This is a genomic window from Bradyrhizobium sp. 14AA, assembly GCF_054185205.1.
This window is the reverse complement of sequence record NZ_JAVAYM010000005.1, coordinates 110447-340693: the sequence shown is the minus strand read 5'-3', so window position 1 is coordinate 340693 and position 230247 is coordinate 110447. Positions and strand designations below refer to the sequence as shown.

Here is a 230247-nt window from a genome sequence, read left to right as displayed (position 1 = left end):
TAGGCTTCACCTGTATGCCGCTGTGCAAATTCTTGTTGCCACCTTTCGCACAGTGGACCGTGGGTGCCCGGCCGGCACTCGGTCTTCCCTGCGCCCTCTTTCAATGGGCGTGATGCGACGAAGCACAACTCGGGCGAAATGAGCCGCGAGGATGCGATCCCATGTCAGTCATGCAACAAGGGTCTCGTGCCCCGGACGCGGCGCAGCGCTTCTTCAGCGGTGCGCTGCAGAGCCGGGGCCCATGCTGCAGCGATTGCCGTGGCTTGCTGGGTCCCGGCTCTGCGCAGCAGCGTAAGAACGCTGCAGCGCGTCCGGGACACGAGAGTGGGGGCTTACAGATACCGGGTCAGTTCGGTCTTGAACTGCCCGTAGACCGCATCCTCGATCTGGCTGCGGCTGATCCCGATGTCGCGCAGGGCGCGGTCGTCGAGCTCGTTCAGCGTCTTGACGGCGGAGCGGCGCTCCAGGCGGTCGAACAGGGCATGGGCGGCGCTGGCGAGCGTGCTGAAAAATCCGCCCGTCGAGGATGGGCGTAAACTCCGCCCGGCAGTTTGCGATATCGTGGTCATTTTTCTTCTCCGGCCTATGTCCCGCGCGGCGAAGCAGGTGCCGTTGGCGCAACACTCGAAGCGTTGCACCTCATTTGCCGTCGGACTGCTCTCGCTCACCTCGGCTCAATCGCGGAACTTGATGGAACTTAAATGCTCCAGTACATTGCTCGGAGCAAGGAAAACATTGCTCTCGGTGCAATAATGTCCAAGTTCGAGTACGTGAAGCTTGCCGATGCCATTGCCTCGGATATCTCTAACGGCACGTTAAGGCCCGGCGACCGGCTGCCGCCGCAGCGCAATTTTGCCTATGACCGCGGCATCGCGGTCTCGACCGCGAGCCGGGTTTATACGGAGTTGCTCCGCCGCGGCCTCGTGGTCGGCGAGGTCGGTCGCGGCACTTTCATCTCCGGCGACATCAGGCGCGAAGTCGAGGCATTGAGCGAGCCGCGCGATGCGCGGATCGACTTCGAGGTCAATTATCCGCTGCTGCCGCAGCAATGGGCGATGATCGCCAAGAGCCTCGCGGGGCTCGAGCGCGTCGACGCGCTCGAAGCCGCGCTGCGCGTCTCCACCAGCACCGGCACCAAGAGCGCGCGCAATGCCGCCGCCGCTTATCTCGCGCGCAAGGATTTTGCGCCGCAGCCCGAGCAGATCGTCTTCACCGCAAACGGCAAGCAATCGCTCGCGGCCGCGCTCACGGCGCTCGTGCCCACCGGCGGCCGCTGCGGCGTCGAGGCGCTGACCTATCCTTACGTCAAGAGCATCGCCGCGCGGCTCGGTGTGACGCTGGTCCCGATTCCCATGGACGAGCACGGCGCGCGGCCCGACGCGATTCAGAAAGCGCATCGCGAGGCCCACCTGTCGGCGCTGTATTTCCAGCCCATCATCCAGAACCCGCTCGGCGTCACCATGAACGCGACGCGGCGCGCCGACATCATGCGCGTCGCCGAAAAGCTCGATCTCACCATCATCGAGGACACCGTCTATGGCTTCCTCGCCGACGACACGCCGCTCGCCGCGCTCGGGCCGGACCGCTGCATCGTGCTCGACAGCCTGTCCAAGAAGGTCGCGCCGGGCCTCGCGCTCGGCATCCTCGTCGCGCCGCCGCACTTGCGCGAGAGCATGATGAGCGCGGTCCGGACCGGCGGCTGGATTGCCTCCGGCCACGCGCTGGCAGCCGGGCAGCGGCTGATGGCCGACGGCACCGTCGCCGAGCTGACGCGGCTGAAGCGCATCGACGCCACGCGCCGGCAGCAGACCGCGGCAAGGCTGCTGGCCGGATACCAGATCTCCGCCGACATGCGCTCCTATCATCTCTGGCTCACGCTGCCGCCACACTGGCGCTCGCAGACCTTCGTCGCCGCGGCAGCCCGGCGCGGCATCGCGCTGACGCCGTCCTCCACCTTCGCGGTCGCCCATGGCCATGCGCCGAACGCGGTGCGCCTCGCGCTCGCCCCGCCCACCTTCGAGCAGCTCGATTCCGGCCTGCGCACGATCGTCTCGCTGCTCGGCACCAAGGAAGAAGATTTCGACTCGACGGAGTAGCCCGGCGCCTATGGCAGCAGCGACCGAGGAACGCGATCGAAGCTGTAGCTCTGCGGCTGGTTGCGACGCACGAAGCCGCCGACCTGCCAGGTGAACAGTGCGGCAAAGCCGAGGATGAACAGCGCGCCGGCGAATTCGCCGATCATCAGCGCGCGGATCAACAGCCCCGTCATCGCCACCGTCAGCACCGCCAGGAAGGCCAGCACCGCCGCATAGGTCTTGCGGCCGAGGCCCGCGGTCAATTCGGCGCGGCTGCCGGCCTGCGCCATCCGTGCATGCAGCGCGACGATGAAATCGCGAAAGCCGTTGTCCTGTGGCGCCATCAGCGCCGCGGTCTGCCAACTCGTCGACAGGATCGCGATACGGCCGCCCTTGGTGTGGCTGACATCGGCGCGAAAGCGGTGCTGCTGCATCGACACCGGACGGAACGACAAGCGGATTGCACCGATCTCGTCATAGCGCCACAGGCCGGAGCGGCCGGCGATGTGCCAGGACAGCCCCTCCTCCGTCAGCTCGAAACGATGCGCCGAGCCGATCAGCGACGCCTTGTAGGCGTAGCTCGTGGCCGCCTCGGCTCCGGAAACCTGCATCTCGAAATCAATCCCGTCCGCGATCCGCTTGCGCGATCGCCCTCGCCCATCCTACAAGCGAGGCATGGCTGAGACGACCTTTTTTCCGCGCCGCCTGATTCTCGGCGCCGCCGTGATCTCCGGCGTGCTGCTCGCGCTCGCGGTGCACATGCTGGGCGCGCGCTACGGGCTCGACCTCGGCGGCCTCTGGCGTTCCGACACGCACGAGTTCATTCCGGCGGGCGCGGCGATCGCCTGGTGGCTGATCGCGACCGTCGGTTTTTCCGGCGGCTATTTCACGGCGACATTGATGCAGAGCGCCGTCTCCGGCCAGATCCCGCAACGGATGCGGCAATTCCTGATCGCGGTCGGCGTGCTGCTGCTTGCGGGTGCGGGCCAGGTGGCCTCGGCGCCGAGCCCGGTCCCGACGGTCTCGGGCGTGCTCGCCGGGCTTGCCGCGCTGTGCCTCGGTGCCATGATGGCGTTCTGCGGCGCGCATTTCGCACTGCGCCGCGGCTAGCCCCTACGCCGAAGCGCGCAGCCGCGGCCGTTCCAGCATCATCGCCACGTCCGAAGCGGGCCGCGGCTTGCTGAACAGATAGCCCTGCGCCTGGGTGCAGCCCTCGCGCCGGAGCAGCTCGAGCTGCGCGTCGTTCTCGACGCCTTCCGCGGTGGTGACGATGCCGAGGCTGCGGCCAAGGCCGGTCACGGCGCGGATGATCGCCATGGAATCCTCGCGCGTCGCCAGCTCCGAGACGAAGGAGCGGTCGATCTTGATCTTGTCGAACGGGAAGCTGCGCAGATAGCTCAGCGACGAATAGCCGGTGCCGAAATCGTCGAGCGAGATGCGCACGCCCATGGCGCGCAGCTCATGCAGGGTGGTCAGCGTCGTCTCGCTGTTCTGGAGCAGCACGGATTCGGTGATCTCGAGCTCGAGCCGGCGCGCGTCGAGTCCCGAGGCGGCGAGCGCCCCGATCACGGATGCGATCAGGTTCGGGCTCCTGAATTGCACCGGCGACAGGTTGACGGCGACGTCGACATCATCCGGCCAGGTGGCCGCATCGGTGCAGGCGGAGCGCAGCACGAACTCGCCAAGCTGGACGATGAGTCCGGTCTCCTCGGCGAGCGGAATGAAGTTGATGGGCGCGATCAGGCCGCGCTGCGGATGGTTCCAGCGCAGCAGCGCCTCGAACGCGACGACGCGACTGCTGGCGACGTCGCGGATCGGCTGATAGTACGCCTCGAACTCGTCGCGTTGCAGCGCCGCGCGCAGGTCCATTTCCAGCAGGCGCCGCGCCTGCGCGCGCGCATCCATGCCGGTCTCGAAGAAGCGATAGGTGCCGCGGCCATCGGCCTTGGCGCGGTACAGCGCGAGGTCGGCGTTCTTCAACAGCTCGTCGGGATTGTCGCCGTCCTGCGGCGACAGCGAGATGCCGATCGAGACGCCGATCACGATCTGATGGTCGTCGATCTCGTAAGGCGCCGAGATCACCTCGACCAGGCGGCCGGCAAGAGACCGCGCGGCGGTTTCCTCGGAACGTCCGATCTGGACCACGGCGAACTCGTCGCCACCGAGCCGTGCTACCGTGTCGCTCTCGCCGACGGTCGCCTTCAGCCTGCGGCCGACCTCCTTGAGCAGCGCATCGCCGATGGGATGGCCGAGCGAGTCGTTGATGTCCTTGAAGTGATCGAGATCGAGACAAAGCACCGCGAGCTGGTCGCCCGAATTCGTCCGGCGCAGTCCCTGCTCGAGCTGCTCGTGGAACAGGACGCGGTTGGGCAGGCTCGTCAGCGCGTCATGGCGCGCCATGTGCGAGATCTTGGCCTGTGCATCCAGCCATTCGGTGATGTCCTCGAAGGTCGCGACCCAGCCGCCGCCCTGCATCGGCTGGTTGACGACCCGGATGGAGCGGCCGAACCTGCTCACGAGATCGGTCGTGGTGCGGCCCTCGCGCGCGTCGGCGACGAGGCGCGCGAAGAATTCGCCCGCATCGCCCTGCCACTGGCCCTTCGCCTGCTCCTCCCGCAGCACGTCGACGAGCGCGCGGCCGGTGAGCGGAATGCCGGTACGGCCTAGCATCGCGGCGTAGCGCTCGTTGAACAGAAGGATCTTGCCGTCCGCGTCGAACATGCACAGCCCCTGCGACATGTTCTCGAGCGCGGTGTCCAGCACGATCTGCTGGCGCCCCAATTCACCCTTGGCGCGGCGGTCGAGCAGCGCGGCAACAAGCGCGATCGCGATGATCGCGACCGCGGCGCTGGCGGTGAGGAAGGACATCGAGGCCGGCGCGATCGACAGGCCGCTGATCGCAAGCGTCGGATCCGGCGTCAGCAGCACCGCGCCCATTGCGGTGAAATGATGTGCGACAATGGCGACAGTCAACAGCGTCGTCGCCGCCAGCGCATGACGAATATCGTCGCGCCGCGCGGCAACGAACAGTGCCAGCGCGGCAAAGACGATACCGAACAGCACCGAGGCGGCAACCGTGCTTCCGGTCCAGTCCACGCGGGCCGGCATCTCCAGCGCCGCCATGCCGGTGTAGTGCATCGTCGCGACGCCACCGCCGACGATGGCACCGCCGACGACGATCCATATCGCGCGCAAGGACGAAACCGCGATGCTCAGACCCACGAAGGTGACGGAGATCGCGAAGATCAGCGACAGGATCGTGACCGGGATGTTGTAGGCGCCGGCGCCGCCCGGCCCGTAGGCCAGCATCGCGATGAAATGCGTCGCCCAGATGCCGCATCCGCTGACGGCAGCATCCAGCGCGATCCAGGCCAAACGCCCCGAGCCGTGCGTCGCGCGCGCCCGGTGAAACAGGCTGATCGCCGCCGCGCTGGCGAGCAGACACACCGCGCCGCCAAGCGCGACCAGTCGCCAGTCGTGCTCCTCGGTGAGACAGTAGAGAACTTGATACATTGCAGGCCCCTATCGACCCGCACTTGAACCGACAGAAGTGGACAGTCGGTAACCGGCTACGCGCCTGTTTCGGGAATGGTGAACGGGAGATGTGTTCATTCACTCGGATTGTTCATCCTCGCGCCGGTGCCGATGACCGCGGCGGCGAGCAGCAGGACGGCCGCGGACACGACCAGCGACAGATGCAGGCCCGCCATGAACGCGCCCTCCGGGGCCACCAGCGAGCCGAACAGCGCGACGCCGAGGACGCTGCCGGTCTGCCGCGTCGCATTCAGGACACCCGCCGCGACGCCGGAGCGCGCCTTCTCGACGCTGCCCAGCAAGGTCGAGGTCAGCGGCGGCACCAGCAGCCCAAGTCCGCCGCTGATTGCGATCATCTGCGCAAAGATCGCCCAATAGCTCGTACCGGCTTCGATCCACAGCAGGCCGAGACAGCCGAACGCCGAGATACAGGCGCCGACGACGATGGTCGGACACGGGCCGATGCGCTCGGCGAGGCGTGGCGCCAGCAGATTGACCGGCAGCACCGCTGCCATCATCGGAACGAAGGCGAGACCGGTCCACCACGCCGACAGCCCGTTGACCCTCTGGAAGTACAGGCTGAGCACGAAGATCAGTCCGTAGATCGCGACGTTGACGAGCAGGCCTACGATGGTCGTCAGGGTAAACAGCCGGTGACCGAACAGCGACAGCGGCAGCATCGGCTGCGCGGCGCGGCTCTCGCGCCAGACGAACAGCACGGCGAGAACGGCGGCTCCGGCAAAGGCTGCGATCACGGCCGGATGTCCCCAGCCAAGCGCGCCGCCTTCGATGATCGCACCGGCAAGCGCCCCCAGCGCGCCGATCGCGGCAAGCTGGCCGGGCAGATCGATCTCGCGCGAGCGCGCCCGCGTGGTTTCGCTGGCGTACCGCCAGCTCAGCCACAGGCCGGCAAGCCCGATCGGCAGATTGACCAGGAAGATCGCCCGCCAGCCGACCAGCGTGATCAGCGCGCCGCCGACGAAGGGGCCGGCGGTCAGCGCGAGGCTGGCGCCTGCGGCCCAGACCGCGACGGCGCGGCCGCGCGCGCGGTCGTCCGGATAGGCGTGGTTGAGCAGCGCAAGGGAGTTCGGCACCAGGATCGCTGCCGCCAACCCCTGGACCAGCCGTGCCGCGATCAGCACGATGGCGTTGGGCGACAGCGCGCAGGCGAGCGAGGCCGCGGTGAAGATGGCGAACCCCGCCATGAAGATGCGCTTGGCACCGATCCGGTCACCGAGCGCGCCTGATGTCAGGATGAAGGCGGCAAACGCAATGGTGTAGGCGCTGACCACCCATTGCAGCTCGGCGACGCCGCCGCCGAGCGTCTTGCCCATCGCATCGAGCGCGGTGTTGACGATGGTGACGTCGAGCTGCACCACGCCATAGCCGAGGCTCATCGCGGCGAGCGTGAGGGAGGTCGCAGGACGCGAAGCGGCACGCGAGGCGCCGGCTCCCTCGTCGAGGGTTTCATATTTGATGGTGCTTGCTCGCATGCTGCCACCTCGGTTGCAGCCCCATGCGGGATATACGCTGCCGTCGCGCGATCATGTTTCGATAATGAACGAATGATGGATGCGCTGGGAACGCACTCGCCTTACATTCAGTGTCATCGCCCGCGCAGGCGGGCGATCCAGTACTCCGCGGCGGCGCGGGGATACGGAGAGGCCGCGGAGTACTGGATGCCCCGCCTTCGCGGAGCATGACACCGGACGGTGGAGAAGCAAAAGCGCCGCGCGAATGACCGCGCGGCGCTGCCGTCGTTACACCTCGCCTCAGCTCGCTGCGCGCAAATTGACCTTACTCTCGGCGAGCACGGTCAGCTTCTTGTCGGTCGCCTTCTCTTCCTCCAGCGTCTTGGCAAGCACGCTGGCGCAGTCGTTGCGGCCGAGCTGCTTGGCCCAGGCGATCAGGCTGCCGTAGCGGACGATCTCGTAATGTTCGGCGGCCTGCGCCGCGTTGATCAGCGCGGCATCGAGCACAGCCTTGTCGGCGACTTCGCCGGCCGTCTCATCGGCTTCCTCGATGATGCCGTCGATCGCCGGGCAATCGATCGCCTTCACGGCGACACCGTGCATCTTGAAGACTTCCTCGAGCCGGGCGACATGCTGCTTGGTTTCCTCGAGGTGCGTCAAAAAGCCCTGCTTCAGCTGCGGATCGGTGGCCTTACTTGCCATTTTCGGCAGCGCCTTGGTGAGCTGCTGCTCGGCGTAATAGATGTCCTGGAGCTGATGCACGAACAGGTCGTTCATGGTTTTGATGTCTTTTGTGAACAGTCCCATCGTTCCGATCCTCTTTCGGTTTCGGGAACACGGAGGCATCGGCTTGCACGAAAAGCCGCGTATTCCGCCATGTTCGATTGCTGATGGGCGCTAACGAGCACGTGACATCGACGTTCCAAAAAACCGGTCGTGCTTTGCGCTGGAACAATGCCGGCGAGCTCAGGATTTGAAATTGTGTCAACATACGGACGCGCGATCCGGGCCGGTCTCGCGACTCATATGCTTAACGCGCGTCCGATGTGAACCGCATATGACAAAAGTAGCGGGTCCCGCGCAGAACCTATCCTTGTCAAGGGCTGCACAAGCCGCTGTTTTTGCCTTAAATGAGCTGGATCATGCTAGCGATCGACGTAGTGATCGCACCCGACCGGCCAATGTCTGGCCACGTCGGCTTTGCCCCCCGCCGGGAGGATGAATGCACGGACTGCTGCCCGCGCTGAAACGCGGCTTCAAGAGATGGATCGGCTGGCGACGGCTGGGAATTGCCGCGAGCGTCTTCATCATCGCCTTCGCGATCACGACACTCGTGCGGACCCTCCACGGGATCGACAGGAGCGCCATCCTCACCGCGCTGGCCGACATCCCCCGCGGAAATATCGGTCTGGCGGCGATCTGCGTGTTCTTCGCGTTCTGTACGCTGACCTTCTACGACTTTTTTGCACTGCGAACGATCGGCAAGAAACACGTACCCTATCGCATCGCAGCACTGTCGAGCTTCACGTCCTATTCGATCGGCCACAACATCGGCGCCACCGTGTTTACCGGCGGCGCGATCCGCTTCCGGATCTATTCGGACTACGGGCTGAACGCGATCGACGTCGCCAAGATCTGTTTCCTCTCCGGCCTGACCTTCTGGCTCGGTAACATCTTCGTGCTGTCGATCGGCATGGCCATCCATCCGGATGCGGCCTCCTACATGGATCAGCTCCCCTCGTCGATCAACCGGCTGATCGCACTTGGCGGTCTCGCCTCGATCGGCGCCTATCTGGTCTGGCTCTGCATGGGCGAGAAGCGCCGCGAGCTCGGCCAGAAGGGCTGGAAGGTGGTGCTGCCGTCGGCGCCGCTGACGCTGGTTCAGATCCTGATCGGCGTGGTCGACCTCGGCTTCTGCGCCTTGGCGATGTATCTGCTGATACCGGCCAATCCGCCGATCGACTTCCTGTCGCTCGCCGTGGTGTTCATCCTGGCGACGCTGCTGGGCTTCGCCAGCCATGCCCCCGGCTCGATCGGCGTGTTCGATGCCGCCATGCTGCTGGCGCTGCCCGAATTCGGCCGCGAGCAGCTCCTGGCGACGCTGCTGGTGTTCCGCATCCTCTATTTCGTGATCCCGTTCGGCCTCGCCATCTCCATCATGGGCACGCGCGAGCTCTGGATGAACGTGGTCGAGCCCTGGCAGGAGCGGCGGCGGCTGGCGGAGGCCTGCGCGCAGGCCAACCTGCCCAAACAGGTGACGCCGATGGAACGCGAGCGGCTGCTGCGGCAAGCCAACAAGCGGTAAACCACGATCTGGGTCCGGAAGGGGTTGCGGGCGGGAGAGCAATCCTCTCTTATTTCCGCCTCAACTTTGCCGTTGAAGACGCGGGCAATGATCCCTGTATTCCTTCGCACCCTCTCCGCAAGCGCCCTGCTGCTTGCCGGGATTCTGACCGCCTTGCCGCCCGAGCGCGCCGCTGCGCAGGACGCCGGCGCCATGCAGATCAATTGGGAGGTGCGCAACCGCTTCCGGCTGTTCCGCGAGGAGCGCGACTTCCTGCTCCACGTCGAGAACGCGCGCAACCGCAGCATCCTCGCCGCCGAGCAGTCGCTGGAGCTCCAGAGCGAGGGCCGCGGCTGGGCCCGCAACATGGTCAACCGGCTCTGCATCGACCTCCAGGGCCGGGTCAACCAGCCCTGCACCCGCGACAACACCAAGGAAAACTACCTCACGCCGATCGACCACCCCGTCACGGTGCGCCTGGCCGGCGCAGTGCCGGTCGGCGCCACCTGCGCATGGTCGTTCGACGACGGCGACGGGCCGCAACAATCGACCTTCGACTGCGCCGAGCCGATCAACCTGCGGGTCCGCTACGGCAAGCAGACGGTAGCGAGCGTCGATGTCTCGTCCGGCTCCGATCCGACCCAGCGGGTCCAGACCGAGATCCAGGTCCGCGACGTCTTCGTCGCCGGCCTCGGGGACAGCATCGCCTCGGGCGAGGGCAATCCGGACCGTCCGCTGGCGCTGTCGGACGAAGGTTTCTGCTTCCGCTCCTATCTCGGCACCGCCGGCGCGCAGTACTACCGGCCGAGCCGCGCCGGCTACAAGGGCGGCCGCGCCTGCGAGGCGCCGGACACGCTCGCGAACTGGCAGCACTACAGCGCGCTCTGGTTCAATGCGCCTTGCCACCGCTCGCTCTATAGCTACCAGGCCCGCACCGCACTGGCCCTCGCGGTGCGCTTCACCCACATCGCGGTGACCTTCCTGCCGCTCGCCTGTACCGGCGCCAGCATCGGCGACGGGCTGCTCGGCTCGCAGCGCGCCCGCGAATGTCCGCCCGGCAAGACCGGCGTCTGCAACACCAGCGTGAATGCCCAGGTCGCCGAATTGCGCGAGGCGCTGACCGCGGCGAAGAAACGCCAGCCCGACCGCACGCTCGATCTCGTGCTGCTTTCGGTCGGCGCCAACGACGTCTATTTCTCCGGCCTCGTCGCCGACGTCATCGTCGAGACCGCGACCGAGCGCGCGCTGTTCCGCCGCTCCGGCGTGATGGCGAGCGTCGACGATTCCCGCGATGCGCTGGCGCACGAGCTGCCGCAGAACTTCGTCAAGCTGCGCGAGGCGCTGAAGCCGCTGGTCGGCGGCGACCTCTCGCACGTGGTCTATGTGTCCTACGCCAATCCGGCGCTCGCCGACGGCGGCGTGCCCTGCCGCGGCGGCCGCGCCGGTTTCGATATCCACCCGTCCTTCAACGCCGATCCGCAACGCCTCACCCGCGTCTCAACCTTCGTCGACACGGAATTTCTGCCGCAACTGAAGGGGCTCGCCACCTGCACGCGCGGCGCGCTGTGCCGCGATCCCGAGGCCGACCGCATGACCTTCGTCGATGCGCATCAGGCCGCGTTCGCCGATCACGGCTTCTGCGCGCATTCGGGCAACGATCCCGAATTCGACCGCACCTGCTTTGCCGAGAACGGCCAGAGCTTCAACCCGGATATCGTCAGCGCGGCGAGCCAGCCGATGCTGTGCGGCCGCGGCGCCTCCGAATACCGCGCCTATCTGCCGCGCGGGCGGTGGATACGCGACGCCAACGACAGCTATTTCGCCGCCATGACCTATCCGCAGGGCCTGCCTGCGGCGAGCCAGCCGACCGACATCCACGACGCGACCTGGGGCGTGCTCTCCGCCGTCTATGGTGGCGCCGTGCATCCAAGCGCCGAAGGCCACGCCGCGATGGCGGATGCGGCCTTGCCCGCCGCAAGCGCCGTGCTCGGGCTCGATGCGGTGCCACCGGGCGTCACGCGCGGATTTCTGCCGCAGTTGCTGCCGAGCGCGCGGCAGTAACGCAGGCTACCTCCGCACGATCGGTGTCATCGCCCGCCTAGTGCGCAATTGCGCACAGGGGCGGGCGATCCAGTACTCCGTGACGGTCGTGGTCGAATCGAGAAGCTGCTGCGTACTGGATTCCCCGCCTTCGCGGGGAATGACAGCGGAGTGCGTGATGCGACCTCGCCTACGCATCCTCCACCACCCGCGATCGTTCCTCCTCCCAGCCGTTCCATCAATCCAAAAACGGCATCGATCGATACTCCCTTGAACTTGGACACTTTGCCGCGCGCGCCTCTAGGAGTCGCAGTGAGGAAACTTTTCGAGTTCTAAGGAGGCGCGTGATGAGCGCAGTGGTGTCCGCAGCGGACGTGAGGAGGTCTCGCGTCAGGCTGTTCATCGTGACCATGTTGTTCCTGGTCACCACCGTCAATTATGCCGACCGTGCCACGCTGTCGATCGCGGGCCCCGCGCTCTCCAAGGAGCTGCATCTCGATCCCGTCGCCATGGGCTGGATCTTCTCGGCTTTCGGCTGGTCCTATGTCGTGGCGCAGGTGCCGGGCGGCTGGCTGCTCGACCGCTACGGCTCGCGCCTCGTCTATGCCTTCAGCATCATCATCTGGTCGCTGTTCACGCTGCTGCAGGGCTGGGTCGGCTTCCTCAGCGCCGGCACTGCCATCGTCGTGCTGTTCGCGCTCCGCCTCCTCGTCGGCGTCGCGGAAGCACCGTCCTTCCCCGCCAATGCCCGCATCGTCGCGGCCTGGTTTCCGGGCAACGAGCGCGGCACCGCGTCGGCCTTCTTCAATTCGGGGCAGTATTTCGCAACCGTGATCTTCGCGCCCCTGATGGGCTGGATCGCGCACGACTACGGCTGGCGCTACGTGTTCTTCGTGATGGGCGCGCTCGGCGTCATCATGGGCCTGGTCTGGCTCAAGACCATCTACGGTCCGAAGGAGCATCCCGGCATCAACGAGGCCGAGTTCGACTACATCAAGGAAGGCGGGGCGCTTGTCGATCTCGATGCCCCCAAGGAGGAGCGTGCGCCCCAGTCCGGCTCCGGGTGGGATCACATCCGACAGCTGCTCTCCAACCGCATGATGCTCGGCGTCTATCTCGGCCAGTACTGCATCAACACGCTGACCTATTTCTTCCTGACCTGGTTCCCGGTCTACCTCGTCAAGGAGCGCGGCCTGTCGATCCTGCAAGCCGGCTTCGTGGCGACGCTTCCCGCGCTGTGCGGCTTCATCGGCGGCGTGCTCGGCGGCATCATCTCGGACGCCATCCTGCGCAGGACGGGCTCGCTGACCATGGCGCGCAAGATCCCGATCGTCGGCGGCATGCTGCTGTCGATGTCGATCATCGCCTGCAACTATGTCGACGGCCAGGCGCTGGTGGTCGGCTTCATGGCGCTCGCCTTCTTCGGCAAGGGCATCGGCGCGCTCGGCTGGGCCGTCGTCTCCGACACCTCGCCGAAGGAAGCCGGCGGCGTCTCCGGCGGCCTGTTCAACACGTTCGGCAATTTGTCCTCGATCACCACCCCGATCGTGATCGGCTACATTCTGGCCGCGACCGGCTCCTTCAACGGCGCGCTGGTGTTCGTCGGCGCCAACGCGCTGGTCGCCGCGTTCGCCTATCTCGTCATCGTCGGCAAGATCGAGCGGGTGGTGCTCAAGCGTTCCTCCTGAGCGTTCCGGGCAACCGGAACGGGACCAGGCAACTTAACGGCGGCTCAAAAAGCCGCCGTCTTTGTTTTGGGGGTGATCGATGCTAGAAGTGCCGGGGAAACGCCTTATCCATCTAAGGCATGTATCGATGTTCGACCTCAACCAACTCCGCTGTTTCGTCACGGTGGCGGAAGAACTGCATTTCGGCCGCGCCGCCGCGCGGCTGAACATGACCCAGCCGCCGCTGTCCCGGCAGATCCAGGTGCTCGAGCACATCATCGACGCGCCGCTGCTGGAGCGCACCAGCCGCTCGGTCCGCCTGACGCCTGCCGGCCGCAGCTTCCTGCCGGAGGCGCGGCGCATCCTGAAGCTCGCGGAAAGCGCCTCGCAGGTCGCCCGCCGCATCGCGCTCGGCAAGACCGGCTCGCTGAAGATCGGCTTCACCGCCGCCGCGGCCTACGGCTTCCTGCCCGAGCTCGTCGCGGCCTGCCGCGCCAAGCTGCCCGAGGTCGACTTCTCGCTGAAGGAGATGGTGTCGGGCGACCAGTTCGAGGCGCTGACCTCCGGCCAGATCGACGCCGGCCTGCTCAGGCCGCCGATCGCGCGCCCGGAGCTCACCAGCCGCCGCGTCGTCGCCGAGCCCCTGCTCGCCGCGATCCCGAAGAAGCATCCGCTGGCAAGCGCCGACAGCGTCACCATCAAGGATTTCGACGACCAGCCCTTCGTGATGTATTCGCCCTATGAGAGCCGCTACTTCCACGACCTGCTGGTCGCGCTGTTCACGCGCGCCGACATCCTGCCGCGTTACGTCCAGCATCTGAGCCAGATCCACTCGATCCTCGCCATGGTCCGCGCCGGCCTCGGCCTTGCCATCGTGCCGGCAGCGGCGGCGAGCCTGAAGATCGCAGACGTGCGGCTGCGGCCGCTGAAGCTGCGCACGCGCGTGCCCGTCGAGCTTTTCATGGTCTGGCGGCGCGACAACGAGGATCCACTGCTCTCTGCGTTGGTCAAAATCGCGAGCGAATTGTCCTCCGCGGAGATGCTGGAAGATTGATGCTGATTTCGCATCGGTCGATATAGGCTTTGGCTTGGACGCGCATCGAACGGTCTCCTAAACCACGGCGCATGGACGTGCAGGCTTTGGCCCGCGTCCTCCACAACACGAGACAAGGGAGCAGCGCCCATGAGCAAGATGACCCCGCAGGAAATGGCCCAGAAGATCGGATCGGGCCTCCTGTCCTTCCCCGTCACGCCATTCAAGGCTGACTACTCCTTCGACGAGGCGACCTACCGCGCCAACATGGACTGGCTGTGCGGCTATGACGTCGCCGGCCTGTTCGCCGCCGGCGGCACCGGCGAATTCTTCTCGCTGACGCCGAGCGAAGTTCCTGAAGTGGTCAAGGTCGCCGTCGACGAGACCAAGGGCCGCGTGCCCGTGCTCGCCGGCACCGGCTACGGCACCGCGATCGCCCGCGAGATCGCGATCGGCGCGGAAAAGGCCGGCGCCGACGGCCTGCTCCTGCTGCCGCCCTACCTCACTCATGCCGAACAGGACGGCCTTGCCGCCCATGTCGAGGCGGTCTGCGCCTCCGTGAAGATCGGCGTCATCGTCTACAACCGCGACAACGCCATCCTCCAGCCCGACACGATCGCGCGCCTCGCCGAGCGCTGCCCCAACCTCGTCGGCTACAAGGACGGCATCGGCGACATCGAGCTGATGACCCGCGTCTACACCAAGCTCGGCGATCGTCTCACCTATGTCGGCGGCCTGCCTACCGCAGAGACCTTCGCACTGCCCTATCTCGACATGGGCGTGACGACCTATTCCTCGGCCGTGTTCAACTTCGTGCCGGAATTCGCCACCAACTTCTACGCCGCCGTGCGCAAGCGCGATCACGCGACGATCCATGCCGGACTGAAGGATTTCATCCTGCCGCTGATCGCGATCCGCAACCGCAAGAAGGGCTATGCGGTCTCGATCATCAAGGCCGGCATGAAGGTGATCGGCCGCGATTCCGGCCCGGTTCGCCCGCCGCTGACCGACCTCACCGAGCAGGAGGTCGCGGAACTGACCGCGCTGGTGAAGAACCTGCCCGCCATTCGATCGACACAACAGGCGGCAGAATAACCGACGACAACAGGGAGGAGTGCACGATGGCCCAGACTGAAATCTCTGGCGCACCGGTCGTCACGGCGATGCAGGTGATCCCGGTCGCGGGCCGCGACAGCATGCTCCTCAATCTGAGCGGCGCGCATGCGCCGTTCTTCACCCGCAACATCGTCATCCTCACCGACAATGCCGGTCACACCGGCGTCGGCGAGGTGCCGGGCGGGCAAAGGATCTGGCAGACCCTCCAGGACGCCCGCGATCTCGTGATCGGCAAGACCGTCGGCGCGATGAACAATATCCTCGCCGACGTCCGCACCGCCTTCGCCGACCGTGACGCCGGCGGCCGCGGCAAGCAGACTTTTGATCTTCGCGTGATGATCCACGCGGTCACCGCGATCGAATCCGCGCTGCTCGATTTGCTGGGTCAGCATCTCAACCTGCCGGTCGCAGCCCTGCTCGGCGAAGGCCAGCAGCGCAAGAGCGTCGAGACGCTCGGCTATCTCTTCTTCGTCGGCGACATCAGCAAGAGCAAGCTCAGCTACATCAAGGGCGAGACCGGCAAGGCGGAATGGTTCAACCTCCGCCATCAGGAGGCGATGACGCCCGAGACCGTGGTGCGGCTCGCGGAAGCCACCCATGACCATTACGGCTTCGCCGACTTCAAGCTGAAGGGCGGCGTGCTCCGCGGCGAGCAGGAGATCGAGGCCGTCACCGCCATCGCAAAGCGCTTCCCCAACGCGCGCGTCACGCTCGACCCGAACGGTGCCTGGTCGCTCGACGAGGCTGTCAGGCTCTGCAAGGACATGCACGGCATTCTCGCCTATGCCGAGGACCCCTGCGGCGCCGAGGCCGGCTTCTCCGGCCGCGAGATCATGGCCGAGTTCCGCCGCGCCACGGGGCTGCCGACCGCGACCAACATGATCGCCACCGACTGGCGTCAGCTCTCCCATGCGCTGCGCCTCGGCGCGGTGGACATTCCGCTGGCCGATCCCCATTTCTGGACCATGCAAGGCTCGGTGCGCGTCGCCCAGACCTGCCGTGACAACGGCCTGACCTGGGGCTCGCACTCCAACAACCACTTTGACATTTCGCTGGCCATGTTCACCCATGTCGGCGCCGCCGCTCCCGGCAAGGTCACCGCGATCGACACCCACTGGATCTGGCAGGACGGCCAGGCGCTCACCAGGGAGCCGCTGCAAATCAAGGGCGGCAAGATCGCCGTCCCCGACAGGCCGGGCCTGGGCATCGAAATTGACAGAGCCGCTATCGACGCCGCGCATGACCTCTACAAGCAGCATGGACTCGGTGCCCGCGATGACGCTATTGCCATGCAGGACCTGATCCCCGGCTGGACGTTTGACGACAAGCGTCCCTGCCTCGTGCGTTAAGCTTAATTCTCGGAGGACTAGATGACTGCGATCCTGAAGAACTTCATCGGCGGCGAATGGGTCGACGGCTCCGGCGTCACCAGGAACATCAACCCCTCCAACACCAACGACCTCGTCGGCGAATACGCCAAGGCCGACAAGGCGCAGACCGAGAAGGCCATTGCGGCCGCCAAGGCCGCCTTCCCCGCCTGGGCGCAGTCGACGCCGCAGGTGCGCTACGATGCCCTGAACAAGATTTCCCTCGAGATCCTCGCCCGCAAGGAAGAGCTCGGCCGCCTGCTCGCCCGCGAGGAAGGCAAGACGCTGCCGGAAGGCATCGGCGAGGTCGCCCGCGCCGGCCAGATCTTTGCGTTCTTCGCCGGCGAGGCGCTGCGCCTGATCGGCGAGAAGGGCGCCTCCGTCCGTCCCGGTCTCGACGTCGAGCTCACCCGTGAGCCAGTGGGCGTCATCGGCATGATCACGCCCTGGAACTTCCCGATCGCCATTCCCGCCTGGAAGATCGCGCCTGCGCTCTGCTACGGCAACACGGTGGTGTTCAAGCCGGCTGAGCTCGTGCCGGGCTCGGGTCACGCGCTGGCCGAGATCATCACCCGCTCCGGCATTCCCGCCGGCGTGTTCAACCTCGTGGTCGGCTCCGGTTCGGTGGTCGGCCAGACCCTGCTCGATCACCCCGATGTCGCCGCGATCTCCTTCACCGGCTCGGTGCAGACCGGCCGCAAGATCGCGCAGGCCTGCGTGCTCTCGAACCCGATGAAGAAGTTCCAGCTCGAGATGGGCGGCAAGAATCCGCTGGTCGTTCTCGACGACGCGGACCTGAAGACCGCCGTCGAGGTCGCCGTCAACGGCGCCTACTTCTCCACCGGCCAGCGCTGCACCGCCTCCTCGCGCCTGATCGTCACCGAGGGCATCCACGACCGCTTCGTCGCCGCGATGTCCGAGCGGCTGGCGGGCCTGTCGGTCGACGACGCGCTCAAGGCCGGTGTGCACATCGGCCCCGTGGTCGACCAGAGCCAGCTCGACCAAGACCTTCGCTACATCAAGATCGGCCAGGACGAAGGCGCCAAGCTCGCCTTCGGCGGCGAGCTGCTCAAGCGCGAGAACCCCGGCCACTATCTCGCGCCGGCGCTGTTCACCGAGGCCAACAACAACATGCGCATCGCGCGTGAAGAGATCTTCGGACCCGTCGCCGCCGTCATCCGCGCCAAGAACTACGAGGAGGCGCTCGCGATCTCCAACGACACCGAGTTCGGCCTCGCTTCCGGCATCTGCACCACCAGCCTGAAATACGCCTCGCACTACAAGCGCAACAGCGAGTCCGGCATGGTCATGGTCAACCTGCCGACCGCCGGCGTCGACTATCACGTGCCGTTCGGCGGCCGGAAGGGTTCGAGCTACGGCGCCCGCGAGCAGGGCTCCTATGCCCGCGAGTTCTACACGACGGTGAAGACGGCTTATACGTTCCCCGGCTGATCCGGGACGTAGGACATCGTAGGGTGGGTTAGCGCAGCGTAACCCACCTCTTCTGCTTCCGCAGACACAGACATTGGTGGGTTACGCTGCGCTAACCCACCCTACAAATCCGGAGTCCTCCTATGGACCAGGACGTCGCAGCGAAGGAACAGCCCCGCTACATCAAGCTCAACGAGCGCGACAACGTCGCGATCGTGGTCAATGATTTCGGGCTTCCCGCCGGCTCCCGCTTCGCCTGCGGACTGACGCTGCGCGCCTTCGTGCCGCAGGGACACAAGACGGCGCTGGTCGATATCGCGCAAGACGCCCCGATCGTCCGCTATGGCGAGATCATCGGCTACGCGCTCTCGCCGATCCTGGCCGGCGAATGGGTCGATGAGGCGCGCATCCGCATGCCCGAGGCCCCGGCCCTCGACAAGCTGGAAATCTCGACCGCCGTCCCCGCGCCGCTGCCGCCGCTCGAAGGCTTCACCTTCGAAGGCTTCCGCAATCCCGACGGCTCGGTCGGCACCAAGAACATCCTCGGCATCTCCTCCTCCGTGCAATGCGTCAAGGGCACGATGGAATATGCGGTGAAGCGCATCCGCGCCGAACTGCTGCCGAAATATCGGAACGTCGACGACGTCGTGCCGCTGACCCATGCCTATGGCTGCGGCGTCGCCATCACCGCGCCCGATGCGGTCGTCCCGATCCGCACGCTGCAGAACATCGCGCTCAACCCCAATTTCGGCGGCGAGATCCTCGTCGTCGGCCTTGGCTGCGAGAAGCTCGCGCCTGAGCGACTGGTGCCGGAAGGCGTCAGCGATGCCATCGTGCGCATGCAGGACGAAGCCTTCGACGGTTTCGGCGCAATCGTCGATGCGATCATGACCCAGGCGGAAGCCCGCCTGAAGATCCTCAACAAGCGCACCCGCGAGACCTGCCCGGCTTCCGATCTCGTCATCGGCCTGCAATGCGGCGGCAGCGACGCCTTCTCCGGCGTCACCGCGAACCCCGCCGTCGGCTTTGCCGCGGACCTCTTGGTGCGCGCCGGCGCCACCGTGATGTTCTCCGAAGTCACGGAAGTGCGCGACGCCATCCAGCTGCTCACCCGCCGCGCCATCAACGAGGACGTCGGCCGCGCGCTGGTGCGCGAGATGGCCTGGTACGATTCTTATCTGGCCCGCGGTGGCGCCGATCGCAGCGCCAACACGACGCCCGGCAACAAGAAGGGCGGCCTCGCCAACATCGTCGAGAAGTCTCTCGGCTCGATCGTCAAGTCCGGCTCGAGCGCCATCACCGGCGTGCTGTCGCCCGGCGAGAAGGCGACGCAGAAGGGAATGCTGTTCGCGGCAACCCCCGCCTCCGACTTCATCTGCGGTACGCTCCAGCTCGCCTCCGGCATGACGCTGCAAGTGTTCACCACTGGCCGCGGCACGCCCTATGGCCTCGCCGCCGCGCCCGTGATCAAGGTCGCGACCCGCACCGAACTCGCGCGCCGCTGGAAGGACCTGATCGATTTCGACGCAGGCCACATCGCCACCGGCGAGAAGACCATCGAGGAAACCGGCTGGGACCTGTTCCGCCTGATCCTCGACGTCGCCTCTGGCCGCACCAAGCCGTGGTCGGACCGCTGGGGCATCCACAACGACCTGACGCTGTTCAATCCGGCGCCGGTGACCTGAAAACCGCCAGCCGGCTTTACTGGCTGTCCATCAGATGCATGTCGCCCAGCGTGACCGGCAGGCTGCGCGTAATGAGGTCCGCAATCGCCGCGCGCAAGCGTTCGCTCGCAGCCGGCCCTTCAAACGTCTCGTCAACCGGCCCGCTGGGACCTGCGAGCCGCATGGTCCCGGTGTTGTCGAGCGGCGCGGCTGCCCGCTTCTCGATCACGTCGAACGACTTGCCTTCGATGACCCGGACCTCGTAAAGCGCGTGGATCAGGCCATAGTCTGCCAGCAGCGTCCGATATTGAGCCCGACGCCCTCGACGTTGCGGCCGTTTCCGAGTTTCGATCTTGCCCGGGTGATGACGATATACGCATCCAACCCCTGCGGTGCGACATCGCTGCGAACCAGCTCCTTGAAGGGATCGCTGCGCAGCAGATTGACGGGCGCTACCGCAGAATCCCGGATCGCGGCGAACGCTGAGCGCCTGTAGCTCACCGGCTGTACGCGATAACGACCGCTCAGCAGCCTGGTCGCCTGCTGGACGATCAGCTCGTCCAGCCCCCATGCGCTGATCGGAGCACTTTGCCCGGTGTTGCCGAGCCCGGTCAGGCCGGCTTTTGTCAGGCTCATCTCCTCGCCGATGGCCGAGACGATGCCGATGGTCTTGATCGCCTGGAGTTTCGTCGCGCGTGTCTCGAACGCCGCGGCGGCGCTGAGAACGGCGCATGCGATTGCGCAGGCGAGACCCAGGATAACTCTATGGCGCATAGCCTATCGGATCCTGAAATCGAACGAATAGGACGCACCGAGGCCAATAGTGGTCTGGTTCGACGATCCCCGCAGCTTCACCAGCGGACTGTCCGCGGCATCGCCAAGCAGCTTCTCGTACTCGACATAGGCATGGACCTCCCACTGCGGATTGATGCGATAGGAGATCTGGCTGCCGAAGCCGACCGAGTGTGCGCCGCCCCTGGCATTGTAGGTGGGCAATACCGACGCCAGCGCCTGCGCGGCATCGACGCCGAAATACGGCGCGGTCGCCTTGGTGCTCTTCCAGGTGAAGCGCGGGCCGGCCGAGATCGTGAGCCGCTGGATCAGCGGCACGATCACGTCGGCGGAGACATCGGCGACCGTACCGGTATGGCCGTCCATGCCCTGGCGCAATTCGCTGCGCAGGCGCAGCCAGTCGACCGGATAATATTCGACGAAGCCGCCGAGCTCATATGCGGCCTTGACGTCGCCGAGACCGGTCAGCTCGACATATTTGTCGCTCTTGCGCGACGTGACGTATTTGAACGCAGGCCCTGCGCGAAAATTTCCGACGTCGAGCAGCGCAATGCTGGCGCTGTCGCGGGGCCCGCGAAACTGGTCGACCGATCCGGCACGGCGAATGGAGAAGATCGGGATCGGCATGAACTTGCCGTTCTTCGATCCGACGAAGTCCGGCATGTACTCGCCGCCGATGCCGACCATGACGGTCCAGTTGCCGGAGGGTGAGGGCAGCATCGGCAGTTCGAACGGCGGGGCCGGCAGCGTGAATGCGGTCTGCGCCGATGCGGACTGCGCAGACGTCATGATCGCGCCGAGTGCGGCAACACAGGCGGTCGTCCGCCGCGCATTCGCCGTGAGGCGGAGAGCGGCTTCGTCAATATGCTTCATTACGGGGCCCCGGACCGGCCTTCCTGGCTGGTCGACTGATGTGGTTGGTAGCCACAGCATGTGGTCCGGCAAAATTGCCCCAAGATTGCAAGGCGCAATCGCCACCGCGACATTCCGCGCGCCGGGTGCGCGGCCGGATCAACATTGCCCGAACATTGCCGGGCCGCGCTCACGCCGCCGAACTTTAACCGCCGGCGCGCGCCAGGCCCCGCGTTCCTGCCTTTTATTCGCCAAGCTCGCTGCCTTAAAGGGAACCTCGCGCAACGAACCGAAACGCCGGAATTCGGCCAGGGAGCGTCAAGGTCGGGGTTCACTGCCCCAGCAGAGTCAAGGACGACCCGCGTGCGCTCCCTCGTGATCGAAGACGAACCGCAGATCGGTGCCTATGTCAGCCGCCTGCTCGGGCAATTGCACGGCGTCGTCGACGTCGTCGGCTCGATTGCCGACGCCCGTCAGGCGCTGGACAACTTCAAATATGATCTCGCCATCGTCGATCGTATGCTGCCCGACGGCGATGCGCTCCAGGTGGTCGCTGCGCTGAGCCAATCGCCGGACCGCCCCGCGATCATCATGCTGACGTCCAAGGATGCCAAGGAGGATGTCGTCGATGGCCTCAATTGCGGCGCCGACGACTATCTCGGCAAGCCGTTCGAGCCGCAGGAGCTGATTGCGCGGGTGCGCGCCGTGTTGCGACGGCCCCGGCTGCTCGCACCCTCTGTGCTGTCGCTCGGCAATGTCGAGCTGCATCTCGGCAGCAACGAGGCGGTGGTCGCCGACACCAAGATCCTGCTGCGGCGGCGCGAGGCGCTGATCCTCGGCGCGCTGCTGATGCGGCGCGACCGCGTCATCACCCGCGCCGCCCTGATCGAGGAGATCTACGGCTTCGACGACGAGATCGAATCCAACACGCTCGAAGCGCAGGTCTCGCGCCTGCGGAAGAAGTTGACCGAGCTCGGCGGTGACGTCGAGATCCGCAGCATGCGCGGCATCGGCTACATCCTGCGGCTGGCAACACCGCGATGACGTCGATCGCCCGGACGTTTGCGCTGTCGCTCGGCATCGCCGCCACGACGATCTTCCTGATCATGCTCGGCATCTTCATCTGGCGCTATCCGATGGAGGAACGCGAGTTCAGGGCTTGCCGGGTCGTCGTGGCTGTTCTGGAGCGTGCCACTGTTACCGAAGGGCAAAACCTGACGGTGCGCCCGACTCCCTCCCTCGAGGAGCTTAAAGCGGACAGCCCGAGCCTCTGGTACGTCGTCTCCGCGGGTGATATGGTCAGCGAGTACGGCAGCGAACGCCGGCCGCATCTCCCCTTCGCGTTTCCCTATCACGGGCCGGTCGGCTCGTCCGTCTTCAGCACACTCGACCAGAAGAGCACCTTCTGTCTTGCCGTCGTGCAACGGGGTTCGTTGCAGCTTACGATGATGGTCGGCGAACCCAAGGTCCGCTTCGGCCGGATTGCCAGGAACTTCCTTGTCCGCAGCAGTTTCGGGATCATCACGCTGGCGCTGGCCTTTGCGGCGACGGTGGCCATCGGCTCAATGCTGGCCGCACGTTTCGTCTCGCGCGGCATCGAACGAGTGGCGCGTCGCGCGCTCGCGATCGACCCATCGGCCCCGCAGGGCCTGATATCCCTGTCCGAAGTCCCCACCGAGCTGAAGCCACTGGTCGAGGCGCTGAACCGCGCCTTCGGCGAGATCGACGCCTACATCAGGAGGCAACGCCGCTTTCTCGGCAATGCCGCACACCAGCTTCGCACGCCGTTGACGCTGCTGCGCGCAAAGATCGAGGACCTGTCCGAACCGGCCCTGAGGGCCGAATTGGTGCGAGACGTCCGCCGCCTCACCTCGCTGGTCTCCGCCATGCTCGATCTTGCGCGGCTGCAAAACCACGCGATCGAGAAACGGCCGATCGATCTTGCCCGGATCACGCTGGACGTGCTCGCCGATTTCAGCCCCTCGGCGCTCGACGCCGGCATTGAGCTTGCGCTCGAACGCGCCGAGGAAGGCCCGCTCCTGGTGCAGGGCGTGGATGCCGCCGTTCGCAGCGCGCTCGCCAATCTCGTCGGCAACGCACTCATCCACGCCCATGGTGCGCGGCGTATCGTCGCCACGCTCAGCCGTGGAAACGTCTCGGTCGACGACGACGGCGCAGGCCTGCCCGATGGCGCGGAGCACCGGCTGCTCGAGCCGTTCCAGACCGGCAACAGCGCGGGTGACGGCGCGGGCCTCGGCCTGTCGATCGTCCGCGAGATCATGGCTGCACACGGCGGCGAGCTGATCATCTCCTCCGAGCCGGGCCGTGGCACGACGATGAGCCTGCGCTTCCCCGAGGCAAATGCGACGACGAGATCTCCACAACTCGATCTGCAGGCGCTCTAGCGAGGCTCCGCGGTCTTTCCACGAAACCGTCCGGAAACATTTGCGCGAAAAACGTCTTCCGCGTTTCATCCCTTCGCATCAAGCAACCAAATATATCCGCCGGCGGCGATGGAATGTTCGCATACGAGCGAACCTGTCGCGGCATTGAGGCGACCAAACCTCCGATTGACATCTTCCACGGAGATTTTCCAATGCGCGTTCTTTCGATGATTGCCGTTGCCGGCGCCATGATTGCGGGCTCGACCAGTGCTTTCGCCGCCGAGCTTCCCTCTTACGAAGTGAAGGCGTTTCCGATCTCGGCGACGCAGGTCCAGGTGCTCGGCGGAGCCGGGGTCGAGGAGCAGTCGGGCGCGTCCGCGATGGTCGTTGCCGGCATGCCCGCCTCACCGGCGCAGATCTCGGTGCTGGCGCCGCGCGTCAAGCGACTTGCGAGCGCCAACACAACGAGCGAGCCGCGTTGACCGCCAGCGCCGAGGCGCACCACGCCATTCTCTCATTCACGCATTCGCGCGCCGACATCAATCGGCGCGCGCTCGATTTATATGAATACTAATTCCAAATCGGATGATTGAGGGACCATTGCGTCCCTCCTGCACTTCAAGCTCCAGACCGCGCTTGTTAGTCGTCCCGTCGCAAATGATGGGGTCGCGAATGACAAACTATCTGAGGACGACAGCGAGATTGATCGGTGGCGCACTGCCGCTGTTGGCAGGCTTGATGGACGCGCCGCCGGCCGAGGCGCAGTCATCGTCGCAGGAACTGCCCGCCGTCGTCGTGCAGTCATCGTCGCGGCCGGCGGCACGGACACGTCCGCCTCGCTCCCGGCAGACCGCGCAGGCGGCAAGTCGCCGTCGTCAGGCCCAGCATGCGCCGTCGAACGCCGATGCGCCGGCGGCCGGCGCGGGCACGGAGACCGCGACAAGCCCGGTTCAGGGCTATGTCGCGACCCGCAGCGGCACCGGCACCAAGACCGACACGCCGCTGCGCGAGACGCCGCAATCGATCAGCGTGGTGACCGCGGATCGCGTCACCGACCAGGGCGCGACCACCGTTCAGGAAGCGCTGCGCTATGTCCCCGGCGTGTTCGCCGACGCCTACGGCGCCGACACGCGCGGCGACTATCCGCGCATCCGCGGCCAGGACCCGAACATCTATCTCGACGGCACGCGCATGGTGAACACCAACAACTTCAACGAATGGCGGCCCGAGCCCTATACGCTGGAGCGCATCGAGGTCTTGCGCGGCCCCTCTTCCGTGCTCTACGGCGATACCTCGACGGCAGGCCTGTTGAACCTGATCTCGAAGCGCCCGCAGGCGGAGGCCGCCAACGAGATCGGCGTGCAATATGGCAGCTTCAACCGCAAGCAGGTGCAGCTCGACTCCACGGGAAAGCTGACCAAGGACGGCGAGTGGCTCTATCGCTTCATTGGCGTGTTCCGCGACAGCAACACCCAGACGGACTATGTCAAGGACGACCGCATCCTGATCGCACCGTCGCTGACCTGGCGGCCGACCAACAACACGAGCTGGACCGTGCTCGGCACCTATCAAAAGGACACGACCGGTTCCTCCACGGCGTTTCTACCGCATGAGGGCACGCTGTTTGCCGGCCCCAACGGCTTCATTCCGGTGCAGCGCTTTGCCGGTGAGCCTGGCTTCGACAAATATCAGACCGAGACTGGCGCGATCAGCAGCCTGTTCGAGCACAGCTTCAGCGACGGCCTGAAGATCCGGCAGAATCTGCGTTACGCCCATGTCGAGGGCATCTACCGGTCGACGTGGCCGGATCTGAACTTCGTCGATCCAAGCAATCCGGATTATCCGTTCCTCGATTCCAGCCGACGCACCGTGGCACGCAGCGTATGGAGCCGCGCGACGACCAAGGACAGCCTGACCTCGGACAGCAATGCCGAGCTGAAATTGCACACCGGGCCGGTCGCGCACAAGGTGCTGTTCGGCGCCGACTACCGCGAGTTCAGGGAACGCGCGCAATCAGGCTTCGCCACAGATCCAACGCCGTTCGATCTCTACGCCCCGGTCTACCGCGGCGTGACCGCGCCGACGATGTCTCCCGAGCCCGATCTTCGCCAGAGCCAGCTCGGCCTCTACGCCCAGGACCAGTTGCGGCTCGGACCGTGGCTCGCAGTGCTCGGCCTGCGCCACGACTACGTCACCAGTGACACGCAGGGCTCTCCGATCGAAAATTACCAGGCGACCACGGGCCGCGCCGCACTGATGTACGAGCTGCCGTTCGGCGTCACGCCCTACGTGACCTATGCACAATCGTTCAACCCGGTGTTCGGCAGCGGTGTCTGCGCGACGGGGGTCTGCGCGCCGCAGCGCGGCGAGATGGTCGAGCTCGGCTTCAAGTACAATCCGACGCCGGGCAATGCGATCAACGGCGCGATCTTCGACACCACCGAACGCAACCGGCTGGCCAATGACCCCGACAATCCGATGTTCTCGATCCAGACCGGCAAGGTCCGCATCCGCGGCGCCGAACTCGAGGTGCTGACGCGCGTCACGCCGGAGCTCGATCTGATCGGCGCCTACACCTACCTCGACGCCCGCGTGGAGAGCGGCGACAATTCCGGCAAGCATGTCGAGACCGTGCCGGATCACCAGGCTTCGCTCTGGGCGAAATACCGCCTCACTCTGCTCGGCCTGCCTGGCGTCACGCTCGGCGGCGGCGTGCGCTATATCGGCCAGTCCTGGGACGGCACCGACACCATCCGCACGCCCGACTACACCCTGTTCGATGCGATGGTTCGTTACGACAACGGCCCCTGGCGGCTTCAGGTCAACGCCAGCAATCTCTTCGACAAGCGCCATCTCACCACATGTTTGGCGCGCGGCGATTGCTTCCTCGGCATCGGCCGCACGGTGCTCGGCAGCGTGACGTACAAATTCTAGCGACGAACTCTACGTCACGCTGCCCGACATGAAGCAGCGATCATTCAGGCGATCATGGCCGCACGCAGAACCGGGAGCTGATCATCACTTCGCCCCCGAAACGCGGGACGACGACCTGCCTTGCTGTCCCGGAGCATGCGCCGAAACCTGCGCTTGAATCTTCGCACCTTCTCCTGCAAGTCATTCGGCAGACCGCGCAGGATTTTCATGCCATGACCCAGATGAAAGCAGCAGTGATACGCGAACCCGGCGGACCGGAGGTGCTCCGCATCGAGAGCCGGCCCGTGCCGACGCCTGCTCCGGATCAGGTTCTCATTCGCGTCAAGGCCTTCGGCCTCAACCGGTCCGAACTCTTCACCCGGCGCGGGCTGTCGCCGGGCGTGAGCTTCCCGCGCGTGCTTGGCATCGAGGCGGTCGGCCTCGTCGAGGAGGCGCCGGGTGGCCGGTTTCGCAAGGGCCAGATTGTCGCGACGGCCATGGGCGGCATGGGACGGCAGTTCGACGGCGGCTACGCGGAATATGTTTGCGTACCGGCCGCGCAGGTCCAGTTACTCGAAACCACTCTGCCCTGGGAGACGCTCGGCGCACTGCCCGAGATGCTCCAGACCGCCTGGGGTTCGCTGTTCACCGCCTTGCAGCTCAAGCGAGGCGAGCGACTTCTGATCCGCGGCGGGACGACCTCGGTCGGGCTTGCGGCCGCGGCGATCGCGAGCAAGCACGGCGCCGAGGTGATCTCCACCACGCGCAACCCTGCACGCGCGGAGCTGATCCGCTCCGTTGGAGCGAACCTTGCCGTGATCGACGACGGCCGGATCGCCGAACAGGTCAAGGCTGCGAGCAGTGGCGGCGTCGACAAGGTGCTCGAGCTCGTCGGCACGACCACGCTGGCGGACTCCCTGCAATGCGCGCGGGCGAACGGCGTCGTCTGCATGACGGGGATGGTCGGAGACAAATGGTGGTTCGATCAATTCAGTCCGATGGACGTCATCCCCAACGCCGTCAACCTCACGGTCTATTCCGGCGGGCCCGGCGACTTCATGCAGACGCCGCTGCAGGAGCTGGTACGGCAGATCGAAGCAGGCGCGCTTCGCGTCCAGGTCGGGCGGGTCTTTCGCCTCACGGAGATCGTGGGAGCTCACCGCTGCATGGACGCGAATGCGGCCGGCGGCAAGATCGTCGTGCTGACCGATTGACGATGCGCCTTGCCGCGAACGACTGAGCCTACGTCATGCTGCCCGGCATGAAGCAGCGCACCCGCGGGTGACCGTCGACATAGTGCTTCCACACCATGGTGCGGCCGATCTTGTTTGGCTCGGTGATCACGGCTCCCTCTGGCACGACCACCCATTCACCGTCGAGATGCACGCGGTAACGCCCCTTGTCGGATTCCCAATCGACGTCGGCGACCACGTAGCCGTCGGCATCCGAGCAGCACTGCCCGTACTCGCTGTGCAGGCTCTCGAACCAGGGTTTGAGCGGCGAGTTGGCGTAGCGCCCGTCGTCGCGCGCCAGCGCAGATGTCGCCAGCAGCACCGTCAGGCCGAGCAGCGTCGCCGCACACGGTCTTGCAAGTGTCATGTTGTCTTCCCGCGGATCGAAGTCAGCGCCGCGAGGGACAGGCGCCACCGTTCGCCTCTCGCACCGGGGCGGCAGGCGGTGAGACGGCGACTCGTTCCCCAGCAGCTTTGCGACAGCTATGCAAATCCGGCGCCAGCGCGCATTCCGGAGAACTACTGCCGCACGCTGTTGCCCACATCGGCAGGCGCGTCCTGCATGTTCTGCGCACCGGCGATTTTTGCCGCGCATTTTCGAGGCTTTTCTTGTCGCACCTCAACGTGTACGAACGTGGCGGCGAAACCTTATCGCATTGTTTAACCGGCTGTTTCGATTAGAGAATCAGGTGACGGCGTGACTGGCATTGGACCGGCAGCGCTATGAGTTCGAGAGAGTTGCTCCCTGGCCAGCAGGACGCGACCGATTTGCCCGCAAACGAGGTGCAGTTTGCGCTGGTGATTTCGCGCATGCTCGAGACCATGAAGGACGACGCGGAAGCCAGGCGGCAGATGGTCTACGACCTCGCCCGCTACAAGCTCCAGGAGCAGTTCACCTACGCCGACGCCAGGAACATCGACCAGATGAAGCGGGCGCTCGAGGTCGCCATCGAGGAGGTCGAGAAATTCTCGCGTGAAGAGGCGCCACTGGAGCGCCTGCCGCCGCAGCAACTCACCTCGTCCAGGGAGACTGGCGGCGTTCTGATGTCCGGCGATGCCAGCGTTCTGCGATCAGGGATCGGGACGTCCCGCAGCAAGCTGCCCGCGATCTCGGGCCCGCTTCTCCCGGTGATCAAGCGTACGGCGGCCATCCTGCTTGCCGCCGGCGTCGTCATTGTCATCGTCTCGCAGCGAGACAACATCGCCGCGCTGCGCCGGCTGATTTCGTCGCAGCCCCCGGAGATCGCACTGGTTGCGCCCAAGCCGGAGACGACGATCACGGTCGCCAAGCCGGAAATGGTCACTCCCGCCGCGCCTGCCCCAACGCGCGTGCTTCCGACCGACTACGGCATCTACGCCTTGATCGACGACAAATCGCTGGCGGAGTTGAGCGCGATCGGCGTGATGGCGCCGGACATGCGGATCGCGATTTCGCCGGAGTTCAGGAAGCCCGATCGGCCGCGTCTGACGAACGGCCGCCTGAAGTTCATCGTCTTCCGTCGCGACGCCGCGAACGTGATTCCCGAGCGCGTCGAGGTTCGGGTCGTCGCGAAGATCGCCAGAGAGTTTTCGACCGACGCCGCCGGCAAGGCGCTCGGTGGCGGAGACGATGTCGGGGTGATCCGCAACTTCGCCTACCCGTTCCGGGTGTCGCCGATTCCGGGGAAACCGGAAATGCATGAGCTTCACACCGGCGATTCAGAACTCGAGCTTCCGCCGGGACATTACGTCCTTAGCCTTGGTACACAGGCCTATTATTTTCAGGTCGATGGCGAGATCACCGATCCCCGGCAGTGCCTGGAGCGGGTCGTCGCCAACAACGGCACCTTCTATGCGCCGTGCAGGAAGGCGCGGACGTATTGATGGTCTCGTAGCCCGGCTGAGCGCAGCGATATCAGGGAAAAGCGGCCCCGCATATCGCTTCGCTCATGCGGGCGACAAGAGGCCGCTGCAAGCCTACTGCTTCGGTGCCGGCGCCATCATCGCGCCGCCCTTCTTGGCCGCAGGCGCGGACGCCGGTTTCGTCGCCGCCGCAGGGGCCTGCGCAGGAAGATATTTGGCGACGATGGCGGGATCGACCTGGGCGATGTTGGCGTCGGGCAGGCGCGTCCAGGTCTCGTCCTTGCCGAACAGCGAAATACCGAGGAAGCCGCGCATGGTCAGCGTCTGGCCATCAGGGCTCACCGTCATCTTGGCCTTCCAGATGTTGCCGTCGCGCGGATTGACCACGTTGCCGCCGTCATACTTCAAACCGTCGCGCTTCATGTCGCGGATGAAAGAGAGCCCGAGCACCGGCGCGTTCTTGCGATCGTCCGTGCATTTCGTGCAGGCCTCGTTCGGGTCGTCGCCGGGGCGCGGAAAGGTCTTGGCGATGACGCCCTCGAAGACGCCGTTGTGGTCGATGAAAAGGAACCATCCCACCGTCTTGCCGTCTTCGACCTTCTGCCAGAGGCCCGCGGCGGTCGGCTGGGCCGGTGCCGCAGCCGGGACTTGCGCCGCAGCCTGGCTCGCCGCGCCGAGCAACAGCGCGAGGAGCGAGAGCAGCCGAAAGCTGGAAAAGAGATTCCGCATTATGATCACCTTGCTAACCCGCGACTGGAATGGCCGCAGACTACGGCGATTTCGCGAACGGTTCCAGCACCAGAAACATGGGGCATCGCCTCCCCGCTGCATCCCGTCAGTTGACTCCGAGCTTCTTTTGCAGGCTGGACGACGAGGTCGTGTACTGGAACACGAGCCGCTTATCCGGATAGACGTAGCGATGGGCTTTTTGCGACATCAGCGCGCCCTCGTGGAAGCCGCACAGGATCAGCTTGATCTTGCCGGGATAGGTGTTGATGTCGCCAATGGCGAAGATGCCTGGCACGTTGGTCTCGAACGCCGACGTCTCGACCGGCACCAGATTGTTCTCCAGCGCAATGCCCCAATTCGCGACCGGGCCGAGCTTCATGGTCAGTCCGAAGAACGGCAGCATGGTGTCGCAGGCGATTTCGCTGACGTTGTTGTCGTTGCCCTTGACGGTAGCGCCGGTCAGCTGGCCGGCGGCGCCGGAGAGCGCGGTAACCTGGCCGAGCCGCAGATCCATCTTGCCGGCGGCCACCAGCGCGCGCATCTGCTCGACGCTGTGGGGCGCGGCGCGAAAATCGTCGCGGCGATGCAGCAGCGTGATGCGCTTGGCGAGCGGATGCAGATTGAGCGTCCAGTCGAGCGCGGAATCGCCACCGCCGACGATCAGCACGTTCTTGTCGCGGAACGTCTCCATCTTGCGCACGGCGTAATGCACCGAGGTGCCTTCATAGGCTTCGATGCCCGGCACCGGCGGACGCTTGGGCTGGAACGAGCCGCCGCCGGCCGCGATCACCAGCACCTTGCATTCGAACACCTTGCCGGCGTCCGTGGTGCAGCGAAACAGGGGATCGCCGATCTTCTCGACGGTCTCGATCATCTCGCCGAGATGGAAGGTCGGATGGAACGGCTTGATCTGCTCCATCAGCGCATCGGTGAGGCCCTGGCCGGAGACCTGCGGAATGCCGGGAATGTCGTAGATCGGCTTTTCCGGATAGAGCTCGGCGCACTGGCCGCCGACCTTGTCGAGGATGTCGACGAAATGCGTCTTCATGTCGAGAAGGCCAAGCTCGAAGGCGGCGAACAGACCGCAGGGGCCGGCGCCAATAATCAGCACATCGGTTTTGATCACGTCGCTCATGTCGTCTCTTTATCGGTCGTTATCGGTTGGACGGCGCCCGGCGGGCAGAGGTGACCCTGCCTGTCTAGCCAACGGGGGTGGATCAGGGAAGGCATAAAAGCGGGAGCGCCCCGCAGCCGCGCCCACTTGCCGGGTCAGGATAACTGGGTTGTAACGAGCAAGGATATGACGGAGATCAATCGGTGAACGCACCAAGCCGCCTCGATACGACGCCGCGCCTGGAAGACTACCCCTATCGCCTCGGTGACAACGTCCGCTTCGGCGATCTCGATCCCAACCAGCACGTCAACAACGCGGTCTACGCAACCTATTTCGAGACCGGCCGTGTGACGCTGATGAAGAGCCCGGAATACGGGCTGACGCCGCCGGGCCTCGCCTGGATCATGGTGCGGCTCGACATCCATTTCCGTGCCGAGCTGCACTGGCCGAACACGATCGAGCTCGGCCTCGGCGTGGTCAAGCTCGGACGAACGTCAGTGACCTTCGAGCAGGTCGTGTTCTCGCAAGGAAAGTGCATCGCGTCGGCGACATCGGTCGGCGTCATGCTCGACGAGGCGACGCGGCGGCCAGCACCGCTCACCGCCGAGATCGTCGAGAAGCTCAGACCCTGGCACAAGCGCGGCATCGAGGTCGCGCCGCCGAGCGCTTGATATAGTCGGGGAAGATCAGGCCTGGCGTTCCGGCGTCCCCACAACGAGCCCGTCGAGCTCATCGGAGACCTTGATCTGGCAGGACAGCCGCGAATTCGGGCGCACGTCGAAACCGAAGTCGAGCATGTCCTCTTCCATCGGCGTCGGGCTGCCGACCTTCTCGCGCCAGGCTTCGTCGACATAGACGTGGCAGGTCGCGCAGGCACAGGCGCCGCCGCATTCGGCCTCGATGCCCGGAATGCTGTTGCGGATGGCGGCTTCCATCACGGTCGCGCCGTTCTCGACTTCCACGGTGCGGGTTTCGCCCTTGTGGTCGACAAAGTGAATCTTGGCCATGTGTGCTCGTGCTGCCGCGATGTTGGGAATGAAGGAGGGTCCGGGCTGTCCTATAACGGGTCGATCAGCCCGGCGCCATAGCGTTTTCGAGCCGGGCGGATCCCGGCCGGCGTGAAGAAAACGCGTCAAAACAAAAGACTAGCCACCCGCATCCTGCGGAGGTTACGGACCCTAGGACTTCAGGATCGCCTCGATGGCCATGCGGGCCTCGGCCACCGCCTCTTTCAGCGCGGCGAAGGCGTGGGGCCGGTTATGGCCGGTCTGGATCGCGATCTCGAGGCTGGCTGCGGCATCCGCCACCGCAAAGGCGCCGATGCCGCGCGCCGAACCCTTGAGCTTGTGGGCAAGCGCGCCGGCCTCGGCCGGCAGTGCCGCCATCGCCGCGATCAGGCGGACCGCCTGCTCGGCGAACATTGCGAGCACTTCCTGTTCCAGTTCGGCATCGCCGAGCGTCATCCGGGAGAGGTGATCGAGGTCGAGCGGGCTGTCGATGGGTGCAAGCGGGGGCGAGGGCATCCAGTCCATCCGTTGCAGTTCAGGCGTCATGGCGCAGGCCCCGGCATCGCGCGACGGTTCCGCCGGTCCGGCGGCTCGGTTCACCCCACCCAAGCATGGAAATGGTTAACGAAATGTTTGGTCCGTTTTACGTAAATCCGCCTGCTTATTGACGAAAAGTTGCCGCAATCGGCCGGGTTCGGTGGAGAATTGCATTTGTTGCTAAGGCGTTACGGCTCGATCCTGTTAACGATGATTAAGATTGTCTTAATCGCAGGCATTTCATTCGCGACGCTCTGCCAATAGGATGTTGCGGAAATTGGCGGACAAGCCGTCCGGGTGGGGACGGCTCGGAGATCCGCGCAAGCGGCATAATCATCCGGTCTGTGGGCTTGCGTAGCGCGCAGGGCTCGCGGGGGGACGCGTACAAGTAACGAGGGCTCGGACTGAACATGGCGAACACTCCGAAAAAGGTCAAAGACCCCACAGAAGTTGCGCTTTCTGCGATCCAGGAAGCCCTGAACATCAGCGACACCGCTGCGGACACCAGCCGCAACGCCTCGATGCGCAACGAGACGCCTCCGGTGGCCCCGCCGGCGTCCCCGATCTTTGACGAGCCGAGCTTCGAGCCGCGCCCCGCCGCCAACGAACGGGCGGTGTTCGAGCCGATCGAAGAGCCGCGCGCCGCGCGCCGCGCCGCCAACGACGACCGCGAGACCATCGGCCAGCTGCTCCAGGCGCTTCAGACGGGACGCCCTGCCCGCAGCGTCTACACCGGCGCAACGATCTTTACCGTCATCTGGCTGGCCGCTTGCGCCGCGCTGACGGTCGGCTTCCTGCCCTCGATCCAGGCCGCCATGGGCCAGAGCGGCGGCGTGCTGGCCATTGCCGGCCTCATCACCATGTTCTTCGCGCCCATCATGCTGTTCTACTTCCTGGCCAGCCTGGTCTGGCGTGGCCAGCAGATGAGCTCGGTTGCCCAAGCGATGGCGCAGGTGGCGATCCGCTTCTCCGAGCCGGAAGGTTCGGCCTCCGATTCCATGGTCACCGTCGGCCAGGCCATCCGCCGCGAGGTCGCGGCGATGGGCGACGGCATCGAGCGCGCCATTGCGCGCGCCGGCGAACTCGAGACGCTGGTCGCCAACGAGGTCGCCGCGCTCGAACGCGCCTATTCCGACAACGAGGTGCGCATCCGCGCCCTGCTCCAGGACATCGCGCATCAGCGCGACAACCTGGTCGGCCAGGCCGAGCAGGTCCGCAGCGCCATCTCCGGCGTGCAGATCGACCTGCGCCACGACATCGCGCTGATCTCGGACGCAATCGCCTCGCGCGTCGACGAGGTCGCCAAGTCCATCACCGGCGCGCTGGAAGAGCGCGGCGCCCACATCACCGGCGCGCTGAGCAATGCCGGCGACAACATGATCCTGGCGCTCGGCGAGCGCGGCGGCGACCTGCTCGACCGCCTCGAGGAGGCCAGCAACGAGACCACGCGCGCCGTGCTCGACGCCAGCGAGCGGCTGACCACCAGCCTCAACTTCAAGACCGGCCACGTCCACGACGAGTTCGTCGACCTCGCCGACCGCGTCCACGAAATGCTGAACGAGCGCATCGACCGCATCACCGGCGAGTTCGAGCAGCGCTCCGCCGCGATCGTCGACGGCATCTCCGAGCGCACCGAGCAGGTGCACGACAGCCTGAAGAACTCGTCGGACTCCCTGCTGCTCGAGCTCGAGCTGCGCTCCAACGACCTCTCCGCCAAGATCGACGACGCCGGCAGCCGCCTCGCCAACCACATCATGACGAGCGGCGACAAGGCGAGCGAGGCGCTCGACGCCACCGTCAACACCCTCGTCGCCAAGGTCGTCAGCCAGACCGAGACCGCGCACGACTCGCTGTCGCTGCAGATGAGCGCCTTCGACGAGCTGGTGAAGAACCAGGGCACCGAGCTGGTCGAGAAGTTCGCCCGCGATTCCGGCACGCTGGGCGCGCTGATCACCCGCCACATCTCGGAGTTCGACCGCACCGTGAAGACGTTCGGCGGCGAGATCGTCGAGCGCATGGGCCAGCGCACGGAGGACATCCACGAGTCGCTGAAGACCTATGTCGACAATTTCGACACCCGCTTCACCTCGAACGGCGGCGAGATCACGGCCGTGCTCGACCAGCGGCTGGTGCAGTTCGAGAACACGATCGGCGAACGCGTCACCAACCTCGATGCCTCGCTGAACGGCAAGATCGCCGGCCTCGACAGCACGATCGAAGGCCACATCAAGGCCTTCGACAACCAGTTCGGCGGCCGCGTCGCGGCGCTCGAGCAGTCGTTCGACACCCGCGCGACGTCGGTGACCGAGACCATCGACGGACGCCTCAACACGCTCGCCACGACGCTGACCGACGGTGCCGCGCAGGCGATCCAGTCGATCGACTCCCGCCTCACCCATCTGACGACGTCGCTCACCGACGGAGCCACGCAGGCCGTCGAGTCCATCGACTCACGCCTCACCCACCTCACGACGTCGCTGACGGATGGCGCATCGCAGACCATCCAGTCGATCGACACGCGGCTGACGCACCTCACGACGACGCTCACCGGCGGCGCCTCGCAGGCGCTCGAGTCCATCGATACCCGCCTCACCTACCTGACCACCGCGCTGACGAACGGCGCCTCGCAGGCCGTGCAGTCGATCGACACGCGCCTCACCCTGCTGACCTCGACGCTCACAGACGGCACCGCCCAGGCGATCGAGGCGGTCGACCGCCGCATCACCGGCGTCACCGAGGTCATCGACGGCCGCAGCACGCATCTGACCGACACGGTCACGGCGCGCTTCCAGGACATCCATCAGGCCATCGAAACCAAGGTCGGCTCGGTCGCCAACGACATCGACGTGCGCGTGGCGCAGTTCGAGGACCTGCTCGGCTCGCGCGTCGAAGCCGTCGCCGGCCGCATCGAGAGCAGCGGCCGCCAGGCCAGCGAGGACATGATGTCCCGCGCCGAGATGATCTCGACCGCGATCCGCTCGCATGTCGAGGACGCCGAGCGCTCGCTCACCAACCTCGTCGTCAACACCAGCGAGACCATCCAGACCGGTGCGCGCACCGCGCAGCAGTCGCTGATGACGGTCTCCTCCGACGTCAACGCCCAGCTCAAGATGACCTCCTCCGAGGTCGAGCGTGCGCTGACCGCGGTCGGCACCGGTGCCGCGAACTCGATCCTGAGCAGCGCCCGCGAGGCGCAGTCGACGCTGGTCGCCGCCTCGGGCGATGCTTCCAACCAGATCAAGGGCCTCGCGACCGACGTCGAACGCACGCTGTCGGCGGCCGGTTCCGCCACCGCAGCCTCGATCCTGGCCGGCGCCCGCGAGGTGCAGACCACGCTCGTCACCGCCTCTTCGGACGCGGCCAACCACGTCAAGACGCTCACCGCCGACGTGCAGCGCTCGCTGTCGATGGCCGGCACCACAACGGCGGAATCGATCACCGCCGGTGCCCGCGATGCGCAGAGCGCGCTGATCGCGGCCTCGAGCGAGACCGCCAACCAGATCAAGGCGCTGTCCTCTGACGTGCAGCGCTCGCTCTCGATGGCGGGCACCGCGACGGCCGAGACCATCACGGCCGGCGCCCGCGAAGCCCAGAGCACGCTGGTCACGGCATCCTCGGATGCGGCGAGCCAGGTCAAGTCGCTCGCGGCCGAAGTGCATCGTTCGCTCTCGCAGGTCGGCCAGACCACCGCCGAGACGATCACCACCAGCGCCCGCGACGCCCAGAGCACTCTTCTTGCTGTCTCCGCAGAACAAACCGGCCAGGTCCGTTCGCTCGCGGCCGAGATGCAGCGCGCGCTGGCGACCGCCGGCGGCGCCACCATCGAGGCGCTCACCGGCGGCGTGCGCGAGGCCCAGGGCACGCTGATCTCCGCCTCCACCGAGGCGGCAAGCCAGATCAAGTCGCTGACCACGGACATCGAGCGCACGCTGACCGCGGTCGGCGCCGACACCGCCTCGACCATCCTCAACAGCGCGCGTGAGGCCCAGACCTCGCTGACCTCGACCTCGGCGGATGCCGCGAGCCAGATCCGCACGATCTCGACCGAGATCGAGCGTGCGCTGAGCGCGGCCACCGCGAACGCGACCAACGACATCCAGACCAGCGCGCTCAACGCCCAGAACGCGCTGATCTCCGCCTCCAACGAGGCGAGCTCGCGGGTCAAGACCAGCTCGGCCGACGTCGAGCGCTCGGTGCTCGCCGCCAGCTCTAGCTTCGGCCAGGCCATGACCGGCAAGACCGACGAGATCGTCACCTATGTGCAGCAGCAGGCCGACCGCCTGTCGAACATGATCGACTCCAAGCGCGGCGCGCTGGTCGATGCGATCGGCTCGAAGACCAGCCAGCTCACGCTCGACATCGACCGCGTCACCTCCGACGCGCTGAAGTCGATCGAGACGCGCGGCCATGCGTTCTCGCAGACCATGATGGGCAACGGCTCGGAAGTCGCCCGCACCATCAACGCGGCGAGCGAGATCGCCACCAGCGCGGTCGGCAAGTCGCTCAAGGACCTCGAGCAAGCCTCGCGTTCGGCGATCGACCAGTCGCGCCAGGTCTCGATCGCGGCCGTCACCGAGATGCAGGAAACCAGCAAGATCCTGCGCACCGACACGGTCGCCCTGTTCGAGCGCCTGCGCGAAGGCAACATCCTCCTGCAGGAGGTGCTGACCGGTGCGCACGACAACCTCAACTCGCTCGAGCGCGCGCTGGTGACGCGTGTCGCCGACTTCGTCTCGGCGATGAACGACGTCACCTCGCGCAACGGCGCGGCGACGCAGAACCTGGAAGACCAGCTCAACGTGTTCAATTCAAAGACCACGAAGGCGCTCCAGGATCTCGGCGAGCTGTCGACCCAGTTCGACGCCCACGGCAAGGCGCTCGTCGATGCCGCGCAGGTCGTCGAGCAGAGCAACAAGAACACCACCGCCTCGCTCGCCGAGCGCAAGCAGGCGCTGGAATCGCTCGTCACCACGATCGACCTGCGCACGGCCGATCTCGACCAGCGCCTGTCGCGCTTCACCGGCCTGCTCGATGAATCGCTGGCCGCCGCCGAAGAGCGTGCCCGCGACATCGCCCGCGTCGTCGCGGAGACCGCCGGCGCAGGTTCCGCCGCGATCACCCGCCAGTTCGAGGCGGTGCGCGCGGCGTCCGAGGAGGAGCACCGCCAGACCGTCGAGGCCATGCACGACATCTACCGCCAGACCACGGACGAGGCGGACACGATGTTCAAGCAGTCGACCGAGCGCTTCACCAACCTCGTCTCCAGCATGAAGCAGATGGCCTTCGAGATGCACAACGAGCTCGAAGCCACCCGCAACGAGCTGCGCCGCGGCGTGCTCGAGATGCCGCAGGAGGCCGCCGAGAGCACTGCGCAGATGCGCAAGGTCATCGTCGACCAGATCGAGGCCCTCGCCGAGCTGAACCGCATCGTGGCCCAGCACGGCCGTGGCCTCGACGTCTCCACGGCGGGCCGCGCTTCCGTCGCCGTCCAGCGCCAGGAAGAGCCGATGATGGCAACTGCGGGCAGTCGGGTTGCCGAGACCCGCATGCGCGACACCGGTAGCGCCTCGACGCTGCCGCCGCCGGACCTCGGCATGCCGGCACCCTCGCGCCGCACCGAAGCGCCGCCGGTCGCGCCCGCGGGCAACGACCAGGGCCGTGACGGCTGGCTGTCGGACCTCTTGAACCGCACGGACGCCAACCAGGGCGCGCCGACCGGTCGTGAGGCTCCGCGTGGCCGCGCTGCCCCCGCTCCGCAGCAGCCGCAGGCCCCGCAGAGCAGCGGCAATCCGCTGGAATCGCTGTCGCTCGACATCGGCCGGCTGATGGACCGCAACCTCGCGGCCGAGATGTGGGACCGCTACCAGCGCGGCGAGAACAAGGCCTTCACCAAGCGCCTCTACACGCCCGCCGGCCAGAAGGCCTTCGACGAGGTCTCCCGCAAGTACCGCGCCGACCGCAACTTCAAGGGCACGGTCGACCGCTACGTCGCCGAGTTCGAACGCCTGCTCGACGAAGTCGCCCGCGACGGCCGCGGCCCGCAGGAGCTGCGCAGCCACCTGACCTCGGAAACGGGCCTGGTGTACACGCTGCTCGCGCATGCGGCGGGGCGGCTGGGGTAAGCGGCAAGGCTCACTAATCGCACAATGAAGACGGAGGCCTCGCGGCCTCCGTTTTTGTTTTGCAGGAGAAGCTCAGGTGGCGCCGGGCTGGCCGAATGACAGCCGCTCGGCGAGGACTGCGGCCTGGGTGCGCGAGCCGACGCCGAGCTTGCGCAGGATCGTCGAGACATGGCCCTTCACGGTCTGCTCGGCGATGTCGAGCTCGCCCGCGATCTGCTTGTTGAGCTTGCCCTCCACGATCATCGCGAGAATGCGCAGCTGCTGCGCCGACAGCGAGGCCATGCGCGCGGCGAGCTCGACATCGGCGCTCTGGATCGAGCCGCGGCCGCCGACATTCGGCGGCATCCAGATTTCACCGGCGAGGATCCTGGTGATCGCCTCCGCCATCTCGGGCAGGCCGAGCGATTTCGGAATGTAGCCGGATGCGCCATAGGCGATGGCGCGGCGGATCGTGGTGGCGTCCTGCCGGGCCGAGATGATCGCCACCGGCACCGTCGGGAATTGTGCCGACAGGATGAACAAGGCGGCAAATCCCTGGATGCCCGGCATGGTCAGGTCCCAGAGGATCAGGTCGATCTCGCCGGACTGCGCCGTCAGCACGCCGATCGCCTCGTCCAGCGACTGGCAGGCAATGATGTCGAGATCGGGCAGCACGGCCGACAGCGCGCTGCGCAAGGCAGCCTGCACCAGCGGATGATCGTCGCCGATCAGGATGCGCATTGTCAGGAAGTCCTCTGTTTCGTCCCGAACTGCCGGCTCAAGGCTTCGCTGCCGAGGAAGCGCCGCAGGGCCGCCGGCTTGACCGGCTTCGACAGGATCTCGCAGCCGCGCGCCCTCGCCTCCTCGCGCACCGCCTCGCTGCGATCGCCGGTGACGACCAGCGCGCGGACCTCGCGGCCCGCCTTCTGCCTGAGATCGTCGAGAAAGTCCAAGCCGCTGCGGCCGCCATCGAGATGGTAGTCGAGCAGCACGACGTCCGGCGCATCAGCCGCCGCCGTAGTCATCGCGCCGGCGGCGTCAGCGGCGACCAGCACGCGATGTCCCCAGCCGCCGAGCAGCGCTTTGAGGCCATCGAGGATGGCCGTATCGTTGTCGAGGCACAGGATCGTCAGTGGCCGTTCCGCCGCCGCCGCCGCCGGCGCGGCAATCGCCGGACTGCGCTGAAGCGGCCTGCCCGGCTCGCGCGCAAGCGGCACCGTGACGGCAAAGCACGAGCCGTATCCCGGACGCGAACGGACGTCGACCGCATGGCCCAGCAGCCGCGATACGCGATCGACGATGGCGAGCCCCAGCCCCAATCCCTTGTCCGATCCGGGCGCGAGGCGCTGGAACTCCTCGAAGATGCGCTTCTGGTCCTCGGCCGCGATCCCGACGCCGGTATCCCAGACCTCGATGCGCAGCGCGCCGCCCTGCCGCCGGCAGCCGAGCAGGATACGTCCTCTGGGCGTGTAGCGAAGCGCGTTCGAGAGCAGGTTTTGCAAGATGCGGCGCAAGAGATGCGGATCGCTGCACACCGCGAGGCGGCAATCGACGACGCGGAAGGCGAGCCCGCGCTCGCGTGCCATCGCCGAGAACTCGACATTCAACTGCACGAAGAGATCGGCGATCGGGAAGTCGAAGACCTCGGCGCGAACGGCGCCGGCATCGTAGGAGGAGATGTCGAGCAGCCTGTCGAGCACGTGCTCGGTGGAGCGCAGCGCCGTGACCGCGCTGCTCGCCAGAGTACGCTCCTTGCTGGCATCATCTGTTCGCGACGAGGCATGCAGACTCTCGTCGAGCGCGGACAGAAACAGACGGGCCGCGTTCAGCGGCTGCAGCAGGTCGTGGCTGGCCGCCGCCAGGAAGCGGGTCTTGCCGAGATTGGCCTGCTCGGCCTCCGCCTTGGCCTGCTCCAGCGCCTCGGTCCGCTCGCGGACGCGCAGCTCGAGTCCCTCATTGGCGCGTCGCAGGGCTTCCGCGGCACGGTGACGCTCGGTCACGTCGGTGTAGGTCGAGACATAGCCGCCTTCGGCGACGCGGTCGTAGACGATCTCGAGCACCGTGCCGTCCGGCCGCTTGCGCTCGTAAAGATACGGCCAGCTCTGCGTGGCGACGTTACGATTGACCAGGAGCGCAGCGAATTCGGACGCGGCATATTCGCCGCGCTCGACGTTGAAGGCGATCAGCTCCGCCAGCGGAAGCCCCACGCGCACGAAATCCGGCGGCAGGTCCAAGAGCGCGATGAAGCGGCCGTTCCATGCCGTGATGTTGAAATCAGCATCGAATGCGCAAATGCCCTGCGGCACGCTCTCGAGCGTGCTCTGCAAGAGGCTGCGGTTGAAGCGCAGCGCCTCCGAGGCTTCGTCGAGCATCGCCATCGCCGCCCGTCGCGACAGCGAGTGTCCCTCCAGTGACGCCGCGATCACCACGCGCGCCGATGCCGCACCGATCGCGCCGGCCAGCAGGTTCTCGGTGAACCGGATCGAGTCGAGATCGACGAGCCCGGACGGATCGAGGCGCGGCCCGGTGCCGGAGATGCGAGCGGCAAGATAGCTGTCGAAGGACGCCGCGCCGCGCTCGGCGCCGACAAAACGCAGCGCCAGCGCCCGGAGATCGTCGAGCCGGATCACCACGCGCGACGACAGCGTCGGGATCTTTTCGCGGACGACGCCATCGGCGAACGCGGCCGCCTGATTGCGCTCGACGGTCGATTGCCGTCCGAGCGCCGAGAACAGCAGGAAGCAGACGAGATTGGCGCCGAGGCTCCAGAGCGTGGCATGCGAGATCGGATCGATACCTTCGAGACCGAACAGCGCGTTCGGCTTGAGCCAGGCGAGCTGCCACGGGCCCTGGCGAACGATCTCCTCGATCCCAGGCCACAGCGGCGCGGCCGAAGGGAGCAGCAGCGTGTAGGCCCAGATGCAAAATCCGGCTGCGATCCCGATCGAGGCGCCGGTCTTGTTGGCACGCGGCCAGAACAGCCCACCGACGAACGCCGGGCCGAATTGCGCGACCGCGACGAACGACAACAGGCCGATCACGGTGAGCGGATAGGATTGGTTGACCAGGCGGTGCATCAGATAGGCGAGCAGCAGGATGCCGAGGATCGAGAGCCGGCGTACCGCGACCAGCACCGACGTCATCGGCCGGCTCTGCGCACGCAGCCCGAAGACCCGCGAGCGCAGCAACAGCGGCATGATGACGTCGTTGCAGAGCATGGTGCTGAGCGCGACTGATGTCATGATCACCATGCCGGTGGCGGCCGACAGGCCGCCGAGGAAGGCGATCAGGCTGACGGTGCTCGCATCCGCCGCGATCGGCAGCGAGATGACGTAGGTGTCGGGGTCCATCATCGCGCCGAACCGGGTCAGCCCGGCCGCGGCGATCGGCAGGATCAGCAGGCTGAACAGCGCAAGATAGGCCGGATAGAGCCAGGCTGCGGTGCGCGTGTGGCCCGGGCTCTCGTTCTCGACGACCGCGACGTGGAACGCCTGCGGCAGGCACAGGAAGGCGATGGCTGAGATGATGATCGTCGCGGGCCACACCGGCTGCGTCGGATCGAAGGCCAGAATCCCCGCCAGTTGCGGCTCGGACTGGAGCTGTGACAACAGAACGGCCGGTCCGCCGGACAGGCCGAACAGCACGAACAGCGCGACGATCAGGAACGCGAGCAACTTGACGACGCTCTCGAACGCGATCGCGAGCATCAGGCCGCGATGATGCTCGCTGGCATGGACGTGCCGGACGCCGAACACGATCGCAAACAGCGCCATCGACGCGGCCACACCGAACGCCGAGTCCTGCCAGAACAGCAATGCCTCGCCGCCGGCGCGCTCAGGCTGCAGGATCAGATAGTCGAAGCTCTTGCCGACCGCCTTGAGCTGAAGCGCGATATAGGGAAGCACACCCAGCAGCGATGCGAGCGTCACGAAGGCCGCCAGCACCTGGCTCTTGCCGTAGCGCGCGGCGATGAAGTCCGAGATCGAGGTGACGTTCTGCGCCTTCGCGATCGCGATCACCTTGGAGAGGAGCCTCTGCCCGAACAGCAGCACCAGGGTCGGGCCGATATAGATCGTGGCGAAGTCCAGTCCGCTGGTGGCGGCACGCCCGACCGATCCGTAAAAGCTCCACGAGGTGTTGTAGACCGCAAGCGTCAGGCAATAGCTGATCGCGGCCGTCCAGGAGTTTGGGGAGACCAGCGGTCCGCCGGCGCTCCGCCGGTCGCCCCACCAGGCAACCAGGAACAGCGTGGTCACATAGCCGGCAGCGACCGCAAGAACGAACCACGCCTGCAAGATATCCTCACCCGAGACCGTCTGATCCGCCCGCGGCGAGCGGCCGGGGCGCGGGCGGATACTAGAGCGTTTTCAATCGCATGAAAGGTTATTCATTCCGGAGAGAGCGGCGGCCGGAGGAGCCCCGGCCGCCGCTGGCAGTCCCTCAGGCTGCCTCGCGGGACAGCCGTTGCTGCGGCATGCGCTTGAGCACCAGGTTGACCGCGACGGCCACCACGATGTTGAGCGCGAGCGCCAGGAGCCCCGTGTAGATCGCGACCGGACCGGCACCGAAGTCGATGCCGTGCAGCGGCTTCAGTCCATCCGACCAGGCGAGCCACGATCCGCCTGCAAGGCCGACGGCCCAGCCGGCAAGCAGCGCCGTGCTCGAGAACCAGTTCAGGTAGAGACCGAACACCAGCGCCGGCAGCGTCTGCAGGATCCAGAGGCCCCCGAGCAGCTGCAGGTCGAGCGCGAACTGCGTCGGCATCAACAGGATGGCGAGCAGCGCGCCGACCTTCACCAGCATGGAGGTGATCTTGGCAACCTTCGCCTCACCGGCCGGCGTCACCTTCGGATCGATCCACACCTTCCAGAAGTTGCGGGTGAACAGATTGGCCGCGCCGATGCTCATGACGGCGGCCGGCACCAACGCGCCGATCGCGATCGCCGCGAACGCGAAGCCCGCGAACCAGCTCGGGAACAGCGTCTTGAACAGCTCGGGCACGACGTCGTTGTTGCTGGCAAGCTTGAGGCCCGCCGCATGGCCCATGTAGCCCAGCAGCGCCAGCAGGCCGAGCAGCAGCGTGTAGGCCGGCAGCATCATCGCATTCTTGCGGATGGTGTTGCCGCCCGAGGACGCGAAGATGCCGGTCAGCGTGTGCGGATACATGAAGGCGGCGAGCGCCGAGCCCAGCGCCAGCGACGCATAGGGCAGGATCTGCGCCGGTGACAACAAGGTGCCGCCGGAGCCTTTCGCTGCGAATGCCGCATCCGCCGCGGTGAAGATCGCTCCGTAGCCGCCAAGCTTCGAGGGCACGATCGCGATCGCGGCGATCACCACGATGTAGATCATGATGTCCTTGACGAAGGCGATCAGCGCCGGCGCGCGCAGGCCCGACGAATAGGTGTAGAGCGCCAGCACCAGGAAGGCGAGAACGAGCGGCACCTCACCAGTCAGTCCCAGCGCCTTGATCGCCACCTCCATGCCGATCAATTGCAGCGCGATGTAGGGCATCGTCGCAAGCACGCCCGTCGCCGCAACGGCAAGCTCGAGCCCGCGCGATCCGTAGGCGCCGCGCACCACGTCGCCGGCGGTGACGTAGCCGCGCTCCTTGGCGACCTTCCACAGCACCGGCATCACCGCGAAGACGAAGGGATAGACGATGATGGTGTAGGGCAGCGCGAAGAAGCCGTAGGCGCCGACCGCATAGACCAGCGCAGGAACGGCGATCACGGTGTAGGCGGTGTAGAAGTCGCCGCCGACCAGGAACCAAGTGATCCAGGTCCCGAACTTGCGGCCGCCGAGACCCCACTCGTCGAGATGGGCGAGCGTCTCCGGCTTGCGCCAGCGCGAGGCGACGAAGCCCATGCCGGTGACGAGGACGAACAGTGCGAGGAATACGGCGAATGCCGCGCTATCGACATTAGTCAGCACGGCGCGCGCTCCTGTAGACGATGTAGGTGAGGAGCGAGGTCAGCGGCACCCAGGCGAGCTGATACCAGTAGAAGAACGGGAAGCCGAACAGATGCGGCTCCCGGATATTGTAGAACGGCACGATCATCAGGCCGATGAACGGCAACAGCAGCAACAGACGTATCACGCTCGCCTCCCCTGTGAGTGAAGTCGACGCGCCTTTTCGTGGGCGCGACTTGAGCGCGATATAACTGACAATGACGGCCAGCCCCTCCCCCTACCTTGGCTCGGCCAGACCCCCATACTTTCGTATCGGCTAGGGTGAAGCGTTGCTTTCGGACCCTCATCGCGGCCCCACAAGCACCGTCGTTGCGAGGAGCTCTTGCGACGAAGCAATCCAGGCTGTCCCTCCGGAGACAGTCTGGATTGCTTTGTTTCGCTCGCGATGATGAATGGAGAGATCTGTGGGCTCAGAAGACCCGGATCGCGTTTCGCTCCATCCAGGCCACGAAGACGGCTTGTCGATTAGAACGGAACGCTCGACCACGCATTCGGTGTCGTCCTGGCCTAGCGCGCAATTGCGCGCGGGGGGCCAGGACCCATAACCCCAGGGAGAAGTTTGGCGAAGACTCGTCGTTCGGTACGCCCACCGAACGCAATCGATGGACCTCGCGGTATGGGTCATGGCCTTCGCCAGGACGACAGCGGAGAAGCTATTGCCGCCGGCGCTCCGGAGTCGCCGCCGGCTTCGGCGGCTCGGGCGGCGGGGCTGCTTGCGATGAGTTACTGGCGCCGAACAGCACGCGGGTGGGGTTGCGGTCAAAATTGTTCACGGCGCGGCTGATGTCGCCGAGGGTGCGGCGGCCGTCGGTCATCAATGCGCCGGAGCGCTTGTCGAAATCGTCAGCGAGTTCGCGGATCGACTTCACCGCCTGGAACAGCTCACCGCCGTCCTTGCCGCCGGCCAGCGTGTTGAGGCCGAGCATGAGGCTGTCGGCCTTGAGCATCACGCCGTCGACCTTGGCCATCACGCCGTCGATCTTCTCCGAGTTGCGCGCGAGCGAATTGGTGAAGGTCTCGAGATTCTTCAGCGAGTTCTTCACCGATTCCTGATTGTCGGCGACGATCTTGTTGATGTTCTGGAGCGTGCCGCGGATCGCCTCGGTGACGTCCTGGAGCTTGTTGGGATCGGCCGTCAGCGTCGGGATGCCGTCCTCGTCGAGCGGCGGCGCAGGCGCAGCTTCCTCGCCGCCCTTGAGCGAGATGGCGGCGACGCCGGTCAGGCCCTGGAATTCGAGGCCGACCAGGGTGTCCTTGCGGATCGGGGCGTTGTTCTCGACCATGGCGAGTGCGACAACCCGCCGCGGGTTGTCGAGCTTCACCGAGACCACCTCACCCACCCTGATACCGTTGAAATTGACGCTGCCGCCGTTGCGCAGGCCCGCCGCCGGGCCTTCGAACACGACGCGCAAGGGACTGCGCTGCTTGGTGGTGTGCAGCGACTGGAACCAGAGCACGAAGCCGATCGCCGCGGCGATCACCGCCAGCGTGAAAGACCCGATCAATACGTAATTCGCCCGCGTTTCCATCAGGTGCTCCGGCTACTCAACTCATGACCGCGCGGGCGCGCTTGCCATGGAAATACTGCCTCAGCCAGGGATGCTGCGAGGCCTGCATGTCGGCGATCGACCCTGCCGCAATGATCTTACCGTTCCCTAAAACGGCGATGCGGTCACATGCAGTGTAAAGGCTGTCGAGGTCGTGGGTTACCATGAAAACCGTCAGGCCCAAAGTGCGCTGGAGCGTTCTGACCAGCTCGTCGAAGTCGCCGGCGCCGATCGGGTCGAGACCCGAGGTCGGCTCGTCCAGGAATACGAGATCGGGATCGAGCGAGAGTGCACGCGCCAGCGCGACGCGCTTGATCATGCCGCCCGAGAGTTCCGAGGGGAAACGCTCGGCGACTTCAGGCTTGAGCCCGACCATGGCGAGCTTGGCCATGGTGATCTCGTCCATCAGCCGCTGCGAGACCCTGAGATATTCGCGCATCGGAAACTGGATGTTCTGCCGCACGGTGAGCGAGGAGAACAGCGCGCCCTGCTGAAACAGCACGCCCCAGCGCCGCTCGACGTTGCGCCGCTGCGCCGTATTGGAGGAATCGAGGTCGACGCCGAACACCTCGATGGAGCCCGCGACCTTCGGCACGAGGCCGATGATGGTGCGCGTCAGCACCGACTTGCCGGCGCCGGAAGGGCCGACGAAGCCCAGGATCTCGCCACGCTTGACGTCGAGGTTGAGGCCATCGAGCACGCGCGTCGCGCCGAACTGCACGGTGATGTCGCGGACGCGGATGATGGGATTTTGGATCTCGCTTTGAGCTTCTTTTGCCATCGTCACATCCCGATCGAGGCGAAGAAGATGGCGAACACGCCGTCCATGACGATGACGAAGAAGATACCCTTCACCACCGAGGCCGTCGTGTGTTGTCCCAGCGATTCCGCGCTGCCCTGCACGGCGAGCCCTTCGACGCAGGCGACGATGCCGATCACGGCGGCCATGACAGGCGCTTTCACGATGCCGACGATGAAATGATCGATCGAGATGGCATCGCGCAGGCGCAGCAAAAAGGCTTCGGGATCGACGCCGCCATAGAGCCAGGCGACGAGACCGCCGCCATAGAGCGCGGCCATGGCGCCGAGGAAGGCCAGGATCGGCAGCGCCAGCACCAGCGCCAGCATGCGCGGCAGCACCAGCACCTCGATCGGGTCGAAGCCCATGGTGCGCAGCGCGTCGATCTCCTCGCGCATCTTCATCGAACCGAGCTCGGCGGTGTAGGCGCTGCCCGAGCGGCCCGCGACCATGATCGCGACCAGCAGCACGCCGATCTCGCGCAGCACCAGGACGCCGAGCATGTCCACGACGAAGATGTCGGCGCCGAAGCGGCGGAAATGGAAGATGCCCTGTTGCGCGATGATGCAGCCGATCAGGAAGGTGATCAGCACGATGATCGGCACCGCGCGCCAGCAGACCTGCTCCATGTGGTGCACGGTCGAGGTCAGGCGGAACGAACGCGGATGGATCAGGATACGAAAGCCCGCCGCGAGCACCGCGCCGAGCATGTCGATCAGGCCTGCCACGGTGCCGCCGACGCCGGCCACGGCGCGGCCGATCTGCTCCAGCATGCCGGTGATGGTGATCGTGCTGGTCTCGATCACGGGCGTCGCCCGGACCCGCCGCACCTCGTCCACAAGGCTCGAATAATTGGCCGACAGCCCCGCGATCTGTGCCTCGACCGCGCCTTGCGTCAGGCTGCGGCGCAGCCGCTCGATCAGCCAGGCGCCGAAAGTGTCGAGCTTGGCGACCTCGGAGACGTCGATGAAGATGCTTTGCGGGCCGCCGGCAAGCTTCTCGGCATCGGCCACCATCCGCTCCAGGACCGGCGCGAAGCTCGCGGTCCAGGTTCCCGTGGCGCAGAGTGCCAGCGCATTGCCCTTGGCAATCCGTTCCAGTTTCGGATCGCCGCTCAAGATGTCCGCTCCCGCGCCGGGGCGCAAGAAACAGATGGAATCAGATAGTTGCGCACGCGCCCTTACCCAGAAAAGGTATCCCCAACTGGTTAATGTTAGTTGCTAGAGGTAACCAGCAGGTTCAGATTTCGCCAGAGTTCAAAATGACTTCCAGCAGAGTTCCTGCCCTGATTGCGCGAATCGAGCGCTTTCCCATCGCCGGCAGTTTCACGATCAGCCGGGGCGCCAAGACCGAGGCCGTCACGGTCGTGGCCGAAGTGAGCCGGAATGGCCTGACCGGCCGCGGCGAATGCGTGCCCTATCCCCGCTATGGCGAGACGCCGGAGGCGACCCTTGCCGCCATCCAGGCCATGCAGGCCGCCGTGGCGGACGGGATCACCCGGCAGGCCCTCCAGGCCGCCATGCCGCCTGGAGCTGCCCGCAACGCGCTGGATAGCGCCCTGATCGATCTGGAGGCCAAGGCGACGGGCTTGCGGGCCTGGAAGCTGCTCGACCGCCCGGTGCCGGGCGAGCGCACCACGGCCTACACGATTTCGTTAGGTACGCCCGAGGCCATGGCGGCCGCGACCGCCAGGGCCGCGCACCGGCCGCTGCTCAAGATCAAGCTCGGCGGCGACGGTGATCCTGAGCGGATCGCCGCGGTGCGCAAGGCTGCGCCCGAGTCCGAGCTGATCGTCGACGCCAACGAATCCTGGACCGAGGCCAATCTGGCGCACAATCTCGCCGCCTGCGACGCCGCCGGCGTCACCCTGGTGGAGCAGCCGCTGCCGGCAGGCAAGGACGAGGCGCTGGCGCGGATCAAGCGGCCGCTGATGGTCTGCGCCGACGAGAGCGTGCACGACCGCAACTCGCTCGCCCCGTTGCGGGATCGCTACGACGCCGTCAACATCAAGCTCGACAAGACCGGCGGCCTCACCGAGGCGCTGGCCATGGCGGATGCCGCGCAGGCACTCGGCTTCGAGATCATGATCGGCTGCATGGTCGCGACCTCGCTGTCGATGGCCCCCGCGATGCTGGTGACGCCGCAGGCGCGCTTCGTCGATCTCGACGGCCCGCTACTGCTGGCGCGCGATCGTGATCACGCCCTGCGCTATGACGACAGCCTGGTCTATCCGCCGGAGTCCTCGCTCTGGGGATGAGCCTTCAGCCGGTGCCGCGCCGACCAGATCACCAGCGCGCCGGCCGCGGCCATCCCCGCCATGACGTAGTACACACCCTCGCCAAAGCGGGCATAGATCGCGCCTGACGCGATCGAGGTCGCAGCGCCCAGCAGCCCGTTGCAGGCGGCGTAATAGCCCTGCCCGCGCGCGATCTGATGCGAGGGCACGCGCTGCACCAGGAGATTCATGGTGCCGAGGATGGTCATGCCGAAGCTGAGGCCGTGGCCGAGCTGGACGATCGCGAGCAGCGCGAGCGGCGGCTCGCTGGCGGTGACGATCCAGCGCAGCACGGCGCTCACGCCGCCGATCGCCATCAGCGTGGACGGATGCAGCGAGAAGCGCGGCGACAGCGCGAAGACGACGATCTCTGCGATCACGCCCAGCGTCCACAGGCCCGCGATCGTCAGCCCACTAAGGCCATGGAGCTGCCAGTTGATGGCCGAGAACGTGTAGAAGGCGATGTGGCTGCTCTGGATCAACGCCGCCGAGGCGATCACGGCCCAGAAGCCGGCATCGCGCAGCAGCGCCTTGCCGGCATGCGTCCCCGTCGTCCGCCGCCTGAGGTCGTCGAGCGGCCGCAAGCGCAGGCTGGCGAGCACCGCAACGACGGCCCACGCGACGATGACCCAGATCAGGTCGCGCGGCGCGATGCTGTCGACGAGATAGCCGCAGGCGAGCGATCCGGCGGCGAACGCCGCCGAGCCCCACAGCCGCAACGGTCCGTAGTCGAGTCCGTAGCGGGCGACGCCGCGCAGCGCATAGGCATCGGTCAGCGGCATCGTCGGCGTCCACATCATGCAGGTCAGCGCGTAGATCAGGAACAGCGCCAGCGGCTGCTGCTGCAGGCCGACGGCTGCAAATCCGATCGCCGTCGCCAGCACCGACACCATGATGCCGGCGCGAATGGCATGTCGCCTTTCGGCAAAGGCGGTGATCTGCGGCAGCGTGGTGAAGCGCGTGATCGCCGGCAGCGCGTTGATGAGGCCGATCCAGGCCGCGTCGATGCCGATCGCCTTCAGCCACACCGGGAAGAAGGGCATATGCGTGCCCAGGACCGCGAAGAACGCCGAGTAGAACAAGGCGAGGCTCACGGCGAATCGCCGCTTCACGGCCGCTGGTGTGGGGATTTGTGATTCGGGTGCCATCAAACCAATTGCGATTCGGTCGATATCGTGGTGATCGTTACTGTAACGCGCACTGATTTGCGCGACGAGATTGTCATGGCCAACGAAGCATTCGCCCTTTCGCCCATGTCTGCCCGCGCGGCCGAGCCGAACGAGCAGGATTACGACGCGATCCGCGAAGCCTTCATGGAGACCGCGCGCGGCCGCTGGTTCCTCGGCGAATACGCCAAGCGCAACCGCAACGCCGACACGCGCATGGTGCTCGATGCGGTCGCGAAGATCGAAGAAACCCTTGCGGCACAGCGACAACCCGTCGTCGAGGACCGTCTGCCCGAGGCGCTGGTGGAGATCCGCCGCGCCATCCGCGAGGCCGAGACGATCGCCATCGCGGCGTTCGATCCCGCGGCGATCGAGGCGAGCCTCGCCGCGATCCCGCGCGGCGTGCGCATCATCAAGGAGATCTCCTGGCGCTGGCGCGAGATCGGCGCCGACGGGCGAATCTGCGACCTCATTGATTCGCAGCTCGCCTCGATCGAGGCCGCCTGCGGCCAGATTTCGACCATCGACCCCCGCGTCGAGCTCAAGGTCGCCTTCGATCTCTTGAGGGATCGGGTCGACCAGACCGACGCTGACGGCGACACGGTGCCGCAAGCGGCGGTGCATCCTTCCCCGGCGCCGGTGCAGGAGGCGCCGCCGCCCGTCGCGGAAGCTCCGCCTGTCGAGACCGCGCCCGCGGCGATGACAAGCGAAGCGCCCGTGGCTTTTACGGAGCCGCCGCAGGACATCGCCGAGGCTGGCGCGCCCGAAGCCGCCGTTGAGACGTCCCTCGCCGCTGACGCGTTCGCCGCGACCGAGCAGGCGATGGACGTCGCCATCGCACCGGAGATCGCTGCCGAGAGCCAGATCCCTCTCGAAAGCCCCGCGCCCGAAGAGGAGGTCGCCGAACCCGCCGCGTTCGCGGAGGTGACCGACGAGTTCTCGCTCGACGCCGCGGCGGAAGCCGAGGACGAAGCCATCCTCGAGGCCATTGCGCTGGAGATGGCCGCGCCCGATCCGGAGTTCGACGAGATCATCGAGCCGGTCGAGATGGAAGCGGCCGTTCCCGAACCGATCGCCGCGGACGTCGCCGCCCCGATTGCAATGGAGATGCCGGAGCCGATCGCACCTGAGCCGGTCGTCGCTGCGGTCGCGGAAGAGCCCGTCGCCGACGCGCCGATCGCGATGGACTCGCTCGCGCGCCTCACCGACGCCATTGCCGAGGCCGCCGCCGAAGTGATGGAGCAGCCGGCCCCGGCCATGGCCGCCACGGCAACATTCGCCGCGGCACCGGCGACAACGCTGCCCATGCCCTCGCCCCTGTCGGCGTCCATGTCCGCGTCCTTGCCCGAGCCCTCGCTCGGCGCCACCATCCTCGCCAGCGGCATCCTGCAGAAGCCCCGCGCGCCGGCCAACGACCCGCTCGCACCGATCCGCCGCATGACCCAGGCCGAGAAGATCGCGTTCTTCTCGTAAGGGTGCGCTTGTCGCCACAACATCATTGCGAGCGCAGCGAGCAATCCAGAGTCTTTCCGCGGAGGGATTCTGGATTGCTTCGCTGCGCTCGCAATGACGGAACTGAGCAGCGAGCGTCACTCTATCACCGCGGTAATCGAGCGGAGGAACGCATCAGTGTATGTAGGAACTCACTAGAACCCGGTCATCACAACCATGCCCTCCACCTCAGACACCCTCACCCTTTGGCGTCCCGTTGGACCGAAAGAACTGGAGCTGATCCAGCAATCCGGCATGCGCGCGTTTCCGCCGCGCCTGCCGGACCAGCCGATCTTCTACCCGGTGCTGACCGAGGACTACGCCGTCAAGATCGCGCGCGACTGGAATGTTCCGGCGAGCGGCTCGGGCTTCGTGACGCGCTTTGCGGTCAAGCGCGACTTCATCGCGAAATACGACGTACAGGAGGCCGGCGGGCGCTCACATCTGGAGTACTGGATTCCGGCCGACGAGCTCGATGCGTTCAATGCCGCGATCGTCGGCTTGATCGAGGTCGTCCAAAGCTTCCCCTGAGCGCCGCCCGCCCCATCACCCGCAATTCCACACCGCGCCGATCGGCGTGCGCGTCCAGCACGGACCAAAACTGCCGCCGTTGTAGCGGCCGCCGCCGAAGCCGGGGCGGCCGAAATAGTGCCACTCGCCGTCCCAGCGGTAATATTGCGGAACCGGGTCGATGTACCAGTGACGGCGGTCGTTGCGCGCGAGGCGCCGCATCGCGTCCTTCTGCTTGTAGAGCGGAATGCTGTTGCTCAACGGCTGACGATAGCCCGGCAGGAAGCCGTAGCCCTTCCAGACCGGCTTGGGACGCTTTTGCACGGGCTCGGCGGGCGCGACAGCCGGCAGCAGCGACAGGATGACAGCAACGAATAGACACACAAGGCGAGACATCGATCGACCATAGACGCTCGCCTGTTCGAAGGCCATTCAAATTCGAGTGCAGGCTGATCGTCGCCATGCACAGGATCATCGCACACGATGATCGCATCCGCTTTGCGTCAAGCCGTGCGTCGATCGAACGCAGCCACCCTAGCTGATCACGCCCTTCCTGATCAGGAAGCATCCATAACCCCTGCTGTCGCCGACCTGCACGACACCAAAGCCCATCGCCGCTGCGCGATAGAAATCCGGCCGCGAGAGCTTGCCGGGCGCAACGGCGCGGCCAACGGCACGCCCGATCTCGGCGAGCACCGCGCGCTGCACGTCGGGCACGCGATCGGGATCGTCGACCGGCATCATCACGCGCACCGGATCGGGATCGAAATCGTCGAGCGGATACACCGACATGATGGCGCGCATGGCGGTCTCCATGCTCATGCCCGGCAACCGGATCAGGCGCTGCGACGTCGTGCTCTGCGCAATGCGGGTTGCGGGATGATTGGCGTCGACGAAAACGAGGTCGTCGCCATGGCCCATGGCGGCGAGCAGCCAGAGCAGGTCGGGCGTCAGGATCGGATCGATCGATTTCAGCATGTGCTCACCATGACAGGGTTCCAAGCGTGATTCAGATCACGCAGCCTACCATGGTGATGGCGATCACGGACCACGCCCTCGAACGCGGCCAAGCTTCCTCGCAACCAATCTCGCATCGAGATCAGTGCCAAAGGAGCACGCCATGTTCCGCCTAAAGCCTTTCCTGATGACTGCGGGTCTGTTGGGAAGCCTGTTTGGCTTCGCCTGCGGCCCTGTTTCCGCGCAAGTCGCCCCGGTCCAGCCGGCCCCCACCGCACTGCAAGGCCCGGAGCAGCGGGTCGCGCTGGTGATCGGCAATTCGAACTACCAGAATGCGCCGCAGCTCGAAAACCCCGACAACGACGCCCAGTCGATGGCGAAGTTCCTGAATTCGGCCGGCTTCGAGGTGGTCGCTGCGACCGACCTGACCCAGAACGACATGCTCCGCGTGGTGCAGGACTTCTCCGCTAAAGTGTCCGCGCGTGGTCCGAACACGGTGGCGATGGTCTATTATGCCGGTCACGGCGTACAGCTCGCCGGCGAGAACTATCTCGTTCCCGTCGACGCCAAGGTGTCGAGCCAGACCGAGCTCGTCAACAACTCGGTGCGTCTGGTCGACGTGATGTCGACGCTGGAGACGATCCCGAGCCGGATGCGCATCGTCATCCTCGACGCCTGCCGCAACAACCCGTTCCCGAGCGTGAACGACGCCGGCCGCGGCCTTGCCATCGTCGATGCGCCGAACGGCTCGATCGTCGGTTACTCGACCGCACCGGGCGCGGAAGCGCTCGACGGCACCGGCGGCCACAGCCCCTATACGCAGGCCTTCCTGAACGTCGCACGCGAGCCCAACGTGCCGATCGAACAGCTGTTCAAGCGCGTGCGTCTCGAAGTGAACCAGACCACCAGCGGCGCGCAGATCCCGTGGGAGAGCTCCTCGCTCACGTCAGACTTCACCTTCTTCGGCGACACCGCCGTGGCCGCCAACCGCGCACCGGTGAGCACGCCGGTCGTGCAGATGGCCGCCAACCTGCCGAGCCGCTCGACCCGCCAGGCCTATGACTACGTCGTGTCCGAGGGCCGGCCGGAATACTATCAGGAGTTCATCCAGATGTATCCGCACGACCCGCTGTGCGACCACATCCGCTGGCTGCTCTCGAACCTCCTGATCTCGCAGGCCTGGCACAAGGCGGTGCTCGCGAACTCGCCGCTCGGCTACCAGACCTTCTACGACAGCTACGGCAGCAGCCCCTATGCTGTGTCCGCGCTGAAGCTCGCAGCGCAGCCGAAGCTGGTCCCCCTGATGCAGGCGACCAAGTTCCTGGCGCCGCAGAACATTGCCCCGACCTTCAAGATCGGCAATCTCGGCCAGCCCAAATACATGCCCTTGCAGCAGGGTAATGGTGGCGGCCAGATGGGCGGCAACCTTCCGGTCGTGCAGAAGCCTGTCGACGGCAACGTCATCGGCAAGCTCGGCAATGGCGGCCAGATCAATGGTCAGGTCAATGGTCAGGTCGGCAACCTCCCGGCCGGCAACACCCAGCCGAACGGCACGCCGTCGCAGACCCCGGGCAAGATCGTCACCCTGCCCGCGCCGACCAACACGACCAACAACAACGGCGGCATCGGCAAAATCGTGACCTTGCCCGCGACCAACAACACGCAGACCGGCGGCAACAATGCCGGCACCGGCAACGGCACGACCAAAGGCTCGACCAACGGCACTCCTGGCAAGATCGTGAGCATGCCGGTGAATGTCGGCAAGGGCGGCACGAATGTCGACGTGAAGCCTGTCCAGACGCAGAACAACCCGATCCGCGTCAATAACGGCAACACCGGCATCGTGAAGCTCAACAACAACCCGGTGAACAAGGTGCAGGTCCAGAACCAGCAGAACAACCGCCCGCAGCTCAACACGACCAACCGCACGGTCAGCAATAGCGGCAACAACTTCCGCCAGTCGATGAACCAGGCCCCGAGCATGGGCGGCGGCAACAATCACCGCGGCTTCATGCACTAATCGCGGCGAGCCGTACAACGACACAGGGGGCAGAGCGGAAACGCTCTGCCCCCTCTTCATCTTCGTGGTATGAAGCTCTACGGGCCGGCTAGAACCGCACCGCTGCGATAGTCAAAAAGGTACACTGATCGATTGAAATCGATGACCTCAATGCCGTTAGCCAGGCATCTGAACCCTTCCGAGAAAATGTCTGCGCCTGTTGCACTCCAAATCTCATCGCCTGTCAGGGACAGACGAGAAATCTGTACTTCACCGTGGGATATGAGCGCTTCGTGAGGGCGATCCCAATACACGCCGAAGCATGTCGCCGGATCAACGCGTCGCGACCACGCCCTCGAACCTGTCGCAAGGTCCAAGCAGACCACTCGGTCACCCACCGCGAGATATAGATGACGATCCACTTCGACGGCGGAGTGTTGATGGATGCCAGAACGCCCTCCGCTGGCGGCAAAGACCGCGGACCACTTCCCGTCGGCCTTCACTCCGTGAACGGAGTTGAGATCAGCGCCGTCAAGACGGATTTCCGCATCGTACTTTCGCAGATGATCCGCGGAGCCGAACGAATATGTCGGCTCATCGACAATCTCTATTTGGCCCTCGCGGGTCTCTAGAACGAGGCTACGCTGCAGTGCCAGCCTCCCCGAAGATTAGGCCACCAGCTCGGCGAACAGATCGGCATCCACGTTGCCGCCCGACAGCACAATGACGACGTTCTTTCCGGCAACGTCGAGACGTCCCGCAAGCAGCGCAGCGAGGCCCACGGCGCCGCCCGGCTCGACCACCAGCTTCAGCTCGCGATAGGCAAAGGCGACGGCGGCGCCGACTTCCTTGTCTGATGCCGTCACGCCACGCGCGAGCAGCTTGCTGTTGATCGCAAACGTCATCTCGCCGGGGATCAGCGCCATCAGCGCGTCGCAGATGGTGCGGCCCGCGGGCGGATGCGGTTCGCGATGGCCGGCGGTCAGCGAAATGCCGTGATCGTCGAATGCCTCGGGCTCGGCCACCACGATCTCGGCTAGCGGATAGCGCGCCTTCACGGCCGTTGCGACGCCCGCGATCAGGCCCCCGCCGGAGGCCGGCGCCACCACGATGTCGGGGCTGAGGCCCAGCGTTGCCATGTCCTCCGCGATCTCGCGGCCGGCGGTGCCCTGCCCCGCGATCACGAAGGGATCGTCATAGGGCCTGACCAGCGTCGCGCCGCGCTTCTCGGCGATGCCGCGCGAGATCGCTTCGCGGTCGTCGCGGTCGCGATCGTAGAGCACGACTTCGGCGCCGTAGGATTTGGTGCGCTCGCGCTTCGACAGCGGCGCATCCGCAGGCATCACGATGGTCGCCTGCATGTCGAGGATCTTTGCCGCGGCCGCCACGCCCTGGGCGTGGTTGCCGGAGGAGAACGCGACGACGCCGCCGGCGCGCTTGTCCTGCGGGATCGAGAACACCTTGTTGAAGGCGCCGCGGAACTTGAAGGAGCCGGTGCGCTGGAGCATCTCCGGCTTCAGGAACACTTTGGCACCGACGCGCTCATTGAGCACGGGAAAGGACAACAGCGGGGTGCGGATGGCGTAGGGCGCGATTACGCGCGCTGCGGCATCGATGTCGGCAGGGCCGATCGGGAGGAGCTGTTCGGTCATGGCGGAATGTTATCGCGGCCGATGAGGCCCGGGCAAGACACCTCCGCGAGAGGATTTTGCCTCTCAGGCGACGAAGCGCGGCTGTTCCGCGCCGGTCCGGCCGGGCAGCACGGCCCCAACCGCCTGGATACTGTCCACGAACGCCCGGGCCGAGGCTTCCCGGTGTAATTGGCGGCGAACGCGACGCAGTCCTGCCGGGAGACGCCGAGCGCGGCGAAGCAGGCGTTGCGCAGGTCGTGATCGAGGGCGCCGACCGGGGCATCGCCGATCACGTCGCGGGGTCCCTTCACCGGGAAGGCGGCCACCGGCAGGCCGCTCGCGAGCGCTTCCAGCAGGACCAGGCCGAACGTGTCGGTCTTGCTGGGGAATACGAACACGTCGGCGGCCGCATAGATTTCCGCCAGCGCATCGCCGTGCTTCTCGCCGAGGAAGATCGCATCGGGATAGGCTTCTTCGAGCGAGGCACGCGCCGGGCCGTCGCCGACGATGACCTTGGTGCCGGGCAGATCGAGGTCGAGGAACGCCTCGAGATTCTTCTCCACCGCGACCCGGCCGACCGACAGGAACACCGGCGCCGGCAGGCAGAGGTCGATGGCGCGGGGATGAAACAGCTGGGTGTCGACGCCGCGCGGCCACAGCACCACGTTGTCAAAGCCGCGTTCGCCGAGCTCGCGGGCGAGCGCAGGCGTTGCCGCCATCACGGCGCGGCTGGGCGCATGGAAGCGGCGCAGCGCCCGCCAGATCAGCGAGCCCGGAACCGGCACGCGGGCGCGGACATATTCGGGAAAGCGGGTGTGGAAGCTGGTCGTGAACGGCAGCTTGCGCTGGCGGCAGTAGCGGCGGACCATCAGGCCGATCGGCCCTTCGGTCGCGATGTGGATGCTGTCCGGGCGCGCATCCTCGATCAGCTTCGCGATTCTGGCGGGACGCGGCATCGCCAGCCGCACGTCGCGATAGCTTGGCATCGCGAAGGTGCGGAACGATTGCGGCGTCAGGAACGTGAACGTGACGCCAAGACCTTCGACGCGAAGCGTCTCGGCGGCGTCAGCGAGCTTGGTCAGCGTCCGAACCACACCGTTGACTTGCGGGTGCCAGGCGTCGGTCGCGACCAGGATGCGCATCATTCAGCTCTCGTCATGCAGCTCGTGCTGCGACCTGCGGAACTTCCGCCGGCTTCTGCAAATGGTCCGCCCAGGTGATGATCTCGAAATGGCCGTCGTCGTGTTCGACCAGCGCGGTACAGCTCTCGACCCAGTCGCCGCAATTCATGTAGCGGATGCCGGCCTCGTCGCGGATCACCGCGTAGTGGATGTGGCCGCAGATCACGCCGTCGGCGTCGTGGCGCCGCGCCTCGGCGGCGAGCGCCTGCTCGAACGCGCCGATATAGTTGACGGCGTTCTTGACCTTCTGCTTGGCCCATTGCGACAGCGACCAATAGGGCACCTTGAACATGCGCCGGAAGAAGTTGACGAAGCGATTCATCTGGATCGCGAAGTCGTAGGCCTTGTCGCCGAGATGGGCGAGCCAGCGCGCGTTCTGCACCACGAGATCGAAGATGTCGCCGTGGATGACGAGATAACGCTTGCCGTCCACGCCGGTGTGGACGGTGTTCTCGACGACGTCGATGCCGCCGAAATGCGTGCCGTAATAATTGCGCAGGAACTCGTCGTGATTGCCGGGGATGTAGATGACCTTGGCGCCCTTGCGCGCCTTGCGCAAAAGCTTCTGGACGAGGTCGTTATGCGACTGCGGCCAGTGCCAGCTCGACTTCAACGCCCAGCCGTCGACGATGTCGCCGACGAGGTAGATCGTGTCGGCATCATGGTAACGCAGGAAGTCGAGCAGAAGGTCGGCTTGAGAACCGCGGGCTCCGAGATGAACGTCGGAGATGAACAACGTGCGAAAGCGCCGCTCGGGGCTCTCGTCACTCACATCGTAACTTCCCATGCGCCAGCCTGTAACAATGTCCCGTGACAGGGGGATGACCAATTGAACCTTTGAGGCACCTTCAAATACGAATCACGCCTTGCCTCGCCCTCCCTGCGAATATCAGTCGCATGCGACAATCAGGCGACATGGCACGGCAGCGGCTACCGGAACCGCGGAACGGCAACGAGGATGATGAAATTTGCCCCGGTCGGCTCTTACCCTCCCCTGGAGGGGGACGGTCGATCGCGCGCAGCGCGAGCGGGGTGGGGTGATCTCTCAACACGGGCACTGTTGGTTGCGGAGAGACCGTCACCCCACCCCGTCTCACATTTTCGCTGCGCTCAATGTGAGCCGACCCTCCCCCTCCAGGGGAGGGTGAAACGGGCCGCCGCACGGACTGTCCTGAACGGAAAAACGGCAGCGGTTCTGCGCACCGCTGGTGCACACTCCCGGCAGCGTCAGTAAAACCTGTGGAAATGGTGGATCGGCCCGTGGCCGTGACCGACGCTGAAACGGTCGGCGGCTGCGATCGCGGCGCTGATCCAGGCCTTGGCATTGCGCACGGCCGGCTCGAGAGCTTCGCCCCTGGCGAGCCCGGCCGCGACCGCCGAGGACAGCGAGCAGCCGGTGCCATGGGTGTTGCGCGTGGCAATGCGCGGCGCGGCAAGCGCAATCGTTTTCCGGGCATCAACGAGATAGTCGATGCTCTCGGCGCCCTCGCCGTGCCCGCCCTTGATCAGGACCGCGCGGCAGCCCAGCGCCAGCAGCCGGCGCCCCTGGCTTTCGATCTCGGCCTCGCTTGCCGCGACCGGCTCGCCGAGCAGCGCCGCGGCCTCCGGCAGGTTCGGCGTGATCACCGAGGCCAGCGGCATCAGCCTGATGCGCAGAGCATCGACGGCCTCGGACGCCAGCAGGCGATCGCCCGATGTCGCCACCATCACGGGATCGAGCACCACATGCCCCGGCTTCCAGCGCGACAGCGCGGCCGCAATCGCATCGATGCTGGCAGCCTGCGCCACCATGCCGATCTTCACCGCGCCGATGTCGAGGTCGGAGAACACGGAGTCGATCTGCGCGGTGACGAACTCGGCGGGCACCGCGTGAATGCCGGTGACGCCCCTGGTGTTCTGCGCCGTCAGCGCCGTGATGGCAGAGGCGCCATAGACGCCGAGCGCGGCAAAGGTCTTGAGGTCGGCCTGGATGCCGGCGCCGCCACTCGAATCCGAGCCGGCGATGGTGAGTGCGACCGGGGTCGTCATCGCGGGATACATCTGGTTGATACGGACACCGCCATAGCCTGTCCTACATCGCCTGTCCTAGCGCGACCGTGGAACGCCAGCAAGCGCTGGCGGGGGTGATTCGCGACGGGGGCAGGCCTTTGCGAATCAAGTGAACGCGATCGGGCGCGGCATGGGCCTGCAAAACGGAGTCTTGCCATAGCCTTGAGGCTGCCCCTTGGCGTTCACACCGATGAGTGCGAGTCTAGGCGGTGGAATCGTCCAGCGACACCAATGTTGCGGGCCGGCCCCGGCCCGCACGTCCCCCGGGGTGGAACCATGTGGGCCTTTTTCGAACGTCTCCTCGACTCGTCGATGCTTTCGCCGCACGGCATCTGCCTGTTGTGGGAGCCCGAGCTGATCTGGCTTCACGTCGTCTCCGACGCCTGCATCGCCGTCGCCTATTTCTCGATCCCGTTTGCCCTCGCCATCCTCGTCACCAAGCGGCGCGATCTCAAGTTCGGCTGGGTCTACTGGGCGTTCGCGATCTTCATCATGGCGTGCGGTCTCACCCATGTGCTGTCGATCTACACCCTCTGGGTTCCGGTCTATGGCATCGAGGGCATCGTCAAGGCGATGACCGCGGTCGCTTCCGTGGTCACGGCCGGCGCGCTCTGGCCGCTGCTGCCGAAGATCCTGGCGATTCCCTCCCCGTTCGAGCTCCGGCAGGTCCAGGCCGCGCTCGAGGAAGAGGAAATCAAGAGCCGGGACGCGACGCTGCTGCTCCAGCAGGTAAGCGACGCACAGCGCGCAATGCGCGAGAGCGTGACGCGCCTCACCGCAATCGTCGAGACCGCGGTCGATGGGGTCATGCTGTTCGATGCGCAGGACCGCATCCTGCTGTTCAATCCGGCCTGCGAGCGATTGTTCGGCTACCGCGCCGACGAGGTGATGAACCGGAGCGTCAGGATGCTGATGCCCGAGGCGGGCGCCGTGCGCGACGGCCACGCAGGACATTTCGCGACCGCCGGCGAGGCCATCGGCCTGCGCAAGGACGGATCGACCTTTGCGATGGACGTGTCGGTCGGCAAGGCGCGGCAGGATGGCGAACTGATCTTCGTCGGCATCGTCCACGACCTGACCATGCGCAAGCTGACCGAGCAGCAGCTGCAGCAGGCGCAGAAGATGGAGACGGTCGGCCAGCTCTCCGGCGGAATCGCCCATGACTTCAACAATCTGCTGACGGTCATCATCGGCAACGCCGAGCATCTGAGCGAGCAGCTCAAGGCCAGGCCCGACCTGCGGCGGTTCTCCGAGGATATTTGCCTCTCGGGCGAACGGGGCGCTGAGCTGACGCAGCGACTGCTCGCATTCAGCCGCCGCCAGCTGCTGCAGCCTCAGACGATCGATTGCCGCGGCCTGCTGGAGTCCATGTTCAAGCTGCTCAAGCGCACCTTGCGCGAAAACATCGAGATCCGGACGACCTCCGGGCCCGGCACGATCATGGCCTTTGCGGACCGCGCCCAGCTCGAATCCGCCGTGCTGAACCTTGCGCTCAACGCCCAGGATGCCATGCCGGCCGGAGGACATCTGACGCTGAGCACCGAGCTGGCCGCGATCGACGACGACTATCGCGCCCTTCACCCTGAAGTGGCATCCGGCAGCTACGCGTTGATCTCGGTCACCGACGACGGCGAAGGCATGACGCCTGATATCATCGAGCGCGCGTTCGAGCCGTTCTTCACCACCAAGGAAGTCGGCAAGGGCTCGGGCCTCGGCCTCAGCATGGTCTACGGCTTCGCAAAACAATCCAATGGCCATGTCTCGATCTACAGCGAGACGGACCTTGGAACGACGGTCCGGATCTACCTGCCGCGCACCGAGGCGGGACACTCACTGACCGATCTTTCGGACGGCGAGGACTCAGCGCCGCGCGGATACGAGACGATCCTGGTCGCCGAGGACGATCCGTTCGTCCGCTCCTCCGCCATTCGCAGGGTCGAAGCTCTCGGATATCGCGTCGTTGCCGCGGTCAACGGCAAGGAGGCGCTGCAGCTGCTGCGCACCGACCCCAGCATCGACATGCTGTTCACCGATATCGTGATGCCGGGCGGCATGAGCGGCTGGGAGCTCGCCGATCAGGCCCGGCGCATTCGTCCCGGTCTGCCGGTCCTGTACACCTCGGGCTACGCGCTGGACACCCTGGTCGAGCAGGGCCGCGCCCATGCGCAATCGGTCCTTCTGACCAAGCCCTATCGCAAGGTCGAGCTCGCCCAGCGCATCAGGGATGCGTTCGCCGCGGCGGTCGTCACCACCTAGGACGGCCGCCGCAGGTTCCTCACCATGAGTTTCGGTATCTCGCCGCAAAATGCGACCTCATCCCGAGGGCCGGCGGGCGTCTCGAAGGTTGGCTGCAGCCGTGCTCCCCGGCCCAGCAAGTTCGCTTGCCAAATCTGGCCGGTTTTGGCCTATTAGCCGTCAGATACGCCTTCGGAGTGACTGCAATGGTTCCCTTTTTCGTCCAGATCAAATGCAAGCTCGGCCAGTCCTATACGGTCGCCAATGCGCTTGCCGAAGCCGAGATCGCCTCCGAGATCTACTCCACGGCCGGCCATTACGACCTTCTGGTGAAGTTCTACGTCGACAAGGACACCGACATCGGCCACTTCATCAACGAGAAGGTGCAGGTGCTGCCGGGCATCCAGGACACGCTCACCATCATCACCTTCAAGGCGTTCGGCGCGAGCTAAAGCTGGCAGCGCTAGCCGCCCTCCTTGCGTTTCGGCCGCGGCGGCCCCTCAACCGGGGGCAGCGACTTCAGATAAGCGGCCATCGCGGCGCGATCTTCCGCGGTCAGTTGCGCCAGATTCTTGATCACCGGTCGCATGGCGCCCGAGGCGCTGTCGCCCTCGGGCATGTCGCCGGTCTCGAGGAAATCGGCAATATCCTTCTCGCTCCAGCTGCCGATGCCCTGCTGGGTGATGTTCGGCACCCAGCCCTCGCCTTCCGGATTGGGGCCGCCGGCGAAGCGCTGCGCCGTGACGATGCCGCCGAGCAGATTGCGCGGGCTGTGGCATTCGGCGCAATGGCCGAAACCGTTCACCAGATAGGCCCCGCGATTCCATTGCGGCGAGCGTGAAGCGTCCGCGACGAACGGCCCGGTGTCCATGAACAGCAGTTTCCAGATCCCGACATTGCGGCGGATGTTGAACGGAAACGGCAGCGCGTGGTCGCGCACTCTGCCCGACACCGGCGGCAGCGTCTTCAGATAGGCGAAGAGATCGCGGACGTCATCGACATTGGCCAGATGATAGGACGTGTAGGGAAACGCCGGGAAGTAGTGCGTGCCCGCGGGCGAGATGCCGCGCATCACGGCGTTGACGAAATCAGCCTCGCTCCACCGGCCGATGCCGTCGGCCGGATCGGGAGAAATATTGGGAGCGTAGAACGTCCCGAACGGCGAGCCGAGCGCGAGGCCCCCGCCGAGCCGCAGGCGATCGGGCTGATTGGGCACCGCATGACATGACGCGCAGCCGCCGGCGTTGAACAGCTCCTGCCCGTTGGCGAGATCGGGGTTGCGCGTCGTCGCCGGCAAGGCCAACGCCGCCGGGACGGTCAACCACCAATAGAGGCCGAACGCCGCGACGGCGGCGATCAGGGCGGCAAGAAGCATTCGTCGCAGCATTCAAACATTCCATCGTGAGCGCGCGAACTTAAGGGGCATGCCGAGCCCGATCCAGCCACGAATATTTTAGATGGTCCGGCTGTAATACGGGAATAAACTGCAAGACGTACTGTTTGGAGATTGACAGCAATCAGGCGTCAACAGGGAGAGACTCATGACCAAAGCCGTTTTTGCCACACTGGCACTCGGAGCTGCCGTTGCGTTCGCCGCCCCGGCCAGTGCGGAGAAACTGAAGGCGACGCTCGACGGCAAATCCGAAGTGCCCGCCACCACCAGCAGCGGCACCGGAACGGCCGAACTCGACTACGATGCCGCCAGCAAGAAGCTGTCCTGGAAGGTCACCTATTCCGGCCTGTCCGGCCCCGCCACCGCCGCCCATTTCCACGGGCCTGCCGAGGCCGGCAAGAACGCCGGCGTTGCTGTGCCGATTCCCGGTGCCGCCTCCAGCCCGGTCGAGGGCTCGGCGACGCTGACCGACGCGCAGGCCGCCGATCTGCTCGCCGGTAAGCTCTACGTCAACATCCACACCGCCGCCAATCCGGGCGGCGAGATCCGCGGTCAGGTGACGAAGTAAGTCTCGAAGCTGCTTTGTCGGCGAAGGCCGGGCGCTGGAGAGGCGTCCGGCCTTTTTCGATTCCGACCCGCGCCTAGGCCGCGTTCAGCGACTGCGCGAGATCCGCGATCAGGTCCGACGGGTTCTCGATGCCGATCGACAGCCGGATCGTGGAATCGAGCACGCCGATTTTTTGGCGGATGTCGGCGGGCACGCCGGAATGGGTCATGGTTGCCGGCAGGCTCGCAAGCGATTCCGTGCCGCCAAGGCTCACCGCAAGCTTGAGGATCTGCAGCGCGTTGAGGAATTTCACCGCCGCCTCCTTGCCGCCGACGATGTCGAACGAGAATGTGGAGCCGGCTCCCAGGCATTGCCGCGCGAACACGCGTCCGGCGGGCGAGGCCTCCTCGTGATGACCGAGGTAGTGGACCCTGGCGACCTTGGGATGGTCGCGCAGATAGTCCGCCACGAGGCGCGCGTTGCCGTTGGCCTTCTCCATGCGCAGGCTCAGCGTCTCGAGCGAGCGGTTGATCATCCAGCAGGAATGCGGATCGAGCTGGGTGCCGATGGCGCCGCGCAGCGCCTTGATGCCCTTCATGATCGCCTTCGAGCCGAGCGCGGCACCTGCGATCAGGTCGGAATGGCCGCCGACATATTTGGTCAGCGAGTACAGCGAGACGTCCGCGCCGTGCTCGATCGGCCGCTGAAACACCGGCCCGAGCAGCGTGTTGTCGCAGGCGATGATGGGAACGTGCCCCTGGGCCTTTCCGATGGCGTCGGCGATGCGGCGGATCATTGCGATATCGACCAGGCCGTTGGTCGGATTGGCCGGGGTCTCGATCAGGATCATCGAAACCCGGCCCTTGCGCATCGCCTCCTCCGAGGCCTGCTTCACCGCCGTCTCGTCGACGCCATCGGCGAAGCCGACCGCGCCGATCGACAGACGCGCCAGCGTGTTCGTCAGCAGCGTTTCGGTCCCGCCATAGAGCGGCTGGGAGTGCAGGATGACGTCACCGGGGCGGACGAAAGCGAGAATCGTGGTCGCAATCGCCGCCATGCCGGACGAGAACAGCGCGCAGCTCTCGGTGCGCTCGTAGACCGCGAGCCTGTCCTCGACGATCTCGCTGTTGGGGTGGTTGAAGCGCGAATAGACGAGACCCGCGCCCATGCCTTCCGGCGGCTCGCGCCGGCCGGCGACGTAATCGAAGAAGTCCTGCCCGTCCTCGGCCGTCTTGAACACGAAGGTGGAGGTCAGGAACACCGGCGGCTTGATGGCGCCTTCCGACAGCTGCGGATCGTAGCCATAGGTCAGCATCAAGGTTTCGGGATGCAGCATATGGTTGCCGATGTGGGTCTTCGACGGAAACGGTTTTGCCATGGTCTGTCTCGCTGTTGATTCAGGCCCTCGCCGCGCGCTGGAACTTTCGGGCGTCATGAGACAGTCGGGAAGCAGACGTACCGACTCGCATCAACGCCACGGCCGTTGCCGCAAAGATAACCGCTCGGACAGCGATCCGTCAGACCTTGCGAAGAATTTCTCTGCGGGCCGACTCAAAAAAGGCGGCTGCTTTCGCAACCGCCTTTTCTCGATCCGGCCTACGGCCTGGAACCGCGTCCCGCTATTTCAACTTCAGCCGATACGTCTCGTGGCAATCGGTGCAACGATCGTTGATCGCGGTATAGGCCGCTTTCAGGCTCGCGACATCGGTGATCTTGCCTTTGACGTCGCGGATCGCCTTCTGCACCGGCGGAATCTTGGAGTCGAAATCGGCCTTGTTCTGCCACACCTTTTGCGAGGCGCCATAGCTCGCATTCACCACGTCCTGCTTGGGATTGACCTCGAAGGTCTTGGCGATCTTGGCGACGTCGGCCTCGAGGTTCGTCAGCGCCTCGTCGACGGCCTTCTGGTTGTAGGGGATGTCGCCCTTCGTCATCTTCTGGATGACGGTGTAGAGGCTTTTCGCCTGCGAGCGCATCAGATTGTCCTGCTGAACGGCGACCTCTTGCTGCGCCATAACGGCGCCGGCGCCCAGCAAGAGGGTACCCGCGACAATCATCATTCTTTTCATTGGCTAGCGTCTCCGGCTCGCAGAGGTGAGGATGGGCCCATTGATGGATAGAACCCCGCAGCGGGCGTTTATTCCCGCTGCTGAAAAATCGCCGCCTTAGAGGCTGTGACGGCGGTGATGCTCGCTGATGGCGATCCACACCCGCTCGGGGGTTGCGGGCATGTCGATGTGGTCGATCTTGTACTCGCGCCAGAGGGCGTCGACGATGGCGTTGACGACGGCGGGGCAGGAGCCGATCGCGCCGGCCTCGCCCGCTCCCTTCACGCCCAGCGGATTGGTCTTGCAGGGCACGTTGGCGGTCTCGAACACGAAGGCGGGACCATCCGCCGCGCGCGGCAGCGCGTAGTCCATGAAGGTCGCGGTGATGAGCTGGCCGTCGCCCGCGCCATAGACCACCTGCTCCATCAAGGCCTGGCCGATGCCCTGCATGGCGCCGCCATGCACCTGGCCGGCCAGCAGCAGCGGATTGAGCGTCTTGCCGAAATCGTCGACGATCACGTAGTTGACGATCTTGATGATGCCGGTGGCCGGATCGAGCTCGACTTCCGCCAGATGCGTGCCGTTCGGATAGGTGCCGTCGGCGCTGGCAAAGGTCGCGCTGCCGTTGAGCTTCGTTGGATCGGCGCCGGGCCGCTTGGCGAGATCGGCGAACGAGATCGAACGGTCAGTGCCGGAAATGCGGACCACACCGTCGGTGATCTCGAGGTCGCCTGCGCTCGCTTCCAACGCCTGCGCTGCAAGCTCCTTCAGCTTCTTGCCCAGATCTCCCGCAGCGCGCTCCACGCAGACGCCGCCCGTGGGAATCGAGGCCGAGCCGCCGGTCCCGAGGCCAGTCGCGATCTCGTCGGTATCGCCCTGGCGAATATGCACCCGCTCCGGGGGCAGGCCGAACTGCTCGGCGACGATCTGCGCATAGGCCGTCTGGTGCCCCTGCCCGCTCGACTGCGTGCCGATCAGAACGGTGACGTCGCCGCTGGGATCGAGCCGCACATTGGCGGTCTCCTCGCCCATCACGCCGCAGATCTCGACATAGCTCGCAAGGCCGATGCCGCGGATCAGCCCGCCCTTCTTGGCCGCCTTGGCGCGCTTTGCAAACTCCTTCCACTCGCCGATCTCCATCGCGCGCTTCAGATGCGCGGCGAAGTCGCCGGAGTCATAAACCTTGCCCGTGGCCGTCTTGTAGGGCAGCGCCTTCGGCGGAATGAAATTCTTGCGGCGGATCGCGTCCGGCGTCGTGTCGAGTTTTCGCGCGCAGGCGTCCACAAGCCGCTCGATGACGTAGGCCGCCTCAGGCCGGCCCGCGCCGCGATAGGCATCGACCGGCACGCTGTGGGTGAAGATGGTGCGCACCCGGCAGTGGAAGGCCTGGATGTCGTAGAGGCCCGGCAGCATGCCGGCGCCGCCATGCGGAATGTAGGGCCCGAAGGTCGACAGATACGCGCCCATGTCGCCCATCAGGTCGCAATCCATCGCAAGGAACTTGCCGTCCTCGGCCAGCGCCATCTTCGCGGTGGTGACGTTGTCGCGGCCCTGCGCGTCGCCCATGAAATGCTCGGAGCGGTCAGCCGCCCATTTCACCGCCTTCTTCAGTTTTCGCGCGGCAACTGCCATCAGCGCATATTCCCGGTACGGAAACAGTTTTGTGCCAAACCCGCCGCCGACGTCGGGGCAGATCACCCGCATTTTGTCGGTGGGGATGTTGAGCACGTTCTGGCAGAGGATGTCGCGCAGGCGATGGCTGCCCTGGCTGCCGACCGTCAGCGTCAGATGGTCGCGCTTGGAATCGTATTCGCAGACCGCCGCGCGCGTCTCCATGAAGCTCGCGACCACGCGCGGATTGACGATGGAGATTTCGGCCACCGCATGCGCTTTCGCAAAGGCAGCTTCGGTCGCGGCCTTGTCGCCGATCGAGACGTCGAACAGCACATTGCCTGATTTGTCGGGCCAGACCTGCGGCGCGCCCTTCTTCACGGCGTTGACGACGCCCGTCACCGCCGGCAGCGGGCTCCATTTGACCTCGATCGCCTCGATCGCGTCGCGGGCCTGGTCGATGGTCTCGGCAACGACGAAGGCGATCGAATCTCCGACATGGCGCACCTCGTCCTTGGCCAGGATCGGGTAAGGCGGGCCGGTGAACGGATCGGTCTCGAGATTGAACAGGCAGGGCAGATTGCCGAGATCCCCAACGTCGTCCGCGGTCAGGATCAGCGCGACGCCCGGCAGGCCGCGGGCGCGGCTTGCATCGATGGTGTATTTGGCATGCGCATGCGGCGAGCGCAGCATCAGACAGCGGAGCGCAGCCTGCGGCGCATAATCGTCGGTATAGCGGCCCTTGCCGCGGATGAGCGCGTCATCCTCCTTGCGCAGCACGCTTTGGCCAACGCCGAACTTGATGGGAGCCGCCATTTTATCGTCCCGTCCTATGGTTGTTTTGCCGACATATTGCCGTGGAAAAACTGGCAAGGCAAACGGGTTTAGGCGGGCACACAGGCCGCCGGCCGGGAAAGCGCAGCGCACCCGTCACCATGCCGTCCAGATTGCGCCGCGAAACAAGACCTCATCCTGAGAGCCCGCCAAAAGCGGGCGTCTCGAAGGATCGGCCGCGAAGACCCAGCCCAGCACTTGACGAGTTACATCCAACCGCGCCCCCACGGATCGATCGCGCGATCTCTCAGCCTGTCGAGAGCCCTTGCCGACGTGAAGTAGTCGATCTCGGCACGCGTCAAGCCGATATCCATCAGCTCCCTGTCGCTCAGATCGTGCAAGGTGACCCGCTGGCCCTGGCGCCGTTGCAGAAACACACGCCTGTATCGCTTGAGCAGGCTCAAGACGATGGAGAGGTCGAGGCCGCGCCTTGCGGCATCGCCCTCAATTTCAGGTGAGATGTTCGTCAGTTGTGGTGGCATCGGATGCTCCTGCTGTTGTGCCGGCAGGGAGCGTGGCCACGAAAAAGGCCCCGTCCGATGCCGGCGGGGCCTGGTGGAAAAGATGTCGTCGTCGAATTCCTAGCGCACGACTCCTCCCACGGCCCAGCCGAAGCGGGTCATGTGGTTGCGGTTGACGGTGCGCGAGCATTTAATCATGAGCCGCGGATAACACGGCAATCGCGCAAAATCAAGGGATGTGTGGGGGTCGATCACATCCTGGAGGCGAGCCCATCACCGGCGCATTCTGGACGTCAGCCAATCCGGAAACTTGATGCGTCGTTTTCATTGTCGATCGCAATCGTGCGATCGTTGTCAAAATAGAAGATGACGCTGCCGCCAGCGACAGCGGTTTCCATCCTGTACTCCCTGAGGCGATGACCGACAACGCCGGCGATGATGCCTACGTCAACGTGAGGATACTCCCAGCCCTCACTAGTTATGGTCGACGGGCTGGGCTGACCCGGAAATGGCCGCCAGATCATGACGCCACAGTCGATGACAAGCTTGTGCCAGACACCGTCGAAACGAACGTAAACGACGTTGGCATTGGCTATGAGCTTGCCTTTGAAGACGAAGCCTTCACAAATGAACGCCTCACACAAGAGTCCGGTCAATTCAGGCGCTTGACCAACTAGTTCCATCACCACTTTTGCCCGTTGTTAGCCGCGCACCAGCGAGACCAGCCAGCGGCGGCCGAACAGCACGATGATCGCCAGCGCATAGACGATCGTGCCTCCGACGGCGAGCAGCGCCAGCGTCACTTCGTCCCGGAAGTGGATCGCGCCGAGCCGGGAACCGCTGAAGCGCGCGATCAGCCAGAACGCGGCGGCGAGAATTACACCGGTCAGCAGGAATTTGGCGAGCGACATGAGCCAGGCGCGATCCGGCACGAGGAAGCCGCGCCGCACGGCGAAGAAGAGTACCAGCAAGAGGTTGGTCCAGACACCGACGGCGGTGGCGAGCGCAAGGCCGATCTGGGCCAGCGATCCCATCAAGGCGACCTTCAGCGCGACGTTGACCGCGATGCCGGTCAGCGACGCGCGGACCGGCGTTGCCGTATCCTTGCGCGCGTAGAAGGTCGCGACCGCGCTGCGGATCAATACGAACGGGATCAGGCCGATGGCATAGGCCGCGAGCGTGGCGCCGGCAGCGGCGGCATCGGCCTTGGAGAACGCACCGCGGGCGAACAGCGCGCGCATGATCGCGTCGGGCACGGTGAGGAACGCCGCGACGAAGGGCACGGAGAACAGCAGCGTGAAGTCGAAGGCGCGGCGCTGCGCCTTCAACGCGCCGTCATGATCATTGGCGGTGATGCGCCGTGACATCTCCGGCAGCAGCACGGTGCCGATGGCGATGCCGATGACGCCGATCGGGAGCTGGTTGAGACGGTCGGCATAGTACAGCGCCGACAGCGCGCCCGCGGGCAGGAAAGTCGCGATGATGGTGTCGGCGAACAGCGCGACCTGCGTGCCCATCGAGCCCAGCGTCGCCGGCCCGAGCGCCTTGAAGAATCCGCGGACGTCCTCATCGAGCTTGAGCGGAGCAAAGCGCGGCAGGCCGCCATGGCGCGCGAGATCGCCTGCGAGCAGGAAATATTGCAGGAAACCGGAGATCAGCACGCCCCAGGCGGCGGCGTGGCCCGCGGTCGGAAACCAGACGGCAACCGCCAGCGTCATCATCATCGCGACGTTGAGGAAGATCGACGCCGCCGCCGCGCTGGCAAAGCGCTGCATCACGTTGAGCATGCCGCCATAGAGCGTCACCAGCGTGATCAGCAGCAGGTAGGGAAAGGTGATCCGGGTCAGCTCGATCGCGAGCTTGCGCTGCTCGGCATCCTCGCTGAAGCCGGGCGCCAAAATGCTCATGGCTTGCGGCATGAACAGCCAGGCGACGATCAGCAGCACGATTTGCGAGGCCAGCAGCAGCGTGAAGATGCGGTCGGCGAACAGGTGCGCCGCCCCCTCCCCCTTCTCGCCATGGACATGCGCATAGGCCGGCACCCAGGCGGCGTTGAAGGCGCCTTCGGCAAAGATCGCGCGGAAATGATTGGGCAGCCGCAGCGCCACGAAAAAGGCGTCGGCCACGGGCCCGGCGCCGAGGATCGCCGCGAGCATGATGTCGCGGGCAAACCCCGTCAGCCGCGAGAGCAGCGTGTAACCACCGACTGTGAAGATGCGTCCGAGCATGCGGACTGTTCTAGAGGCTTATCGAGCAGAGGTCGATTGCATCTTGCGATGCGCATTGCTGTGCCCTCTCCCCTTGTGGGAGAGGGCAGCGCTGCAGGTAGATACAAACTCAATCGGGTGAGGGGTCTCTCTCCACATCGAAAGCGCGGAGAGAGACCCCTCACCCGTCTCGCCGCTGGACGCGGCGAGCCACCCTCTCCCACAGGGGGAGAGGGTAAAGATCAGCCCGCAATCGCGCCGCGGACGGCGGCGATGACTCGCTCCTGGTCGGCTTCGGTCAGATAGGCGTGCATCGGCAGGCTGATGACGTCCTGCGACAGGCTCTCGCAACCCGGCAGGCCGCCGTCCGCGACCGGATACTGCTTGTAGGCGGTCTGCTGGTGCATCGACTTGCCGTAATAGATCGCGGTCGGCACGCCCTGGGCCTTCAGCGCGGCGGCGAAGCCGTCGCGGTCGGTACCTTTGGGCAAGCGGATCGTGTACTGCGCCCAGACCGAGGTGTTGCCGGAGGCAAGGCGCGGCACGGTGACCACGTTGCTGAGCCCTCGCGCGTAGCGCTCGGCAACCCTGTTGCGGGCGGCGATCTCGTCGTCAAAGATCTTCAGCTTCTCGATCAGGACCGCGGCCTGCATGGTGTCGAGCCGGCCGGTCAGGCCGAGGCGGACGTTGTCGTATTTGTCCACGCCCTGCCCGTGCACGCGGATGCTGCGCAGCGTCGCGGCGAGTTCGTCGTCATCGGTGAAGATCGCGCCGCCGTCGCCGAAGCAGCCGAGCGGCTTTGCGGGGAAGAAGCTGGTCGCGGTGGCGAGCCCGAAGGTGCCGAGCTTGCGGCCCTTGTAGCTGGCGCCAAAACCCTGTGCGGCGTCGTCGAGCACGAACAGGCCCTCAGTCCTGGCGATCTCGGCGATGGCATCGTGATCGGCGGGCTGGCCGAACAGGTCGACCGGAATCACCGCGACCGCCTTGAGGCCGGCCTTGCGGGCCGTCGCGATGCCGCGCTTGAGCGACTCCGGGCTCATGTTGAAGGTCGTCTCGTCGACGTCGACATAAACCGGCGTCGCGCCGGTCCGCGCCACCGGCGAGGCCGTCGCGATGAAGGTGAAGGACGGACACAGCACGGCATCGCCGGGCCCGACATTCTTCGCCATCATCACCATCAGGATCGCGTCGGTGCCGCTGGCACAGCCGATGACATGCTTCGCGCCGCTATAGGCCGCGAGCTGCTTTTCGAGTTCGGCGACTTCAGGCCCGTTGACGAACTGGCAATGGTCGAGCACGCGCTTGACCGCGGCGTCGAGCGAGGCGCCGAGCCGGCGGCGCTGCGAGGCGACGTCGATGAAGGGAATGGGTTCGGAACGCAGATGCTGGTTCATGGCCTGATTCTTGGCGCCTTCTTGAGTGGTCGGCATGGAATAGGACTAGCCGGCGACGCGGCGCGGGCCCTTGAGGGCGGGCGCGGTGGCTGCGGGCCGTGACGGCGTTTCCAGACACTGCGTGGCGATCTCGAGGCTGGCGACGCCTTCATCGCCGGTCACTGCCGGCGTCTCACCGTTGCGCACGGCCTTGAGGAACGCGATCAGCTCGGCGCGGAGCGGCTCGTCATGGCCGACCGGCAGATGCCGCATCGAGTAGCTGCCATCCGGCTTGAAGCCGAAGCATTCGGTGACCTGGCGCGTGAGCAGATCGCCCATCACGTATTTGCCGCGGGTCGCGACCGTGACGCTGCGCGCCTTGAACGGCGTCAGCCAGTTGGTGTTGATGTGGGCGAGCACGCCGTTGGCGGTGCGGAACTGCAACAGCGCGATGTCCTCGCGCTCGGCGACCGCGCTCGACAATTGCGGCTGCACCTCGACGATGTCGGATTCGGTGAACCAGCGGATCAGATCGATGTCGTGCACGGCGAGGTCGATGACGACGCCGACATTGGACATGCGCGGCGGGAACGGGCCGACGCGCGTGATCGCGATGGAGAGGATGTCCTCGCCCGCGATCGCCTGCTTGACGGCGGCGACCGCCGGATTGAAGCGCTCGACATGGCCGACCATCAGCGTGACGCCGGCCTTCTGCGCGGCGGCCACGATCTCGCGGCCCTCTTCGACGGTGGAGGCGATCGGCTTCTCAACCAGCACGTGGATGTTCTTGGCGATGCAGGCGAGCGCGACCTCGTGATGCAGATGGGTCGGCGCCGCAATGGTGACGGCATCGACGCCTTCGGCGAAGAGCTGGTCGAGCGTCTCGAAACTCGCGCAATTGGCGAGTTCCGTCGCGCGCGCGCGATGCGCAGGCGAAGGATCAACGACGCCGACGAGGCTGACGCCGGGCAGACCGCTGAGCACGCGCGCATGGTTGCTGCCCATCACGCCCGCGCCAATGACGCCGACTCGCAAGCCGGCCTTTGCCGGTGCAGACCCTTTGGAACTCATCTGAGAAACCCCGATTCAACGCAAATCCCCGGCGCCGCTTCTAGCACGGGCGCCACATTTGTGGCGAATGCCGCGCTAGCGGTCCGGACACGATTTGATTCAAAAAGTTACACGTTCCCCGGGCCTTAACCCTCTGAAAGAGAGTGCTCTTTTGGCCCGGGTCGCGTGATTCGGAGCCTGCTGGTTACGACCTTTGATAGTCGTCTTCAATCCGGATGATGTCGTCTTCCCCGAGATAGCTGCCGGTCTGGACCTCGATCAGCTCCAGCATGATTTTACCGGGGTTCTCCATCCGGTGCACCGCGCCCATCGGGATGTAGATGGACTCGTTCTCGTGCACCGTCTTCACCGTCTCGTTGACGGTGACGCGGGCTGCGCCGCGGACCACGATCCAGTGCTCGGCCCGATGATGGTGCTTCTGCAGCGACAGCCGGCCGCCCGGCTTCACCACGATGCGCTTGACCTGGTGGCGCTCGCCATTGTCGACGGACTGATAGCTGCCCCACGGCCGATGCACCTTGAGATGCTCCTCGGTGACCTTCGGTGCGACCGCCTTCAGCTTCGTCACGAGACGCTTCAGGCCGTTGGCGTCCTTCTGGCGCGAAACCAGCACCGCATCCGCAGTGGCGACCACGACGAGATCGTCGACGCCTTCGAGCGCGACCAGCGCCTGGTCGGTGGTGACGTTGCAGTTGCGCGAGTCTTCGAACACCGCTGCGCCATGCGCGGCGTTGCCCTGCGCATCCTTCGCCGACAATTCCCACACCGCGTGCCAGGAGCCGACATCGGACCAGCCGCAGGACACCGGCACCACGGCGGCGCGCGAGGTCTTCTCCATCACCGCATAGTCGATCGAGATCGCCTTGGCCGCGCCGAACGCCTCGGGCTCCAGCGTGACGAAGCCGAGATCGCGGCCGGCATTGGTGACGGCGTTGGTGATCGCCTCGACGCTGGCCGCATCGACCTTGCGGTACTCGTCGAGCAGGACGGCGGCGGGGAACATGAAGTTGCCGCTGTTCCAGAGATAGCCCGAATTGACGTAGTCGGTCGCCTTCACGGCGTCCGGCTTCTCGACGAAGCGCGCGACCGCGTGCACCTCGCCGGAGATCACATCGCCGGGGCTGATATAGCCGTATTCGGTCGCCGGCCGCTCCGGCTTGACGCCGAAGGTGACGATGCGCCCCGCGCTCGCGGCGACAAGGCCTTCGCGGCACGCGGCGACGAACGCCGCTGTGTCCTGCACCACGTGATCGGCGGCGAGCGCCAGCACGATCGCTTCGCTCGCCCGGTTCTGCGCGAACACCGCGCCCGCGGCGATCGCGGGACCGGAATCGCGGCGCATCGGCTCGAGGATCACGTCGGCCTCGATGCCGATCTCGGCGAGCTGCTCCAGCACCATGAAGCGGTAGGACGCGTTGGTGATGACAACAGGCCGATCGAACAGCGCGGCGTCGGAGACGCGCAGCAGCGTATCCTGGAAGGTCGAGCGCGTGCCGAACAGCGGCAGGAACTGTTTGGGCCGCACCTCGCGCGAGGCGGGCCACAGCCGCGTGCCGGCGCCGCCGCACATGATCAGGGGGATAATGCGTTTGTCCATCGTCATTTCAAACCTTGAAGTAGTCCCGATACCAGGTGACAAAATTACGAACCCCCTGCGCGATCGGCGTTGACGGTGCAAAGCCGGTGTCGCGCATCAGATCCTCGACATCCGCGAACGTTTCCAAGACGTCTCCCGGCTGCATCGGCAGCAATTCTTTGATCGCCGTCCGACCCAGCTCCTGCTCCAGAAGTCCGACGACATGCATCAGCTCCTCGGGGCGGTGGTTGCCGACATTGTAGACCTTAGACGGCGCATTTGCGGCAGCCGGATCATCCGCGGGCACCCGATCAATGAGCTTGGACACCACACGGGTGACGTCGTCAATATAGGTGAAGTCGCGGCGCATCCTGCCATGGTTAAAGAGCCGGATCGGCCGGCCCGCGATAATGTCGTTCACGAACAGAAACATGGCCATGTCGGGCCGTCCCCACGGGCCGTAGATGGTGAAGAAACGCAAGGCGGTGACCGGCAGCCGGTAGAGGTGGCTGTAGGACTGCGCCATCACCTCGTTGGCCTTCTTGGTCGCCGCATAGAGGCTCACGGGATGATCGGTCCGGTCCTGCACGGCAAATGGCAGTTTTGTGTTGGCGCCGTAAACGGAGGATGACGAGGCGTAGACGAGATGACGACAGCCGCTGTTGCGGCAGCCTTCGAGCACGTTGAGAAAGCCCTCCAGATTGGCATCGGCGTAAACGTGCGGTTGCTCGATCGAGTAGCGCACGCCGGCCTGGGCGGCCAGATGCACGACTTTGGCAAATCCATGTCGCGCGAACAGCGCCGCGATCGCCTCGCGGTCGGCAAGGTCGGCCTCGACGAAGGAGAAGCGGGGGTCGCCGCGCAACAGCGCAAGGCGCGCCCGTTTCAGCGCCGGATCGTAATAGCTGTTGAGATTGTCGAGCCCGACGACGGGCCGGCCTTCGCCCAGAAGCTGCCGGGCAACGTGGAAGCCGATGAAGCCGGCGGCACCCGTAACCAAAATCGCCTGATCCGTCATCCTGTTCCCAAGGAATCCTTCGCCCGATCCTTTGCTCGATCCTTCGTTTTGCGGCACCTCTGTAGCCGCATCGAGGGGGCCGCAATAGCCCCCCGCCCCGCATGAGGGCTCTTCACGACAGCTATTGCAAGATCGGCGCCAAAACCATACCAAAGCGGCCGAATTCGGCGCCTCGCGTCGGGTTGCCACAAATCTTCGCAAACCCAGTTCATGCGGGCGAGATGCGCCGAATCCTGCTGTCGACGGCCAAAATCCTGATTTCCGGAGCGCTGCTCTATCTGGCGCTGCGCAAGGTGGATCTGTCCGAACTGCTCTCGCGCTTCACCCTGACCAGCGTGTTCTGGATCGGCGCGGCGATCGCGGTCACGTTCCTGCAGATCTTCGTCGGCGTGCTGCGCTGGCGGCAGGTCTCGGCCGAATGCGGTGCGCCGATCGAGCTCGCCCGCGCGATGCGCTACAACGTGATCGGCGCCTTCTTCAACCAGACCTTGCCGTCGGCGATCGGCGGCGATGCGGTCCGCCTGTGGCTCGTCGCGCGCGCCGGCGCCGGCTGGCGCGCGGCGACCTATTCGATCTTCGTCGACCGCGCGATCGGCCTGGTCGCGCTCGCGATCCTCATCGTCGCGAGCCTGCCCTGGAGCTACCGCCTGATCACCGATCCGAACGGGCGCTCGGCGCTGCTGCTGGTCGATCTTGCGGCGCTCGCCGGCGGCCTCGGCTTCCTGATTTTCGGCGTGCTGAAATGGCGCTGGCTGAAAGCCTGGTGGGCCACGCACCACATTCACGCCTGCGCCGTGATCGCGAACCGCGTGATCTTCAGCCGCAAGCGCGGGCCGATCGTCGCAATCCTGTCGTTCGCCGTTCACGTGCTCGCCACCGTCGTCGCCTGGTGCGTCGTGCAGGCGATTGCGGCCCCGGTCAGCTTCAGCGACGTCTTCCTGCTCATCCCGCCGGTGATGCTGATCACGATGATGCCGATCTCGATCGCCGGCTGGGGCCTGCGTGAGGCCACGATGGGCCTGGCGTTCGGCTTCGCGGGCCTTGCCGCAAGCGAGGGCGTCAACATCTCGCTGCTGTACGGCGCGGTCTCCTTCATCGTCGGCGCCGTCGGCGGCCTGGTCTGGATCCTCAGCGCGGAGAAGGCCGCGCAGGGATCGGCGCCGATCGGAGTGCCGGAGTGAACCCGGCCACCGACGCCCTTGCCGCCATGCCTGCGCTGCTTGCCGTTGCGATCGCCGCGCTGATGTCGGCGCTCATCACCTGGACCAGCCGTCCCCTGCTCCAGCGCTACGCGCTGGCGCGGCCGAACGCGCGATCCTCGCATCGCATTCCGACCCCGCAGGGTGCGGGCATCGCGGTGATCGCCACGACGCTCGCGATCGCCTCGCTCTGGGCGGCCTGGACGCATGTCGCGATCCCACCGGTGCTGGTCGGCGCCACGGTGCTGATCGCGCTGGTCGGCTTTGCCGACGATATCAAGTCGCTGCCGGTGATCGTGCGGCTCGTGCTGCAAGCGGCCTGCGTCGGCGCGATCGTGTTCACCTCGCCCGAGACCGCGCGCATCGTGCCGGCGCTGCCGCTCGCGCTGGAGCGCGGCCTCGTCCTGCTCGCCGGAATCTGGTTCGTGAACCTCGTCAACTTCATGGACGGGCTCGACCTGATGACGGTGGCCGAAGTGGTGCCGGTCACCGCGGCGCTGCTGCTCCTCGGATGGCTCGGCGAGGTGTCGTGGCCGGCGGCGCTGATCGCCGCTTCACTGTGCGGCGCCATGCTCGGCTTTGCGCCGTTCAACAAGCCGGTCGCAAAAGTCTTCCTGGGCGACGTCGGCAGCCTGCCGATCGGCCTCCTGCTCGGCTGGTGCCTGCTGGAGCTCGCCTGGCGGGGACAGCCGGCCGCGGCGCTGTTGCTGCCGGCCTACTACCTTTCGGATTCCACCATCACGCTGTTCCGGCGCATCGCGCGGCGCGAGCAATTCTGGTCGGCGCATCGCACCCACTTCTACCAGCGCGCCACCGACAACGGGTTCGCGGTCCGGCGGGTGATCGGCGAGGTTTTCGCGCTCAATCTCGTGCTGGCGCTGCTCGCGATCGTCACGGTTCGCGCCGGCTCGACGGCGGTCACCTCGCTCGCGCTGCTCGCGGGCGCCATCGCGATCGCATTGGTCCTGCGCCGCTTCTCGCGCCCTCAGGCCTCCTGAGCCGACAGCGCGAGCAGCAGGCCCTCGTCGAGCGAGACCTGCGGGTGCCAGCCGGTCGCGATCGCCTTGGCGAGGTTGAGCTCGAGCGAGCCGATCAGGCTGTCATGCGTATCCTGCCGGCCGATCACGCTGAGCAGCGTGCCGAGCAGCTCCGGCGGCATGCCGAACAGCCGCGGCTTCTTGCCCGATGCCCGCCCCAGCCGCTCGATGAATTCAGGCGTCGAGACCTGCTCCCTGTCGGCCACCAGGAAGATCTCGAAATTGCTCGCGGGGTCGGGATGAGCGAGCCTGTGCAGGATGAACGACGACAGGTTCTGCACGGCAAGAAAAGCGCGTTGATTGCGGATCGCGGCAAAGGGCAGCGGCAGCCCCAGGCTCACGGCACGCGTCAGCAGCGCGAAATTGCCCTTGGCGCCCGCACCGTAGACCAGAGGCGGCCTGATCACCGAGATATTCATGTCGCTGGCGCGCGACAGCGTCTTCAAGCCCGCCTCGGCCGCGGCCTTGGACATGCCGTAGAGGCCGCGCGGCGTCAGGACGTCGTTTTCGCTGAACGGAGCCCGGCCTTCGTTGCTGCGGCCATGCACGAGAACGGTGCTGACGAAGATGAACTGGCGTACGCCGGCCGTCGCCGCGCTGCGCGCCAGGTGCAGCGTGCCGGCGATGTTGACGTTGCGGTAGAGCTGGACCGCGTGCTCCTCGTGCTTGTGATGCACGCGCGCGGCGAGATGGACGACGGCGTCGACGCCGTCGAGCGCGGCCCGCCAATCGGTCTCGGCGCCGATCGTTTCGATCACGACCTCGTCGCCGAGCCCCTCCGGGCTGCGGACCGCGCGGCGGACCGACCATCCATCGAGCGCCAGCGCGGGCGCGACATGACGGCCGACGAAGCCGCTTGCTCCCGTCACCAGCACGATCGGCTTGCGCTCGCTCATCGCTGCTCCGAAAGGTTCGGGTTGCGCAACAATTCCTCGATCACCTCGGCATATGCATTCATCGCGATCGTCCGGTCGAACCGCGAGGCCGCCGTCACCGCGCGCTCCGCCATGGCAGCGTCGTCGGAACGGGAGGCCGCACGGATCGCCTCGGCGAGCCGATCGGCGCGCCCCGGCGTCACGACCCAGCCGAGCCCGTTCTCCACCACCGTCAACGCGGCTTCGGCCTCGGGCTCGGAGACCAGCACGACGGGACGGCCGACCGCCAGCAGATTGTAGAACCGGCTCGGCACCGACACGCCCGCGACGTTCTTCCGGTACGGAATGATCCAGAGATTGGCAGCAGCCAGAAACGCCTCGAGTTCGGAATCCTCGACGCGCCCGACGAAGGAGACATTGGGCAGGTTCGCCGCCGCCTGCAACTGCTTCAGCCGCTCGAAACCGATGCCCCAGCCGGAGAGCAGGAAGTGAATGTCCGATTCGTCCTTGAGCAGGCGCGCCGCCTCGAACACGATCTCCGGATCATGGGTGAAGCCGAGATTGCCCGACAGGCCGACGACGAAACGCGCGGGAACCGTGTTGCGGAACGGGTTGTCCGGCGACAGGGGACGCGGCCCGGGCACGAGCGTCGCCCAGTTCGGGATGAAGCGGATCTTGTTCCGCGTCATGCCGGAATAGCTCAGCAGCGGCCGTTCCGCGTCGCGGCCGATGGTGATGACGGCGTTGAGGGCGCGGAACATCAGGCTGTTGACGGCGCGCATTGTCCGCGTCGCGAACGAGCCGGGCTTCAGCAGGCCCGCCATCACCATCACGTCGGGAAACAGATCGTGCATGATCAGGGCCGAGCGCGCGCCCCTGAGCCGTGCGGCCGCCACGACCGCGTAAGGCAGCATGAACGGCGCGGTGACGGTGAGCACGACGTCGCCTCGCCTCAGCTCGCGTATCAATGCGAAGAAGGTGCGCGCCGCGAACAGCAGCTCGGAGGCGCCGCGTCGCACCAGCGCCGCCTTGCCGGCCATCCGGTTCTTGATGGCGACGACGCGCGGCTTGCCGGGGCCGGTCTGCGCGGCCGGCAAAGCCCCGGGCGAGCCCGACAGCACGACGACATCGTGGCCCGCGGCGAGCCGGCAGGCGATCTCGGCCATGATCGCCGCAGTCGTGCTGGGATCCGGCGGATAATGCTGGCTCGCGACGACGATCTTGCCTTGAGACTGCATGGTCAGGCCGCGGTCGACCCGAATTCCGGAACGGCATCCTTCAGGATGGTCCTGATGGTGGCCCGGTCGTCGCGCGCGATCGCCTGCTCGAGTGCCGCCATCCATTTCCGCAGCGTCTGCATCGGCGGCTCGTTCGGCTGCGCGGCCATGATGCCGGCGACGCCGATCTCGCGGGTCGGCTCCTCGGACGCGAACAGGATCTCGTGCAGGCGTTCGCCCGGCCGCATGCCCGTGAAAACGATCTCGATGTCGTAGCCCGGCTGAAGGCCGGACAGACGGATCATGCGCTCGGCGAGATCGACGATCTTCACGGGCTGGCCCATGTTGAGCACGTAGACCGAGACGTCCGAACGCTGCGTGCCGAGCGCATGCGTTGCCGCGGTGATGACGAGATCGCAGGCCTCGCGGATGGTCATGAAGTAGCGGACCATGTCGGGATGCGTCACCGTCACGGGGCCGCCGGCCTCGATCTGGGCCTTGAACTTCGGCACCACCGAGCCGTTCGAGGCCAGCACGTTGCCGAACCTGACCGAGATCAGCCTCATCGGTCGCCTGGCGCCGCCGCCCGCCGCAAGATCATGGTCGAGCGCCTGGCAGTACATCTCGGCGAAGCGCTTGGTCAGGCCGAGCATCGACACCGGTTCGATCGCCTTGTCGGTCGAGATCATCACCATGGCTTCGGCGCCGGCGGCATGCGCCGCATCGGCAACGTTGATCGAGCCGAAGATGTTGGTCTTGACGCCCTCGCTCCAGTCGCGCTCGAGGATCGGCACATGCTTGAGCGCGGCGGCATGGAACACGATGTCCGGCTTGAACTCGGCCATCAGGCGCGCGATGCGCTCACGGTCGCGAATGTCGGCGATCCGCCCCTCGATCGCGGCAACCGAGCCGTGCGCGGCGAGCGCTTCGGTGACCGCGTAGAGCGCCGGCTCGGAATTTTCCAGGATCAGCAGCCGCGCGGCACCGAAGGCGACGACGCGCTCGCAGATCTCGGAACCGATCGAGCCGCCGCCGCCGGTGACGATCACCGCCTTGTCCCTGATCAGGGCTTCGAGCCGCGCATAGTCGATCGTCTCGCTCGGCCGCAGCAGGAGGTCCTCGACCGCGACGGCGGTGAGCCGCGGCGCATCGCCGCTCTCGAGCGAAGGCATGCGGCTCACGATCACGCCCAGCTTGCGCGCCCGCATCAGGATCGATTCCGGATGCGCGTCCGGCTCGAACGCCGACGGCGTCATCACGAGGCGCGCGATCGCCTTGTTGCGCTTGGCGAAGTCGGCGATGACGTCCTCGATGTCGTCGATGCCGCCCAGCACCGGCACGTTGCGGATGAACTGGCCGAGATCCGAGTTCGATGGCGACAGCAGGCCGACGGGCCAGATGCGCTTGATGGCCCCGCTCTCGATGCCGCGGAGCAGCACCTCGGCATCCGCGGCGCGGCCGATCAGCAGCGTCGGCGCGGCATCCTCGGTCCGTGCATGACGCCGCACCCGCGTATAGCGGAAATAGCGGTAGGCCATGCGCAGAGCGCTGAGGAAGGAGATCTCGAGGAACCAGTAGAGGACGATCGTCACCTTGCCGAGAAAGAAGGCGCCGCGGACGTTGGGGGCGACGAAGATGTAGTCGAGCACGAGGAGTGCGACCGTCAGCACGGAGGCGACGCGGATGATGTTGAGCGCGTCGGGCAGCGAGATGAAGCGCCATTTCGTCGTGGTCAGGTTGAAGAGGAAGAACACGACCACGCTGAAGGCGAGGAAGTACGGCAGGATCTGCAACAGCAGCGGCAAGCGGTCGAAGAAGCCGTCGCCGCCCTCGAAGCGCAGATAGAAGGCGGCAAACAACGCCGCCGCGGTCGCCAGCAGGTCGTGGAGCGCGATGAGGAAATTGCGCAAGGTGAGATGCGAAAGACGCGTCATCCGCCGACCGATGAAAATCCAGTTTGTTGCAACCTGACCGCGCTGATAGCCCATATCGACAGCAGTTGCCAGCCGCGCGGCCGTTCAGGAACCGGCTTCCCCCACCTTCGCCCCGGCCCGTTGTGCCCGGATCACCATGCCGCCGGCAACGCCGACGCCGATGACGTACATCCAGCCCTCGTGGAAGTCGAACAGGTGGGAGTTGAACAGCGAGGTGAAGACGTTCTGCACCACCACCAGCAGCCCGACCCAGTTGGCCAGCCCGTCGCCGCGAAACAGCAGCAGATGCAGGATCCAGATGGCGTAGAGAACGGCGATGCCGATGACGCCCCATTGCACGGCGACGTACAGCGTCTGGTTATGCGGGTTGCCGATGACCTCGGCGGAGGCCTTGTACAGGCTGTCGCCGGGCGCCGCGACCTTTTCGAACAGGCCTCGCGTCGAGCCCGTGCCGTGCCCGGCGATCGGAGCTTCCACGAAGAAGCCGATCGACTTTCGCCAGAATTCGAGCCGCAGGCCGACCGACGTCGGCTCATCCTTTTCCGAATAGCGCTGGTACTGGCTGGCAAAGCTGTCGGCGGTCTTGCGCAAATGCGGCGAGGCCTGCCAGGCGACAATTGCGGCGACGAACAGGGCGGCGGAGATGAGTCCGATGCTGCGCCATTTCAGGTGGAGCAGCGCGAACACGCCGAACATGATCGGAATGGTGACGAGCGCGGTGCGCGACACCACCACGAAGGCCATGTTGACGAAGAAGCTCAGCGCCAGCGCCGTGAGCAGTCCGGCGAGCCAGTAGCGCTTCTCGCGCAGGAGCATCACGATCGGATAGGCGAGCGCGACCGCGCAGAGCGTGAATTCCTGGCTCTGGTCGATGTAGTTCTTGACGAAGATGCCGCGTTCGCTGGGGGCGGGCTTGAGCGTCAGGTCCGGATAGAAGGCGACCAGCCACGACATCACCGACAGCAGCGCACAGGACACCAGGAAGGCGACGAACACCCAATGCCCGCGCCGCGAGCGCTCGAAATGATACAGCAGGACCGGAATCATGAGCAGCTTGGCGGTCGGATTGACCGCATAGAAGCGCGCGCCCCAGGCCGCATCCGACCACAACGTTCCCACCAGCGCGAGCAGGACCAGCGCGATCGGCGCGGCGCAGATCGGACGCTTCAGCGACTGCAGGAACGCACGGACGTCGAGAAACGGCGCCATGCAAAGCAGCATCAGGACGTTGAAGATCCCCGCAAGCGACGTCGACCAGGGCAGCGAGGCCGCGGTCAGGATCGCGAACAGATCGACCGTGTCGCCCCAGGCTGCCGGGCTGCGAATACGCCGCCCCAGCATCTGGAAGGCCGTCTCCCGGGCCAGCGCCGTCACTTGCCCCCTCCCCGCGCGCGATGGACCAGCGCAGTCGTGCTGAAGCCCTGAAGGATATCGACCAGCACGACGGTTCCGCCGGCGGCCTCGACGACCTCGTGGCCGACCACTTGTTCGCGGGTGTAGTCGCCGCCTTTCACCAGCGCGCTGGGCTTGATCCGGGTGATCAGGTCGATCGGCGTGTCCTCCTCGAAGATGACGACGAGATCGACGGCTTCGAGCGCCGCGAGCACTTCCGCGCGCGCGCGCTCGTCCTGGACCGGGCGGTCCGCGCCCTTCAGGCGCCGCACCGAGGCGTCGCTGTTGAGGCCGACGATCAGGCGGTCGCAGGCGGCACGCGCCGCGGTCAGCACCTTGACGTGGCCGGGATGCAGGATGTCGAAGCAGCCATTGGTGAAGCCGACGCGCTGGCCCTGCCTCTTCCATTCCGCGAGCTGCGCCTCGAGCGTATCAGGCTCGAGCACGATCTTCTCCTCGGCCGCGAGATAGGCGTGCGGCAGGATCTTTCGCCGCAGCTCGGCCGCGCTCACGCTCGCGGTGCCCCGCTTGCCGACCGCAACGGCGGCGGCGGCATTGGCCATGCGCAGCGCCGTGTCCCAGTCCGCGCCCGTGGCGAGCGACACTGCGAGCGCGGCGGCGACGGTGTCGCCGGCGCCGGAGACGTCGCGGACCTTCACCGGGAAGGCGGGAACGTGGACCGCCTCGCCATTGCGCGGCACCAGCGTCATGCCCTGCTCGCCCTGGGTGACCAGGATCGCCTCGCAATCGGCGAGCCGCATCACGTCCTCGCTGGCATCGACGATGCTCTGCGGCGTGTCGGCGCGGCTGCGCGTGGCCTCGGAAAACTCCTTGCGATTGGGCGTGAGCAGGCTCGCGCCGCGATAGATCGCCCAGTTCAGGCTCTTGGGATCGACGATCACGGGCTTGCCGAGCTTTCGCGCAGCGTCGATGGTATGGCGGATCACGCGCGCGGTCAGCACGCCCTTGGCGTAGTCGGAGAGCAGCACGATGTCGGCGCGCGCGAGCTGCGGCAGGATCGCCTCGATCAGCCTGGTCTCGATCGCGTCGGACGCCGCTATCGCCTGCTCCCAGTCCGCGCGCAGCATATGCGTTGAAAAATGCTCGGAGACGAAGCGGACTTTTCGCGTGGTCGGCCGCGACGGATCGCACACCAGCACGCTTTCGATTCCCGCCTGCTCCGCAAGCGCCGCGGCGAGCTGCTTGCCGGCCTCGTCCTCGCCGACGAGACCGATGAAGATGCAGCGCGCGCCGAGCGAGGCGACATTGCGCGCGACATTGCCGGCGCCGCCGATATGGATCTCGCTACGCTGGGCGGCGATGACGGGCGCCGGCGCTTCCGGCGAGATCCGCGACACCTCGCCGTAGACGAACTCGTCCAGCATGATGTCGCCGATGCACAGCACCGTACGGCGCGCGATGTCTTGCGCAAGCGCATCGAAATCGAGAATGGGGGTCGCCATGATCCTGAAACCTCAGCGGAAGCGATCGGGCCGGTCGAGATAATCCCCGACATAGGCCCTCACCGCGTCCTCGAGCGTCGTGAAGCCGCCGTTATAGCCGGCGCGGTGGAGCCGATCGACCTCGCTCTGGGTGAAGTATTGGTAGCTGCCGCGAATCTGCTCGGGCATGTCGATATATTCGATGTTGGGCCTGGCGCCGAGCGCCGCATAGGCCGCCAGCATCAGGTCCTTGAAGCTGCGCGCCTTGCCGGTTCCGACATTGAAGAGGCCGGACACCGACGGCGTTGCCAAGAGCCACATCACGACGCGCACGACGTCGTCGACATAGATGAAATCGCGGCGCTGATCGCCGTCGGCGATGCCCTCGCGATGCGACTTGAACAATTGCACGACGCGGCCTGCCTTGACGTCGTCGAAGCGCCGCGCCAGCACGCTCATCATCGAGCCCTTGTGGTACTCGTTGGGGCCGAACACGTTGAAGAACTTCAAGCCCGCCCATTGCGGCGGCAGCGGATCGCCGTTCGCGACGCGCCCGGCGACCGCGAGATCGAACATGTGCTTGCTCCAGCCGTAGAGATTCATCGGCCGAAGCTTCTTCAACGCAGGGATCGAGCCGTCGTCGTCAAAGCCCGTCTCGCCATCGCCATAGGTCGCGGCCGACGAGGCATAGATGAACGGCACGGCGCCGGCCGTGCACCAGTCGAGGAGGCGCATCGACATGCGAAAGTTGGTCTCGAACACGAGGTCTCCGTCGGTCGCCGTGGTCGCGGAGATCGCCCCGAGATGGATCACCGCGTCGAGTTTGCGGCCCTTCAGCCAGTCCAGCAGCTCGGCCGGCGGCACGATATCCACAAGCTGCCGCTTGGCGAGGTTCCGCCACTTGCCGTCATTGCCGAGCAGATCGCACACGACGACGTCGCTGCGGCCGGCGTCATTCAGCGCGGCCACGACATTTGATCCGATAAAACCGGCTCCGCCGGTCACCAGCAACATTCCAACTACCCTGCCCGATTTTTGCGGCCCGATACCTGCCGTAGCGCATCGTCCGCCAAAGTGTAAGCATTTTGGGCAGGCGCTTTTGGACTCGCGCTCTCCCGGCTTTACGTTCCAGCCCGGAGCGGCTAACCGAACCGCCAGATCAGTTCGCCCTCGGCCCTATTAACGAATGAATCAATATTCGCAACTTAGTGGAGATGCAGATCGGAGCGACACAAGCCCGATTCTGATCATTCCCTACATGTGGATCGGCGATTTCGTCCGGAATCACACGGTCGTGCGGGTCCTGAAGGAACGCTGGCCGAACCGGCCGGTCGATCTCCTGACCACCTCTCTGTGCGCTCCGCTGGTCGATTATATGCCCGGCGTACGTCAGGGCATTGTCTGGGACCTGCCGCGCGGCCGGCTCGCCGTGAGCCGCCAGCTGGCCTTGGCAAAGCTCCTGCGCGAGCGGAACTACGGCACCGCCCTGGTGCTGCCCCGGACCTGGAAGGCAGCCATCGCGCCCGCTCTGGCCGGGATCCCTGAACGGGTCGGCTTCGTCGGCGAGTTCCGGTTCGGCCTGCTCAACCGCTGGCGCTGGGGCGAAAAGAAGCTGCCGCGCTTCATCGACAAGAACGCCGCCCTCGCCCAGCCCGACGGCGCCCCCCTGCCCCCCGAATGGCCGGTACCGCAATTGCGGGTTCCGGCCGACGACATCGCCCGCTGGCGGCAGGCCAATGGCCTCAGCGCCGGTGCAGCGGTGGCGTTGGCCCCCGGCTCGGTCGGGGTGTCGAAACGCTGGACCTATTATCCGGAAGCCGCCCGGCTGCTGGTCGCGCGCGGGCTGGAGGTCTGGGTGGTCGGCGGCCCCGCCGAAAAGGGCCTCGCCCAGGAAATCGTCGCGGCCGGCGGCCCTGGTGTCCGCGACCTCACCGGCACCGATCTGCGCAACGGCGTGCTCGCCATGGCGGCGGCCGGCGTCGCGATCTCCAACGATTCCGGCCTGATGCACATCGCGGCCGCCCTGGGCACGCCCACCATGGGCATCTTCGGCCCGACCAGCCCCTATCTCTGGGCCCCCCTCAACGGCCTCGCCGCGACCGTGGTGCAGGACAAGAGCGTGCTCTCGTGCCAGCCCTGCCAGAGCACGATCTGCAAGATGAACGACCACCGCTGCATGCGGGATATCGCGGCGCGCGAGGTGGTGGGGATTGCGGAGAAGGTGCTGGGGGAGGCTGGGGCGCGGGTTGTGACTTGAGGCCATTGGGGCTGCGCCGATGATGACATCCTGCCAGTGTTTTGCCCGACGAGTCAATTGCCAATTCGTAAAATCCGCAAGGACGATTACGCCCGCGTCAAGCCATTGATTTTGCTATTCCCGGCTACTGTGCATGGGGTTGTTTTCGCGTTTTGTTTGCCGCTCTGAAAAGAGGCCGTTCAGAGCAACGGCCGATAGACCTCACCGATCCGCGCCGCTTCCGCATCGAGGCTGAACTGCGCGAGCACCCGCGCCCGCCCCCGCTCGCCCATCGCCGTCGCAGCAGCCACGTCGCGCATCAGCGGCTCCAGCGCCGCAGCCAACGCATCCGCATCGCCCGTCGGGACCAGCACGCCGCTCAAGCCATCCTCGACCACGAGCTCGGCCGCGCCGGCACGCGCGGCGACGAGCGCGCTGCCGGCCGCCATCGCCTCGATCAGCGTCAGCCCAAATCCCTCGTTGCGCGAGGTGAAGGCGTAGATGGTCAGCCGCTGATACCAGCACTGCACCGCTTCGATCGGCAACTCGCCGGTGATGACGATGCGTGATTGCAGGCCGGCCGTCTCGATCCGCTTTTTCAGGTCGTTGGCAAAGGGCGTCTGCTCGGCCGTGACCTGCCCGACGATCACGGCGGTGAAATCGGGATGGTGCGGCAACAGCCGGCACATCGCATCGACGAACACGTCCGTGCCCTTCTGCGCACGCACGCGGCCGAAGCAGCCGATGGCGTAGCGGCCCGGCAGCGCGGCTTCCGCGAAAGCAGCAGCGCGATCGACCGGCGGCGCGTAGACGTCGGTGTCGACGCCATGCGGGATCACCGTCGCCTGCACCTTCAGGAACGAGGCCGAGATGTCCGATGTCGCGATGATCGCGTCCATGCGCCGGATCAGCCAGCGCGTGATCCAGCTGTGATGGCGCTGCGCCGCCGAGGTGAACACGAGTTTGAGCGGCCAGCCGAACGCGCGCAGCAGCACGCCGGCGATCATCTCGTTGTTGCGGCGCGCGTGCCAGATCAGCGGCGCCTTACGGCGCCACAATTTCAGGAAATCCGCACCGCTCAGCCGCGCGATCCCCTCCGGCGCGTCCGAGCCGAACCACGCGGCGCGATACAGTCTGGCCAGCCGCGGCGCGACCATCCGGTTGGTCGCGGTGACCCCGGAATAGCGCCTGTGCAGATTTGGCACGATCACTTCGAGATCGCCGGGGGGATTGGCCACGTCATGCTCCGTTTAGCAGGCCCCCTATACGCAACATTAAGCATAGTGACCAGTTCAGTCGCGCCGATACCCCCTCTTCACCACGCAAACGCTAGCTTGAAGCGTTGATCGAGGACGGGTGAGACCATGACTGTGCTAGTCACCGGCGGCGCCGGCTATATCGGAAGTCACACGGTTCTGGCGCTGGCGGAAGCCGGCGAGGACGTCGTCGTGATCGACGATCTCTCCACCGGTTTCTCCGCGTATCTGCCCGAGGGCGTACCGCTGTTCATCGGCGATGCCGGCGACGAAAACCTGCTCGAAGGCGTGATCGCCCAGCACAACATCGAGAGCATCATCCATTTTGCGGGCTCCGTCGTCGTGCCGGATTCGATGCGCGATCCGCTCGGCTATTACCGCAACAATTTCATGACCGCGCGCAACCTGCTCAACGTCGCGGTCAAGCGCGGCATCAACCGCTTCATCTTCTCCTCGACCGCCGCCGTGTACGGCAATCCGGACCAGGTGCCGGTGCCCGAGCACGCGCCGACGCGGCCGCTGTCGCCCTACGGCTCGTCGAAGCTGATGACCGAGATCATGCTGCACGACGTCGCCGCCGCCTACGGCATGCAGTACGTGACCCTGCGCTATTTCAACGTCGCCGGTGCCGACCCTCAGGCGCGCATCGGGCTTGCCACCGTCGGCGCCACGCATCTGCTCAAGATCGCCGTCGAAGCGGCGACCGGCCAGCGCGCCAAGATCGACGTGTTCGGCACCGACTATCCAACCCAGGACGGCAGCTGCATCCGCGACTTCATCCACGTCACGGACCTCTCGCAGGCCCACCGCTCGGCATTGGCGTACCTGCGCAATGGCGGCGCCTCGACGACGCTGAATTGCGGTTATGGCCGCGGCTATTCGGTGCTGGAGACCATCGACGCCGTGCGCCGGGTGTCGGGCCGCAGCTTCGCCGTGCAATACGCCCCGCGCCGGCCCGGCGACATCATGACCATGGTCGCCGACACCAGCCGCATCCGCGGCCTGCTCGACTGGAAGCCGCAATACGACGACCTCGAGACCATCGCAGCCCATGCGCTGGCCTGGGAGGACAAGCTGTTCCGCGAGCGCCACGGCGAGCTCCGTCACGCCGCCTCGGCCTAGAATCATCCCAAGCGCAAGCCCTTAATTGGGCTTGAAAAACCCCGCTTGAGCGGGCACAGAGGCCCATCGATCCCTGACGCGCGGGCAGGCTTTTCCCTGCGCCGTCAATGGACACCGGATGGCCCAGTTTCCAAAGAAAATCACCGACGATCCCTATGCGGCAGCGGTCCTGATTCGCCGCCTGGTTACGGAACAAGGGCTCGTCTACTGGCGGCGCTACCTCGTCGCCTTCGCGCTGATGGCGCTTGCCGCCGGATCGACCGCGGGCGCGACCTATGTCCTCGGCCAGGTCATCAACCAGGCCTATGTCGACAAGAACATCCCGGGCATCGCGATGTTCTCGGGCATCACGGTGGTCCTGCTTTTCATCAAGGGCGTGGCGACCTACGGCCACATGGTGATCCTGACCAAGATCAGTAACGCGATCCTCGCCACCAACCAGCGCCAGCTGTTCGCCAAGCTGATGCGCGAGAGCGTCGGCTTCTTCTCCGAGCGCCATTCGTCCGAGTTCCTGGCGCGGCTGACGGCCGGCGCCAAGTCGATCACCGACGTCCTCAACATGCTGGTCAACGCCATCGGGCGCGACCTCATGATGCTGCTCGCCATGATCGGCGTGATGGTGTGGCAGGACCCGCTGATGTCCTTCATCGGCCTCGTCGCGGTGCCGCCGGCGATGCTGGTGCTGCGCAAGCTGGTCAAGCGCATCAAGGGCCTCGCCTTCAACCAGTTCACCGGCACCGCCGACATCATGGAGACCATGCAGGAATCGCTGCAAGGCATCCGCACAGTCAAGGCGTTCACGCTCGAAGACACCATGCAGAAGCGCATCGACGAGAACATCGCGATCGTCGAGCGCAACGCCAACAAGATGGCGCGCGTCGCCAACCGCTCCAATCCGCTGATGGAGATGCTCGGCGGCTTCGCGGTCGCCGGCTGTTTGCTTTACGGCGGCTACAGCGTGGTCGCACTCAACGCCACGCCCGGCGCGTTCTTCTCCTTCATGACCGCGTTCCTGATGGCGACCGAGCCGGCCAAGCGGCTCGCACGGCTCAACATCGATCTCAACAGCCAGCTCGTCGGCGCGCGTATGCTGCTCGAGATCATCGACAGCCCGGCGAGCGAGCAGTCCGACGACGACAAGCCGCCGCTGAAGCTCTCTGACGCGCGCATCGAGCTGCGCGACGTCAGCTTCGCCTATCGTGCCAATGAGACCGTGCTCAACCGCATGAGCTTCGTCGCCGAGCCCGGCAAGGTCACCGCGTTGGTCGGTCCCTCCGGCGGCGGCAAATCGACCGTGCTGGCGCTGCTGCTGCGCTTCAATGAGGTGACGCAAGGCGACATCGTGATCGACGGCCAGTCGATCTCTTCGGTCTCGCGCAAATCGCTGCGGGCGCAGACCGCCTATGTCGGCCAGGATGTCTATCTGTTCCGCGACACCATTCGGAGCAACATCGCCTTCGGCAAACCGGGCGCGAGCGAGAACGAGATCATCGAGGCCGCGAAAGCGGCCTGCGCACATGATTTCATCATGGGCTTCCCGCTCGGCTACGACACGCCGGTCGGCGAGCACGGCACGCAGCTCTCGGGCGGCCAGCGCCAGCGCATCGCGGTGGCGCGCGCGCTGATCAAGAACGCGCCGATCATCCTGCTGGACGAAGCCACCGCCGCACTCGATTCCGAGTCCGAGCGGCAGGTGCAGGAGGCGATCGAGCATCTCTGCCAGAACCGAACCACCATCGTGATCGCGCACCGCCTGCACACCATCATGCATGCCGACGCCATCCTGGTGGTCGAGGGCGGCGAGATCGTCGAGCAGGGCCGCCACGACGAGCTCTTGCGCCGCGGCGGGCGCTATGCCTCGTTCTTCCGGTTGCAGCATCGGGACGCCGGCGCTCTGGCGCCGATCAGCGCAACCGCATAGAGTTCCTTATCCCTCAAGAGCAGCGAGACCACTCCATGAACGCCGCCTCCTACGTCATCCCGCTTCCCACTCAGCCGTCGCTTCCCGTCGTCGGAGAGAGCGGCCGTTATCCGGTGCGCCGCATCTGGTGCGTCGGCCGCAACTATCTCGAGCACATCCGCGAGATGGGCAATGACGAGCGCGCCCCGCCGTTCTTCTTCGCCAAGCACGCCGACATGCTGGTCCCGGATGGCGCCACCATTCCCTATCCGCCGCTGACCAAGGACTTTCATCACGAGGTCGAGCTGATCGTCGCGATGAAGAGCGGCGGGCTCAACATTCCCGCCGACAAGGCGCTCGACCACGTCTACGGCTATGCCGTCGGCATCGACCTCACCCGCCGCGACCTCCAGATCGCCTCGCGCAAGAAGGAGCGTCCGTGGGAGATCGGCAAGTCGTTCGACGGCTCCGCGCCCTGCTCCGCGGTGCAGCCGGCCTCGAAGATCGGCCATCCCGCCAAGGGCAAGATCTGGCTTACGGTCAACGGCAAGGAAGCCCAGAAGGGCGACCTCACCGAGCTGATCTGGAACGTGCCTGAGATCATCTGGCAGCTGTCGCAGCAGGTGAAGCTCGCAGCCGGCGACATCATCATGACGGGCACCCCGGCCGGCGTGTCGCAGCTCCAGGTGGGCGACAAGCTCGAATGCGGCGTCGACGGCGTCGGCACGCTGAAGGTCTCGATCGGCCAGCCCGAGTAAGCTGCGCAACGACCGAAAATCGAAAGGCCCCGGACGTGTCCGGGGCCTTTTGCGTTTCGAGCACGTGATCGCGGACGGCTTCGGTCTACCAGGCCTTCACCGGGCGATTGGCATGGCTCGCCTGCGGCACACCGCGATTGAGCGACATGTGCGAATGCACGCACAGCCAGCCGTCACCACTTTTTGAAAACACCATCGTCGCCCGGCCGGGCCGCGGAAACGCGCTGCCGTCGGGATTGTATCCCGTGCTCGTCCACGGCGCGATCACGGTCGCCATCGTGCCGTCGGGAGATGCCAGAATGGACAGCTGCTCGAGCACGAACCGAAAGTCGGTCGTCTTTGGCCAGACGTTGTTCCACTGCGATGACACCCATTGATCAAGGCCGGGGATGACGTCGTTATGCGTGCCGAAGGCGAGCACGTCCGGATGGAAGAGCGGCCTTGCCGAGGCGTAGTCGACCTCGCGGACGTAGCCCGCGAAGGTTTCCAGCCATTGGCGGAAGAACTGCGTGATCTCTGTGTTTGCGGTCGGCAAGGGCGCCATTGCCTGCTCCATGTTTGGCCGCTCGAGCAAGGCAATCTTGTTGCCATGGGGCGAACCGTCCATCAAGATATATGCCTTGAGAGCGCCGGTGGACGTCAATCGACGAACCGGGCTGATTTCATGGAGCCTGAGTCATGAGACGTCTTCTCCTGGTTGCGGCCGCCCTTGTCGTCATGTGCAACGCTGCCAGTGCGCAATCCAGCCAGCCTTATGCCGGCCTCGAGCAGCGCCCCATCAAGGCGCTGTCTCAGCAGCAGATTGATGATCTCAAAACCGGACGCGGTATGGGTCTGGCGCTTGCCGCCGAGCTCAATGGATATCCCGGCCCGAGTCACGTTCTTGAACTCGGCGATCGGCTTGATCTGACGTCGGATCAGCGCATCCAAGTTCAGCGCCTCTTCGATGCCATGAAGCAGGATGCCATCCCGCTGGGTAACAAGCTTGTCGAGCAAGAGAGGGAATTGGACCAGCTTTTCGCTGCCCGCGTCGTAACGTCGGAGTCGCTCAACGCGACTCTCGTTGCCATCTCGGAAACCCAGGCACTGCTCCGCGAAAGCCACCTCAAATATCATCTGTCGACCGCCGCCCTGCTCAATCAGAGCCAAATGCAGCGATATGCGGAGCTGCGAGGTTACCAGCGCCCCGACAGCTCTGAAGGACACAAGCACCGTCACTAGAAAATGCTGACTGCGTGCTTCGCCCTCGTTTCGCTTCTCTACGCAACAGTCGGCCAGGCCGGAGGAACGGCATTTCTGGCCCTGATGGCCTTTGCCTCGTTTCCTGCAAACGAAATGCGGCCAACGGCTCTGCTACTGAATATCGTGGCGGCCACCTACTCCACGTGGCTCTTCAATCGCGGCAGCCATATCGATTGGGGCAAGCTTAGGCCGCTTCTGATCGCCTCACTGCCGACCACCCTGCTCGGCGCATCCATTGTTCTTGCCGAAGAGATCTACCACGTCGTAACCGGGATCGTGCTCCTGGTCGCCGCTGGCGTCCTGATGGTCGGACGGAGCGACGGCGATGCGCCGGATCGCGTTACCCCGCTTTGGGCGGCGATATTTACGGGCGCAGGCGTCGGCTTCATTTCCGGGCTCACCGGCGTCGGCGGCGGCGTGTTCCTCGCTCCCATTCTGGTTGGCATGCGCTGGGCATCACCTAAACAGACGGCGGCGCTTTCCGCGCCATTTATCCTGGGAAACTCCGCTATCGGATTGGTTGGCGCGCTCCACGTGGGACAGATGCCGGCAACCCAGACTTGGCTGTATGCCTTGGGGGCGCTTGCCGGTGCAATGGCCGGAACCACGATCGGTCTGCGGTGGCTCTCGCAAGCAGCAACGCGTTACATTCTCGCCGCGGTCCTTGGGTCCGCCGGCGTTCAACTCGTAGCCTTCGCTGCCAGATGAAGGCCCGGAATTGAAGGGTGGATTGCGCTTCCGCGTTCGCTCTTCGAGCTACGGCGGACAAGTCGCTGATCCACCCCACGCACCTAGCGCAGCGCCGACAGCACGATCAGGCCGAGGATCAGCGCCGTCAGCGAGTATTTCAGCGTGTAGTAGACGTTGCGATTCCACTCCTTGACCTTGCGGCTGCCGAGGTGGATCTCGTAGAGCTTGCCGAACACCTTGTTGAGCACGCCGACACTCTCGCCATCGACGTTCTGGGTCGCCGACGCCTTGACGATGTGGTGGCTGACCCAGCGATTGATCGCGGTCATGAAGCCGTACTTCATCGGGCGCTCGACGTCGCAGAACAGGATGATGCGGTTGACGTCGGTCGCATTCTCCGCGCTGTGGATGAAGGTCTCGTCGAACATGAAGGCCTCGCCGTCACGCCAGACGCATTCGACACCATCGACCAGGATGCGGCACTTGTTCGAGTTCGGCGTGACGAGGCCGAGGTGATAGCGCAGCGAGCCGGCGAAGGGATCGCGATGGGCTCCCAGCTTGCCGCCCGGCGGCAGCATCGCGAACATCGCGCCGTGCACCGACGGGATCGAGTTCAACAGCTCAACCGTCTTCGGGCACAGCGTGCGCGCCGACGGCAGGAAGTCGTCGTACCATTTCAGGTAAAACCGCTTCCAGCCGCTCTTGAAGAACGAGTAGAAGCCCCAGTCGTTGTTCTTCGCAGCGGCGCGGATAAAACCTTCGTCGAACAGGCGCACGGCCTCGTCGCGAATGGTTTCCCAGTTCTCGCCGAGAGGTTTCAGCTCCGGAAATTGCTCGACCGAGATCACAGGCTTGTTCGGCACCGCCGAGCCCGCATACATCAGCACGTTGTAGGGTGCGAGATAGGTCGAGTGATCGCCGAGCTGGCGCGCGAAGCGCAGCCGCTGCTTGCCGCGGAAGTGAACGTAGATCGTCGATGCCGCAAGCACATACAGAATGACGAGTTGCGGAGCAAAAAGCTGTTTCAGCATTTCCCCAAGTTCCCCAGTGACCCAGCCGGGGACGTCATCTACTCCCGCCCGGCCCGAGCGGCAAGGTATTCACCGTTGGGTTGCAATCACGCTGGGGAGAGCGCGAGACCGGAACCTGGGGTTGGAAATCGGCCGAACCGGCCGAATCAAGCCCGTGACAGCGCCTGGAGACCCTTGAAGGTCAGGCGCTTGGGGTCGGTGACGCCGGCAAGGTAGAGCCGGCGGATGAAGGCGATGACGGCGTCGCGGTCGCAATCGGTCAGCGCGACGACGGCGTCGACCGCGATCTTCTGGGCTTCCATTGGGCTTACCTCGGCCTCGCGAGTAACCCCGGCCGAGACAGGCTAGGACTCATCCGTTAATCCGGCGTTAACCGTTTGGCCAGCATGGCCGATTCACCCCGGCGGCCGTATACGCAAAACCGCGCATTGCCGGGCGTGCAGCGCCTCAGCGCGCCTTGATGCTCTTCTTGAGCAGCGCAAAATGCTTTTTCAGTCGCGGGACGGCAAAGTCGGTGAAGGCGCGCACCTTCGGCACCGAAAGCCGGCCCTGCGGACAGATCAAATGCGCGGGCATCTCCGGATCCTCGTCGCCGGCCAGCACGATCTCCAGCTCACCGCGCGCGACCTGCTCGGCCACCTGGTACGAATACATCCGTGCCACGCCGCGTCCGGCCACAGCGGACGCCACTGCGGCATAAGTGCTGTTGACCACGAGCCGCGGAGTGAACTGCACCGTGCGCGGCACCGACGAGCCTGCCTGCGACGCAAAGGTCCACGAATTGGGCAGATGCGCCATCGCAACGATCTGATGCTTGGCGAGATCGCCGGGCTCGATGATGCGCGGATGCTGCTTCAGGTAGCGGGGAGCAGCCACCACGACGCGGCTGATCTCGCCAACCCGCATCGCGATCATCGCTGAATCCGCAAGGGGGCCGATGCGAAGCGCAACGTCGATCCCCTCCTCGATCAGATTGACCGCGCGGTCGAACAGCAACAGCTTTGCCGACACCGTCGGATAGGCGTCGAGAAACGCATCGAGGATCGGCCGTAGCACCATCTCGCCCGACACCACCGGCGCCGTGATCGTGAGCAGGCCGCGCGGCGCCGTGCGCGGTCCGGCTGCGATGTCGTCGGCTTCCTCCAGCTCGGTGAGCACGCGGCGGCAGATCGCGACATAGCGCTCGCCCTCCTCGCTGAGCTTGATCGAGCGCGTGGTCCGGTGCAGCAGCTCGGCGCCGACCCGCCCTTCGAGAAAGGCGATGGCGCGGCTGACCGCGGCCGGCGAGCGGCCGAGCTTGCGCCCCGCGGCCGCCAGGCTGCCCTCGTCTACCGCAAGGACGAACACTTTCATCGCATCCAGACGATCCATGCGCTTCCCGTCGCCCCATCAAATTCCGGTGACAAGCTAGGCGTTCATCCCCGCCGCGACAACTGCCGCCAAAGGCCGATCCGCATTCGTTCGCGTCCCGTAACAGTGTCTGCCGGACAACGTGTATTCGCAGCCGGGCCGTCGCGGCGTACCTCACTGCCCAAGCCAGCCGCTGCTGGCGCAGGTTCTGAAAGCCAACAACAGGAGCCCGTCATGGGTATCGAACAGAAGGTTGCCATCATTACAGGTGCATCGCAGGGCATCGGCGCCGCCCTGGTCCAGGGTTTTCGCGATCGCAATTATCGCGTCGTCGCGACGGCGCGGTCCATCAAGCCGTCGGGCGACGACGATGTCCTCGCCGTCCCCGGCGACATCGCCGACCGTGCCACCGCCGAGCGCGTCGTGTCGCAGGCCGTCGCCCGCTTCGGCCGCGTCGACACGCTGGTCAACAACGCCGGCATCTTCGTCGCAAAGCCGTTCACGCAATACACGGCCGAGGACTATGCGGCGGTGATGGGCACCAACGTCGCCGGCTTCTTCAACATCACGCAGCTCGCCATCGCCGAGATGGAGAAGCAGGGTTCCGGCCACGTCGTCCAGATCACGACCACGCTGGTCGACCACGCCAATTCCAACGTGCCATCGGTGCTGGCCTCGCTGAGCAAGGGCGGGCTGAACGCCGCGACCAAATCGCTCGCGATCGAATACGCCAGGCGCGGCATCCGCGTGAATGCTGTGGCGCCCGGCATCATCAAGTCGCCGATGCACCCCGTCGCGACGCACGCGCAGTACGGCGCGATGCATCCCCTGGGCCACATGGGCGAGATGTCCGACATCGTCGATGCCGTGCTCTATCTCGAACGTGCCTCCTTCGTCACCGGCGAGATCCTGCATGTCGACGGCGGGCAGAGCGCCGGCCATTGAGCAGAGGAGAGACACCATGCCGATCGTCACCATTCAAGTGACCCGCGAAGGAACGACGCCGGGAGCGGCGTCGCTCACCGCGGAGGAGAAGGCGGCGCTGATCAGGGGATCGAGCCAGCTCCTGCTCGACGTGCTCGGCAAGCCGCTCGATTCCACCTTCGTCGTGATCGAGGAGGTCGACACCGACAATTGGGGCTGGGGCGGCCTGCCCGTGCCGGAATTCCGACGCCGCCGCGCCGCCAAGACAGGATGACCCGCGCGCCATCGCGCGCAGGAGGATGAGAGCATGATCCGGAAACGTGCGCAGCGGTCTTCCGAGAAAATAATGCTCACAAAACCTAAAGCGCGATGACGTTCATCCTATTCTCATCGCGCTTTAGAGCCGCCACGGCCCGCTCTCGTCGTCCCCGGGGATGGCAACCGGCTTGGGTGACTTCTCAACGAGACCCTCGTCGATGGCACGGCTCGCCGCCCTCGTCAGCTCCACCAACGAACGACGCCTGGCGCGCGCGCCATCAGCAGGCTTTTTCAAGCGCAGCTTGCTCATGATGATCCAGCTCCACGAAGAGGCGCTCCGAAATCCAACCCCAAAGCGCAACAATCTCGTCCGAGGCTTTTCCCTCCGGCGCGAACTCGGTCACACCCAACCCGACCCCGAGCGCATCCTGATGGTCGTTGCGCTGTCCGATAAAGGGGAGCGCAAGCAGGCCGAGCGAGTTGAGCGACGTGGCAGCTTCACTCAGCCGGCACCCCCGTGTGGGCGTCTGATTGAGGACGAAGGCAAATCGCCGGTTGAGCTTGCGAATGGCGATCAGCGTCGGGATGGCGGCCTCGATATCCGCCGGGCTCGGACGCGCCGGAATGAGACAGAGGTCGGCGTTGGTGATGGCACGCGTCGCCAGGCTATTGGTCGTGGCAGCGGTGTCGATGATTGCGAGCCAAATCCCGTCGGCCTGGAGGCGAGATATCACAGGCTCGATATCGGCGGGATCCGCAACGCATTCGACGCGAGGATAGGAATTCTCGCGACGCTCTTTCCATTTCGAGATAGTGCCTTGCGCGTCCGCCTCAATGAGAGCGACGCGCTCTTCGCGTTCCATCGCGGCTACCGCAAGCCCGATGGCCAGTGTACTCTTACCGCTTCCGCCCTTTTGCGTGACCAGAGCAAGGACGTGCATGCCCCGCGCTCCCTCAAGACGGCAACAACGACGCGGAACTCAAACGTTGTCGGAAATAAGTTGCATATTGCGCAGCAAGACTACCGCAAGTCGCGATTCGTCTCAAGGGATCGGGACCTCCCCCGATCACATACGCAGCGAGATCAGGAATACTGCATCACACCGTCATCAACCTTGCCGAAGCGCAGCGTGACGATGTCGAGGGCGTAGTTCTGGTAGAGCCGCCACGGCTGCTTCGAGCCTTGCTTCGGCATTTTGGCGACCGAGCGCTGCACATAGCCCGAGGTGAAGTCGAGCGACGGCTGCGCGGTGATGGTGGGATCGTCATTGTGCGGCATGCACTGGCGGAAATTGTGCCGGTCCATGTAGTTGATGAGACGGCAGACATATTCGCAAGTGAGATCGCATTTCAGCGTCCACGACGCGTTGGTGTAGCCGAAGGCCGACGCCATGTTCGGCACGTCGGCATACATCATGCCTTTGTAGGTCAGCGTGTTGGCGAAGTCGACGGCGCGGCCATCGACGCCGACGTCGAGACCGCCGACCACCTGAAGCACCAGGCCCGTCGCCGTCACGATGATGTCGGCGGCAAGCTCGCTGCCGTCCTTCAGGCGGATACCGTCGCGCGTAAATCTGTCGATCTCGCTCGTGACGACGGAGGCGCGCTCCTCGCGGATCGCCTTGAAGAGGTCACCGTCCGGCACGAGGCACAGCCGCTGGTCCCAGGGATTGTAGCGCGGGGTGAAATGGGTCGCGACGTCGTAGTCGGGGCCGAGCGCCATCTGCACGCCCTTGAGGACCAGCTCCTTCACCTTCGCCGGCCGGCGCCGGCTGAGCTGGAAGAAGAACATCCCCCACATCACGTTGCGCCAGCGGATGACATGATAGGCAAGCCGCGTCGGCAGATTGCGGCGCAGCTTATTGGCGACGGGATCCTGCGCCGGACGCGACACCACGTAGGTCGGCGAGCGCTGCAGCATGGTGACCTGCGCCGCCGTCTTGGCGAGTTCCGGCACCAGCGTCACCGCGGTTGCGCCCGAGCCGATCACGACGACGCGCTTTCCCGCGTAGTCGACATCGTCAGTCCATTTCTGCGGATGCACGATGCGGCCGGCGAAGTCGGCCACGCCCGCAAACTCCGGCGTGTAGCCCGCCTCGTATTTGTAATAGCCCGAGCACATGAACAGGAAATTGCACGTGAAGCGCACGAGCTCGGCTGCGCCCTCACCCGTGATGCGCTCGACCTCGACGGTCCAGCGCGCATCCGGCGTCGACCATGCCGCACGCTTGACGCGATGGCGGAAGCGGATGTGCTTCTCGATGCCGTTCTCGGACGCGGTCTCGCGCACATAGTTCAGGATCTGCGGCCCGTCGGCGATCGCCTTCGGATCGGTCCACGGCTTGAAGGAATAGCCGAGCGTGAACATGTCGCTGTCGGAGCGGACACCGGGATAGCGAAACAGGTCCCAGGTGCCGCCGATGCAGTCGCGCCCCTCGAGGATGACGTAGCTCTTGGTCGGGCACTTGCTCTGCAGATGATAGCCCGCGCCGATGCCGGACAGGCCGGCACCGACGATCAGCACGTCGAAATGTTCTTGTTGCATGGTTTCCTCCGCCGAGGAGGATTGTCGGGCCGGTGACGACAGGCGTCAACCACCAATCGCGCTCGATACAACCGGAAGGAGAACCACGTTTTTCGCCCGATAAGCAAAAAGCCCCGGATCGCTCCGGGGCTTCTGATGTTTCGAGGCGGTCGGCTCAGTACCGGTAATGATCCGACTTGTACGGACCTTCCTGCTTCACGCCGATGTAGTCGGCCTGGTCCTTACGCAGCTCGGTGAGCTTGACGCCGATCTTGGCGAGATGCAGCCGGGCGACCTTCTCGTCCAGCGACTTCGGCAGCACGTAGACTTCCTTCTTGTACTTGCCGTCCTTGTTGTTGGCGTAAAGCTCGATCTGCGCCAGCGTCTGGTTGGTGAAGGAGGCCGACATCACGAAGGACGGATGGCCCATCGCGTTGCCGAGGTTCACGAGGCGGCCTTCCGACAGCATGATGATGCGGTGCTTGTCGGGGAATTCGATCTCGTCGACCTGCGGCTTGATGTTGGTCCACTTCAGGTTACGCAGACCCGCGATCTGGATCTCGTTGTCGAAGTGACCGATGTTGCAGACGATGGCACGATCCTTCATCGCGCGCATGTGCTCGATGGTGATGATGTCCTTGTTGCCAGTCGCGGTGACAAAGATGTCGGCGCGGGGCGCGGCGTCTTCCATGGTCACGACCTCGTAGCCTTCCATCGCGGCCTGGAGCGCGCAGATCGGATCGACTTCCGACACCATCACGCGGCAGCCGGCCTGGCGCAGCGAGGCGGCCGAACCCTTGCCGACGTCGCCGAAGCCCGCGACCATCGCGACCTTGCCCGACATCATCACGTCGGTGCCGCGGCGGATGCCGTCGACCAGCGATTCACGGCAGCCGTAGAGGTTGTCGAACTTCGACTTGGTGACGCTGTCGTTGACGTTGATGGCAGGCCACAGCAGCGTGCCGGCCTTCTGCATGTCATAGAGACGATGCACGCCCGTGGTGGTCTCTTCGGAAACGCCCTTGATGCTCTTGGCGATCTCGGCGAAGTAGCCCTTCGGCTTTTCCTTGAGCTGCTTCTTCAGAAGCGCGAAGAAGACTTCCTCTTCTTCCGAGCCCGGCTTGTCGAGGAAGGCGGTGTCGCCGTTCTCGGCGCGCAGACCGAGATGGACGTACATGGTGGCGTCGCCGCCGTCATCGAGGATCATGTTCGGGTGACCGCCGCCGTGCCAGTCGAACAGCTTGGCGGTGTAGTCCCAGTACTCGGTCAGGCTCTCGCCCTTGACCGCGAACACCGGGATGCCGGCGGCTGCGATCGCGGCGGCGGCGTGATCCTGCGTCGAATAGATGTTGCAGGAGACCCAGCGAATGTCGGCGCCGAGTGCTGCCAGCGTCTCGATCAGCACGCCGGTCTGGATCGTCATGTGCAGCGAGCCGGCGATGCGCGCGCCCTTCAGCGGCTGCTTCGGGCCATACTCTTCGCGGGTTGCCATCAGGCCGGGCATCTCGGTCTCGGCCAGCGAGAGCTCCTTGCGGCCGAAATCGGCGAGCGAAATGTCCTTGACGATGTAATCGGTGAAGCCTGGCTTCGCGTTCATTGCGGGCGTCCTGTTGTTGAATTGGTCATTCCGGGACGGCCCGAAGAGCCGCACCCGGAATCTCGATGTGATGGATTAGGAATCCCGGTTCGCCCGCTCTCGCGAGCGCCCCGGAATGACGCTCGGAAACTAGAGCGCGCGCTTGAGCGGCTCGACGAGGTCGGTCTTCTCCCAGGAGAAGCCGCCCTCGTTGTCGGGCGTGCGGCCGAAATGGCCGTAGGCCGAGGTACGCGCGTAGATCGGACGGTTGAGGTCGAGATGGCTACGGATGCCGCGGGGCGTCAGATCCATCGCCTGCGCCGCCGCCTTCTCGAGCTGCTCCTCCGGCACCTTACCGGTGCCGTGGGTGTCGATGTAGATCGACAGCGGCCGCGCCACGCCGATGGCGTAGGCGAGCTGCAGCGTGCAGCGGTCGGCAAGACCGGCCGCGACGATGTTCTTGGCGACGTAGCGCGCGGCATAAGCCGCCGAACGGTCGACCTTGGTCGGATCCTTGCCGGAGAACGCGCCGCCGCCATGCGGGGCCGCGCCGCCGTAGGTGTCGACGATGATCTTGCGGCCGGTCAGGCCGGAATCGCCGTCGGGACCGCCGATGAAGAACTTGCCGGTCGGGTTGATGTGCCAGATGGTCTTCGGCGTGATCCAGTCCTTCGGCAGCGCCTCGCGCACATAGGGCTCCACGATGTCGCGAATCTGCTTGGACGAGATGTCCTCGACCAGATGCTGGTGGGACACCACGATCTCGCGCACGCCGACCGGCTTGCCGTTCTCGTACTGTACGGTGACCTGGCTCTTGGAGTCCGGGCCCAGCACCTTCTCGCGGCCGGAATGGCGCGCTTCGGAGATGAGGCGGAGGATCTTGTGGGCGTAGAAGATCGGCGCCGGCATCAGATCGGGCGTCTCGTTGGTGGCGTAGCCGAACATGATGCCCTGGTCGCCCGCGCCTTCTTCCTTGACCTCGCCCGGCTGCAGCGCGTCGACGCCCTGCGCGATGTCGGCCGACTGCGGATGCAGCAGGATCTCGATGTCGCAGGTCTTCCAGTGGAAGCCTTCCTGCTCGTAGCCGATGTCCTTGATCGCGCCCCGGACGACGCTCTCGATCTGCTCGTTGGTGACGGACTTGGGCCCGCGGGTCTCGCCGGCGATCACGACCTTGTTGGTGGTCGCGAGCGTTTCGCAGGCGGCACGAATTTGCCAGGGATCGATGCCGGCTTTCGGCCCTTCGCGGTAGAACAGATCGACGATCTCGTCGGAGATCCGGTCGCAGACCTTGTCCGGATGGCCTTCGGACACGGACTCGCTGGTGAAGAGATAGGACGCGCGCATCAGTAACCCCTTGTTCCGCCACTCGTCGGCGGTCGTTTGCGATGTTTACCCGTGAATTGCGTCAATCTCGCCGGCGCGAGATCACGTAGGATTCGTCGTAGAACCAGAGCCCGTTGTACTTGCGCAACACGTCCCTGGCGGCATCCAGAGTGCGGCCGTTTTGAGCCATTTCTGTCAACCGGTCGTCCTCGATCTGAGCGACGTACACCGCCGCATTCCATGCTGCAAAGGCCGTTGAGGTTCCGATGGTACCCGTCACCTCGTTGGGCAGCGCTTCCATATCATACCTGAAGATCGAACGGTTGTCCGCGTATGCATTAAAATTTAGGTCCCGGCCCAACGATCCGAGCTCGTACTTCACCGCGCGCAATAGCTCATGTCGGCTCACCGAGAAAGGGTTTTCTCCGGGCCAGATCGCCTGGATCATTTCCATGCCCGGATCCTGGCCGTGGGAGTGAATACCGATCAGGCGACCGCCTCCCCGCAGGGCCCGCGCCAGGGGCGCGATGATCCGTTTTGCCCGAAAATTGACCGAGGACAGCGCACGGTATGGCTGGGATGCAATAACGAGGTCGAAATTGGCCTCGGTCTGGCCCGGCCGCGGAATGGTCGAATCGAGCAGAAACCGGTGGTCTTCGCGATAGAGCACCAGCACGACCGGCCGCTCATACAGCGGCATGCCCGTGCGCGGGCTGACCGCCGCGCGCCAGTTCTGCTCCAGGAACGGCTTCAGCTCCGCGATCTGCGTCTCGAACTCGCCTGACGAGCCGCCGCGCAGCGGAACTTCGTGCCAGACGGTGGCGGCGGCCGCCGCAGGCGATGCCGGCGTCAGCCAGGGCGCCTCCGAGTAGAACATGTTGGTGAAGACGAACACCGACGCCGGATGCTCGAAAATGCGATCCGGAACCTTCTCCAGCGTCAGGCGCAGGTCCTCGAGGCTGAGCTCCTTGCCGGCAACATAGAACGGCATGTGCGGAAAGCGCTGATGCATCGAGCGCAGCACGCGCGCCAGCACCGTGCCGTCCCCGACGCCCGCGTCGAAAACCCGCAGCGCCGGCGGCCGCGGATGGATGCTGGCCAGCTCCAGCGCCACGCGCTCGGCGATCACCCGCTTCTCGCTGCAAGTGTGGACGAACAGCAGGTATTTCTGGCGGTTCTCGAAGAAGCGGAAATTGCCGCGCGGATCGCGCTTTTCCGGCGGCACCTGAAGTCCGCGCGGCGGCGGCATGCCGCCCCCCATCGATGCGGCCATGTAGGCCTGTATCCGCTCCAGCGTATCGATGGTGATGCGCTTGCCCTCGCGCAGGCGCTGCACGAGCTTCCCATCGTTCACCGCGCGCCGGCCAAACGTCGATTCCGCCATATCCGCCTTGCGGCAGAACTCGGTGATCTGGCTCAGGATTTCGTCGTTTTTCATGAGTGGGAAGCGAGTGGGAAGTGAGTGGGCAGACGAGTTGGGTTCTGCCTCCTAGCAAAATCTGCCCACTAAGGGAATAGCGGATCGCGGCGCCTGGTTCGCGGTGTGCGTAACGGAGCCGTGAACCCCTGCACCCCGCCGGGCAACAAACTAGCGCATTCTCCTGTTTCGGGACCGCCGCCATGCGCCGCCTGCTCGTCGCGCTCTGCCTGCTCGTTGCAACCCTGGGGTCCGCGCCAGCATTCGCACAGGCGCGCAACCAGCTCGGACCGCTCTGCACCACCGACACGACGCCGGCGGACCAGATGATCGATGCCTGTACCAAGATCATCGCGCTGAAGGTCTTCAAGGGAGAGCAACTCGCCACGGTCCATTTCTGGCGCGCGGTGGGCTGGAACAAGAAGGGCGATTACGCCAAGGTCATCGCCGATGCCACGGAAGCGATCCGGCTCCAGCCAAGCCAGGCGGTCTACAACTTACGGGGATCGGCCTATTACGACAAAGGCGACTACGAGATCGCGATCGCCGATTTCGACGATGCGCTGAAGCTCGGCCCGCCGAGCGGCATCATCTTCCACAATCGCGGCAATGCCTGGCGCGGAACGCACGACTATGCCAAGGCCATCGCCGACTACGACATGGCGATCAAGGCCGATCCGAAATCGGCGTTCTCGTTCCAGAACCGCGGCATCTCGAAAGAGGCGCTCGGCGATCTCGACGGTGCTCTGGCCGACATCAACCAGGCGATCCGGCTCGACCCGACGCTGCCGCAGCCGCTGATCAACCGCACCGCAATCTGGCGCGTCAGAGGCGATTTCGATCGCGCCATCGCCGATGGCAGCGAGGCGATCCGGCTCGCCAGGGAGAAGCCGCCGGTCAACATCATGACGCCGCCGAACAGCGTGCTAATCTCGGGCTACACCCATCGCGCGCTGGCCTATGAAGCCAAAGGCGACTATGGGCATGCGCGCGACGACTACAAGGCGACGCTGGCGATCGTGGCTTCCGATGCCGGCAGCAAGGCCAATCAAGCCACCGCGAAGGTGCGGCTGTCGCTGGTGACGGATTCGAGCGCGCCGATCCCGCGCGATGCCCCCTCGCCGACGATGCAGCCGGCGCCGACGCCCGCTCCGCAGCAGACAGGCGCAGCACCGGCGCCCTCGCCTGCTCCGGCCGTTCGCGGCACGCGGATGGCGCTCGTCATCGGCAACGGCGCCTACGCACATGTCAAGGCGCTGCCCAACCCACCCAACGATGCGCGCGCCGTTGCAAAGAGCCTGCGCGACATCGGCTTCACGGTGTCGGAGGGCGTCGATCTCGATCGCGCAGCGATGCAGAAGACGACGCGCGACTTCCTCCGCGACGCGGCGCGGGCACAGGTCGCGCTGGTCTACTATGCCGGCCATGGCGTGCAGGTCGACGGCCGCAACTACCTCATTCCCGTCGACGTCGAGCTCAAGCCGGGCACTGGCATGACGGAGGCAATGATCGACATGGATACGATCATGGCCGGCCTCGACGACCAGGTCCGCACCAACATCCTGATCTTCGATGCCTGCCGCAACAATCCGATGGCGCAGCAGGTCGCGTCCGCCGGCACCAATCGCGCCATCGAAGGCGCCTCGGGCCTCGCAGCTCCAACGAGCCTCGGCACGGGCGCGACGTTAGGGGCCGGCACGCTGATCGCCTTCGCCACCGCACCGGGCCAGGTCGCCCTCGACGGCGAAGGCGCCAACTCGCCGTTCTCGGCCGCGCTGTCACGCCACCTCGGGACGCCCGGGCTGGAAGTGCAGCAGATGCTGACGCGGGTACGGGCCGAGGTGGTCTCGAGCACGAAGAACAAGCAGGTGCCGTGGTCGAACTCGTCGCTGCTGGGCGAGGTCTATCTGGCGGAGAAGTGAAGGCACACAGCGAGCCAAAATTGCAACAGCCCGCGAGATAGTCCTGCGCAACCTGCGGCTGCTCTATTTTGTCGCATATCGTTATCCTACAGTGCCGGCAACGCCGATCATCGGCGGACCGATTTGCTGGGGAAATCTGGTGAGAAAATTCATTGCCGCCGTCGGCGCCATCGTCTTTGTCATATTCGGGTCACAGCCCGGCTTGTCCCAAAGTGCTCCGTCGAGCGAGGCAGCGCGCAAGGCAGAGCTGGCCGCCGCGTGGCAGGCCGCCGGCAAGGCCGGCACCGCCGGTCCCGCCGACATTCCGCTGATCGACCAGGCCACACTGAAGATTCCGGCGGGCGACTTCTTCGTGCCGAAAGCCGAAGCGGCGCGGGTGATGCGCGCGCTCGGCAACACGGTTCACGATACGAATTTCGTCGGCCTCGTGCTCGGCACAAGGCAAAGCGACCAGTGGCTGGTCGTGATCAACTACATCAAGGAAGGCTACATCAAGGATGACGCCGCCAAGGACTGGAACGCCGACGATCTCCTGAAGAATCTCAAGGAGGGCGTCGAGGAGTCCAACAAGGATCGCGCCGCCCGCGGATTTCCCGAGATGGAGGTGATCGGCTGGATCGAGCCGCCGAATTATGATGCCGCGTCCCACCGTCTGGTGTGGTCGGTGCTCGGCAAGGACAAGGGTGCGCCGAACGATGCCGACAAGGACGTCAACTACAACACCTATGCTTTGGGACGCGAAGGCTATTTCAGCCTGAACCTGCTGTCGGATTCGACCAGGATCGCCACCGACAAGTCCGCCGCCCACGAGCTGCTCGCCAACCTCGCCTATCATTCCGGCAAGCGCTACGAGGACTTCAGCGCCTCGACCGACCGGATCGCCGAATACGGGCTGCTCGCGCTGGTCGGCGGCGTCGCCGCCAAGAAGCTCGGCCTGCTCGCCCTGGTGCTCGCCTTCGTGCTCAAATTCGCCAAAGCCATCTTCATCGGCGCGGCCGTGTTCGGGGCCGGGATACTGAAATTCTTCCGCCGCAAGCCGCGGGACGATTCCGCCGGCGGGGCGGCATGAAGACTCTCTTCCTGCTGCTGTTCTCCGGCCTGAAATGGGGAAAGCTCGCCGCCAGCGGCGGCAGCATGCTGCTGTCGCTCGCGGTCTATGCAACGATATGGGGCTGGCGCTATGCGGCGGGCTTCATCGCGCTGCTGTTCGCGCACGAAATGGGGCACTATGTCGCCGCGCGCCAGCGTGGCCTCGACGTCGGCGCGCCGGCTTTCATTCCTTTCGTCGGCGCGTGGATCGCCCTCAAGGACAAGCCGGTCGACGTCGAGACCGAGGCTTATGTCGCGCTCGCAGGTCCCGTGGTCGGGACGGGCGCCGCGCTCGCGGTGTATCTCTGGGCAAGATCGGAGGACAGCGGGCTACTGCTCGCGATCTCCTATGCAGGGCTGTTCCTCAACCTGTTCAACCTGCTGCCGATCTCCCCACTCGACGGCGGACGGGTGACCGCCATCCTCAGCCCGCGGATCTGGCTGCTCGGAGCGCCAATGCTGGTTGCGCTCATGATCTACCGACCGAGCCCGATGCTTCTCATCGTCGCGATCATGGCCGTCCCGCAACTCATCAGCGCGTGGCGCTACGATCCCCATGCGCCGGAAAACGTTGCCTATTACGGCGTACCGCTTCAGACCAAGCTCGAATATGGCGGCGCCTATCTGGCGCTCGCAGCACTGCTCGCGGTCATGACCTATGATGTCCACGAGATGCTGGGGCCGATGATGCGGACGGGGTAGCCACTGCGTTACATACACAGTGTCGTCCCGGCGCAGGCCGGGACCCATAACCCCAGGGAGGGGTCGTCACGCGAGCTGGTCACCCCGAGTCATCGCCAAACACCACCCTGTGGGTATGGGTCCCGGCCTGCGCCGGGACGACACCGAGGGAGTGGCGAGGCTTTCCTACCTAACGGCAAGAGGACGTGGAGCTCAGTTACCCCACACTTCCTTCGAAATCTCGACCGCAAGGCCGAGCTTGGCCCACTGCTCTTCCTCGGAGAGGATGTTGCCTTCTTCCGTCGAAGCAAAACCGCACTGCGGGGACACCGCGAGCTGCTCCAGCGGCGCGAATTTCGAGGCCTCTTCGAGACGACGCTTGATGTCGTCCTTCTTCTCGAGCTCGCCGAACTTCGAGGTGATGACGCCGACCACGACGACCTTGTTGCCCTTGGGCAGGAAGCGCAGCGGCTCGAAGCCGCCGGCGCGGTCGCTGTCGTATTCGAGGAAGTAGCCGTCGTAATTGGTGCCGGCGAGCAGGGTCTCGGCGACCGGCTCGTAGCCGCCCGAAGAAATCCAGGTCGAGCGGAAATTGCCGCGGCAGACGTGCGTCGTCACCACCATGTCGGCGGGCTTCTCGGCCAGCGCGTAGTTGATGATGCGCGCGTAGATCTGCTGGAGACCATCCGGATTGTCGCCGCGCTCGCGTGCCTTCTGCAACTCGTCCTGCGAGCAGAGATAGGCCCACACCGTGTCGTCGAACTGCAGATAGCGGCAGCCCGCGTCGTAGAACGCCTTCACGGCCTTGCGGTAGGTCTTGCCGAGATCCTCGTAGAAAGCGTCGAGATCGGGATAGACATCCTTGGAGATCGCCTTGCGGCCGCCGCGGAAGTGCAGCACCGCGGGCGACGGGATCGTCATCTTGGCGGTGACATGGGCCTGGTCGGCACACTTCTTCAGGAAGCGGAAGTGATCCAGCATCGGGTGGTCGTCGGGGAAGTCGAGCTTGCCGATCACACGTACAGCGTCGTGGCGGGTCTCGACGCCCGCGAACTGGATGCCGGCGTCGGGGTGGAACAGCTCGCAGCCGGTGAGCTTGGCCAGGAAGTCGAAATGCCACCACGAGCGGCGGAATTCGCCGTCGGTCGCGAGCTTCAGGCCTACCGAGGCCTGCTTGTGCACGACCTTCTCGATCTCCATGTCCTCGATCTTGCGCAGGTCGTCGGCCGAGATCTCGCCCTTCTCGAGTTTGGCGCGGGCTTCCTTGATCTTCGCAGGACGCAGGAGGCTGCCGACCTCGTCGGCGCGGAAGGGGGCTTTGGTTCGCTGCATTCTTGTTTCTCCCGAAATTTCAGTCGGCGCTCGTTGTACTTCCTCTCCCCGCCTGCGGGGAGAGGCGAAGATTAGTGGGCGGCCGCTCCGGCAACGCCGAGGTGGCGTTCCAGGACGGACGGGTCGGCCTTTAGCGCGGCGCTCGCGGCGTCGTGGACGATCGTTCCGCGCTCCAATATCACAACGCGGTCGGCGAGCCCCAGAATCTTTTGGGCATTCTGCTCGACGATGATCGAGCAGATGCCGCCGGCCCGGGTGATGGTGCCGATCGCCTTCAAGAGCTCCTCGACGATGATGGGGGCAAGGCCCTCGGTCGGCTCGTCCAGCAGCAGGACCTTCGGATTGAGGGTCAGCGCACGGCCAATCGCCAGCATCTGCTGCTCGCCGCCGGAAAGCTGGTTGCCGAAATTGCTGCGGCGTTCCTTCAGCCGCGGGAACATCTCGTAGACCTTCTCGACGGTCCACGGGCCTGGCTGCGCCACCGCGGTCATGTTCTCTTCCACCGTGAGCGAGCGGAAGATGTTGCGTTCCTGAGGCACCCAGCCGATGCCGGCGCGCGCCCGCTGGTCGGGACGCAACGTCGTGACGTCGGTGCCGGCGAGCGCGACCGAGCCGGAGAAGCGGCGGGTGACGCCGACGATAGAGTTGATCAGCGTGGTCTTGCCGGTGCCGTTGCGCCCGAGCAACGCCAGAACCTGGCCTTCCGCAAGGCGCAGGGACATGTTGGGCAGCACCACCGCCTCGCCATAGCCGGCGCGAAGTGCGTCGATCGCGAGCAGGTCAGACATTGACCGCCTCCTCGCCGAGATAGACCGCCTTCACCTGCGGATCGCGCGCGACCTGCTCGGGCGGGCCCTCCGTGAGCAGCGCGCCCGAGACCAGCACCGAGATGCGGTCGGCAAAGGAGAAGACGAGATCCATGTCGTGCTCAATCAGCAGCACGGTGACGTCGCGCGGCAGCGCGCCGACGACGGCCAGAATGTCGTGGCGCTCGCTCTCGGGCACGCCGGCGGCGGGCTCATCGAGCAGCAGCACGCGCGGCTTGGCCGCGATCGCGACCGCGATCTCGAGCAGGCGCTGCTTGCCGTAGGGCAGCGTCACCGTCTCTTCGTTCATGACGTCGAGCAGATGGAAGCGCGTGAGCAGATCGGCGATCTCGCCGTTGACGTCGCTGCGCGTGCCCATCCGCCGCCACCAGTCGCCGCCATGGCCGAGGCGCTCGGAAACCGCAAGACCGATGGTCTCGAGCGGGGTCAGGTCGGGATAGAGCTGGTTGATCTGGAAGGTGCGCGACAGGCCGCGCAGCACGCGCTTGTGCACCGGCAGATCCGTGATGTCCTGGCCTTCGAGCAGGATGCGGCCCGAGTTCGGCTTGAGCACGCCGGTGAGCTGGTTGATGACCGTGGTCTTGCCGGCACCATTCGGGCCGATCAGCGCGTGACGGGCGCCCTGCTCGATCTTCAAGGACAGGTCACGCGTGACGCGCAGCCCGCCGAACTGCTTTTCGAGATTCTGGGTTTCGAGCGCGATGGTCATGAATCGCTCTCCGGCACGGCGACGACGGCCTTGCGCCCCATCACCTGCTTGATGATCAGGTTCGGCACATACAGCACCCAGCGGTGCAGGCGCTGACGGCCGACCAGCACGATCACGACCAGCACGAGGCCGATCCAGAACTGCCAGTATTGCGGGGTGATGGTGGAGAACACTTCCTGGAGCATGCGGAAGATCACCGCGCCGACCAGACCGCCATAGAGATAGCCGGTACCGCCGATCACGAGCACCAGCATCAGATCGGCCGAGCGCTCGAAAGCGAACACGTCGAGCGAGGCGATCGCGGTGGTCTGGGTGAACAGCGCGCCTGCGATGCCGGCATAGAACGCCGCGAGCGTGTAGATCGCGATCAGGCGGCGGTTGACTGGAATGCCGATCGCGGCGGCGCGCAGCGGATTGTTCTTGATCGCCCGCAGCGACAGGCCGAACGGCGAATGCACGACGCGGCGGGCGAACAGGAAGAGCAGAAAGAGGACGGCCAGCGAATAGAAGAAGCCGGTCTTGCCGAACATGTCGAACGGTATCTCGCCGAAGATCGGCTGCATCTCGATGCCCTGCAAGCCGTCGGTACCGCCGGTGATGTTGGAGAAGCGCTCTGCGAGCGCTTCCAGCAGCAGCGCAATGCCAAGCGTGACCATCAGGCGGGTCAGATCGACGCCGCGGATCACCAGGAAGCTGGTGGCGAAGCCCAGCACCATCGCGGCAAGCCCTGCGACAACAAGCGCCAGCACGGGCTCGTTGATGATACCATGCAGGGCCAGCAGTCCCGCGGCATAGGCGCCGACGCCGAAGAACGCGGCGTGCCCGAGCGAGACAATGCCGGCATAGCCGAGGATGAGATCGAGCGACATCGTGAACAGCGCGAGCCGCAGGATGTCGGTCATGATCAGATAGCGGTTGGGAAATGCGAAGCCGCAAGCCAGCACGACGAGCCAGAAGACAGCTTCGCCATAGTGCCAGCGCGCCTGGCGCTGTGCGTGATAACCGACGTCGGAGGAAGCGCTCATCGGCAAACTCAACGCGCGGCCGTGCGGCCGAACAGGCCGTTCGGTCGCCAGATCAGGATCACGATCATCATGGTGTAGATCACGAAGGGACCCATCTTCGGCACGTAATATTTGCCGGCGACGTCGCCGATACCGAGCAGGAGTGAGGCCAGGAACGGGCCGGTGATCGAGGACGAGCCGCCGACGGTGACCACGATCAGGAAGTAGATCATGAACTTCAGCGGGAAGTACGGATCGAGGCCGAGGATCTCGGCACTCAGCGCGCCGCCGAGGCCCGCGAGCCCGCAACCAAAGGCAAAGGTGAAGGCGAACACCTGCGGCACGTTGATGCCGAGGCCGCTTGCGGCGCGGGGATCATCGACCGCGGCGCGCAGCCGGCTGCCGAAACGCGTCTTCGCCAGCACCATCTGCAGGCCGATGGTGAGCAGGCCGCAGATCACGATGATCATCAGCCGGTAGCGGCCGATGCCGACGCCGAACAGATCGAACTGGCCCTGGAGCGCGGCAGGCAGATTGATGAAGACCCGCGACGAGCCCTGGATGTAGTCGACGGCCGCGACCGACATGAAGGTCAGGCCGATGGTGAACAGCACCTGGTCGAGATGGCTGCGCGTATAGAGGTGACGATAGAGCGTCCGCTCGAGTGCGATGCCGATCGCGGCTGAGGAAACGAAAGCGAGAGGCAGCGCGGCAAAGAACGGCCAGCCCATGCGGTTGACCAGCACCATGCAGACATAGCCGCCGGCCATGGCGAAGGCGCCGTGCGCAAGATTGACGAAGTTCATCAGGCCGAGCGTGACCGCGAGCCCGCAGGCCAGCACGAACAGCAGCATGCCGTAAGCAACGCCATCGAACAGGTTGGTGAGGATAGAGGTCATCGTCTCAGCTTGGGTTGTCCGTCATGGCCGGGCTTGTCCCGGCCATCCACGTTCTTGTCTGGGCTTCCGCGTGGATGCCCGGGTCAAGCCCGGGCATGACGCGGAGCAAGGGGCATGAGATCCCCGACGCGCGCTAGGCGCGCTCGGGGATGACGCGCTTTCGCGCGTCACTTCTTCGTCTTGCCGAGATCCTTGACGGCTTCGAAGGTCGCGAACTCGACGTTGTAGAGCTCGCCGTCGACCTTCTCGACCTTGCGGATGTAGATGTTCTGCACGATGTCGCGGGTCTCGGGATCGATCGAGATCGGGCCGCGCGGGCTCTCCCACTTCTGGCCCTTCATGGCTTCGACCAGCTTGGTGCCGTCGGTGTCGCCATTGGTCTTCTTCAGCGCCTCATAGATCAGGTGGATACCGTCATAACCGCTCACCGCCATGAAGCCCGGACGGGTGCCGTACGCCTTCTTGTAGGCCGCGACGAAATCCTTGTTCATCTGCGAGGGATGCGCGGCGGAATAGAGGTGCGCGGTGACCGTGCCGAGCACGGCGTCGCCCATGTTGTTGAGCAGATCGTCGTCGGTGACGTCGCCCGGTCCGATCACCTTGATGCCGGCCTTGTCGAGACCACGTTCGGCATACTGCTTCATGAAGTTGCCGCCCTGTCCCGCGGGCACGAACACGAAGATCGCATCCGGCTTGGCATCCTTCATGCGCTGCAGGAACGGCGCGAAGTCGGGATTGGCGAGCGGCGTCTTGACCTCTTCGACGACCTCGCCGCCGCCGGCGGTAAAGTTCTGCTTGAAGAAGTTCAGCGCGTCGTTGCCCGGCGCGTAGTCCGAGGTCAGCGTCGCCACCTTCTTGATGCCGTTCTTCACGGCCCAGTCGGCGATGATGGTCGAGGACTGCGCCAGCGTGAAGCTGGTGCGCACGATATAGGGCGAGCGCTCGGTGATGATCGAGGTGCCGGCCGCCATGACCACTTCCGGGATCTTGGCTTGCGTCGCGAGCGGCGCGGCGGCGAGCGCGGCCGGCGTCACGCCGAAGCCGGCGATGAAATTGACCTTGTCGTTGACGATCAGCTCCTGCGCGGCGGTCTTGGTCTTGTCGGGGATAGCAGCATCATCCTTGAGGATGATCTCGACCTTCTTGCCGGCGACGGTGTCGCCCTTCTGCTGCATGTAGAGCTTGATCGCGTTCTCGATCTGCTTGCCGGTCGAGGCCTGGCCGCCGGTCATCGGCAGGATCAGACCGACCTTGACGGTATCTTCCGCCTTGGCCGGTGCTACGGCCGCGAGGCCGGCGATGGCGGCCGCTGCTGCGGTGCGCGAAAAAATCTTGCGTTCGAACATCAGATGTCCCTCCCCTTCATTCCTGACCTCTTGTGCGCCGGACCGAGTACCCGGTCCTTGCCGCGCTTTAACTTACGGACAAGCCCTGCCGTGCGGCCACATGGCGTCCTCTGCAACCCCGTTGTCAATCGGACGTTGGGCGACCATTCGGCACAAGCCGCGTGGTCGGATCGACGGCGGGGGAGACATTTGTACGATTGTACAAATAATATGGTCCTGTCAACGAAAAAGCCCCTTTCGTTGCACAGGGCAGTTTGTCGCGACCTGGTGGTGCGGCACCCTAAGAGGCCCCTCGGCGGCGTCGATGGAGAGTTCAGCCCCTCACTTGCAGAATTTGAACATCCCGAACGCTTCGTCGCTGCCTCTGCCTGCCGAGGCCCGGCCGAACCTCCAATTCCACTGAATACGCCATGTATACCATATCAGTCACGAAGACCTCCACAAGGCCAAAATTTGCTTACTATATTACCTTTGTGTATACAGATAAATCCGTCTTCGAATAGGCCAATTTTACTTATTGAGGACTAGAGTCCGCGCCTGGCTCCATTCGGCGCCCCCTCATCCGCGCCCGACCGGGCACGACCCAGAAGATGCTCATGCGTTTCCGTTCGCCTTCGATCGCCGCCCTCATCGCCCTGCTGGCGTCCAGCCTTGCAGGCTGTGGCACGGTCAACGAAAAGCTCTCCGCCGGGATGGGCGACTACGTCCCGCAATGGGCGGGCGGGTTGCCGGCCGATGCCCCGCCGAGGCCGGGCACGCCGCAATACGACGCCTACATGAAGGAGCGCGAACGCAAACGGCTGCTGCCGGCCGCCGATCGCGAGAAGGAAGAGCAGGCGCAGAAGGGCACGACGGGATCTGCGTCGGGCAACGCGGTGCGGTAAGACTCAGCCGTCATTCCGGGGCGCGCGAAGCGCGAACTATGGTGCGCAATTGCGCACCTGAGAATCTCGAGATTCTCGGGTGCGCAATTGCGCACCCGAGTTCGATGCTGACGCATCGCCCCGGAATGACTCCCGCCCTAATCCACGAACACCACGGTCTTGCGGCCGTTGAGGATGACGCGATCGTCGAGATGGTAGCGGATCGCGCGCGCCAGCACGCGGCGCTCGATGTCGCGCCCCTTGCGAACCAGATCTTCCGGGGTGTCGCGATGGCTGATGCGCTCGACATCCTGGTCGATGATCGGGCCTTCGTCGAGGTCGCGCGTGACGTAATGGGCGGTCGCGCCGATCAGCTTGACGCCGCGCTCATGGGCCTGGTGATAGGGCTTTGCGCCCTTGAAACCCGGCAAGAACGAGTGGTGGATGTTGATGCAGCGTCCCGACAGCTTGGCCGAGAGATCGTCGGACAGAATCTGCATATAGCGGGCGAGCACGACCAGATCGGTCCCCGTCCTGGCGACGAGATCGAGGATCTGCGCTTCCTGCTCGCGCTTGGTGTCCTTGGTGATCGGCAGATGGTGGAACGGGATGTCGCCGAAATCGAGCCCGGCATAGACCTCGCGCGGATGGTTCGACACGATCGCGGCAAGCGTCATCGGCAGTTCGCCGGTGCGCCAGCGATAGAGGATGTCGACCAGGCAATGGTCGGACTTCGACACCAGCAGCATCACCTTGCGATGCGCGGCGCGGTCGCGCATCTGCCAGTCCATGCCGAAACGCTCCGCGATGGCGGTAAAGCCGGTCTGAAGCGCTGACAGCTCCACGGCGAGATCGGCGGCGGTGAACACCACGCGCATGAAGAACTTCTTGGTCTCGACGTCGTCGAACTGCTGGGCGTCGAGAATGTTCTGTCCGTTGTGGGCAAGGAAAGTCGACACCGCCGAGACGATGCCGGGGCGATCCGGACAGGACAGGGTCAGGACATATTGATGATCGGGCATGGCTGTTGAAGAAATGGCTCTGATGAAGGTTTGGGCAGACGATGCGGAACGACCCGCGATTTGCGACCTGCTCTAGCACTGACGCGACCCTTGCGCCAATCCCGGGCGCAGAGTCAGGATGAACGTACCATTGCGATTTATACTGGAGCACGCCCATGGCCGACCGCTTGAACGGCTACCGCATTCTGATCCTGGAAACGCGCGAAGAGGCGCAGTTCTCGAAGCTCCTGGCCGAACAAGGCGCCGAGGTCGTGCAATGCCCGATGTTCACCATCCAGGATGCGCCGGACCCTGCCCCGATCGAGGCCTGGATCCGCCGCGCGATCGACCAGCCTTTTGACGATCTGGTGCTGATGACCGGTGAAGGCCTGCGGCGGGTCATGAAGCTCGCCCGCGCCCGCGGGCTCGACGGCGCGCTTGTCGCGGCCCTTGCCGGATCGCGAAAGTTCACCCGGGGGCCGAAGCCTGGCAAGGCTCTGCGCGAGGTCGGCCTCGAGGCGCAGCAGACCACGGAGAAGCCGACCACCGAGGGCGTGATCGAGATGCTGGGCAAGCTCGACCTGAAGGGGCATCGTCTCGGCCTGCAGCTCTATCCCGACAAGGACCACGGTGCGCTGACCGGGGCGCTTGCCGCGCAAGGTGCCGACGTCGATACCGTGTTGCCCTATGTCTACGATTCCAAGGCAGCCGATGCCAGCATCGTCACCGCCATCGACGACATGGCGGCGGGGCGGATCGATTCCGTCGCGCTGACCAATCTCGGCCAGGTCCGCCGCCTGATCGAGGCCGCGAAGGCGCATGGCAGCGAGGCGAAGCTGCGCGCAGGTTTCGAGCGGACGCTGATTGCCTCGGTGGGCCCGGCGGTCTCCGGCGAGCTCGCCGCACACGGCCTGCGCACGGACGTCTCGCCGGCGGATGACGCCTATTTCATGCGCCCGCTGATCTCGGCGATGGCGAGTGCGCTCGCGGAGCGGAAGGCGGCAAGCGCAGCGAGGTAAGAGCCGAGCGCGGGGGCGGCCTGCAGCGGCTGCGATTGACAGGCGTCGCGTCACCGCTAGGTTGCCGAACAGCAAGAAGAAACAACAAGGCAAGGGAATCGCCGTGACACGCGTCATCGCGTCGTGAGCGCAGCCGCGCGGCCTTCGGCGCTCGCGCCATTCCGCATCCGCAACTATCGCTTCCAGTGGCCATCCGACCTGCTCACCTCATGGGCGTTCGAGATCGAGACGCTGGTGCTCGGCTGGTACATCCTGGTCGAGACCGGCTCGGTGCTGCTGCTGACCGTGCTTGCTTCGCTCCAGTTCGTCGGGACACTCGTCGCGCCGGTGTTCGGCATGATCGGTGACCGCATGGGTCATCGCGATCTCCTGGTGGCGATGCGTCTTGTCTATACGCTGCTCGCCTCGACCATCATGGTGCTGGCGCTGACCGGGCACCTGGCGCCGCTCAACGTCATGATCATCGTGACGATCATGGGCCTGATCCGCTCCTCCGATCTCGGCCTTCGCAGCGCCTTGCTCGCCGACATCATGCCGGCGGAGCAGCTGGTCGGTGCGATCAGCCTGTCACGCACGACCCAGGATAGCGCCCGCATTGTCGGAGCGCTGACAGGAGCCGGCCTCTTCGCCGTGCTCGGCATTGGATTGGTCTATGCGGCGGTCGCCAGCCTCTACCTCGTGGCAGCAATTCTCATGTTCTGCCTGACCCGGCCGCAAAGATCCGTTGTCACGACCGATCTGCCGGCGAACAGCCACGCCGTTTCAAAATTGCTCGGCGAGCTGAAGGAAGGGATCGTCTACGCCTGGAATGGCCCGGGAATGGGCGCCGCACTGTGCGTCGCTTTCCTCGCCAATCTCACCGCATTTCCGTTCACCGGAGGATTGCTGCCCTATATCGCGCGGGACATTTTCCATACCGACCAGACCGGTCTCGGCTATCTCTCGGCGAGCTTCGCTGTCGGCTCGCTGATCGGCTCGATCACGCTCAGCCTGGTCGGTGGACTGCGGATTGCCCGGCTGCTGATCGGCGCAACGCTGGCGTGGTACGCCATGCTGCTGGTGTTCGTCGAAATCAGGACCATGCCGGTGGCCATGGCCTGCCTCGTGCTGACCGGTATTGCCCAGAGCATGTCGATGATTTCTGCCGCCGTGATCCTGATGCGCTCCGCGAGCGCGCACCTTCGCGGCCGCGTCATGGGCGTGCGCATGATGGTCATCTACGGCCTGCCGCTCGGGTTGCTCGCGGCCGGCGGCCTGATCGACATCATCGGCTATTCCGCGACGGGCTCGCTCTATGCCGCGTCAGGAATGTTCGCGATGCTGGCGATCGCGATCCGCTGGCGTGCCGATCTCTGGCCGGTCCACGCTCCCGCCAATGGGCGGTAACGGATTCTCCACGCCCTAATCTCCGTATCCGCGCAGCCGCTCGATATCGAGGATCGTGACGCCGCCATATTCCAATCGCAGCAGCCCCTCCTTCTCCAGCCGATTCAGAGCGCGGTTGGCGTTCTGCCTGGACATGCCGGAGAGCGCGCCGATCTCCTCCTGGGTGATCTCCAGATGCGCCGTCGATTCGGGATAGAGGATCGGGTTGAACAGCGAGGCGATGCTGCGGGCCAGCCGCGAGGTCGCATCGAGGGTTCGGTTGACCTCGAGCATGCCGATGAACTGGCCGAGCCGCTCGTTGAGCTGGCGTACCAGGAAGCGGTTGAAGCCGACGCTGTTCTCGAACAGCCACATGAAGGCGCTGCGCTCCATCAGCGCGACTCGGCTGTTGCGCAGCGCGACCACGTCATAGCGGCGCGGCTCGTTCTTGAGCACGCTGCCCTCGCCGAACCAGGCGCCTGCCGTCAGCCCGGCAAGGCTCGTCTCCTTGCCGTCGCGCGAGACCCCGCCCATTCGGGCAAGGCCAAAGACCATGCCGGCCCAATAATCGAACGTGTCGCCGCGCATGAACACGGTTTCGCCGGTGCCGTAGGACCGCTCCGTGATTCCAGCTCGAGCGACCGCGATCTCCGCTTGCGTGAGCTCGCGCGACCAGGCGGCGATGCGCTTCAGTTGATCATCTGAGATCATGATCGAGAGGCCAGCCGCACCGTTTCGTCACTCCGCTCTTTCTGCTGCATTGCAGCATAGCCGTTCCCATTCCCCATCCGACGAAAGGTGGAGGCCGCCGCCACCCGAAAACTTTGTCGCAGAATTGTCAGGCGGGAGACATTTCAAAATAGCGCTTTCCCCTATTGAGGACCACCTCGGGCGATGCGGCCTTTGATCCCGAACGGGAACGAAAGCCTTGCCGGTCCGGTCGAGACCAATAGCTGCATGGTCTGGCCGGCACGGTCGTACTAGGATCGCCCGACAGGAACGGACGAAGAGCGCCAATCAAGCGCCATCACCGGGAGGGATTCGTTTGGTGGCTACCAGTCTCGAAGTGCGCGGCGTGTCCCTGCGATTCGGCGGCGTTCGCGCGCTGACCGATGTCGGCTTCGCCATCAAGGAGGGCGAGCTGTTCTCGATCATCGGCCCCAACGGCGCCGGCAAGACCTCGATCGTGAACTGTATTTCCGGTCGCTACAAGCCGACCGAAGGCCAGCTCTTCTATGGCGACCGCGATATCACCGGCCTGACACCGAACGCCCGCGCCTCGCTCGGCATCGGCCGAACCTTCCAGAATCTTGCGCTGTTCCATCATATGAGCGTGCTCGACAACATCATGGTCGGCCGCCACCACCTCCTGAAGAACAATTTTCTCACGGGTTCGCTGTACTGGCTCACCGGCGCGCGCAAGGAAGAGCTGGAGCACCGCCGCAAGGTCGAGGAGATCATCGACTTCCTCGACCTCCAGTCGGTGCGAAAAGCACAGGCCGGCACCCTCTCCTACGGTCTTCGCAAGCGCGTCGAGCTCGCCCGCGCCATGGCGCTGGAGCCGCGCCTCATTCTCCTCGACGAGCCCATGGCCGGCATGAACTTCGAGGAGAAGGAGGACATGGCCCGCTACATCGTCGACCTCAACGAAGAGTTCGGGATGACGGTGGTGATGATCGAGCACGACATGGGCGTGGTGATGGACATCTCCCACCGCGTCATGGTGCTGGATTTCGGCCGCAAGATCGCCGAGGGCGATCCCGCCGCGGTCCTCGCCGATCCCCACGTCAAGCGCGCCTATCTCGGCGAAGAGGACGAGGTGCTGGTCGATCCCGACGACAAGCCCGCTGCCCCGGAGTGCGCGGCATGATGGATTATGCGGGGCGCGTCGCGCAGGCCGACACCTATCCGAAGATGCTCCGGCTCAATGCGAAAGAGCACGGCAACGAGATTGCGCTGCGCGAGAAGGATCTCGGGCTCTGGCGCCTGTTCACCTGGAGCGACTACCAGACGCGCGTGCGCGACTTCGCGCTCGGTCTCGTCGAGCTGGGCCTTGGCCGCGGCGACGTCATCGGCATCATCGGCGACAACCGGCCGGACTGGGTCGCGGCGGAAGTGGCGACCCATGCGATCGGCGGATTGAGCCTCGGACTCTATCGCGATGTGCTCGACGAGGAAGCCTCCTATCTCATGAACTACGGCGAGGCGCAGCTCGTGTTCGCCGAGGACGAGGAGCAGGTCGACAAGCTGCTTACGCTTGCCGACCGCGTGCCCAAACTAAAGCACATCATCTATTCCGATCCGCGCGGCATGCGGAAATATGACGATCCGCGGCTGATGTCGGCGGAAAAGTTCGCCGAGCTCGGTCGCGCACGCGCCGCGCGCGAGCCGGAGCTTTACGACCGGCTCGTCGACGCAACCAAGGGCGAGGACGTCGCGATCCTCTGCACCACGTCAGGCACGACATCGCATCCGAAGCTCGCGATGCTCGCCGCCGGCCGCGTGCTCAGCCATTGCGCAACCTATCTCGCCTTCGATCCCAAGGGGCCGGACGACGAATATGTCTCGGTGCTGCCGCTGCCCTGGATCATGGAACAGGTCTATGTGCTCGGCAAAGGCCTGCTCTGCCGGATGAAGATCAACTTCGTCGAAGAGCCGGACACGATGATGAACGATCTGCGCGAGATTGCGCCGACATTCGTGCTGTTCGCGCCGCGCGTCTGGGAATCCATCGCCGCCGATGTCCGCGCCAAGGTGATGGACGCGACGCCCTTCAAGCAGCGCTTGTTCGACATCGGCATGAAGTCCGGGCTCGCCGCACTCGCACAGGGCAAGCATTCGGGCTTTGCCGACGCGATCCTGTTCCGCGCCTTGCGCGACCGCCTCGGCTTCACCCGGCTGCGCTCGGCGGCCACCGGCGGCGCCGCGCTCGGCCCCGATACCTTCAAATTCTTCCAGGCCATGGGTGTGCCTTTGCGCACGCTCTACGGCCAGACGGAGCTGCTGGGCGCCTACACGCTGCATCCCGAGGGCAAGGTCGATCCTGATACGACAGGCGTGCCGATGGCCGACAGCGTCGAGATCCGCATCGACAATGCCGACGTCCACGGCGTCGGCGAGATCGTGGTGCGACATCCCAACATGTTCCTCGGCTATTACAAGAACCCCGAGGCGAGCGTCGCCGACATCAAGGACGGCTGGATGCTGTCGGGCGATGCTGGCTATTTCAACGCGAACCGCCAGCTCGTCGTCATCGACCGCATCAAGGATCTCGCCGAGACCTCGCGCGGCGAGCGCTTCTCGCCGCAATTCATCGAGAACAAGCTGAAATTCTCGCCCTACATTGCCGAGGCCGTGGTGCTGGGGGCCGGCCGCGACGCGCTCGCGGCGATGATCTGCATCCGCTACTCCATCATCTCGAAATGGGCGGAGAAGAACCGCCTCTCCTTCACGACCTATAGCGACCTCGCCTCGCGGCCGGAGGTCTACGCGCTGCTCCGCAAGGAGGTCGAGACCGTCAACGCCACGCTGCCGCCGGCGCAGCGTATCTCGCGCTTCCTGCTGCTCTACAAGGAGCTCGATGCCGACGACGGCGAGCTCACCCGCACCCGCAAAGTGCGCCGGAGCGTCATTAACGAGAAATACGAAGGCATCATCGACGCGATCTACCGCGGCGATGCCGACATCCCCGTCGACACCGTGATCCGCTTCCAGGACGGGACCACGCAGCGTGTGCGCACCACGCTGCGCGTGGTGGACCTCGGCGGACACGGGCACATGGCGGAGGCTGCGGAGTGAACTCGGTTCCAGTCCTACCCGCGATGTCAGTCGATGCGCCCTCTCCCCTTGCGGGAGAGGGCATCTCCGCTGCCCACCAAACCCTCGCTCGGGTGAGGGGTCCTCTCGCCACACCGTCATTGCCGAGACAACCCCTCACCCGGCTTCGCTTCGCGAAGCCACCCTCTCCCACAAGGGCAGAGGGTGCCCCGTCATCGCTTCTGCAGTTTGCGCGGACATCGACATGAACACCGCCTTCCTCATCCAGCTCCTGGTCAACGGCCTCGTGGTCGGCACGCTCTATGGCGTGGTCGCGATGTCGTTCGTGCTGATCTACAAGGCGACGCAGGTCGTCAATTTTGCGCAAGGCGAATTGCTGCTGGTCGGCGCCTGGGTGTGCTGGGCCTTGCTGGCGAAATACCAGGTGCCGTTCTGGATCGGCATGCCGATGACGCTGGTGTTCATGTTCGTGTTCGGCATCGCGGTCCAGGTCCTGATCCTGCGGCCGATGATCGGCGAGCCCATCATCTCGGTGATCATGGTGACGATCGGCCTCTCCACCGTGCTGCAAGCGACGCTGAAATGGATGTTCGGCGTCAATCCGCAGCCGTTCCCGCGCGTGTTCGAGAGCCAATCCCTCAGCCTGTTCGGCCTCCAGATCCAGACCGTCTATGTCATGAGCCTCGTGGTCTCGGTCGCCATGATGATCGGCATGGCCTGGTTCTTCCGCGCCTCGAAGTACGGTCTTGCGATGCGCGCCACCGCCTTCAACCAGCAGGTCGCGCAGTCGCTCGGCATTTCCGTCAAGAGCGTGTTCGCGATGGCCTGGGCGATCTCGGCGACGGTATCGGCCGTCGCCGGTGTCGTCGTCGCAGTCGTCAACGGCGTGTCCTCCGGCCTCGCCGCCTACGGCATCAAGGTGTTTCCGGCGGCGATCCTTGGCGGGCTCGATTCGGTCGGCGGCGCCGTGCTCGGCGGCATCATCATCGGCCTGCTCGAGAACGTCGCGCAATACGTCGACAGCGAGTACCTGCACTGGGGCAATCTCTACGAGATCGCGCCGTTCTACGTCCTCATCATCGTGCTGATGATCAAGCCCTACGGCCTGTTCGGCACCCACGACATCGAACGGATCTGACCCATGGCCGGCCCCGCCCTCATCCCTGCTGGTGATTTCCGCACCTCCTACGCGGCCGACACCACGATCTTCCCGACCACGACCAGCCGCAACTTTGCGATTGCCGGCGTGCTCGCGCTCTGTCTCGTGCCGCAATTCCTCGGCGGCTACTGGCTCAGCATCCTGATCCAGATCGGCATCTTCTCGATCGCAGCGCTCGGGCTGAACATCCTGGTCGGTTTCACCGGCCAGATATCGATCGGCCATGCCGCCTTCTTCCTGCTCGGCGCCTTCACCTCGGCCTACATCTCCAACAACGCGCCGATCCCGGTATTCTTCGCGATCCCGCTTGCGGGCGTCGTCACCGCGATGGTCGGACTGATCTTCGGTATCCCGGCAGCGCGCTTGAAGGGGCTCTACCTCGTCATCGCGACGCTCGCCGCGCAATACATCCTGCTCGACTTCTTCTCCCGCGCCGAATGGTTCTCCGGCGGGTCGGTGCCGGCGAGCGCCGAGCCGTTCTCGATCTTCGGCTACACGCTGCGCGGCGACAGGCAGTATTTCTACGTCGTTCTGGCCTATGTGCTCGCGAGCTACATCCTCGTCACCAACCTGATGCGCACGCGCGACGGCCGCGCGCTGGTGGCGATCCGCGACCATTATCTCTCCGCGGAAATCATGGGCATCAACCTCACGAAATACCGCACGCTGTCGTTCGGCCTCGCCGCCTTCTTCGCCGGCATCGCCGGCGCGCTCTATGCGCATTACCAGCTCGTGGTCTCCCAGGAAGGCTTCGGCATCGAGCGCTCGATCCTGTTCCTGGCCATGATCATCATCGGCGGCACCGGCTCGATCATGGGCACGCTGATGGGCACCGCCTTCGTGGTGCTGCTGCCTGAAACGATGGAATTCATCAGCCTGTACCTGAAGGGCGGCGCGATCGACAAGGCGCTCTCGCTCAACACCAACATCACCTTCCTGCGCGAGATCGCCATCGGGCTCATCATCATCGCGTTCCTGATGTTCGAGCCCGACGGGCTCGCGCATCGCTGGCGGCAGATCAAGGCCTACTGGAAACTCTACCCGTTCTCGCATTGAGCGCGGGCAAATCTAACCAACGAATAAACAGGAGGAGGCAACCAATGAAGACAAAATCCCTTTTGAGCACCGCTTCGCTTGCGCTCGCGATCGCCGCATTCTCGGCTGGCGCGCAGGCGCAGATCGCGATCGGCCATCTCGCTGATTATTCCGGCGGCACGTCGGACGTCGGCACGCCCTACGGCCAGGCCGTCGCCGACACCTTCGCCTGGGTCAACAAGAATGGCGGCGTCGGCGGCAAGCAGGTCAACGTCGACACCAACGATTACGGCTACCAGGTGCCGCGCGCGATCGCGCTCTACAAGAAGTGGTCGGCGCCCGACACCAAGGTCGCGGCGATCATGGGCTGGGGCACCGCGGACACCGAGGCGCTGACCGGCTTCCTCGCCCAGGACAAGATTCCGGACATGTCGGGCTCCTACGCCGCCGCCCTCACCGATCCCGAAGGCGTCAGCGGCAAGGCCAAGCCCGCTCCCTACAATTTCTTCTACGGCCCGAGCTATTCGGACTCGTTGCGCGCGATGCTGATATGGGCGGCCGAGGACTGGAAGGCCAAGGGCAAGTCCGGCAAGCCGAAATTCGTGCACATGGGCGCCAACCATCCCTATCCGAACGCGCCGAAGGCCGCCGGCGAGGCCATGGCGCAGGAGCTCGGCTTCGAGGTGCTGCCGCCGCTGGTGTTCGCGCTGACGCCGGGTGACTACAGCGCGCAGTGCCTGAGCCTGAAATCCTCGGGCGCCAACTACGCCTATCTCGGCAACACCGCGGCCTCGAACATCTCGGTGATGAAGGCCTGCAAGACCGCAGGCGTCGAGATCCAGTTCATGGGCAATGTCTGGGGCATGGATGAGAACGCCGCCAAGACCGCGGGCGATGCCGCCAATGGTGTGATCTTCCCGCTGCGCACCGCGGTGAGCTGGGGCGGCGATGCGCCCGGCATGAAGACGCTGATGGAAATCTCGAAGATGTCCGACCCCACCGGCAAGGTCTATCGCCCGGTGCACTACATCGCCGCCGTCTGCTCGTCGCTCTACATGAAGGAAGCGCTCGACTGGGCCGCCAAGAACGGCGGCGCCGCCGGCGACAACGTTGCCAAGGGCTTCTATCAGAAGAAGGACTGGGTGCCGGCCGGAATGGAGGGCGTCTGCAATCCCTCGACCTGGACCGACAAGGACCACCGCGGCACGCTGAAGGTCGACCTCTACCGCACCAAGGTTTCGGGCGCGACCGACGGCGACCTCAACGACCTCATGGCCAAGGGCACGGTCAAGCTCGAGAAGGTCAAGACCGTCGAGCTGCCGCGCAAGCCGGAACTGCTGGGGTGGTAAGCCCAGCGCTCACCTCACGCACAAATGTCATCCCCCGCGAAGGCGGGGGATCCAGTACGCCGCGGCCTCTCGGGGAACGTCGGGCGTCTCTGGAATACTGGGTCACCCGCCTACGCGGGTGACGACAGCGGAGAATGAAGACCCATGTCCCAAACCATTGAACCAACCCGTTCAACTCCCACTGCTGTCGCAGCGCCCCCCCTCCTTGCCGTGCGCAACATCGAGGTCGTCTATGACGACGTCATCCTGGTGCTGCGCGGCCTCAGCCTCGACGTGCCCAAGGGCGCGATCGTGGCGCTGCTCGGCGCCAATGGCGCCGGCAAGTCGACGACGCTGAAGGCGATCTCGGGGCTGCTCAAGACCGAGGACGGCGAGGTCACGCGCGGCGAGATCCTGTTCGAGGGCTCCGCGATCGCCGGCATCGATCCCGACAAGATCGTCCGCCGCGGCATCTTCCAGGTGATGGAGGGCCGGCGCATCGTCGCCGACATGACCTCGCTGGAAAACCTCAGGCTCGGCGCCTTCACGCGCAGGGACCGCGAGGTCGAGGCCGACCTCGACATGGTCTTCAACTATTTCCCGCGCCTGAAGGAGCGCACCGGCCTTGCCGGCTATCTCTCCGGTGGCGAGCAGCAGATGCTCGCGATCGGCCGCGCGCTGATGGCGCGTCCGAAGATGATCCTGATGGACGAGCCCTCGATGGGCCTGTCGCCGCTGCTGGTGAAAGAGGTGTTCTCGATCATCCAGAAGATCAACCGCGATCTCGGCGTCACCATCCTGCTGGTCGAGCAGAACGCGCGCGCCGCGCTGTCGGTGGCGAGCCACGGCTACATCATGGAGCAGGGCAAGGTCGTGCTCGACGGCACCGCGGACGAATTGCGCGACAACGAGGACGTCAAGGAGTTCTACCTCGGCGGCGCCGGCGACCAGCGCAAGAGCTTCAAGAACCTCAAGAGCTTCAAGCGGCGCAAGCGCTGGCTGTGACCCGCAACGCTTTCGAGCCTAGCCCAGCACCTGCTCCGCTTCCGTGACTGCGCAGAGAACATGATAGAACGACGACGCAGGGATGGTGTCGATCAGCGATTTGCCGTCGCGGTCGAACTGATCGTACCAGCCGCCCCTCACGGGATGGCTGAGATAGTGCCGTTCGAGCCGCACCAGCGCCGCACGCGCCTCGTCCGCAGCGCCCGCCTCGCCGGACTCGGCCTGCGCGATCCACGCCTTCGCGATCTCGGTCTGCGGCCACAGCCGGCGCGTGCTGCGGCGGATGTTGCCGGCGTCGTCGCCCTCGTCGATCAGGCACCCCGTGGCCGCGTCGCGATAACGCACCGCGGTCGCCAGGAGTTCGGCGCGCCGCTGCCCGGTCGGGCAGCCCGTGATGCGTTCGAACCCCTTCAGCAGCCAGACCCATTCCGCCTGATGGCCGGGCTCGACGCTGACCGGCTCGATCTTCGACCAGTCCTCCTCGAAATACTCCGACAACACGTGTTTCCGCTTGTCGTAGAGATTGGCGAGGAACAGCGCGAAGAACTCGCCGGCGCGGTTCTGGAACGACAAATCGTGGGTCGCGTCGAAACACGCGATCATCGCCTCGAACAGATGCATGTGCGGATTCTGCCGGCGCGGCAGCGACACCGGCAGGCATTCATGGACGCCGCCATGCGGCGAACGCAGATGGCCGTCGAGAAAGGCGAGCAGCGCGTCGATCTCGGCGCGAACCTGCGCGTCCTGGTCGAGCGCATAGACGGTCGCGAGCGCGAACAGGATGAAGGCGTGGTCGTAGGCATCGCGCCGTGCATCGAGCACCGTGCCCTCCGGCGTCAGCCGGTGCACGTAGCCGGGCCGGCCGTCGGGCGCTTTGGCTTTGCCCAACAGATGCTCCAGCCCCTTCAGCGCGATGGCGCGCCCCTCCGGGTACCAGCCCATCTGTGCGGCCTTCGCGTAGCAATAGATCTGGCGGGCCTGCACGAACACGCGCCGCGGCGCGGCCGCGTCAGCGGTGCCGTCGGCGTGCAGCCGGTCGATGAAACCGCCGGTGGCATGATCCCAGCCGACGGTCGACCACAGCGGCAGCGCCTCGTCGATCATGCGGCCCTTCAGGCGCGCGACGACGTCCGCCGCCTCGTCCGCCGCAACGATTCCTTCGTCCGCCATCGCGTCCTCTCTAGGCCTCACCAATGGCCGTCTGATACCCACGCCAGCGGCGGGGCGCAACGGATGCCAACCCGGAAAGATCAGCCATGACCGCCCATTACGATGCCCTCGAGACGCGCGAGCAAGCCGCGCGCGAGGCCGATCTGTTCTCCCGCCTGCCGGGCGTGCTGGCCAGCGCGATGACCGCGCCCGCTTATGCCGATCGGCTGAGAGACGTCGATCCGACCGCCGTGACCTCCAGGGCGGCGCTGGCGCGCCTGCCGGTGTTGCGCAAGTCGGAACTGCCGGCCCTTCACAAGGCCTCCCAGCCCTTTGGTGGCTTCGTGGCGGCGGCCCCGGGCTCGTTTGCGCGCCTCTTCACCTCCCCTGGCCCGATCTTCGAACCGGAGGGACGGCAGGCCGATCCCTGGCGCGGCGCACGGGCGCTGTTCGCCGCCGGATTCCGCCCCAATGACATCGTGCTCAATACCTTCAGCTACCACCTTACCCCCGGCGGCTTCATCTTCGATGCGTCGGCGCGCGCGCTCGGCTGCGCCGTGATCCCCGCAGGTCCCGGCAACACCGAGCAGCAGTTCGAGCTGATCGAGGCTTACCGGCCGGTCGGCTACAGCGGCACGCCCGACTTCCTGAAGATCTTGCTCGATGCCGCCGCAAGCGCGGGGCGCGACGTTTCCTCGATCAAGCGCGCGCTGGTCTCGGGCGCGGCCTTCCCGCCCTCGCTTCAGGCCGAGATCAAGGCGCGCGGCATCGATGCCTACCAGGCCTTCGGCACCGCCGATCTCGGCCTCGTCGCCTTCGAGACCGAAGCGCGCGAGGGCATGGTCGTGAACGAGGACCTGATCATGGAGATCGTCAAGCCCGGCACCGGCGATCCCGTTGCGCCGGGCGACGTCGGCGAGATCGTCGTCACCTCGCTCGATGCGCACCATCCCTGGATCCGCCTCGCGCTCGGCGACCTCACCGCGGCGCTGCCCGGCCCTAGCCGTTGCGGACGCACCAATATGCGCATCAGGGGCTGGATGGGCCGCGCCGACCAGACCACCAAGGTCAAGGGCATGTTCGTCCGCCCCGAGCAGATCGCCGAGGTCGCCAAGCGCCATTCCGCGCTCGGAAGACTACGCCTCGTCGTCACGCGCGAGGGCGAGAGCGATGCAATGACCCTGAAGGCGGAAACCGCCGCTGCGAGCGAGGCGTTGCGCGAGGAGATCGCAGGCACCTTGCGCGCCGTGACGAAACTCGGCGGAAGCGTCGAGCTGGTCAGCCCCGGCGCGCTGCCGAACGACGGCAAGGTGATCGCGGACGAGCGGTGACGGCAAGGACCGGGCGGCGGCTGAAACGGACCGCGAGGTCTCCCATGAAGATGATCAATAAGCCGTCGCTGATCAGGGCCGGCCGGCACTCCGGGACGAGCTGCTACGCTAGAGCTCGCCCGAAATGATCACGCCTCAATACCTGCGGTAAAAGTCATCCGAGCGGTTCTGGAATTGGCGCGGCACCGTCCCGGTCGGGTAGCAGCGGCCGTCGCGATAATCGATGTCAGCGCCGTCACCACAGGGCACCGGATATCTGCCCCCGTAATGACGATAGCCCTCAGGCTCACCGTAGTATTCCGGCTGGACGTATCGGGGCCGATATCGCCGCGCCGACTGCTCTTGGGGAGGCAGGTAGCCGCCCGGATAGCACATGCCGTCCCGAGCGCTGATGTCCCAGCCTCGTCCACAGGGCGGCGGATACCTTGGCACGCCACCATACTGTACCTCGATCACACCGACGGAGCCGTCGGCCTGCGGCGCTGGGGCCGCGTAAAGGGCAAGGATCGTTGCAATCGTGGTCAGCAGCATCTTCGTTTCTCCTGCGCAGACGAACGATCGTTGGACGGGGCTGAATGCGACATGAACGCCGCCAAAATCAGGCGGGACGGCTGGTCGATTCGCCCGTCAAATTGTCGCGCCCGGCCTGACCCGACCAGAAATTAGGTGTGCAGCGCCTCCGGTGCGGCCTTGACCGTCGGCTGCTCGTCGAGATCGCGGCGGCGTCGATCAGGCAACTATAGAGCCGATCGTCTTCGCATTGCGGCGCCGTGAAGCGGGCGTCGAACGTGCCCTCGAGACATTCGGCCTGACGCCCGCACGGCGCCGACGGACAGAATGTCCTCGCGATATTTGATCGCCCGCATGGCGCGGATCGGGTTACTCGGTGATGACAATCCCGAGTTGCTTCCGGCTGTCGAAACCACGGCCGATGTAGATCCGCTCTGGCCCGGCCGAAACGCTTGACAGCAGCCATTTTGGCGCGATGCCCCCAGGCCCGGGAACCTTGCATCGCCCCTGCCGCTCCCGTATTACCAACCCTACTACGATATGGCCTGGAATTGGCCTTTCCTGGACCCCAAAACCGTGCTTGAACGAACCCTCGTCACCATCGCCGAGACCGAAACCATTGAGGAAGCCTTCCGGCGCCTGAATGCGAACATGCTCGGTATCCTGTTCGCGCAGGACGCGAGCGGCCGAATCGTCGGCGCGGTGACGGACGGCGACATCCGCAGGCGCATGCTGGCCGGCACGACGATCCAGGACCGCGTTGCAACCTGCATCAATCGCAACTTCGTCTGGGCGCGGTCCGGCGGGCCACGCGAGCAGATCCTCAAGCTGCTCGACCAGCGTGTGCACGTGGTGCCGATCCTCGACGGCGAGGGACGCCTGGTCGACGTGTTCAGCCGCGAGCTGTTCAACTTGTCGGAAGAGAGCGAGGTGTTCGCGCGCGCCCGCTCGCCGGTGCGGATCAGCTTCTCCGGCGGCGGCACCGACCTGACGCACTATTTCGTGGCGAATGACGGCGGCGCGGTCATCAACGCCACGATCAAGATGTACGCTCACGCGACCCTGCGGCGCCGGCGCGATCCCAGCATCCGGATCTATTCGCACGATTTCCGCCGCACCGTCGAGGCCGGCAATCTTGCAGAACTTGGAACGGACGGAGATCTCGCGCTGATCAAGTCGGTCGTGCGCCTGATCAAGCCGACTTACGGCTTCGAGCTCGAGGTGTCGGCCGACTTCCCGGTTGGTTCGGGCCTCGGCGGCTCGGCGGTGGTTTCGTCCGCCATCATCGGCTGCTTCAACGAATTCCGCAGCGATCAGTGGGACCGCCACGAGATCGCGGAGATGGCGTTCCAGGCCGAGCGGCTGATGCTCAACATCCCCGGCGGCTGGCAGGACCAGTACGCCACCGTGTTCGGCGGCTTCAATCACATGGAGTTCTTCTCCGACCAGAACACCATCGTGCCGCTTCGCCTCGATCCGAACATCATCGCCGAGCTCGAGGAGAGCCTGGTGCTCTGCTACACCGGCTCGGGCCGCGATTCCGGCGCCATCCACCGCGACCAGAAAGCACAGCACGAGACCAGCGACGCCGTCGCCGCCGCCGCCAAGCAGAAAGAGGTGACGCGCGACATAAGGCGGCATCTCCTGCGTGGCCAGCTGCTGGAATGCGGCCGGCTGATCGACGAGGCCTGGCACGCCAAACGGAAGCTGAGCTCGAAGATCTCGTCGGATGCAATCGATGCGGTCTACGATTTTGCGAAAAAGCATGGCGCGGTCGGCGGCAAGCTGCTGGGTGCCGGGGGCGGCGGCTACTTCCTGTTCTTCGTGCGCCCGTTCGAGCGCTACCAGCTCATCGCCGCGCTGGAACAGCAGGGACACAGCTGTTCGCGCATCATGTTTGAAGAGAACGGCCTGCGGACGTGGAAGTCGCGTTTTCCCGCGCGATTTGCCTGACGCAGCAATACGAGAATGTTGATGACATCGCCAAAACAGATCGATTCAGTCCGCATCGGCAACCGCCTCCTTGGCGATGGCGAGCCCTGCTACGTGATCGCCGAAATCGGCAACAACCACAATGGCGACTTCGACCGCGCCATCGCGCTGGTCGACGCCGCGGTCGCAGCCGGAGCCGATTGCGCCAAGTTCCAGATGCGCAAGCTCGACGAGGTCTACCGTGCGTCGAGCCTGTCCGGCAAGGACGACGACCTTGCCGTCGAATACACGCTCGATCTCCTGCGGCGCTTCGAGCTCCCGACTGCGCAGCAAAAGAAGATCGCCGAGTACTGCGCAGCGCAGGGCATCCAGTATCTGTGCACGCCCTGGGACGCGAAAAGCGTCGCCGTGCTCGAAGGTTTCGGCGTGCAAGCCTACAAGGTTGCCTCGGCCGACCTCACCAACCTGCCGCTGCTCGCCTGCCTTGCGGCCACCGGCAAGACGCTGATCGTCTCGACGGGCATGAGCACGACGGACGAGATCAAGACCGTGGCAAAATTTCTCGACGGACGCGATGCGAGCTACGTGCTCCTGCACTGCCAAAGCACCTATCCGGCCGCGCTGCACAACATCCATCTTCGTTTCATGGAAACGCTGCGCGAGATTCATCCGCTCGTCGGCTATTCCGGACACGAGCGCGGCGTTGCGGTTTCGACGGCCGCGGTGGCGCTCGGCGCCGTCGTCATCGAACGCCACATCACGCTCGACCGCGAGATGGAGGGTCCGGACCACGCCGCGAGTCTGGTGCCCGAGGAATTCAAGACGCTTGTCTCGGGCATCCGCGAGGTGGAGGCCGCACGTGGCGAAAGACTGGCCAAGCGCGCACTGAGCCAGGGCGAGTTGATCAACCGCGAAACCCTCGCCAAGAGCCTGGTGGCCGCACGCGACCTTTCGGCCGGCACCGTGATCTCCGAAAGCGACATCGCGGTGAAGAGCCCGGGACAGGGCCTGTCGCCGCTGAGGATGCCGGCGCTGCTCGGCCGCAAGCTGACGCGGACGATGGCGGCCGACGACTATTTCTTCCAGAGCGACCTCGACGAAGGCACCACAAGAGCGCGGCGCTATCGCTTCGACCGTCCCTGGGGCGTGCCGGTGCGCTATCACGACACCGAGCGCTTCCTGGAAATCTGCAAGCCCGACATCATGGAGTTCCATCTCAGCTACAGCGACATGGAGCGTGATCCGGCGGCCTACCTCTCCGGCACCTATGATCTCGGCTTCGTGGTACATGCGCCGGAGCTGTTTGCCGGCTCCAAGCTGATGGACCTCGCAACTCCCGACGAGGCGCTGCGGCGCTATTCGCTCGAGCAGACGCAGGCGGTGATCGACATCACCCGCGGCCTGAAGAAATTCTTCCCCAAGACCACGCGACCGCCCATCGTCGCCAATATCGGCGGCTTCACCATGGACGAGCCGCTGCCGCCGGAGGCGAAGGCCGAGCGCTATCGCATCTTCGCGCAGAGCCTGAAGGAGCTCGACATGGAGGGCGTCGAGCTGACGCCACAGACCATGGCGCCGTTCCCCTGGCATTTCGGCGGCCAGCGCCACCAGAATATCTTCATCTTTCCGGACGAGTCGGCGGCTTTTTGCGCAGAGCATGACCTGCGCATGTGCGTGGACATCTCGCACACGAAACTCGCCGCCAATCATTTCGGCTTCGACTTCGTGCAAGGTCTTGCCCTGCTCGGCCCGCACACCGCGCATTTGCATTTCGGCGACGCCCAGGGTCTCGACGGCGAAGGCCTCCAGATCGGCGAAGGCGAGATCGATTTCGACGAAGTCGGACGGGTGCTGCGCAAGCACGCGCCGACGGCATCGTTCATTCCCGAGATATGGCAGGGCCACAAGAACATGGGCGAAGGCTTCTGGATCGCGCTCGAGCGTCTCGAGGGACATATCTGATGGCGCGCAAGACGCTGGCCGTGATCGCCGCACGCGGCGGCTCGAAGGGCATCCCCCACAAGAACCTGCTCGATCTCTGCGGCAAACCGCTGATCGCCTGGACGGTCGAACAGGCACGCGCCGCCCGCGGCGTCGATGTGGTGGCCGTGTCTTCCGACAGCGATCAGATCCTCGCCGCGGCCGAAGCCGCTGGCGCGGTCGGCGTGCGGCGCCCGGACGACATTTCCGGCGACCTCGCGTCCTCCGAATCCGCCTGGCTGCACGCACTCAATGCGACCGACGAGCGGATGGGACGGTTCGAGCGCATCGTCGCGCTCCAGGCTACATCGCCGATCCGCGAGCCCGGCGACATCGAAAACGCGCTTGCGACCTTCGATCAGGACCATCTCGACAGCCTGCTGTCGGTTTGCGAGGTCGAAGATTATTTCAACTGGCGTATCGGCGCGAGCGGACCGGAGCCGATCAACTACGACTATCGCAACCGCCGCATGCGGCAGCAGATCGAGAAGCGCTACCTCGAGAACGGCTCGTTCTACGTCCTGATCCCATCACTCCTGCGCGAGCACAACAACCGTCTCGGCGGCAAGATCGGCTTTCACGTGATGGAACGTCACAAGATGTTCCAGATCGACCGTCCCGAGGACGTCAGGCTGTGCGCCGCCATCATGCGCAGTTACGGCTATGCCTGACCTCAGCGCCTTCTCCCTCGCCGGCAAGATCGCGGTCGTCACCGGCGCCTCGCGCGGCATTGGCGCTGCGATAGCGTCGGGCCTGCAGGACGCAGGTGCCAAGGTGTTCGGCCTCAGCCGTTCCGGGACGGCGCCGCAGGGCGTGACCGCGATTGCCTGCGATCTCTCCGATGACGCCGCAATCGAGAGCGCATTCCGCACCGTGGCAGCCCAGGACGGCCGCCTCGACGTGCTGGTCAATGCCGCCGGCATCAGCCTTCCAGCCCAAAGTTGCGACAGCGAGCTTGCGCGCTTCCGCGCCACGGTCGCGACCGACCTCACCGGCGTCTACGCCACCGTCCTTGCCGCCCATCCGCTTCTGAAGAACGCAGGCTCGGCCGCGATCGTCAACGTCACCAGCATCAATTCGGTCCGCGGCTTTCCGGGCAATCCGGGCTACGTGGCGGCGAAGGCCGGTCTTGCCGGCCTGACGCGCGCGCTCGCCGTCGACTATGCGCCCGACGGCATCCGCGTCAACGCGCTTGCGCCGGGCTATGTCGCGACCGAGATGACCGCGACGAGTTATGCCGATCCCGTCATGCACGAGGCGAGGCGCCGCCACACCATGCTCGGCCGCTGGGGACAACCCGCCGACATGGTGGGAGCCGCCGTTTTCCTGGCGTCGGAAGCCTCCGCCTATGTGACCGGTCAGGAGATCTTCGTCGACGGCGGCTGGATCGCCAAGGGGCTCGCCATCAGTTCGGATAGCAAATCGTGACCGCAACGCTGCAACGCATCGGCTTCATGCAAGGACGGCTGTCGGCCCTGGTCGACGGCAAGATCCAGGCCTTCCCCTGGGATGAGTGGCGGCAAGAATTCCCGCGCGCGAAAGAGCTCGGCCTGACACGGATGGAATGGACCATCGATCAGGAACGGCTGCGCGAGAACCCGTTGACGACGGAGCCGGGACAACAGGAGATTCTGGCGCTGTCGCGCGAGAACGGCGTGCGTATCCCGAGCCTGACCGGCGACTGCTTCATGCAGGCACCGTTCTGGAAGGTCGATGCCGTCGTGCGCGACGCGCTCGTCGCCGACCTCGATCTCCTGATCGCCGCCTGCAGCCGCATCGGCATCGAATTTGTCGTGATCCCGCTGGTCGACAACGGCAAGATCGAGCGCGAGAGCGAGAGCGACACGCTGAAGCGCGTGCTGCTCGCTCGCTCCGAGCAGCTTGCACCTCGAAACGTCAGGATCGTCTTTGAATCCGATCTGCCGCCGAGCGAGCTCGCCCGATTCATGGAGGCCTTTCCGGCCGAAATGTTCGGCATCAACTATGACAGCGGCAACAGCGCCGCGCTCGGCTACGACAGCGACGAGGAGATCGGCGCCTATGCGCCGCGCATTCTCAACGTGCACGTGAAGGACCGCATTCGCGGCGGCACCACCGTCCCGCTCGGCACCGGCGATGCCGACCTTGCCAAGACGATCCGGCTGATCGAGCGATCCGGCTACAAGGGCCAATACGTCCTGCAAACCGCGCGCGCCGCCGACGGCGACCATGCCGGCGCGCTGGCGAAATATCGCGACATGACGGTCCGCTGGATCGAGGACGCCGCGCGATGAAGCTCGAGCTGAACGATCGCGTCGCTCTCGTCACCGGCGCCAGCCGCGGGATCGGGCTTGCGATCGCGGCGACGCTCGCCGCAGAAGGCGCAAGAGTTGCGCTCGCCGCGCGCGGCGCCGAGGCGCTCAACGCTGCGCGCGCGACGATCGGCGGCAACACTTCGGTCCATGTCGCCGACGTCACCGATCCAGCCGCGGCGAAGGCGCTGATCGAGGATGTCGAGAAGCAATGGGGCCGGCTCGATATCCTGGTCTGCAATGTCGGCAGCGGCGCCTCCGTGCCGCCCGGCAAGGAGACCGCGGCGGAATGGTCGCGGGTGATCGACCTCAATCTGTTCGCCGCGACCAACATGATCGAGGCCGCCCGGCCGCTGATGGCGAGCGGTAGCGGCGACCGGGCCATCGTCTGCATCTCTTCGATCGCCGGCATGGCGGCGCTCGGCGCGCCCGTGACCTATTACGGTGCCAAGGCTGCCCTGAATGCGACGGTGCGCGGTCTCGCACGTCCGCTGGCGCTGGAGGGCATCCGCATCAATGCGGTCGCCCCCGGGAACATCCTGAGCGCGGACGGCACCTGGGCGCGCAAGATCGCCGAAAACAGGCAGTCCGTCGACGACATGCTCCAGCGCGAGGTGGCGCTGCGCCGGCTCGGCACGCCCGAGGAGATGGCCGACGTCGTCGCCTTCCTGGCTTCGCCGCGCGCCGCCTTCGTCACCGGCAGCGTGATGGTGGCCGACGGCGGCCAGCTCAGAAGCTGAACAGGAGCCTTCGATGGCAAACCCCTCCTCCCGCTACGACCTGACCGGACGGACCGCACTTGTGACCGGTGCCGGCGGTCTCCTGGGCAAGCAACACGTCGCGGCGCTCACAGAGGCCGGCGCGCGCGTGGTCGTCACCGACGTCGGCTTGACACAGGCCGAGGCCGCCGTCGCGGCGCTGAAACAGGTCGCGCCTACAGCCGATCTGATGGCGCTGGAGATCAACGTCACCTCGCTCGACTCGGTGCGTGCCGCAAACGAGCAGCTTGCCAGCCGCGGCGTCACCGTCGACATCCTGGTCAACAACGCGGCGATCGATCCCAAGGTGACCTCCGCGCCCGGCGTCATGCACTCCTCGCGCTTCGAGGCGTTCCCGGTGCCGCAGTGGCAGACCGAAATCGCAGTCGGCCTGACCGGCGCGATGCTGTGCGCACAGGTGTTCGGCGGCGAGATGGCCAGGCGGGGCCGCGGCGTCATCCTGAACATCGCCTCCGACCTGGGGGTGATCGCACCGGACCAGCGGCTCTATCGCCAGCCGCATGTGACACGCGAAGAAGAACAGCCGGTCAAGCCAGTGACGTACTCCGTGATCAAGCACGGTCTCATCGGGTTGACGAAATACCTGGCGACGTACTGGGCCGATCACGGCGTGCGCGTCAACGCGATCTCACCGGGCGGCGTCTTCAACAACCAGGATCCCGCTTTCGTCGAACGACTGACCCGCCTGATCCCGATGGGCCGCATGGCCGATGTCGACGAATACCGCTCGGCGGTGCAGTTCCTCTGCTCGGATGCCTCGAGCTACATGACCGGACAGAATCTCGTCATGGATGGAGGAAGAAGCGTATGGTAGCCGTACCAGTTCGACCCTGGTGATCCCAGCCATCCGGCCCGATGGAGGCTTCCCCCACCCCGTCGAGAAATCGGCGCGGACGTGAGGATCTCGTCGTCGCGCAGCACGCCGGATAGTTCCTTGCGGCGGCTTCGCCAATCTGCAATTCGCGCGGCATGCGGCGAAATCCCGCGGGAAAGCAACAACCAGACCGGACTCTTCGGCGAATAGCGAAGATTGCGCTCGGATGTTCTCGCCAGCGAGCTGGGAATCCTGCACAATTCAACGGATGTTGGCGCTCGGCTGGATGTGGACTCAACTGTGAATGGAACCGCGCCGCGTCCTCTTGAAAGACCGGCGCAACGCGGCGCCCTCCCAAGTGACCGGCGGCCATTCGTCGTGCCGAAGCAGGCCTGTCTCATGCATCTGCCTGGCTCAGCCGGAAGAATATTAGAGATGTTGCGATGTGGATGAGTACATTGCTTTTGACGTTCGTATTCTTCCTGATTCAGCTTGGCACCGGCCTCTCAATCCTGGCGATAGCGCCGCTGGCGTTGATCAAGACGATCCGGCTGACGAGGGTCCAGTTCGTGATCCTGGGCTATGCGATCGGCGCATCCGCCGTAGGCATTCTTCTCGGGCTCTGCTCCGTTCTGATTGGCGACATCCGGCTTCATCTGGCAATCATGATTGCGCTGTCCGCCTTCGGACTGGCATGGACCTGGCCGGTCTGGCGCCCGCGCAAGGGCGACGCGCGCCAGATCGCGCTGTGGTGCCTGCTGTCGCTGCCCATCGCGCTCATGACGTGGTGGTGGACATTCGGCGCGTTTTCCCAATTCCCTTTCTCGGATATCGGCGCCGACGTTCATTGGATGAAGACGGCGCAGGAATACGCCGACAGCGGTGTCGTCAATCCTTACGCGTCGCAATCCTACGTCGACCTTCGCTCGGCGCTGGCGGGAGCATTGGCCGGCACCTTGGGCCTCGACCTCCTGCAGTTCGGATGGACCTATCGCTACGTCTCGATCCTGTTCTATCTTCTGGCCTTCTACGCCTTCGCTGAAGGCGTCTATTCCGAATCACCGCGGAAATGGATCGCCTTCTTCTTCGCCGCGGCCGGCAACGGTGTCGGGCTCCTGACCAATGGCAGCCTGGCGATCGCCGGGAGCGTGGTCTTTCTCGGTGTCCTTCTCGGCAAGTCTGGGCGAGAAGTGAAAGAAGATCTCGGGGCGAACTCGGTCGCGTTGCTGATCCTGAGTGCCGCGGCCTCGCTTCTGATTGCCTTCGTGCTCAACAACAATGCGCAGTTGCTCGCGCTCCTGGCAAGCGGACTGTTCCTGCTCAGGTTTCTAGGCAAGGTCAATCGGCAGGAAGCGGTCCTTTTCCTCGGTTGCGTATGGCCCGCGTCGCTGCTGCTGGCGCACCGCGGCTCCTATCTGTTCGTCCCGGTCGTGCTTGCCGCCTGGCTGGGTTATCTGCTCATCCTGCACGAGACGTCACGCCGGCCCGCGCGGAGTCTCGGCCTCCTACGCGCCCTGTCCGTCGTACTGCCATTGATGATCGGCGGAATCGTCGCCTGCGTCCTGGCGATGCGCCTCGGCTATCTGCCGTCGGCGGACGCCAACGTGATGTTCTCCCACGTCACCAGGCTGATGCTGGGACGAACGATTGAAAGCGGCGACGAACTGTTCCTCGGCGCCGGCCCGGAAGTCGCAGTGATCGAGCTGGGCCGGGCCATCGGCCCGCTATTTGCCGTCTGCATCGCGATGGCCATGGCCTGGTGGTGGATCGATCGCTCCACCGCGCCGTCGGACACCGCGTCCGACCCTGCTCGGGCCGAGCACGTGTCGAAGCTGCTGTGGTCGTGGACAATCGGCTGCGGCCTCGCCGTCGCCGTGCTGTCAGGCTTTCCGTTCCTGTACCGAACCACCATGATCGTCCTGGCTCTGCTCACGGTCACCGCGACCGAAGCGTTCTGCCAGTTGCTGGTTGACCCCACTCCCGCTCCCTTACGGCGGCGAGCTTCTGCGGCAATCACCGTTGCTCTGCTCGCTGTTGGCCTCGTGCTGGCGGTCTATACTTTCACCTGGCCGCGCGACCTGCCGTTCGCGCCTTACCAGGACTTCCTCCGGCCGACCGAAATCGCGGGAACGGTTCTCCTCGTGACACTCGTGCCGGTCACGTTCATCCGGTCGAGATGGATTCATACTTGCGCGCTTGCGACCATCGTCGGGTTGGGCGTCGCCCTCGACCGCGCCGGACTGGCCGGAATGTCGAAGAGTTACAGCTACGGAGCTCTCCCGAGCGGAGCTACGGCCATCACGCACTACAATGCGAGCGACCTCGACGCGGCGCGCTGGCTGCATGGCAATCTGAAAAATGGCATCCTGCTGTCCGATCCCTACACGCTCGGGCTGATCCAGTCCCTGACGGGCGCGCCGGCTGCCTACCTGTTCTCGAATCTGGATACCGTGAACGAGGCCGTCGCCAAGCGGATGCGCATCGTCGTCTCCGCGATGGTCGACCCAGGTGACGGAGCGCGGCGGCTTGCCGAGGCCTGCGCCACCATCCGGCCGGTCGTGCAGCATATCAATCGGGAGGCGTATTTTCAGATGGGCAGGATCGACGCTCTGGGAGGAATTTTGCGGCCTGTCCGCACCTCGGAGGCTCCGCAAGGCCCGGATGGGCCGGAAGACGCGGATCAAAATACGATCCGGAACATGCTGGGAACCGGCGAAGATGCCTGGCGGCTCGTTGCAGTGATCAATCCCCGTACGATCGAATGGATTCGTCTCGGTGCCGATCAGCGGCTCAGCTATTTCCCGCCGACGGAATCGCTCGATTCCGGGCTCGTCAACTCGCTTCGCTCAGGGCCGTTCCGGACGCTGTTTGCAAACCAGCAGACCGTGGTCGTTCTCATTCCATGCGAGCGCTGACCTTCCGCATTCTCCATCACGGCGAAACCGCGTCTGGCGCGGAGATCAGTGGCGCGGTATGAACATTTGGGATGACCTTTGCTTTTCACCGACAGTTGATCGATGTCGCATAATGACTTCTCCATGTTGAGACAGGCCGTCATTCTCGTCGGTGGATTGGGGACACGGCTGGGTGAGCGCACCAAGCTGGTCCCCAAGCCCATGCTCGATATCGGCGGGCGGCCGTTTCTCGACACCCTGATCGACGAACTCGTACGCTATGGTGTGTTCGACGAAATTCTCCTGCTTGCGGGCCACAAGGCGGAGATCGTCGAGACGCACTATACCGCGGCGGCCAGGGGGCAGGCGAGAATCGTCGTGTCGCGCGAGACCGAGCCGCTCGGCACCGGCGGCGCCCTCGTGCATGCGCGCGACCTGCTGCACGAACGGTTCCTGCTGCTCAACGGCGATTCGCTGTTCGACTTCAACCTGCTCGACCTGATCGCGCGCGCGAATGGCGGCCGCGTTCACATGGCGCTGCGCGACGGCGTCGTCGGCGACCGCTACGGGCGCGTCGTGCTCGACGGTGATGTCGTGCGTGACTTCATCGCCCCGGGTGCAGGTGCCACGGGACCGGTCAATGCCGGGATCTACGTCGTCGACAGGTCCGTTCTCGCCGACATCGCGAAGCTTCCCGCCTCGCTCGAGCAGGACGTCTTCCCCGGCCTTGTCGAGGCGGGCGAACTGCGCGGCACGGCCTATCGCGGCTACTTCATCGACATCGGCATTCCCGATGATTTCGCGCGCGCCGATCGCGAATTGCGGGAGAAGCTGCGGCGGCCGGCCGTGTTCTTCGATCGCGACGGCGTGCTCAACCACGATTCCGGCTACACGTTCGAGACGCACAAGCTCGAATGGATCGAGGGCGCACGCGAGGCCGTGAAGGCCGTCAACGACGCCGGCTACTTCGCCTTCGTCATCACCAACCAATCCGGCATCGCGCGCGGCTATTACGAGGAACAGCACGTCGTCACCCTGCACCGCTGGATGGCAGACCAGATGGCGGTGGTCGGCGCGCATATCGACGCCTTCGAATATTGCCCCGATCATCCCGAGGGGACGGTCGCGCGCTATTGCCGCACCAGCGACCGGCGCAAGCCGGCACCAGGCATGATCACCGATCTCGCGCAGCGCTTCCCGGTCGACATGACGCGCAGCATGGTGATCGGCGACAAGCCAAGCGACATCGAGGCCGCGCAGGCTGCCGGCCTCCCCGGCCATTTGTTCGAGGGCGGCAATCTCGAGACGTTCGTGAGACAGCGCCTGAACCCGGCCGGCACGAGCTAGGCGCGCGTCGCAAAAACCGCTGCATCCCCGGGCATTTGGCGGGTTCAAAGCGCTGCTCTGTTGCGCGCGACCGCCAGTGTGCTATAGCGCCATCTTGTTGCGAATACTGGCTTAATCGCCTTTTGGGGTCCGGCATGGCAGATCTGAGGGACGCCCGCGTCCTCGTTACCGGCAGCGACGGCTTCATCGGTTCGCACGTCGTCGAGGAACTGGTGAAAGCCGGCGCCCGCGTCAAGGCGGTCGTCTACTACAACTCCTTCAATTCCTGGGGCTGGCTGGATACGGTTCCGGCCGACATCATGAAGTCCGTCGAGGTGGTCGCCGGCGACATCCGCGATCCGCATTTCATGATCGCGGCCGCGAACGGCTGCACCGACGTGCTGCATCTGGCGGCGCTGATCGCGATCCCGTTCTCCTATGTCGCGCCCGATTCCTATGTCGAAACCAATGTGCGCGGCACCGTGAACGTGCTTCAGGCCGCCCGCATGGCCGGCGTGCGCCGCTTCGTTCAAACCTCGACCAGCGAGGTCTACGGCACGGCGCAGACCGTTCCGATCAAGGAGAGCCATCCGCTGGTCGGGCAGTCCCCCTACTCGGCCTCGAAGATCGCCTCCGATCAGATGGCGCTGTCGTTCCAGGCTTCGTTCGACATGCCCGTCGTGGTGATCCGCCCCTTCAACACCTTCGGCCCGCGGCAATCGGCGCGCGCGGTGATCCCGACGATCATCAGCCAGATCGCGACGGGCAAGCGAAAGATCCGCCTCGGCGCCGTCAGCCCGACGCGCGATTTCTCGTTCGTCACCGACACCGCGCGCGGCCTGATCGCGGGTCTCACGGCGCCTGCGGAACAGGTCGTCGGCCAGACCATCAATCTCGGCAGCGGCTTTGAGATCTCGGTCGGCGCGACCGCGCAGATGATCGCCGACGTCATGGGCACGGCCATCGAAATCGAGACCGACGAGGCGCGCCTGCGTCCTGCCAACAGCGAGGTCGAGCGGCTCTGGGCCGACAATTCCAAGGCACGCCAGCAGCTCGGCTGGAGCCCCGAATTCGGCGGTGTCGACGGCATGCGCCGCGGCATGGTCGAGACGGTCAACTGGTTCACCAACCCCGCAAACCTCAGCCGCTACAAGGCTGACGTCTACAATGTCTGAGGCGATGGTGGACAGTCCCGTGACCAGGTCAGACTTCGAGCCAAAGACGATCGTCGATGCCGTGCGGCGCGCGGTGGGAACGCCCAACGGAATCCTCGGCCTGCACGAGCCGGTGTTTGCCGGCAACGAGGTGGCCTATCTCGAAGAGTGCATCAAAAGCACCTTCGTCTCCTCGGTCGGCCCGTTCGTCGACCGGTTCGAGCGCATGCTGGAGGAGATCACCGGCGCCAAACGCGCGGTGGCCGTCGTCAATGGCACGGCCGCGCTGCATGCCTGCTTCCGGCTCGCCGGTGTCGAGCCCGGCGACGAGGTCATCTCGCCGGCCCTGACCTTCATCGCGACGACGAACGCGATCGCCTATTGCGGCGCGACGCCGCACTTTGTCGACAGCTCGCTCGAGACACTCGGCATGGATGCGCGCGCGCTTGCGCTGCGGCTCGATGCGATCGCGCAGAAGACTGCAGCCGGCACCATCAACCGCGAGACCGGCCGCCGCATCGCGGCGATTACCCCGATGCACACTTTCGGCCACCCGGTCGAGCTCGACGAGATTGCCGCGATCGCCCGCGACTGGAACATCGCGCTGGTGGAGGATGCCGCGGAATCGCTGGGATCGACCTACAAGGGTCACGCGGTCGGATCGCAGGCCCGCCTCGCAGCCCTCAGCTTCAACGGCAACAAGATCGTCACCACGGGCGGCGGCGGCGCCATCCTGACCAATGACGAGGAGTTGGGGCGCCGCGCCAAGCACCTCACGACCACGGCAAAACTGCCGCACAAATGGGCCTTCATCCACGACGAGGTCGGCTTCAACTACCGCCTGCCGAACCTGAACGCCGCGCTCGGCTGCGCCCAGCTCGAGCAGCTCGACGGGTTCCTGGCGAGCAAGCGCAGGCTCGCGGCGGCCTATGAGCGCACCTTCGCGGATATTCCCGGCGTCCACTTCTCGCGCGAACCGAAGGACACCACCAGCAATTACTGGCTGAATGCAATCCTGCTCGACGAAGCCCATGCCAACAGGCGCGACGACCTGCTCGCCGCGCTCAACGACGCTGGTTTTGGCGCGCGGCCGGCCTGGACCTTGATGCACAAGCTGCCGATGTTCGCGCAAAGCCCGCGCGGCGATCTTTCAATCGCCGAATCCATCGAACGCCGTCTGATCAACCTGCCCAGCAGCGCCAGCATCAGGGTCCGCGATGAGTAGCGTCACGCGAAAAGTCTGCTTCGTCACCGGCAGCCGCGCCGATTTCGGGCTCCTGGTCTGGCCGATGCGCGCCATCCGCGAGACATCGGGCTTGACGCTGCAGCTCATCGTAACCGGCATGCATCTCGCACCGGAGTTCGGCTACACTTTCAACGCCATCCGCGACGAGGGTTTTGAGGTCGACGAGCGCGTCGAGACGCTGCTCAGCAGCGACACCGGCGCCGGCGTCGCGAAATCGGTCGGGCTCGGCGTGATCGGCTTTGCCGATGCATTCACGAGGCTCCAGCCGGATCTCGTGGTCGTGCTCGGCGACCGCTTCGAGATGTTTGCGGCCGCGCAGGCCGCGATGTTCATGCGGTTGCCGATGGCGCACCTGTTCGGCGGCGACGTTACCGAAGGCGCGGTCGACGAGTCCATTCGCCACGCCATCAGCAAGATGTCGCATCTGCACTTCACCAGCAATCCGGGCTCGACGCAGCGGCTGACCCAGCTCGGCGAGCATCCCTCGCGCATTCACACCATCGGCTCGGTCGGCATCGACGCGATCAGGCATCTCGATCTGATGGACCGCGACAGCATCGGTCGCGCGATCGGAATGCCGCTCGGCGAACGCAATGCGCTCATCACATTCCACCCCGTCACGGTCGAAGCCGGGCGGTCGGTGGCCGAGCTGGACGAATTGTTCGCGGCCCTGTCGGCGCTCGATCCCGCCTTTCGTTTCGTGTTCACGCTCGCCAACGCCGATGCCGAGGGCCGCGCGCTGAACACCCGGATCGAGGCTTTCGCGGCAGGCCGGCCGAACACCATCGCGGTCGCCTCGCTCGGACAGCTCCGCTATCTCAGCCTGATGAGCCATGTGGACGCGGTGATCGGCAATTCCTCGAGCGGCGTGCTCGAAGCACCATCCTTCGGCGTTCCCACCGTCGATATCGGTGACCGGCAAAAAGGACGCGAGCGCGCGGCCTCGGTATTTCACGCAGCACCCGAGCGCGAGGCGATTGGCGCCGCGATCTCGCAGGCGCTCCAGCGCGGCCGTCAAGCCACCGTCAATCCTTACGGCGACGGCGAATCCAGCCGGCGGTTTGCCGACATCGTCGCCGGCATCCCGGATTTCAGGCAGCTTCTGGCGAAGGGCTTTTACGACCTTCCGGCAAGTGGAGCGCGGCCATGACACACACGCTGATCATCGCGGAAGCCGGCGTCAATCACGACGGCAGCCTTGAGAAGGCGCTGGCGCTCGTCGATGCGGCCGCCGACGCCGGTGCCGACATCGTCAAGTTCCAGACGTTCGACGCAAAGGCGGTCGCGGGCGGCGCGGCGAAAAAGGCCGACTACCAGCGACGCACGACGGATGTCGCCGAAAGCCAGCTTGCCATGCTGCAACGGCTTGAATTGCCGCAAGCCGCGCATCACACGCTGATCGCGCGCGCCAAGGAGCGCGGCATCGAGTTCCTCTCGACACCGTTCGACGACGCCTCGCTCGCCTTCCTGCTGTCGCTGAAACTGCCGCGCATCAAGATCGGATCGGGCGACCTCACCAACGCGCCGCTGCTGCATGCGGCCGCCAAAGCCGGCACGATGCTGATCCTCTCGACCGGCATGGCGACGCTGGGAGAGATCGAGGAGGCGCTCGGCGTACTGGCTCATGGCTATGGCCAGCACAACGATCCGCCCGGCATCGCCTCCTTCCGCGCGGCCTGGCGCGATCCGGCGGCGCGCACGGCGCTCGCGCGGCATGTCAGCCTGCTGCATTGCACGACAGAATATCCCTGCCCCATCGCGGACGTGAACCTTGCCGCGATGGCGACCATGCGCGCAGCGTTCCAGCTTCCGGTCGGCTATTCCGATCACACTGACGGCTTCGAGGTTTCGGTGGCGGCGGTCGCGCTCGGCGCGACGACGATCGAAAAACACCTGACGCTCGACCGCAGCGCCACCGGCCCCGACCACGCAGCCTCGCTGGAGCCGGACGACTTCAAGCAAATGGTAGCGGCAATCCGCAACGTGGAGCGTGCGCTCGGCGATGGCGTGAAAGCGCCGAAAGAGTCCGAGATCAGGAACGTGCCGGTCGCGCGCAAGAGCATCGTGGCAGCGCGCGCGCTGAAGGCCGGCGAGACCATCGGCCCGGCCGACATCACCACCAAGCGGCCCGGCGCGGGCCGGCCGCCGATCGACTATTGGTCGTTGATCGGAACGGCAGCGCCGCGCGCGCTCGAGCCGGACGATCCGCTCTAGCCCCTGCGCGGGACAACCTTAACGGCACGACCGAGGGTCATCAAACCGGCGATTCGGGCCGCTGGAAGCTGAGGTTAACGGGCTGCCCGTGGAAACGCTGTTGGGGTTGACGCCGCCTCTCGCAGCCGCGATATAGCAGGCTCAGTCGTGGGCCGCCCCCAATATCTGGCGTATACGAGGCAGATTGCCATGAAATCCTGGCGTAAGGCCGTCGTTGGAACGCAGGCGACCGTGGGCGAGGCCATTGCCGCCATCGAGAGCGGAAGCATTCAGATCGCGCTCGTGCTCGACGACCGCAATCGCCTGCTCGGCGTGGTCACCGATGGTGACGTGAGGCGCGGCCTGCTGCGCGGCGTCCCTCTCACAGGACTTGCGACCGACATCATGAACCGCGCGCCGGTGTCGGCTCCTGCCACGCTGCCGCGCGAGGACCGCCTGCAGCTGATGCGGCAGAAGTCGATCAAGCAGCTCCCGCTTGTCGACCAGGGCGGCCATCTGGTCGTGGTGGAGACACTCGATGAATTGCTCGAACCGCGCCACTATCCGAATCCGGTCCTGATCATGGCGGGCGGCCTCGGCGAACGCCTGGGCCCGCTGACGCGCGAGGTGCCGAAGCCGATGCTCAATGTCGGCGGCCGACCGCTGCTCGAGACGATCGTCCGCAACGTCGTGCAGCAGGGGTTTGGCAACATCTTCATCTCGGTCAACTACAAGGCCGAGACGATCAAGGACTACTTTGCCGACGGCACCGCCTTCGGCGCCAACATCCAGTACGTGCACGAAACGGAACGCCTGGGAACCGCAGGCGCGCTCGGGCTATTCCCGACGCCGCCGGATCTGCCGATGATCGTCACCAACGGCGACATCCTCACCACGATCAACTACGGGGCTCTTCTCGACTTCCACAACGGAACGCCGGCGGAAGCGACGATGGCCGTGCGCGAGCACAAGGTGCACGTCCCGTATGGCGTGGTTTCCACATCGGACGGGTTTCTCGATGCCATCCGCGAGAAGCCGACCGAGAGCTGGTTCGTCAGTGCCGGCATCTATGTGATCGGCAGTTCCGTCTTCCGCCATGTCGCGCCCGGCGTCCCGATCGATATGCCGACCGTCCTGGAGCGCGTGATCGCCGGCAGGGGACGCGTCGCGGTCTATCCGATCCGCGAATACTGGCTCGACATCGGCCGCCTCGAGGATTTCGAGCAGGCGCATGCGGAGTTTCACGAGGTCTTCCCGTGACATCGACAAAAGCCGTCGTGGTTGGCCTCGGCTCGATCGGCACGAGGCACGCGCGCGTCCTGCATGAGCTTGGCCTGGAGGTCGCGACCGTCAGCCGCCGCGAAGGCGGCGACTACGGCACGATCGAGCAGGCCGTCGCGGGCGCGCATCCCGACTACGTGGTGATCGCCACCGAGACTGCGCGCCACGCGGACAATCTGAATGAGCTCGCGCAGGCCGGCTTCCGCGGCAACGTCCTTGTCGAAAAGCCGCTTTTCGCAGCACCGGCAGCGCCCCCGAAATATCCGTTTGCCCATGTCAGCGTCGGGTACAATCTGCGCTTCCACCCGGTCATGACCGCGCTTGCCGAAAGGTTGAGTGGCCGCGACGTGATCACGGTCGCCGCCTATGTCGGCCAGGACATCAGGGACTGGCGGCCCGGCCGCGATCACCGTGCGACCGCATCTTCCACGGCTGACGCCGGAGGCGGCGTGCTGCGCGATCTCAGCCACGAACTGGATTATCTCCTGTGGCTGTTCGGGCCGTGGCACCGCGTCGCAGCGCTCGGCGGCGCGTCCGGCGCGCGCGACATCGACGTCGACGACCATCTCGACCTGCTGCTCGACATGCAGCGGGCGCCGTCGGTCCACGTCCACATGGACTATCTCGACCGTCAGGGCATCCGCCGCATTCGCGTCAATGTCGACGACGACACCATCGAGGCCGATCTCGTCGGCAGCCGCCTCATGGTCAACGGCAAGGCGACGGAGATCCCCAGCGAGCGCGACCAGAGCTATCGCGACATGCATGTTGCGGCAATGCGTGGCGCGAGCCCGGCCTGCTCGCTGCCCGAGGCGCTCGGCGTCGTGCATCTGATCGATGCCAGCGAGCGCGCTCTGCGCACCAAGACCTGGATATCGCCATGAGTCTGCTCTGCACCATCTGCGCACGGGGCGGCTCGAAAGGGGTCGTCGGCAAGAATGCGCGCGATCTCCTGGGCAAGCCCGTGCTCGCGTGGAGCATCGCGCAGGCGCGCGAGACCGGGCTGTTCGATGCGATCGCCTTCAGCAGCGATTCCGACGCCCTGCTCGATGCGGCACTGAAGGCCGGAGCCGACATCGCGGTCAGGCGTCCGGACGAGATGGCGACCGATACCGCGCCGAAGCTGCCGGCGATCCGCCATTGCCTCGAGCGGGCCATCGCGCAAACCGGCAAGACGCCCGAGATCTTCGTCGATCTCGACGTCACCTCGCCGCTCAGGCTGGCCTCCGACATCACCGGTGCGGTGGCACTGCTGCGCGAGAGCGGCGCCCGCAACGTCATTACCGGAGCCCCGGCGCGCCGCTCACCCTATTTCAACCTGGTGGAGCAACGCACCGATGGCAGCGTTGGCCTCTCCAAATCCGCCGATCCTCCCATCACGCGCCGGCAGGACGCGCCGCGCTGCTTCGACATGAACGCATCGATCTATGTCTGGCGCGTGGCGTCGTTCCTGGAGCAGCCGGCGGTCTTCTATCCCAACACGCGCCTGTTCGAGATGCCGGAAGAGCGCTCGATCGACATCGACTCCGATCTCGATTTTGCGTTGGTGGAATTGTTGCTGCGCCAGCGACTGCCGGCCTGAGGAGCCCAAGCGATGACCACGAACTTCAAGGCTCTGTTCGATCTGACCGGCCGTACGGCCGTCGTCACCGGCGGATGCGGCATCCTCGGACGCCGCTTTGTCGAGGGCCTCGCCGAGTTCGGCGCCAACGTGGCGATCGTCGATCTCGATCAGGCCGCGACCGATGCGGCGGCAGCCGACGTGACCTCACGCCACGCCGTCCGTGCCAGGGGCTATGGCTGCGACATCACGGTATCGGACTCCGTCCGCAGCACCGCCGATGCGATCGAGGCCGACCTCGGACCGGTCTCGATCCTGCTCAACAACGCCGCCAGCAAGACCCGCGACATCGACGCCTTCTTCGCTCCGGTCGAGACATTCTCCCAGGAGACGTGGCGCGAGATCATGGCGGTCAATCTCGACGGCATGTTCAACGTCGCGCAGGTGTTCGGCGGCCGAATGGCCGAGCGCGGCTACGGCGCCATCGTGCAGACCGCCTCGATCTACGGCCTGATGGCACCCGACCAGCGCATCTACGAAGGCTCCGAATATCTCGGCCGCGCCATCAACACGCCAGCGGTCTACACCGCGTCCAAGGCCGGCGTCATCGGCCTGACCAAACACCTTGCGACCTACTGGGCGGCGAAAGGCGTTCGCGTCAACACGCTCACCCCTGGTGGCGTCGAGAGCGGACAGAACGAAACCTTCAAGCAGCGCTACGGCGCCCGTATTCCGCTCGGCCGCATGGCCCGTGCGGACGAGATGGTGGGGACGATGCTATATCTGGTGTCGGATGCTGCGTCCTACGTGACCGGCCAGAACATTGCCGTCGACGGCGGCTTGAGCGCGTGGTGAACCGGGCCATGCCATGCTGAAGCGCCTTGTCCAGAATACCGTCGTATCGGCGATCGTCTTCGGACTTGTTGCGATCCTTGGCGTCATCGTCATTCCGATCATTATCCGCACCTGGGGCGTAGCCGAATTCGGACTGATCGTTCTCACCCGACTTTTCCTGCCCTCCGGCCTGATCGGTGTCATCGATTTTGGCCTGCCGGAAGTGACCACGCAGGTGGTGGCGCGCGCAAGGGAGCACCGCGACTGGCGTCTGGCCGGCAGTCAGATCCTGTTGTTGACCGCGGTCTCCTTGCTGCTGGGTATCGTGCTGAGCCTTGCGATGTGGTTGGCGGTCCCGCTGATCGTCGCCCAATTCAAGGTCGAACCGGCCCACGCCGCGAGCTTCACCAACATGCTGCTCGCGACGGCGGCGAGCAATCTCCTGCTGTTCCCGGCGCTGGTGTGGGAAGGCATCGTCAAGGGCTTCGAGCGTTACGGGCTGCTCCGGCTTTGCGAGTTCCTGACGACCTTGCTCTACGTCGGCGCCACCATCTACGCCGCACGATCCGGGCAACCGTACGAGGTCGTGACCTACTATTTCCTGGCCAGCGTCCTGCTGCGCGCGCTGATCCTGCTCGGCGCCTCGATCGCGGCTCTCAGTCGCACGCGGATCAAGCTGTCGGTGCCTGTGGCAGCAGTCAGCCGCGAGGTGATGACACGCTGCATCCTGGTGATGCAGGGGAAGTTGATCGGCGGCATCATCGCGCCGATCCAGCCATTCCTGATCGGCACCTATATCGGTCCGCAGAGTGTCGGCATCTATGATACGCTGGTGAGAATTCCGCGGCTTGCCAAAGTGGTCGCGAGCCTGCTGATCTCGGCGATGCTCCCTGTGGTCAGCCGGCTCGACCAGCGCAACAGCCACCGGCAATTCAACCAGTTTGGCGAAGCCGGCATCATGATGTTGCCGATCGTGACCGTACCGCCCCTTGTCGCGGCCGCGGTAATGTCACCCGCGATCATGCATATCTGGATCGGACCACAGATCGTTCCTTACGCCCACTGGATGGGCTGGATGTTCGTGGTCACGATGTGCTTTCAATACGTGACCTTCGGCAACACGCTGTTCATGACGCGCACCAAGGTTCAGCGACAGTTGAACATGCTGATGATGATTCATCTGGTGATCTGGGCGGCGGTCACCCTTGCGGCCGTCCATCTCCTCGCCGAACGAGCCTTCATTCTCGGACAGACCATTGGAACTGCGGCGATCGTACCCTGGCAGCTCATGATCTTCGTCAGGGAACTCCAGATGGACTCGAAGCGGTTCTGGTTTGCCATCCTGGCCCATTGGGCGATCCTCGTGATCGCAGCACTTCCGCTCGCCGCCATCCTGTATTTCACGCCCGATCCGGGAATCGTCACCTTGGCGGGGCTGATGGTCGCGTTTTGCGCCGCCACATGGGCAGCCCAATATTTTCTGGTCTTGAGCGAGGCGCAGCGCGGCCTGATTGGCTCTCTCGGACGGACCTATTTCGGCCGAAAGGGTATCTCCCCGGCGACACTTTAGGGTGGCAAAAGGGGGTGCCTTGAGGTTAAAGAGGCCTGCTTTCCTGCGATCGGGCAACCCCATATGACGACCATCGATGCCGGCGTGAAGACACCGAAGAAGCAGAAGATCAACCAGTTTCGTCGCCTCCTGTGGCACATCAACCGGACGGATCTCGGCTGGGTGACCAAGGCGGCCCTGACAACTCTGCAGCCGGGCGCCCGGGCGAGGCGCGTCGGTCTGCTCGATCGGCTTCCCTCGAAAGCGGAATGGAGCGAGGCAAGCCGACAGCTCGACCGGGACGGCTACGTCGATGTATCCGCGCTGATGGACCGCGGCCTCGCGCAAGCCGTCGCCGCGGTTGCGGACAACAAGGTGAGCCGGCTGAACGAGCTCTCCGGCAACCAGCAGCTCGGTCACAAGTCCTTCTGGGTCAGTCTGCTGGACGAGGACCTCGTCAACGGCGCCTTTGCGACCGACCATCCCTTCGTGCGTTACGCCCTGCAACCGGCCGCCCTGCGGATCATCGGCGACTTCATGCACGACCTGCCGCAATTGTCGGACGTGCTGCTGACGTTGTCGCAACCGACTCCGAACAAGGCGCTGAGCTATTCGCAGCTGTGGCATCTCGATCACGACGACAAGCGCGTCTGCAAGCTCTTCATCTATCTGACCGATGTGCAGAACACCGCCGACGGTCCGTTCACCTTCATTCCGGCCGGGCCGTCGAAGCCGTTCCGCAACACGCTCAAGAGCCACATGAGCGATGCGCAGGTGTTCGCCAAGACCGGTCCCGACGCGGTCAAGGAAATGATCGCGCCCCGCCTGTCGGCCTTCATCGTCAACACCGCCCGCTGCCTGCATATGGGGAGCCGGATCCTGTCGGATCATAGTCGCCTGCTGTACACGGCAACCTATATCCAGCAGCCGCGCATCTATCCCGAACCTCCGGCGCGCTTCCGCGCAGCGAGCGCTCTGACGGACCTCGAGCGCGCCGTGATGCGGCTCTGACGCGGACTTGCCGGGAGCTGAATCTTTGCGCATAGGCCTGGTGGTCGATCACCCCAAGCGTGACCTGCCGGGGGCAGTCATGCTCGGTTACCAACTCGCCCGGCGCGGCGTTTCTGTCGCGCTGGTGCCGATGTACGAGCAGGCCGTCGATGTCCCGCGGCTCGGGCTCGATGCGCTGGTCGTCAACTACGCACGTCCCGTCAATCTCGACCTGATGCGCAGCTTCGCCCGGGCGGGCCTTTCTCTGTACGTGCTCGACACCGAAGGCGGCGTGCTCGCGGAAAAGGGCGGCAATTCACCGCCGGCGATGGCCGCGCACATCAAGGCCAGCGGCTACGCCGACATCCTGGCGGGATATTTCTTCTGGGGCAATCGGCTGCACGACGCCTTCCAGGCGGCAGGAACCATGAAGCCGGAGCAGCTGCATCTCACCGGATGTCCGCGCTTCGACTTTGCGGCCCCCCGCTGGCGCGCGCTGCTCGACGGCGAGCCGCGCGGCTATCTGCTCGTCAACGCCAACTTCCCGCTGGTCAATTCGCGCTTCACCGGCAAGCCGGGCGGCGAGCGTGAGGCGATGGTGCGGGCCGGCTGGGATGGCGCTTATGTCGATCGCTTCATCGTGGACCTGAAGCAGGTCTTCACGAACTATCTCGCCGAGATCGACCGGCTCGCCGCGGCGCGGCCCGACCGCAACATCCTCGTGCGTCCGCATCCCTTCGAGAGCGAGGACGTCTATCGCAACGCGCTCTCGCGCCACGCCAACGTCCTGATCGACGGCACCGGCAGCGTGCTCGACCGCATCCGCAATGCCGCCGCAGTCGTTCATCTCAACTGCGGAACGGCAGTCGAGTCGGTCCTGCTCGGAAAGCTGCCGCTCCAGCTCGAATATCTGAACACGCCGACCACCGCAGGCCATGCCGCGCTGCCCGCGCGCGTGAGCCGCCCGGTGGCCTCGTTCGACGAGCTGCTCGGCGCGATCGATCATATCGAGCGCGAGACCGAGGCGTTCGATTTCGCACGCGTTCACGCCGCCGATATCGAGGCATTCTTCCATCTCAACGACGGACAGGCCGCCGAACGGGTCGCCGATGTCCTGACCCGTGCGACGACTTCGCGCCGGCCTTACGTCTCGCTGCTTGCGATCGTGAAGGGCACGCGCGCCAGGCCAAGCCTCGGCCAGGTCGTCAAGGGCGCCGCGAGCGCCGCGCTCGGCTCGGCCGCCACCGAGCGGCTGCGCAGCCAGTTCAATCCCGCTCGGCGCGACAAGCGGATCGAGCCGACCTTCGTCGGGACCCTGCTCCAGCGGATCGCAGCTCATGATCACGCGGGCCCGTCGCAATTCAAGGCACGACGCGCGCATTGCGCGACGACGGGCCTGCCGCTCGCGAGCATCGCGATCGAACACATCCGATAGAACCATGGCCACATCTGCAAAGACCATTCTGATCACCACGCTTGCCGAATACCAGACCCGGTTCTGGATTCCGGTCGCGCAGCGGTTGCGCGCGGCAGGCCATGATGTCGAATTGCTGGCCTTCGACGACCGCAGCGCCGAGATGTCGGCTGCCGAAGGTGTGCCGGTCACGAACATGTATCGCGAGGGCCTCAAGGCCGGCCCATCGCCCGAGGACCGCAAGGCGTTCGACGCGCGCGTTGCCGCCTACGGGCTCGACGGGACCAACTTCCTGTTCAGCCACGAGCGGTTCACTTTCGGCATCCGCGACACCGCGGCGCTGCGCCGGCGCTTCATGATCTATGCCAATGCGATGGAGACAGTGCTCGACCGGCTGGAGAAGCAGGGCAAGCGCGTCGAACTGGTGCAGGAGCTCGGCGGCTTCCTTTCGGTGATCGCGAGCTACTACGCCGCCAGGCGCCGCGACATCCGCAACTGGTTCATCGAACCCTCGTTCTTTCGTGGCCGGATGTATTTCACGCCTGACAGCCTCGCCGCGCCCGACGTGATGCCGACGCCGGCGGACACAGTGTCATCAGAGGTGCGCGCCTATCTGGACGATACGCTGACGCAGCGCGCGATCGTCATTCCCAAGAAGGATCAGCACCATTATTCGGCGGCCTTCAAGAAGGTCGTTAATTTGCGCAACGCGCGCCGTCTCGGCGAAAAGCTGTGGGACCAGTTCGCGCTCGGCAAGCACCAGGAGTTCGGGCACAATCTGCGCCATGCCCGGGTGCACGCCGCGATGGCGATCAACGCGACGCGGCTGCGTAAGCTCTATAAGCCGATCCCCGAGACGGCCTTCGTCTATTATCCCTTCCACGTTCCGGCCGACATGGCGCTGACGCTGCGCTCACCGGACTATCTCGACCAGGTCGCCACCGTCGACTTCCTGCTGCGCACGATCCCGGATTCGCACGTGCTCGTGGTGAAGGAACATCCCGCCCAGATCGGCGCGATCTCGGCCGACCGCCTGTTCGAGCTGGCGCGCCGTTTCGACAATTTCGTGCTGCTGCCGCCGCAGACCAACAATTACACCGTGCTCAACCGCGCCGATGCGGTCATCTCCGTCAACAGCAAATCGGGGGCCGAGGCGCTGCTGCTCGGCAAGCCGGTCGTGGTGATGGGCGATGCGTTCTATCGCTCCTGCCCGCTGGTCCATGCGGTCGATCGTCTGGCCGACGTGCCGGCGCGGCTGCGCGAGGCGCTCTCCGCCGGGCCGTTCGATCCGGCCAAAGGCGCGCCCTATTTCGAGTCGGCCTGGCGCCGGTCTTATCCGGGCGAGCTCTATATCAGCGATCCCAAGCTGCTCGACATTTTTGCGGCCACCTTGCGCGCGGCAATCGCCGAACCGGCCCGTGTGAACTGAACGGACCCATCATGCCGCTCGTCTCGATCATCACACCGTCCTGGAACGTCGAAGGCCTGATCGAGGAGACGATCCGCTCGGTGCAGAGCCAGACATTCGCCGATTGGGAGCTCCTGATCGCCGACGACTGCTCCACCGACAGCACGCCGGCGATCATCGCTGACATCGGCGAGCGCGACCCGCGCGTCAAGCTGATCCGGATGCCGAAGAACGGCGGTCCGGCACTTGCGCGCCAGGCGTCGATCGACGCTGCGCAGGGCCGCTATCTCGCCTTCCTCGACAGCGACGATCTGTGGCTGCCCGAGAAGCTCGAGCGGCAGCTCGCCTTCGCGAAGGCGAACCAGGCCGCCCTCAGCTACACCGCCTTCCGCCGCATCAACGAGACCAACACAGTCACCGGGCGGCTGATCGAGGTGCCGGCCTCGCTGAGCTATCGGCAGCTCCTGAAGAACACCGCGATCGCGACGCTGACCGCGATGGTCGATCGCGATATCTCAGGTCCTGTTGTGATGAAGAACGAGGGCTACGACGATTTCTGCCTGTGGCTTTCGATCCTCGCGCGCGGCCACGTCGCATACGGCCTCAACGAGGACCTTGCGCGCTACCGCGTCAGGGGCTCCTCGGTCTCCAGCCGGCCGGCCCGCTCGGCCAAATGGGTCTGGCAGATCTACCGCAACGTCGAGCACCTCTCCCTGATCAGGTCGGCCTGGTGCTTTGCCCATTGGGGCGCGCGGGCCTGGCTGAAGCGGCGGGAATTCTAGCCGCCGCCCCCCCCTGTTCCCCCAAAAATATCGAAAACAACCCCATGCACAGTAGAGGTATCAAGATACCTCCGAGCAAGGCATTTGGCTATTGGCGAGTCCGGCGGTTGCCGATACCACTCAGCGCGCTCCTTCGCGGACAAATCTGGAACCGATCATGCCGTTTGAAAGCTACAAGAACAGCCGCATCCTCGTGACCGGAGGCGCCGGCTTCATCGGATCCCACCTTTGCGAGCGACTGCTCGATACCGGAGCCGAGGTGGTGTCCGTCGACAACTATTTCACCGGCAGCCGGCGGACCATTGCCCATCTGATCGCAAATCCGCTGTTCGAGGCGGTCCGGCACGACGTCACCTTCCCGCTCTACATTGAGGTCGACGCGATCTTCAACCTGGCCTGCCCGGCCTCGCCGATCCACTACCAGCGCGATCCCGTGCAGACCACCAAGACCTCGGTGCACGGCGCCATCAACATGCTGGGCCTCGCCAAACGGCTCAAGGCGCGGATCTTCCAAGCCTCCACCAGCGAGGTCTATGGCGATCCGCTGATCCATCCCCAGACCGAGGATTACTGGGGCAACGTCAACCCGATCGGCATCCGCTCCTGCTACGACGAAGGCAAGCGCTGCGCCGAGACGCTGTTCTTCGACTATTGGCGCCAGCACGGCCTGCCGATCAAGGTCGCGCGCATCTTCAATACCTACGGCCCGCGCATGCAGCCCAATGACGGCCGCGTGGTGTCGTCCTTCATCGTCCAGGCGCTGAAGGGCGAGCCGATCACCGTGTTCGGCGACGGCGGGCAGACCCGCTCGTTCTGCTATGTCGACGATCTCGTCGAGGCCTTCTTGCGGCTGATGGTGACGGGGGAAGACGTCACCGGCCCGATCAACCTCGGCAACAATTCCGAGTTCACCATCCGCGAGCTCGCCGAGAAGGTCATCGAGCTCACGGGGTCTCGCTCCAAGCTGGTGTTCAAGCCGCTGCCGCAGGACGACCCGCGACAGCGGCAGCCCGACCTCGCCAAGGCGAAGGCGTTGCTGAACTGGGAGCCGAAGGTCGCGCTCGAGGACGGCCTGAAGGAGACGATCGCCTATTTCAAGCGCTCGCTCGAAATCGCCTGATCCCGCTCGCAGCTTCCGTCGTCCGGCCGCGGCTCCTCTCCGCCGGGCTTGCTGGACGTGGGCATGCGGCTGGGGCCTAGGCTACCGGTTGGCGAGCGGATGCGGTTCAGCGCTTGTGTCGCGCCCGTCTTTTTGTGGCAGCCCGACCGCCCACCCCATCAATCCGAAGAGCAGCGCTGAGTTCGTCAGCGAACCAGTGATCAAGAACTCGATCCCGACGAATACCATGCCAGCAAACACAAAGAACGCGGTGGCATCAGAGCGCGCACGCTTTGCGGCCGATATCAGAGCCGCAATGAACAAAGCGACCAGAAGCACTGCTGCGGCAATACCAGCCTCGACTGCGGCCTGCAGCACGACATTGTGCGGCTCTGTCTTGTAGCAAGATTGCCTGGCGAACGTTCCTATACCCTGGCCGAGTGGCCCAGCCTTCGGCAACAGGTTCCAGGCTTCCTTCGCGAGTATGATTCGGACCGCGAAAGTATCCTCGGTATCGCAACTCACGACCGGCTTCTGCACGTTGTCCATGACAAGTCCGATGATCTTGCCGGACATTGCGGGACGGGCAGCCAAGCCCACGAGGATGGTCAGGCACACGACGCCAACGACCGCAAGCTGGCGCCGACCGCCTGTCCTCACCGTTGCGGCGAGCGTGAGAGCCAGGGCGATGAACGGGTGCCGCACCATTGCCGCGGCAAACACGAACGAAGGCAAGGCGATCAACGCGGCACTCACACGCCATTGAAAGGCCGGCAAGTTCATCGAAAGGAGGGCAAAGACCAGGAAGCACCATGTCAGGCAAAACACGGTCGGACCTTCGTGGAAGCCCAGAACCACCGGCTTGAACTCGCCGCTCTTGTCGTAGACGATTGCCCAGGCCGTCAGCAGAGTGCCGACCAAAACGATCGCTGCCGTGACGTAAGAGAAACGCGCGAGATCAAAACGACTCCCCACGGCCCGGAGCGCTGGATAGGAGGCCAGGGAAACGGCGAGGAGCACATAGTCGCGATCGTTCGCCGTTCTGCCGTTCACGACGACCGAAGCGACCATGAGCGCGACCAATGCGGCAAACAAGAAGTCAGCCCTTCGGAGCTGAAATTTTCTCGCTATGACGACGAGCGGCACGATCATCACGGCCGCCGTCACGGCTGGATGACTCTTCATGCCAGCCAAGCCGTACAAAAGGATAAGAACCGAGTTCGTTGAGATCCAAACCGCGATCGCCGCGTTCGTCAACCACGTCTTCGTCATCGGCTTGATCGCTGACGTCCGACCGCAGAGACGACCAACTCCGCTGCCCATGTGGCAGGTGCAAAAGGCCCAATGGCGTTGATGGAGATCATAGCTACAACTAGGCGATCGGTGGCTGGTTACTACCAGCACCTGCTATCATTGCGGCATTAGCTTGTAAATATCGTTGCCCGGCGCCAATTGAGCAAGCTCGGATCGTGCGGGTTCATCGAGCACCGAAGGGTCTGATCACTCCGATCAACCATGGTCCTGCGACCAAGCGCGATGAGCTTGGGATGAATCGTCGTCGCGAGGCACGGCAGGTCTAAAGCGCGATGAGATTTGGATGAATCATCATCGCGCTTTAGGTCGTTCTAGACGCATGATCTTTCCGGAAAACCGCTTCGCACTTTTCCGGATCATGCTTTAGCTGCCCCGTGACGCCATCACATCCCGGGTCAGTCGGACGAAATCCGCAACGAACGCCTCTACGCGCTGATCGAGGTTCGGCAGCAAGCTGCGGACGATCGTCGGCCCCGCCCCTTTCACGACCTGCGTCATTTGATCGGCCAGCGCCTCGGCGTCGTGGATGCCGAAATATCGCGCGCCCCCCTCGGTCTGTTCGCGATGGACATCGATGTCGGACAGGATCATCGGGACACCGAACGACTTCGCTTCTTCGACGGTCGTGCTCCACCCCTCGCACTCCGAAGGATTGATGAGAGCCATCGACGCGCGCAGGAGCGCATAGACGTGATCCAGCGGAATCATTCCGAGATGCCTGAAATTCGTCTCGAGACCGCGCGAGCTGACCTGGCCCATTGTTCTCTCGAAGAGATCGGGTTCACGGGCGTCCCGCGTGCTTCCGGATGCCGCGACGACGACGTCGAGCCCCCGGCCCTTCAGCAGATCGAGCGCATCCACCACGATCCGGTGGTTCTTGTGGCGCCAGAACTGGTTTGGCAGGTAGAAGTACCGGGGCGGAAGGTCATATTGCGCGATCACGTCGAGCGGCTTCGTGGCGAGCAAGCCGACCGGCGGCTCGGTCGCAAACCGAACGACTGAAACGCCGTTCGAGATGCCGGGATAGAACCTTTTGAGATCGCCGAGCGCGCTGGTGCTGCTCACCATGATGTGCCGGCCGGACGCGATCTGAGCCCGAAAGCCGAGATCACGCCGCCAATACGCGCTCCTGGAGAAGAGATGCGGCAGCAGGCGATGCTGGAAATCCGGAAACCACGCGATCGCCGGAAACGGCAGGCGCCAGCCGAAGAAGCGGGCGGACTCGAACACAATGTCGATCCCACGCGCGCGAAATTCAGCCAGTGCCGGTCCGTCGCGTCCGAGCGCGAGCGCACCGAGGAGTTCTGACCCGGTGCGATCGAACGCAGGCGATTGAACGACCTCGACGGCCGGGATGCCGGCAAGCGCCGCAATCTCCTCGGGATCGTCCTTCGTTCCGGCGAACAACACCGGCGCGACCGTTCCCGGACTGTACCGGTGCAGGACCGCGAACAGATTGCGTTGATAGTTGTGGCCGCCAGCCCACAGGCGGCGTGGAATGTTGATGAACGCAATCCGCAGCGGCGCGCGCTCAGGCACGGGCCAGGCTCCTGAACCATTCGACATAGTCGGCAAGACCGCGTTCCAGCGGAAGGCGCCAATCGAAATTTATGTCGCGCAAGTACCGGTCATCAGCGAGCAGGCTCACCGGGTCGCCCGGCCGCGCCACGCCGGAATAACGCACGACGGTGCTGCTTCCCCAATTCCGGATCAAGCCGCCGGCAATGTCCGCCACGCTCGTGCCACGCCCCGAGCCGCCATTGATCAGCCGAAAATTATCCTGGCTTAGGTCCTCCGCGACGCGCACCAGCAAGCGGACGACATCGCGAACGTCGGTCCAGTCCCTGATCTCGGCTCCGGTCCCTCCCAGCTCGAGAGACCGCTCCTCGCGGCTCAGCCGCGAGCAGATGTCCCAGAGAAGCTGCTTGCGAAGGTTCGGACCGTAGACCGAGAACAATCTCACGACGGCGCAGCGAAGACCGAAGCTCTGGGCATAGCTCCGGCACAGCTGCTCCATCATCATCTTGTGATGGCCATAGGGCGACATCGGCGCCAGCGCCGCGCTTTCGGCAATCGGCCCGGCATGGTCCGCGCCGTAGACCGCTGCGCTCGACGCAACGACCAGCTGGCACTCGGGCGCAAAGCTTCGAAGCCAGTCGAGCAGGCGCGCCGTGCTGGTCACGGTTCGCGAAAAGTCCTCGAACGGGCGCGCGATCGAAGGCCCGACGGCCGATCCGCCGGCGAGATGGAAGACCTGTGACGGCAGTCCGTGCATGGCGGCGAGCGCGTTCAGGTTCTCCGCATCGACCTCGCCATTGATCCATGTCTGCAAGCCGAGAGCGCGTGCATCGACCGGATCGAGCGCACCGTGACCGACGCCATGAACTGTGCGCCCGGCGCCTGCCAGCTCGTGCACGAGATGGCGGCCGATGAATCCGTTCGCACCGGTGACCCATGCGGACATGATGCTACCTTGAGTCCTGCCGACGAGACGCTCGCCTGGCGAGCAGGCACGATTCCATCGATGCTGTCATACGCACCCCCTCATCGCTCATCCGGCGACAATTCCCTGACAATGGTCGCAGGATTGCCCGCAACGATCGAATAGGCCGGAACATCCTTGGTGACTACGGCGCCCGCGGCGACAATCCCACCCTCACCAATGGTCACACCCCGCATGACCATGGCGCAAGCACCGATCCACGCATCATCGCAAATCTTGATCGGACGGTCATCGAGCGAAAGCTGCCTTGGGTGACCGGTGGAGAAAATCTGCTTCACCTGTTCGTGCCGCTCGGAAGCACGGATGGGATGCGAGAGATTGTCGAAGATGTTGACAGAATGCGAAATCAGGACACGATTCCCGATGTCGATCGACGCGCCTGACCAGATACGCGTGCCTTCCCCGACATAGCACCACTCTCCGATATTGATCTGACCGCCGTGACCGAGGATCATCAGTTCACCCCTGATGTGAGAATGGCTGCCAATGACAATCCTCTCGCTATTGCCAAGCGCATTCTTGATCCGCGCGCTATGGGCCAGGTATGCACCTCGGTCCAGGCGGCAAGTCGCCCGCCCAATCAGACGCTGGACAATAAGGTGCAAATTGAAGCCATCGACGGCACGTGCGCACCAACGCACCAGCGTGGAAAGGCTGGACATCAGAGCACCCTGTCACGTAGCGAAATCCAATGCGCTCGGATTTTCAATTGAACACCTCCAACGGAGCAGGCTGCGCGATCAAAGGCGCCCGACGACCTCGCCGAACAGTTTCCACTGCATGTCTTTACTGTAGATGTCGCGGATGCGGGCCCGACCTAGCGCTGCGATCTCGGCCGCCCTGGGCCAGTCCTGCAGACTCCGTGAGATCACGTCAACGGCCTGCTCCGGAGTATCGTAAGTCTCGATCGTGATCCCGGCCTGCATGCCGTCGATATATCTTCCGGCGTCGGACACGAGCAATGCACCGCACCCCATCGACTCGAAGCAGCGCATATTACCGCGATCTTCGCCCGCCATGTCGATCGAGCCATTGAGCGCGATCTTGGACGAGCCGATCAGCTCGTAGAGATCTCTCCCGAATACCGGCGGCCGAGCGATAGCTGCGATGGCATCGGGACGTCGGTGCTGTCGCAGGGGCAGCAATCGTCCGATTGCGCTCTCGGCGAGCTTGGTCAGCCGCGATGCGTCAAGACAAAGGACGACATCATGGCTGTCGGCCAGGCGCGCGACGCGCTCGAGCGTCTTTGCACGCCCGCGATGATGCCGTGAATACCCACCGACGAAGACGACGTCGATCGGACGTTCTCCGTGGCCATACTCGTCCATCACCGGATCATGCGCCGGATAGAAGAACTCGGCCCGGCATCCCTGGCGGCGCCACATGTCGAGCATAGAAGGAAAATTTGCGAGCACGGCGGCATAGGCCGTGAAATCGGCGTTTCCAGACGGCGCGGCACGCCAGCACAGCGCCTTCTTCACGCAGCCCGGCAGCTTGGCAACGAAGGCGCTCGGGTAGCGCACGGGATCGAGATTGTAGAACACCTCGGTGGCGTGGTGCTCGATCTGTGCGAGGAGGATGGCCTCGAGCGTCGGCTCCCCCTTCATGCCCTGCTCGCGCGCCCATTGGCGCTGCAGGATCTCGTCGTCCCCGTTGGTGAAGAATGCCTCCGGCGATCCATCGAGCACCGGTTGAAGGAAATGCGAGGCACCGAAACGGTCGTGCAGAAACACCCCGCGTCGCGCTTCGAAGCTAACGGCCTTTGCCGCGAGCTGGTTCAAGCGCGGCAGGTAGGATGGATAGAAACAGCTATTTTGGAACAGACGCATGATTTACGCGTACCTCGCCAACATCCATTTCATGTTCAGATACGGCCAGATCCGCCCGACCGCCTCCCAGTCCCAGGACTTCGACGCCGTCAAGCGGCTGACCATCGTGCGCAGGGCCGCCTCGTCCACCAGTTCGGTAAACGCCGGCACCTTGCGGTCGAGCAGGTCGGCCGTCCAGCCGGCCAGCGGTCCGTTCAACCATTCCGGCATCGGCGAGTTGAAGCCGACCTTGCGACGCGCGGTGCGGATCGACTCCGGCATCAGGTTGGCCATCGCCCGCCGGGCGACCGCCTTGGTATAGCCGTCCGACGACTTGCTGCTTTCGGGAAGCGCCATCGTGTAAGTCACCAGGCGCCAATCCATGAAAGGCATCCGGATTTCGACGCCATGCGCCATCGAGAGACGGTCGAAGTTGCGCAGGATGGTGGGCAGCACCGTGCTGTGAAACATGCGGTAGAGGCGCTTGTTCAGGCCGCCCCATTCGGACGGCAGCACGTCGTCCTCCGCAGTCAGCGGGAGCTGCGCGGGAAGATCGCGCAGACCGCCGCGCAGATAATACACCCCCTGACGCTTGAGGGCCAAAGCACGCAGGACATCCACGCCGCGCCGGGCCCGCGCCGAGCGCGAGGCAAGGTCTTCGGCTGCGTTCCGAATTCGAAATGAGAGCGCCTGTCCCTGCTGCAAATAGCCGCCCATCAACTCGTCCGCGCCGTGGCCGTCGAGCGAGACGGTCACGTTTTGCCGTCTCAACTGCCGATAGATCAACCACATCGCGCTGGGCAGCGCGATATAGACGTCGTCGAGATCGTCGAGAATCTGGTCGAGGTCCGTGAGCGCATCGGCCTGCCCGATTTCGAGGAAGGTCGGCGCGACCTCGGCCCAGGCGGCGGCCTCCTCGGCCATCGGCCGCTCGTCGTTCAAGGCGCCGGGGAACGTCGCGACAAAGGCATGGCGCCATGCGGTGCTGTCGCGTGGCCCCAAGCCCGCCTTCTCATGCGCGGCCATGGTGCAGATCACCGCCGATGAATCGAAGCCTCCGGACAGGCACGTTCCGATCGGCACATCGCTGCGCATGCGCAGGGCCACGGCATCCTGGAACAGCTCGCGAAAGTGCGCCACGCGTTCGGCTTCGGTGGCCGGCACGGCCGGCAGATGATCCACGGTCCGCCACCAACGCCTGACGCTGACCTTGCCCTGGCGCAGCCACATGCAGTGGCCGCCCTGCAGGCGGCGAACCTGCCGAAACAAGGTCCGCTCGCTTCCTTCGATCCCGAAGGCATCGAGCAGCAGCCGGCGCGCGACCTCCACATCGATGGACGCATCGATCAGTCCGCTGCGCACCAGCGCCCGCTGCTCGGACGCGAAGACGAACCGTTCCGGCGACGCGGCATAGAGCAGCGGCTTGATGCCGAAGCGATCGCGCGCAAGAAACAGTTCCCCAGTGCTGGTGTCGAAGATCGCCAGGGCCCACATGCCGTTGAAGCGGGGCAGCATGTCTTCGCGCCAAGCCTGCCAGGCAGCCAGGATCACTTCGGTATCGGATTGGCTGCGGAACACCGCGCCCTGCGCCTCGAGCTCGCGACGCAGCTCGAGGAAGTTGTAGATCTCGCCATTGAACACGATCACGTGGCGACCGTCCGCAGACAGCATCGGCTGATGGCCGCCCTCGCCGGGATCGATGATCGCCAGGCGGCGGTGGCCGAATGCGAGGCTTCGGTCTGCGCTGAACCAGGTCCCCTGGCCGAACGGACCACGATGCGCGATCAGGCCGGTCAGGCGCGAGATGTCGTCCGGCTCGACCGCGTTGCCGCGCAGATTCACGATGCCTGCTATTCCGCACATGTTCTAGACGGCCTTGAGGGGCAAGAAGCGAGTGACGATCGAACGAATATCCTGCCGGCATACCCTTCGATACGGGCCCAATTGCGAGGCGGCGACCGCGACGGCGAAGATGACCGCGGCGGTCAGCGAGGAGACGGCTCCCACCAACCACCAGGACGGCGCCAGCTGGAGTGACGCGCGGTCGAGACCGTATCGCACGGCCAGCGCCGTCGCGATCCCGACGCCAAGCGGCATCAGCACGCAATGCACGACGCGCAACCACATGCCGGCAAGGTTGAAACTGCGGCGCATCAGGAAGACGATGGTCACCAGCTGCGCGACCATGCCGACGCATGTGCTCCAGCCCGCGGCATGCCATCCGAAGCGTGGCAATGCGATCGCGCTGGCAACCAGCGTGGCGACACCCGTGATCAACGCGATGAGCGCGTTGGAGCGCGACCGCCCCTGTGCCAGCAGGTAGAAGCCGAAGACGTTCGCGCTCGATCCGAGGATGCCGGCAATCGACAGCACGACGAGCACCCGCGCAGCCTCGGCCGCAACCTCCGCCCCGGTCCAGACATGCAGCAGAGGACCCGCCACCGGGATCAATGCGCCCAGCGCACTTGCGGCCAGGACATTCAGGATCCACGACGATCGGAACAGCAGATCGACCTTGCGATCCTCGCTCTCCCTTTGCAGCGTGCTGAAGAATGGAAACAGGATCTCGCCGACCTTCAGGATGCCGATATAGGTCGCCTCCTGCAGGCGCTGCGCAACGCCATAGAATCCGACAAACTGCGGTTGCAACAGCGCGCCAAGCAGGTACCGATCGGCCTGCCCCGCAAGCAGCGCGCCGCCCTGCGCGGCAGCCTGCCAACCGCCGAACCGAACCAGCCGGCCGAACGCCTCGCGATGCAACGCCGGCGGCGCCAGCCATTTGCGCATCGCGCCGCTGGACCAGGCCAGGGCCATCAGCAGGCCGGTCGCAAACCCCAGCGTCTGGCAACCCAGGAAAGTGGATGCGTGCGGCGCGGCGGGGATCAGGAGGAGCATCGAAAGAGTCGAGACCGCGGTGCTGACAATGCCGATCGAGGCGATCCGGCGATAGTCCTGCCGCGCTGTGAACAACGACACGAAGACCGCCGAGACGCACTGGCACAGCCAGCCGATGCCGGCCAGCGCGAAGGCGAGGCCAAGGTCCTCGGCGGCCGGACCGGCCAGATGGAATCCGAAGCGCGCAAGCGGGGCCCCGGCCACCAGAAAGAAAATGGTGATCGGCCCGCCCGCGCCGACCGCAAGCAGCACCGCCGTCGCGAACAGGCGCCGCGCATCTTCGAGATCGGACGGCTCCAGTCGCTGCGCGAGCTCGCGCGCCGTCGACAGCCCGAGCGCGTTGCTGAACACCAGCGCCGGCGCAACGCAGGCGGTGACGAGACCCGCAACGCCGAATGCGGGGAGGCCCAGACGGATGACCACGAAGGGCAGGATGGCCAGGTTCAGCACCACGGCCACCAGGAAGGCCATCGCATTCCACGCGGAGTTCCCCAGCAGATCGGGCGGACTTCTTCTCAACGTCATGCCAGCCACCCGGCCCTCACCTCACCAAGCCTCCGCCGCCTCGCCGATCAGGGTTCCCCCCAGGGCATCGCGAATTCGGGCTAGCAGGCAGTACGGGGAATGTCGATAGCCGACGGGGTTAGCTGCCGCCCGGCTCCGCCAGCCCCCTCTTTAACGCCTTTCAGGCCAACCCGCGGCTTGCTGGGACAGATAAGGGACGGTGTGGCAATCCCGGGGAGGCGCGCTCAGAGGCCGTCCGGCCCGCCGTGCGGCGTCGAATGCGGCACGAAGGGGAAGAACGACGGACCGGCAGGACCGGCCACGTCAGCCAAGCAGGAAGCCGCTGCCGTGCAGATTGTGCAGGAAATCGATCACGATTTCGATCGCGGCCGCATCGTGGCCGCCCGCCAGTTCAGCGACCGTCCCGTGCTCCGACGTGGTCTGGGCATTGGCTGGCGCGGGCATGGGGTCCGGCGGCTCAGAGGGGGCGGACAGCGCGGTGTCACCCCCGAAGGCGAAGTTATCACCGGAGGTCGCTGCAGTCGCGAGCGGCGCTGCGCCCACGGCGCCGTCACCATTGAGGTCCTGGTGGAGCGTCGGCTCCAGCGCCTTCAGAGTCGGGTCAGTCCCCAGCACTTCAGGAGCCGCGGCGAGCGTCGTCACGAAGTTGCCGGTGCTGTCCGTGCTCCAGACGGAGTAATGTCCGTCCGCCGAATTCTTCCAGACCACGTCGTAGCCGCCGCCCGACACCTGCTCGGCACCGATGACCGACCACGTGGTGTAATTGGCCGTATTCACGACATTGCCTGCATATTTCAGCGTGGGCCCGGTGCCGGTCGAAATGTTGGTCAGGTAGTAGTTGCCACCGGACACCACCAGGCTGGTCGATCCGAGCGCTTCGATCGTGACGGGGCTGGCGACCGGGACGCCAATCGTGCCGTCGCCGTTGAGATCCTGCTGGAGCGTCGGCTCCAGTGCCTGAAGAGACGGATCGGTGCCCAGCACTTCGGGGGCCGCGGCGAGTGTCGTCACGAAGTTGCCGTTGCTGTCCGTGCTCCAGACGGAGTAATGCCCGTTCGCTGAATTCTTCCAGACCACGTCGTAGCCGCCGCCCGACACCTGCTCGGCACCGATGACCGACCACGTGGTGTAATTGGCCGTGTTCACGGCATTGCCCGCATATTTCAGCGTAGGCCCGGTGCCGGTCGAGATGTTGTCCAGGTAATAGTTGCCGCCAGACTGGACCAGGCTGGTCGATCCGAGCGCTTCGATCGTGACGCCGCTGGCGACCGGGACGACGGGGACCCCGGTCGTACCGTCGCCGTTGAGGTCCTGGTGGAGCGTCGGCTCCAGCGCCTGCAGGGACGCGTCGGTGCCCAGCACTTCAGGTGCCGCGGCGAGCGTCGTCACGAAGTTGCCGTTGCTGTCCGTGCTCCAGACGGAGTAATGCCCGTTCGCTGAATTCTTCCAGACCACGTCGTAGCCGCCGCCCGACACCTGCTCGGCGCCGATGACCGACCACGTGGTGTAATTGGCCGCGTTCACGGCATTGCCTGCGTATTTCAGAGTGGGCCCGGTGCTGGTCGAGATGCTGGTCAGGAAGTAATTGCCACCCGACAGCACCAGGCTGGTCGATCCGAACGCCTCGATCGTGACGCCGCTGACGACCGGTGCGCCAATCGTGCCATCGCCGTTGAGGTCCTGGTGGAGCGTCGGCTCCAGCGCCTGCAAAGACGCATCGGTGCCCAGCACTTCAGGGGCCGCGGCGAGCGTCGTCACGAAATTGCCGGTGCTGTCCGTGCTCCAGACCGAGTAATGTCCGTCCGCTGAATTCTTCCACACGACGTCGTAGCCACCACCCGACACCTGCTCGGCGGCGATGACCGACCACGTGGTGTAATTGGCCGTATTCACGGCACTACCTGCATATTTCAGCACAGGCCCGGTGCCGGTCGAGATGCTGTTCAGGTAATAGTTGCCGCCGGACTGGACCAGGCTGGTCGATCCGAATGACTCGATCACCGTGGTCACCAGAGTGGAGCTGGCGACCGTGACGCCGGCAAACTGGAAATATTCGACCCCGGTGACGGTATCGGTACCGTCGGGCGACCCGCTGCGCTGGTCGATCAGGGTGAATGTCTGGGTGGTCGCGTTGTAGGTGATCGCGTAGCTGGTCCGGCTGCCCGAATACACCGCCGTGTCGGAGCCGGCACCGCCGACAATGGTGTCGTTGCCACCGCCGCCGGTGATGGTGTCGTTGCCGCCACCGCCGTTCAGCACGTTGGCGATGGCATTGCCCAGGATCGTGTCGTTGCCGGAGCCGCCGGTGGCGTTGTCGATGTAGGAGCGCGCGTCGCCGTTGTAGAGATAGGCGTTGTAGACGTTGCCCGACGCGTAATGGCCATTGCCGAGATTGGCCAGCTGCACGGTGGAGAACACCGACGAGGCGCCCGGATTGAGATTGATGCTCAGGTTCGTGGTGTAGTTCGACAGGTCGTAGGTATCGACGCCGCCGCCGTCCCAGACCGTCTCGTAGATGCGGTTGGCCGAACCGCCGGCGCCGCCGCCGTCCGCTAGCTGCCCGACGCCGTTGATGAACTCCTGCCCCGTCGTGGCGCTCCAGGTGTAGACCGTATTGCTGCTCTGGGTCGTGAAGTTCGCGCCATACATCGTCTGGAGCGCGAGGATATCGTTGGCCATGTAGGTCTGCGGATATCCGTACGACTCGTTGGTGTAGCCGCTGGTCGTCGAAGCACCGACATAGCTGCGATAGCTCATGACGGTGTATTCGCTGTCGTCATGCGCGCTCGGCACCGCGACGTTGGCGACGCCGCCCGTTTCCTGGCTGTGCTTGAGGCCAAGGGCGTGTCCGAGCTCGTGCAGCGCGGTCGTGAAATAGTAATTGCCGAGCGCGGCGAGCGAGTAATTGTACTGGGTCCCGAACCAGATATCGCCGCCGGAGGCGTAGTTGCCGGGGTAGTAGGCGTAGGAGGTCGGATTGGCCGCCGGCGACTGCGCGATCATGATGTCGGCGCCGTTGGTCCCCGCGTACTGGATGGTGGCGTTGGTGTAGCCGAGGATCAGCCCGATCGCGTAGTTGATCGCCGCCTGCATCTGGGTGGGCGCCGAGGCAAAGCCCGATGTCGTCGGCTCGCTGCTGCCGCCGGTGTACGGATTGGCGTAGTCACTGGACGAATCCGGGAAACTATAGGTGATCGTGCCGGACCATTTGACGCCCGACAGCAGGCCGTCGATGTCGGCGTTGTTGGTCTTGGTGACCGTGACCGCGGTGGCCAAAGCGAAACTCCGAAGCAGCAGGCCCCATCGATTCGGGGCGGTAACAGATGATTCTAGCTAGAGAGTTGAACGTTTGGTTTAAATTGGGCGAGATCTGATGGACCTCTTCCATAACGCCCTGTTAGCCATCAAATCCGTAGTCACACGGAGCGAGGATAAGCATGCCGGTTCCGGCAACGGCGCGATTTGGAACCATGAAACGATGTCGCATCGTGGCCGGTCTGTTGGGCGCCCTGATGGCATTCGCGGGGCCGGATCATTCAACTTTCGGAGGACTGCCTGCCATGGCCAATGCGGACGAACCCGGCAAGGCCGGGCGCGCCACCACCATGCCGATGGCCCGCGATCCTTCCGCTGCGGTCGCCGAGGAGTACCAAGCCGCCCGCCGGCAGGGCACGCGGGAGGCGCTGGAGCTCTTCATCGCCCGTCACGGCGACGATCCGCTGGCCGAGCAGGCGCGCGCCGAGTTGAAGCGCCTGCCGCGCTGATCCCTTCTGCGCGCCGCAACGCCGGGTATTGCATTTCGACAGGCGGCATCCGCGTCGGCTCAGGGTTGCCGCAGGGTCTATCGGCACTATGGTGGGGCCCGCAATCTGTCCCGGAGCCCTTCAAGATGCCCTTTCCGCATGCCTCGGAAGCCCTGTCGCGCTTCACCGTGCTCGACCTGACCCGCGTCCGCTCCGGGCCGACCTGCGTGCGACAACTCGCCGACTGGGGCGCCAATGTCGTCAAGATCGATGCGCTGACCGAGGATGCCGGCGGCGAGCAGCCGGGCGGCCCGCGGCGGGGTTCCGACTTCCAGAATTTGCACCGCAACAAGCGGGCGATGACGCTGAACCTGAAGGACGAGCGCGGGCTCGCCGTGTTCAAGCGCCTCGCCGCCAGGGCCGACGTCGTGGTCGAGAATTTCCGTCCCGACGTGAAGAAGAAGCTCGGCATCGACTATGAGAGCCTCGCAAAGATCAATCCGCGGATCGTCTATGGCAGCATCTCCGGCTTCGGCCAGGACGGCCCCTATCACAAGCGGCCGGGCTTCGATCAGATCGCGCAGGGCATGGGCGGGCTGATGTCGATCACCGGTGCGCCGGGCGAAGGCCCGATGCGGGTCGGCATTCCCGTCGCCGACCTCACGGCGGGCCTGTTCTGCGCCATGGGCATCCTCACCGCGCTGCTCGAGCGCGAGGTCTCAGGCAAGGGACAGTGGGTGCAGACCTCGCTGCTCCAGGCTCAGATCTTCATGCTCGACTTCCAGGCCGCGCGCTGGCTGATGGAGAAGGAAGTCGCCAAGCAGGCGGGCAACAACCACCCGACCAGCATCCCGACCGGGGTGTTCAAGACCTCGGACGGTTACATCAACATCGCCACGACGGGCGGACGGATCTGGGAGCGCTGCGCGCAGGCGATCGGCGCGCCGGAGCTCTACAGTCATCCCGACTACACGACGGCCCCCGCCCGCTCCAAGAACCGCGACGTGCTCAATGCCGAGATCGAGAAGCGCACCGTGACGAAATCGACCGAGACCTGGGTCCGCGAGCTCAACGAGGCCGGCGTGCCCTGCGGGCCGATCTACGCGATCGACCAGATGTTCGAGGATGCCCAGGTCAAGCATCTCGGCATCGCGCAGGACGTACCGAACGACGAGGACCGCCACATCCGCCTGGTCGGCCAGCCCGTGACGCTGTCGCGCACGCCGAGCAGGATGATGGCGCGGCCGCCGGAATTCGGCGAGCAGACCGACGAGGTCCTGAAGGAATTCGGCCTCAGTGCGGACGAGATTGCCACGCTCAGGGACGCCAAGGTGGTGTGAGCATCTGGCTTGACGTTGCCAACGAAAAAGCCCGGCGCTCACGCCGGGCTTTTTGATGTGGTGAGCTACCGCTCAGGTCCCGCCGAAGCGGTAGTTGACGCCGAAGCGCAGGACGTTGTCGGTGATGTGCGAACGATAGCCGACGACCAGCGGCGCGCCGCTGAGCGCGATCACGGGCGTCGCGAGAGAGCCCGATACCGTTCCGAGATCGACATAGAGATATTCGAGCCGGGCGCTCCAATTGTCGGCGAAGGCGCCTTCGATGCCGGCGCCCGCGCTCCAGCCGACCTTCGTCGTGCTGCTGCTGAAGCTCGCCGCAACCGGCGTGAACGCGAGGTTGTCGCCGGAGCCCGGTGAGCCCGTGACATTGATCGCGCTCACGCTGCCCGAGGTGGAGACGCGGCCATAGGCGAGACCGCCGGTGCCGTAGAACAGCATGCGCGGCGTCGCGGCGATGCCGAGACGGCCGCGGACAGTGCCGAACCAGTCGCGCTTCTGAGCGAGATTGAACGTCACCGGCAACGCGGGATCAAACGTGTTGTCGCCGCGATGGCCCGGCGTGCAGATGCCGTCCTGCAAACCATCCGGGGCGCCGGCGCACAGTGCGTCGAAGCGGCCCTTCCGGCCACTGCCCTGGAAATCGGCTTCAACGCCGAACACGACCATCTCGTGCTGCCAGTTGTAGCCGATCTGACCGCCACCGGTGACGCCGTTCAGATCGAATGTGCCAGCGCTCGAGCCCAGCGGCGCGCCGCCCCTGCTGTCGATGAAATCCACTGTCGTGGCCGAGCGGCCCCAGCCGTAGCCGATATTGAGGCCGGCATAAAAGCCGCTCCAATTGTAAGTGGGATCGACGGCCACCGGCGGCGCCTTGGTGTAGATGTGCGGCACCGCCAGATCAGCGGCGAAGGCCGACGGTGCGAGCAGCACTCCGATCGCAGCGGCAACCAGCGAAGTTCGTGTCATCAGTCTTCCCTCGACAAACGGCATTGCCTGTTCGCCTGCTCGCAAGATGCGCGGGCGATTCAGTGCCGGGACCCTAGGGAAGAGCGCATCGCTCCGCGTCCTGCGAACGAAGGTCAGTCGTTCGCAGGACGTCTGCCGCCGACCTCGTGCGGAAGGCATGCGCGCGCAATCGGAGCGATCTCGAAAGCGCTGCTATTTCAGTGCGGTTTGATGGTCGGGATGAATTCTGCGGACTGGTGCGATGGCATCGGAAGACGCTCGATGCGAACCGGTTTTGCGGGCCCCATCCATGCAGATCAGGCGTTGGATGTGGCGCGACCGCAACAAATTCAATCGCACTGTCCGATCATCGGCGCTGCCCATTTTCAGGAATCAGGACAGAAACGACAAAGCCCGGCGCGAGGCCGGGCTTTGCTTCTTGTTGACGCCTTTGTTGATCTCAGTACTTGGCGACCACCGGGCCGGCGAACTGGTAGTTGATGCCGGCGCGCAGTATGTGGTCGGTGAAGTGCGACGAGACGTTGGCGCTGATCGGCAAAGCGGGCGACAGCGTGAACGGGCCGGAGGAGAAGCGTCCGAGATCCATGTAGAGGTACTCGAGCTTGGCGCTCCAGTTCTGGGTGATCTTGCCCTCGACGCCCGCACCAGCGGTCCAGCCGACGCGCGTGGTCGAGCTCGAGCCCACCGATGCGATCGGGCCGAAGGGCGCGACAAGGCTGAAGCTGGACAGCGTGCCCGTGGTCTTGATCTCGCCGAAGGCCAGACCGCCGGTGCCGTAGAACAGCACCTTCGGGGTCGCCAGGATGCCGACGCGGCCGCGCACCGTGCCGAACCACTCAAGCTTCTGGTCGACCGTCAAGGTCGTGCCCGCCAGACCGCCGGGGGGAAGGAATGTAAAAGTAGGAAGGCAGGGGCCGCCGGCAGGAGCAGTGCCGACGCAGCTATAGCCGGCGCGGCCCTTCTCACCCGACCATTGCAGGTCGCCCTCGATGCCGAACACCCAGTTGGTGCTCTGCCAGTTGTAGCCGGCCTGGCCACCCGCGATGCCGCCGTTCATGTCGAACGAGGCGTTGGTGATGGAGCCGGCGGGAGGCACGATCCCAAGACCGGTGACCGGATTGAAATAGGAGACATCGGTGCTCGAACGACCCCAGCTATAGCCGGCGTTGGCGCCGACGTAGAAACCGGTCCAGCTCCAGACCGGATCGACCATCACCGGCGCCTTGACATAGGGCCTTGCCGCGAGATCAGCAGCCATTGCACCCGTCGCGAACAGCGACATCGCCGCCGCCATTCCAATCACAATCCGCTTCATGGCAATCCCCTCCGCACAAATTTGTGATCAAGATATACGCCACCGCCTCCCCAAGGGCTGTGCCGCGGCTGCAACATTCAGAAACAATCGAGCCAGAGGTAGCAACCGGATCAAAACACCACCGAAAAGATATCTATTTGATTCCAAACGGCTTTGTTCTGTGACGCTAGTGTGATGTCGTCCCAGTCCGCTGCGTCAGTCCGACGCGGCCCAGCAAACCGTCGATGACCGGCCAAAACAGCAGCGCGATCGCCAGCGTCGTGATCGAGCCGACCAGCCCATTCGACCAGAACACCCCGAGGTTTCCGCCGGACCCGATCATCGACAGGCGGAAGGCATCCTCGGCGCGGTTGCCAAGCACGAGCGCCAGGGTGAAGGGCGCAAGCGGAATGCCGATCTTCTTGAAGACGTAGCCGACGACACCGAAGCCGAGCATCAGCCAGATGTCGAACATCGCGTTCTGGATCGCATAGGCACCGATCGCGCAGGACACCACGATCATCGGCGCCACCGCGGCGAACGGCACGCGCAGGATCGAGGCGAAGATCGGCACGGTCGTCAGCACCAGCACGAGGCCGACGACATTGCCGAGATACATCGAGGCGATCAGGCCCCAGACGAAGTCCTTGTGCTCGACGAACAGCAACGGACCCGGATTGAGGCCCCACACCATCAGGCCGCCGAGCAGGATCGCCGCGGTGCCCGAGCCGGGAATGCCGAGCGCCAGCATCGGCAGCAGCGCCGAGGTGCCGGAGGCATGCGCGGCCGTCTCGGGTGCGAATACGCCCTCGATGCGGCCCTTGCCGAAGCTTTCGGAATCCTTGGCGAAGCGCTTTGCGAGGTTGTAGCCCATGAAGGAGGCCGCGATCGCGCCGCCCGGCGTGATGCCGAGCCAGCAGCCGATGAAGGACGAGCGCAGCAGCGTCACCCAGTATTTCGGCAGGTCCTTCCAGACGCCGAGCACGACGCGCAGCGAAATGCTCGCCGCGTGTCCGCGCAGCGCCAGCCGCTCCTCCATCGTCAGCAGGATCTCGCTGATGCCGAACAGGCCGATGACGGCGACGAGGAAGTTGATGCCGCGGAGCAGTTCGGCCGAGCCGAAGGTCATGCGCAGATTGCCCGATACGGTGTCCATGCCGATTCCGGCGAGCAGCAGCCCCAGCGACATCGAGATGACGGTCTTGTGCTTGGCCTCGCGGCCGAGGCCGACGAAGGAGCAGAACGTCAGCAGATACACCGCGAAGAACTCGGGCGGCCCGAACTTCAGGGCAAAGGACGAGATCATCGGCGCGAGGAAAGTGATCAGCAGCACCGCGACCAGCGAGCCGATGAAGGAGGACGTGAACGCCGCGGTCAGCGCCTCCGCCGCCCTGCCCTGCTGCGCCATTGGATAGCCGTCGAACGTGGTTGCAACCGACCAGGCTTCGCCCGGGATGTTGAACAGGATCGAGGTGATGGCGCCGCCGAACAGCGCGCCCCAATAGATGCAGGACAGCATCACGATCGCCGAAGTCGGATCCATCGTGAAGGTGAGCGGCAGCAGGATGGCAACGCCGTTGGGACCGCCCAGCCCGGGCAGCACGCCGACGAAGATGCCGAGCACAAGCCCGACCATCATCAGCACGAGCGTCTTCCACGTCAGCAGGACGGCAAAGCCGTGAAGCAGGAGACCGAGAGCTTCCATCGTTCGCCCGCCCTAGTGGCCGAAGGCCGCTTCGAGCGGTCCCTTCGGCATGATGACGTCGAAGGCGATGTCGAAGGTGACGAACATGATCGCCGTGAACACAACAGCGGTGAGCAGCGACTTCCACAGCGCGATCTTGCCGACGAGGCGCATGAAGCCTGCAATCAGGAGGAAGCTCGCGACATAGAGGCCGAGGAACTGCATCACCAGGCAGAACAGCAGTGTCGGCACGAACACCGCCATCACGCGGCGGGCTTGTGCGCGGGTGACGAAGCTTTCTGATGCCGCGCGCCGCGCCAGGAGCGCTGCGGCCAGACCATAGAGGCTACCGCCGCCCAGGATAACGGACAGATAGAACGGGAAATAGCCGGGCTCCGGCCCGGTTGCGTCCCAGGACGCACCGGTGCGCCAATTGTCGTAGCCGAGCGTGACGGCGAGCGCGAGCAACAGGAGACAGACGAATATCTCGATCGTGCCGGATGAGACGATCGAAGGCGAATCGTCTTCGGGCGCGGTCGGATCGTCGACGACGATTTCAAGATCGGTTTGGGACATGAGCTGCCAAATCAAATTGCGCCGTCATCATCCGCCTAGGGCGCAATTGCGCACGGGGGCGGATGATCCAGTGCGCCGTGCAGAAGCCGTCGTTCGTCGAGCTCTGTGCAATACTGGATGCCCCGCCTTCGCGGGGCATGACGTGGAGGATGTGACTACTTCGCGACGAACCCGGCTTCCGTCATCAGCGACTTGTTGATGGCATCGTCCTCCTCGAGGAATTGCACCATGTCCTTGCCGGTGAGGAAGATCGGCTTCAACGCCTGCTTTTCCATGTAGTCCTTGTATTCGGAGGTCTGCGTCACCTTGTGAAACAGATCGACATAGAACGCCTGCTGCTCCGGCGTGACCTTGCCGGGCAGGAACATCGCGCGCAACATCAGGTACTGGACGTCGACGCCCTCTTCCTTGCAGGTCGGGATGTCGGCCCAGGACTGCGTGTCCGTCACCTTGCTGGTGTAGGAGATGCGCTCCTTGTCGAACACGCAGAGCGGCCGCACCTGGCCCGCGCGCCAGACTTCGAGATTTTCGGAGGGGTTGTTGACGTTGGATTCGGTGTGGTTGCCGACGAGCTGGGTCGCCGCCTCGCCGCCGGACTTGTAGGGCAGATAGGAAAACTTCGCGCCGGTCTTCTGCTCGAGGAAAACGGTCAGCACGTGGTCCTCGCGCTTGGAGCCGGTGCCGCCCATCTTGAACGGCGAGCTCGAAGCCTTCGCGGCCGCGACGAATTCCTTCACCGTCTTCGGTCCCGCACTGTTGTCCCACAGCACGAACTGGTCGAGCGCGATCACCGAGACCGGGGTCAGTTCGCGCCAGTTGAACGGGATCTTCGCCGACAGCGGCAGCATGTAGATCAGCGAATAGGCGATCAGCACCTTGTTCGGATCACCCTCGCTGGACTTCATGTACATCAGCGCTTCCGCGCCCGACGCGCCGCCCTTGAGCGAGACGACTATCGGCTGCTTCATCAGATTGTTCTTCTGGATCGCGGCCTGCATCATCCGCGCCATCTGGTCGGAGGCGCCGCCCGCACCGGCCGCCACCACGATCTCGACAGGTTTGGTGGGCTCCCAGCCGGCAAAAGCCGGCATGCTCAACAACAAGGCCGTCGCAGCTCCGACGGCTTTCACTGGAATTCGCACGAGTTTCGTCCCCTGGTTATTATTGGCTTTGTGATGCCGGGAATTCTATCGATGCATTGTGCGGACTAAAGATCGCGAGTTCAAGCCGGCGGACATTCCGCCGCATATGACTTTCGGCTGACGAAGCGCGCTACTTGCCCTTCCAGACGGGCGTGCGCTTGTTGAGGAAGGCGTCCATGCCCTCGCGGAAATCTTCGCTCATATAGGCCTTCAGGATCAGGTCCTCGCCTTCCTCGCGCGACAGCGTGCGGCGGATGCGGCGCACCGCTTCCTTGGTCGCTTCCAGCGTGAGCGGCGCATGGCTCGCGACGAGTTTTGCGGTCTCGTCCGCGCGGCGCTGCAGCGTTTCGACGTCGGGCACGATCTCGTTGAGCAGACCGAGCGCCAGCGCCTCCGGCGCCTCGACCAGACGCGCCTTGAAAATCATATCCTTGGTGCGGGCGGGACCGACCAGCGCGACGACGCGGCTGATGTTCGACATCGACAGGCAGTTGCCGAGTGTGCGTGCGATCGGAAAGCCCATCCGCGTCGTCTCGGTGCCGATGCGGAGGTCACAGCAGGCCGCGATGCCGGCGCCGCCGCCGGTGCAAGCGCCCGCGATCGCCGCGATCACGGGCACGCGGCACTGCTCCAGCGTGCCGAGCACACGATCGATCCGGGCCTCGTAGTCGAGCGCGTCCTGCGCGGTCTTGAACGCACGGAATTGCGAGATGTCGGTGCCGGAGGCAAACGCCTTGTCGCCGGCGCCGGTCAGGATCAGCGCCTTGATCGAACGGTCGGCGTTGATCTCCTGGCAGATCTCCGCCATGCGGTCATACATGGCGAAGGTCATTGCGTTGCGCGCCTGGGGGCGGTTGAAGGTGATCCGCGCGATGCCGTCCGTGACGGAGTAGAGCAGGTCTTCGTTCGTCGTCGTCGGTGCGTTCATCGCGCGCTCACTTCTCTAAGTTAGTTCAGGCCACCTGAACCTTTAAGCCACCTGGGCCTTGGCCATCGGCACCACGTCGCGTCCCTTCAGGACGTCCATGGCCGCCAGCACGCCGCCGCTCCGGTGCGGGATCTTTGCAAGATCGAGGCCCATCTCGACGCCGGCGAGCGTGCCCATCAGCATCAGATCGTTGAAATGGCCGATATGGCCGATCCGGAACACCTTGCCCTTGACCTTGTTCAGGCCAGTGCCGAGCGACATGTCGAAAGCCTCCAGCACGATCTTGCGGAAGGCGTCGGCGTCGTGTCCGTCAGGCACGCGCACGCCGGTCAGCGCCGGTGAGTGCGCGGCGGGATCGGCGCACTGCGTCTCCAGGCCCCAGACCTTGGCCGCGGCGCGCGTCGCCGCGCTGTGGCGCTTGTGGCGGGTCCAGACGTTCTCCAGCCCTTCCTCTTCCAGCATCTTGACCGCTTCGCGCAGGCCGTAGAGCAGATTGGTGGCAGGCGTATAGGGGAAGGTGCCGAGCTTGTTGAAGCCGATGACCTCCTGCCAGTCCCAGTAGGAGCGCATGCCGGGGTTGGCCTTGGCAACGGCGAGCGCCTTCTCCGAGACGGCGTTGAAGCCGAGGCCCGGCGGCAGCATCAGACCCTTCTGCGAGCCGGCAACCGAGACGTCGATGCCCCAGGCGTCGTGCTCATATTCCATCGAGCCGAGGCCGGAGATGGTGTCGACCATCAGCAGCGCCGGATGCTTGACGCGGTCGAGCAGCTTGCGCACTTCGAGCGGCGGCGTCACGCAGCCGGTCGAGGTCTCGTTGTGGACGACGCAGACCGCCTTGATCGTGTGCTGCTTGTCGGCGGCAAGACGCTTCTCGATCTCGGCGAGGTCGGCGCCATGGCGCCAGTCGCTCGGGATGAAGTCGACGTCGAGCTTGAACTTGTCGGCGATGCCGCGCCACAGCACGGCGAACTGGCCGGTCTCGCACATCAAGACCTTGTCGCCGGGCGCGAGCACGTTGACCATCGCCGCTTCCCAGGCGCCGGTGCCGGACGAGGGGAAGATGATCACGGGCTGCTTGGTGCGGAAAACGCGCTGCATCGAGGCGAGGACCGCGAAACCGAGCTCGGCGAACTCCGGACCGCGATGGTCCAGCGTCGGCATGTCCATCGCCCGCAGCACCCGGTCGGGCACGTTGGTCGGTCCTGGAATCTGGAGGAAATGCCTTCCAGTGTGCACGGTCATGGGCGTCCTTCCCGGTCTAGCCTTGGTTTTGATGGCCGCCGAATAGCACCATTTCACCGGCTTGTCCCCTCTCCTAAAGACGTCTCCCATGCATAACCGGCGCCCGTCGCTTCGGGCGCGCTCCCCCTACTCCGCGGCCACCACCCTTCCCGAGGGAACGCTCCCCTCGGCCTCCGTAAACGGGCGCTCCGGATGCATCAGGAAGGCGGAAAAGCCGCCGAGCAGCAGCAGGCCCATCGACATCAGGAACGGCAGGTACCAATTGCCGGTCACGTCGATCACGAAGCCCGCGACCAGCGGGGAGACGATGGCGGCGAAGGCCGAGCCGGTGTTCATGATTCCCGAGGCGGTGCCGGAATATTTCGGGGCGATGTCCATCGGGATCGACCACATCGGGCCGATCACCAGCTCGGCGCAGAAGAAGCCCGCCGACAGGCACAGCGCGACGATCGTGATGTCGTGGACGAACAGGATCGGAAACAGCGAGAGCAGCGCCCCCGTAAATCCCGCAACGGTGACGCTGAGCCGCGCCAGGCGGACGTTGCCGGTGCGGTCGAGGATCTTGTCCGACAGCACGCCGCCGACGCTGTCGCCGACCACGCCGGCAAAGAACACGCCGGATGCGAACAGCGCCGAGTTCTTGATGTCGAGATTGTAGTTGTTCTTGAAGAACAGCGGCAGCCAGTTGAGGTAGAGCCACAGGCACCAGCCGTAGCAGAAATAGGTCAGCGTCACCGGCCACATCCGGCCAAAGAGCGGTCCCCAGGGCACGCGCGGCCGCTCGCCGGTGGGACGCGGCGGCAAGGCGGCGAGCTCGGCCTCGGTGATGGAGGTGTGCTCCTTCGGCTCGTTGCGGAAGTACCAGACCCAGACAACGCCCCAGACGAGACTGACGAGGCCGAGCACGACGAACGCGCCGCGCCAGGTCAGCCACAGGATCAGCAGCGCCACCACCGGCGGCGTCACCGCATTGCCGAGCCGGGCAAAGGAATGGGTCAGCCCTTGCGCAAAGCCGCGGCGGTTCGACGGCGTCCAGTATTGCATCGCCCGCGTCGCGGTCGGAAACGTCGCGCCCTCGCCGAAACCGAGCGCGAAGCGGGCGACGAAAAGCGCGGCCAGACCGTTGACGAAGCCGGTCGAGATGGTCGCCACCGCCCAGATCATGCCGCACCAGAACAGCGTCTTGCGCGGCCCGAAATGATCGCCGACCCAGCCGCCGATCACCTGGAACAGCAGATAGGGATAGGCGAAGGCGGAGAAGACGAGGCCGAGCTGGGTGTTGGAAAGGCCAAGCTCCTTCTGGATCTCGCTTGCGGCGGTGCCGATGTTCACCCGGTCGACATAGGTGATGAAATACATCGCGCAGAGCATCGCCAGCACGACATGCGTGGCCTTGAACCGAACTCCCATCTCACCCCTCCCGAATTGCCGTTGTTATGATTTTTTGCTGGCGTGTCCCGCGCGACTTAAGTGCCGACCACTTTCAGATGCGGCGAGGCATTGCCCTGCGGGCGCTGCTCCAAGAGCTTCATCGCGACATCGACGCCGCCGGAGCGATGCGGCACGCCGGCGACCGACAGGCCCATCTCTACGCCGGTGAGCGCGCCGAGCAGCGTGAGCGCGTTGCATTCGCCGAGATGGCCGATGCGGAAGACTTTTCCGGCGACCTTCGACAGGCCCGAGCCGAGCGACATGTTGTAATTGTCGAGCACCACTTTGCGGAACTGATCGGCATCATGTCCCGGCGGCATCAGCACCGCGGTGAGCACCGGCGAGAATTCGGCAGGCTCCTGGCAGAGGATCTCGAGGCCCCAATGATCGACCGCGGCGCGCGTCGCCGCAGCAAGCCGCTGATGCCGCGCGAACACGTTGTCGAGCCCCTCCTCGAGCAGCATCGCGATCGCCTCGCGCAGGCCGTAGAGCAGATTGGTTGCCGGCGTGTAGGGGAAGAAGCCCTTTGCGTTGGGCTTGAGCATCTCCTCCCAGTCGAAATAGGAGCGCGGCATCTTGTTGGTCTTGGACGCCGCCAGCGCCTTCTCCGAGATCGCGTTGAAGCCGAGGCCGGGCGGCAGCATGAAGCCCTTCTGCGAGCAGCTGACGCTGACGTCGACCTTCCATTCGTCGTGGCGGTAGTCGACCGAGCCGAGCGAGGAGATGGTGTCGACCATCAGCAGCGCCGGATGACCCGTACGGTCGATCGCGGCGCGGATTTCGGCGATGCGGCTGGTCGCGCCGGTCGAGGTCTCGTTGTGCACGACCATGACGGCCTTGATCGCGCGCGCCTTGTCCTCGGCGAGCCGGGCTTCGATCACGGCCGGATCGGCGCCGCGGCGCCAGTCGCCGGGAACGAAGTCGACCTCGATACCGAAGCGCCCGGCCATCTGCCGCCACAGGGTGGCGAAATGGCCGGTCTCGACCATCAGCACCTTGTCGCCCGGCGACAGCGTGTTGACGATCGCGGCCTCCCAGGCCCCCGTCCCCGACGAGGGGAAGATGATGACCGGGCCTTTGGTCTGGAAGATCTTCTGGCTGCCCTCGAGCACGGTGCGGCCGAGCTCGCCGAACTCCGCGCTGCGGTGGTCGATGACCGGCATGTCCATGGCGCGCAGAACGCGCTCGGGGACCGGGCTCGGGCCCGGAATCTGAAGGAAATGGCGTCCCTGATGCATGAAAACCTCCCTGTCGGCGGGTTCTGGCCGGCTCTGCTGGCTATTTTGCATTCATTTTTTGTCCTTTCAACCGAAATTTGGTATTCGATTGTGGACGTCGACGTGACCAAACGGGCAAACTACTGTGCTGCAAATGAAATCCACGATTCCCGACACCGGGGTTCCGATCGCCCCGCCCGCCTCAAATGGCGGCGACCGCCAGGAGGCCTCGCTCCACGGCGAGATCCTGCTGCGGCTGCGCGACTATGTGGTCGAGGGCAACATCCCCGAGGGCGCGCGCGTTCCCGAGCGGCAGCTCTGCGAGATGCTAGGCATCTCCCGCACGCCCTTGCGCGAGGCGCTGAAGGTGCTCGCCGCCGAGGGGCTGATCGAGCTTCTGCCCAATCGTGGCGCCCGGGTGCGCCAGCTCAGCCAGCGCGATCTGGAAGAACTATTCGACGTGATGGCGGGACTGGAAAGCCTGGCGGGGCGCCTCGCTTGCGAGACCATTACGGACGCGGAGATCACCGCGATCGAGCAGCTGCATTACGAGATGTACGGTCACTATCTGCACCGCGACATGCACGGCTATTTCCAGGCCAACCAGCGCATTCACGAAAGCATCGTCGATGCAGCGCGCAACGAAACGCTGAAGACGGCCTATGCCAACTTCGCCGGCCGGATCCGCCGCGTCCGCTACTCCGCCAATTTCGCCCGCAAGCGGCAGCGCTGGGCCGAAGCGATGCGCGAGCATGAGGCGATCCTCGATGCGCTGCGCCGCCGCGCGGCAAGCGAGCTGAGCGACATCCTGTTCCTGCACCTGCGCAACAAGCGGACGGCGGCGGTCGAGCACCTGACCGAACCTCAAGAGGACGCACCGGCGTCGCCTTGAGGGCCACCGGCTTGCTCATTTTGCATTCATAATATAATCGAGCATGAACGAGAATGAATAACCCAGACGGGCAGAGCTGCCTCGCTGGGTCAGTCCGGGATCAGGGATGACAAACGCCTCTTCGCTCGAACGGCGCCTGCGGTCGGAATTGACCGGCGACGTCCTGTTCGACCGCTTCAGCCGCGGCCGCTACGCCACAGACGCCTCGTTCTACCAGATCATGCCTGCGGGCGTGGTGGTCCCGAAGACCATGGACGAGGCCTTGCTGTCGCTGGCGATTGCCCGCGACGAGGGCGTGAGGGTCACCCCGCGCGGCGGCGGCACCTCGCAATGCGGCCAGACCGTCAATGACGGCCTCGTGGTCGATCTCTCCAAGCATCTGAACCGCATCCTGTCGCTCGACGTCGAAGGCCGGACCTGCGTGGTCGAGCCCGGCATCGTGCTCGACGACCTCAACCGCCAGCTCAAAAAGCATGGCCTGTGGTTTCCGGTCGACGTCTCCACCGCCTCGCGCGCCACCATTGGCGGCATGGCCGGCAACAATTCCTGCGGCGGCCGTAGTCCGCGCTACGGCACCATGCGCGACAACACGCTGTCGATGGAGGCCGCCCTCGCCGACGGCACGCTCGGCCGTTACGGCGATGTGTCGCGCGATCTCTCCGATCTCGACGCGGGCGACGGCGCCCGCGTCCTGTTCCGCGACATGCTCGATCTCGGGATGCGCGAAGCCGACGAGATCGCCGCCCGCTTTCCAAAGGTGCAGCGCCGCGTCGGCGGCTACAATCTCGATGCGCTGGTGCCGCGCAACGCGCCCAACAACATGGCGCATCTCCTGGTCGGCTCCGAGGGGACGCTGGCCTTCACCACCAAGGTCGAGCTGAAGCTGTGGCCGGTCATCCGCAACAAGGCGCTCGGCGTCTGCCATTTCGGGAGTTTTTACGAAGCGATGGATGCGGCCCAGCACCTGGTCAAGCTGAAGCCGATCGCGGTCGAGCTGGTCGATCGCACCATGCTCGCACTCGGCCGCGACATCGCGATGTTCAGGCCCATCATTTCCGCCGCCATCAAGGGCGATCCGGATGCCGTGTTGGTGGTCGAATTCGCCGAAGAAGATCAGGCGGACAATCTGTTGCGTCTCAAGCAGCTCGGCGAGCTGATGGGGGATCTCGGCTTCGGCTGGACCAACGACACGCGCAAATGGGGCGGCGTGGTGGAGATCACCGAGCCGGCGCTGCAGGGCGGCATTGCCGATTTCCGCGCCGCCGGCCTCAACGTCATGATGTCGATGAAGCAGGAGGGCAAGCCGGTCTCCTTCGTCGAGGACTGCGCCGTGCCGCTGCCGCATCTGGCCGACTACACGGCGCGACTGGGCGAGGTGTTCGCGAAGCACGGCACCAGCGGCACGATGTATGCGCATGCCTCCGAGGGCTGCCTGCACGTGCGGCCCGTGCTGAACTTGAAGCTGGAGAAGGACGTCAAGGCGATGCGCGCCATCGCCGAGGAGGCTTTTGCGCTGGTGCGCGAATACAAGGGCTCGCATTCCGGCGAGCATGGCGACGGCCTGGTGCGCTCCGAATTCCACGAGACCATGTTCGGCGAGCGTCTCGTCGCCGATTTCAGGGAGGTGAAGCGGCGCTTCGATCCCGACGGCGTGCTCAATCCCGGCAAGATCGTCGACGCGCCGAAGATGGACGACCGCTCGCTGTTCCGCTTCAAGCCGGACTATCGCGTCGCGGACCTCAAGACAAAACTCGACTGGTCCGCCTATCCCGGCGCCGGCGGCGGTTTCCAGGGCGCGGTCGAGATGTGCAACAACAACGGCGCCTGCCGCAAGCTCGAGGGCGGCGTGATGTGCCCGTCCTACCGCGCGACGCGCAACGAGAAGGATGTCACGCGCGGGCGCGCCAACACGCTGCGGCTCGCGATCTCCGGCCAGCTCGGCCCCGACGCGCTGTCATCCGACGAGATGATGGAGACGCTGAAGCTTTGCGTCTCCTGCAAGGCCTGCCGCCACGAATGCCCCACCGGCGTCGACATGGCCAAGATGAAGATCGAGGTGCTCGCCGCGCGCGCCGCGTCGCACGGCCTGACATTGCGCGATCGCCTGGTCGGGTATCTGCCCCGCTACGCCGCCCTCGCCTCGCGCTTCGCGCCGCTGGCGAATTTACGCAACCGCAGCCCGCTGCTGCGAAAGCTGTTCGAGCGGTTTGCCGGCATCAGCGCCCGCCGGGCCCTACCCGCCTTCCGCAGCGACGTGTTCGTGCCGCCGGCTCAGGTTGTTGGACCTGTGGATGGCCGCGAGGTCGTGCTGTTCGCCGACACCTTCAACCGCATCTACGAACGCGAGAACCTCGAGGCCGCGTTGCGCGTGCTCGCGGCCGGCGGCTATCGCGTGCATCTGCCGAAACCTGCGAGCGGCAGCCGCCCGCTGTGCTGCGGCCGCACGTTGCTGTCCGCCGGTCTTGTCGATGAAGCGAGGGCCGAGCTCGACCGGCTCGTCGCCGCCTTCGCGCCCTTTGCCGCGCGCGGCGTGCCGATCGTCGGTCTCGAGCCGAGCTGCCTGCTGACGCTGCGCGACGAGCTTGCTTCGCTGCGCAAGGATAACGACGCCAAGGCCGTCGGCGCCCATGCGCTGACCTTCGAGGAATTTCTGGTGCGCGAGGCCGAGGCCGGCCGGCTGCAGCTGCCGCTCGGCAACGTGGCGGACAGAGCCGTCGTCCACGGCCATTGTCATCAAAAATCCTTCGGCGCCTTCAAGCCGGTCGAGCAAGTGCTGCGGCTCGTCCCTGGCCTTAAAGTCGAGACCATCGAGTCGAGCTGCTGTGGCATGGCCGGCGCATTCGGATATGGTGCCGATACGTACGATGCCTCGATCGAGATGGCCGAGCTATCGTTACTGCCGGCCGTGCGCCGCGCGGATCCGAGCACGCTGGTCGTTGCCGACGGCACCTCCTGCCGCCATCAGATTCACGACGGCGCCCAGCGCGAAGCCCTTCACGTCGCGCGCGTGCTGGCGATGAGCCTCGATCGCGCCGACACCCATTCCACGTCTCCAGCTAAAAAGGAAACCAGCCATGGCTGAACTCACGCTCGACACCGCCCGCAAGATTCTCGACGCCGCCTTCGCAAAGTCCACCGAGCTGAAGCTGAAGCCGCTGGTCGTCACCATCCTCGACGCACGCGGCGTGCTCAAGATCGCCGCCGCGCAGGACGGCACCAGCCTGATGCGCGCCGAGATCGCGCACGGCAAGGCCTATGGCGCGCTCGCGATGGGCATGGGCTCGCGTGCGCTGTACCAGCGCGCGCAAGAGCAGGCCTATTTCATCGACGCCGTGAACACCATCGCCAAGGGCGCGCTGGTGCCGGTTCCCGGCGGCGTGCTGATCATGGACGGCACGACACTGCTCGGCGCCGTCGGCGTCTCCGGCGACACCTCCGACAATGACGAGGCCTGCGCGGTGGCGGGTATCCAGGCGGCGGGGCTGAAGGCCAACGCGGGCTGAGACGTTCCCCGTGCCCCGGCTCTGCAGCGCAGCGCCCTTAGCGATGCGCTGCAGAGCCGGGGCCCATGTCGCCGCAGATCGCCGTGCCGCCTTCTGGGTCCCGGCTCTGCGCAGCAACGCTAACGCGTTGCAGCGCGTCCGGGACACGAGAGCCGTCCCCTCACCTTCCCGTCCAGACCGGCTTCCGCTTCTCGCTGAACGCCGTCAGGCCTTCCTTGGCGTCTTCGGTCATCGCGAGCAGCGCGATCTGGCTTTCGGTGTAGGCGATGCTCTCGTCGAACGACATCGAGGCGATGGCACGCATCGCATACTTGCCGCGGCGGATCGCGGTCGGGGATTTGTCGACGATGCGGCCGATCAGCCAGTCCACCTTGGCATCGAGCTCGGCTGTGGGCACGACGTAGTTGAGCAGGCCCGCTGCTTGTGCCGCTTTCGCGTCGAACGGCTCGCCCGTGAGCGCCCATTCGTTGACGAGGCGCGGCGGCGCGATGCTCTGCAGCAGGCTCAAGACCTGCATCGGGAATACGCCGACCTTCACCTCGGGCAGGCCGAAGACGACGTGATCGGCCGCAACCGCCATGTCGGTCATGCAGAGCAGGCCCATGCCGCCGGCCATGCAGACGCCGCCGACGCGCGCAATCGCCGGCTTGGTCGCGTTCTGCGACAGGCGCAGCAGATCGGCATAGTCGACATTTGGCCTGGAATGATCCATCGCGAATGCCGCGCCGGAATTCTGCAAATCGGCGCCGGCGCAGAACGCCTTGTCGCCCGCGCCCGTCAGCACGATGACGCGGACATCCTTGTCCTCATGCGCGTCGCGATAACCTTTGCTGATGCCGGCGATGACTTCGCCGTTCAGCGCGTTGCGCTTCTCGGGCCGGTTGATGGTGATCCAGAACGCCTGCCCGCGCTTCTCGGTGATGACGCTTGTAGTGTCGGTCATGGCTTCGCTTCCTTGCTCCCGTTTTGCAGCCATTTGCGGCAGCTCGGGCACGGGGTGCAAGGGCAATTTGCGGCGCGGCGCCGCTTTAGCGCCTCGACACAATTTGCAAGGCGATCGAAACGCGAGGCGCGCCTCAGCCCGCGGTCGCCTTCCTGATCCAGACCTTGTTGTCGTGGAATGCAGCGCCGCCGATCGGCGCGATGGTGTCCGCGCCGGTCAGCATGTTGATGCCGCGGCCGCCGACATGGTTCTTGTTGGGGTGAACGGACTCCGCGATCAGCACGCCGCGCCGCACACCCTCGAACAGCGTCGCAGTCAGCGTGGTTTCCCCGCGAGCATTGCCGAGCGTGACGGCATCGCCATCGGCGATGTCGAGCGCGGCGGCATCGAGCGGATGGATCATCACGCTCGCCTTGCCCTCGCGCGCCTGCGAGGACGGCGTCTCGTTGAAGGTCGTGTTGAGGAAGCTGCGCGACGGGCTGGTCGCAAGCCGGAACGGATGGGCCTGGTCGGCATGCTCGATCACCGCCCAATGGTCCGGCAACGACGGCATCTTGTCGAAATCGCCCATCGTCTGACCGAACGGCGGATGCGCCCAGTCGGCCTTGAAATGGAATTTCTTGTCGGCATGGGCAAAGCCGTCGAGATAGTGCGAGGTGCGGAAGTCCGGTTGCAGGTCGCGCCAGATGTCGGCTTCGAGGCCCGCGATGTCGCCGTGATCGCTGAGCTTCAGCGTCGCATCGATCAATTCACGCGGCGTCATGTCGAAGCCCGGATGCTTCGCGCCAAGCCGCGACGCAAGCGCCTGCAAGACCTGGTGGTTGGAGCGGCATTCGCCGGGCGGATCGATCAGCTTCGGCCCGACCGAGATGTGCTGGTGGCCGCCGCCGTAATAGAGATCGTCATGCTCCATGAACATGGTCGCCGGCAGCACGATGTCGGCCATCTCAGCCGTTTCAGTCATGAACTGCTCGTGCACCGCGACGAACAGATCCTCGCGCGCAAACCCCTTGGCGACCAACGCCTGCTCCGGCGCCACCGTCATCGGATTTGTGTTCTGGATCAGCATCGCCTTGACCGGCCCCTTGCCGAGCAGGGCCTCGGAATCGCCGGTGAGGATGCGGCCGATCTGCGACTGGTCGAGTGCGCGCGTCGTTTTGTCGATCGCGTCATGGGCTTCGATGATGGATTCGTTGAAGTGCCACAGCGCGTAATTGTTGAAGAAGGCGCCGCCTCCCTCATATTGCCAGGCGCCCGTCACCGCGGGAATGCAGGTCGCGGCATGCATTTGCGTCGCGCCGTTGCGCGAGCGCGTGAAGCCGTAACCGAGGCGGATGAAGGTCCGCTTGGTCTCGCCGACTGCCTTGGCAAAAGCCTCGATCTCCGCCACCGGTACGCCTGAGATGGCCGAAGCCCATTCCGGCGTGCGCGTCTTCAGATGTGCCTCGAGCTCGTCGGGACAGTCGGTATATTTGTCCATATAGGCGCGGTCGGCATAGCCGTCGCGGAACAGCACGTGCATGACGCCGCAGGCGAAGGCGCCGTCGGTGCCGGGGCGCAGGATGATCTTGATGTCGGCCTGCTTCATCGTGTCGTTGTCGTAGATGTCGACCGCCGCGATCCTGGCGCCGCGCTCCTTGCGTGCGCGCGAGGCGTGCGTCATCACGTTGACCTGGGTGTTGACGGGATTTGTGCCCCAGATCACCACGAGGTCGGAGAGCGCCATCTCGCGCGGATCGACGCCGGCAATCTTGCCGGTGCCGATCGCAAACCCGATGCGACCGACATTGGCGCAGATGGTCTGGTAGAAGCGCGAATATTTCTTCACATGCGTGAGACGATTGAGACCGTCGCGCATCACGAGGCCCATCGTGCCGGCATAATAATAGGGCCAGATCGATTCCGCGCCGAACTCACGTTCGGCCTGGTTGAAGCGCTCCGCGATCTCGTCCAGCGCCTCGTCCCAGGTGATCCGCGCGAACTGCCCGGAGCCCTTCGGTCCGGCGCGGCGCATCGGATGTGTCAGCCGTTCGGGGTGATGGATGCGCTCGGCATAGCGAGCGACCTTGGCGCAGACCACGCCGGCCGTGTAGGTCTGCTTTTTAGAACCGCGAACACGGCCAATACTGCGGCCTTCCACGACCTCGACGTCGAGGGCACAGGCCGAAGGGCAATCATGCGGGCAGGTCGAATGGCGGATTTCGATCTTGGCGTGCTGGTTCATGGCCAAATGCGTAACACCAAAGTACCGGCCAGCCGAGGGCATTTATCCGGGAGTGCCCATGCAATTTGCTCAAGCCGCACGCCTCGCCGGTACGCTTCGCCGGTTCCTGCCGCGAGTGCGAAATGCGGCGCGGTCACACCGAAAACCGCCCGATATTCCCCTGCCGATTGCCTTTGCGAGGCGTCGACAGCCAGCGTCCGGCGCCGCTACAATGCCGTCAACAAGAACGATATCAGGGAGGTGGGCGTGACGGCCCGAAGATTGATGCTGGCGCTGGGCGCCGGCCTGCTCGGCGCATTCGCCGCAGCCCCCGCTTCCGCACAGGATTATCCCACCCACGCGGTCCGGATTGTCGTCCCCTTCGGCGCCGGCGGGCCGGCCGACGTCGCGGCCCGGCTGATCGGAAACGTGCTCCAGGAGAGCTTTGGCCAGCCCTTCGTCATCGAAAACCGCACCGGCGCCGGCGGCGTCATCGGCACGGTCGAAGCGGCGAAGTCGCCGGCCGACGGCTACACGCTGCTGATGATGTCCAACACCCAGACCGCGAACGAATCGCTGCTGACGCCGGACCAGCGCAAATACGAGCTGATGCGCGACCTCGCGCCAATCGCGCCGGTGAACTCTTCCGATCTCGTCATCGTGCTGAACCCGCAAGTTCCGGCGAAGACCCTGCAGGAGTTCATCGCGCTCGCCAAGGCGCAGCCGGGCAAGCTGAACTACGCCTCCTCCGGGCAGGGCACGCCGTACCACATGGCCGGCGAGCTGTTCAAAGCGATGGCCGGCATCAACGTCGTCCACGTGCCCTATCGCAATAGCGGAGAGGCGCGCAGCGGCGTGATCGGCGGCCAGGTCCAGATGATGATCGACGCGGTGCCGGCGATGGCGCCGAATATCGCCGAAAACCAGGTGCGTGCACTTGCCACCACCGGCAAGCAGCGCTCGGCCGTGCTGCCGAACGTGCCGACCGCTGGCGAGGCCGGGGTCGCAGGCTATGAGGCCACGATCTGGCTGGGCTTGATGGCCCCGGCCGGCACGCCGAAGCCTGTCATCGACAAGCTCAATGCTGCCGTGAACGCGATGGTGAAGCGGCCCGACATCGTCAAGCTCTGGACTGAGCAGGGTGCTCTGCCCATGTCGATGACGCCTGCGGAATTCGAAAAATTCCTGCAGGGCGACATCGCGAAATGGGCCGATGTCGTCAAGAAGTTCGACAAGTCCTGAGGCCGTAGCGCAGTCATGCCGACCATTCATTTCCAGCTCAACGGCGCAGCGATGGCCGTGGACGCCGATGCGGATCAGACACTGCTCGATGTGCTGCGCGGCCGGCTCGGCGTCACCGGTCCGCATTTCGGCTGCGGTGCCGGTGAATGCGGCGCCTGCCATGTCATGGTCGGCGACCGCGCGATGGCCTCCTGCGACATGCCGATGTGGTCGGTCACGGACAAGGAGGTCGTCACGGCGGAAGGCCTCGGTAGCGCGGAGCAACCGCATCCGCTGCAACGCGCCTTCATCGCCGAGCAGGCCATGCAATGCGGCTATTGCGTCTCGGGAATCCTGATCAGCGCGGCGGCGCTGCTGAAGCGCAATCCGACGCCGACGGAGGCGGAGGTCAGAGCCGCGCTCGACCGCAATCTGTGCCGCTGCGGATCGCACAATCGCATGGTGCGCGCGGTGCTGCGGGCGGCCTCGGAGATAGCCGCCCCATGACCGCCCCTGCCCCAAAGCTGCCGGTCAGCCTCGCGGCCAATCCAAAGCTGTCGTCCTGGGTGCGGTTCACCGATGATGGCCGTGTGGCGATCTCGCCCGGCAAGGTCGAGATCGGCCAAGGCATCGTCACGGCGCTGGCGCAGATCGCGGCCGACGAGCTCGACGTCGAGGTCTCCAGAATTGCGATGATCCGCGCCTCGACGGCGGCGAGCCCGAACGAAGGCGTCACCTCGGGCAGCCTTTCGGTGCAGCAGTCCGGCCGCGCGCTGCGCCACGTGTGCGCCGAGGTGCGCCAGCGCTTCCTCGCGGCGGCATCGGAACGTCTCGGCGTCGACGCATCCCTGCTCGATGTCAACGACGGCACGATCTCAGGTCCCGGCAATGTCAGGACCAGCTATTGGGAGCTGGCGAGCGAGGTCTCGCTCGATCGTGATGCCACCGCGGGTGCGACAGCGAAGAGCGTCGCCAAACGCGCCGTCGCCGGACAGTCCGTCCAGCGCGTTGACATTCCCGACAAGGTGTTCGCGCGACCACGCTTCATTCATGACCATGCGCTGCCGGACCAGCTGCATGGACGCGTGCTGCGGCCGGATACCTCCGGTGCGAAACTGATCGCGCTCGATGAAACGGCCGCGCGCGCCGTTCCCGGCCTCGTCGCGATTGTTCGCGACGGTGGTTTTGCCGGCGTGGTCGCTGACACCGAGGCGGCCGCCGAATCCGCACTGAAAGCCTTGCGCAAGGGCGCGACATGGTCGGTCGGCGAGCCGCTGCCCGATGAAGATGATCTGGCGGGCTTCCTGAAAAGCCAGCCGGTCGAAACGACCGTTATCGACACGAGAGCGGCGGCGGCGACAGCGAAAGCTGCGCGCACGCTCCGCCGGCAATATACCCGTCCCTACATCGCGCACGCCTCGATCGCGCCATCCTGTGCCATAGCGCGATGGGACGGCGATCGTGTCCATGTCTGGACCCACAGCCAGGGCGTCTATCTGCTGCGCGCCGACCTCGCGATCGTGCTCAAGCTGCCGGCAGACAACATCGTTGTCGAGCACATCGAGGGCGCCGGCTGCTACGGGCACAATGCCGCCGACGATGTTGCTCTCGATGCCGTGCTGCTGGCCAAGGTGGCGGGCGGGCGTCCGGTCCGCGTGCAGTGGTCACGCCACGACGAGATGTGCCACGCGCCGTTTGGTGCGGCGATGGCCGTCGAGATCGAGGCCGAACTCGACGCAGACAATGAGATCATCGGCTGGCGCCATGCGATCTGGAGCAACGGCCACGCGGCACGGCCGGGGCGCGCGGCGCAGCCTGCGCTGCTTGCCGCGACGGAAATCACAAATCCCTACCCGCGCATGATCTCGACCAATCCGCCGGCTGCCAATGGCGGCGGTGGTGATCGCAATTCCGTTCCGCTCTATGACCTCCCGGCCTGGACGATCACGAGCCACCGGCTGCTCACCATGCCGGTGCGCACCTCGGCGCTGCGGACCCTGGGCGGGCAAGGCAATGTGTTCGCGATCGAATCCCTGCTCGACGAGATCGCAGCCTTGCGCGGCGAGGACCCGATCGAATTCCGCTTGCGGCATCTCCGCGACGAGCGCGCAAAGGACGTCATTCGCGCCGCGGCGCGACGTGCCGCATGGAAGCCGCAGAAGCGATCCGGTGTGGGCCACGGCGTCGGATTCGCCCGCTACAAGAACACGGGAGCCTATTGCGCAGGGATTGCCGAGGTCGAAGGCACCGACGACATCCGCGTCAAGCGACTGACGCTTGCGGTCGATGTCGGCGAAGCCATCAACCCTGACGGCGTCATCAACCAGATCGAGGGCGGCGCGATCCAGGCAACGAGCTGGGTATTGAAAGAGCGCGTCCGCTTCGGCCGGACCCGCATCACATCGACCTCCTGGACGGACTATCCGATCTTGACCTTCAGCGAGGTGCCGGCGGTGGATGTCGAGGTCATCCAGCGGCAGGAGATCGAGCCGGTCGGCGCCGGCGAAGCCGCCCACGGCCCGGTGACCGCGGCGATCGCGAATGCGGTCTACGATTGCCTCGGCGTGCGCGTGCGCGACCTGCCGATCACGCGCGACAAGATCATCGCAGCCATGGAGCTTGCATCGTGACGACAGTGAACATCTTGAGCGGCGGCGCGGCGCAAGGCCTGGTGCACGGCCTCACCGACGCCTTCAAGGCGCAGACCGGCCTCGGTATCGACGGCGAATTCGGCGCGGTCGGCATCATGGCCGACAAGTTGCGCGCGGGAACGCCGGCCGATCTCGTGATCCTGACGCAGGCTCTTCTTGCGAAATTGGCCGAGGAGAAGCTCGTCACGCCCTCCTCGATCGCGGATATCGGCCGGGTCGAGACCGCGCTGGCGGTCCGCAACCGCGATCCCAGAGTAACAGTGAAGACCGAGGCCGATCTACGCGAGGTGCTGCGCAGCGCCGACGCCATCTACGTTCCGGACACCAAGGCCTCGACCGCGGGCCAGCATTTCGCAAGAGTCCTGGATCACCTTGGCATCGCCTATGAGGTCGCCTCGCGCCTCAAGATCTTTCCGAACGGCGCAACCGCGATGCGGGAGCTCGCGACATCCACGGCGACGCGGCCGATCGGATGCACGCAAGCCACCGAGATCATCGCGACCGACGGCATCGCGCTGTCAGGTTCGCTGCCGCCGGGCTGCGAGCTCGTGACGATGTATACGGCGGGCGTGACAACGCGGGCCGCCCATCCGAAGGAGGCGGCCGCGCTGGTCGCGCTGCTGACCGGCGCAGACCGGAGGGAGCTGCGCCAGCGCGTGGGCTTCGCCGGCTAGAGCCGATAACCGCGCTATTTGTGCAACTGGGTGAGACCGGTCGGCGGGCCGTCGACCGCGGTCCAGCCACCGTCGACGAACAGCGTGCTGCCGCTGACATAGCTTGCGGCGTCCGAGGCGAGGTAGGCCACCGCGGTGGCGACCTCGTCGGCGCTGCTCCAGCGATTGAACACGGTGTGGCCGGCGTAGAGATTGTAGATGTCGGGGCGCTGCTTGAACGGGCCAGTCAGCGCGGTCTCGGCGATGCTCGGCGCGATCGCGTTGACGCGCACGCCGGCATGGCCGACCTCGGAGGCAAAGCCCTTCACCAGCAGGCCGATCGCGGCCTTGGTCGAGCCGTAGACGCCGAGGCCCGGCTCGATGGTCACCGCGCGCACCGAGGAACAGGCGATGATGCTGCCGCCCTTCTGCTCGACCATGATGCGGCCGAACGCCTGAAAGAACCACACCGTGCCCTTGACGTTGAGGTTGAGGACGCGGTCGAGATCCTCCTCGGTGTAGTCGAGGATGGTCTTGCGAATGTTGAGCCCGGGCGTCGTCACGGCGATGTCGAGCCGCGGAAATTTCTGCATCACGGATTTGGCGAGCGCATTGACGTCCGCGGCGCTTGCAGCGTCGCACGCGGCGGCCTCGGCCCAGCCGCCCTTGTCGCGAATGCCGGCGGCGGTCGCCTCCGCTGCGTCAAGCGCACGATCGGCGCAGACGACGCGCGCGCCGAGCCCGGCCAGCGCCTCGGCCGACGATTTGCCGATGCCCGAGGCGGCGCCGAGCACCACGGCCGTCTTGCCGGTGAGATCGAAGAGCTTGCGATAGTCGGTCACGGACAGATTCTCCCTGTTGTTGTGACGCAAACTACGCAAGGGCGGTTCGCCGGCCAAGGGCCGGCGAACGCACGGCAGCTATCCCTTGTATCCCATCAGGAGACGCGGCAGCCACAGCGAGAAGGCGGGAACGTAGGTCACGAACATCAGCGCTGCGATCAGCGCGGCGTAGAACGGCAGGATGGTGCGCATCACCGCGCCCACCGAGATGCCGCCGATGGCGCACCCCACGAATTGCGTCGTTCCGACCGGCGGGGTGTTCAGCCCGAGCGCGCAGTTGATCAGCATCAGCATGCCAAACTGCACTGGATCCATGCCTGCCTTCATCGCGATCGGCAGGAAGATCGGCGTGCAGATCAGGATGGTCGCCGCCATGTCCATGAAGGTGCCGAGCACGAACAGGATGATGTTGATGAGCAGGAAGATCATCCAGGGTTGCGAGGACACCTTGCTCATCAAATCGCCGGCGAAGTCGGCGACTTCGTAGAGCCCCATCAGATACTGGAACATGGTGGAGACGCCGATCAGCAGCAGCACCACGCCCGTCGTCTTCACGGCCTTGGCGGCGGCCCGCAGGAAGTTCGGCAGGGTCATGGTGCGGTAGATGAAGAACGTCAGCAGGATCGTGTAGGTGACGGCGACGGCTGCGGATTCGGTCGCCGTGAAGACGCCGGACAGGATGCCGGCGAGGATGATGCCGACGATCAGAAGGCCGGGCAGTGCGGCCGCGAACGAGCGGAAAACCTCGGCCCAGCCCGGGAACTTGCCGGCCGGATAGCCGCGCTTCACCGCGACGGCGTAAGCGGCAACCAGCATGCACACCATCAGCACGAGCGCCGGCAGGAGCCCGGCGGCGATCAGCGCGCCGATCGAGACCTTGCCGCCGGCGGCGAGCGCATAGATGATCATGTTGTGGCTGGTCGGCATCAAGGCTCCGACCAGCGAGGCGTGAGTGGTGACGTTGACGGCGTAGTCAGTGTCGAACCCTTCCTTCTTCATCATCGGGATCATCACCGCGCCCATCGCCGACACGTCGGCCACGGGCGAGCCGGAGACACCGCCGAAGAGGGTGCAGGCGACCACGTTCGACATGCCGAGCCCGCCGCGGATGTGTCCGACGAGGTTCTTGGCGAGCTGCACGATCTTGTCGGCGACGCCGCCGTGCAGCATCAGCTCACCACTGAAGACGAAGAACGGGATGGCGAGGAACGAGAAGATGTTCATCCCCGACATCATCTGCTGGAAGATGACGGCGACCGGCAGGCCTTCATAGAGGATGGTGCAGATCGCCGAGAGGCCGATCGCGAAGGCGACGGGGACGCCGAGGATCAGGAAGCCGAAGAAGGTGGCGCCGAGAATGATCAGTTCCATGAGGGGACGACCTCTTCGCCGCGCAGGAGCGCAATGATGTGCTCGATTGAGAAGGAGACGATCAGGACGCCGGAGGCGATCAGCGGCACGTAGCGGATGACCTCGGGCAGACCGAGATTGGGGATTTTCACGGTCCCGACCGACGCCCCGAGAATCCAGCCATTGTAGGCCATCGCAATGCCGAACACGGCCACCAGAACGTGGATCACCAACTCGATCTTCTCCCGCACCTGATCCGGAAGCATCACCAGCAGGCTGTCCATGCCGATGTGCCCGGCATCGCGCACGCCGACGGCAGCGCCGATCAACGTGACATACAGGATGAGGACCAGCGCAAGGTTCTCGGTCCAGGTCGGGCTGGAGTTGAGCACGTACCGCCCGAACACCTGGTAGAACACGATGGTGACGATGACGAGCAGGCCGGTCACGGACAAATACATACCGAGCCGAGCGACTGGGGCATTGATCCGCGACAGCAGGCCGGTGGACGGACGACCGGCGACCTCCTGCTCGTGGCTTGCGACATGTGGGTCTGTCATCCCGCGCCTCCTTGCGAGGGTCCGGTGTCACCTCGCGGCGACGCCGGACCCGATCCGCCGTGATCTTACTTCGTGTCCTGGATACGCTTGACGAGGCCTTTCAGCTTCTCGTCGCCGGCGAACTTGTCGTACACCGGCTTCATCGCATCGACGAATTCCGCCTTGTTGGCGATCGTGACGACCTGAACGCCGGCGGCTTCGACGGTCTTGCGGGAGGCCTGCTCGCGCTCGTCCCAAAGCTTGCGCATGACGGGCACCGATTCCTTGGCCGCCTTGCGGACCATCGCCTGATCCTCCTTGCTCAGCGTGTCCCAGACCGTCTTGGACATCACGAGAACTTCAGGCGCCAGGGAGTGCTCGGTGACGTTGTAGAACTTGGCGGCCTCGAAGTGGCGCGACGACTCATAAGAGGGCCAGTTGTTCTCGGCGGCATCCACGAGGCCGGTCTTGAGCGCGGTGTAGACCTCGCCATACGGCATCGGCGTCGGGTTCGCTCCGAGGCTCTGGATCATGCCGACCCACAGGTCGGACTGCTGGACGCGGATCTTCAGGCCCTTGAGGTCCGCGAGCGACTTGACCGGTGCCTTGACGGTGTAAATGGACCGCGCGCCGCTGTCGTAATAGGCAAGGCCGACCAGGCCTGCGGGCGCCATGGCCGCCAGGATCTCGTCGCCGATCGGCCCGTCGAGGACGGTGCGCATGTGCTGCGTGTCCCGGAAGACGAAGGGCAGGCACAGGGCGATGGTCTCAGGCACGAAATTGTTGAGCGGCGATGCGTTGATCCGCATCATGTCGAGCGCGCCGATCTTCAGCTGCTCGATGGTGTCTTTCTCGGAGCCCAGGGCGCCGTTGGGAAACACCTTCACACCGAGCTTGCCGCCGCTCGCCGTCGCGAGCTGCTTGCCCATGAACTTGACGGCTTCGACGGTCGGGTAATCGGCGGGGTGGATGTCGGCGGATCGGAAATCGCGTGCGGTCGCCAGGGGCGCTGAGACCGCCAGTGCAACGGCTGCGATGATACCGGTCAGTGTCTTCATCTGGTCTTTCCTCCTGGGTTGATTATGTCGTTGTCCGGCGCGTGCTGCAGGCCGCCTTGGGTCGCTCCACTTCAGGTGGGAAGTCAAGCGCCATTGTCGTCCCTAGGGCTGGCGGCATTCTGAGTCCAAGCCAATTCCGGCATCGATCAATGCAAGAGTTGCATCGATCAATTTCTGGCGCAATTCGCCTTGTGGTGGGGCATGGCGGGCTGGCTGGTGTCGCCGGCACGTGACTTGACGCCCGCGACGGCGGCCGCTCAAGATGCCCAAAACAGCCGACAGTCTTGAGGGAATGCGCATGCCGCGGAAGCTGATCGATATCTCGGTGCCGCTGAGAAACGACGTGACGGCCGACCCGCCGGGCAACCATCCGACGATCCAGTACATCGATCACCAGCAGGGCCTGCCGCGGATGCTGCAGTTCTTCGACGGCCTCAAGGCGCAGGACCTGCCGGATGGCCAGGGCTGGGCCGTCGAACAGGTCTCGCTGTCGACCCATAACGGCACCCATCTCGACGCGCCCTGGCATTTCCATCCGACCATGAACCGCGGCGAGCGGTCATGGACGATCGACGAGGTGCCGCTCGAATGGTGCTTTCAGCCCGGCGTGAAGCTCGACTTCCGGCATCTGCCCGACGGCTACGTGGCGAGCGCCAGCGATGTCGAGACGGAGCTGAAGCGCATCGGGCACACGCTATCGCCGCTGGAGATCGTCGTCGTCAATACCAGCGCCGGCGCCAAATTCGGGCAAGCCGACTACGTCAATTCCGGCTGCGGCATGGGCTATGAGGCCACCATGCACCTGCTCGAACGCGGCGTGCGGCTGACCGGCACCGACGGCTGGAGCTGGGACGCGCCGTTCGTCTACACCGCGAGGAAATATGCCGAGACGAAAGACGCCGGCCTGATCTGGGAAGGCCACAAGGCGGGACGGCACATCGGCTATTGCCATCTCGAGAAGCTGCACAATCTCGATCAGCTGCCTTCGACCGGCTTCACGGTCTCATGCTTTCCGGTGAAGATCGAACGCGCCTCCGCGGGCTGGACCCGCGCGGTTGCCATCATCGAAGATTAGCTGCGGACACTACGCGCCGTCGAGACCGCTCTCGGCGAGTTCGCGCAAGGCGTCGGTGTCGAGCACGACGATGGCACCGTGCTCGAGACGAACCCAGTTGCGGCCGGCCCAGGCGCGCAATTGCTTGTTGATGCTCTCGCGCGTCATTCCCACCATCTCGCTGATCTCCTGCTGCGTGATGGCGAGCGTGCCGCTGCCGGAGTCGAACTTGCGCTCCTCGGTGAGACCGAGCAGCGCGCTGGCGAGCCGGCCCGGCAGATTCTGCAGGATCACCTGCTCGACCTGCTGGCTGGTCCAGCGCAGGCGGGCGCAGAGCAGCTCGATGAATTTCATCGCCAGCGCCGGCTGGCTCTTCACGAACGGCAGGAAGTCCCGGCGGTCGATGATATAGAGCTCGCAATTGGTGTTGGCGGTCGCGTCAGCCGACCGGGGCGCCCCGTCGAGAACCGCGATCTCGCCAAAGATTTCTCCAGGACCGATGAGATTGAGGATGGCATTCCGTCCATCCGGCGAGGAGGAGGATATCTTCACTGTCCCCGTGATCACCGCGAACAGGTTGTTGCCGGGATCGCCCTTGGCCGCGATCGTCGCGCCACGCTTCACGGTGGTGTGCTTGGCGTAGCGGCACAGCTGGTCGAGCGCCTCCGGCTCCAGATCCGCGAAGATCGGGTGCTTGCGCAGGACCGATAGTTTATTGCCCGCCGATTGTCGGGGGTCGCCGGTCTTGTCCTGAGGCACGCCGCCGGGCTCCTAAGACTGCGAGGCACTGGAGAGTTCCTGCGTAGTCAACGTTATCAGGCTTTTCAACCGGAAAGCACGCGCGCGATTTTGGGCAAATGCCGCGAAAATGCCGCGGTTTGGCCTGTAGTCGGCATCCGAAGGATGCGCCGATGCATTTGGATCGATGCAGAGTTGCGGGCAGCGCAAGCCGTATTGTGCTGAGGCGCTACCGAATGCCGGAGCCCGCCGGGGCGAGCGTCGGCGGTTGGCACGTCGAATCGGACTATGACCTGAAGAGCGTCAGCGCTTGGAATCCGGGTCCAGCCGGCCTGCGCCGGTTTGCCGGTCCGCCCAAGCCAGAGCGGCGGCGAAAGCGACGAAGATCGCGACGACGACAACGGTCACCAGCACTGCATCAGCGGGCATCATGCTCCTCCCGGATTGTTAGGGCATTATTTGCGACGGACGGCCGGCGTCATTGATCGGGATCAAAAACCCGGGAGCGCTGTGGACAGGCTGTCAGGCCGCAGCCAGAGCCTCGACCCGCGCAGGGTCGAGCAGGCTGATGCCGCCGTGAATGATCTCGATCGTGCCGTGACGCTCCAGCTTGGTGAAGGTGCGACTGACGGTTTCGATGGTCAGGCCGAGATAGTCGGCGATGTCCTGGCGGCTCATCGGAAGCGGGACCGTGTCGGACCGAATCTTGAGCGCGAGCAGCCGTTCGCGCCAGCCGAGCAGAAAGGCCGCGACCTTCTCGTCGGCCGAACGGCGGCCGAGCAGAACCATATGGTCGCGAGCCTGGCTCAACTCGCGAATGGCCAGCTCGTTGATCCGCCTGAGCAGCTGCGGACGGTCCTCGATGAAGCGGCCGAAGGGCGCTTTCGCGAACTGGCACACGGTCACCGTGCCGATCGCGTCGGCCGAGAAATTGTGCCGGCCGGAGATATTCATCCCCAGGAAATCCCCGGGCAGGGCAAAGCCGACGATCTGCCGCCGGCCATCGGGCAGCAGCTTGTACAGCCGCATGACGCCTTCAATGAGATTGTAGAACAAGGTCGTGATGTCCTCCTCGGAGAACACGGTCTCGCCCGAGTCAAAATGGACGCGGCGCCCGAGATGCTCGAATTCCCGGAGCTCAGCTGCATCCAGCGACGAACACACCGCCGATGCGCGCACGGCACAATCGCTGCAGAAATGCCCGTTCGGCTCAATCGTGACCACGGTAGGCTTCATCCACCCCGCTCCCCGCGCCGGCTGCCCCTGCACCGAGCAGAGTCCACCGCGCAGCTGCATTTTACTGCACTGCAGGAAAGGCGATTGACCCAGATCAATTTTGGCCGGCTTCCCCGCCTTATTCTGGGTCTCCAGAGTTCGACGGGGTCAATTTTCCATGCTGCAGAGCGCGCTACGCCACGGCCTGATTGGGCTGCTTCTGATCACGCCTGCGCTCGCCGCCCCCACTGCCGAGCAGCGCGGCAAGGCCTTTGCACGGGCCAATTGCGGGCGCTGCCATGCGATCGACCGCGTCTCCGCAAGCCGGCTCAAGGCCGCGCCGCCGCTGCGTAGCCTGCATCAGCGCTATCCGATCGAGACCCTTGGCGAGGCGCTGGCCGAGGGCATCTACACCGGTCATGCCGACATGCCCGCCTTCGAGCTCAATCCGGAGCAGATCCACGATCTCCTGTCCTACCTGAAGACGCTGGAATAGAGGGCGGTCACACCGCCTGCACGGTCCAGCCGATCAGGTCCTTCGCGATGCGGGCGAAGGCCGCGTCGAACGCTGCGACGGCCGCGGCCGGCTCGACCTTGTCGAGCTTCTCGCTGGTCTCGACGAGGCGCGAAGCAACCACCTTGCCGTTCTTGTCGACGATCCGCGCCGACAGGGCGATCTCGACCCGGGTCTCGCCTTCCGTTGCGATCCGGAATCGCCTGATGTCGATCAGGAGCTGATAGTCCGCCTGCCCGAGATCGCTCGTGCGCAACGGCGCGTGGGCGATGTCGTAGTTCTCGAAACTGTCGATCAGCCGCGCCTGCACCAGCTTCGGGATGCTGTCAGCCCAGAGGAAATCGGCAAAGCCCGGGTTGTCACCCACGGGAGAGAACAGCATGCGCTGGGTCTGGAGCATCGCGACCGCGGTTGGCTCGGGAATGGCCAGCGACGCAGAGAACGTCTTGCCGGCCGGGCCAAGGTTCTGCGGCGCGCGCAGATCGTAGGTGATCTTCTGTGCAGGCGTCCCGCCGCCGGTCATCTTCTCGAGACCCGCCAGGATGCCGTCGATCTTGCCGGTGTTGCGTGCCAGCCCGTCGGAGAACGTCTTGAGATTGGCGATGGTGTCCTTCAGCGGACCGGAATTGTCCTCCAGCACGGTGTCGACCCGCCGCAGCGCGTCGCGCGCGGCCTGCGTCATGCTCTGGCCCGCGCCGGCCTCGGCGATCAGGGTCAGCGGCTCGCCGGATTTGGCGACGATCATGCCGCCCTCCAGCGTCACCACCGGCACGCCGGTCAGCCCCTGGAAATCGAGCCCGACCTTCGTGTCGGCGCGCACCGGCGTTGCCGCGGCAACGGAGATCGTCGCATTGACGAAGCGCGCATTGTCCGGCGCGAGCCCGAGCTGGGTCACCTCGCCGACGCGGATGCCGTTGAACAGCACACCCGCGCCGACCAGAAGGCCCGGCACCGGTCCCTGGAATTGCACGCGGTAGTTCGTGCGCGGCCCGATGCCGCCGGTGTTGTTCAGCCAATAGACGAAGCCGAACACCGCGAGGATTGCGGCCAGCACGAAGGCGCCGATCAGCGCGTAGGGAGCGCGGGTTTCCATGTCTCATCTCATCTCGTGTTGCAGCATCTGCGAGCGCTTGCCGTGGAAATAGGCGCGCACCCAGGGATGCTCGGATTGCAGCAGCTCGCGCATCGGGCCGATCGCGACGATCTTGCCGTCGGCGAGCGCGGCGACGCGGTCGCAGACCGTGGTCAGGCTTGCGAGATCATGGGTGACCATGAACACGGTCAGCCCCAGCGTCTTCTGCAAGGTCTTGATCAGGGCATCGAAGTCGCCGGCGGCGATGGGATCGAGGCCGGAGGTCGGCTCATCCAGAAACAGGATCGGCGGATCGAGCGCGAGTGCGCGCGCCAGCGCCACGCGCTTGGTCATGCCGCCCGACAGCTCCGCCGGATATTTGTCCGCGTCCTGGGCGCGCAGCCCGACCATTTCAAGCTTGGCGATCGCAATCTCGTCCATCAGCTCCTGCGACAGGACGAGATTTTCGCGCAGCGGAAACTGGACGTTCTGGCGGACCGTCAGCGAGGAGAACAGCGCACCCTGCTGGAACAGGATGCCCCATGTCGTGGCTGCGCCTCGACCGTGACCGCCAGTGGGTTGCCCCATGACTTCGATGGTCCCGCTCCGGCGCGGAATCAGGCCGATGATGGTTCGCATCAGCACCGACTTGCCGCCGCCGGAAGCCCCCACCAGCCCGAGGATCTCACCCCGGCGGACATCGAGCGACAGATGGTCGAGCACGGTCTGGCGGCCGAAGCCGACCACGAGGTCGCGGACGCGGATCGCGAACTCTTCCCTTGATTGCTCCATCGTCACATTCCGATCGAGGCAAAGAAGATCGCGAACAGGCCGTCGAGCACGATCACCAGGAAGATCGACTTGACCACCGATGTCGTCGTCTGCCGTCCGAGCGACTCCGCGCTGCCCTTGACGCGCAAGCCCTCGCTGCAGGCGACGATCCCGATCACCAGCGCCATGAACGGCGCCTTCAGGATGCCGACCTCGAAATGGGTGACGGAGATGGCCTCGTGCAGCCGCGCGATGTAGATCGCCGGCGCCATGTCGCCGTAGAACTGCGCGACGAGGCCGCCGCCATAGAGCGCGGCGACCGCCCCGATGAAAGCGAGGATCGGCAACGCGATGACGAGTGCCGCAACGCGGGGCAGGATCAGGACGTCGACGGGATCGAGCCCCATGGTCGAGAGCGCGTCGATCTCCTCGCGCATCTTCATCGAGCCGAGCTCGGCGGTGTAGGCGCTTCCCGACCGTCCCGCGACCATGATGGCGACGATCAGCACGCCGAGCTCGCGCAGCACCAGGATGCCGACCATGTCGACGGTATAGGACTCGGCACCAAACCTGCGGAAATGGAAAAATCCCTGCTGGGCGATGATGGCGCCGATCAGGAAGGTGATCAGCATGACGATGGGGATCGCCTGCCACCCGATGCGGTAGAGCTGATAGACCAGCGAGGTCAGCCGGAGCGAGCGCGGCCGGCGCACGACGCCGATCACCGCCATGAACAATGCGCCGAGCATTTGAAGAAAGATCGCGACGTCTTCGCGCGCGCTGACCGTGGACTTGCCGAGGTCGTTCAGCCTGAGCAGAACCGGGTTGGGCGCGGCCGCCGGCGTCGGCGTGTGGCGATTGACCTGCCGCACCTCGTCCAGGAGACCGCTGAAATGATCGGCGACACCGACGAATTCGGCCGGTCTGCCGCCCGCTGCGGCCCTGCGCGACAGCTTCTCCAGGATCCAGGCACCGAGCGTATCGAGCGCGCTGATACCCGACATGTCCAGGGTCACAACTCTCGACCGGTCGACATCGGCTCCGACCGACCGGGACAACGTCTCGAGCGTCACGACATTCGCTGCGGTCCACGGCCCTTCCGGGCGCAACTTCAGGACATCGCCGGACGGCGTCGCGAGCAACAGCGGTTCGGGGGTCACACTTCCACCTCTTCGGGACAATCGGTCCCTATTCAGCCGGCATTTCTAGGCCAGCGTGTGGCGGCCCGTTTGACCTGCCTCAAGACACCAGGACCACGCCCGCCCGTTGACGCAAATCAAGTGCGGTCCCGTCTGTGGGTCCTAGGTTCCTTCCCATCAAATGAGGATATCGGATCCATGTTCGACAGCGACAGAATGAGCGACGAACTGCGAGCGCTGAAGGTTGACGTCACGCGCCTGCTGAGCACTGCCGGCGAGGAGATGTACGACAGTTCGAAAGATCGGGCTGAGGCTCTGGCCGATCAGATCAAGATCGCGCTTGCCGAGCTCGGCGAGACCGTGAGCGAAGAGCAGGAGCAGCTTCAGGGCCTTATCGCGGAGCGCCCGATCACCTCGCTCGCTTCGGCCTTTGCGCTCGGCGTGGTCGTCGGCTTCATGCTGAGGAGACATTAGGTGAATACCGAGAATGTCGTCAAACATCTACGCGTGCTGTGGCGCACGGACAGGATCATCGCCGACATCAGGCTGCGCCATCTGCTGGTGGGCCTCGGCCTGCGCGCCTTTGCAGCGCTGATCGCGGCGTTCGGGCTCCTGATGCTCGAGCTGTCGGCCTATTTCGCACTGGTGCAGGTCTGGAGCGCGATCGCCGCGGCGGCCATCCTCGGCGCCGTCAATTTTGCGATCGCGGCCGTTCTCTTCGTGATCGCCGGTCGGGCTCCGTCAGGCCGTGACATCGAATTCGCCAACGAAATTCACGGCGCGTCCGTCGAAGCCCTTCAGCTCGAGGCGCGCGCGTTCCAGGCCCAGATGTCGGGTGCCGTCCACCATCCGCTGAGCACGATCGTGCCGGTGCTGGTCCCGTTGATCGCGATCATCGTCAAGAGCTTGCGAAAGACGGCCAAGGACTCCGCCGCCGCATCGACCGAGGCGCACTCCTGAAGCGCGATGAAATCGCGCCCCGGGAAGGCCGCCTGACACTTTTCGGATGAAGCCCCGGCGAACGCGCTCAGAGCTTCAGCCTGACGTCGCAAATATCCGGCTCGGCTGGATCCGGCTTGACCTCGAAGCCGAGCTGCCGGCACATCTCGAGCATCACGGTGTTCTCCTGGAGCACGTCGCCCGAGATGGCCTTCAGCCCTTCCGACCTCGCGTAGTCGATGATCAGCTGCATCAAGGCCCAGCCGAGTCCCCTGCCCTTCAGATCCGACCGCAGCAGAATCGCGTATTCACCGCTCTCATAGATCGAGTCGGAGTGGAGCCGGACGACGCCGACCATCTCGCCGGTCTCCTCGTCAAAGGCGATGAAGGCCATCGCGCGCGCGTAATCGAGCTGGGTCAGGCGCGCGATGAACTCGTGAGTGAACTCCTTCATCGGCGCGAAAAATCGCAGGCGGAGGTCGTGCGCCGTCACGTGACGCAGGAATTCGTGGATGGTCGGCTCGTCGTCGGGACGCAGCGGCCGCACGAAGATGCGCCAGCCATCCTTGAGCTTGAGGCGGCGCTCCCATTGCGAGGGATAGGCCCGAACGGCGAAATTGGCGGGACCGGAACCGGCAAATTTCCGTTGCGGCGGCCCCACCGCAACGCGAGCATCGACCGCGGTGACGCCGGTTTCGTCCGCCAGCAGCGGGTTGATGTCGAATTCGCGAATCTCGGGAATGTCCGCGGCCATCTGCGCCAGCTTGACCAGCACCATGGCGACGGCGTCCGGCTTCACCGCCGGCACGTCCCGGTACGCGCGAAGCAGCCGCGACACGCGCGTGCGGTCGATCAGGTCGCGGGCGAGTTGCAGATCGAGCGGCGGCAGCGCAAGCGCCCTGTCGTTGATGATCTCCACCGCCGTTCCGCCCCGGCCGAACACGACGACGGTGCCAAAGGTGGGATCGTCGGCAAGGCCCAAGATCAACTCGCGGGCCTTTGCCTTGACGACCATCGCCTGCACGATGACGCCGCCGATGCGGGCCTCGGGCCGCAGCTTCCTAGCCCGCGCGAGAATGTCGGTCGCAGCCGCGCGCACGGCCTCCGGCGTCGTCAGATTGAGCACGACGCCGCCGACATCCGATTTGTGGACGATGTCGCGCGACATGATCTTCAGCACGACGGTCGCGCCTTGCGCGAACATCTCGTTCGCGTAGGCCACCGCCTGCTCGACATCACCAGCCGCATAGGTCGGCACCATGGCGATGTCGTAGGCTTCGAGCAGATGCTTGATCTCGACAGGCTCCAGCCATTGGCGGCCGTCCGCGATGGCAGCGGTGACGATCTGGCGGGCAGCCCGGGCGTCCGGCACGAAGGTATCGGGCATCGCGGGTGGAACCTGGCTCAGCTCCTCCACCACTTCGCGGTGCCGGACCAGGTGCATGAAGCCGCGCACGGCGTCATCCTCGGTCGGATAGTTCGGCATGCCCGAACTCGAGAGCGACTGAATGATGTTCTGATCGGCTCCGACCCAGGAGGCCAGCACGGGCTTCGCCCATCGGCGGCGCTGCTCGCGGTATTTGCCGACGAGCTCGGTCACGGTCGTGGCGATATCGGCAGCCGAAGCAATCGCGGTTTGCACGTTGAGCACAAGGACTGCATCGTTGTCGGGATCGGCGAGCAGCACGTCCAGCGCCGCTGCATAGCGCGAGGCGTCGGCGTCACCGACGATGTCGACGGGATTTGCGCCGGACCAGGTTGGCGGCAGCACGTCGTCGAGCTTCTTGCGTGCCTCCGCCGATAGGGTCGCCGGAACTCCACCGAGCTCGACCAACCGATCGACGGCGAGGACGCCAATGCCGCCGCCATTAGTCAGGATGGCGAGGCGTTTTCCCGTCGGCGATTCAACGCGGCCGAGCGTCTCGGCGCAGTCGAACAGCTCGCGCAGATCGGAGACCCGCAGGACGCCTGCGCGACGGAACGCCGCGTCATAGACGGCGTCGGCGCCGGCGAGCGCGCCGGTGTGCGTGGCAGCTGCCCTCGCACCCTGCGCCATGCGGCCGGACTTCACCACGACGACCGGCTTCACGCGCGCAGCAGCGCGCGCCGCCGACATGAACTTGCGCGCGTCCTTGATGGCCTCGATATAGAGCAGGATCGCGCGCGTGTTGTGGTCCATCGCGAAATAGTCGAGCAGGTCGGCGATATCGACGTCGATCTGATCGCCGATCGAGACGATGCCGGAGAAGCCGACGCCACGCTGCGCGGCCCAATCGACCATGCCGGCCGCGATGGCGCCCGATTGCGAAATCAACGCGAGATTCCCTGCTCCCGGCATGTGTGCGGCAAAACTGGCATTGAGGCTCACGCCCGGCATCATGATGCCGAGACAGTTCGGCCCGATCAGCCGCATACCGTACTTGCGGGCTGCAGAGATGGCAGCCTCGTACAGCGATCCCGGTCCATGACCGAGCCCGGCCGAGACGATCAACGCGCCCGCCGAGCCCCGACGCCCGGCCTGATCGATGATTCCGGGAACCTCTCGCGCCGGCGCGGTGATGACCACGAGCTCGGGCACGAACGGCAGCTTGTCGAGGCTGGCCACCGCGGCGACGCCGCCGATCTCGGCATGGCGCGGGTTCACCAGGCCGAACTGTCCCTTGAATCCGGACTTGTGAATGTTCTCCAGGACGGCGCGTCCCACGGAGACCGGACGGGCGCTAGCCCCGACAAGCGCGACTGAGCGCGGCGACAGCAGGTTCTTCAGGCGGTACGTTGACATGAAAACAAATGCGCCCCGGTCGGCGGCGGTTCCGATGGTTGTTTAGGCATGATCTTTTCGGAAAATCGCGGCGCACTTTTCCGGATCATGCTCTAGTGCGAGATCATAACCCAGCATGGTGGCTGGCCGATGACGGTCTTTGTCACACCGCCCCAGACGATCTCGTTCAGGCGCGAATGATGGTAGGCGCCCATCACAATCGCGTCGATGGCATGCGAACTTGCCCAACTTCCGAGCACCTTGCCGGTCGAGCTGCCGCTGCCTTTCACCGCTTCGAACGAGGCATAGATCCCGTGTTCCCTGAGGTGATGGACCAGACTCATCCCGGATTGCGTGACCGCGTCGGCCTTGTCGTCTGCCACGGTCACCACGTGAACCGTCGTGGCAGCCTGAAGGATCGGCAGTCCGTCGCCGACCGCACGCGCAGCGCGGGCGGAGTGATCCCAGGCAATCATGACGTTCTCGAACTCGGGCCGCAGCTCCGCAGCACGATCTTCCGGACAGAGCAGAATCGGCCGTCCGGATTCGAACAGGAACGTTTCGACGATGTGCTCCGTCCGACTGTCGTGCGGCTTCACGGGAAGCAGCGTAAGGTCGCTGAAACGGGCATGCTCGGCCAGGATCGACGCAATTTGATCCGTCGGCACCTTGCCGGTTCGGCTTTGGGCGCGAATATTGGCGCGCGAAGCCGCATTGGTGAAAGTATTCAGGAGTTGCTGCATGTCGCTCGCCTCGCGCGAACCGGCGGCCTGCGCAACATTCGCATCGTCGAGCACAATGACTTTCGGCCGTTCGAAAACATCTTCCTCGAGGGCGAGCGCGGTGATCCTGGCGCCGAGGTCGGCGGCGACAGCCACGCATTTCTCGATCGCGACCAGGGCCGGCCCGTGCGGCTGGCCGACAAGCGGCAGAAAGACATCCTTGATGGGCATCGGGATTCTCCTTAACCGCCAAAATACGCCGGCTTTCGTCGAGATCCTTGATCCTGGTCAATCCCGGGGAACTCGGTCCGGGTCAGCCGGCGACGAGCGTTGACCGACGTCAAGAACTGGCCACCCGGCCATTCTATGGATAATCGGGCAGGAGTGGTTCATCCCGGAGAGATCTATGCGTGCGATGGTGTTACCGGCCCCACGAGCGCGGCTCCAGATGGAGGAGCGGCCTGACCCAATACCCGGGGAAGGTCAGATCCGGGTCAAGGTCAGTGCCTGCGGGGTATGCCGAACCGATCTTCATGTCGTCGATGCCGAGCTGCCCGACATTCGCTATCCGATCGTGCCCGGCCACGAAATCGTCGGCCGGGTCGATCTCGTGGGGCCGAATGTTGCGACGCATGCGCCGGGCGATCGCGTCGGCATTCCCTGGCTTGGTTTCACATGCGGAAACTGTCGATTCTGCCGGGACGGCATGGAAAACCTCTGTGACGCGCCGCTTTTCACCGGCTGCACGCGCGACGGCGGCTACGCAACGCACACCATCGCCGATGCGCGCTATGCTTTTCCGCTCGGGGATGCCGGCAATGACGTGGAGATTGCGCCGCTGCTCTGCGCGGGGCTGATCGGCTGGCGCTCGCTGGTGCTGGCCGGCGGCGCCGACAGGCTCGGCCTCTATGGCTTTGGGGCCGCCGGCCACATCATCGCGCAAGTCGCTGTTTGGCAGGGACGATCCGTCTATGCGTTCACGCGACGCGGCGACGCCGCTGCACAAGGCCTTGCACGGCGCCTCGGCGCCGTCTGGGCGGGGGCATCCGACGAAATGCCCGACGAACCGCTCGACGCCGCCATCATTTACGCGCCGGCAGGCGAACTCGTCCCGGCCGCGCTACGCGCCGTGCGCAAAGGCGGCCGCGTCGTATGCGCCGGAATTCACATGAGCGACATTCCAAGTTTTCGATATGATTTACTCTGGGAGGAAAGGCAATTGGTCTCGGTCGCCAATCTGACCCGGCAGGACGGCCACGATTTTCTAAAGGTCGCCCCGCAAGCCGGCATCCGCTGCGAGACGACGGCATTTCCGCTCGATCGGGCCAACGAGGTTCTGAGCATGCTGCGCGATGGCCAGATTCTTGGCGCGGCCGTGCTGACGCCCTGATGGTGCTTCGGATGCCAGCTTCAATGAGAGATGAAACGGCGGCGCAGGAGCGGATATTCCAGGCACTGACCGAACCTGGCGGCGTGACGCGGATCGACACGCATGGCGCTTCGGTCTTCCTGGACGGCAAGCGCGCGCTGAAGATCAAGCGGGCCGTGCGGTTTCCCTTCCTCGACTATTCGACGCTCGAGAAACGTAAAGCGGCCTGCGAGGAGGAAATCCGAATCAACCGGCCGCTGGCGCCACAGATTTACCACCGCGTCGTCGCGGTCACCGAGGAGCCGGACGGATCGTTGAAGATCGACGGCAAGGGCCAGCCGGTCGAATATGCGGTAGACATGGCGCGGTTCGACGAGAACCGGACGCTCGATCATCTGGCAAAGGCCGGCCCGCTGGATGCGGCGCTTGCCTCGGCTGCGGCCGACGCGGTCGCAGCTTCGCACGCGGCGGCGACACGCGCCGACGGCGAAGCATGGGTCGCCTCCATCCCTGCCCTGATCGACGGTAACAGCAACGGCCTGCGGACCGGCGGCCATTTCGATGCGGGAGACATCGAAAAACTCGGCAAGGCATCGCACGAGGCCTTTCTCCGTCTCGGTCCCCTGCTCGTAGCGCGCGGCCATCAGGGCTTCGTGCGCCGCTGCCATGGCGATCTGCATCTTGCTAACATCGTTCTGATCGACGGGCAGCCCGTGCTGTTCGACGCCATCGAATTCGACGCGCGGATGGCAACGGTCGACGTGCTCTACGATCTCGCATTCACGCTGATGGACCTGCTGCGCCATGACCAGCCAGTCGCCGCCAACGTTGCCCTGAACCGGTATCTGGCCGCGACGCCGCCCGAAAATCTCGACGCGCTCTCCGCCCTGCCGCTGTTCATGTCCATCCGGGCGGCGATCCGCGCCCAGGTGGCACTGGCACGGCTGAAGTGGCCGCATTCCGACGACCCCGGCATTGTTGACGATGCACGTCGCTATTTTGGCCTCGCCGGGAGGCTGATCCGCCCTTCCGCTCCGCGCCTGATTGCGGTCGGAGGATTATCAGGCACCGGCAAGACGGACTTGGCACGCGCGCTCGCGCCGGTAGTCGCACCAGAGCCGGGTGCCGTCGTGCTGCGCAGCGACGTCGTCCGCAAGCAGATGTTCGGGGTCGAGGACACGCAGCGGCTGCCGCCGTCCGCATACACGCCAGAGGTCACGGCCCGGGTTTACGACAAATTGGCTCAGCACGCCCGGCGGGTGCTCGCGCAAGGGCATTCGGCGATCGTCGACGGCGTGTTCGCCCGCGAGGACGAACGGGACGCCGTCGCCGCGCTCGCGCGCGAGCGCAGCGTGCCGTTGAACGGCCTATTCCTGGTCGCGGACCTCGCCACCCGGCAGGCACGGATCGGAAACCGCCGGGGAGACGCCTCCGACGCGACGCCAGAGGTTGCCGCGCTGCAAGAGCACTATAATATCGGCCGTGTCGGCTGGGCGACCATCGATGCATCCGGGACACAAGAGCAGACGCTCCAGAACTGCCGGGACGCGATCGCTGAGGGCAAGTAAGGTAATCTGATTGGCGCGGGCAAGGATGGCGCGACCCACCACGACCTCGACGGCCGCCCGCGCCATGCCGGCGGCGCGGCGCAACGCCCTGCCCGGCCGCCTCAGCCCCGGCATGGCCTGCGACACCGCGTTCCGGATCATCGCCCGCCGCCACCTCGACGCCGTGCTGGCCCAGCATGACGGCACATGCCGCGGCGACCCGGAGGCGTTGCACCAGATCCGGATCGCATTGACGCATCTGCGCACCGCCATCCGTTTCTTTTCGCCCATGGTCGATGACGGATTGCGACCGGAGGTCTGGACCGAGCTGAAATGGCTGAACAACCAGCTCGGCATGGTGCGGGACCTCGACGTTGCGATCGAGCGGGTCATCGCCGAGAGCGGAGGCGAGCTTGCGGTGATTGCCGAGCTTCAGCATTGGGACGAGAAGCGCGCCGAGAGTCATCGCCTGCTGGCGCGCGCGCTGCAATCCGCGCGCTATCGCCGCCTGGTCGAGCAGGTCTCGGGCTGGATCCAGAGCGGTCCCTGGTCGACCCGGCGCAGCAAGGAAGCCATGAGACTGCGCCGCTGCTCGCTCGCCGACCATGCCACGGCGAAATTGATGGAATGGGAGGCGACGCTGCTCAGGAAGGCGCGAAAACTCCGCAAGCTCGACGTCGAGAAGCGCCACAAGGTGCGGCTTCTCAATAAGCGGATGACGTATTCCGTCGAATCGCTGGAGGACCTGTTCGCCGACGAATCGTTGGCGAAGCAGAAGGCGATCCTCAAGCAATTGCGCAAGGCGCAAAAGTCCCTCGGGCAGTTGAACGACGATGCGCGGGGGCAGACGCTGGCGGCGTCGCTGAACGAGGTCGTCCCCGAGGCGGGCATTCGCTTCCTCGACCGCAAGCGGGAAAAGAAGCTGTTGCGAACCGCTTCGTCGGCCTACCGGAAGCTGGACAAGGCCAAGCCCTTCCGCTCCTCGGACCTCGCGCCGAACTCGGAGCCAGAAGATTAGGTGTGGACGTAGTCTCCCGGCGCATCAGGCAGGCCGGGAGCTTCTCCAAGCCCCATCTGCGGCGGATCGGACAACGCGCCGGAACGCGCGCCCAGCCACTCGGTCCATACCGGCCACCAGGATCCCTCGGCTCGCGGTGCCAGCTTCAGCCATTCATCCGGACCGACATAAGGCCCGTCCTCGGCCTTGCTGAGCACTTGATAGCGGTGCCCGTCCTCTCCCGGAGGTGCGACGACGCCGGCATTGTGGCCGCCACTCGTCAAAAGGAACGTCACGTCCGCGTCGACCTGATAGTGGATCTTGTAGACCGATCGCCACGGCGCGACGTGATCGGCGAGCGTGCCGACCACGAACATCGGCGCATGGATGTCGGACAGCGAGATGCTCTTGCCGTCGACGCGATAGCGGCCCCCGGCAAGGTCGTTGTCGAGGAACAGTTTTCGCAGATATTCCGAATGCATGCGATAGGGCAGCCGCGTGGCGTCGGCATTCCAGGCCATCAGATCGTTCGGTGGCGCGCTCTCGCCCATCAGATAGTCGTGCGACAGCCGCGACCAGATCAGTTCGTTGGAGCGCAGGAGCTGGAACGCGCCGGCCATCTGCGCCGTGTCGAGATAGCCGCGCTGCCACATCATGTCTTCGAGGAAAGCGACCTGGCTCTCATTGATGAAGAGCGTCAGCTCGCCGGCCTCGGTGAAGTCGGTCTGGGCGGCCAGGAGCGTGACCGTGCCGAGACGGCCATCGCCGTCGCGCGCCATCGCGGCAGCAGCGATCGACAGCAAGGTGCCGCCCAGGCAATAGCCGAGCGCATGGGTCTTCCGACCCGGCATGATCCGGCCGATCATGTCCAGCGCAGCCATGACGCCGAGCTTGCGATAGTCGTCGAAGGCGACATCCCGGTCCTTGGCGTCGGGATTCCGCCAGGAAATCGCGAACACGGTGAAGCCTTGATCGGTCAGATACTTCACCAGCGAATTCTGCGGCGACAGATCGAGGATGTAGTACTTCATGATCCAGGCCGGCACGATCAGGATCGGCTCGGGTCGCACTTGCGCGGTCGTCGGGTGGTACTGGATCAGCTCGATCAGCTCGTTGCGATAGACGACCTTGCCGGGTGAGGCCGCAACGGTCTTGCCGACGACGAACTTCTCGTCGTCGGCCGGCTTCGACAGGGAGAGCAGCCGCATCAAATCGCTGCACCAATTCTGCCAGCCGAACACGAAATTCTCGCCGCCGCTCTGGAATGCCTTCTCCAGCACCTGCGGATTGGTCGCCGCGAAATTCGAGGGCGCCAGCATGTCGAGCATCTGGCGCATCGAGAACTCGACGATCGCTTCATTTGCGTGCGAGACGCCACGCACGCCGGTCGTGGCATCGTGCCACCAGCGCTCGCCGAGCAGAAACGCCTGCGCAAGCAGGTTGAACGGCGCGGTCTCCCATTGCCGGCCCTTGAAGCGGCGATCCCGCGCCTGCGGCTCGATCACGGACCAGGGCTTTTGCGATGTCGCGTGCGCGGCTGCTTGCAGGAACTGAGCGGTGTCGCGAAGGACGTAGCGCGAGATCTCCATCTGGCGCTGTGGCGCAGCAGCGAGATGCGAACCCCAGTCGAGCCAGGCGAGCGACAAGGCCAGCGGCGAAATGCCGCCCGTGAAACGCGCCAGCGTCGCGTGAAACGCGCGGTCGACAGGGTAAGGCTCCGATGCAGGCGAAGGATCGGCGGCGACCGGCTTGCCCGCGGGCGCTTCGGGCGGCGGCGCCGAGGCTTCAGGGCCAACAACGGGATTGACGGAGATCGCCTGCGCAGGCGGCTCTTCGGCCCGTGGAAATATCTGCACGACGCTCATGGCTGGATGTTCCTGCGGGCTTCTCGTCTCAGTCGGAAGCAGGATATGGCGACGCTCCGGATGCGCGTTGAGCTGCATCAAATCCGCGCCGCGGATCACAATTGCTTAATCAAGCAGAACCAGCTTCTTCCGCTTGACCTGGGTCAAACCCCGCCTCGACGCTGCAGCTAGGTTTTGCCTATCGAAATTCGGCAAGCCAGCGGAGACTGCCATGCGCGCCCACCAGATCATGACCCGGTCGGTCATCTCGGTCACCCCCGACACCAGCATCGTCGAGGCAGCAAACATCATGCTGAAGCGGCATGTCAGCGGCCTCACGGTGGTCGACGATACCGGCAAGCTGGTTGGCGTCGTCTCAGAAGGGGATTTCATCCGCCGCAGCGAAATCGGCACCGGGCGCACGCGCGGGCGCTGGCTGAGGTTCATTCTCGGCCCCGGCACATCAGCCAGCGACTTCGTCCAAGAGCACGGCCGCAAGGTCTCGGAAGTGATGACGGCATCGGTTGTGACCATCACCGAGGATACGGCGCTCGCGGAGATCGTCGATCTCATGGAACGGAACAACGTGAAGCGCCTGCCGGTCGTGCGCGGCGACAAGGTCGTCGGGATCGTATCCCGCGCCAACCTGCTGCAGGCGGTGGCCGGGCTCGCCCGCGAGGTGCCGGATCCGACGGCGGACGACGATCACATTCGCACCCGCATCATCGACACCATGGAGAAGAACGACTGGTGTCCGTTCGGACTCAACGTCATCGTCCGCGACGGCATCGTTCACCTCAGCGGCGTCATCACCGAAGAGCGGGCGCGGCAGGCCGCGGTCGTCGCGGCGGAGAACGTCGAGGGCGTAAAGAAGGTGCACGACCATCTGTGCTGGGTCGACACCATGTCTGGCGTCTACCTGAACTCGCCCGAGGACGACGATCTCGCCAAGGCGAGCTGAACCAAACGCGATTCAGCTCGGAATGACGGCGGTGGCCTCGATCTCGACGCGCGCCGCCTTCTCCACGAGGCGCACGACCTGGACCAGCGCCATCGCGGGATAGTGCGCGCCGAAGACGGCACGGTAGACCTTGCCGAGCTCCTTGAGGTTCGTCAGGTACTCGTCCATATCGACGACGTACCAGGTCAGGCGCACGAGATGCTCGGGCCGCGCGCCGGCTTCGGCCAGGATCGCGGCGATATTGCCGAGGGTCTGCCGCACCTGCGCGACGAAGCCGTCGGCAAGGCGCTCCTCGGCGTCCCAGCCGATCACTCCGCCGGTGACGACGATACGTCCCTCGGCGGCCATGCCGTTGGCATAACCCTTCGGCACCGGCCAGCCGGACGGCTGCAGCACCTGCGCCGCTGACCGGATTTCGTTCTCGGCTGCTGTCGGCAGCACCGCGAGCTGCGGGCCCTTCGGCGTCGTCACAGACAATTCTCTATCCTCTATTCATTCCGCCGCGACGCCCGAGGACGTCACTGCGGCCTGCGCCAATTGTCTCAGGGCAAAGCGTTTCAACTTGCCGGTCTCGGTTTTCGGCAGCCGCGTCACGAACTCGATCGCCCGCGGATATTTGTACGGCGCGATCTCGCGTTTGACATGTTCCTGCAACTCGGTCGCCAGCTGGGCGTCCGGCGTCACGCCAGCTGCGGCGATGACATAGGCCTTCACGATCATCCCGCGCGCCTCGTCCGGCGCACCGACGACGCCGCACTCGGCGACGGAAGGATGCGTGAGCAGCGCCGCCTCGACGTCCGTGCCCGCGATGTTGTAGCCGGCCGACACGATCATGTCGTCGGAGCGCGACTGGTACCAGAAATAGCCGTCGCTATCCATCAGGTAGGTATCGCCGGTGATATTCCAGCCGTTCTGGACGTATTTGCGCTGCCGCTCGTCGGCGAGATAACGACAGCCGGTCGGCCCGCGCACCGCGAGCTTCCCCATCGTGCCCGGCGGCACATCATTGCCGGCATCGTCGACGATCTTTGCTTCATAACCCGGCACGGGCTTGCCGGTTGCGCCGGGGCGGATTTCCTCCTCGGTCGCGCTGATGAAGATGTGCAGCAATTCGGTCGAGCCGATGCCATCCATCAGCTTGATGCCGGTGGTCTTGAGCCAGGCATCGAAGGTCGGCTTAGGCAGGGTCTCACCGGCGGAGACGCACTTTCGAAGCGAGGAGATGTCGCGCCCCGAAAGCTTGCCGATCATGGCGCGGTATGCGGTCGGCGCTGTGAAACAGACCGTGGTCTTGTATTGCTCGATCGCAGTCAGGATCTCGTCCGGCGTCGTCTTCTCCAGCACGACAAAGGAGGCACCGATATGCATCGGAAACAGCACGCCGCCGAAGCCGAAGGTGAAGGCGAGCGGCGCCGAGCCGACGAAGCGGTCCTTCTGCTCGGCACGCAAGATGTTGCGTGCATAACCATCGCACACCGCCAGCATGTCCCGGTGGAAGTGCATGGTGCCCTTGGGATCGCCCGTCGTGCCCGACGTGAAAGCGATCAGGCAGACGTCGTCGGAGGCGGTATCGACAGCCTTGAACTCAGAACTTGCATCCGCGATCAGCGCCTCGAGGGAGTCGCTCGTACCATTGCCCCAATAGACCACATGCCTGAGGCCGGGAGCAGCCAGCTTTGCCTTCTCCATCTCCTCGGAGAGCTTTCCGTCGCACAGCGCCAGCGAGATCTCCGCCTTCTGGATCGGATAGGATAGTTCCTTGGCACGCAGCAGGGGCATTGTCGCCACGACGATGCCGCCGGCCTTGATCACCGCGAGATAGGTCGCAACCATCATGGGGTTGTTGGCCGAGCGCAACAGCACACGGCCGCCGGGGACGAGACCCAGCTTGCCGACCAGCACATTGGCTGTGCGGTTCACGAGCGCTTGCAGCTCGCGATAGCTGTAGCTGACAGCGGGGCTGATGACGCAAGGGGCGTCACCATGGCCCTGCTCGACCCAGCGGTCGAGGAAGTAGCTGACGCAGTTCAGTCGCGGCGGATAGCGCAGCTCCGGCCGCGTGAAGACGAATTCGGGCCAGAGCTCGCGCGGCGGCAGATGTTGCCGTGCGAACAGATCGACATGCGCCGTTGCGGCGTTGCCGTCATGCGAGTCCGACACGTGAATCTTGGCGGCGTTGGCCATCGCACGCTCCTTTCAGCATGGAAAGCACCCGGCAGCAGGATCTGGAAAACATTTTAGGCTTAAAACAATTTCGCGCAATAGCGGATTTTGGACATCCCGTGCTTTTTCCTGCGGCAAAAGGGATTGGTGGCCTGCCCTGGCCGGGCTTACGGCCGGCGGCGCGCGGCCGATTTCTGCGCCGACGCCTTGGTCTTGGCGAGGAGCCGCATCAATTCGCGCACATCCTTCGGCGTCAGGTCGGCAAAGAGATCGGCGATCCAGGTTTCGTGCTCCGCAGCCATCCTGCGGAACTCGGCCCGGCCGAGTTTCGTGAGGCGGATGACCTGGACGCGGCGGTCCGTCTCCGAGGTACGACGGTCGAGATGGCCGGATTCCACGAGGCGCTCGACGAGACCGGTCACGTTGCCGTTCGACACCATCATGCGCTTGGAGACATCGGACAGCGTCATGCCGTCCGGCGCCTTGTCGAGCTGTGCCATCAGATCGAAACGGGGCAGCGTGACGTCGAAGCGCTGCCGCAGCCGGCCGCGGACCTCGCCCTCGATCAGGGTCGTGCAGGTCAGGAGGCGCAGCCACAGCCGAAGCTCTTCGGCATGGTCTTCCGGCGTTTCGACGGCCTTGGTCTCGGAATCGAGCATCTCGATGCAGTCACTCACGGTCGGCATTGGCGCCGCGCGGATTGCCCAACATTTTGAGCTTCAAATAAATTGAAGCCGGCTGCAAGTCCAAAGCTGCAACAATCGACCGCAGGGCAGTTTCTTTAGGCTTCAAATAATTGGCGCGACGCTTGCATGCGCCGCTGCCCGCAGGATGGCGGCACTTGAGCTCTGCTTGCCGCGGCAGCCATCATCGGCATAAGCTTGGATTGGAATACGCGGCTTGCAGCGCAAGCCCTGATGTCACGGGGGACAGATCATGACAACGAGAACGACCTTGGCTGCGGCCGCCTTGCTGCTCGGCACCGCAATGACCCCTGCCCTCGCCCAGGAGAAGATCAAGCTCGGTGTGGTCGTGACCCTGTCGGGCCCCGCCGCCGCGCTTGGCCAGCAGGTTCGCGACGGCTTTGCGCTCGCGGTGAAGGACCTCGGCAGCAAGATGGGCGGCCGCGATGTCGAGGTCGTCGTGGTTGACGACGAGCTCAAGCCCGACGCAGCGGTGACGAAGGTCAAGGGCCTTCTGGAGCGCGACAAGGTCGACTTCGTGGTCGGCCCGATCTTCTCCAACATCCTCCAGGCGATCCATCGCCCTGTGACGGAATCGAAAGTGTTCCTGATCAGCCCCAATGCCGGCCCGTCGACCTTTGCGGGCAAGGACTGCAATCCGTTCTTCTATGTGACGTCGTATCAGAACGACCAAGTCCACGAGGTCCTCGGCAAGGTCGCGCAGGATCGCGGCTACAAGCGCATGTACCTGATGGTGCCGAACTATCAGGCCGGCAAGGATTCGGTGGCGGGCTTCAAGCTCGACTACAAGGGCGAGATCGTCGAGGAATCCTACATGCCGCTCAACACGCTGGACTTCCAGCCGGAGCTTTCGAAGATCTCGTCCCAGAAGCCCGATGCCCTGTTCACGTTCATGCCGGGCGGGCTCGGCGTCAATCTCGTCAAGCAGTACAAGCAGGCCGGCCTCGCCGACACCATAGCGGTGCTCTCGGCCTTCACGGTGGATGAATCGACCCTGCCGGCACAGCAGGACGCGGCCGTCGGCATGTTCGGCGGCGCGAACTGGGCGCCCAATCTCGACAATCCCCAGAACAAGAAGTTCGTTGCCGCCTATGAGGCCGCCTATAACAGCGTGCCCGGCACCTACGCCTTCCAGGCCTACGACGCTGCGATGCTGATCGACAGCGCCGTCAAGGCCGTGAAGGGCGACCTTTCGAACAAGGACGCCGTCGGGGCCGCGCTGAAGAAGGCCGACTTCACCTCACTGCGCGGCGCCTTCAAGTTCAACACCAACGGCTATCCGATCCAGGACTTCTACCTGACCAAGGTCGCCAAGCGTCCGGACGGCAAGTTCCAGACCGAGATCGTCCAGAAGGTCTTTGAGAATTACGGCGACCGCTATGCCAAGGACTGCAAGGCGGCGAACTGAGCATGATCCGGAAAAGTGTTCAGCGGTTTTCCGAAAAGATCATGCTCGAACAATAGCCGCGCATCGCGTTACGGGAGGACTACAATGAAGAGCGAAATCACAGGCATCACGCGGGCCAATGAGGGAATCCAGGGCATCTCCTGGAACATCCTCGGCCAGACCTATGTGCCGAAGAGCTACGCCGAGAACAGCTTCTCCTGGCATGCGACGTTGCCGCCGGGCACGTTCGTCCCGCCCCACATCCATCCCGACCAGGATGAGTATCTCTACATGCTGGAGGGCAAGCTCGATTTCATGCTCGGCAATTCCGAGTCGCAGGCCACCGCCGGCGATCTGATCCGGCTCGGCATGGGCGTGCCGCACGGCATCTTCAACAAGTCGGAGCAGACCGCCAAGGTGCTGTTCTGGGTCGCGCCGAGCCGCAAGCTGTTCGACCTGTTCTGGGGCCTTCACAACATGAAGGAGCAGAAGCCGGAGGACGTGGTGGCGATGGCCGCCGAGTTCAACATCCACTTCCTGCCGCCGCCTCCCGGCGCCGGCTAGAGGCGTGTCTTACGCGCGCACCGCCGCAAGTCCCGGGACTGCGGCGAAGCCCGCCTTGGTGGCGTAACCGCGTACGATCGCCTCGCGCTGAGAATAGCTCAGCACGTTGTCGACATCGTCGAATCCGTCAGGAGCAAGCTGCTCGACGGCGTCGATGACACCCTCCGGGCCGCCGCGCCGGTTGGAGCGCACGATGTCCGCCGTCATCGGCAGGCGCTTCTTCTCGTATTCGAGCAGCGCCTGACGCGGATGCTCGGCGCGCACCAGCGCGTCGGCGAGGCAGCGCGCGTCGAGGATCGCCTGCGACGCACCGTTGGAGCCGACCGGATACATGGGGTGCGCGGCATCGCCGATCAGCGTGACTCGGCCCGACGACCAATAGGGCAAGGGATCGCGGTCGCAGGTCGGATATTCGTAGAATTCGGGCGTCGCCGAAATCAGGCTCTTCACATCGACATAAGGCACCGAGAAGCGCGCCACATGCGGCATCAGCTCCTCGCGGCGGCCCGGCCGCGACCAGTCTTCCTTCCGCGGCGGCGGGGCGTTGCCTTCGCCGACCTTCACCAGGACCGCCCAATTGGTGAGGCGGCTTGCCGCGCTCGATCCCTCAGCGATCGGATAGATCACCACCTTGGCATTGAGGCCGCCGGCCACGATCATCGATTTGCCGGTGAGGAACAGCGGCCAGTCGCGCGCACCGCGCCACAGCATCAGGCCGTTCCAGCACGGCGGCCCCTCGTTCGGGAACAGCGTCTCGCGCACGCGCGAATGAATGCCGTCGGCGCCGATCAGGATGTCGCCGCGCGCGGTATGGACGTGCGCGCCGGCCCGATCGAAGAAATAGGCGGTGACGCCGCCCTCGTCCTGCGTGAAGGCACCGAGACGGCAGCCGGTGTGGATTGCGTCCACTCCGAGCCGCTCCTCGACGGCGCGATGGATGACGCCCTGAAGCCGGCCGCGATGGATCGAGAATTGCGGAACGTCATGGCCGGCGTCGATGCCGCGGGCTTCGCGCCAGACTTCCTGGCCGTGACGATTGAGGTAATAGAGCTGGTCGGTACGGATCGCGACGTCGTCGAGCTTCTGCAACAGACCGAGGCCGGCAAGCTCACGCATGGCATGCGGCAGCGTGTTGATGCCAACACCGAGCTCGCGGATGGTGTCGGCCTGCTCGAAGATCTCGCAGTCGAGGCCGCGCGAGCGCAGCATCAATGCCGTGGTGAGACCCCCGATACCGCCACCGACGATAATCGCCTTCATCGCCCTTACTCCACTCGAAATACTTGAGGCAACGAGGTTAACGTCGCACGGGCGGTTACTCCGCCGCAAGCGGCTTTGTCGCCTCCGCCTTGAGCTCGGCCCGGGTCTTGGGCTTAGCCTTAATGCGCAACTCCTCGAGATCCTGCCGGTCGCGCACACTATTGCGGAAAACCTGGTCTTTTCCCGGCAGATATTGCGGCGGGCAGAACGCGTCGTCCGCGCCATACCAGGCCGCGGCCTTCATGGTGAAGAAGGGATCGACCAGATGCGGCCGCCCAAGTGCCACGAGATCCGCCCTGCCAGCGGCCAGAATGGTGTTGGCCTGGTCGGCCGTCGTGATGTTGCCGACGCACATGGTGGCCACGCGCGCCTCGTTGCGGACCTGGTCGGAAAACGGCGTCTGAAACATGCGGCCGTAGATCGGCTGTGAATCACGGACGGTCTGCCCGGTCGAGACGTCGACGAGATCGACGCCGGCCTCGGCGAAGGCCCGCGCGATCGCCACGGCGTCGTCGCCGGTGACGCCGCCCTCCGCCCAGTCGGTTGCCGAGATGCGCACCGACATCGGCTTATGCGACGGCCACACCGCCCGCAGCGCCTCGAAGATCTCGAGCGGGAAACGCAGGCGGTTCTCGAGTGAGCCGCCATATTCGTCCGTGCGGGTGTTCGTCAGCGGCGAGATGAAGCTTGCGAGCAGATAGCCGTGGGCGCAGTGCAGTTCGAGCATGTCGAAGCCGCAGCGCTCGCCGCGCTCGGCCGCGGCGACGAAAGCATCCCGCACCGCGTTCATGCCGGCGCGATCGAGCTCGCGCGGCACCTGGCTGTCGGGGAAATAGGGCAGCGGCGACGCCGAGACGACGTCCCAGCCGCCCGCCTCCAGTGGACGGTCAATGCCATCCCACATCAGCTTGGTCGCGCCCTTGCGGCCGGCATGCCCGAGTTGCAGGCAGATTTTTGCGGCCGAGTTACCGTGGACGAAATCCACGATGCGCCGCCACGCAGCCTCCTGCTCGTCATTCCACAGGCCGGCGCAGCCTCGCGTGATGCGGGCGTCACGGCTGATGCAGGTCATCTCGGTGAAGATCAGCCCGGCGCCACCGATCGCGCGTGATCCATAGTGCACGAGATGGAAGTCCGTCGGGACGCCCTCTTTCGCCGAATACATGCACATCGGCGACATCACGGCGCGGTTGGCGATCTCCATCTCGCGCAGGCGGAATGGCTGGAACAGCGGCACCATGGGTTTGTTGGTGTCGACGTCGAAGCCGCTATGTCGAACCTGTTTTGCAAAGGACTTCTCGACCTCGGCCACGAAATCGGGCGCACGAAGCTTGAGATTGTCGTAGGTGATCGCCTTCGAGCGTGTCATCACGCCGAAGGCGAACTGCACGGGATCGAAGTTCCAGAAGCGATCGACGTGCTCGAACCAAACCAGCGAGACGTCGGCGGCATGCTGCGTTTTCTCGACCTCCTCGCGGCGGCCATGCTCATAGCGATCGAGCGCCGCCTTGATGCTGGGGGCCTTCTCCATCGCCTCGGCCAGCGCGATCGCGTCTTCCATCGCGAGCTTGGTGCCGGAGCCGATCGAGAAATGCGCGCTCGCCTTGGCGTCACCCAGCAGCACCATGTTGTCCCTCACCCAGCGCTTGCTGCGGATCATCGGGAAATTGCGCCACATCGAGCGATTGGTGAGCAGCTTGTGCCCATCGAGGAACCAGCCGAAGATGTCGGCCATCCGCGCCGCGGACTGGCTCTCGTTCAGCCCCGTCAGCCCGGCGCGCTCGAACGTCTGCGGATCGGTTTCGAAAATCCAGGTCGAATGCCCGGCCTCGTACTGATAGGCATGGGCGATGAACGGCCCCCACTCCGTCTCCTGGAAGATGAAGGTGAAGGCATCCAGCGGCTTGGTCGACCCCATCCAGGCGAACTTGTTGGCGCGAAGGTCGACCTCCGGCTGGAAATGATCGACATATTTTTCGCGGAAGCGACTGTTGACGCCGTCGGCAATCAAGATCAGATCGGCATCAGCGAAGCGGGACTCGTCATCGATATCCACTTCGAAATGCAGGACGACGCCGAGCTCGCGCGCCCGCTCCTGGAGGATCAGGAGCAGCTTTTGCCGCGAGCAACCGCAAAAGCCGTTGCCGCCAACCCGGTGCACCGTGCCGCGGAAATGCACGGCAATGTCGTCCCAATAGGCGAATTCCTGGGTGATGCGGCGGTAGCTCGGAAGATCGTGCTTCTCGAAATTGTCCAGCGTGGCGTCCGAGAACACCACGCCGAAACCGAAGGTATCGTCGGCCCCGTTGCGCTCATACACCGTGATGTCGGCGCCCGGCCGCTGCTTCTTGAGCAGGATCGCAGCATAGAGACCCGCGGGTCCGCCACCGATGATCGCGACTTTCATGGGAGCCTCGCCAATTCACCCGGCCATGAAAACTATTTTAAGCCTAAAATAATTTTGCGCAAGTCCCCGTTGCTGCAAGGCCAAGGGAAAAGCCGGCCTAGTCGCCCCGGAAGACCGGTTTGACCTTGTTGGCGAAGGCCTCGAACGCGCGCTCGAAATCCGCCGTCGTCATGCACAGCGCCTGGGCAACGGCTTCAGCCTCGATCGCCTCCTCGATCGACATCGCCCATTCCATCGCCAGCATCCGCTTGGTCATGGTATTGGCGAAAGTCGGCCCTTCCGCGATTTGCCTGGCCAGCAGTTGGGCCTGCGGCAGCACCTGCTCCGGCGTGATGAGACGGCTGAAGAAGCCCCAGCGCTCCCCCTCCTCCGCGGTCATGAAGCGGCCGGTGTAGAGCAGCTCGGAGGCGCGGGACTGTCCGATGATCCGTGGCAGAATCGCACAGGCGCCCATGTCGCAGCCGGCAAGGCCGACCTTGTTGAACAGGAACGCAACCTTGGCCCCGCTCGCCGCAAGCCGCATGTCCGACGCCATGGCGACGATCGCCCCGGCCCCGGCGCAGATGCCCTCGACCGCCGCGACGATCGGCTGCGGGCAGGCCCGCATCGCCTTGACGAGATCGCCCGTCATCCGGGTGAAGGCCGTCAATCCCTTGGTGTCCATCTTCACGAGCGGGCCGATGATCTCGAACACGTCGCCACCGGACGAGAAATTGCCGCCGGCGCCGGTGACGACGATGGCCTTGACCGCGTCATCGAACGCGCATGCGCGGAAAAAGTCCGTCAGCTCCCGATAGCTCTCGAAGGTCAGCGGGTTCTTCCTTTCGGGACGGTTGAGCGTCACGGTGGCAACACCGTCGACCACGGCCAGCAGGAAATGCTGCGGCGAATAATCCGCAAGCGGCAAGGTCACGGGGTTGGCTGGTCTGCTCATGAGATCTCCTTGGCTTCGTTGTTCCGCAACCTGTGCACGCGCGCTAAATTTCACCACCGGCAACCGCGATCGCCTGCCCGGTGATCGCACCGGCACCCTCGCCGCACAGCCAGAGCACCGCATCCGCGACCTCCTGAGGCGTGATCAACCTTCCTTGCGGATTATGCTTCGCGAGCTCGGCGATGGCCTGCTCGCGGCTGCGCCCGGTCTTCTTCATGATGTTCTCGATACTGCCGGCAACGAGATCCGTGTCAGTGAAGCCGGGGCAGACAGCATTCACGGTCACGTTGTTTCCGGCCATCTCAAGGGCGAGCGAACGCACCAGACCAATCACGGCGTGCTTGGCCGCAGTGTAGGCGCTGACATAGGCATAGCCCTTGAGCCCGGCCGTCGACGCGATCGCGACGATACGGCCGTAGCGACGATCCTTCATTACCGGCAGCACACCGCTGATGGCATTGACCACGCCCATGAAATTGACATCCATCATGCGCGCGAACAGCGCGCTGTCGGATTTGGAGAACGGCGCGGATTCGGCGCTTCCAGCATTGGCGACCAGGATATCGATCGGCTGCCGCGCACTCGCCTCGGCGATGGCAGCCTTCAGCGCAGCTTCATCCGAGACGTCGGCGACCGCCGCAAAATGCGCGGCTCCTGCCTTGACCGCCTCTTCGAGAACGGCGGCGTTGCGGCCGAGCACCGTTACGGTCGCACCTGCCTCGACGAGAGAGGCGGCGATCGCGCGGCCGATGCCGCGACCACCTCCGGTCACCAGCGCGTGCGGCGAATGGGGCAATGCAGACATGCGCTGGCTCCCTGGGATCTGCTGATCGTTCCCTCGATATATTTTAAGCTTCAAATTTTTGCAACGAAAGCGCGGACCGGGGTCGCAGACACCCTCCCAGGAACGACCGGCCCGAAAATTGCTTTAAGTATAAAATTGTCCCTTCCCATCGCCCTCAGGCCTGTTAGCATCGGCAGGCCCAGCGAAAGGACGTTGCGTGTCGCAACCTGTGCCAATGATAACAAAGGACGGACGCTTCGCCTATGAAGCTGCAGGCGATCCGGGCGCAACACCTCTGATTTTCCTGCACGGCATTGGTGGCGCGGCGCGGGCCTGGAGGCAGCAACTTGCCACCTTCAGCAACCGCTTTCGCGCGATCGCATGGGACATGCCCGGCTATGGCGGGTCGGCGCCGCTCGCGAGCGTCAGCATCGCCGCCCTGGCCGACGCGTTCCAGCAATTCATCGAGCAGATCGGCGCAAGCAGGCCCATTCTGGTCGGCCATTCGATCGGCGGCATGATCGTCCAGAAATGGCTGGTGCAATCGCCGAAACTGGCGCATGCGGTCGTCCTGGCGCAGACCAGCCCGGCCTTCGGCAAGGCCGACGGCGACTGGCAGAAATCATTCATCGCGGCGCGGCTTGGGCCGCTCGATCGTGGCGAGACGATGAAGTCGCTGGCGCCTTCCCTGGTGAAGGAACTGGTCGGTGACGATCCTGATTCCAGAGGAATGGAGCTTGCGCGCGAGTGCATGGCAAGCGTGCCCGAGGCGAGCTATCGCGCGATGATGCTGGCCTTGATCGGCTTCGATCAGCGCAGCACGCTCAGGGATATTTCCGTCCCGACGCTGCTGCTGTCCGGTTCCAAGGACAACAACGCCCCCGCTCCGATGATGGCGAAGACGGCGACCTACATTCCTTCGGCCGAATATGTCGAGCTGGCCGGCGTGGGGCATCTCGCCAACCTCGAGCGCCCTGATGCCTTTGACGAGGCCCTCGGCCGGTTCCTGAACTCCGTCGCGACCATAGCATAAGGTGTCTGCGCCATGACCATGCAAGTCAGCAAGAACATCGGCGCCACCGACAAGGTCGCGCTGGATGCCCCCATCTTCGATCCCGTCGCATTTCGCCTTAGCGACGAACAGGCCGGCATCATCGCACGCGCGCGGGAAATCGGTCAGAGCGTGTTCGCCGGCCGCGCCGCGACTTACGACCGCGAGGCGATCTTCCCGACGGAGAATTATCGCGACCTGCATCGCGTCGGTCTGCTCGGCATCGCCGTCCCCAAGAAGCACGGCGGGCTCGGCGCGAACTACCAGACTTATGCCTTGGCGGCGGCCGAGATCGGCCGCTATTGCGGCGCCACTGCGCTCACCTGGAACATGCATGTCTGCTCGACCCTGTGGTCGGGGCCGCTCGCCGACGATCTCGACATGGACGCCGAGACCCGCGCGGAGCACGAGCGGCGGCGCGCGGTTCACTACAAGCGCATTGTCGAGGACGGGGCAATCTATTCGCAGCCGTTCTCGGAGGGTGGCGCGGCCGCCGCCGGCGGCGTTGCCTTCGGCACGGAAGCAAAGCCCGTGGAAGGCGGCTGGATCGTCAACGGCAAGAAGATCTTTGCATCGCTCTCCGGTCATGCCGACTATTACGGCGTGCTCTGCACCGAGATCGAGGAAGGCGAGAAGGCTTCGCGCCGCAACACCCTCTACCTCGCCATTTCAGCAAAATCGGAAGGCGTCTCCGTCGTCGGCGACTGGGATCCGCTCGGCATGCGCGGAACGGTCTCGCGCACGCTGTTGTTCAAGGACGTGTTCGTGCCGGAAGATGCCGCGCTGATGCCGCGCGGGGTCTATTTCCAGGCCGCGATGCGCTGGCCGCACATGTTCCTGACGCTGTCGCCGACCTATATGGGCCTCGCGCAAGCCGCCTATGATTTCACCGTGCGTTATCTGCGCGGCGAGGTCCCGGGCATGCCGCCGGTCAAGCGGCGGATGTATCCGACCAAGCAGATCGCGCTGGCGCAGATGCAGATCAAGCTCGAGCAGATCAAGGCGATCTGGTTCCAGACCGTCACCGAGGCGCGCGCCAATCCAAGCAAGGAGCAGGTTCTGCGCGCCTATGCCGCGCAATATTCGGTGATGGAGGGGGCCAATGAACTCGCAGCTCTCGCGATCCGCACCTGCGGCGGCCAGGCGATGCTCCGATCACTGCCGCTTGAGCGCATCTATCGCGACAGCCGCTGCGGCTCGCTCATGCTGCCCTGGACAGCCGAGCTCTGCCTCGACCGGATCGGGCGCGAGGCGCTGTACGAGGCCGGCGAGACGGACGACTGACGGTGGACCTCTGTAGCCTGATCGACCGCAACGCGGCATTCGCGCCGGACAAGACGGCGATCGCCTTCGAGGGGGAACGGCTCAGCTATGCGACGTTCGCCGCGCGGATCGAACGAACCGCCTCGGCCCTGAAGCAGGAACTCGGCGTCGGCCGAGGCGACCGCGTGGCTATCCTGAGCCTGAACCGGCCGGACTATCTCGTCCTGCTCTACGCTTGTGCGCGGCTCGGGGCGATACTGGTGCCGCTGAACTGGCGGCTGGCCGTCGCCGAGCAGCTCTTCATTCTCACCGATGCCGGCGCGAAGGTTCTCGTGCTCGAACAAGCGTTCGAGGGAGTTCTTGCGGATCTTGCGCGGACTACCCCGGGACTATCGGTCGTCGGGCTAGACTTCGCGCCGCTGCACGGGGCGACCTTCGAAAGCCTGCTGGCGCGCAGCGAGGGCAGCGGCCGCAATCCGCACACCGATCTCTCCTGCCCGCTGCTCGTCGTCTACACCTCTGGAACGACGGGACGGCCGAAAGGCGCGGTGCTGCGTCAGGAGGCGCTGTTCTGGAACGGCGTCATGAGCCAGCACATGCACAACATGACGTCCGAGGATCATGTGCTGACAGTGCTGCCGTTCTTCCACGTCGGCGGCCTCAACATCCAGACCACGCCGGCGCTCCAGCTTGGCGCGACCGTCACGATCCACGCCCGTTTCGCACCAGACACGGCTCTGGCGGCCATCGAACGGGAGCGACCGACGCTAACCGTGATGGTACCGGCGATCATCCAGGCCGTGAGCGAGCATCCCGCCTGGGCCGTGACCGATCTTACGTCGCTCAAGGCCGTCGCGACCGGCTCGACCATCGTGCCGCCGCATCTGATCGATCGTTTCGTCGCC

At 65.1% G+C, this 230247-nt stretch carries 196 protein-coding genes and 1 pseudogene (1 of these 197 running past the window's edge); 94 read left to right on the top strand and 103 right to left on the bottom strand.

Annotated features, from left to right (window positions below):
- Window positions 1–332: 332 nt before the first annotated feature.
- Window positions 333–569 carry a DUF1127 domain-containing protein gene (locus RAD15_RS13200; RefSeq protein WP_458177998.1) on the bottom strand — a complete coding sequence of 79 codons (237 nt, stop codon included), beginning with the start codon at window positions 567–569 and terminating at the stop codon, window positions 333–335.
- A 183-nt stretch (window positions 570–752) separates the two neighbouring features.
- Between RAD15_RS13200 and RAD15_RS13195 the strand changes: the two genes are divergently transcribed.
- Window positions 753–2096, top strand: a complete 1344-nt coding sequence (locus tag RAD15_RS13195; protein WP_458177996.1) for an aminotransferase-like domain-containing protein — start codon at window positions 753–755, stop codon at window positions 2094–2096.
- 8 nt (window positions 2097–2104) lie between these two features.
- Here RAD15_RS13195 and RAD15_RS13190 read toward each other — a convergent pair whose 3' ends face one another.
- On the bottom strand, window positions 2105–2686 hold the full coding sequence (locus tag RAD15_RS13190) for a hypothetical protein (protein WP_458177994.1): 582 nt from the start codon (window positions 2684–2686) through the stop codon (window positions 2105–2107).
- A gap of 64 nt (window positions 2687–2750) precedes the next feature.
- On the opposite strand from RAD15_RS13190, the gene RAD15_RS13185 reads away from it, so the two are divergent.
- Entirely contained in the window at window positions 2751–3185 is a 435-nt protein-coding gene (locus RAD15_RS13185; RefSeq protein ID WP_458177992.1) for a hypothetical protein, read from the top strand.
- 3 nt (window positions 3186–3188) lie between these two features.
- Here the strand turns inward: RAD15_RS13185 and RAD15_RS13180 are convergent, their stop codons facing one another.
- The 3 genes from RAD15_RS13180 to RAD15_RS13170 form a co-directional block, all read right to left on the bottom strand.
- Window positions 3189–5588, bottom strand: coding sequence for a bifunctional diguanylate cyclase/phosphodiesterase (locus tag RAD15_RS13180; protein ID WP_458177990.1), 2400 nt, complete (start codon window positions 5586–5588; stop codon window positions 3189–3191).
- Window positions 5589–5683: 95 nt separating this feature from the next.
- Window positions 5684–7102, bottom strand: a complete 1419-nt coding sequence (locus RAD15_RS13175; protein ID WP_458177988.1) for an MFS transporter — start codon at window positions 7100–7102, stop codon at window positions 5684–5686.
- 279 nt (window positions 7103–7381) lie between these two features.
- Complete coding sequence (locus RAD15_RS13170; RefSeq protein WP_458177986.1) at window positions 7382–7888, bottom strand: YciE/YciF ferroxidase family protein; 507 nt, start codon at window positions 7886–7888, stop codon at window positions 7382–7384.
- A 415-nt stretch (window positions 7889–8303) separates the two neighbouring features.
- On the opposite strand from RAD15_RS13170, the gene RAD15_RS13165 reads away from it, so the two are divergent.
- The 8 genes from RAD15_RS13165 to garD all read left to right on the top strand — a co-directional run bounded on the left by RAD15_RS13165 (window position 8304) and on the right by garD (window position 19704).
- A complete protein-coding gene (locus RAD15_RS13165; RefSeq protein WP_458177984.1) occupies window positions 8304–9386 on the top strand; it encodes a lysylphosphatidylglycerol synthase transmembrane domain-containing protein in 1083 nt (360 codons plus the stop codon).
- Between the two features lie 87 nt (window positions 9387–9473).
- Window positions 9474–11426, top strand: coding sequence for a hypothetical protein (locus RAD15_RS13160; protein ID WP_458177982.1), 1953 nt, complete (start codon window positions 9474–9476; stop codon window positions 11424–11426).
- A gap of 326 nt (window positions 11427–11752) precedes the next feature.
- The gene (locus tag RAD15_RS13155) at window positions 11753–13093 is read left to right on the top strand and encodes an MFS transporter (protein ID WP_458177980.1); all 1341 of its coding nucleotides are present in this window, start codon (window positions 11753–11755) and stop codon (window positions 13091–13093) included.
- Window positions 13094–13220: 127 nt separating this feature from the next.
- Window positions 13221–14126: a LysR substrate-binding domain-containing protein gene (locus RAD15_RS13150; RefSeq protein ID WP_458177978.1), complete on the top strand. Its 906-nt coding sequence runs from the start codon at window positions 13221–13223 to the stop codon at window positions 14124–14126.
- Between the two features lie 129 nt (window positions 14127–14255).
- Entirely contained in the window at window positions 14256–15200 is a 945-nt protein-coding gene (gene kdgD, locus RAD15_RS13145; RefSeq protein WP_458177976.1) for a 5-dehydro-4-deoxyglucarate dehydratase, read from the top strand.
- A 26-nt stretch (window positions 15201–15226) separates the two neighbouring features.
- On the top strand, window positions 15227–16570 hold the full coding sequence (gudD, locus tag RAD15_RS13140; protein ID WP_458177974.1) for a glucarate dehydratase: 1344 nt from the start codon (window positions 15227–15229) through the stop codon (window positions 16568–16570).
- Between the two features lie 21 nt (window positions 16571–16591).
- Entirely contained in the window at window positions 16592–18040 is a 1449-nt protein-coding gene (locus RAD15_RS13135; protein ID WP_458177972.1) for an aldehyde dehydrogenase family protein, read from the top strand.
- Between the two features lie 122 nt (window positions 18041–18162).
- A complete protein-coding gene (garD, locus tag RAD15_RS13130) occupies window positions 18163–19704 on the top strand; it encodes a galactarate dehydratase (protein WP_458177969.1) in 1542 nt (513 codons plus the stop codon).
- A 16-nt stretch (window positions 19705–19720) separates the two neighbouring features.
- Here garD and RAD15_RS13125 read toward each other — a convergent pair whose 3' ends face one another.
- Genes RAD15_RS13125 through RAD15_RS13115 form a run of 3 tightly spaced genes read right to left on the bottom strand, consistent with a single transcriptional unit; the run spans window position 19721 to window position 21348 of the window.
- The gene (locus RAD15_RS13125; RefSeq protein WP_458177967.1) at window positions 19721–19912 is read right to left on the bottom strand and encodes a hypothetical protein; all 192 of its coding nucleotides are present in this window, start codon (window positions 19910–19912) and stop codon (window positions 19721–19723) included.
- Window positions 19913–19959: 47 nt separating this feature from the next.
- Window positions 19960–20457 carry a hypothetical protein gene (locus tag RAD15_RS13120; protein ID WP_458177965.1) on the bottom strand — a complete coding sequence of 166 codons (498 nt, stop codon included), beginning with the start codon at window positions 20455–20457 and terminating at the stop codon, window positions 19960–19962.
- Window positions 20458–20460: 3 nt separating this feature from the next.
- Window positions 20461–21348, bottom strand: a complete 888-nt coding sequence (locus tag RAD15_RS13115; protein ID WP_458177963.1) for a MipA/OmpV family protein — start codon at window positions 21346–21348, stop codon at window positions 20461–20463.
- 342 nt (window positions 21349–21690) lie between these two features.
- On the opposite strand from RAD15_RS13115, the gene RAD15_RS13110 reads away from it, so the two are divergent.
- The 5 genes from RAD15_RS13110 (at window position 21691) to RAD15_RS13090 (ending at window position 27838) form a co-directional block, all read left to right on the top strand.
- Window positions 21691–22371 carry a response regulator transcription factor gene (locus tag RAD15_RS13110; RefSeq protein ID WP_458177961.1) on the top strand — a complete coding sequence of 227 codons (681 nt, stop codon included), beginning with the start codon at window positions 21691–21693 and terminating at the stop codon, window positions 22369–22371.
- 62 nt (window positions 22372–22433) lie between these two features.
- Window positions 22434–23732, top strand: coding sequence for a sensor histidine kinase (locus RAD15_RS13105; RefSeq protein WP_458177959.1), 1299 nt, complete (start codon window positions 22434–22436; stop codon window positions 23730–23732).
- Between the two features lie 191 nt (window positions 23733–23923).
- The gene (locus RAD15_RS13100; RefSeq protein WP_458177957.1) at window positions 23924–24193 is read left to right on the top strand and encodes a hypothetical protein; all 270 of its coding nucleotides are present in this window, start codon (window positions 23924–23926) and stop codon (window positions 24191–24193) included.
- A gap of 190 nt (window positions 24194–24383) precedes the next feature.
- The gene (locus RAD15_RS13095) at window positions 24384–26645 is read left to right on the top strand and encodes a TonB-dependent siderophore receptor (protein ID WP_458177955.1); all 2262 of its coding nucleotides are present in this window, start codon (window positions 24384–24386) and stop codon (window positions 26643–26645) included.
- Between the two features lie 212 nt (window positions 26646–26857).
- The gene (locus RAD15_RS13090; protein WP_458177953.1) at window positions 26858–27838 is read left to right on the top strand and encodes a zinc-binding alcohol dehydrogenase family protein; all 981 of its coding nucleotides are present in this window, start codon (window positions 26858–26860) and stop codon (window positions 27836–27838) included.
- Window positions 27839–27866: 28 nt separating this feature from the next.
- Here the strand turns inward: RAD15_RS13090 and RAD15_RS13085 are convergent, their stop codons facing one another.
- Entirely contained in the window at window positions 27867–28223 is a 357-nt protein-coding gene (locus tag RAD15_RS13085; protein ID WP_458177952.1) for a hypothetical protein, read from the bottom strand.
- Between the two features lie 401 nt (window positions 28224–28624).
- Between RAD15_RS13085 and RAD15_RS13080 the strand changes: the two genes are divergently transcribed.
- Window positions 28625–29719, top strand: a complete 1095-nt coding sequence (locus RAD15_RS13080; protein ID WP_458177950.1) for a hypothetical protein — start codon at window positions 28625–28627, stop codon at window positions 29717–29719.
- Window positions 29720–29812: 93 nt separating this feature from the next.
- Here the strand turns inward: RAD15_RS13080 and RAD15_RS13075 are convergent, their stop codons facing one another.
- Together RAD15_RS13075 and RAD15_RS13070 are read right to left on the bottom strand one after the other, a co-directional pair.
- On the bottom strand, window positions 29813–30427 hold the full coding sequence (locus RAD15_RS13075; RefSeq protein WP_458177948.1) for a DUF2147 domain-containing protein: 615 nt from the start codon (window positions 30425–30427) through the stop codon (window positions 29813–29815).
- A 106-nt stretch (window positions 30428–30533) separates the two neighbouring features.
- Window positions 30534–31562: an NAD(P)/FAD-dependent oxidoreductase gene (locus tag RAD15_RS13070; RefSeq protein ID WP_458177946.1), complete on the bottom strand. Its 1029-nt coding sequence runs from the start codon at window positions 31560–31562 to the stop codon at window positions 30534–30536.
- A gap of 182 nt (window positions 31563–31744) precedes the next feature.
- Between RAD15_RS13070 and RAD15_RS13065 the strand changes: the two genes are divergently transcribed.
- The gene (locus tag RAD15_RS13065) at window positions 31745–32212 is read left to right on the top strand and encodes an acyl-CoA thioesterase (RefSeq protein ID WP_458177944.1); all 468 of its coding nucleotides are present in this window, start codon (window positions 31745–31747) and stop codon (window positions 32210–32212) included.
- A gap of 15 nt (window positions 32213–32227) precedes the next feature.
- Here the strand turns inward: RAD15_RS13065 and RAD15_RS13060 are convergent, their stop codons facing one another.
- Together RAD15_RS13060 and RAD15_RS13055 are read right to left on the bottom strand one after the other, a co-directional pair.
- Window positions 32228–32548, bottom strand: coding sequence for a 2Fe-2S iron-sulfur cluster-binding protein (locus tag RAD15_RS13060; RefSeq protein ID WP_063687913.1), 321 nt, complete (start codon window positions 32546–32548; stop codon window positions 32228–32230).
- 171 nt (window positions 32549–32719) lie between these two features.
- Window positions 32720–33094, bottom strand: a complete 375-nt coding sequence (locus tag RAD15_RS13055) for an Hpt domain-containing protein (RefSeq protein ID WP_458177941.1) — start codon at window positions 33092–33094, stop codon at window positions 32720–32722.
- A 401-nt stretch (window positions 33095–33495) separates the two neighbouring features.
- Here RAD15_RS13055 and RAD15_RS13050 point away from each other — a divergent pair, with 401 nt between their 5' ends.
- Window positions 33496–39207: an apolipoprotein A-IV repeat region-like domain-containing protein gene (locus RAD15_RS13050; protein ID WP_458177939.1), complete on the top strand. Its 5712-nt coding sequence runs from the start codon at window positions 33496–33498 to the stop codon at window positions 39205–39207.
- 72 nt (window positions 39208–39279) lie between these two features.
- Here RAD15_RS13050 and RAD15_RS13045 read toward each other — a convergent pair whose 3' ends face one another.
- From RAD15_RS13045 to RAD15_RS13015, 7 genes are all read right to left on the bottom strand, one after another.
- Window positions 39280–39933: a response regulator gene (locus tag RAD15_RS13045; RefSeq protein ID WP_458178014.1), complete on the bottom strand. Its 654-nt coding sequence runs from the start codon at window positions 39931–39933 to the stop codon at window positions 39280–39282.
- Window positions 39930–43481: a hybrid sensor histidine kinase/response regulator gene (locus RAD15_RS13040; RefSeq protein WP_458177937.1), complete on the bottom strand. Its 3552-nt coding sequence runs from the start codon at window positions 43479–43481 to the stop codon at window positions 39930–39932. Before RAD15_RS13040 ends, RAD15_RS13045 begins: the two co-directional genes overlap by 4 nt.
- A gap of 145 nt (window positions 43482–43626) precedes the next feature.
- The gene (mctP, locus tag RAD15_RS13035) at window positions 43627–45117 is read right to left on the bottom strand and encodes a monocarboxylate uptake permease MctP (RefSeq protein WP_458177935.1); all 1491 of its coding nucleotides are present in this window, start codon (window positions 45115–45117) and stop codon (window positions 43627–43629) included.
- Window positions 45107–45283, bottom strand: coding sequence for a DUF3311 domain-containing protein (locus RAD15_RS13030; RefSeq protein WP_212301179.1), 177 nt, complete (start codon window positions 45281–45283; stop codon window positions 45107–45109). The genes mctP and RAD15_RS13030 overlap by 11 nt, the downstream gene beginning before the upstream one ends.
- A 526-nt stretch (window positions 45284–45809) precedes the next feature.
- Window positions 45810–46685 (bottom strand): MlaD family protein, encoded by an 876-nt coding sequence (locus RAD15_RS13025; protein WP_458177933.1) that lies wholly within the window; start codon window positions 46683–46685, stop codon window positions 45810–45812.
- 16 nt (window positions 46686–46701) lie between these two features.
- The gene (locus RAD15_RS13020) at window positions 46702–47484 is read right to left on the bottom strand and encodes an ABC transporter ATP-binding protein (protein WP_458177931.1); all 783 of its coding nucleotides are present in this window, start codon (window positions 47482–47484) and stop codon (window positions 46702–46704) included.
- A 2-nt stretch (window positions 47485–47486) separates the two neighbouring features.
- Complete coding sequence (locus RAD15_RS13015) at window positions 47487–48620, bottom strand: MlaE family ABC transporter permease (RefSeq protein ID WP_458177929.1); 1134 nt, start codon at window positions 48618–48620, stop codon at window positions 47487–47489.
- Between the two features lie 143 nt (window positions 48621–48763).
- Between RAD15_RS13015 and dgcA the strand changes: the two genes are divergently transcribed.
- Window positions 48764–49759 carry an N-acetyl-D-Glu racemase DgcA gene (dgcA, locus tag RAD15_RS13010; protein ID WP_458177927.1) on the top strand — a complete coding sequence of 332 codons (996 nt, stop codon included), beginning with the start codon at window positions 48764–48766 and terminating at the stop codon, window positions 49757–49759.
- Here the strand turns inward: dgcA and RAD15_RS13005 are convergent.
- Entirely contained in the window at window positions 49729–50925 is a 1197-nt protein-coding gene (locus RAD15_RS13005; protein ID WP_458177925.1) for an MFS transporter, read from the bottom strand. The two genes, dgcA and RAD15_RS13005, sit on opposite strands and share 31 nt — an antisense overlap.
- A 75-nt stretch (window positions 50926–51000) precedes the next feature.
- On the opposite strand from RAD15_RS13005, the gene RAD15_RS13000 reads away from it, so the two are divergent.
- A complete protein-coding gene (locus RAD15_RS13000) occupies window positions 51001–52416 on the top strand; it encodes a hypothetical protein (protein ID WP_458177923.1) in 1416 nt (471 codons plus the stop codon).
- Window positions 52417–52611: 195 nt separating this feature from the next.
- Window positions 52612–52965, top strand: a complete 354-nt coding sequence (locus tag RAD15_RS12995; protein ID WP_458177921.1) for an ADP-ribosylation/crystallin J1 — start codon at window positions 52612–52614, stop codon at window positions 52963–52965.
- 15 nt (window positions 52966–52980) lie between these two features.
- Here RAD15_RS12995 and RAD15_RS12990 read toward each other — a convergent pair whose 3' ends face one another.
- On the bottom strand, window positions 52981–53340 hold the full coding sequence (locus tag RAD15_RS12990; protein WP_458178012.1) for a hypothetical protein: 360 nt from the start codon (window positions 53338–53340) through the stop codon (window positions 52981–52983).
- A 138-nt stretch (window positions 53341–53478) separates the two neighbouring features.
- The gene (locus tag RAD15_RS12985) at window positions 53479–53922 is read right to left on the bottom strand and encodes an RbsD/FucU family protein (protein WP_458177919.1); all 444 of its coding nucleotides are present in this window, start codon (window positions 53920–53922) and stop codon (window positions 53479–53481) included.
- Between the two features lie 142 nt (window positions 53923–54064).
- Between RAD15_RS12985 and RAD15_RS12980 the strand changes: the two genes are divergently transcribed.
- Window positions 54065–55921: a caspase family protein gene (locus RAD15_RS12980; protein WP_458177917.1), complete on the top strand. Its 1857-nt coding sequence runs from the start codon at window positions 54065–54067 to the stop codon at window positions 55919–55921.
- A gap of 389 nt (window positions 55922–56310) precedes the next feature.
- The gene (locus RAD15_RS12975) at window positions 56311–56532 is read left to right on the top strand and encodes a hypothetical protein (protein ID WP_458177915.1); all 222 of its coding nucleotides are present in this window, start codon (window positions 56311–56313) and stop codon (window positions 56530–56532) included.
- 36 nt (window positions 56533–56568) lie between these two features.
- On the opposite strand, the gene RAD15_RS12970 is transcribed toward RAD15_RS12975, so the two are convergent.
- The 4 genes and pseudogenes from RAD15_RS12970 to thiD all read right to left on the bottom strand — a co-directional run bounded on the left by RAD15_RS12970 (window position 56569) and on the right by thiD (window position 60740).
- Window positions 56569–57552: a threonine/serine dehydratase gene (locus tag RAD15_RS12970; protein ID WP_458177913.1), complete on the bottom strand. Its 984-nt coding sequence runs from the start codon at window positions 57550–57552 to the stop codon at window positions 56569–56571.
- Window positions 57553–57615: 63 nt separating this feature from the next.
- A pseudogene (locus RAD15_RS12965) lies at window positions 57616–58673 on the bottom strand (glycosyltransferase family 4 protein).
- Between the two features lie 13 nt (window positions 58674–58686).
- Window positions 58687–59499, bottom strand: a complete 813-nt coding sequence (locus RAD15_RS12960) for a UDP-2,3-diacylglucosamine diphosphatase (RefSeq protein WP_458177911.1) — start codon at window positions 59497–59499, stop codon at window positions 58687–58689.
- A 440-nt stretch (window positions 59500–59939) separates the two neighbouring features.
- Window positions 59940–60740 carry a bifunctional hydroxymethylpyrimidine kinase/phosphomethylpyrimidine kinase gene (gene thiD, locus RAD15_RS12955; RefSeq protein ID WP_458177909.1) on the bottom strand — a complete coding sequence of 267 codons (801 nt, stop codon included), beginning with the start codon at window positions 60738–60740 and terminating at the stop codon, window positions 59940–59942.
- Between the two features lie 297 nt (window positions 60741–61037).
- Between thiD and RAD15_RS12950 the strand changes: the two genes are divergently transcribed.
- Complete coding sequence (locus RAD15_RS12950) at window positions 61038–63017, top strand: PAS domain S-box protein (protein WP_458177907.1); 1980 nt, start codon at window positions 61038–61040, stop codon at window positions 63015–63017.
- A 185-nt stretch (window positions 63018–63202) separates the two neighbouring features.
- Window positions 63203–63448, top strand: coding sequence for an Lrp/AsnC ligand binding domain-containing protein (locus RAD15_RS12945; protein ID WP_014493934.1), 246 nt, complete (start codon window positions 63203–63205; stop codon window positions 63446–63448).
- Window positions 63449–63459: 11 nt separating this feature from the next.
- Here RAD15_RS12945 and RAD15_RS12940 read toward each other — a convergent pair whose 3' ends face one another.
- Window positions 63460–64383 carry a c-type cytochrome gene (locus RAD15_RS12940; protein ID WP_458177904.1) on the bottom strand — a complete coding sequence of 308 codons (924 nt, stop codon included), beginning with the start codon at window positions 64381–64383 and terminating at the stop codon, window positions 63460–63462.
- 154 nt (window positions 64384–64537) lie between these two features.
- Between RAD15_RS12940 and RAD15_RS12935 the strand changes: the two genes are divergently transcribed.
- A complete protein-coding gene (locus RAD15_RS12935; RefSeq protein WP_458177902.1) occupies window positions 64538–64957 on the top strand; it encodes a CHRD domain-containing protein in 420 nt (139 codons plus the stop codon).
- 73 nt (window positions 64958–65030) lie between these two features.
- On the opposite strand, the gene RAD15_RS12930 is transcribed toward RAD15_RS12935, so the two are convergent.
- From RAD15_RS12930 to RAD15_RS12885, 10 genes are all read right to left on the bottom strand, one after another.
- Window positions 65031–66314: a cystathionine gamma-synthase family protein gene (locus RAD15_RS12930; protein ID WP_458177900.1), complete on the bottom strand. Its 1284-nt coding sequence runs from the start codon at window positions 66312–66314 to the stop codon at window positions 65031–65033.
- Window positions 66315–66555: 241 nt separating this feature from the next.
- Window positions 66556–67005 (bottom strand): cytochrome c, encoded by a 450-nt coding sequence (locus tag RAD15_RS12925; protein ID WP_458177898.1) that lies wholly within the window; start codon window positions 67003–67005, stop codon window positions 66556–66558.
- A gap of 96 nt (window positions 67006–67101) precedes the next feature.
- Window positions 67102–69411, bottom strand: coding sequence for a xanthine dehydrogenase family protein molybdopterin-binding subunit (locus RAD15_RS12920; RefSeq protein WP_458177896.1), 2310 nt, complete (start codon window positions 69409–69411; stop codon window positions 67102–67104).
- A gap of 224 nt (window positions 69412–69635) precedes the next feature.
- Window positions 69636–69911, bottom strand: coding sequence for a DUF1127 domain-containing protein (locus tag RAD15_RS12915; RefSeq protein WP_458177894.1), 276 nt, complete (start codon window positions 69909–69911; stop codon window positions 69636–69638).
- A 272-nt stretch (window positions 69912–70183) separates the two neighbouring features.
- Window positions 70184–70576, bottom strand: coding sequence for a hypothetical protein (locus RAD15_RS12910; protein WP_458177892.1), 393 nt, complete (start codon window positions 70574–70576; stop codon window positions 70184–70186).
- Between the two features lie 15 nt (window positions 70577–70591).
- Window positions 70592–72118, bottom strand: a complete 1527-nt coding sequence (murJ, locus tag RAD15_RS12905; RefSeq protein WP_458177890.1) for a murein biosynthesis integral membrane protein MurJ — start codon at window positions 72116–72118, stop codon at window positions 70592–70594.
- 221 nt (window positions 72119–72339) lie between these two features.
- Window positions 72340–73491 carry a DegT/DnrJ/EryC1/StrS family aminotransferase gene (locus RAD15_RS12900; protein ID WP_458177888.1) on the bottom strand — a complete coding sequence of 384 codons (1152 nt, stop codon included), beginning with the start codon at window positions 73489–73491 and terminating at the stop codon, window positions 72340–72342.
- Window positions 73492–73536: 45 nt separating this feature from the next.
- Window positions 73537–74541, bottom strand: coding sequence for a Gfo/Idh/MocA family oxidoreductase (locus RAD15_RS12895; protein WP_458177886.1), 1005 nt, complete (start codon window positions 74539–74541; stop codon window positions 73537–73539).
- Window positions 74542–74725: 184 nt separating this feature from the next.
- Window positions 74726–76138: a mannose-1-phosphate guanylyltransferase/mannose-6-phosphate isomerase gene (locus RAD15_RS12890; RefSeq protein ID WP_458177884.1), complete on the bottom strand. Its 1413-nt coding sequence runs from the start codon at window positions 76136–76138 to the stop codon at window positions 74726–74728.
- 7 nt (window positions 76139–76145) lie between these two features.
- Window positions 76146–77135, bottom strand: a complete 990-nt coding sequence (locus tag RAD15_RS12885) for an SDR family NAD(P)-dependent oxidoreductase (RefSeq protein WP_458178010.1) — start codon at window positions 77133–77135, stop codon at window positions 76146–76148.
- 221 nt (window positions 77136–77356) lie between these two features.
- On the opposite strand from RAD15_RS12885, the gene RAD15_RS12880 reads away from it, so the two are divergent.
- Together RAD15_RS12880 and RAD15_RS12875 are read left to right on the top strand one after the other, a co-directional pair.
- Complete coding sequence (locus tag RAD15_RS12880) at window positions 77357–78316, top strand: lysylphosphatidylglycerol synthase transmembrane domain-containing protein (protein WP_458177882.1); 960 nt, start codon at window positions 77357–77359, stop codon at window positions 78314–78316.
- Window positions 78313–79332, top strand: a complete 1020-nt coding sequence (locus RAD15_RS12875) for an MraY family glycosyltransferase (RefSeq protein WP_458177880.1) — start codon at window positions 78313–78315, stop codon at window positions 79330–79332. The genes RAD15_RS12880 and RAD15_RS12875 overlap by 4 nt, the downstream gene beginning before the upstream one ends.
- Here RAD15_RS12875 and RAD15_RS12870 read toward each other — a convergent pair.
- From RAD15_RS12870 to rfaD, 6 genes are all read right to left on the bottom strand, one after another.
- Entirely contained in the window at window positions 79320–80267 is a 948-nt protein-coding gene (locus RAD15_RS12870) for an NAD-dependent epimerase/dehydratase family protein (protein ID WP_458177878.1), read from the bottom strand. The two genes, RAD15_RS12875 and RAD15_RS12870, sit on opposite strands and share 13 nt — an antisense overlap.
- Entirely contained in the window at window positions 80264–81484 is a 1221-nt protein-coding gene (locus tag RAD15_RS12865; RefSeq protein ID WP_458177876.1) for a glycosyltransferase family 4 protein, read from the bottom strand. Before RAD15_RS12865 ends, RAD15_RS12870 begins: the two co-directional genes overlap by 4 nt.
- 2 nt (window positions 81485–81486) lie before the next feature.
- Window positions 81487–83397 (bottom strand): SDR family NAD(P)-dependent oxidoreductase, encoded by a 1911-nt coding sequence (locus RAD15_RS12860; protein ID WP_458177874.1) that lies wholly within the window; start codon window positions 83395–83397, stop codon window positions 81487–81489.
- Between the two features lie 84 nt (window positions 83398–83481).
- Window positions 83482–84771: an O-antigen ligase family protein gene (locus RAD15_RS12855; RefSeq protein WP_458177872.1), complete on the bottom strand. Its 1290-nt coding sequence runs from the start codon at window positions 84769–84771 to the stop codon at window positions 83482–83484.
- A complete protein-coding gene (gene rfaE1, locus RAD15_RS12850) occupies window positions 84768–86252 on the bottom strand; it encodes a D-glycero-beta-D-manno-heptose-7-phosphate kinase (protein WP_458177870.1) in 1485 nt (494 codons plus the stop codon). The genes RAD15_RS12855 and rfaE1 overlap by 4 nt, the downstream gene beginning before the upstream one ends.
- 12 nt (window positions 86253–86264) lie before the next feature.
- Window positions 86265–87245: an ADP-glyceromanno-heptose 6-epimerase gene (gene rfaD / locus RAD15_RS12845; protein ID WP_458177868.1), complete on the bottom strand. Its 981-nt coding sequence runs from the start codon at window positions 87243–87245 to the stop codon at window positions 86265–86267.
- Between the two features lie 172 nt (window positions 87246–87417).
- On the opposite strand from rfaD, the gene waaF reads away from it, so the two are divergent.
- On the top strand, window positions 87418–88488 hold the full coding sequence (gene waaF, locus RAD15_RS12840; RefSeq protein WP_458177866.1) for a lipopolysaccharide heptosyltransferase II: 1071 nt from the start codon (window positions 87418–87420) through the stop codon (window positions 88486–88488).
- 179 nt (window positions 88489–88667) lie between these two features.
- Here waaF and RAD15_RS12835 read toward each other — a convergent pair whose 3' ends face one another.
- Window positions 88668–89705 carry a glycosyltransferase family 4 protein gene (locus RAD15_RS12835; protein WP_458177864.1) on the bottom strand — a complete coding sequence of 346 codons (1038 nt, stop codon included), beginning with the start codon at window positions 89703–89705 and terminating at the stop codon, window positions 88668–88670.
- Window positions 89706–89831: 126 nt separating this feature from the next.
- Between RAD15_RS12835 and galE the strand changes: the two genes are divergently transcribed.
- The 3 genes from galE to RAD15_RS12820 all read left to right on the top strand — a co-directional run bounded on the left by galE (window position 89832) and on the right by RAD15_RS12820 (window position 93503).
- The gene (gene galE, locus RAD15_RS12830) at window positions 89832–90845 is read left to right on the top strand and encodes a UDP-glucose 4-epimerase GalE (protein ID WP_458177862.1); all 1014 of its coding nucleotides are present in this window, start codon (window positions 89832–89834) and stop codon (window positions 90843–90845) included.
- Between the two features lie 118 nt (window positions 90846–90963).
- The gene (locus RAD15_RS12825; protein ID WP_458177860.1) at window positions 90964–92766 is read left to right on the top strand and encodes an ABC transporter ATP-binding protein; all 1803 of its coding nucleotides are present in this window, start codon (window positions 90964–90966) and stop codon (window positions 92764–92766) included.
- 35 nt (window positions 92767–92801) lie between these two features.
- Window positions 92802–93503 (top strand): fumarylacetoacetate hydrolase family protein, encoded by a 702-nt coding sequence (locus RAD15_RS12820; RefSeq protein ID WP_458177858.1) that lies wholly within the window; start codon window positions 92802–92804, stop codon window positions 93501–93503.
- A gap of 85 nt (window positions 93504–93588) precedes the next feature.
- Here RAD15_RS12820 and RAD15_RS12815 read toward each other — a convergent pair whose 3' ends face one another.
- Window positions 93589–94047, bottom strand: a complete 459-nt coding sequence (locus tag RAD15_RS12815; RefSeq protein WP_458177856.1) for a YybH family protein — start codon at window positions 94045–94047, stop codon at window positions 93589–93591.
- Between the two features lie 134 nt (window positions 94048–94181).
- On the opposite strand from RAD15_RS12815, the gene RAD15_RS12810 reads away from it, so the two are divergent.
- Window positions 94182–94724, top strand: coding sequence for a Spy/CpxP family protein refolding chaperone (locus tag RAD15_RS12810; protein WP_458177854.1), 543 nt, complete (start codon window positions 94182–94184; stop codon window positions 94722–94724).
- Between the two features lie 3 nt (window positions 94725–94727).
- Complete coding sequence (locus tag RAD15_RS12805; protein WP_458177852.1) at window positions 94728–95453, top strand: sulfite exporter TauE/SafE family protein; 726 nt, start codon at window positions 94728–94730, stop codon at window positions 95451–95453.
- 83 nt (window positions 95454–95536) lie between these two features.
- On the opposite strand, the gene RAD15_RS12800 is transcribed toward RAD15_RS12805, so the two are convergent.
- The 3 genes from RAD15_RS12800 to RAD15_RS12790 form a co-directional block, all read right to left on the bottom strand.
- Entirely contained in the window at window positions 95537–96466 is a 930-nt protein-coding gene (locus tag RAD15_RS12800) for an aspartyl/asparaginyl beta-hydroxylase domain-containing protein (protein WP_458177850.1), read from the bottom strand.
- Window positions 96467–96612: 146 nt separating this feature from the next.
- Window positions 96613–96768, bottom strand: coding sequence for a hypothetical protein (locus RAD15_RS12795; RefSeq protein WP_014493894.1), 156 nt, complete (start codon window positions 96766–96768; stop codon window positions 96613–96615).
- A 145-nt stretch (window positions 96769–96913) separates the two neighbouring features.
- Window positions 96914–97837 (bottom strand): LysR family transcriptional regulator, encoded by a 924-nt coding sequence (locus RAD15_RS12790; RefSeq protein ID WP_458177847.1) that lies wholly within the window; start codon window positions 97835–97837, stop codon window positions 96914–96916.
- Window positions 97838–98050: 213 nt separating this feature from the next.
- On the opposite strand from RAD15_RS12790, the gene RAD15_RS12785 reads away from it, so the two are divergent.
- Together RAD15_RS12785 and RAD15_RS12780 are read left to right on the top strand one after the other, a co-directional pair.
- A complete protein-coding gene (locus RAD15_RS12785) occupies window positions 98051–98761 on the top strand; it encodes an SDR family NAD(P)-dependent oxidoreductase (RefSeq protein ID WP_458177845.1) in 711 nt (236 codons plus the stop codon).
- A 16-nt stretch (window positions 98762–98777) separates the two neighbouring features.
- A complete protein-coding gene (locus RAD15_RS12780; protein ID WP_458177843.1) occupies window positions 98778–99014 on the top strand; it encodes a tautomerase family protein in 237 nt (78 codons plus the stop codon).
- Between the two features lie 262 nt (window positions 99015–99276).
- Here the strand turns inward: RAD15_RS12780 and RAD15_RS12775 are convergent, their stop codons facing one another.
- The 5 genes from RAD15_RS12775 to RAD15_RS12755 form a co-directional block, all read right to left on the bottom strand.
- Complete coding sequence (locus tag RAD15_RS12775) at window positions 99277–99939, bottom strand: nucleotide-binding protein (RefSeq protein ID WP_458177841.1); 663 nt, start codon at window positions 99937–99939, stop codon at window positions 99277–99279.
- Window positions 99940–100082: 143 nt separating this feature from the next.
- Complete coding sequence (locus RAD15_RS12770) at window positions 100083–101543, bottom strand: flavin-containing monooxygenase (RefSeq protein ID WP_458177839.1); 1461 nt, start codon at window positions 101541–101543, stop codon at window positions 100083–100085.
- 154 nt (window positions 101544–101697) lie between these two features.
- Window positions 101698–103119, bottom strand: a complete 1422-nt coding sequence (gene ahcY / locus RAD15_RS12765) for an adenosylhomocysteinase (protein ID WP_458177837.1) — start codon at window positions 103117–103119, stop codon at window positions 101698–101700.
- Window positions 103120–103248: 129 nt separating this feature from the next.
- Window positions 103249–104445: a methionine adenosyltransferase gene (gene metK, locus RAD15_RS12760; protein ID WP_458177835.1), complete on the bottom strand. Its 1197-nt coding sequence runs from the start codon at window positions 104443–104445 to the stop codon at window positions 103249–103251.
- A 61-nt stretch (window positions 104446–104506) separates the two neighbouring features.
- Window positions 104507–105862, bottom strand: a complete 1356-nt coding sequence (locus RAD15_RS12755) for a hypothetical protein (protein WP_458177833.1) — start codon at window positions 105860–105862, stop codon at window positions 104507–104509.
- 182 nt (window positions 105863–106044) lie between these two features.
- Between RAD15_RS12755 and RAD15_RS12750 the strand changes: the two genes are divergently transcribed.
- From RAD15_RS12750 to RAD15_RS12740, 3 genes are all read left to right on the top strand, one after another.
- Entirely contained in the window at window positions 106045–107763 is a 1719-nt protein-coding gene (locus tag RAD15_RS12750) for a caspase family protein (protein WP_458177831.1), read from the top strand.
- Between the two features lie 139 nt (window positions 107764–107902).
- Window positions 107903–108832, top strand: coding sequence for a DUF2167 domain-containing protein (locus tag RAD15_RS12745; protein WP_458177829.1), 930 nt, complete (start codon window positions 107903–107905; stop codon window positions 108830–108832).
- The gene (locus RAD15_RS12740; RefSeq protein ID WP_458177827.1) at window positions 108829–109554 is read left to right on the top strand and encodes a site-2 protease family protein; all 726 of its coding nucleotides are present in this window, start codon (window positions 108829–108831) and stop codon (window positions 109552–109554) included. The genes RAD15_RS12745 and RAD15_RS12740 overlap by 4 nt, the downstream gene beginning before the upstream one ends.
- Before the next feature lie 192 nt (window positions 109555–109746).
- On the opposite strand, the gene RAD15_RS12735 is transcribed toward RAD15_RS12740, so the two are convergent.
- The 6 genes from RAD15_RS12735 to RAD15_RS12710 form a co-directional block, all read right to left on the bottom strand.
- The gene (locus tag RAD15_RS12735; protein WP_458177825.1) at window positions 109747–110865 is read right to left on the bottom strand and encodes a cobalamin-independent methionine synthase II family protein; all 1119 of its coding nucleotides are present in this window, start codon (window positions 110863–110865) and stop codon (window positions 109747–109749) included.
- A gap of 71 nt (window positions 110866–110936) precedes the next feature.
- Entirely contained in the window at window positions 110937–111653 is a 717-nt protein-coding gene (locus RAD15_RS12730; RefSeq protein ID WP_458177823.1) for an ABC transporter ATP-binding protein, read from the bottom strand.
- Window positions 111646–112401 carry an ABC transporter ATP-binding protein gene (locus tag RAD15_RS12725; protein ID WP_011088691.1) on the bottom strand — a complete coding sequence of 252 codons (756 nt, stop codon included), beginning with the start codon at window positions 112399–112401 and terminating at the stop codon, window positions 111646–111648. Before RAD15_RS12725 ends, RAD15_RS12730 begins: the two co-directional genes overlap by 8 nt.
- On the bottom strand, window positions 112398–113426 hold the full coding sequence (locus RAD15_RS12720; protein ID WP_458177820.1) for a branched-chain amino acid ABC transporter permease: 1029 nt from the start codon (window positions 113424–113426) through the stop codon (window positions 112398–112400). Before RAD15_RS12720 ends, RAD15_RS12725 begins: the two co-directional genes overlap by 4 nt.
- 8 nt (window positions 113427–113434) lie before the next feature.
- Complete coding sequence (locus RAD15_RS12715; protein ID WP_458177818.1) at window positions 113435–114304, bottom strand: branched-chain amino acid ABC transporter permease; 870 nt, start codon at window positions 114302–114304, stop codon at window positions 113435–113437.
- A 167-nt stretch (window positions 114305–114471) separates the two neighbouring features.
- Complete coding sequence (locus RAD15_RS12710; RefSeq protein WP_458177816.1) at window positions 114472–115650, bottom strand: ABC transporter substrate-binding protein; 1179 nt, start codon at window positions 115648–115650, stop codon at window positions 114472–114474.
- A 590-nt stretch (window positions 115651–116240) separates the two neighbouring features.
- Between RAD15_RS12710 and RAD15_RS12705 the strand changes: the two genes are divergently transcribed.
- On the top strand, window positions 116241–116534 hold the full coding sequence (locus RAD15_RS12705; protein ID WP_458177814.1) for a hypothetical protein: 294 nt from the start codon (window positions 116241–116243) through the stop codon (window positions 116532–116534).
- Window positions 116535–116671: 137 nt separating this feature from the next.
- Here the strand turns inward: RAD15_RS12705 and purU are convergent, their stop codons facing one another.
- On the bottom strand, window positions 116672–117535 hold the full coding sequence (gene purU, locus RAD15_RS12700; RefSeq protein WP_458177812.1) for a formyltetrahydrofolate deformylase: 864 nt from the start codon (window positions 117533–117535) through the stop codon (window positions 116672–116674).
- Window positions 117536–117690: 155 nt separating this feature from the next.
- Here purU and RAD15_RS12695 point away from each other — a divergent pair, with 155 nt between their 5' ends.
- On the top strand, window positions 117691–118533 hold the full coding sequence (locus RAD15_RS12695) for a uroporphyrinogen-III synthase (RefSeq protein ID WP_458177810.1): 843 nt from the start codon (window positions 117691–117693) through the stop codon (window positions 118531–118533).
- A gap of 123 nt (window positions 118534–118656) precedes the next feature.
- The gene (locus RAD15_RS12690; RefSeq protein WP_458177808.1) at window positions 118657–119919 is read left to right on the top strand and encodes an MFS transporter; all 1263 of its coding nucleotides are present in this window, start codon (window positions 118657–118659) and stop codon (window positions 119917–119919) included.
- A gap of 15 nt (window positions 119920–119934) precedes the next feature.
- On the opposite strand, the gene RAD15_RS12685 is transcribed toward RAD15_RS12690, so the two are convergent.
- Window positions 119935–120609 (bottom strand): Crp/Fnr family transcriptional regulator, encoded by a 675-nt coding sequence (locus tag RAD15_RS12685; protein ID WP_458177806.1) that lies wholly within the window; start codon window positions 120607–120609, stop codon window positions 119935–119937.
- Between the two features lie 337 nt (window positions 120610–120946).
- Between RAD15_RS12685 and RAD15_RS12680 the strand changes: the two genes are divergently transcribed.
- From RAD15_RS12680 to RAD15_RS12655, 6 genes are all read left to right on the top strand, one after another.
- Window positions 120947–121768, top strand: coding sequence for an ABC transporter ATP-binding protein (locus RAD15_RS12680; protein ID WP_458177804.1), 822 nt, complete (start codon window positions 120947–120949; stop codon window positions 121766–121768).
- A complete protein-coding gene (locus tag RAD15_RS12675) occupies window positions 121765–123696 on the top strand; it encodes an AMP-binding protein (RefSeq protein WP_458177802.1) in 1932 nt (643 codons plus the stop codon). The genes RAD15_RS12680 and RAD15_RS12675 overlap by 4 nt, the downstream gene beginning before the upstream one ends.
- A 223-nt stretch (window positions 123697–123919) precedes the next feature.
- Entirely contained in the window at window positions 123920–124813 is an 894-nt protein-coding gene (locus RAD15_RS12670; protein ID WP_458177800.1) for a branched-chain amino acid ABC transporter permease, read from the top strand.
- 3 nt (window positions 124814–124816) lie between these two features.
- Complete coding sequence (locus RAD15_RS12665) at window positions 124817–125890, top strand: branched-chain amino acid ABC transporter permease (RefSeq protein WP_458177798.1); 1074 nt, start codon at window positions 124817–124819, stop codon at window positions 125888–125890.
- Window positions 125891–125934: 44 nt separating this feature from the next.
- Window positions 125935–127218 (top strand): ABC transporter substrate-binding protein, encoded by a 1284-nt coding sequence (locus RAD15_RS12660; RefSeq protein WP_458177796.1) that lies wholly within the window; start codon window positions 125935–125937, stop codon window positions 127216–127218.
- Between the two features lie 144 nt (window positions 127219–127362).
- Window positions 127363–128202, top strand: a complete 840-nt coding sequence (locus tag RAD15_RS12655; RefSeq protein WP_458177794.1) for an ABC transporter ATP-binding protein — start codon at window positions 127363–127365, stop codon at window positions 128200–128202.
- An 18-nt stretch (window positions 128203–128220) separates the two neighbouring features.
- On the opposite strand, the gene RAD15_RS12650 is transcribed toward RAD15_RS12655, so the two are convergent.
- Window positions 128221–129372 carry an AGE family epimerase/isomerase gene (locus RAD15_RS12650; protein WP_458177792.1) on the bottom strand — a complete coding sequence of 384 codons (1152 nt, stop codon included), beginning with the start codon at window positions 129370–129372 and terminating at the stop codon, window positions 128221–128223.
- 86 nt (window positions 129373–129458) lie between these two features.
- Between RAD15_RS12650 and RAD15_RS12645 the strand changes: the two genes are divergently transcribed.
- On the top strand, window positions 129459–130682 hold the full coding sequence (locus RAD15_RS12645; RefSeq protein WP_458177790.1) for a phenylacetate--CoA ligase family protein: 1224 nt from the start codon (window positions 129459–129461) through the stop codon (window positions 130680–130682).
- Between the two features lie 135 nt (window positions 130683–130817).
- Here the strand turns inward: RAD15_RS12645 and RAD15_RS12640 are convergent, their stop codons facing one another.
- Window positions 130818–131213, bottom strand: a complete 396-nt coding sequence (locus RAD15_RS12640) for a hypothetical protein (RefSeq protein WP_458177788.1) — start codon at window positions 131211–131213, stop codon at window positions 130818–130820.
- A gap of 555 nt (window positions 131214–131768) precedes the next feature.
- On the opposite strand from RAD15_RS12640, the gene RAD15_RS12635 reads away from it, so the two are divergent.
- The 23 genes from RAD15_RS12635 (at window position 131769) to RAD15_RS12525 (ending at window position 158740) form a co-directional block, all read left to right on the top strand.
- The gene (locus tag RAD15_RS12635) at window positions 131769–133145 is read left to right on the top strand and encodes a GHMP family kinase ATP-binding protein (protein WP_458177786.1); all 1377 of its coding nucleotides are present in this window, start codon (window positions 131769–131771) and stop codon (window positions 133143–133145) included.
- Between the two features lie 21 nt (window positions 133146–133166).
- The gene (locus RAD15_RS12630; RefSeq protein ID WP_458177784.1) at window positions 133167–135086 is read left to right on the top strand and encodes an N-acetylneuraminate synthase family protein; all 1920 of its coding nucleotides are present in this window, start codon (window positions 133167–133169) and stop codon (window positions 135084–135086) included.
- On the top strand, window positions 135086–135775 hold the full coding sequence (locus RAD15_RS12625; protein WP_458177782.1) for an acylneuraminate cytidylyltransferase family protein: 690 nt from the start codon (window positions 135086–135088) through the stop codon (window positions 135773–135775). Before RAD15_RS12630 ends, RAD15_RS12625 begins: the two co-directional genes overlap by 1 nt.
- On the top strand, window positions 135768–136532 hold the full coding sequence (locus RAD15_RS12620; RefSeq protein ID WP_458177780.1) for an SDR family oxidoreductase: 765 nt from the start codon (window positions 135768–135770) through the stop codon (window positions 136530–136532). The genes RAD15_RS12625 and RAD15_RS12620 overlap by 8 nt, the downstream gene beginning before the upstream one ends.
- Complete coding sequence (locus RAD15_RS12615) at window positions 136529–137377, top strand: sugar phosphate isomerase/epimerase family protein (protein WP_458177778.1); 849 nt, start codon at window positions 136529–136531, stop codon at window positions 137375–137377. Before RAD15_RS12620 ends, RAD15_RS12615 begins: the two co-directional genes overlap by 4 nt.
- Complete coding sequence (locus RAD15_RS12610) at window positions 137374–138135, top strand: SDR family NAD(P)-dependent oxidoreductase (protein ID WP_458177776.1); 762 nt, start codon at window positions 137374–137376, stop codon at window positions 138133–138135. Before RAD15_RS12615 ends, RAD15_RS12610 begins: the two co-directional genes overlap by 4 nt.
- Window positions 138136–138148: 13 nt before the next feature.
- Window positions 138149–138988: an SDR family oxidoreductase gene (locus tag RAD15_RS12605; RefSeq protein WP_458177774.1), complete on the top strand. Its 840-nt coding sequence runs from the start codon at window positions 138149–138151 to the stop codon at window positions 138986–138988.
- A 449-nt stretch (window positions 138989–139437) separates the two neighbouring features.
- Window positions 139438–141903, top strand: a complete 2466-nt coding sequence (locus RAD15_RS12600) for a hypothetical protein (RefSeq protein WP_458177772.1) — start codon at window positions 139438–139440, stop codon at window positions 141901–141903.
- A gap of 123 nt (window positions 141904–142026) precedes the next feature.
- Window positions 142027–143229 carry an HAD-IIIA family hydrolase gene (locus tag RAD15_RS12595; RefSeq protein WP_458177770.1) on the top strand — a complete coding sequence of 401 codons (1203 nt, stop codon included), beginning with the start codon at window positions 142027–142029 and terminating at the stop codon, window positions 143227–143229.
- A gap of 134 nt (window positions 143230–143363) precedes the next feature.
- Window positions 143364–144383 (top strand): NAD-dependent 4,6-dehydratase LegB, encoded by a 1020-nt coding sequence (locus RAD15_RS12590; RefSeq protein ID WP_458177768.1) that lies wholly within the window; start codon window positions 143364–143366, stop codon window positions 144381–144383.
- Window positions 144384–144402: 19 nt separating this feature from the next.
- Window positions 144403–145587, top strand: a complete 1185-nt coding sequence (locus tag RAD15_RS12585) for a LegC family aminotransferase (protein ID WP_458177766.1) — start codon at window positions 144403–144405, stop codon at window positions 145585–145587.
- Complete coding sequence (neuC, locus tag RAD15_RS12580) at window positions 145580–146758, top strand: UDP-N-acetylglucosamine 2-epimerase (RefSeq protein WP_458177764.1); 1179 nt, start codon at window positions 145580–145582, stop codon at window positions 146756–146758. Before RAD15_RS12585 ends, neuC begins: the two co-directional genes overlap by 8 nt.
- The gene (gene neuB, locus RAD15_RS12575; RefSeq protein ID WP_458177762.1) at window positions 146755–147822 is read left to right on the top strand and encodes an N-acetylneuraminate synthase; all 1068 of its coding nucleotides are present in this window, start codon (window positions 146755–146757) and stop codon (window positions 147820–147822) included. The genes neuC and neuB overlap by 4 nt, the downstream gene beginning before the upstream one ends.
- Before the next feature lie 189 nt (window positions 147823–148011).
- The gene (locus RAD15_RS12570) at window positions 148012–149061 is read left to right on the top strand and encodes a nucleotidyltransferase family protein (protein WP_458177760.1); all 1050 of its coding nucleotides are present in this window, start codon (window positions 148012–148014) and stop codon (window positions 149059–149061) included.
- On the top strand, window positions 149058–149966 hold the full coding sequence (locus tag RAD15_RS12565) for a Gfo/Idh/MocA family protein (RefSeq protein WP_458177758.1): 909 nt from the start codon (window positions 149058–149060) through the stop codon (window positions 149964–149966). The genes RAD15_RS12570 and RAD15_RS12565 overlap by 4 nt, the downstream gene beginning before the upstream one ends.
- The gene (locus RAD15_RS12560; protein ID WP_458177756.1) at window positions 149963–150664 is read left to right on the top strand and encodes an acylneuraminate cytidylyltransferase family protein; all 702 of its coding nucleotides are present in this window, start codon (window positions 149963–149965) and stop codon (window positions 150662–150664) included. The genes RAD15_RS12565 and RAD15_RS12560 overlap by 4 nt, the downstream gene beginning before the upstream one ends.
- 12 nt (window positions 150665–150676) lie before the next feature.
- On the top strand, window positions 150677–151498 hold the full coding sequence (locus RAD15_RS12555; RefSeq protein WP_458177754.1) for an SDR family oxidoreductase: 822 nt from the start codon (window positions 150677–150679) through the stop codon (window positions 151496–151498).
- 13 nt (window positions 151499–151511) lie between these two features.
- Window positions 151512–153047 (top strand): lipopolysaccharide biosynthesis protein, encoded by a 1536-nt coding sequence (locus RAD15_RS12550; RefSeq protein WP_458177752.1) that lies wholly within the window; start codon window positions 151512–151514, stop codon window positions 153045–153047.
- Window positions 153048–153110: 63 nt separating this feature from the next.
- Window positions 153111–154037: a hypothetical protein gene (locus RAD15_RS12545; protein ID WP_458177750.1), complete on the top strand. Its 927-nt coding sequence runs from the start codon at window positions 153111–153113 to the stop codon at window positions 154035–154037.
- Between the two features lie 25 nt (window positions 154038–154062).
- Entirely contained in the window at window positions 154063–155451 is a 1389-nt protein-coding gene (locus tag RAD15_RS12540) for a surface carbohydrate biosynthesis protein (protein ID WP_458177748.1), read from the top strand.
- A 4-nt stretch (window positions 155452–155455) separates the two neighbouring features.
- Entirely contained in the window at window positions 155456–156859 is a 1404-nt protein-coding gene (locus tag RAD15_RS12535; protein WP_458177746.1) for a capsular polysaccharide export protein, LipB/KpsS family, read from the top strand.
- Window positions 156860–156870: 11 nt separating this feature from the next.
- Window positions 156871–157620: a glycosyltransferase family 2 protein gene (locus RAD15_RS12530; protein WP_458177744.1), complete on the top strand. Its 750-nt coding sequence runs from the start codon at window positions 156871–156873 to the stop codon at window positions 157618–157620.
- Window positions 157621–157777: 157 nt separating this feature from the next.
- On the top strand, window positions 157778–158740 hold the full coding sequence (locus RAD15_RS12525) for a UDP-glucuronic acid decarboxylase family protein (RefSeq protein ID WP_458177742.1): 963 nt from the start codon (window positions 157778–157780) through the stop codon (window positions 158738–158740).
- An 81-nt stretch (window positions 158741–158821) separates the two neighbouring features.
- Here RAD15_RS12525 and RAD15_RS12520 read toward each other — a convergent pair whose 3' ends face one another.
- From RAD15_RS12520 to RAD15_RS12485, 8 genes are all read right to left on the bottom strand, one after another.
- On the bottom strand, window positions 158822–159991 hold the full coding sequence (locus RAD15_RS12520; RefSeq protein ID WP_458177740.1) for a hypothetical protein: 1170 nt from the start codon (window positions 159989–159991) through the stop codon (window positions 158822–158824).
- 405 nt (window positions 159992–160396) lie between these two features.
- Entirely contained in the window at window positions 160397–161572 is a 1176-nt protein-coding gene (locus RAD15_RS12515) for a glycosyltransferase family 4 protein (RefSeq protein ID WP_458177738.1), read from the bottom strand.
- Window positions 161565–162497: an NAD-dependent epimerase/dehydratase family protein gene (locus tag RAD15_RS12510; RefSeq protein ID WP_458177736.1), complete on the bottom strand. Its 933-nt coding sequence runs from the start codon at window positions 162495–162497 to the stop codon at window positions 161565–161567. The genes RAD15_RS12515 and RAD15_RS12510 overlap by 8 nt, the downstream gene beginning before the upstream one ends.
- 80 nt (window positions 162498–162577) lie before the next feature.
- On the bottom strand, window positions 162578–163198 hold the full coding sequence (locus RAD15_RS12505; protein WP_458177734.1) for an acyltransferase: 621 nt from the start codon (window positions 163196–163198) through the stop codon (window positions 162578–162580).
- 78 nt (window positions 163199–163276) lie between these two features.
- The gene (locus tag RAD15_RS12500; RefSeq protein ID WP_458177732.1) at window positions 163277–164365 is read right to left on the bottom strand and encodes a glycosyltransferase family protein; all 1089 of its coding nucleotides are present in this window, start codon (window positions 164363–164365) and stop codon (window positions 163277–163279) included.
- A 3-nt stretch (window positions 164366–164368) separates the two neighbouring features.
- Window positions 164369–166207, bottom strand: a complete 1839-nt coding sequence (gene asnB, locus RAD15_RS12495) for an asparagine synthase (glutamine-hydrolyzing) (protein ID WP_458177730.1) — start codon at window positions 166205–166207, stop codon at window positions 164369–164371.
- Window positions 166208–166210: 3 nt separating this feature from the next.
- Window positions 166211–167764, bottom strand: a complete 1554-nt coding sequence (locus tag RAD15_RS12490; RefSeq protein WP_458177728.1) for a lipopolysaccharide biosynthesis protein — start codon at window positions 167762–167764, stop codon at window positions 166211–166213.
- Window positions 167765–168067: 303 nt separating this feature from the next.
- Window positions 168068–171040: a M10 family metallopeptidase C-terminal domain-containing protein gene (locus tag RAD15_RS12485; RefSeq protein WP_458177726.1), complete on the bottom strand. Its 2973-nt coding sequence runs from the start codon at window positions 171038–171040 to the stop codon at window positions 168068–168070.
- Between the two features lie 194 nt (window positions 171041–171234).
- On the opposite strand from RAD15_RS12485, the gene RAD15_RS12480 reads away from it, so the two are divergent.
- Window positions 171235–171528: a hypothetical protein gene (locus RAD15_RS12480; protein WP_458177724.1), complete on the top strand. Its 294-nt coding sequence runs from the start codon at window positions 171235–171237 to the stop codon at window positions 171526–171528.
- Between the two features lie 125 nt (window positions 171529–171653).
- A complete protein-coding gene (locus tag RAD15_RS12475; protein ID WP_458177722.1) occupies window positions 171654–172847 on the top strand; it encodes a CaiB/BaiF CoA transferase family protein in 1194 nt (397 codons plus the stop codon).
- Between the two features lie 72 nt (window positions 172848–172919).
- Here the strand turns inward: RAD15_RS12475 and RAD15_RS12470 are convergent, their stop codons facing one another.
- From RAD15_RS12470 to RAD15_RS12430, 9 genes are all read right to left on the bottom strand, one after another.
- The gene (locus RAD15_RS12470) at window positions 172920–173813 is read right to left on the bottom strand and encodes an outer membrane protein (RefSeq protein ID WP_458177720.1); all 894 of its coding nucleotides are present in this window, start codon (window positions 173811–173813) and stop codon (window positions 172920–172922) included.
- Between the two features lie 439 nt (window positions 173814–174252).
- A complete protein-coding gene (locus RAD15_RS12465) occupies window positions 174253–175128 on the bottom strand; it encodes an outer membrane protein (RefSeq protein ID WP_458177718.1) in 876 nt (291 codons plus the stop codon).
- A 166-nt stretch (window positions 175129–175294) separates the two neighbouring features.
- Window positions 175295–176812 carry a tripartite tricarboxylate transporter permease gene (locus RAD15_RS12460; RefSeq protein ID WP_458177716.1) on the bottom strand — a complete coding sequence of 506 codons (1518 nt, stop codon included), beginning with the start codon at window positions 176810–176812 and terminating at the stop codon, window positions 175295–175297.
- A gap of 12 nt (window positions 176813–176824) precedes the next feature.
- Window positions 176825–177367: a tripartite tricarboxylate transporter TctB family protein gene (locus RAD15_RS12455; RefSeq protein ID WP_458177714.1), complete on the bottom strand. Its 543-nt coding sequence runs from the start codon at window positions 177365–177367 to the stop codon at window positions 176825–176827.
- 155 nt (window positions 177368–177522) lie between these two features.
- Window positions 177523–178458 carry a Bug family tripartite tricarboxylate transporter substrate binding protein gene (locus RAD15_RS12450; protein WP_458178008.1) on the bottom strand — a complete coding sequence of 312 codons (936 nt, stop codon included), beginning with the start codon at window positions 178456–178458 and terminating at the stop codon, window positions 177523–177525.
- Window positions 178459–178639: 181 nt separating this feature from the next.
- Window positions 178640–179437, bottom strand: a complete 798-nt coding sequence (locus tag RAD15_RS12445; protein WP_458177712.1) for an enoyl-CoA hydratase/isomerase family protein — start codon at window positions 179435–179437, stop codon at window positions 178640–178642.
- 42 nt (window positions 179438–179479) lie between these two features.
- Window positions 179480–180679: a pyridoxal-phosphate-dependent aminotransferase family protein gene (locus tag RAD15_RS12440; protein ID WP_458177710.1), complete on the bottom strand. Its 1200-nt coding sequence runs from the start codon at window positions 180677–180679 to the stop codon at window positions 179480–179482.
- 126 nt (window positions 180680–180805) lie between these two features.
- Window positions 180806–182089: an MFS transporter gene (locus RAD15_RS12435; protein ID WP_458177708.1), complete on the bottom strand. Its 1284-nt coding sequence runs from the start codon at window positions 182087–182089 to the stop codon at window positions 180806–180808.
- Between the two features lie 56 nt (window positions 182090–182145).
- Window positions 182146–183348, bottom strand: a complete 1203-nt coding sequence (locus RAD15_RS12430; protein WP_458177706.1) for a pyridoxal-phosphate-dependent aminotransferase family protein — start codon at window positions 183346–183348, stop codon at window positions 182146–182148.
- 133 nt (window positions 183349–183481) lie between these two features.
- Between RAD15_RS12430 and RAD15_RS12425 the strand changes: the two genes are divergently transcribed.
- From RAD15_RS12425 to RAD15_RS12415, 3 genes are all read left to right on the top strand, one after another.
- Window positions 183482–184219: a GntR family transcriptional regulator gene (locus tag RAD15_RS12425; protein WP_458177704.1), complete on the top strand. Its 738-nt coding sequence runs from the start codon at window positions 183482–183484 to the stop codon at window positions 184217–184219.
- Between the two features lie 106 nt (window positions 184220–184325).
- Entirely contained in the window at window positions 184326–187301 is a 2976-nt protein-coding gene (locus RAD15_RS12420) for an FAD-binding and (Fe-S)-binding domain-containing protein (RefSeq protein WP_458177702.1), read from the top strand.
- Entirely contained in the window at window positions 187294–187722 is a 429-nt protein-coding gene (locus RAD15_RS12415; RefSeq protein ID WP_212342625.1) for a GlcG/HbpS family heme-binding protein, read from the top strand. The genes RAD15_RS12420 and RAD15_RS12415 overlap by 8 nt, the downstream gene beginning before the upstream one ends.
- A gap of 160 nt (window positions 187723–187882) precedes the next feature.
- On the opposite strand, the gene RAD15_RS12410 is transcribed toward RAD15_RS12415, so the two are convergent.
- Complete coding sequence (locus RAD15_RS12410) at window positions 187883–188665, bottom strand: enoyl-CoA hydratase/isomerase family protein (RefSeq protein WP_458177700.1); 783 nt, start codon at window positions 188663–188665, stop codon at window positions 187883–187885.
- 133 nt (window positions 188666–188798) lie between these two features.
- Complete coding sequence (locus tag RAD15_RS12405) at window positions 188799–190889, bottom strand: molybdopterin oxidoreductase family protein (RefSeq protein WP_458177698.1); 2091 nt, start codon at window positions 190887–190889, stop codon at window positions 188799–188801.
- A 264-nt stretch (window positions 190890–191153) separates the two neighbouring features.
- On the opposite strand from RAD15_RS12405, the gene RAD15_RS12400 reads away from it, so the two are divergent.
- From RAD15_RS12400 to RAD15_RS12385, 4 genes are read left to right on the top strand one after another with little or no spacing between them, the layout of a single operon-like run.
- Window positions 191154–192110, top strand: coding sequence for a tripartite tricarboxylate transporter substrate binding protein (locus tag RAD15_RS12400; protein ID WP_458178006.1), 957 nt, complete (start codon window positions 191154–191156; stop codon window positions 192108–192110).
- A 15-nt stretch (window positions 192111–192125) separates the two neighbouring features.
- Window positions 192126–192596 carry a (2Fe-2S)-binding protein gene (locus RAD15_RS12395; RefSeq protein WP_458177696.1) on the top strand — a complete coding sequence of 157 codons (471 nt, stop codon included), beginning with the start codon at window positions 192126–192128 and terminating at the stop codon, window positions 192594–192596.
- Window positions 192593–194719, top strand: coding sequence for a molybdopterin cofactor-binding domain-containing protein (locus tag RAD15_RS12390; RefSeq protein ID WP_458177694.1), 2127 nt, complete (start codon window positions 192593–192595; stop codon window positions 194717–194719). The genes RAD15_RS12395 and RAD15_RS12390 overlap by 4 nt, the downstream gene beginning before the upstream one ends.
- Complete coding sequence (locus RAD15_RS12385; RefSeq protein ID WP_458177692.1) at window positions 194716–195414, top strand: molybdate ABC transporter substrate-binding protein; 699 nt, start codon at window positions 194716–194718, stop codon at window positions 195412–195414. The genes RAD15_RS12390 and RAD15_RS12385 overlap by 4 nt, the downstream gene beginning before the upstream one ends.
- Window positions 195415–195428: 14 nt before the next feature.
- On the opposite strand, the gene RAD15_RS12380 is transcribed toward RAD15_RS12385, so the two are convergent.
- The 4 genes from RAD15_RS12380 to RAD15_RS12365 all read right to left on the bottom strand — a co-directional run bounded on the left by RAD15_RS12380 (window position 195429) and on the right by RAD15_RS12365 (window position 199182).
- The gene (locus RAD15_RS12380; protein WP_458177690.1) at window positions 195429–196235 is read right to left on the bottom strand and encodes an SDR family NAD(P)-dependent oxidoreductase; all 807 of its coding nucleotides are present in this window, start codon (window positions 196233–196235) and stop codon (window positions 195429–195431) included.
- A gap of 78 nt (window positions 196236–196313) precedes the next feature.
- The gene (locus RAD15_RS12375; protein WP_458177688.1) at window positions 196314–197606 is read right to left on the bottom strand and encodes a TRAP transporter large permease; all 1293 of its coding nucleotides are present in this window, start codon (window positions 197604–197606) and stop codon (window positions 196314–196316) included.
- Window positions 197597–198145 carry a TRAP transporter small permease gene (locus RAD15_RS12370; RefSeq protein ID WP_458177686.1) on the bottom strand — a complete coding sequence of 183 codons (549 nt, stop codon included), beginning with the start codon at window positions 198143–198145 and terminating at the stop codon, window positions 197597–197599. Before RAD15_RS12370 ends, RAD15_RS12375 begins: the two co-directional genes overlap by 10 nt.
- 65 nt (window positions 198146–198210) lie before the next feature.
- Window positions 198211–199182: a TRAP transporter substrate-binding protein gene (locus RAD15_RS12365; protein ID WP_458177684.1), complete on the bottom strand. Its 972-nt coding sequence runs from the start codon at window positions 199180–199182 to the stop codon at window positions 198211–198213.
- 298 nt (window positions 199183–199480) lie between these two features.
- Between RAD15_RS12365 and RAD15_RS12360 the strand changes: the two genes are divergently transcribed.
- Window positions 199481–200257, top strand: coding sequence for a cyclase family protein (locus RAD15_RS12360; RefSeq protein ID WP_458177682.1), 777 nt, complete (start codon window positions 199481–199483; stop codon window positions 200255–200257).
- A gap of 9 nt (window positions 200258–200266) precedes the next feature.
- Here RAD15_RS12360 and RAD15_RS12355 read toward each other — a convergent pair whose 3' ends face one another.
- From RAD15_RS12355 to RAD15_RS12345, 3 genes are all read right to left on the bottom strand, one after another.
- Window positions 200267–200995 carry a Crp/Fnr family transcriptional regulator gene (locus RAD15_RS12355; protein ID WP_018319260.1) on the bottom strand — a complete coding sequence of 243 codons (729 nt, stop codon included), beginning with the start codon at window positions 200993–200995 and terminating at the stop codon, window positions 200267–200269.
- Between the two features lie 282 nt (window positions 200996–201277).
- Complete coding sequence (locus RAD15_RS12350; protein ID WP_458177680.1) at window positions 201278–201403, bottom strand: hypothetical protein; 126 nt, start codon at window positions 201401–201403, stop codon at window positions 201278–201280.
- Window positions 201404–201496: 93 nt separating this feature from the next.
- Complete coding sequence (locus RAD15_RS12345) at window positions 201497–202210, bottom strand: helix-turn-helix domain-containing protein (RefSeq protein ID WP_458177678.1); 714 nt, start codon at window positions 202208–202210, stop codon at window positions 201497–201499.
- Between the two features lie 157 nt (window positions 202211–202367).
- Here RAD15_RS12345 and RAD15_RS12340 point away from each other — a divergent pair, with 157 nt between their 5' ends.
- On the top strand, window positions 202368–202685 hold the full coding sequence (locus RAD15_RS12340; RefSeq protein ID WP_458177676.1) for a c-type cytochrome: 318 nt from the start codon (window positions 202368–202370) through the stop codon (window positions 202683–202685).
- A 7-nt stretch (window positions 202686–202692) separates the two neighbouring features.
- On the opposite strand, the gene RAD15_RS12335 is transcribed toward RAD15_RS12340, so the two are convergent.
- The 3 genes from RAD15_RS12335 to RAD15_RS12325 are packed head-to-tail and all read right to left on the bottom strand — an operon-like array spanning window position 202693 to window position 205706.
- Window positions 202693–203796 carry an ABC-type transport auxiliary lipoprotein family protein gene (locus RAD15_RS12335; protein ID WP_458177674.1) on the bottom strand — a complete coding sequence of 368 codons (1104 nt, stop codon included), beginning with the start codon at window positions 203794–203796 and terminating at the stop codon, window positions 202693–202695.
- A 3-nt stretch (window positions 203797–203799) separates the two neighbouring features.
- Entirely contained in the window at window positions 203800–204567 is a 768-nt protein-coding gene (locus RAD15_RS12330; protein ID WP_458177672.1) for an ABC transporter ATP-binding protein, read from the bottom strand.
- 2 nt (window positions 204568–204569) lie between these two features.
- Window positions 204570–205706 carry an ABC transporter permease gene (locus RAD15_RS12325; RefSeq protein WP_458177670.1) on the bottom strand — a complete coding sequence of 379 codons (1137 nt, stop codon included), beginning with the start codon at window positions 205704–205706 and terminating at the stop codon, window positions 204570–204572.
- Between the two features lie 177 nt (window positions 205707–205883).
- Between RAD15_RS12325 and RAD15_RS12320 the strand changes: the two genes are divergently transcribed.
- Both RAD15_RS12320 and RAD15_RS12315 read left to right on the top strand, forming a co-directional pair.
- Complete coding sequence (locus RAD15_RS12320; RefSeq protein WP_458177668.1) at window positions 205884–206159, top strand: hypothetical protein; 276 nt, start codon at window positions 205884–205886, stop codon at window positions 206157–206159.
- Window positions 206160–206645 carry a phage holin family protein gene (locus RAD15_RS12315; protein WP_458177666.1) on the top strand — a complete coding sequence of 162 codons (486 nt, stop codon included), beginning with the start codon at window positions 206160–206162 and terminating at the stop codon, window positions 206643–206645. It begins immediately after the preceding gene.
- A 67-nt stretch (window positions 206646–206712) separates the two neighbouring features.
- On the opposite strand, the gene RAD15_RS12310 is transcribed toward RAD15_RS12315, so the two are convergent.
- Together RAD15_RS12310 and RAD15_RS12305 are read right to left on the bottom strand one after the other, a co-directional pair.
- Complete coding sequence (locus RAD15_RS12310) at window positions 206713–209406, bottom strand: bifunctional acetate--CoA ligase family protein/GNAT family N-acetyltransferase (RefSeq protein WP_458177664.1); 2694 nt, start codon at window positions 209404–209406, stop codon at window positions 206713–206715.
- Between the two features lie 92 nt (window positions 209407–209498).
- Complete coding sequence (locus RAD15_RS12305; RefSeq protein ID WP_458177662.1) at window positions 209499–210338, bottom strand: universal stress protein; 840 nt, start codon at window positions 210336–210338, stop codon at window positions 209499–209501.
- Window positions 210339–210513: 175 nt separating this feature from the next.
- Between RAD15_RS12305 and RAD15_RS12300 the strand changes: the two genes are divergently transcribed.
- From RAD15_RS12300 to RAD15_RS12290, 3 genes are read left to right on the top strand one after another with little or no spacing between them, the layout of a single operon-like run.
- On the top strand, window positions 210514–211497 hold the full coding sequence (locus RAD15_RS12300; protein ID WP_458177660.1) for a zinc-dependent alcohol dehydrogenase family protein: 984 nt from the start codon (window positions 210514–210516) through the stop codon (window positions 211495–211497).
- Window positions 211498–211520: 23 nt separating this feature from the next.
- Window positions 211521–213044, top strand: a complete 1524-nt coding sequence (locus tag RAD15_RS12295) for a bifunctional aminoglycoside phosphotransferase/ATP-binding protein (RefSeq protein WP_458177658.1) — start codon at window positions 211521–211523, stop codon at window positions 213042–213044.
- 25 nt (window positions 213045–213069) lie between these two features.
- The gene (locus tag RAD15_RS12290) at window positions 213070–214041 is read left to right on the top strand and encodes a CHAD domain-containing protein (RefSeq protein ID WP_458177657.1); all 972 of its coding nucleotides are present in this window, start codon (window positions 213070–213072) and stop codon (window positions 214039–214041) included.
- Here RAD15_RS12290 and RAD15_RS12285 read toward each other — a convergent pair.
- Window positions 214038–215885, bottom strand: coding sequence for a PHA/PHB synthase family protein (locus RAD15_RS12285; protein WP_458177655.1), 1848 nt, complete (start codon window positions 215883–215885; stop codon window positions 214038–214040). The two genes, RAD15_RS12290 and RAD15_RS12285, sit on opposite strands and share 4 nt — an antisense overlap.
- 211 nt (window positions 215886–216096) lie before the next feature.
- Between RAD15_RS12285 and RAD15_RS12280 the strand changes: the two genes are divergently transcribed.
- Complete coding sequence (locus RAD15_RS12280) at window positions 216097–216825, top strand: CBS domain-containing protein (RefSeq protein WP_458177653.1); 729 nt, start codon at window positions 216097–216099, stop codon at window positions 216823–216825.
- Between the two features lie 12 nt (window positions 216826–216837).
- On the opposite strand, the gene RAD15_RS12275 is transcribed toward RAD15_RS12280, so the two are convergent.
- From RAD15_RS12275 to RAD15_RS12265, 3 genes are all read right to left on the bottom strand, one after another.
- Window positions 216838–217296, bottom strand: coding sequence for a RidA family protein (locus RAD15_RS12275; RefSeq protein ID WP_458178004.1), 459 nt, complete (start codon window positions 217294–217296; stop codon window positions 216838–216840).
- Between the two features lie 21 nt (window positions 217297–217317).
- Entirely contained in the window at window positions 217318–219009 is a 1692-nt protein-coding gene (locus RAD15_RS12270; RefSeq protein ID WP_458177651.1) for a benzoate-CoA ligase family protein, read from the bottom strand.
- A gap of 146 nt (window positions 219010–219155) precedes the next feature.
- Entirely contained in the window at window positions 219156–219674 is a 519-nt protein-coding gene (locus RAD15_RS12265) for a MarR family winged helix-turn-helix transcriptional regulator (protein WP_458177649.1), read from the bottom strand.
- A gap of 250 nt (window positions 219675–219924) precedes the next feature.
- Between RAD15_RS12265 and RAD15_RS12260 the strand changes: the two genes are divergently transcribed.
- Window positions 219925–221100: an ABC transporter substrate-binding protein gene (locus RAD15_RS12260; RefSeq protein ID WP_458177647.1), complete on the top strand. Its 1176-nt coding sequence runs from the start codon at window positions 219925–219927 to the stop codon at window positions 221098–221100.
- 84 nt (window positions 221101–221184) lie between these two features.
- A complete protein-coding gene (locus tag RAD15_RS12255) occupies window positions 221185–221643 on the top strand; it encodes a cupin domain-containing protein (RefSeq protein ID WP_458177645.1) in 459 nt (152 codons plus the stop codon).
- Window positions 221644–221652: 9 nt separating this feature from the next.
- Here RAD15_RS12255 and RAD15_RS12250 read toward each other — a convergent pair whose 3' ends face one another.
- The 4 genes from RAD15_RS12250 to RAD15_RS12235 form a co-directional block, all read right to left on the bottom strand.
- A complete protein-coding gene (locus tag RAD15_RS12250) occupies window positions 221653–222903 on the bottom strand; it encodes a flavin-dependent oxidoreductase (protein ID WP_458177644.1) in 1251 nt (416 codons plus the stop codon).
- A gap of 55 nt (window positions 222904–222958) precedes the next feature.
- Window positions 222959–225310, bottom strand: a complete 2352-nt coding sequence (locus RAD15_RS12245; RefSeq protein WP_458177642.1) for a bifunctional salicylyl-CoA 5-hydroxylase/oxidoreductase — start codon at window positions 225308–225310, stop codon at window positions 222959–222961.
- A 97-nt stretch (window positions 225311–225407) separates the two neighbouring features.
- On the bottom strand, window positions 225408–226244 hold the full coding sequence (locus tag RAD15_RS12240) for an enoyl-CoA hydratase family protein (RefSeq protein WP_458177640.1): 837 nt from the start codon (window positions 226242–226244) through the stop codon (window positions 225408–225410).
- A 43-nt stretch (window positions 226245–226287) separates the two neighbouring features.
- The gene (locus RAD15_RS12235) at window positions 226288–227049 is read right to left on the bottom strand and encodes an SDR family NAD(P)-dependent oxidoreductase (RefSeq protein ID WP_458177638.1); all 762 of its coding nucleotides are present in this window, start codon (window positions 227047–227049) and stop codon (window positions 226288–226290) included.
- A gap of 214 nt (window positions 227050–227263) precedes the next feature.
- On the opposite strand from RAD15_RS12235, the gene RAD15_RS12230 reads away from it, so the two are divergent.
- The 3 genes in view from RAD15_RS12230 to RAD15_RS12220 are tightly spaced (at most 12 nt apart) and all read left to right on the top strand, a layout consistent with a single transcriptional unit that may run on beyond the window.
- Window positions 227264–228061, top strand: a complete 798-nt coding sequence (locus tag RAD15_RS12230) for an alpha/beta fold hydrolase (protein WP_458177636.1) — start codon at window positions 227264–227266, stop codon at window positions 228059–228061.
- Between the two features lie 12 nt (window positions 228062–228073).
- Entirely contained in the window at window positions 228074–229363 is a 1290-nt protein-coding gene (locus RAD15_RS12225) for an acyl-CoA dehydrogenase family protein (protein WP_458177634.1), read from the top strand.
- Window positions 229364–229365: 2 nt separating this feature from the next.
- Window positions 229366–230247 carry the 5' portion of a class I adenylate-forming enzyme family protein gene (locus RAD15_RS12220; protein WP_458177632.1) on the top strand. 654 nt of this gene lie beyond the right edge of the window, so 882 of the gene's 1536 nt are visible here — the first part of the coding sequence; its start codon is at window positions 229366–229368; its stop codon lies off the right edge, out of view.

What these genes read in the sequence shown, in the direction of transcription:
- RAD15_RS13200 (WP_458177998.1), bottom strand. Translation starts at nt 569, where the DNA reads ATGACCACGATATCGCAAACTGCCGGGCGGAGTTTACGCCCATCCTCG.
- RAD15_RS13195 (WP_458177996.1), top strand. Translation starts at nt 753, where the DNA reads ATGTCCAAGTTCGAGTACGTGAAGCTTGCCGATGCCATTGCCTCGGAT.
- RAD15_RS13190 (WP_458177994.1), bottom strand. Translation starts at nt 2,686, where the DNA reads ATGCAGGTTTCCGGAGCCGAGGCGGCCACGAGCTACGCCTACAAGGCG.
- RAD15_RS13185 (WP_458177992.1), top strand. Translation starts at nt 2,751, where the DNA reads ATGGCTGAGACGACCTTTTTTCCGCGCCGCCTGATTCTCGGCGCCGCC.
- RAD15_RS13180 (WP_458177990.1), bottom strand. Translation starts at nt 5,588, where the DNA reads ATGTATCAAGTTCTCTACTGTCTCACCGAGGAGCACGACTGGCGACTG.
- RAD15_RS13175 (WP_458177988.1), bottom strand. Translation starts at nt 7,102, where the DNA reads ATGCGAGCAAGCACCATCAAATATGAAACCCTCGACGAGGGAGCCGGC.
- RAD15_RS13170 (WP_458177986.1), bottom strand. Translation starts at nt 7,888, where the DNA reads ATGGGACTGTTCACAAAAGACATCAAAACCATGAACGACCTGTTCGTG.
- RAD15_RS13165 (WP_458177984.1), top strand. Translation starts at nt 8,304, where the DNA reads ATGCACGGACTGCTGCCCGCGCTGAAACGCGGCTTCAAGAGATGGATC.
- RAD15_RS13160 (WP_458177982.1), top strand. Translation starts at nt 9,474, where the DNA reads ATGATCCCTGTATTCCTTCGCACCCTCTCCGCAAGCGCCCTGCTGCTT.
- RAD15_RS13155 (WP_458177980.1), top strand. Translation starts at nt 11,753, where the DNA reads ATGAGCGCAGTGGTGTCCGCAGCGGACGTGAGGAGGTCTCGCGTCAGG.
- RAD15_RS13150 (WP_458177978.1), top strand. Translation starts at nt 13,221, where the DNA reads ATGTTCGACCTCAACCAACTCCGCTGTTTCGTCACGGTGGCGGAAGAA.
- kdgD (WP_458177976.1), top strand. Translation starts at nt 14,256, where the DNA reads ATGAGCAAGATGACCCCGCAGGAAATGGCCCAGAAGATCGGATCGGGC.
- gudD (WP_458177974.1), top strand. Translation starts at nt 15,227, where the DNA reads ATGGCCCAGACTGAAATCTCTGGCGCACCGGTCGTCACGGCGATGCAG.
- RAD15_RS13135 (WP_458177972.1), top strand. Translation starts at nt 16,592, where the DNA reads ATGACTGCGATCCTGAAGAACTTCATCGGCGGCGAATGGGTCGACGGC.
- garD (WP_458177969.1), top strand. Translation starts at nt 18,163, where the DNA reads ATGGACCAGGACGTCGCAGCGAAGGAACAGCCCCGCTACATCAAGCTC.
- RAD15_RS13120 (WP_458177965.1), bottom strand. Translation starts at nt 20,457, where the DNA reads ATGCGCCATAGAGTTATCCTGGGTCTCGCCTGCGCAATCGCATGCGCC.
- RAD15_RS13115 (WP_458177963.1), bottom strand. Translation starts at nt 21,348, where the DNA reads ATGAAGCATATTGACGAAGCCGCTCTCCGCCTCACGGCGAATGCGCGG.
- RAD15_RS13105 (WP_458177959.1), top strand. Translation starts at nt 22,434, where the DNA reads ATGCTCGGCATCTTCATCTGGCGCTATCCGATGGAGGAACGCGAGTTC.
- RAD15_RS13100 (WP_458177957.1), top strand. Translation starts at nt 23,924, where the DNA reads ATGCGCGTTCTTTCGATGATTGCCGTTGCCGGCGCCATGATTGCGGGC.
- RAD15_RS13095 (WP_458177955.1), top strand. Translation starts at nt 24,384, where the DNA reads ATGACAAACTATCTGAGGACGACAGCGAGATTGATCGGTGGCGCACTG.
- RAD15_RS13090 (WP_458177953.1), top strand. Translation starts at nt 26,858, where the DNA reads ATGACCCAGATGAAAGCAGCAGTGATACGCGAACCCGGCGGACCGGAG.
- RAD15_RS13085 (WP_458177952.1), bottom strand. Translation starts at nt 28,223, where the DNA reads ATGACACTTGCAAGACCGTGTGCGGCGACGCTGCTCGGCCTGACGGTG.
- RAD15_RS13075 (WP_458177948.1), bottom strand. Translation starts at nt 30,427, where the DNA reads ATGCGGAATCTCTTTTCCAGCTTTCGGCTGCTCTCGCTCCTCGCGCTG.
- RAD15_RS13070 (WP_458177946.1), bottom strand. Translation starts at nt 31,562, where the DNA reads ATGAGCGACGTGATCAAAACCGATGTGCTGATTATTGGCGCCGGCCCC.
- RAD15_RS13060 (WP_063687913.1), bottom strand. Translation starts at nt 32,548, where the DNA reads ATGGCCAAGATTCACTTTGTCGACCACAAGGGCGAAACCCGCACCGTG.
- RAD15_RS13055 (WP_458177941.1), bottom strand. Translation starts at nt 33,094, where the DNA reads ATGACGCCTGAACTGCAACGGATGGACTGGATGCCCTCGCCCCCGCTT.
- RAD15_RS13050 (WP_458177939.1), top strand. Translation starts at nt 33,496, where the DNA reads ATGGCGAACACTCCGAAAAAGGTCAAAGACCCCACAGAAGTTGCGCTT.
- RAD15_RS13025 (WP_458177933.1), bottom strand. Translation starts at nt 46,685, where the DNA reads ATGGAAACGCGGGCGAATTACGTATTGATCGGGTCTTTCACGCTGGCG.
- RAD15_RS13020 (WP_458177931.1), bottom strand. Translation starts at nt 47,484, where the DNA reads ATGGCAAAAGAAGCTCAAAGCGAGATCCAAAATCCCATCATCCGCGTC.
- dgcA (WP_458177927.1), top strand. Translation starts at nt 48,764, where the DNA reads ATGACTTCCAGCAGAGTTCCTGCCCTGATTGCGCGAATCGAGCGCTTT.
- RAD15_RS13005 (WP_458177925.1), bottom strand. Translation starts at nt 50,925, where the DNA reads ATGGCACCCGAATCACAAATCCCCACACCAGCGGCCGTGAAGCGGCGA.
- RAD15_RS13000 (WP_458177923.1), top strand. Translation starts at nt 51,001, where the DNA reads ATGGCCAACGAAGCATTCGCCCTTTCGCCCATGTCTGCCCGCGCGGCC.
- RAD15_RS12995 (WP_458177921.1), top strand. Translation starts at nt 52,612, where the DNA reads ATGCCCTCCACCTCAGACACCCTCACCCTTTGGCGTCCCGTTGGACCG.
- RAD15_RS12990 (WP_458178012.1), bottom strand. Translation starts at nt 53,340, where the DNA reads ATGTCTCGCCTTGTGTGTCTATTCGTTGCTGTCATCCTGTCGCTGCTG.
- RAD15_RS12985 (WP_458177919.1), bottom strand. Translation starts at nt 53,922, where the DNA reads ATGCTGAAATCGATCGATCCGATCCTGACGCCCGACCTGCTCTGGCTG.
- RAD15_RS12980 (WP_458177917.1), top strand. Translation starts at nt 54,065, where the DNA reads ATGTTCCGCCTAAAGCCTTTCCTGATGACTGCGGGTCTGTTGGGAAGC.
- RAD15_RS12975 (WP_458177915.1), top strand. Translation starts at nt 56,311, where the DNA reads ATGACGATCCACTTCGACGGCGGAGTGTTGATGGATGCCAGAACGCCC.
- RAD15_RS12970 (WP_458177913.1), bottom strand. Translation starts at nt 57,552, where the DNA reads ATGACCGAACAGCTCCTCCCGATCGGCCCTGCCGACATCGATGCCGCA.
- RAD15_RS12960 (WP_458177911.1), bottom strand. Translation starts at nt 59,499, where the DNA reads ATGGGAAGTTACGATGTGAGTGACGAGAGCCCCGAGCGGCGCTTTCGC.
- thiD (WP_458177909.1), bottom strand. Translation starts at nt 60,740, where the DNA reads ATGACGACCCCGGTCGCACTCACCATCGCCGGCTCGGATTCGAGTGGC.
- RAD15_RS12950 (WP_458177907.1), top strand. Translation starts at nt 61,038, where the DNA reads ATGTGGGCCTTTTTCGAACGTCTCCTCGACTCGTCGATGCTTTCGCCG.
- RAD15_RS12945 (WP_014493934.1), top strand. Translation starts at nt 63,203, where the DNA reads ATGGTTCCCTTTTTCGTCCAGATCAAATGCAAGCTCGGCCAGTCCTAT.
- RAD15_RS12940 (WP_458177904.1), bottom strand. Translation starts at nt 64,383, where the DNA reads ATGCTGCGACGAATGCTTCTTGCCGCCCTGATCGCCGCCGTCGCGGCG.
- RAD15_RS12935 (WP_458177902.1), top strand. Translation starts at nt 64,538, where the DNA reads ATGACCAAAGCCGTTTTTGCCACACTGGCACTCGGAGCTGCCGTTGCG.
- RAD15_RS12930 (WP_458177900.1), bottom strand. Translation starts at nt 66,314, where the DNA reads ATGGCAAAACCGTTTCCGTCGAAGACCCACATCGGCAACCATATGCTG.
- RAD15_RS12925 (WP_458177898.1), bottom strand. Translation starts at nt 67,005, where the DNA reads ATGAAAAGAATGATGATTGTCGCGGGTACCCTCTTGCTGGGCGCCGGC.
- RAD15_RS12920 (WP_458177896.1), bottom strand. Translation starts at nt 69,411, where the DNA reads ATGGCGGCTCCCATCAAGTTCGGCGTTGGCCAAAGCGTGCTGCGCAAG.
- RAD15_RS12915 (WP_458177894.1), bottom strand. Translation starts at nt 69,911, where the DNA reads ATGCCACCACAACTGACGAACATCTCACCTGAAATTGAGGGCGATGCC.
- murJ (WP_458177890.1), bottom strand. Translation starts at nt 72,118, where the DNA reads ATGCTCGGACGCATCTTCACAGTCGGTGGTTACACGCTGCTCTCGCGG.
- RAD15_RS12900 (WP_458177888.1), bottom strand. Translation starts at nt 73,491, where the DNA reads ATGAACCAGCATCTGCGTTCCGAACCCATTCCCTTCATCGACGTCGCC.
- RAD15_RS12895 (WP_458177886.1), bottom strand. Translation starts at nt 74,541, where the DNA reads ATGAGTTCCAAAGGGTCTGCACCGGCAAAGGCCGGCTTGCGAGTCGGC.
- RAD15_RS12890 (WP_458177884.1), bottom strand. Translation starts at nt 76,138, where the DNA reads ATGGACAAACGCATTATCCCCCTGATCATGTGCGGCGGCGCCGGCACG.
- RAD15_RS12885 (WP_458178010.1), bottom strand. Translation starts at nt 77,135, where the DNA reads ATGACGGATCAGGCGATTTTGGTTACGGGTGCCGCCGGCTTCATCGGC.
- RAD15_RS12880 (WP_458177882.1), top strand. Translation starts at nt 77,357, where the DNA reads ATGCGCCGAATCCTGCTGTCGACGGCCAAAATCCTGATTTCCGGAGCG.
- RAD15_RS12870 (WP_458177878.1), bottom strand. Translation starts at nt 80,267, where the DNA reads ATGAGCGAGCGCAAGCCGATCGTGCTGGTGACGGGAGCAAGCGGCTTC.
- RAD15_RS12865 (WP_458177876.1), bottom strand. Translation starts at nt 81,484, where the DNA reads ATGCAGTCTCAAGGCAAGATCGTCGTCGCGAGCCAGCATTATCCGCCG.
- RAD15_RS12860 (WP_458177874.1), bottom strand. Translation starts at nt 83,397, where the DNA reads ATGACGCGTCTTTCGCATCTCACCTTGCGCAATTTCCTCATCGCGCTC.
- rfaE1 (WP_458177870.1), bottom strand. Translation starts at nt 86,252, where the DNA reads ATGGCGACCCCCATTCTCGATTTCGATGCGCTTGCGCAAGACATCGCG.
- rfaD (WP_458177868.1), bottom strand. Translation starts at nt 87,245, where the DNA reads ATGTTGCTGGTGACCGGCGGAGCCGGTTTTATCGGATCAAATGTCGTG.
- waaF (WP_458177866.1), top strand. Translation starts at nt 87,418, where the DNA reads ATGAATCAATATTCGCAACTTAGTGGAGATGCAGATCGGAGCGACACA.
- galE (WP_458177862.1), top strand. Translation starts at nt 89,832, where the DNA reads ATGACTGTGCTAGTCACCGGCGGCGCCGGCTATATCGGAAGTCACACG.
- RAD15_RS12825 (WP_458177860.1), top strand. Translation starts at nt 90,964, where the DNA reads ATGGCCCAGTTTCCAAAGAAAATCACCGACGATCCCTATGCGGCAGCG.
- RAD15_RS12820 (WP_458177858.1), top strand. Translation starts at nt 92,802, where the DNA reads ATGAACGCCGCCTCCTACGTCATCCCGCTTCCCACTCAGCCGTCGCTT.
- RAD15_RS12815 (WP_458177856.1), bottom strand. Translation starts at nt 94,047, where the DNA reads ATGGCGCCCTTGCCGACCGCAAACACAGAGATCACGCAGTTCTTCCGC.
- RAD15_RS12810 (WP_458177854.1), top strand. Translation starts at nt 94,182, where the DNA reads ATGAGACGTCTTCTCCTGGTTGCGGCCGCCCTTGTCGTCATGTGCAAC.
- RAD15_RS12805 (WP_458177852.1), top strand. Translation starts at nt 94,728, where the DNA reads ATGCTGACTGCGTGCTTCGCCCTCGTTTCGCTTCTCTACGCAACAGTC.
- RAD15_RS12800 (WP_458177850.1), bottom strand. Translation starts at nt 96,466, where the DNA reads ATGCTGAAACAGCTTTTTGCTCCGCAACTCGTCATTCTGTATGTGCTT.
- RAD15_RS12795 (WP_014493894.1), bottom strand. Translation starts at nt 96,768, where the DNA reads ATGGAAGCCCAGAAGATCGCGGTCGACGCCGTCGTCGCGCTGACCGAT.
- RAD15_RS12790 (WP_458177847.1), bottom strand. Translation starts at nt 97,837, where the DNA reads ATGGATCGTCTGGATGCGATGAAAGTGTTCGTCCTTGCGGTAGACGAG.
- RAD15_RS12785 (WP_458177845.1), top strand. Translation starts at nt 98,051, where the DNA reads ATGGGTATCGAACAGAAGGTTGCCATCATTACAGGTGCATCGCAGGGC.
- RAD15_RS12780 (WP_458177843.1), top strand. Translation starts at nt 98,778, where the DNA reads ATGCCGATCGTCACCATTCAAGTGACCCGCGAAGGAACGACGCCGGGA.
- RAD15_RS12775 (WP_458177841.1), bottom strand. Translation starts at nt 99,939, where the DNA reads ATGCACGTCCTTGCTCTGGTCACGCAAAAGGGCGGAAGCGGTAAGAGT.
- RAD15_RS12770 (WP_458177839.1), bottom strand. Translation starts at nt 101,543, where the DNA reads ATGCAACAAGAACATTTCGACGTGCTGATCGTCGGTGCCGGCCTGTCC.
- ahcY (WP_458177837.1), bottom strand. Translation starts at nt 103,119, where the DNA reads ATGAACGCGAAGCCAGGCTTCACCGATTACATCGTCAAGGACATTTCG.
- metK (WP_458177835.1), bottom strand. Translation starts at nt 104,445, where the DNA reads ATGCGCGCGTCCTATCTCTTCACCAGCGAGTCCGTGTCCGAAGGCCAT.
- RAD15_RS12755 (WP_458177833.1), bottom strand. Translation starts at nt 105,862, where the DNA reads ATGAAAAACGACGAAATCCTGAGCCAGATCACCGAGTTCTGCCGCAAG.
- RAD15_RS12750 (WP_458177831.1), top strand. Translation starts at nt 106,045, where the DNA reads ATGCGCCGCCTGCTCGTCGCGCTCTGCCTGCTCGTTGCAACCCTGGGG.
- RAD15_RS12740 (WP_458177827.1), top strand. Translation starts at nt 108,829, where the DNA reads ATGAAGACTCTCTTCCTGCTGCTGTTCTCCGGCCTGAAATGGGGAAAG.
- RAD15_RS12735 (WP_458177825.1), bottom strand. Translation starts at nt 110,865, where the DNA reads ATGCAGCGAACCAAAGCCCCCTTCCGCGCCGACGAGGTCGGCAGCCTC.
- RAD15_RS12730 (WP_458177823.1), bottom strand. Translation starts at nt 111,653, where the DNA reads ATGTCTGACCTGCTCGCGATCGACGCACTTCGCGCCGGCTATGGCGAG.
- RAD15_RS12725 (WP_011088691.1), bottom strand. Translation starts at nt 112,401, where the DNA reads ATGACCATCGCGCTCGAAACCCAGAATCTCGAAAAGCAGTTCGGCGGG.
- RAD15_RS12720 (WP_458177820.1), bottom strand. Translation starts at nt 113,426, where the DNA reads ATGAGCGCTTCCTCCGACGTCGGTTATCACGCACAGCGCCAGGCGCGC.
- RAD15_RS12715 (WP_458177818.1), bottom strand. Translation starts at nt 114,304, where the DNA reads ATGACCTCTATCCTCACCAACCTGTTCGATGGCGTTGCTTACGGCATG.
- RAD15_RS12710 (WP_458177816.1), bottom strand. Translation starts at nt 115,650, where the DNA reads ATGTTCGAACGCAAGATTTTTTCGCGCACCGCAGCAGCGGCCGCCATC.
- RAD15_RS12705 (WP_458177814.1), top strand. Translation starts at nt 116,241, where the DNA reads ATGCTCATGCGTTTCCGTTCGCCTTCGATCGCCGCCCTCATCGCCCTG.
- purU (WP_458177812.1), bottom strand. Translation starts at nt 117,535, where the DNA reads ATGCCCGATCATCAATATGTCCTGACCCTGTCCTGTCCGGATCGCCCC.
- RAD15_RS12695 (WP_458177810.1), top strand. Translation starts at nt 117,691, where the DNA reads ATGGCCGACCGCTTGAACGGCTACCGCATTCTGATCCTGGAAACGCGC.
- RAD15_RS12685 (WP_458177806.1), bottom strand. Translation starts at nt 120,609, where the DNA reads ATGATCTCAGATGATCAACTGAAGCGCATCGCCGCCTGGTCGCGCGAG.
- RAD15_RS12675 (WP_458177802.1), top strand. Translation starts at nt 121,765, where the DNA reads ATGATGGATTATGCGGGGCGCGTCGCGCAGGCCGACACCTATCCGAAG.
- RAD15_RS12670 (WP_458177800.1), top strand. Translation starts at nt 123,920, where the DNA reads ATGAACACCGCCTTCCTCATCCAGCTCCTGGTCAACGGCCTCGTGGTC.
- RAD15_RS12665 (WP_458177798.1), top strand. Translation starts at nt 124,817, where the DNA reads ATGGCCGGCCCCGCCCTCATCCCTGCTGGTGATTTCCGCACCTCCTAC.
- RAD15_RS12660 (WP_458177796.1), top strand. Translation starts at nt 125,935, where the DNA reads ATGAAGACAAAATCCCTTTTGAGCACCGCTTCGCTTGCGCTCGCGATC.
- RAD15_RS12655 (WP_458177794.1), top strand. Translation starts at nt 127,363, where the DNA reads ATGTCCCAAACCATTGAACCAACCCGTTCAACTCCCACTGCTGTCGCA.
- RAD15_RS12650 (WP_458177792.1), bottom strand. Translation starts at nt 129,372, where the DNA reads ATGGCGGACGAAGGAATCGTTGCGGCGGACGAGGCGGCGGACGTCGTC.
- RAD15_RS12645 (WP_458177790.1), top strand. Translation starts at nt 129,459, where the DNA reads ATGACCGCCCATTACGATGCCCTCGAGACGCGCGAGCAAGCCGCGCGC.
- RAD15_RS12640 (WP_458177788.1), bottom strand. Translation starts at nt 131,213, where the DNA reads ATGCTGCTGACCACGATTGCAACGATCCTTGCCCTTTACGCGGCCCCA.
- RAD15_RS12630 (WP_458177784.1), top strand. Translation starts at nt 133,167, where the DNA reads ATGACATCGCCAAAACAGATCGATTCAGTCCGCATCGGCAACCGCCTC.
- RAD15_RS12625 (WP_458177782.1), top strand. Translation starts at nt 135,086, where the DNA reads ATGGCGCGCAAGACGCTGGCCGTGATCGCCGCACGCGGCGGCTCGAAG.
- RAD15_RS12620 (WP_458177780.1), top strand. Translation starts at nt 135,768, where the DNA reads ATGCCTGACCTCAGCGCCTTCTCCCTCGCCGGCAAGATCGCGGTCGTC.
- RAD15_RS12610 (WP_458177776.1), top strand. Translation starts at nt 137,374, where the DNA reads ATGAAGCTCGAGCTGAACGATCGCGTCGCTCTCGTCACCGGCGCCAGC.
- RAD15_RS12605 (WP_458177774.1), top strand. Translation starts at nt 138,149, where the DNA reads ATGGCAAACCCCTCCTCCCGCTACGACCTGACCGGACGGACCGCACTT.
- RAD15_RS12600 (WP_458177772.1), top strand. Translation starts at nt 139,438, where the DNA reads ATGAGTACATTGCTTTTGACGTTCGTATTCTTCCTGATTCAGCTTGGC.
- RAD15_RS12595 (WP_458177770.1), top strand. Translation starts at nt 142,027, where the DNA reads ATGTTGAGACAGGCCGTCATTCTCGTCGGTGGATTGGGGACACGGCTG.
- RAD15_RS12590 (WP_458177768.1), top strand. Translation starts at nt 143,364, where the DNA reads ATGGCAGATCTGAGGGACGCCCGCGTCCTCGTTACCGGCAGCGACGGC.
- neuC (WP_458177764.1), top strand. Translation starts at nt 145,580, where the DNA reads ATGAGTAGCGTCACGCGAAAAGTCTGCTTCGTCACCGGCAGCCGCGCC.
- neuB (WP_458177762.1), top strand. Translation starts at nt 146,755, where the DNA reads ATGACACACACGCTGATCATCGCGGAAGCCGGCGTCAATCACGACGGC.
- RAD15_RS12570 (WP_458177760.1), top strand. Translation starts at nt 148,012, where the DNA reads ATGAAATCCTGGCGTAAGGCCGTCGTTGGAACGCAGGCGACCGTGGGC.
- RAD15_RS12560 (WP_458177756.1), top strand. Translation starts at nt 149,963, where the DNA reads ATGAGTCTGCTCTGCACCATCTGCGCACGGGGCGGCTCGAAAGGGGTC.
- RAD15_RS12555 (WP_458177754.1), top strand. Translation starts at nt 150,677, where the DNA reads ATGACCACGAACTTCAAGGCTCTGTTCGATCTGACCGGCCGTACGGCC.
- RAD15_RS12550 (WP_458177752.1), top strand. Translation starts at nt 151,512, where the DNA reads ATGCTGAAGCGCCTTGTCCAGAATACCGTCGTATCGGCGATCGTCTTC.
- RAD15_RS12545 (WP_458177750.1), top strand. Translation starts at nt 153,111, where the DNA reads ATGACGACCATCGATGCCGGCGTGAAGACACCGAAGAAGCAGAAGATC.
- RAD15_RS12535 (WP_458177746.1), top strand. Translation starts at nt 155,456, where the DNA reads ATGGCCACATCTGCAAAGACCATTCTGATCACCACGCTTGCCGAATAC.
- RAD15_RS12530 (WP_458177744.1), top strand. Translation starts at nt 156,871, where the DNA reads ATGCCGCTCGTCTCGATCATCACACCGTCCTGGAACGTCGAAGGCCTG.
- RAD15_RS12525 (WP_458177742.1), top strand. Translation starts at nt 157,778, where the DNA reads ATGCCGTTTGAAAGCTACAAGAACAGCCGCATCCTCGTGACCGGAGGC.
- RAD15_RS12520 (WP_458177740.1), bottom strand. Translation starts at nt 159,991, where the DNA reads ATGACGAAGACGTGGTTGACGAACGCGGCGATCGCGGTTTGGATCTCA.
- RAD15_RS12510 (WP_458177736.1), bottom strand. Translation starts at nt 162,497, where the DNA reads ATGTCCGCATGGGTCACCGGTGCGAACGGATTCATCGGCCGCCATCTC.
- RAD15_RS12505 (WP_458177734.1), bottom strand. Translation starts at nt 163,198, where the DNA reads ATGTCCAGCCTTTCCACGCTGGTGCGTTGGTGCGCACGTGCCGTCGAT.
- RAD15_RS12500 (WP_458177732.1), bottom strand. Translation starts at nt 164,365, where the DNA reads ATGCGTCTGTTCCAAAATAGCTGTTTCTATCCATCCTACCTGCCGCGC.
- asnB (WP_458177730.1), bottom strand. Translation starts at nt 166,207, where the DNA reads ATGTGCGGAATAGCAGGCATCGTGAATCTGCGCGGCAACGCGGTCGAG.
- RAD15_RS12490 (WP_458177728.1), bottom strand. Translation starts at nt 167,764, where the DNA reads ATGACGTTGAGAAGAAGTCCGCCCGATCTGCTGGGGAACTCCGCGTGG.
- RAD15_RS12480 (WP_458177724.1), top strand. Translation starts at nt 171,235, where the DNA reads ATGAAACGATGTCGCATCGTGGCCGGTCTGTTGGGCGCCCTGATGGCA.
- RAD15_RS12475 (WP_458177722.1), top strand. Translation starts at nt 171,654, where the DNA reads ATGCCCTTTCCGCATGCCTCGGAAGCCCTGTCGCGCTTCACCGTGCTC.
- RAD15_RS12470 (WP_458177720.1), bottom strand. Translation starts at nt 173,813, where the DNA reads ATGACACGAACTTCGCTGGTTGCCGCTGCGATCGGAGTGCTGCTCGCA.
- RAD15_RS12465 (WP_458177718.1), bottom strand. Translation starts at nt 175,128, where the DNA reads ATGAAGCGGATTGTGATTGGAATGGCGGCGGCGATGTCGCTGTTCGCG.
- RAD15_RS12460 (WP_458177716.1), bottom strand. Translation starts at nt 176,812, where the DNA reads ATGGAAGCTCTCGGTCTCCTGCTTCACGGCTTTGCCGTCCTGCTGACG.
- RAD15_RS12455 (WP_458177714.1), bottom strand. Translation starts at nt 177,367, where the DNA reads ATGTCCCAAACCGATCTTGAAATCGTCGTCGACGATCCGACCGCGCCC.
- RAD15_RS12450 (WP_458178008.1), bottom strand. Translation starts at nt 178,458, where the DNA reads ATGCCGGCTTTTGCCGGCTGGGAGCCCACCAAACCTGTCGAGATCGTG.
- RAD15_RS12445 (WP_458177712.1), bottom strand. Translation starts at nt 179,437, where the DNA reads ATGAACGCACCGACGACGACGAACGAAGACCTGCTCTACTCCGTCACG.
- RAD15_RS12440 (WP_458177710.1), bottom strand. Translation starts at nt 180,679, where the DNA reads ATGACCGTGCACACTGGAAGGCATTTCCTCCAGATTCCAGGACCGACC.
- RAD15_RS12435 (WP_458177708.1), bottom strand. Translation starts at nt 182,089, where the DNA reads ATGGGAGTTCGGTTCAAGGCCACGCATGTCGTGCTGGCGATGCTCTGC.
- RAD15_RS12430 (WP_458177706.1), bottom strand. Translation starts at nt 183,348, where the DNA reads ATGCATCAGGGACGCCATTTCCTTCAGATTCCGGGCCCGAGCCCGGTC.
- RAD15_RS12425 (WP_458177704.1), top strand. Translation starts at nt 183,482, where the DNA reads ATGAAATCCACGATTCCCGACACCGGGGTTCCGATCGCCCCGCCCGCC.
- RAD15_RS12420 (WP_458177702.1), top strand. Translation starts at nt 184,326, where the DNA reads ATGACAAACGCCTCTTCGCTCGAACGGCGCCTGCGGTCGGAATTGACC.
- RAD15_RS12415 (WP_212342625.1), top strand. Translation starts at nt 187,294, where the DNA reads ATGGCTGAACTCACGCTCGACACCGCCCGCAAGATTCTCGACGCCGCC.
- RAD15_RS12410 (WP_458177700.1), bottom strand. Translation starts at nt 188,665, where the DNA reads ATGACCGACACTACAAGCGTCATCACCGAGAAGCGCGGGCAGGCGTTC.
- RAD15_RS12405 (WP_458177698.1), bottom strand. Translation starts at nt 190,889, where the DNA reads ATGAACCAGCACGCCAAGATCGAAATCCGCCATTCGACCTGCCCGCAT.
- RAD15_RS12400 (WP_458178006.1), top strand. Translation starts at nt 191,154, where the DNA reads ATGCTGGCGCTGGGCGCCGGCCTGCTCGGCGCATTCGCCGCAGCCCCC.
- RAD15_RS12395 (WP_458177696.1), top strand. Translation starts at nt 192,126, where the DNA reads ATGCCGACCATTCATTTCCAGCTCAACGGCGCAGCGATGGCCGTGGAC.
- RAD15_RS12390 (WP_458177694.1), top strand. Translation starts at nt 192,593, where the DNA reads ATGACCGCCCCTGCCCCAAAGCTGCCGGTCAGCCTCGCGGCCAATCCA.
- RAD15_RS12375 (WP_458177688.1), bottom strand. Translation starts at nt 197,606, where the DNA reads ATGGAACTGATCATTCTCGGCGCCACCTTCTTCGGCTTCCTGATCCTC.
- RAD15_RS12370 (WP_458177686.1), bottom strand. Translation starts at nt 198,145, where the DNA reads ATGACAGACCCACATGTCGCAAGCCACGAGCAGGAGGTCGCCGGTCGT.
- RAD15_RS12365 (WP_458177684.1), bottom strand. Translation starts at nt 199,182, where the DNA reads ATGAAGACACTGACCGGTATCATCGCAGCCGTTGCACTGGCGGTCTCA.
- RAD15_RS12360 (WP_458177682.1), top strand. Translation starts at nt 199,481, where the DNA reads ATGCCGCGGAAGCTGATCGATATCTCGGTGCCGCTGAGAAACGACGTG.
- RAD15_RS12350 (WP_458177680.1), bottom strand. Translation starts at nt 201,403, where the DNA reads ATGCCCGCTGATGCAGTGCTGGTGACCGTTGTCGTCGTCGCGATCTTC.
- RAD15_RS12345 (WP_458177678.1), bottom strand. Translation starts at nt 202,210, where the DNA reads ATGAAGCCTACCGTGGTCACGATTGAGCCGAACGGGCATTTCTGCAGC.
- RAD15_RS12340 (WP_458177676.1), top strand. Translation starts at nt 202,368, where the DNA reads ATGCTGCAGAGCGCGCTACGCCACGGCCTGATTGGGCTGCTTCTGATC.
- RAD15_RS12335 (WP_458177674.1), bottom strand. Translation starts at nt 203,796, where the DNA reads ATGGAAACCCGCGCTCCCTACGCGCTGATCGGCGCCTTCGTGCTGGCC.
- RAD15_RS12330 (WP_458177672.1), bottom strand. Translation starts at nt 204,567, where the DNA reads ATGGAGCAATCAAGGGAAGAGTTCGCGATCCGCGTCCGCGACCTCGTG.
- RAD15_RS12320 (WP_458177668.1), top strand. Translation starts at nt 205,884, where the DNA reads ATGTTCGACAGCGACAGAATGAGCGACGAACTGCGAGCGCTGAAGGTT.
- RAD15_RS12310 (WP_458177664.1), bottom strand. Translation starts at nt 209,406, where the DNA reads ATGTCAACGTACCGCCTGAAGAACCTGCTGTCGCCGCGCTCAGTCGCG.
- RAD15_RS12305 (WP_458177662.1), bottom strand. Translation starts at nt 210,338, where the DNA reads ATGCCCATCAAGGATGTCTTTCTGCCGCTTGTCGGCCAGCCGCACGGG.
- RAD15_RS12300 (WP_458177660.1), top strand. Translation starts at nt 210,514, where the DNA reads ATGCGTGCGATGGTGTTACCGGCCCCACGAGCGCGGCTCCAGATGGAG.
- RAD15_RS12295 (WP_458177658.1), top strand. Translation starts at nt 211,521, where the DNA reads ATGAGAGATGAAACGGCGGCGCAGGAGCGGATATTCCAGGCACTGACC.
- RAD15_RS12290 (WP_458177657.1), top strand. Translation starts at nt 213,070, where the DNA reads ATGGCGCGACCCACCACGACCTCGACGGCCGCCCGCGCCATGCCGGCG.
- RAD15_RS12285 (WP_458177655.1), bottom strand. Translation starts at nt 215,885, where the DNA reads ATGAGCGTCGTGCAGATATTTCCACGGGCCGAAGAGCCGCCTGCGCAG.
- RAD15_RS12280 (WP_458177653.1), top strand. Translation starts at nt 216,097, where the DNA reads ATGCGCGCCCACCAGATCATGACCCGGTCGGTCATCTCGGTCACCCCC.
- RAD15_RS12270 (WP_458177651.1), bottom strand. Translation starts at nt 219,009, where the DNA reads ATGGCCAACGCCGCCAAGATTCACGTGTCGGACTCGCATGACGGCAAC.
- RAD15_RS12265 (WP_458177649.1), bottom strand. Translation starts at nt 219,674, where the DNA reads ATGCCGACCGTGAGTGACTGCATCGAGATGCTCGATTCCGAGACCAAG.
- RAD15_RS12260 (WP_458177647.1), top strand. Translation starts at nt 219,925, where the DNA reads ATGACAACGAGAACGACCTTGGCTGCGGCCGCCTTGCTGCTCGGCACC.
- RAD15_RS12255 (WP_458177645.1), top strand. Translation starts at nt 221,185, where the DNA reads ATGAAGAGCGAAATCACAGGCATCACGCGGGCCAATGAGGGAATCCAG.
- RAD15_RS12250 (WP_458177644.1), bottom strand. Translation starts at nt 222,903, where the DNA reads ATGAAGGCGATTATCGTCGGTGGCGGTATCGGGGGTCTCACCACGGCA.
- RAD15_RS12245 (WP_458177642.1), bottom strand. Translation starts at nt 225,310, where the DNA reads ATGAAAGTCGCGATCATCGGTGGCGGACCCGCGGGTCTCTATGCTGCG.
- RAD15_RS12240 (WP_458177640.1), bottom strand. Translation starts at nt 226,244, where the DNA reads ATGAGCAGACCAGCCAACCCCGTGACCTTGCCGCTTGCGGATTATTCG.
- RAD15_RS12235 (WP_458177638.1), bottom strand. Translation starts at nt 227,049, where the DNA reads ATGTCTGCATTGCCCCATTCGCCGCACGCGCTGGTGACCGGAGGTGGT.
- RAD15_RS12230 (WP_458177636.1), top strand. Translation starts at nt 227,264, where the DNA reads ATGATAACAAAGGACGGACGCTTCGCCTATGAAGCTGCAGGCGATCCG.
- RAD15_RS12225 (WP_458177634.1), top strand. Translation starts at nt 228,074, where the DNA reads ATGACCATGCAAGTCAGCAAGAACATCGGCGCCACCGACAAGGTCGCG.